209 protein-coding genes, 2 tRNA genes and 1 other RNA gene (1 of these 212 cut by a window edge) are annotated in these 230,686 nt (G+C 44.8%); 131 read left to right on the forward strand and 81 right to left on the reverse strand.

Annotated features, from left to right (window positions below):
- Positions 1–284 precede the first annotated feature (284 nt).
- Positions 285–1,370: a chorismate synthase gene (aroC, locus tag AACQ75_RS11575; RefSeq protein ID WP_026028357.1), complete on the forward strand. Its 1,086-nt coding sequence runs from the start codon at positions 285–287 to the stop codon at positions 1,368–1,370.
- A gap of 162 nt (positions 1,371–1,532) precedes the next feature.
- On the opposite strand, the gene AACQ75_RS11580 is transcribed toward aroC, so the two are convergent.
- Positions 1,533–2,156 carry a trimeric intracellular cation channel family protein gene (locus AACQ75_RS11580; RefSeq protein WP_026027295.1) on the reverse strand — a complete coding sequence of 208 codons (624 nt, stop codon included), beginning with the start codon at positions 2,154–2,156 and terminating at the stop codon, positions 1,533–1,535.
- A gap of 234 nt (positions 2,157–2,390) precedes the next feature.
- Between AACQ75_RS11580 and AACQ75_RS11585 the strand changes: the two genes are divergently transcribed.
- From AACQ75_RS11585 to AACQ75_RS11595, 3 genes are all read left to right on the forward strand, one after another.
- Positions 2,391–2,921: an elongation factor P hydroxylase gene (locus tag AACQ75_RS11585; RefSeq protein WP_017045732.1), complete on the forward strand. Its 531-nt coding sequence runs from the start codon at positions 2,391–2,393 to the stop codon at positions 2,919–2,921.
- Positions 2,922–2,953: 32 nt separating this feature from the next.
- Entirely contained in the window at positions 2,954–3,217 is a 264-nt protein-coding gene (locus AACQ75_RS11590) for a YfcL family protein (RefSeq protein WP_013856329.1), read from the forward strand.
- Between the two features lie 117 nt (positions 3,218–3,334).
- Positions 3,335–3,859, forward strand: coding sequence for an NADPH-dependent FMN reductase (locus AACQ75_RS11595; protein WP_026028358.1), 525 nt, complete (start codon positions 3,335–3,337; stop codon positions 3,857–3,859).
- A 114-nt stretch (positions 3,860–3,973) separates the two neighbouring features.
- Here the strand turns inward: AACQ75_RS11595 and mnmC are convergent, their stop codons facing one another.
- A complete protein-coding gene (gene mnmC, locus AACQ75_RS11600; protein WP_170888694.1) occupies positions 3,974–6,001 on the reverse strand; it encodes a bifunctional tRNA (5-methylaminomethyl-2-thiouridine)(34)-methyltransferase MnmD/FAD-dependent 5-carboxymethylaminomethyl-2-thiouridine(34) oxidoreductase MnmC in 2,028 nt (675 codons plus the stop codon).
- A 127-nt stretch (positions 6,002–6,128) separates the two neighbouring features.
- Between mnmC and fabB the strand changes: the two genes are divergently transcribed.
- The 3 genes from fabB to AACQ75_RS11615 all read left to right on the forward strand — a co-directional run bounded on the left by fabB (position 6,129) and on the right by AACQ75_RS11615 (position 9,709).
- A complete protein-coding gene (fabB, locus tag AACQ75_RS11605; protein ID WP_017047845.1) occupies positions 6,129–7,340 on the forward strand; it encodes a beta-ketoacyl-ACP synthase I in 1,212 nt (403 codons plus the stop codon).
- Positions 7,341–7,566: 226 nt separating this feature from the next.
- Entirely contained in the window at positions 7,567–8,712 is a 1,146-nt protein-coding gene (locus AACQ75_RS11610) for a 4-phosphoerythronate dehydrogenase (protein WP_170888695.1), read from the forward strand.
- On the forward strand, positions 8,696–9,709 hold the full coding sequence (locus AACQ75_RS11615; protein WP_170888696.1) for an aspartate-semialdehyde dehydrogenase: 1,014 nt from the start codon (positions 8,696–8,698) through the stop codon (positions 9,707–9,709). Before AACQ75_RS11610 ends, AACQ75_RS11615 begins: the two co-directional genes overlap by 17 nt.
- A gap of 106 nt (positions 9,710–9,815) precedes the next feature.
- Here AACQ75_RS11615 and fcrX read toward each other — a convergent pair whose 3' ends face one another.
- Positions 9,816–10,265, reverse strand: a complete 450-nt coding sequence (gene fcrX, locus AACQ75_RS11620) for a ferric iron uptake transcriptional regulator FcrX (RefSeq protein WP_010318689.1) — start codon at positions 10,263–10,265, stop codon at positions 9,816–9,818.
- 214 nt (positions 10,266–10,479) lie between these two features.
- On the opposite strand from fcrX, the gene AACQ75_RS11625 reads away from it, so the two are divergent.
- The gene (locus AACQ75_RS11625) at positions 10,480–10,998 is read left to right on the forward strand and encodes a DUF4442 domain-containing protein (protein ID WP_010318688.1); all 519 of its coding nucleotides are present in this window, start codon (positions 10,480–10,482) and stop codon (positions 10,996–10,998) included.
- On the opposite strand, the gene AACQ75_RS11630 is transcribed toward AACQ75_RS11625, so the two are convergent.
- Entirely contained in the window at positions 10,995–11,879 is an 885-nt protein-coding gene (locus tag AACQ75_RS11630; protein WP_026028061.1) for a LysR family transcriptional regulator, read from the reverse strand. The genes AACQ75_RS11625 and AACQ75_RS11630 overlap by 4 nt on opposite strands.
- 116 nt (positions 11,880–11,995) lie before the next feature.
- Between AACQ75_RS11630 and AACQ75_RS11635 the strand changes: the two genes are divergently transcribed.
- Both AACQ75_RS11635 and AACQ75_RS11640 read left to right on the forward strand, forming a co-directional pair.
- On the forward strand, positions 11,996–12,442 hold the full coding sequence (locus AACQ75_RS11635) for a CidA/LrgA family protein (RefSeq protein WP_013856338.1): 447 nt from the start codon (positions 11,996–11,998) through the stop codon (positions 12,440–12,442).
- On the forward strand, positions 12,439–13,140 hold the full coding sequence (locus AACQ75_RS11640; protein WP_088729037.1) for an LrgB family protein: 702 nt from the start codon (positions 12,439–12,441) through the stop codon (positions 13,138–13,140). Before AACQ75_RS11635 ends, AACQ75_RS11640 begins: the two co-directional genes overlap by 4 nt.
- Positions 13,141–13,206: 66 nt before the next feature.
- Here AACQ75_RS11640 and fldA read toward each other — a convergent pair whose 3' ends face one another.
- From fldA to AACQ75_RS11655, 3 genes are all read right to left on the reverse strand, one after another.
- Positions 13,207–13,740 carry a flavodoxin FldA gene (gene fldA, locus AACQ75_RS11645; protein ID WP_013856340.1) on the reverse strand — a complete coding sequence of 178 codons (534 nt, stop codon included), beginning with the start codon at positions 13,738–13,740 and terminating at the stop codon, positions 13,207–13,209.
- Positions 13,741–13,788: 48 nt separating this feature from the next.
- Positions 13,789–14,010, reverse strand: coding sequence for a DUF2788 domain-containing protein (locus AACQ75_RS11650; protein ID WP_010318683.1), 222 nt, complete (start codon positions 14,008–14,010; stop codon positions 13,789–13,791).
- Between the two features lie 108 nt (positions 14,011–14,118).
- Positions 14,119–14,889 carry an alpha/beta fold hydrolase gene (locus tag AACQ75_RS11655; protein ID WP_017045728.1) on the reverse strand — a complete coding sequence of 257 codons (771 nt, stop codon included), beginning with the start codon at positions 14,887–14,889 and terminating at the stop codon, positions 14,119–14,121.
- A 92-nt stretch (positions 14,890–14,981) separates the two neighbouring features.
- On the opposite strand from AACQ75_RS11655, the gene seqA reads away from it, so the two are divergent.
- Both seqA and pgm read left to right on the forward strand, forming a co-directional pair.
- Positions 14,982–15,527 carry a replication initiation negative regulator SeqA gene (gene seqA / locus AACQ75_RS11660; RefSeq protein ID WP_010318681.1) on the forward strand — a complete coding sequence of 182 codons (546 nt, stop codon included), beginning with the start codon at positions 14,982–14,984 and terminating at the stop codon, positions 15,525–15,527.
- A 110-nt stretch (positions 15,528–15,637) separates the two neighbouring features.
- Entirely contained in the window at positions 15,638–17,284 is a 1,647-nt protein-coding gene (pgm, locus tag AACQ75_RS11665) for a phosphoglucomutase (alpha-D-glucose-1,6-bisphosphate-dependent) (protein WP_170888697.1), read from the forward strand.
- A gap of 68 nt (positions 17,285–17,352) precedes the next feature.
- Here pgm and AACQ75_RS11670 read toward each other — a convergent pair whose 3' ends face one another.
- Positions 17,353–18,111: a DUF1853 family protein gene (locus AACQ75_RS11670; RefSeq protein WP_170888698.1), complete on the reverse strand. Its 759-nt coding sequence runs from the start codon at positions 18,109–18,111 to the stop codon at positions 17,353–17,355.
- Positions 18,112–18,197: 86 nt separating this feature from the next.
- Here AACQ75_RS11670 and AACQ75_RS11675 point away from each other — a divergent pair, with 86 nt between their 5' ends.
- The gene (locus AACQ75_RS11675) at positions 18,198–18,953 is read left to right on the forward strand and encodes a Nif3-like dinuclear metal center hexameric protein (RefSeq protein ID WP_094165161.1); all 756 of its coding nucleotides are present in this window, start codon (positions 18,198–18,200) and stop codon (positions 18,951–18,953) included.
- Positions 18,954–19,038: 85 nt separating this feature from the next.
- Here the strand turns inward: AACQ75_RS11675 and AACQ75_RS11680 are convergent, their stop codons facing one another.
- Complete coding sequence (locus AACQ75_RS11680) at positions 19,039–20,328, reverse strand: citrate synthase (RefSeq protein WP_017042719.1); 1,290 nt, start codon at positions 20,326–20,328, stop codon at positions 19,039–19,041.
- Between the two features lie 396 nt (positions 20,329–20,724).
- Here AACQ75_RS11680 and sdhC point away from each other — a divergent pair, with 396 nt between their 5' ends.
- From sdhC to sucD, 8 genes are all read left to right on the forward strand, one after another.
- Positions 20,725–21,117 carry a succinate dehydrogenase cytochrome b556 subunit gene (gene sdhC / locus AACQ75_RS11685; protein WP_010318676.1) on the forward strand — a complete coding sequence of 131 codons (393 nt, stop codon included), beginning with the start codon at positions 20,725–20,727 and terminating at the stop codon, positions 21,115–21,117.
- Positions 21,111–21,458 (forward strand): succinate dehydrogenase, hydrophobic membrane anchor protein, encoded by a 348-nt coding sequence (sdhD, locus tag AACQ75_RS11690; protein WP_010318675.1) that lies wholly within the window; start codon positions 21,111–21,113, stop codon positions 21,456–21,458. Before sdhC ends, sdhD begins: the two co-directional genes overlap by 7 nt.
- Entirely contained in the window at positions 21,459–23,225 is a 1,767-nt protein-coding gene (gene sdhA / locus AACQ75_RS11695; RefSeq protein WP_013856347.1) for a succinate dehydrogenase flavoprotein subunit, read from the forward strand.
- A 15-nt stretch (positions 23,226–23,240) separates the two neighbouring features.
- Positions 23,241–23,954: a succinate dehydrogenase iron-sulfur subunit gene (locus tag AACQ75_RS11700; protein WP_013856348.1), complete on the forward strand. Its 714-nt coding sequence runs from the start codon at positions 23,241–23,243 to the stop codon at positions 23,952–23,954.
- A gap of 89 nt (positions 23,955–24,043) precedes the next feature.
- Entirely contained in the window at positions 24,044–26,854 is a 2,811-nt protein-coding gene (sucA, locus tag AACQ75_RS11705; RefSeq protein ID WP_170888699.1) for a 2-oxoglutarate dehydrogenase E1 component, read from the forward strand.
- A 30-nt stretch (positions 26,855–26,884) separates the two neighbouring features.
- Positions 26,885–28,093, forward strand: a complete 1,209-nt coding sequence (gene odhB, locus AACQ75_RS11710) for a 2-oxoglutarate dehydrogenase complex dihydrolipoyllysine-residue succinyltransferase (RefSeq protein WP_170888700.1) — start codon at positions 26,885–26,887, stop codon at positions 28,091–28,093.
- 201 nt (positions 28,094–28,294) lie between these two features.
- Positions 28,295–29,461: an ADP-forming succinate--CoA ligase subunit beta gene (gene sucC, locus AACQ75_RS11715; RefSeq protein ID WP_017045227.1), complete on the forward strand. Its 1,167-nt coding sequence runs from the start codon at positions 28,295–28,297 to the stop codon at positions 29,459–29,461.
- The gene (sucD, locus tag AACQ75_RS11720; protein ID WP_013856352.1) at positions 29,461–30,333 is read left to right on the forward strand and encodes a succinate--CoA ligase subunit alpha; all 873 of its coding nucleotides are present in this window, start codon (positions 29,461–29,463) and stop codon (positions 30,331–30,333) included. Before sucC ends, sucD begins: the two co-directional genes overlap by 1 nt.
- Positions 30,334–30,410: 77 nt before the next feature.
- Here sucD and znuB read toward each other — a convergent pair whose 3' ends face one another.
- Together znuB and znuC are read right to left on the reverse strand one after the other, a co-directional pair.
- Positions 30,411–31,190 (reverse strand): zinc ABC transporter permease subunit ZnuB, encoded by a 780-nt coding sequence (gene znuB, locus AACQ75_RS11725; RefSeq protein ID WP_013856353.1) that lies wholly within the window; start codon positions 31,188–31,190, stop codon positions 30,411–30,413.
- The gene (gene znuC / locus AACQ75_RS11730; RefSeq protein WP_013856354.1) at positions 31,183–31,965 is read right to left on the reverse strand and encodes a zinc ABC transporter ATP-binding protein ZnuC; all 783 of its coding nucleotides are present in this window, start codon (positions 31,963–31,965) and stop codon (positions 31,183–31,185) included. Before znuC ends, znuB begins: the two co-directional genes overlap by 8 nt.
- An 84-nt stretch (positions 31,966–32,049) precedes the next feature.
- Between znuC and znuA the strand changes: the two genes are divergently transcribed.
- The 5 genes from znuA (at position 32,050) to AACQ75_RS11755 (ending at position 39,963) form a co-directional block, all read left to right on the forward strand.
- Positions 32,050–32,928 carry a zinc ABC transporter substrate-binding protein ZnuA gene (gene znuA / locus AACQ75_RS11735; protein ID WP_017048516.1) on the forward strand — a complete coding sequence of 293 codons (879 nt, stop codon included), beginning with the start codon at positions 32,050–32,052 and terminating at the stop codon, positions 32,926–32,928.
- A 172-nt stretch (positions 32,929–33,100) separates the two neighbouring features.
- Positions 33,101–36,463: an AraC family transcriptional regulator gene (locus AACQ75_RS11740; protein WP_170888701.1), complete on the forward strand. Its 3,363-nt coding sequence runs from the start codon at positions 33,101–33,103 to the stop codon at positions 36,461–36,463.
- A gap of 772 nt (positions 36,464–37,235) precedes the next feature.
- Positions 37,236–37,463: a FeoA family protein gene (locus tag AACQ75_RS11745; protein ID WP_013856356.1), complete on the forward strand. Its 228-nt coding sequence runs from the start codon at positions 37,236–37,238 to the stop codon at positions 37,461–37,463.
- A complete protein-coding gene (feoB, locus tag AACQ75_RS11750; protein WP_094163674.1) occupies positions 37,463–39,736 on the forward strand; it encodes a Fe(2+) transporter permease subunit FeoB in 2,274 nt (757 codons plus the stop codon). The genes AACQ75_RS11745 and feoB overlap by 1 nt, the downstream gene beginning before the upstream one ends.
- Complete coding sequence (locus AACQ75_RS11755; RefSeq protein WP_010318896.1) at positions 39,733–39,963, forward strand: FeoC-like transcriptional regulator; 231 nt, start codon at positions 39,733–39,735, stop codon at positions 39,961–39,963. The genes feoB and AACQ75_RS11755 overlap by 4 nt, the downstream gene beginning before the upstream one ends.
- Before the next feature lie 96 nt (positions 39,964–40,059).
- Here the strand turns inward: AACQ75_RS11755 and AACQ75_RS11760 are convergent, their stop codons facing one another.
- Together AACQ75_RS11760 and argS are read right to left on the reverse strand one after the other, a co-directional pair.
- Entirely contained in the window at positions 40,060–40,488 is a 429-nt protein-coding gene (locus tag AACQ75_RS11760) for an HIT family protein (RefSeq protein ID WP_013856359.1), read from the reverse strand.
- Between the two features lie 83 nt (positions 40,489–40,571).
- The gene (gene argS, locus AACQ75_RS11765) at positions 40,572–42,308 is read right to left on the reverse strand and encodes an arginine--tRNA ligase (protein WP_026028268.1); all 1,737 of its coding nucleotides are present in this window, start codon (positions 42,306–42,308) and stop codon (positions 40,572–40,574) included.
- Between the two features lie 205 nt (positions 42,309–42,513).
- On the opposite strand from argS, the gene AACQ75_RS11770 reads away from it, so the two are divergent.
- Complete coding sequence (locus tag AACQ75_RS11770) at positions 42,514–43,110, forward strand: VOC family protein (protein WP_170888702.1); 597 nt, start codon at positions 42,514–42,516, stop codon at positions 43,108–43,110.
- Between the two features lie 26 nt (positions 43,111–43,136).
- On the opposite strand, the gene AACQ75_RS11775 is transcribed toward AACQ75_RS11770, so the two are convergent.
- A complete protein-coding gene (locus AACQ75_RS11775) occupies positions 43,137–45,914 on the reverse strand; it encodes an insulinase family protein (RefSeq protein WP_170888703.1) in 2,778 nt (925 codons plus the stop codon).
- Between the two features lie 214 nt (positions 45,915–46,128).
- Between AACQ75_RS11775 and sixA the strand changes: the two genes are divergently transcribed.
- The 23 genes from sixA to AACQ75_RS11890 all read left to right on the forward strand — a co-directional run bounded on the left by sixA (position 46,129) and on the right by AACQ75_RS11890 (position 67,576).
- Positions 46,129–46,593: a phosphohistidine phosphatase SixA gene (gene sixA / locus AACQ75_RS11780; protein ID WP_017042529.1), complete on the forward strand. Its 465-nt coding sequence runs from the start codon at positions 46,129–46,131 to the stop codon at positions 46,591–46,593.
- Positions 46,594–46,774: 181 nt separating this feature from the next.
- A complete protein-coding gene (flhA, locus tag AACQ75_RS11785; RefSeq protein WP_013856364.1) occupies positions 46,775–48,868 on the forward strand; it encodes a flagellar biosynthesis protein FlhA in 2,094 nt (697 codons plus the stop codon).
- Between the two features lie 52 nt (positions 48,869–48,920).
- A complete protein-coding gene (flhF, locus tag AACQ75_RS11790) occupies positions 48,921–50,408 on the forward strand; it encodes a flagellar biosynthesis protein FlhF (protein ID WP_017042531.1) in 1,488 nt (495 codons plus the stop codon).
- 13 nt (positions 50,409–50,421) lie between these two features.
- The gene (locus AACQ75_RS11795; protein ID WP_010318888.1) at positions 50,422–51,309 is read left to right on the forward strand and encodes a MinD/ParA family protein; all 888 of its coding nucleotides are present in this window, start codon (positions 50,422–50,424) and stop codon (positions 51,307–51,309) included.
- Entirely contained in the window at positions 51,302–52,036 is a 735-nt protein-coding gene (locus AACQ75_RS11800; RefSeq protein WP_010318887.1) for an RNA polymerase sigma factor FliA, read from the forward strand. Before AACQ75_RS11795 ends, AACQ75_RS11800 begins: the two co-directional genes overlap by 8 nt.
- Before the next feature lie 44 nt (positions 52,037–52,080).
- Positions 52,081–52,449, forward strand: coding sequence for a chemotaxis response regulator CheY (cheY, locus tag AACQ75_RS11805; protein WP_033197405.1), 369 nt, complete (start codon positions 52,081–52,083; stop codon positions 52,447–52,449).
- A 57-nt stretch (positions 52,450–52,506) separates the two neighbouring features.
- Positions 52,507–53,223 (forward strand): protein phosphatase CheZ, encoded by a 717-nt coding sequence (locus AACQ75_RS11810; RefSeq protein WP_017045236.1) that lies wholly within the window; start codon positions 52,507–52,509, stop codon positions 53,221–53,223.
- Positions 53,224–53,232: 9 nt separating this feature from the next.
- Entirely contained in the window at positions 53,233–55,527 is a 2,295-nt protein-coding gene (locus AACQ75_RS11815) for a chemotaxis protein CheA (protein WP_170888704.1), read from the forward strand.
- 25 nt (positions 55,528–55,552) lie between these two features.
- Positions 55,553–56,668 carry a protein-glutamate methylesterase/protein-glutamine glutaminase gene (locus tag AACQ75_RS11820; RefSeq protein WP_094125773.1) on the forward strand — a complete coding sequence of 372 codons (1,116 nt, stop codon included), beginning with the start codon at positions 55,553–55,555 and terminating at the stop codon, positions 56,666–56,668.
- A 10-nt stretch (positions 56,669–56,678) separates the two neighbouring features.
- Positions 56,679–57,455 carry a ParA family protein gene (locus tag AACQ75_RS11825; protein WP_026027244.1) on the forward strand — a complete coding sequence of 259 codons (777 nt, stop codon included), beginning with the start codon at positions 56,679–56,681 and terminating at the stop codon, positions 57,453–57,455.
- Positions 57,445–58,434 carry a chemotaxis protein CheW gene (locus AACQ75_RS11830; RefSeq protein WP_445285785.1) on the forward strand — a complete coding sequence of 330 codons (990 nt, stop codon included), beginning with the start codon at positions 57,445–57,447 and terminating at the stop codon, positions 58,432–58,434. Before AACQ75_RS11825 ends, AACQ75_RS11830 begins: the two co-directional genes overlap by 11 nt.
- Positions 58,435–58,474: 40 nt before the next feature.
- The gene (locus AACQ75_RS11835; RefSeq protein WP_013856372.1) at positions 58,475–58,969 is read left to right on the forward strand and encodes a chemotaxis protein CheW; all 495 of its coding nucleotides are present in this window, start codon (positions 58,475–58,477) and stop codon (positions 58,967–58,969) included.
- Positions 58,969–59,469 carry a DUF2802 domain-containing protein gene (locus tag AACQ75_RS11840; RefSeq protein WP_202598892.1) on the forward strand — a complete coding sequence of 167 codons (501 nt, stop codon included), beginning with the start codon at positions 58,969–58,971 and terminating at the stop codon, positions 59,467–59,469. The genes AACQ75_RS11835 and AACQ75_RS11840 overlap by 1 nt, the downstream gene beginning before the upstream one ends.
- Before the next feature lie 211 nt (positions 59,470–59,680).
- Positions 59,681–60,304 carry a cytochrome c biogenesis heme-transporting ATPase CcmA gene (gene ccmA / locus AACQ75_RS11845; RefSeq protein ID WP_026027245.1) on the forward strand — a complete coding sequence of 208 codons (624 nt, stop codon included), beginning with the start codon at positions 59,681–59,683 and terminating at the stop codon, positions 60,302–60,304.
- Positions 60,301–60,969 (forward strand): heme exporter protein CcmB, encoded by a 669-nt coding sequence (gene ccmB, locus AACQ75_RS11850; protein ID WP_013856375.1) that lies wholly within the window; start codon positions 60,301–60,303, stop codon positions 60,967–60,969. Before ccmA ends, ccmB begins: the two co-directional genes overlap by 4 nt.
- A gap of 111 nt (positions 60,970–61,080) precedes the next feature.
- Positions 61,081–61,833: a heme ABC transporter permease gene (locus AACQ75_RS11855; RefSeq protein WP_019280903.1), complete on the forward strand. Its 753-nt coding sequence runs from the start codon at positions 61,081–61,083 to the stop codon at positions 61,831–61,833.
- Between the two features lie 2 nt (positions 61,834–61,835).
- Positions 61,836–62,042 carry a heme exporter protein CcmD gene (gene ccmD, locus AACQ75_RS11860; RefSeq protein WP_013856377.1) on the forward strand — a complete coding sequence of 69 codons (207 nt, stop codon included), beginning with the start codon at positions 61,836–61,838 and terminating at the stop codon, positions 62,040–62,042.
- A complete protein-coding gene (gene ccmE, locus AACQ75_RS11865) occupies positions 62,039–62,524 on the forward strand; it encodes a cytochrome c maturation protein CcmE (protein WP_013856378.1) in 486 nt (161 codons plus the stop codon). The genes ccmD and ccmE overlap by 4 nt, the downstream gene beginning before the upstream one ends.
- Entirely contained in the window at positions 62,521–64,476 is a 1,956-nt protein-coding gene (locus AACQ75_RS11870) for a heme lyase CcmF/NrfE family subunit (protein ID WP_170888705.1), read from the forward strand. Before ccmE ends, AACQ75_RS11870 begins: the two co-directional genes overlap by 4 nt.
- Positions 64,477–65,028, forward strand: coding sequence for a DsbE family thiol:disulfide interchange protein (locus AACQ75_RS11875; protein ID WP_013856380.1), 552 nt, complete (start codon positions 64,477–64,479; stop codon positions 65,026–65,028).
- Positions 65,028–65,525 (forward strand): cytochrome c-type biogenesis protein, encoded by a 498-nt coding sequence (locus tag AACQ75_RS11880; protein ID WP_017042542.1) that lies wholly within the window; start codon positions 65,028–65,030, stop codon positions 65,523–65,525. The genes AACQ75_RS11875 and AACQ75_RS11880 overlap by 1 nt, the downstream gene beginning before the upstream one ends.
- Positions 65,525–66,742, forward strand: coding sequence for a c-type cytochrome biogenesis protein CcmI (ccmI, locus tag AACQ75_RS11885; protein WP_017048529.1), 1,218 nt, complete (start codon positions 65,525–65,527; stop codon positions 66,740–66,742). The genes AACQ75_RS11880 and ccmI overlap by 1 nt, the downstream gene beginning before the upstream one ends.
- A gap of 69 nt (positions 66,743–66,811) precedes the next feature.
- Entirely contained in the window at positions 66,812–67,576 is a 765-nt protein-coding gene (locus AACQ75_RS11890) for an MlaA family lipoprotein (RefSeq protein ID WP_013856383.1), read from the forward strand.
- A gap of 33 nt (positions 67,577–67,609) precedes the next feature.
- Here AACQ75_RS11890 and AACQ75_RS11895 read toward each other — a convergent pair whose 3' ends face one another.
- From AACQ75_RS11895 to sodB, 3 genes are all read right to left on the reverse strand, one after another.
- A complete protein-coding gene (locus AACQ75_RS11895; protein WP_370685854.1) occupies positions 67,610–68,236 on the reverse strand; it encodes an SDR family oxidoreductase in 627 nt (208 codons plus the stop codon).
- Positions 68,237–68,469: 233 nt separating this feature from the next.
- Positions 68,470–68,973, reverse strand: coding sequence for a VC2046/SO_2500 family protein (locus tag AACQ75_RS11900; RefSeq protein ID WP_026028396.1), 504 nt, complete (start codon positions 68,971–68,973; stop codon positions 68,470–68,472).
- 122 nt (positions 68,974–69,095) lie between these two features.
- Entirely contained in the window at positions 69,096–69,680 is a 585-nt protein-coding gene (sodB, locus tag AACQ75_RS11905; RefSeq protein ID WP_010318866.1) for a superoxide dismutase [Fe], read from the reverse strand.
- A gap of 242 nt (positions 69,681–69,922) precedes the next feature.
- Here sodB and AACQ75_RS11910 point away from each other — a divergent pair, with 242 nt between their 5' ends.
- Both AACQ75_RS11910 and AACQ75_RS11915 read left to right on the forward strand, forming a co-directional pair.
- Positions 69,923–70,255 (forward strand): Grx4 family monothiol glutaredoxin, encoded by a 333-nt coding sequence (locus AACQ75_RS11910; protein WP_010318865.1) that lies wholly within the window; start codon positions 69,923–69,925, stop codon positions 70,253–70,255.
- Positions 70,256–70,338: 83 nt separating this feature from the next.
- Positions 70,339–72,291 (forward strand): DNA topoisomerase III, encoded by a 1,953-nt coding sequence (locus tag AACQ75_RS11915; protein ID WP_170888706.1) that lies wholly within the window; start codon positions 70,339–70,341, stop codon positions 72,289–72,291.
- Between the two features lie 74 nt (positions 72,292–72,365).
- Here the strand turns inward: AACQ75_RS11915 and AACQ75_RS11920 are convergent, their stop codons facing one another.
- Together AACQ75_RS11920 and AACQ75_RS11925 are read right to left on the reverse strand one after the other, a co-directional pair.
- Positions 72,366–72,593 carry a hypothetical protein gene (locus AACQ75_RS11920; protein WP_026028272.1) on the reverse strand — a complete coding sequence of 76 codons (228 nt, stop codon included), beginning with the start codon at positions 72,591–72,593 and terminating at the stop codon, positions 72,366–72,368.
- 225 nt (positions 72,594–72,818) lie between these two features.
- A tRNA-Ser gene (locus AACQ75_RS11925) sits at positions 72,819–72,909 on the reverse strand.
- Between the two features lie 525 nt (positions 72,910–73,434).
- Between AACQ75_RS11925 and AACQ75_RS11930 the strand changes: the two genes are divergently transcribed.
- Entirely contained in the window at positions 73,435–74,325 is an 891-nt protein-coding gene (locus tag AACQ75_RS11930) for a formate dehydrogenase accessory sulfurtransferase FdhD (RefSeq protein WP_047687838.1), read from the forward strand.
- Between the two features lie 10 nt (positions 74,326–74,335).
- Entirely contained in the window at positions 74,336–76,645 is a 2,310-nt protein-coding gene (locus tag AACQ75_RS11935) for an FdhF/YdeP family oxidoreductase (RefSeq protein WP_170888707.1), read from the forward strand.
- Positions 76,646–76,699: 54 nt separating this feature from the next.
- Here the strand turns inward: AACQ75_RS11935 and AACQ75_RS11940 are convergent.
- From AACQ75_RS11940 to AACQ75_RS11950, 3 genes are all read right to left on the reverse strand, one after another.
- Positions 76,700–76,776, reverse strand: a tRNA-Pro gene (locus tag AACQ75_RS11940).
- A 62-nt stretch (positions 76,777–76,838) separates the two neighbouring features.
- Positions 76,839–78,644, reverse strand: a complete 1,806-nt coding sequence (locus AACQ75_RS11945) for a DUF3413 domain-containing protein (RefSeq protein WP_017049110.1) — start codon at positions 78,642–78,644, stop codon at positions 76,839–76,841.
- A gap of 24 nt (positions 78,645–78,668) precedes the next feature.
- Entirely contained in the window at positions 78,669–78,893 is a 225-nt protein-coding gene (locus AACQ75_RS11950; protein WP_013856392.1) for a YejL family protein, read from the reverse strand.
- Positions 78,894–78,977: 84 nt separating this feature from the next.
- Between AACQ75_RS11950 and yejK the strand changes: the two genes are divergently transcribed.
- Together yejK and AACQ75_RS11960 are read left to right on the forward strand one after the other, a co-directional pair.
- Positions 78,978–79,979 (forward strand): nucleoid-associated protein YejK, encoded by a 1,002-nt coding sequence (gene yejK, locus AACQ75_RS11955; RefSeq protein WP_017042553.1) that lies wholly within the window; start codon positions 78,978–78,980, stop codon positions 79,977–79,979.
- Between the two features lie 173 nt (positions 79,980–80,152).
- Positions 80,153–81,349 carry an Hpt domain-containing protein gene (locus AACQ75_RS11960; protein ID WP_020977731.1) on the forward strand — a complete coding sequence of 399 codons (1,197 nt, stop codon included), beginning with the start codon at positions 80,153–80,155 and terminating at the stop codon, positions 81,347–81,349.
- A 110-nt stretch (positions 81,350–81,459) separates the two neighbouring features.
- Here the strand turns inward: AACQ75_RS11960 and nhaC are convergent, their stop codons facing one another.
- A complete protein-coding gene (nhaC, locus tag AACQ75_RS11965) occupies positions 81,460–82,896 on the reverse strand; it encodes a Na+/H+ antiporter NhaC (RefSeq protein WP_017048541.1) in 1,437 nt (478 codons plus the stop codon).
- A 422-nt stretch (positions 82,897–83,318) separates the two neighbouring features.
- Here nhaC and asd point away from each other — a divergent pair, with 422 nt between their 5' ends.
- Positions 83,319–84,449, forward strand: coding sequence for an aspartate-semialdehyde dehydrogenase (asd, locus tag AACQ75_RS11970; protein ID WP_026028273.1), 1,131 nt, complete (start codon positions 83,319–83,321; stop codon positions 84,447–84,449).
- 113 nt (positions 84,450–84,562) lie between these two features.
- Here asd and AACQ75_RS11975 read toward each other — a convergent pair whose 3' ends face one another.
- Positions 84,563–85,201, reverse strand: coding sequence for a YchE family NAAT transporter (locus tag AACQ75_RS11975; RefSeq protein ID WP_010318853.1), 639 nt, complete (start codon positions 85,199–85,201; stop codon positions 84,563–84,565).
- Between the two features lie 629 nt (positions 85,202–85,830).
- Here AACQ75_RS11975 and adhE point away from each other — a divergent pair.
- A complete protein-coding gene (adhE, locus tag AACQ75_RS11980; RefSeq protein ID WP_013856398.1) occupies positions 85,831–88,503 on the forward strand; it encodes a bifunctional acetaldehyde-CoA/alcohol dehydrogenase in 2,673 nt (890 codons plus the stop codon).
- A 123-nt stretch (positions 88,504–88,626) separates the two neighbouring features.
- Here adhE and AACQ75_RS11985 read toward each other — a convergent pair whose 3' ends face one another.
- Both AACQ75_RS11985 and rne read right to left on the reverse strand, forming a co-directional pair.
- Complete coding sequence (locus AACQ75_RS11985) at positions 88,627–89,502, reverse strand: DMT family transporter (RefSeq protein ID WP_094147847.1); 876 nt, start codon at positions 89,500–89,502, stop codon at positions 88,627–88,629.
- 122 nt (positions 89,503–89,624) lie between these two features.
- The gene (rne, locus tag AACQ75_RS11990; RefSeq protein WP_170888708.1) at positions 89,625–92,711 is read right to left on the reverse strand and encodes a ribonuclease E; all 3,087 of its coding nucleotides are present in this window, start codon (positions 92,709–92,711) and stop codon (positions 89,625–89,627) included.
- Between the two features lie 615 nt (positions 92,712–93,326).
- Here rne and rluC point away from each other — a divergent pair.
- Positions 93,327–94,274 (forward strand): 23S rRNA pseudouridine(955/2504/2580) synthase RluC, encoded by a 948-nt coding sequence (rluC, locus tag AACQ75_RS11995; RefSeq protein WP_029189776.1) that lies wholly within the window; start codon positions 93,327–93,329, stop codon positions 94,272–94,274.
- 106 nt (positions 94,275–94,380) lie between these two features.
- On the opposite strand, the gene AACQ75_RS12000 is transcribed toward rluC, so the two are convergent.
- Positions 94,381–94,965 (reverse strand): Maf family protein, encoded by a 585-nt coding sequence (locus AACQ75_RS12000; protein ID WP_017048545.1) that lies wholly within the window; start codon positions 94,963–94,965, stop codon positions 94,381–94,383.
- Between the two features lie 146 nt (positions 94,966–95,111).
- Between AACQ75_RS12000 and yceD the strand changes: the two genes are divergently transcribed.
- The 14 genes from yceD (at position 95,112) to ptsG (ending at position 107,534) form a co-directional block, all read left to right on the forward strand.
- On the forward strand, positions 95,112–95,636 hold the full coding sequence (gene yceD / locus AACQ75_RS12005) for a 23S rRNA accumulation protein YceD (RefSeq protein ID WP_010319120.1): 525 nt from the start codon (positions 95,112–95,114) through the stop codon (positions 95,634–95,636).
- 33 nt (positions 95,637–95,669) lie between these two features.
- Positions 95,670–95,840, forward strand: a complete 171-nt coding sequence (rpmF, locus tag AACQ75_RS12010; protein WP_010319119.1) for a 50S ribosomal protein L32 — start codon at positions 95,670–95,672, stop codon at positions 95,838–95,840.
- Positions 95,841–95,849: 9 nt separating this feature from the next.
- Positions 95,850–96,875, forward strand: coding sequence for a phosphate acyltransferase PlsX (gene plsX / locus AACQ75_RS12015; RefSeq protein WP_017042562.1), 1,026 nt, complete (start codon positions 95,850–95,852; stop codon positions 96,873–96,875).
- Between the two features lie 5 nt (positions 96,876–96,880).
- Positions 96,881–97,831, forward strand: a complete 951-nt coding sequence (locus AACQ75_RS12020; RefSeq protein ID WP_010319117.1) for a beta-ketoacyl-ACP synthase III — start codon at positions 96,881–96,883, stop codon at positions 97,829–97,831.
- A gap of 63 nt (positions 97,832–97,894) precedes the next feature.
- Positions 97,895–98,818 (forward strand): ACP S-malonyltransferase, encoded by a 924-nt coding sequence (fabD, locus tag AACQ75_RS12025; RefSeq protein WP_170888709.1) that lies wholly within the window; start codon positions 97,895–97,897, stop codon positions 98,816–98,818.
- A 19-nt stretch (positions 98,819–98,837) separates the two neighbouring features.
- Positions 98,838–99,572, forward strand: coding sequence for a 3-oxoacyl-ACP reductase FabG (gene fabG, locus AACQ75_RS12030; RefSeq protein WP_026027249.1), 735 nt, complete (start codon positions 98,838–98,840; stop codon positions 99,570–99,572).
- A gap of 234 nt (positions 99,573–99,806) precedes the next feature.
- Positions 99,807–100,040 carry an acyl carrier protein gene (acpP, locus tag AACQ75_RS12035; protein ID WP_014204679.1) on the forward strand — a complete coding sequence of 78 codons (234 nt, stop codon included), beginning with the start codon at positions 99,807–99,809 and terminating at the stop codon, positions 100,038–100,040.
- Between the two features lie 90 nt (positions 100,041–100,130).
- Positions 100,131–101,375 carry a beta-ketoacyl-ACP synthase II gene (gene fabF, locus AACQ75_RS12040; RefSeq protein ID WP_026028275.1) on the forward strand — a complete coding sequence of 415 codons (1,245 nt, stop codon included), beginning with the start codon at positions 100,131–100,133 and terminating at the stop codon, positions 101,373–101,375.
- Between the two features lie 77 nt (positions 101,376–101,452).
- On the forward strand, positions 101,453–102,250 hold the full coding sequence (pabC, locus tag AACQ75_RS12045; RefSeq protein ID WP_170888710.1) for an aminodeoxychorismate lyase: 798 nt from the start codon (positions 101,453–101,455) through the stop codon (positions 102,248–102,250).
- The gene (gene mltG, locus AACQ75_RS12050) at positions 102,247–103,263 is read left to right on the forward strand and encodes an endolytic transglycosylase MltG (RefSeq protein WP_017049103.1); all 1,017 of its coding nucleotides are present in this window, start codon (positions 102,247–102,249) and stop codon (positions 103,261–103,263) included. Before pabC ends, mltG begins: the two co-directional genes overlap by 4 nt.
- Positions 103,260–103,904, forward strand: coding sequence for a dTMP kinase (gene tmk, locus AACQ75_RS12055; RefSeq protein ID WP_013856410.1), 645 nt, complete (start codon positions 103,260–103,262; stop codon positions 103,902–103,904). The genes mltG and tmk overlap by 4 nt, the downstream gene beginning before the upstream one ends.
- A gap of 9 nt (positions 103,905–103,913) precedes the next feature.
- Complete coding sequence (holB, locus tag AACQ75_RS12060) at positions 103,914–104,900, forward strand: DNA polymerase III subunit delta' (RefSeq protein ID WP_017049101.1); 987 nt, start codon at positions 103,914–103,916, stop codon at positions 104,898–104,900.
- A complete protein-coding gene (locus tag AACQ75_RS12065; protein WP_170888711.1) occupies positions 104,891–105,676 on the forward strand; it encodes a TatD family hydrolase in 786 nt (261 codons plus the stop codon). Before holB ends, AACQ75_RS12065 begins: the two co-directional genes overlap by 10 nt.
- 427 nt (positions 105,677–106,103) lie before the next feature.
- Positions 106,104–107,534 carry a PTS glucose transporter subunit IIBC gene (gene ptsG / locus AACQ75_RS12070; RefSeq protein ID WP_013856413.1) on the forward strand — a complete coding sequence of 477 codons (1,431 nt, stop codon included), beginning with the start codon at positions 106,104–106,106 and terminating at the stop codon, positions 107,532–107,534.
- 362 nt (positions 107,535–107,896) lie between these two features.
- Here ptsG and AACQ75_RS12075 read toward each other — a convergent pair whose 3' ends face one another.
- The 3 genes from AACQ75_RS12075 to AACQ75_RS12085 form a co-directional block, all read right to left on the reverse strand.
- Positions 107,897–107,992 carry a MetS family NSS transporter small subunit gene (locus AACQ75_RS12075; protein ID WP_010319106.1) on the reverse strand — a complete coding sequence of 32 codons (96 nt, stop codon included), beginning with the start codon at positions 107,990–107,992 and terminating at the stop codon, positions 107,897–107,899.
- A complete protein-coding gene (locus tag AACQ75_RS12080; RefSeq protein WP_017045264.1) occupies positions 107,992–109,452 on the reverse strand; it encodes a sodium-dependent transporter in 1,461 nt (486 codons plus the stop codon). Before AACQ75_RS12080 ends, AACQ75_RS12075 begins: the two co-directional genes overlap by 1 nt.
- Positions 109,453–109,929: 477 nt before the next feature.
- A complete protein-coding gene (locus AACQ75_RS12085) occupies positions 109,930–110,610 on the reverse strand; it encodes an outer membrane beta-barrel protein (RefSeq protein WP_170888712.1) in 681 nt (226 codons plus the stop codon).
- 38 nt (positions 110,611–110,648) lie between these two features.
- Between AACQ75_RS12085 and cydH the strand changes: the two genes are divergently transcribed.
- Positions 110,649–110,738: a cytochrome bd-I oxidase subunit CydH gene (cydH, locus tag AACQ75_RS12090; RefSeq protein WP_094123948.1), complete on the forward strand. Its 90-nt coding sequence runs from the start codon at positions 110,649–110,651 to the stop codon at positions 110,736–110,738.
- An 18-nt stretch (positions 110,739–110,756) separates the two neighbouring features.
- Entirely contained in the window at positions 110,757–111,956 is a 1,200-nt protein-coding gene (locus tag AACQ75_RS12095) for a patatin-like phospholipase family protein (protein ID WP_170888713.1), read from the forward strand.
- Positions 111,957–111,974: 18 nt separating this feature from the next.
- On the opposite strand, the gene pyk is transcribed toward AACQ75_RS12095, so the two are convergent.
- Complete coding sequence (gene pyk / locus AACQ75_RS12100; protein ID WP_017045267.1) at positions 111,975–113,423, reverse strand: pyruvate kinase; 1,449 nt, start codon at positions 113,421–113,423, stop codon at positions 111,975–111,977.
- 279 nt (positions 113,424–113,702) lie between these two features.
- Between pyk and mlc the strand changes: the two genes are divergently transcribed.
- Together mlc and AACQ75_RS12110 are read left to right on the forward strand one after the other, a co-directional pair.
- On the forward strand, positions 113,703–114,920 hold the full coding sequence (gene mlc / locus AACQ75_RS12105) for a sugar metabolism global transcriptional regulator Mlc (protein ID WP_013856420.1): 1,218 nt from the start codon (positions 113,703–113,705) through the stop codon (positions 114,918–114,920).
- Positions 114,921–115,010: 90 nt separating this feature from the next.
- A complete protein-coding gene (locus AACQ75_RS12110; protein WP_017048555.1) occupies positions 115,011–115,955 on the forward strand; it encodes a chemotaxis protein CheV in 945 nt (314 codons plus the stop codon).
- Between the two features lie 126 nt (positions 115,956–116,081).
- Here AACQ75_RS12110 and AACQ75_RS12115 read toward each other — a convergent pair whose 3' ends face one another.
- Entirely contained in the window at positions 116,082–116,825 is a 744-nt protein-coding gene (locus AACQ75_RS12115) for a YciK family oxidoreductase (RefSeq protein ID WP_013856422.1), read from the reverse strand.
- 90 nt (positions 116,826–116,915) lie between these two features.
- On the opposite strand from AACQ75_RS12115, the gene sohB reads away from it, so the two are divergent.
- Positions 116,916–117,977: a protease SohB gene (gene sohB, locus AACQ75_RS12120; protein WP_170888714.1), complete on the forward strand. Its 1,062-nt coding sequence runs from the start codon at positions 116,916–116,918 to the stop codon at positions 117,975–117,977.
- Positions 117,978–118,041: 64 nt separating this feature from the next.
- On the opposite strand, the gene rrtA is transcribed toward sohB, so the two are convergent.
- Entirely contained in the window at positions 118,042–118,635 is a 594-nt protein-coding gene (rrtA, locus tag AACQ75_RS12125; RefSeq protein WP_017045270.1) for a rhombosortase, read from the reverse strand.
- Between the two features lie 3 nt (positions 118,636–118,638).
- Here rrtA and AACQ75_RS12130 point away from each other — a divergent pair, with 3 nt between their 5' ends.
- Positions 118,639–119,247 (forward strand): tRNA-uridine aminocarboxypropyltransferase, encoded by a 609-nt coding sequence (locus AACQ75_RS12130; RefSeq protein WP_017048558.1) that lies wholly within the window; start codon positions 118,639–118,641, stop codon positions 119,245–119,247.
- Positions 119,248–119,296: 49 nt separating this feature from the next.
- On the opposite strand, the gene AACQ75_RS12135 is transcribed toward AACQ75_RS12130, so the two are convergent.
- From AACQ75_RS12135 to AACQ75_RS12145, 3 genes are all read right to left on the reverse strand, one after another.
- A complete protein-coding gene (locus AACQ75_RS12135) occupies positions 119,297–120,622 on the reverse strand; it encodes an anti-phage deoxyguanosine triphosphatase (RefSeq protein WP_170888715.1) in 1,326 nt (441 codons plus the stop codon).
- Between the two features lie 58 nt (positions 120,623–120,680).
- On the reverse strand, positions 120,681–121,265 hold the full coding sequence (gene yfbR, locus AACQ75_RS12140) for a 5'-deoxynucleotidase (protein ID WP_026028390.1): 585 nt from the start codon (positions 121,263–121,265) through the stop codon (positions 120,681–120,683).
- Between the two features lie 121 nt (positions 121,266–121,386).
- The gene (locus AACQ75_RS12145; protein ID WP_013856428.1) at positions 121,387–122,601 is read right to left on the reverse strand and encodes a pyridoxal phosphate-dependent aminotransferase; all 1,215 of its coding nucleotides are present in this window, start codon (positions 122,599–122,601) and stop codon (positions 121,387–121,389) included.
- 217 nt (positions 122,602–122,818) lie between these two features.
- Here AACQ75_RS12145 and AACQ75_RS12150 point away from each other — a divergent pair, with 217 nt between their 5' ends.
- The 6 genes from AACQ75_RS12150 (at position 122,819) to menE (ending at position 130,119) form a co-directional block, all read left to right on the forward strand.
- Complete coding sequence (locus tag AACQ75_RS12150) at positions 122,819–124,126, forward strand: isochorismate synthase (protein WP_017049093.1); 1,308 nt, start codon at positions 122,819–122,821, stop codon at positions 124,124–124,126.
- Positions 124,123–125,838: a 2-succinyl-5-enolpyruvyl-6-hydroxy-3-cyclohexene-1-carboxylic-acid synthase gene (gene menD / locus AACQ75_RS12155; protein WP_170888716.1), complete on the forward strand. Its 1,716-nt coding sequence runs from the start codon at positions 124,123–124,125 to the stop codon at positions 125,836–125,838. The genes AACQ75_RS12150 and menD overlap by 4 nt, the downstream gene beginning before the upstream one ends.
- A complete protein-coding gene (gene menH / locus AACQ75_RS12160) occupies positions 125,828–126,616 on the forward strand; it encodes a 2-succinyl-6-hydroxy-2,4-cyclohexadiene-1-carboxylate synthase (RefSeq protein WP_017045276.1) in 789 nt (262 codons plus the stop codon). Before menD ends, menH begins: the two co-directional genes overlap by 11 nt.
- 45 nt (positions 126,617–126,661) lie before the next feature.
- On the forward strand, positions 126,662–127,528 hold the full coding sequence (gene menB, locus AACQ75_RS12165; RefSeq protein ID WP_026027256.1) for a 1,4-dihydroxy-2-naphthoyl-CoA synthase: 867 nt from the start codon (positions 126,662–126,664) through the stop codon (positions 127,526–127,528).
- A 93-nt stretch (positions 127,529–127,621) separates the two neighbouring features.
- Positions 127,622–128,620, forward strand: a complete 999-nt coding sequence (menC, locus tag AACQ75_RS12170) for an o-succinylbenzoate synthase (protein ID WP_170888717.1) — start codon at positions 127,622–127,624, stop codon at positions 128,618–128,620.
- On the forward strand, positions 128,611–130,119 hold the full coding sequence (menE, locus tag AACQ75_RS12175) for an o-succinylbenzoate--CoA ligase (RefSeq protein ID WP_170888799.1): 1,509 nt from the start codon (positions 128,611–128,613) through the stop codon (positions 130,117–130,119). Before menC ends, menE begins: the two co-directional genes overlap by 10 nt.
- Here menE and AACQ75_RS12180 read toward each other — a convergent pair.
- From AACQ75_RS12180 to AACQ75_RS12195, 4 genes are all read right to left on the reverse strand, one after another.
- Positions 130,066–130,776, reverse strand: a complete 711-nt coding sequence (locus tag AACQ75_RS12180; RefSeq protein ID WP_170888718.1) for an SDR family NAD(P)-dependent oxidoreductase — start codon at positions 130,774–130,776, stop codon at positions 130,066–130,068. The two genes, menE and AACQ75_RS12180, sit on opposite strands and share 54 nt — an antisense overlap.
- A gap of 5 nt (positions 130,777–130,781) precedes the next feature.
- The gene (locus AACQ75_RS12185) at positions 130,782–131,180 is read right to left on the reverse strand and encodes a thiol-disulfide oxidoreductase DCC family protein (RefSeq protein WP_170888719.1); all 399 of its coding nucleotides are present in this window, start codon (positions 131,178–131,180) and stop codon (positions 130,782–130,784) included.
- A gap of 98 nt (positions 131,181–131,278) precedes the next feature.
- Positions 131,279–133,150: an MFS transporter gene (locus AACQ75_RS12190; protein WP_170888720.1), complete on the reverse strand. Its 1,872-nt coding sequence runs from the start codon at positions 133,148–133,150 to the stop codon at positions 131,279–131,281.
- Positions 133,151–133,159: 9 nt separating this feature from the next.
- A complete protein-coding gene (locus tag AACQ75_RS12195; protein WP_017048569.1) occupies positions 133,160–133,756 on the reverse strand; it encodes a TetR/AcrR family transcriptional regulator in 597 nt (198 codons plus the stop codon).
- A 178-nt stretch (positions 133,757–133,934) separates the two neighbouring features.
- Here AACQ75_RS12195 and AACQ75_RS12200 point away from each other — a divergent pair, with 178 nt between their 5' ends.
- Positions 133,935–134,804, forward strand: coding sequence for a Tim44 domain-containing protein (locus AACQ75_RS12200; RefSeq protein WP_170888721.1), 870 nt, complete (start codon positions 133,935–133,937; stop codon positions 134,802–134,804).
- A 57-nt stretch (positions 134,805–134,861) separates the two neighbouring features.
- Here the strand turns inward: AACQ75_RS12200 and AACQ75_RS12205 are convergent, their stop codons facing one another.
- Positions 134,862–135,929, reverse strand: a complete 1,068-nt coding sequence (locus AACQ75_RS12205; RefSeq protein ID WP_017045283.1) for a PLP-dependent cysteine synthase family protein — start codon at positions 135,927–135,929, stop codon at positions 134,862–134,864.
- 119 nt (positions 135,930–136,048) lie between these two features.
- Here AACQ75_RS12205 and AACQ75_RS12210 point away from each other — a divergent pair, with 119 nt between their 5' ends.
- Positions 136,049–136,510, forward strand: a complete 462-nt coding sequence (locus AACQ75_RS12210; RefSeq protein WP_170888722.1) for an Lrp/AsnC family transcriptional regulator — start codon at positions 136,049–136,051, stop codon at positions 136,508–136,510.
- 19 nt (positions 136,511–136,529) lie between these two features.
- Here the strand turns inward: AACQ75_RS12210 and tesB are convergent, their stop codons facing one another.
- The gene (tesB, locus tag AACQ75_RS12215) at positions 136,530–137,390 is read right to left on the reverse strand and encodes an acyl-CoA thioesterase II (protein WP_013856442.1); all 861 of its coding nucleotides are present in this window, start codon (positions 137,388–137,390) and stop codon (positions 136,530–136,532) included.
- A gap of 146 nt (positions 137,391–137,536) precedes the next feature.
- Between tesB and AACQ75_RS12220 the strand changes: the two genes are divergently transcribed.
- Positions 137,537–137,968 (forward strand): YbaY family lipoprotein, encoded by a 432-nt coding sequence (locus tag AACQ75_RS12220; protein WP_170888723.1) that lies wholly within the window; start codon positions 137,537–137,539, stop codon positions 137,966–137,968.
- Between the two features lie 111 nt (positions 137,969–138,079).
- On the opposite strand, the gene AACQ75_RS12225 is transcribed toward AACQ75_RS12220, so the two are convergent.
- Positions 138,080–138,382, reverse strand: a complete 303-nt coding sequence (locus AACQ75_RS12225) for an MGMT family protein (RefSeq protein ID WP_013856444.1) — start codon at positions 138,380–138,382, stop codon at positions 138,080–138,082.
- A gap of 69 nt (positions 138,383–138,451) precedes the next feature.
- On the opposite strand from AACQ75_RS12225, the gene AACQ75_RS12230 reads away from it, so the two are divergent.
- The 4 genes from AACQ75_RS12230 to AACQ75_RS12245 all read left to right on the forward strand — a co-directional run bounded on the left by AACQ75_RS12230 (position 138,452) and on the right by AACQ75_RS12245 (position 142,693).
- On the forward strand, positions 138,452–139,195 hold the full coding sequence (locus AACQ75_RS12230; protein ID WP_013856445.1) for a hypothetical protein: 744 nt from the start codon (positions 138,452–138,454) through the stop codon (positions 139,193–139,195).
- Between the two features lie 83 nt (positions 139,196–139,278).
- Positions 139,279–141,345 carry a GGDEF domain-containing protein gene (locus AACQ75_RS12235; protein ID WP_170888724.1) on the forward strand — a complete coding sequence of 689 codons (2,067 nt, stop codon included), beginning with the start codon at positions 139,279–139,281 and terminating at the stop codon, positions 141,343–141,345.
- A gap of 173 nt (positions 141,346–141,518) precedes the next feature.
- An RNA gene (ffs, locus tag AACQ75_RS12240) (signal recognition particle sRNA small type) lies at positions 141,519–141,615 on the forward strand.
- 178 nt (positions 141,616–141,793) lie between these two features.
- Positions 141,794–142,693, forward strand: coding sequence for a LysR family transcriptional regulator (locus tag AACQ75_RS12245; RefSeq protein WP_170888725.1), 900 nt, complete (start codon positions 141,794–141,796; stop codon positions 142,691–142,693).
- A gap of 127 nt (positions 142,694–142,820) precedes the next feature.
- Here the strand turns inward: AACQ75_RS12245 and AACQ75_RS12250 are convergent, their stop codons facing one another.
- The gene (locus AACQ75_RS12250) at positions 142,821–143,306 is read right to left on the reverse strand and encodes a VOC family protein (RefSeq protein WP_047687889.1); all 486 of its coding nucleotides are present in this window, start codon (positions 143,304–143,306) and stop codon (positions 142,821–142,823) included.
- A 377-nt stretch (positions 143,307–143,683) separates the two neighbouring features.
- Between AACQ75_RS12250 and AACQ75_RS12255 the strand changes: the two genes are divergently transcribed.
- Genes AACQ75_RS12255 through AACQ75_RS12285 form a run of 7 tightly spaced genes read left to right on the forward strand, consistent with a single transcriptional unit; the run spans position 143,684 to position 150,043 of the window.
- Entirely contained in the window at positions 143,684–144,292 is a 609-nt protein-coding gene (locus tag AACQ75_RS12255) for a thermostable hemolysin (protein ID WP_013856449.1), read from the forward strand.
- A gap of 10 nt (positions 144,293–144,302) precedes the next feature.
- Positions 144,303–145,802 carry an AMP-binding protein gene (locus AACQ75_RS12260; RefSeq protein ID WP_170888726.1) on the forward strand — a complete coding sequence of 500 codons (1,500 nt, stop codon included), beginning with the start codon at positions 144,303–144,305 and terminating at the stop codon, positions 145,800–145,802.
- A gap of 1 nt (position 145,803) precedes the next feature.
- On the forward strand, positions 145,804–146,538 hold the full coding sequence (locus AACQ75_RS12265) for a TenA family transcriptional regulator (RefSeq protein WP_013856451.1): 735 nt from the start codon (positions 145,804–145,806) through the stop codon (positions 146,536–146,538).
- On the forward strand, positions 146,528–147,325 hold the full coding sequence (locus tag AACQ75_RS12270; RefSeq protein ID WP_088732703.1) for an SDR family oxidoreductase: 798 nt from the start codon (positions 146,528–146,530) through the stop codon (positions 147,323–147,325). Before AACQ75_RS12265 ends, AACQ75_RS12270 begins: the two co-directional genes overlap by 11 nt.
- Before the next feature lie 44 nt (positions 147,326–147,369).
- Complete coding sequence (locus AACQ75_RS12275) at positions 147,370–147,981, forward strand: tetratricopeptide repeat protein (RefSeq protein WP_170888727.1); 612 nt, start codon at positions 147,370–147,372, stop codon at positions 147,979–147,981.
- Between the two features lie 3 nt (positions 147,982–147,984).
- Positions 147,985–148,641 carry a response regulator gene (locus tag AACQ75_RS12280; protein ID WP_013856454.1) on the forward strand — a complete coding sequence of 219 codons (657 nt, stop codon included), beginning with the start codon at positions 147,985–147,987 and terminating at the stop codon, positions 148,639–148,641.
- Entirely contained in the window at positions 148,631–150,043 is a 1,413-nt protein-coding gene (locus tag AACQ75_RS12285; RefSeq protein ID WP_445285786.1) for an ATP-binding protein, read from the forward strand. The genes AACQ75_RS12280 and AACQ75_RS12285 overlap by 11 nt, the downstream gene beginning before the upstream one ends.
- A gap of 29 nt (positions 150,044–150,072) precedes the next feature.
- Here AACQ75_RS12285 and AACQ75_RS12290 read toward each other — a convergent pair whose 3' ends face one another.
- Entirely contained in the window at positions 150,073–151,710 is a 1,638-nt protein-coding gene (locus AACQ75_RS12290) for a phosphoethanolamine transferase (RefSeq protein ID WP_170888728.1), read from the reverse strand.
- Positions 151,711–151,868: 158 nt separating this feature from the next.
- Positions 151,869–152,312 (reverse strand): Lrp/AsnC family transcriptional regulator, encoded by a 444-nt coding sequence (locus AACQ75_RS12295; protein ID WP_019280913.1) that lies wholly within the window; start codon positions 152,310–152,312, stop codon positions 151,869–151,871.
- Between the two features lie 105 nt (positions 152,313–152,417).
- On the opposite strand from AACQ75_RS12295, the gene AACQ75_RS12300 reads away from it, so the two are divergent.
- Positions 152,418–153,002 carry a LysE family translocator gene (locus AACQ75_RS12300; RefSeq protein WP_013856459.1) on the forward strand — a complete coding sequence of 195 codons (585 nt, stop codon included), beginning with the start codon at positions 152,418–152,420 and terminating at the stop codon, positions 153,000–153,002.
- 107 nt (positions 153,003–153,109) lie between these two features.
- On the opposite strand, the gene AACQ75_RS12305 is transcribed toward AACQ75_RS12300, so the two are convergent.
- From AACQ75_RS12305 to AACQ75_RS12325, 5 genes are all read right to left on the reverse strand, one after another.
- Entirely contained in the window at positions 153,110–154,768 is a 1,659-nt protein-coding gene (locus tag AACQ75_RS12305) for a putative transporter (protein WP_026027818.1), read from the reverse strand.
- A 347-nt stretch (positions 154,769–155,115) separates the two neighbouring features.
- Positions 155,116–156,060, reverse strand: coding sequence for a diguanylate cyclase domain-containing protein (locus AACQ75_RS12310; protein WP_170888729.1), 945 nt, complete (start codon positions 156,058–156,060; stop codon positions 155,116–155,118).
- Positions 156,050–159,871, reverse strand: a complete 3,822-nt coding sequence (locus tag AACQ75_RS12315; RefSeq protein WP_170888730.1) for a PAS domain-containing hybrid sensor histidine kinase/response regulator — start codon at positions 159,869–159,871, stop codon at positions 156,050–156,052. The genes AACQ75_RS12310 and AACQ75_RS12315 overlap by 11 nt, the downstream gene beginning before the upstream one ends.
- 210 nt (positions 159,872–160,081) lie before the next feature.
- Positions 160,082–160,783: a response regulator transcription factor gene (locus tag AACQ75_RS12320; RefSeq protein ID WP_013856461.1), complete on the reverse strand. Its 702-nt coding sequence runs from the start codon at positions 160,781–160,783 to the stop codon at positions 160,082–160,084.
- A complete protein-coding gene (locus tag AACQ75_RS12325) occupies positions 160,780–162,375 on the reverse strand; it encodes a sensor histidine kinase (RefSeq protein ID WP_088721200.1) in 1,596 nt (531 codons plus the stop codon). The genes AACQ75_RS12320 and AACQ75_RS12325 overlap by 4 nt, the downstream gene beginning before the upstream one ends.
- 176 nt (positions 162,376–162,551) lie before the next feature.
- Between AACQ75_RS12325 and AACQ75_RS12330 the strand changes: the two genes are divergently transcribed.
- Complete coding sequence (locus AACQ75_RS12330; RefSeq protein ID WP_088728990.1) at positions 162,552–163,118, forward strand: phosphoribosyl-AMP cyclohydrolase; 567 nt, start codon at positions 162,552–162,554, stop codon at positions 163,116–163,118.
- 69 nt (positions 163,119–163,187) lie between these two features.
- Here AACQ75_RS12330 and AACQ75_RS12335 read toward each other — a convergent pair whose 3' ends face one another.
- Positions 163,188–163,676 (reverse strand): hypothetical protein, encoded by a 489-nt coding sequence (locus tag AACQ75_RS12335; protein WP_010319103.1) that lies wholly within the window; start codon positions 163,674–163,676, stop codon positions 163,188–163,190.
- Positions 163,677–163,997: 321 nt separating this feature from the next.
- On the opposite strand from AACQ75_RS12335, the gene AACQ75_RS12340 reads away from it, so the two are divergent.
- Positions 163,998–165,005, forward strand: coding sequence for a substrate-binding domain-containing protein (locus AACQ75_RS12340; protein WP_026027817.1), 1,008 nt, complete (start codon positions 163,998–164,000; stop codon positions 165,003–165,005).
- A 70-nt stretch (positions 165,006–165,075) separates the two neighbouring features.
- On the opposite strand, the gene edd is transcribed toward AACQ75_RS12340, so the two are convergent.
- Together edd and AACQ75_RS12350 are read right to left on the reverse strand one after the other, a co-directional pair.
- Positions 165,076–166,887, reverse strand: a complete 1,812-nt coding sequence (gene edd / locus AACQ75_RS12345; RefSeq protein ID WP_094145484.1) for a phosphogluconate dehydratase — start codon at positions 166,885–166,887, stop codon at positions 165,076–165,078.
- Positions 166,884–167,417, reverse strand: a complete 534-nt coding sequence (locus AACQ75_RS12350) for a gluconokinase (protein WP_170888731.1) — start codon at positions 167,415–167,417, stop codon at positions 166,884–166,886. Before AACQ75_RS12350 ends, edd begins: the two co-directional genes overlap by 4 nt.
- Before the next feature lie 160 nt (positions 167,418–167,577).
- Between AACQ75_RS12350 and AACQ75_RS12355 the strand changes: the two genes are divergently transcribed.
- The 3 genes from AACQ75_RS12355 to AACQ75_RS12365 all read left to right on the forward strand — a co-directional run bounded on the left by AACQ75_RS12355 (position 167,578) and on the right by AACQ75_RS12365 (position 170,612).
- On the forward strand, positions 167,578–168,954 hold the full coding sequence (locus AACQ75_RS12355) for a GntP family permease (RefSeq protein WP_170888732.1): 1,377 nt from the start codon (positions 167,578–167,580) through the stop codon (positions 168,952–168,954).
- A 26-nt stretch (positions 168,955–168,980) separates the two neighbouring features.
- A complete protein-coding gene (locus AACQ75_RS12360) occupies positions 168,981–169,589 on the forward strand; it encodes a bifunctional 4-hydroxy-2-oxoglutarate aldolase/2-dehydro-3-deoxy-phosphogluconate aldolase (protein WP_017047051.1) in 609 nt (202 codons plus the stop codon).
- A 159-nt stretch (positions 169,590–169,748) separates the two neighbouring features.
- Positions 169,749–170,612 (forward strand): DMT family transporter, encoded by an 864-nt coding sequence (locus AACQ75_RS12365; RefSeq protein WP_017045125.1) that lies wholly within the window; start codon positions 169,749–169,751, stop codon positions 170,610–170,612.
- A 322-nt stretch (positions 170,613–170,934) separates the two neighbouring features.
- Here AACQ75_RS12365 and AACQ75_RS12370 read toward each other — a convergent pair whose 3' ends face one another.
- Genes AACQ75_RS12370 through AACQ75_RS12380 form a run of 3 tightly spaced genes read right to left on the reverse strand, consistent with a single transcriptional unit; the run spans position 170,935 to position 175,127 of the window.
- Positions 170,935–172,467 (reverse strand): DHA2 family efflux MFS transporter permease subunit, encoded by a 1,533-nt coding sequence (locus AACQ75_RS12370; RefSeq protein WP_017045128.1) that lies wholly within the window; start codon positions 172,465–172,467, stop codon positions 170,935–170,937.
- Between the two features lie 9 nt (positions 172,468–172,476).
- A complete protein-coding gene (locus AACQ75_RS12375; protein WP_094125463.1) occupies positions 172,477–173,661 on the reverse strand; it encodes an HlyD family secretion protein in 1,185 nt (394 codons plus the stop codon).
- Positions 173,662–173,678: 17 nt separating this feature from the next.
- Positions 173,679–175,127 carry an efflux transporter outer membrane subunit gene (locus tag AACQ75_RS12380; RefSeq protein WP_170888801.1) on the reverse strand — a complete coding sequence of 483 codons (1,449 nt, stop codon included), beginning with the start codon at positions 175,125–175,127 and terminating at the stop codon, positions 173,679–173,681.
- Positions 175,128–175,236: 109 nt separating this feature from the next.
- Here AACQ75_RS12380 and AACQ75_RS12385 point away from each other — a divergent pair, with 109 nt between their 5' ends.
- Positions 175,237–175,839, forward strand: coding sequence for a TetR/AcrR family transcriptional regulator (locus AACQ75_RS12385; RefSeq protein WP_026028911.1), 603 nt, complete (start codon positions 175,237–175,239; stop codon positions 175,837–175,839).
- Between the two features lie 221 nt (positions 175,840–176,060).
- Here AACQ75_RS12385 and AACQ75_RS12390 read toward each other — a convergent pair whose 3' ends face one another.
- Complete coding sequence (locus tag AACQ75_RS12390; protein ID WP_017045132.1) at positions 176,061–176,270, reverse strand: hypothetical protein; 210 nt, start codon at positions 176,268–176,270, stop codon at positions 176,061–176,063.
- Positions 176,271–176,632: 362 nt separating this feature from the next.
- Here AACQ75_RS12390 and AACQ75_RS12395 point away from each other — a divergent pair, with 362 nt between their 5' ends.
- Together AACQ75_RS12395 and AACQ75_RS12400 are read left to right on the forward strand one after the other, a co-directional pair.
- Positions 176,633–177,469: a LysR family transcriptional regulator gene (locus tag AACQ75_RS12395; protein WP_170888733.1), complete on the forward strand. Its 837-nt coding sequence runs from the start codon at positions 176,633–176,635 to the stop codon at positions 177,467–177,469.
- A 233-nt stretch (positions 177,470–177,702) separates the two neighbouring features.
- The gene (locus AACQ75_RS12400; protein ID WP_017045134.1) at positions 177,703–178,086 is read left to right on the forward strand and encodes a DMT family protein; all 384 of its coding nucleotides are present in this window, start codon (positions 177,703–177,705) and stop codon (positions 178,084–178,086) included.
- 102 nt (positions 178,087–178,188) lie between these two features.
- On the opposite strand, the gene AACQ75_RS12405 is transcribed toward AACQ75_RS12400, so the two are convergent.
- The 17 genes from AACQ75_RS12405 to AACQ75_RS12485 all read right to left on the reverse strand — a co-directional run bounded on the left by AACQ75_RS12405 (position 178,189) and on the right by AACQ75_RS12485 (position 193,626).
- Positions 178,189–179,418: a beta-ketoacyl-ACP synthase gene (locus AACQ75_RS12405; protein WP_170888734.1), complete on the reverse strand. Its 1,230-nt coding sequence runs from the start codon at positions 179,416–179,418 to the stop codon at positions 178,189–178,191.
- On the reverse strand, positions 179,415–180,140 hold the full coding sequence (locus AACQ75_RS12410) for a 3-ketoacyl-ACP reductase FabG2 (protein ID WP_017045136.1): 726 nt from the start codon (positions 180,138–180,140) through the stop codon (positions 179,415–179,417). Before AACQ75_RS12410 ends, AACQ75_RS12405 begins: the two co-directional genes overlap by 4 nt.
- On the reverse strand, positions 180,137–180,601 hold the full coding sequence (locus tag AACQ75_RS12415; protein ID WP_170888735.1) for a hotdog family protein: 465 nt from the start codon (positions 180,599–180,601) through the stop codon (positions 180,137–180,139). The genes AACQ75_RS12410 and AACQ75_RS12415 overlap by 4 nt, the downstream gene beginning before the upstream one ends.
- Positions 180,579–181,814: a beta-ketoacyl-[acyl-carrier-protein] synthase family protein gene (locus AACQ75_RS12420; RefSeq protein WP_170888736.1), complete on the reverse strand. Its 1,236-nt coding sequence runs from the start codon at positions 181,812–181,814 to the stop codon at positions 180,579–180,581. The genes AACQ75_RS12415 and AACQ75_RS12420 overlap by 23 nt, the downstream gene beginning before the upstream one ends.
- Before the next feature lie 9 nt (positions 181,815–181,823).
- Positions 181,824–182,444: a DUF3261 domain-containing protein gene (locus AACQ75_RS12425; protein ID WP_170888737.1), complete on the reverse strand. Its 621-nt coding sequence runs from the start codon at positions 182,442–182,444 to the stop codon at positions 181,824–181,826.
- Positions 182,441–184,789 (reverse strand): MMPL family transporter, encoded by a 2,349-nt coding sequence (locus tag AACQ75_RS12430; RefSeq protein WP_170888738.1) that lies wholly within the window; start codon positions 184,787–184,789, stop codon positions 182,441–182,443. Before AACQ75_RS12430 ends, AACQ75_RS12425 begins: the two co-directional genes overlap by 4 nt.
- Positions 184,761–185,372, reverse strand: a complete 612-nt coding sequence (locus tag AACQ75_RS12435; RefSeq protein ID WP_017048106.1) for a LolA family protein — start codon at positions 185,370–185,372, stop codon at positions 184,761–184,763. Before AACQ75_RS12435 ends, AACQ75_RS12430 begins: the two co-directional genes overlap by 29 nt.
- Complete coding sequence (locus tag AACQ75_RS12440) at positions 185,369–185,809, reverse strand: acyl-CoA thioesterase (protein ID WP_017050416.1); 441 nt, start codon at positions 185,807–185,809, stop codon at positions 185,369–185,371. The genes AACQ75_RS12435 and AACQ75_RS12440 overlap by 4 nt, the downstream gene beginning before the upstream one ends.
- 8 nt (positions 185,810–185,817) lie before the next feature.
- A complete protein-coding gene (locus AACQ75_RS12445; protein WP_170888739.1) occupies positions 185,818–187,362 on the reverse strand; it encodes an HAL/PAL/TAL family ammonia-lyase in 1,545 nt (514 codons plus the stop codon).
- Complete coding sequence (locus AACQ75_RS12450) at positions 187,343–189,073, reverse strand: LpxL/LpxP family acyltransferase (protein ID WP_170888740.1); 1,731 nt, start codon at positions 189,071–189,073, stop codon at positions 187,343–187,345. The genes AACQ75_RS12445 and AACQ75_RS12450 overlap by 20 nt, the downstream gene beginning before the upstream one ends.
- Entirely contained in the window at positions 189,057–189,425 is a 369-nt protein-coding gene (locus AACQ75_RS12455) for an ApeI family dehydratase (protein WP_170888741.1), read from the reverse strand. Before AACQ75_RS12455 ends, AACQ75_RS12450 begins: the two co-directional genes overlap by 17 nt.
- 22 nt (positions 189,426–189,447) lie before the next feature.
- Positions 189,448–190,833: an AMP-binding protein gene (locus AACQ75_RS12460; protein WP_170888742.1), complete on the reverse strand. Its 1,386-nt coding sequence runs from the start codon at positions 190,831–190,833 to the stop codon at positions 189,448–189,450.
- A 7-nt stretch (positions 190,834–190,840) separates the two neighbouring features.
- Entirely contained in the window at positions 190,841–191,398 is a 558-nt protein-coding gene (locus AACQ75_RS12465; protein WP_017045147.1) for a hypothetical protein, read from the reverse strand.
- A complete protein-coding gene (locus AACQ75_RS12470; RefSeq protein WP_017045148.1) occupies positions 191,398–191,655 on the reverse strand; it encodes an acyl carrier protein in 258 nt (85 codons plus the stop codon). The genes AACQ75_RS12465 and AACQ75_RS12470 overlap by 1 nt, the downstream gene beginning before the upstream one ends.
- Before the next feature lie 15 nt (positions 191,656–191,670).
- On the reverse strand, positions 191,671–191,931 hold the full coding sequence (locus AACQ75_RS12475) for a phosphopantetheine-binding protein (RefSeq protein ID WP_019282451.1): 261 nt from the start codon (positions 191,929–191,931) through the stop codon (positions 191,671–191,673).
- A 190-nt stretch (positions 191,932–192,121) separates the two neighbouring features.
- Positions 192,122–192,895 carry a lysophospholipid acyltransferase family protein gene (locus AACQ75_RS12480; protein WP_170888802.1) on the reverse strand — a complete coding sequence of 258 codons (774 nt, stop codon included), beginning with the start codon at positions 192,893–192,895 and terminating at the stop codon, positions 192,122–192,124.
- The gene (locus AACQ75_RS12485; RefSeq protein WP_094123644.1) at positions 192,889–193,626 is read right to left on the reverse strand and encodes a beta-ketoacyl synthase chain length factor; all 738 of its coding nucleotides are present in this window, start codon (positions 193,624–193,626) and stop codon (positions 192,889–192,891) included. The genes AACQ75_RS12480 and AACQ75_RS12485 overlap by 7 nt, the downstream gene beginning before the upstream one ends.
- Positions 193,627–193,741: 115 nt before the next feature.
- Here AACQ75_RS12485 and AACQ75_RS12490 point away from each other — a divergent pair, with 115 nt between their 5' ends.
- From AACQ75_RS12490 to AACQ75_RS12535, 10 genes are all read left to right on the forward strand, one after another.
- Positions 193,742–194,848: a class I SAM-dependent methyltransferase gene (locus AACQ75_RS12490; RefSeq protein ID WP_013856490.1), complete on the forward strand. Its 1,107-nt coding sequence runs from the start codon at positions 193,742–193,744 to the stop codon at positions 194,846–194,848.
- 23 nt (positions 194,849–194,871) lie between these two features.
- Positions 194,872–196,116 carry an NAD(P)/FAD-dependent oxidoreductase gene (locus AACQ75_RS12495; protein ID WP_094144932.1) on the forward strand — a complete coding sequence of 415 codons (1,245 nt, stop codon included), beginning with the start codon at positions 194,872–194,874 and terminating at the stop codon, positions 196,114–196,116.
- Positions 196,117–196,295: 179 nt separating this feature from the next.
- The gene (locus tag AACQ75_RS12500; protein ID WP_249339355.1) at positions 196,296–199,889 is read left to right on the forward strand and encodes a hybrid sensor histidine kinase/response regulator; all 3,594 of its coding nucleotides are present in this window, start codon (positions 196,296–196,298) and stop codon (positions 199,887–199,889) included.
- Positions 199,886–201,664, forward strand: a complete 1,779-nt coding sequence (locus tag AACQ75_RS12505) for an EAL domain-containing protein (protein WP_170888743.1) — start codon at positions 199,886–199,888, stop codon at positions 201,662–201,664. The genes AACQ75_RS12500 and AACQ75_RS12505 overlap by 4 nt, the downstream gene beginning before the upstream one ends.
- Positions 201,665–202,186: 522 nt before the next feature.
- A complete protein-coding gene (locus AACQ75_RS12510) occupies positions 202,187–203,818 on the forward strand; it encodes an ABC transporter substrate-binding protein (RefSeq protein WP_026028151.1) in 1,632 nt (543 codons plus the stop codon).
- Between the two features lie 118 nt (positions 203,819–203,936).
- On the forward strand, positions 203,937–204,857 hold the full coding sequence (gene oppB / locus AACQ75_RS12515; protein ID WP_013856495.1) for an oligopeptide ABC transporter permease OppB: 921 nt from the start codon (positions 203,937–203,939) through the stop codon (positions 204,855–204,857).
- A 15-nt stretch (positions 204,858–204,872) separates the two neighbouring features.
- On the forward strand, positions 204,873–205,775 hold the full coding sequence (gene oppC, locus AACQ75_RS12520) for an oligopeptide ABC transporter permease OppC (RefSeq protein ID WP_026028150.1): 903 nt from the start codon (positions 204,873–204,875) through the stop codon (positions 205,773–205,775).
- A 22-nt stretch (positions 205,776–205,797) separates the two neighbouring features.
- Positions 205,798–206,769: an ABC transporter ATP-binding protein gene (locus AACQ75_RS12525; protein WP_010319733.1), complete on the forward strand. Its 972-nt coding sequence runs from the start codon at positions 205,798–205,800 to the stop codon at positions 206,767–206,769.
- Complete coding sequence (gene oppF / locus AACQ75_RS12530; protein ID WP_010319732.1) at positions 206,766–207,758, forward strand: murein tripeptide/oligopeptide ABC transporter ATP binding protein OppF; 993 nt, start codon at positions 206,766–206,768, stop codon at positions 207,756–207,758. Before AACQ75_RS12525 ends, oppF begins: the two co-directional genes overlap by 4 nt.
- A gap of 180 nt (positions 207,759–207,938) precedes the next feature.
- On the forward strand, positions 207,939–208,889 hold the full coding sequence (locus AACQ75_RS12535; protein ID WP_094132232.1) for a glutathione S-transferase family protein: 951 nt from the start codon (positions 207,939–207,941) through the stop codon (positions 208,887–208,889).
- 79 nt (positions 208,890–208,968) lie between these two features.
- Here AACQ75_RS12535 and pta read toward each other — a convergent pair whose 3' ends face one another.
- On the reverse strand, positions 208,969–211,113 hold the full coding sequence (gene pta, locus AACQ75_RS12540) for a phosphate acetyltransferase (protein ID WP_013856498.1): 2,145 nt from the start codon (positions 211,111–211,113) through the stop codon (positions 208,969–208,971).
- A gap of 172 nt (positions 211,114–211,285) precedes the next feature.
- On the reverse strand, positions 211,286–212,482 hold the full coding sequence (locus tag AACQ75_RS12545) for an acetate kinase (protein ID WP_013856499.1): 1,197 nt from the start codon (positions 212,480–212,482) through the stop codon (positions 211,286–211,288).
- Between the two features lie 348 nt (positions 212,483–212,830).
- Between AACQ75_RS12545 and yfbV the strand changes: the two genes are divergently transcribed.
- The 4 genes from yfbV to AACQ75_RS12565 all read left to right on the forward strand — a co-directional run bounded on the left by yfbV (position 212,831) and on the right by AACQ75_RS12565 (position 216,402).
- Positions 212,831–213,283, forward strand: a complete 453-nt coding sequence (yfbV, locus tag AACQ75_RS12550; protein ID WP_017045157.1) for a terminus macrodomain insulation protein YfbV — start codon at positions 212,831–212,833, stop codon at positions 213,281–213,283.
- 358 nt (positions 213,284–213,641) lie between these two features.
- Entirely contained in the window at positions 213,642–214,607 is a 966-nt protein-coding gene (locus AACQ75_RS12555; protein ID WP_170888744.1) for an ABC transporter substrate-binding protein, read from the forward strand.
- A 59-nt stretch (positions 214,608–214,666) separates the two neighbouring features.
- A complete protein-coding gene (locus AACQ75_RS12560) occupies positions 214,667–215,611 on the forward strand; it encodes an ABC transporter permease (protein ID WP_013856502.1) in 945 nt (314 codons plus the stop codon).
- Positions 215,608–216,402 (forward strand): ABC transporter ATP-binding protein, encoded by a 795-nt coding sequence (locus AACQ75_RS12565; RefSeq protein WP_010319725.1) that lies wholly within the window; start codon positions 215,608–215,610, stop codon positions 216,400–216,402. The genes AACQ75_RS12560 and AACQ75_RS12565 overlap by 4 nt, the downstream gene beginning before the upstream one ends.
- Before the next feature lie 101 nt (positions 216,403–216,503).
- Here AACQ75_RS12565 and dusC read toward each other — a convergent pair whose 3' ends face one another.
- Positions 216,504–217,460, reverse strand: a complete 957-nt coding sequence (gene dusC, locus AACQ75_RS12570) for a tRNA dihydrouridine(16) synthase DusC (RefSeq protein ID WP_088718024.1) — start codon at positions 217,458–217,460, stop codon at positions 216,504–216,506.
- Positions 217,461–217,522: 62 nt separating this feature from the next.
- Between dusC and AACQ75_RS12575 the strand changes: the two genes are divergently transcribed.
- The 4 genes from AACQ75_RS12575 to serS all read left to right on the forward strand — a co-directional run bounded on the left by AACQ75_RS12575 (position 217,523) and on the right by serS (position 221,780).
- On the forward strand, positions 217,523–218,179 hold the full coding sequence (locus tag AACQ75_RS12575) for a YecA family protein (protein WP_170888745.1): 657 nt from the start codon (positions 217,523–217,525) through the stop codon (positions 218,177–218,179).
- A 190-nt stretch (positions 218,180–218,369) separates the two neighbouring features.
- A complete protein-coding gene (lolA, locus tag AACQ75_RS12580) occupies positions 218,370–218,972 on the forward strand; it encodes an outer membrane lipoprotein chaperone LolA (protein WP_170888746.1) in 603 nt (200 codons plus the stop codon).
- A gap of 48 nt (positions 218,973–219,020) precedes the next feature.
- Positions 219,021–220,370 carry an AAA family ATPase gene (locus AACQ75_RS12585; protein ID WP_170888804.1) on the forward strand — a complete coding sequence of 450 codons (1,350 nt, stop codon included), beginning with the start codon at positions 219,021–219,023 and terminating at the stop codon, positions 220,368–220,370.
- A gap of 102 nt (positions 220,371–220,472) precedes the next feature.
- Positions 220,473–221,780 carry a serine--tRNA ligase gene (serS, locus tag AACQ75_RS12590; protein WP_170888747.1) on the forward strand — a complete coding sequence of 436 codons (1,308 nt, stop codon included), beginning with the start codon at positions 220,473–220,475 and terminating at the stop codon, positions 221,778–221,780.
- Positions 221,781–221,859: 79 nt separating this feature from the next.
- On the opposite strand, the gene bioA is transcribed toward serS, so the two are convergent.
- The gene (gene bioA, locus AACQ75_RS12595; RefSeq protein ID WP_170888748.1) at positions 221,860–223,149 is read right to left on the reverse strand and encodes an adenosylmethionine--8-amino-7-oxononanoate transaminase; all 1,290 of its coding nucleotides are present in this window, start codon (positions 223,147–223,149) and stop codon (positions 221,860–221,862) included.
- Positions 223,150–223,283: 134 nt separating this feature from the next.
- Between bioA and bioB the strand changes: the two genes are divergently transcribed.
- The 4 genes from bioB to bioD are packed head-to-tail and all read left to right on the forward strand — an operon-like array spanning position 223,284 to position 226,960.
- A complete protein-coding gene (gene bioB / locus AACQ75_RS12600) occupies positions 223,284–224,336 on the forward strand; it encodes a biotin synthase BioB (protein ID WP_170888749.1) in 1,053 nt (350 codons plus the stop codon).
- Complete coding sequence (gene bioF, locus AACQ75_RS12605) at positions 224,308–225,471, forward strand: 8-amino-7-oxononanoate synthase (RefSeq protein ID WP_170888750.1); 1,164 nt, start codon at positions 224,308–224,310, stop codon at positions 225,469–225,471. The genes bioB and bioF overlap by 29 nt, the downstream gene beginning before the upstream one ends.
- 2 nt (positions 225,472–225,473) lie before the next feature.
- Entirely contained in the window at positions 225,474–226,277 is an 804-nt protein-coding gene (gene bioC, locus AACQ75_RS12610; protein WP_088732660.1) for a malonyl-ACP O-methyltransferase BioC, read from the forward strand.
- Positions 226,274–226,960, forward strand: a complete 687-nt coding sequence (bioD, locus tag AACQ75_RS12615) for a dethiobiotin synthase (protein WP_038148451.1) — start codon at positions 226,274–226,276, stop codon at positions 226,958–226,960. Before bioC ends, bioD begins: the two co-directional genes overlap by 4 nt.
- Positions 226,961–227,021: 61 nt before the next feature.
- Here the strand turns inward: bioD and dsbB are convergent, their stop codons facing one another.
- Positions 227,022–227,561 carry a disulfide bond formation protein DsbB gene (dsbB, locus tag AACQ75_RS12620; RefSeq protein ID WP_069212015.1) on the reverse strand — a complete coding sequence of 180 codons (540 nt, stop codon included), beginning with the start codon at positions 227,559–227,561 and terminating at the stop codon, positions 227,022–227,024.
- Positions 227,562–227,636: 75 nt separating this feature from the next.
- On the reverse strand, positions 227,637–229,226 hold the full coding sequence (gene nhaB, locus AACQ75_RS12625; RefSeq protein WP_013856514.1) for a Na(+)/H(+) antiporter NhaB: 1,590 nt from the start codon (positions 229,224–229,226) through the stop codon (positions 227,637–227,639).
- A gap of 655 nt (positions 229,227–229,881) precedes the next feature.
- Here nhaB and fadR point away from each other — a divergent pair.
- Positions 229,882–230,686, forward strand: the 5' portion of a protein-coding gene (fadR, locus tag AACQ75_RS12630; RefSeq protein WP_010319711.1) for a fatty acid metabolism transcriptional regulator FadR. Its footprint extends 35 nt past the window's final position; only the first 805 of its 840 coding nucleotides appear in the window; it begins with the start codon at positions 229,882–229,884; its stop codon lies beyond the right edge, outside the window.

Consider the following 230,686-nt stretch of genomic DNA (forward strand, 5'->3'; position numbering starts at 1 on the left):
CAACATGGCTGAAAGCTTAATACTTGAAGGGCGAAGGGAAAGAACATTCCCTAGAACAGTTAAGCCTAGACCACAACGGTATGCTAAGAACAAAAATGCCGTTCACTCTTAAGTGAACGGCATTAGCCACAGTGCTGGCGTTTTTTTATCCATTAGAAAAATACACATTGCTTTATTTTGGGGCTTTACATCATTTCGTAATAAAGCCACTATGAATCCACGAACAATAGAATGAAGCGGTGATAGGGAGCATGTCGCTCTGTGTCATCAATATTGAGGAAGTAATGGCAGGAAACAGTATCGGACAACATTTTCGGGTGATGACATTCGGAGAAAGTCACGGTATCGCACTAGGATGTATCGTCGACGGATGCCCTCCGGGCTTAGAAATTACAGAAGCTGACTTACAGATAGACCTAGATCGTCGCCGTCCTGGCACATCTCGCTATACAACGCAGCGCCGTGAAGCGGATGAAGTCAAAATTCTTTCTGGTGTATTTGAGGGGAAAACCACAGGTACATCGATTGGTCTATTAATTGAAAATACCGACCAACGTTCAACCGATTATTCAGACATTAAAGACAAGTTTCGCCCCGGTCATGCCGATTATACCTACCATCAAAAATATGGCATTCGCGACTATCGTGGTGGTGGCCGTTCATCAGCACGTGAGACAGCGATGCGAGTGGCAGCGGGAGCCATTGCGAAGAAATATCTCAAACAAGAATTTGGGGTTGAAATTCGCGCTTACTTGTCACAAATGGGTGATGTTTGTATCGATAAAGTGGATTGGAATGAAATTGAGAATAACGCCTTTTTCTGTCCAGATGCAGACAAAGTGGCGGCATTCGACCAACTGATCCGTGATTTGAAAAAAGAAGGTGATTCGATCGGTGCAAAGATTCAAGTTGTCGCGACAAACCTGCCTGTTGGTTTAGGTGAGCCAGTATTTGATCGTCTAGATGCGGATATTGCGCATGCTTTGATGAGCATTAATGCGGTGAAAGGGGTAGAGATTGGTGACGGTTTTGATGTCGTGCAGCAAAAAGGCAGCCAGCATCGAGATCCTCTAACACCGAACGGCTTTCGCTCAAATCATGCCGGCGGTATTTTAGGCGGTATTTCGACTGGGCAAGATATTGTTGCCAGTATTGCGCTTAAACCCACGTCAAGTATTACAGTACCTGGCGATACCATTACTCGCACGGGTGAACCCACACAACTTATCACGAAAGGTCGCCATGATCCTTGCGTTGGTATTCGCGCTGTGCCCATTGCCGAAGCAATGCTGGCGATTGTGTTGATGGACCACTTACTTCGTCATCGCGGGCAGAATTTTGCGGTTCAAACCGAAACGCCTAAAATCTAATCCAGCATAACCGAATTAAAATGAAAAGCGCCCTTCTTGCTAGGGCGCTTTTGTTTTAAGCAATTTTCTGTTTGGCCAATTTCCGCGGCTGAATGAATTTTTTATCGAAACAAGTCAGCTAACTAAATATCTAACATCGGAATATCTAACATCGGATTGTGGCTAATGAATCTGATTTTCAGCATCAAGCTGGAAAGAAGGCAAACGCCATTTAAAACGCACTGCCGCCATACGCAATAAATAACCCACAATAAGCGTTACTATCGTGCTGGTGACATCATTGATGCCGAATGCGAGTAAGGTTAAATAAAGCCCTGAAGCGACTAATGAAACCGAAGCGTAGAGTTCTTCATGCAGTACCAGTGGCGTTTGTCTGCAGATTAAATCGCGTAATAACCCACCAAACACCCCAGTGACCAACGCAGAAACCATACAAATGCCGGGATGCAAACCCATGCCCATTGCGACTTTTGTGCCTATGATACTGAACACAATTAGCCCCAATGCATCTAAACGAATGAACAACCCTTTGAGTTTGATTACCCATTTAGCTAAGCCTGTGGTGAGAACGCCTGCGATACAGGTAATGGCTAAAAACTCCGGATTCTTCACCCAACCTAGCGGATAATGGCCGAGTAAAATATCCCTCACCGTACCGCCTCCAATCGCAGTGGCACTCGCTACTAACATCACACCGAACCAATCCATTTTTCGACGGCCTGCACTCAATGCGCCAGTCATCGCTTCGGCAGTAATACCAATAATATATAAAACACTGAGCAACATAATGCGGTACTCCGACAGCACTTCCTTAGGTATATAAGAACCCAGAAAGCGGTTGAACTTAAAAATGGAGGCGCAAGTGTAGTAGTAAAGTCAGGCGATGGCGAATGAGATTTTATGCCAAGAAACCGTTTGACCGATTAATAAAACTAATGAAGTGGGGCGATTGAATGGCTTTACCTGACTACAGAAAAATAAGAGAATGCGTTGAGAAATTTTTGCCTGCATGACTGAGCGATGACACATCAATACCAAGACTTGATCTCCCTGTTCAATGACACTTTTTTTGAGCCATTCAATACGCGTTTAGAGCTCGGTGGTGATGAGCCGATTTACTTGCCTGCTGATGCGCAAATCAATCATCACCGCATCATTTTCGCACGAGGCTTCTTTGCCTCGGCACTGCACGAAATCGCGCATTGGTGTGTCGCCGGCCCTGAACGGCGATTGATGGAAGATTTTGGCTATTGGTATCAACCAGACGGGCGAACCGCGCAAGTTCAAGCCGAATTTGAAAAAGTAGAGGTTCGCCCTCAAGCGTATGAGTGGATTTTATCGGTCAGTGCTGGCTTTCCTTTTACTGTGAGTTGTGACAACCTACACGGCGATTTTGAACCAGACCGTATCGCCTTTATGACTCAGGTACATCGTGAGGTAGTCGCTATCTTACAGGTTGGGCTTCCACCCCGAGTGAAGATGCTGTCAGATGCATTACGTGCTTTTTATGGTACGACAGAATTAAGGCTAGAGCACTTTATTATCAGGTAACTAGCTAAATAATAAGAGAAAATGAGAGTTGTATGATTATTGGATTTGAAGAAAAACTGCTGGAAATGATTGATGCACGTATTGCGACGGCATCGGACGATGAATTGTTTGCGGGTGGTTATTTGCGAGGTCATATTTCTTTGTCTGCAGCCGCGTGTGAAGATGAAGGAATTGACGATCTATCTCTGTTTAAAGCACGAATTGAGCAAAGCCTAGAGCAAGCGCGCACAGAGCTTACGCCTGCAGACCGCGTGATTGTGTTCGATTTATGGACCGAGCTTCACAACCAAGCTTAAGATGAGCACACTTAACTCATTCGAATTCTTTGAATGAGTCCGTAAAATTTTTATGGTTGTTGTTAATTTGTGCGATCGCTATGCTTAAGCCATATTCGAACACACAAGGGCAACACCATGAAAGTCATCGCATTTGGAGCATCAAACAGCTCAACTTCAATCAATAAAGCATTGGCCACTTACACCGCTCACCTCATTGAAGGTGCAGACGTGGTGGTGCTTGATATTAACAACTATACCGTTCCTATGTTTAGCGAAGATCTTGAAAAAGAGCTTGGTCAAGCCGAAGGCGCTCAAGCTTTTCTGCGTGATCTTGCTCAAGCGGATGCGTTTGTTATCTCTTTTGCTGAGCATAATGGCCACTACCCAGCGGCGTACAAAAATTTATTTGACTGGGCAACACGCATTGACCGTGAACTATTCAAAGGTAAACCTGCTGTTTACCTAGCCAGCTCTCCAGGTCCTGGTGGCGCGCAATCGGTTTTGGCGGCGGCAAATAATTCTGCTCCTTATTTTGGTGGTAATGTAAAAGCGTCTGTCTCGGTACCGAGTTTTTATGACAATTTTGACTTGGCTACGGGTCAAGTGACTAACCCAGAAGTGGCGGCACAATTGAAAGACGCGATTGCGAAGCTCGTATAGCTTTCTTGTCTCGTTTTAAGTTCGTCTCACGTTAAGTTTCACGCCTTTTCGCGTGAAAAAGTGAGCATTAAAAAAGCCTTGCTGGATAAGTAAGGCTTTTTTCTATGATGGGTTTTATCGAGGAGTACGTTCGGTGATGGCTTTGCCTTTTTTGAGTTTTCTCACCCACATTCGACTTGGATGAAGCGTTTCGAGTACATCAACAGCAAGTGGTAGCGGATCGCCATTCATTTGTGAAGCCAGCAACTCAGCCATTAATGGCGCAGAACTTAGTCCTCGCGATCCTAGCCCGAGCATGCAGTACAAATGAGGATAGTGAGCCACAGATGGAGTCTGTTGCGGATCTTGTGACGGTAACGGCTGGTAGTCGATCTTGATCTGTTCAAAGTTGCCCACATTCCCGACAAACGGCAAATGATCGCGGCTGACACAGCGAATGCCTTGGCGAGATTGATTGCTAGATGTATCGACTTGCTGTGTCCAGTTTTGGTCGTTAATACAACGGGTTAAGCGTTGTCCATTCTCTTGCTGTGCCGCCGCATCGAATGCTTGGTTGATTTGACTTCGGTCATAGCTTGCGCCAATGCAGTGCTGTTTAGTGTTGGGGTTGTGCGGTGTCATATAGCCGTCGTAACACAACACGCTGCTCAGCTTTTGCAATGTTTTTGAGGTTGGAATATGGCTTACTTGTCCTTTCACTTTGCCAAGTGGCAACGCTTGTGTTTGCTCGAAATGGTCAAATTGATGCCCGTTTGCAATTACCACACACTGATGGTGCTTTTCGCTACCATTAACACTTAATGTCCACTGCCGTTGTATTTCATCCCAGCGCAAAGACTTCACCTCGTGATTGAAATAGGCGTTGAATCGCTCACTTTGGCTTAATTGGTCAAACAGGCCTTGTGTCAGTTGAGCAGGGCAAAGCCATCCTCCGAGTGGGTAATGTAAGCTGACCATGTCAGTCGGTAAGCCGACGTTTTGTAACGTTGCTTGTTGATCGCAGTAGTGCATTAGCTGAGGGTTAAATTTCCCTTCAAGCATCGCCATCTGTTTTTGGGTCGATTTTTCATCCCACATCAATTGGGTCACACCACACCAATCATGATCAAAAGGGACGGTTTGCGCCATTTGTTCAACAAATTGCCGAGCAAACAGAAAAGCGGGCGCAAAAACACGCGATACACCACTGTGGTTTTTATTCAGCAGTGGGTAAACCGCACCTTGTCGGTTACCTGAAGCACCTTGAGCGGCCTGAGGATCGGCGCAATACAGGCTGACATTGATACCGCGGCGATTGAGCATTTTAGCTAATGTGGCACTGGCAATGCCGCCGCCGATGATCGCCACGTCGGTAACATTGGTTGTCGGCGCAATCGCAAACCAAGGTTTTATATTGCTGTACGGCGTTTTGTGTTCCAGTTGACCAGCTATCATCTCTCTTTTGGTGCCAAAGCCTTTCACTTTTTTCATCGAAAAGCCTGCTTCTATCAATCCGCGTCGTACAAAACCTGCGGCGGTAAAAGTGGCGCACGTGGCTTTGTGTTTCGCCAGTTTGGCCATATTCTCAAACAGCGTTTGATTCCACATTTCAGGGTTTTTACTGGGAGCAAAACCATCCAAAAACCATGCGTCTACCACGCCTTGCTCAGTCGTGGGAACTTGCGGCATACACTCTTTGATATCACCGAACCAAAGATCAAGGGTAATGGCGCCATCATCAAGAACAATGCGATGACATTCTGGTACTGCAATCGGGTAGTGTTGTTGAAGCTTTTTCGCATAAGTCGCTAATTCAGGCCACGATTGGTGCGCTGTTATCAAGTCGTGTTTATTGAGCGGATATTTTTCAAAACTGATAAAATGCAGCGCTTGCAATGGCGCATTTGGGTTTTGTTGCCTAAACGCATCAAATTCTTGCCATACAGCGAGAAAATTTAACCCAGTGCCAAACCCCGTTTCGGCAATGACGAATCGTTTTTGGTCATATTGGTGCCATCTTTGTGGTATATGATTTTGGGAAAGAAACACGTAACGCGTCTCTTCTAGGCCGTTAACGTTGGAAAAGTAAACGTCATCGAATTGGTCGGAAACGGGTGTGCCCGCTTCATTCCAACCCAGTGTTGCGTTGGTTATGCTGGTCATAATGGTGTAATTCTGTGAAATCGGGCGATATATAGCTCGAGATTGTACGAATTTCTGGGAAAGCTGACCACTTTTGTTATTCTTCTTAGTTATTATCTAAGCGAATTTTGAATTATAGGAATGTCACATGAAACGAGTCGTAATCACCGGTATGGGTATTGTTTCAAGTATCGGTAACAACGTCGAAGAAGTTTTAGCGTCTCTAAAAGCAGGAAAATCAGGTATTACCGCTTCTGAGCAGTTCAAAGAGAACGGTTTACGCTCTCAAGTGTGGGGTAGCCTAAAAATGAACCCTGCTGACCATATTGATCGCAAACAGATGCGTTTTATGGGTGATGCGGCCGCGTTTGCATACCTATCAATGGAACAAGCGATTGCAGATTCAGGTTTAGCACCAGAGCAGGTCTCTAATGACCGTACTGGTATTGTGGCTGGTTCTGGCGGTGCGTCGTCGTATAACCAAGTTATTGCTGTCGACACATTGCGCACAAAAGGCGTGAAGCGCGTTGGTCCTTACATGGTTCCACGTACTATGTCTTCGACTGTTTCAGCCTGTCTTGCTACGCCATTTAAAATCCGTGGCGTCAACTACACCATGAGCTCCGCTTGTGCGACGTCGGCTCACTGTATTGGTCACGCAATGGAACTTATTCAATTGGGTAAGCAAGATGTTGTGTTTGCAGGTGGTGGTGAAGAGCTCGATTGGTCTTTAACTATGATGTTTGATGCAATGGGTGCGTTGTCAACTAAGTACAACGAAACACCAGAAAAAGCGTCACGTACTTACGATGCTGACCGCGATGGTTTCGTGATTTCAGGCGGCGGCGGCATGGTTGTGGTTGAAGAGCTTGAGCATGCACTGGCTCGCGGCGCAAAAATTTACGGTGAAATCGTCGGTTACGGTGCGACATCCGATGGCTACGACATGGTGGCTCCATCAGGTGAAGGTGCTGTGCGTTGCATGAAGATGGCAATGCAAGCGGTAGATAGTGTGGATTATGTCAATACACATGGTACTTCCACACCTGTCGGTGATGTAAAAGAGTTGGGTGCCATTCAAGAAGTGTTCGCTGGCAACAGCCCAGCTATCTCGGCAACAAAAGCAATGACTGGCCACGCATTGGGTGCGGCAGGTGTGCATGAAGCCATCTACTCTACCTTGATGCTTCACCACGGCTTTATCGCGCCAAGCATCAACATTGACAATTTAGATCCAGCGGCTGATGGGCTTGATATTGTGACCGAAATGCGCGAGCAAGAGCTAACCAGTGTGATGTCTAACAGCTTTGGTTTTGGCGGTACGAACGCGACGCTAGTGATCAAAAAGTATCAAGGCTAATGCGCCTACACACCTCTAATAAAAAGGTTTCCAGAGCGGGTCAGCTTAGCTGATCGAACAGACGCAGACTCTGTCCCATGGAGAGCGGGACGGGATCCTTTTGTTCTGGGTTTTTGCCCGGTTTCCGTGAGGAGCCGGGCATTTTTATGGAAAGCGGGATTTCTTCTCGACAGTCTGTGCGCTTTTCTGCACAATTCCTTCAATTTCGAAAATTGTGAACTCCGCTATGAAAATCCTTATTGATGAAAACATGCCTTATGCTGAATCGTTATTTAGCCAGCTTGGTGAGGTGGTGTTGAAACCCGGTAGAAGCTTAACGGCTGATGATCTTATCGACGTTGACGCCTTGATGATTCGTTCTGTTACGAAAGTAAATCAAGCACTATTAGCGAAAGCCAATAAATTAAAGTTTGTTGGTACGGCGACGGCAGGTATGGACCACGTTGATCAAGCGCTTTTGGCTGAAAGAGGCATCTTTTTTACTGCCGCACCGGGGTGTAATAAGGTGGGAGTGGCAGAGTATGTTTTCAGTGTATTGATGGTGTTAGCACAGCAGCATGGTTTTTCTGCCTTAGATAAAACCGTTGGCATTATTGGTGCTGGTCAAGTCGGCAGCTATTTAGCCGAGTGTTTAGCGGGGATTGGCATTAATGTGCTGCTCAACGATCCCCCAAAACAAGCACAAGGTGATTGCCGCGAGTTTACTCATCTTGATGTTTTACTTGATAAAGCGGATGTCATTACGCTGCATACACCCATTACTAAAAGTGGTGAATGGCCAACCTATCACTTGATTGATGAAGTTCGACTTGCCCAGTTGCGCAGTGATCAGATCTTGATCAACGCGGCTCGTGGCCCTGTGGTGGATAACCAAGCGCTGAAACAACGCCTACAGAAAAATGATGGTTTTATTGCCGCTTTAGACGTGTTTGAATTTGAACCTGAAGTGGATATGGAACTGCTGCCTTTGCTCGCCTTTGCGACGCCACATGTGGCTGGCTATGGGTTAGAAGGTAAAGCCCGAGGCACGACCATGATTTTCAATAGTTTTTGTGAGTATCTTGGCGATGACCATTGCGCGAATGCCAGTAGTTTATTACCCGAGGCTCCCATTGCCAAAGTGTATTTATCACGCGGTTGGGATGAGGAAACATTACACAGTTTAACCCAATTGATTTATGACGTACGCAAAGATGACGCCTTGTTTCGCCGTGAAATTGGCAAACCAGGTGCTTTTGATCAAATGCGTAAACTTTATTGGGATAGAAGAGAATATAGCGCGATGACTGTCGTCGGTAGTGAGTCGTGTGATCTCACTCCCTTAGCTAAATTAGGTTTTAAAACAGAGGTAACAAATGAGCCAAGAATTTAATATCGCTATTTTAGGAGCAACCGGCGCGGTTGGTGAAACCATGCTTGAAGTGCTCAAAGATCGCAAATTCCCCGTTGGTGAACTTTACCTACTTGCCAGTGAGCGTAGTGAAGGTAAATTCTACCGCTTCAATGGTAAGACCATACAAGTACAAAGTGTCGAAGATTTCGATTGGTCACAAGTTCAGATTGCACTGTTTTCCGCTGGTGGTGAATTGTCCGCAAAATGGGCACCTATTGCCACAGAAGAGGGCGTGGTAGTCATCGATAACACCTCACATTTCCGCTATGAGTACGATATCCCACTTGTTGTGCCTGAAGTGAACCCTGAAGCGATTGCGGATTTCCGTAACCGCAATATTATTGCGAACCCAAACTGCTCAACCATCCAAATGTTGGTGGCGCTAAAGCCGATTCACGACGCTGTGGGTATCGAGCGAATTAACGTATCAACTTATCAGTCCGTTTCAGGAGCCGGGAAGTCAGGCATTGATGAGTTGGCGGGACAAACCGCAAGGCTGTTAAACGGTGTTTCGGCCGATCCTGATGTGTTTAGCCAGCAAATTGCGTTTAACTGCATCCCACAAATCGACCAGTTTATGGATAATGGTTACACCAAGGAAGAGATGAAAATGGTGTGGGAAACGCAAAAAATATTCAATGACTCAACCATTATGGTCAACCCAACTTGTGTACGCGTGCCAGTTTTTTACGGCCATGCTGAGTCACTGCATATTGAAACACGCTTACCGATTGATGCTGAGCAAGTTATTGAGTTATTAGAGAAAACTGAAGGTATTGAAGTATTCAGCGGGAATGATTTCCCCACGCAAGTTCGCGATGCGGGAGGGAAGGATACGGTTCTTGTAGGGCGTATTCGCAACGATATCAGTCACCACAGTGGCATTAACATGTGGGTAGTGGCAGATAACGTGAGAAAAGGCGCTGCAACAAATGCGGTACAAATTGCGGAAGTGTTGATTCGAGATTATTTCTAATTCATACCTAAGTAAAAAGGCACTCCTTTCTCTTTACACAAAAAAGCCGAGTGATTGATTCACCCGGCTTTTTTATTATCGTCCAGCTCAAGGCTGAGAATGATGGCTATCTTTTTGACTTGTGCGCGTTAGGGTTCTGCTTGCAACTGCCGTCGGCACATTTACCATATAGATAAAGACTGTGATTGGTGAGCTGTACATTATATTGCTCGGCAATCTCTCTTTGGCGTTGTTCGATCACCTCATCTGAAAACTCAATCACTTCACCACAATCTAAGCACACTAAGTGGTCGTGGTGGTGTTGTGTTGAAAGTTCAAAAACGGATTTTCCACCTTCAAAATGGTGACGAGTGACAATACCCGCATCATCAAATTGGTTTAATACTCGATAAACAGTCGCGAGACCGATTTCTTCACCAAGATCAATCAATTTCTTATACAGTTCTTCAGCGCTGATATGTTGGCATTCAGGCTGCTGTAGCACTTCTAAAATTTTTAGCCTAGGAAGGGTAACTTTAAGACCTGCATCCTTGAGCGCTTGGTTATTATCTGACATACACTTTCCTGTTGATGATCTGCAGCAGTTAACAGAATTCATAATTGCGATCATTATAGGGGAGTCACTGCTAACAATAAACCACGAAGTTCAAAGGGTTACTTTATATTTGTCACAAAGCCGCGCAATATCACTGATATAACAGCTCTTACCAGTTACAATTGCGTAACATTTATTAGTGATTGAGTCGATAGGTTTAAAAGGTGAGCACGGAATGAATCACTCTTTAGCAAGATTTTATAAGCCAAATATTGTTAAGTGGGCGTTAAATAGCTGGCCTCCTTTTTGGGGCGCTGGTATCCACATTGATGAAATTAGTAGCGACTTCCGTCAGGTGAAAATGCGCTTAAAGCTGCGGTGGTGGAACAAAAATGCCAATCGCACTCAGTATGGTGGCAGCATTTTCTCTCTTACTGACCCTGTTTACTCTTTGATGTTAATGGGGATTTTGGGTGAGCAATATTATGTATGGGACAAAGAGGCCAGCATCAACTTTATCAAACCGGGCCATTCTGATTTGTATGCGGAGTTTCTGATAACGCAAGACCAACTGGATTCAATCTTAGTGAGCACGGCCAATGGGGATAAATGCTTTCCGGAATTTGTTATCCATGTTAAGGATGCCAAAGGCGAAGTGGTCTCTGAAGTGCAACGTAAATTGTACGTGCGCAAAAAACCTAAATATAGAGAAGAGAGTGATGCAGACAAAATGGTTACTTTTTGTGACCGCTAAGGCTGTTCATTCTGCATTTGGCACAGCTCAATCCAAGCTTCGGCGGTGCGAGAAACGTACCGTTCCGCGTGCCATATTAATCCTAAGTGCCAATCAATACTGGGTGTCATCGGTTTGACTAAGACGCCTTCTCCTTGAATTCGTCGACAAAGTGGTTCGGGTAGAAAAGCAACGCCTACGCCACTTTTGACCAACGCGACTAAAAAATCCCATTGGCTACTGCGCGCTGCAACTTGTGGTGTAAATCCGTGTTGTAGGCAGAATGAGTGGATGTAGTCACTCAGCGTAAAATCATGGGTATAGAGGTAAAATGGCTCATTTTGTAGTTGCTCCCAACCGATGGCTTCTTGCTGCTTCCAAGGAGATGAATCGGGGAGTACGGCACAAATGGGGTAACTGTCTAAGGAGAGTGACCGCAGATTGTCAATCGGATGAGGCGAAAGCATGGTGACGGCTACGTCAATTTCGCCATTGAGAATAGCTTGCTCTATTTTACGTCCGCCATACTCAACGATGGTGAGCTCTACATTAGGGTAGGTTTGGCGGTATTGGCGGATCAGACCTGCGTAAAGGTGTCCAACCATTGGTGGAATTCCGAGATGCAGTTGTCCCTGCTTTACCTGATTGAGATCGACCAGCTCGGCTTCTAACTGAGACATCTGCGCTAAGATCTCTAGCGCTCTTTGATAGACAACTTCTCCTGCATCGGTAAGCCAGAAACGTCGACCTTCACGATGTAATAGTGGCTGTTCAATTTCCTGCTCTAAACTGCGGATCATCTTACTGATAGTGGGCTGGGTGACGAACAGTTGCTCGGATGCGCGGGTAAAGCTTTGTTGATTGACCAATTCAACAAAATAGCGCAGTGCTTTAATATCCATAATATCTCCTTTTATCATTCCATTTTGGCATGAAAATGATAATAAAAAGTCATTTTACGATGGTTTTATGGCTTAATATAATGTGACTAATTTCACAAAACGGCATTAGTCTCATCATGCAAAGAATAAGAAACAGCCAAAGAGTAAAAAACAATCTGCAAACAGTGGTACAAGTTGTTGCGCTATCAATGATCTGGTTTTTGGCGGATTTTCTAGTCAGCACTTTTCATATTCCTTTACCAGCAAATTTAACTGGCATGCTATTGCTGTTAACTTTAGTGATTATGCGAGTTGTAAAAGTTGATTGGCTGCGCAAGGGAGCAACTTGGTTATTGGCGGAAATGCTGTTGTTCTTTGTACCAGCGGTCATTGCGGTCGTTAACTATCAAGAGTTAATGCAACAGCAAGGGTTACGAATTATGGCGGTACTTGTCATCAGTACCATCATGGTCATTGCTATTACTGCTTGGACCGTTGATAAAATGTATCGTTTAGAGCTGATATTAGCGCGTAGAAAAAGCAACCGGGCAATACGGCTAACTAAAGTGGAGCGTTCATCATGAGCTCACTACTTACCTCAACGCTGCTTGGTGTATTTTGCTTGCTGTTAACCTTGGCTTTTTACTATGGCAGCAAGTGCCTTTATCAACGTAAACGTTCTATTTTTTTAATGCCGCTGCTATTGGCCCCTATATTGTTAGTGGCTGTTGTGATGATCTTTCACATCCCTTACCAAACCTATATGGCAGAATCTCATTGGTTATTGTGGCTACTTGGTCCGGCTACAGTGGCTTTTGCTATTCCGGTCTATGACAACCGATTGTTGATCAAGCGCCACTGGCTCTCTCTATCCGTGGGAGTGATCGTATCGGTTGTGGTGGCTGTGGGGAGCACGGTTTTGTTGGCTCGTTGGTTTGAATTACCCGATATGCTTCAGCGCAGTTTAGCGATGCGCTCGATTACCACGCCTTTTGCTGTTGAGGCGACGAAGTCAATTGGTGGGCAAAGTGATCTGACTGCTCTATTTGTGGTACTTACTGGGGTTATAGGCATGGCGGTAGGTGAAGTGGTGTTAGCGTTATTATCCATTCGCTCTGGGCTTGGTAAAGGAGCCAGTCTTGGCGCTTCCGCGCACGGTGCAGGAACGGCAAAAGCGTATCAAATTGGCAATGCTGAAGGGGTAGTGTCGAGTGTGGTGATGATGATTGCGGGCATGGTCACTGTGTTGCTTGCTCCATTTATCGGTCATCTACTTTGGTAAAGCAAAGTGCTTGAACATGGACCAATAAAAAATCCCCTCGCAAGGGGATTTTTTATGTTTAAGAGATTAGCCTTCAAGTTCAGCTAAACACATCTCTTCATAAATCTGCTTAACCCATGTGCTGACGCGCTGTTCAGTCAGCTCTGGTTGACGATCTTCATCGATGCATAAACCAATAAAGTGGCTATTGTCACCCGCAACCAAGGCTTTAGAGGCTTCGAATTCATAACCTTCAGTTGGCCAGTGGCCAATAATCGTTGCGCCTTTGCTTTCGATAATATCACGCACTGTACCCATCGCGTCACAGAAGTATTCAGCGTAGTCTTCTTGATCGCCGCAACCAAAAATAGCAACTAATTTCGTTGAGAAGTCGATCGCTTCTAATTCTGGGAAAAAATCATCCCAATCACACTGCGCTTCACCGTAGTACCAAGTAGGGATACCCAGTAACAATAAGTCAAAATTATCAATGTCTTCTTTGCTGCTTTTCGCAATATCTTGAACGTGAACGAGCTGCTTACCCAGTTGCTTTTGAATCATTTTCGCAACGGCTTCAGTATTACCGGTATCGCTACCAAAGAAGAGGCCTACACTTGCCATAGAATCATTACCTTTAATTTGTCATTTTCTGGCGGATGAGCGTGTTCTTTACCCCAGTCCGGTGCCTTCCCAACTGAGTTGGATAAGTCCTTTAAGGATAAAGCCAGCACAACCTAAAAACAGAACTAGCCATACAATACGGCGCCCAAATGGCGGTACATTACCTTGCTTAAGGACATCTTTTATTGCCATACCGATAAGAAAAAATATAGACGCAAAAAGAAGATCGAGTCCAATCGACTCAAGCATGTTCATGTAGTCGTACAGCATGGGTATCCTTTATGCCAATTTGCTTGAGCGCACTATAACACTGTTATTCGTCAAAGTTAATGCGCGCATTGGTACCTATTTCACACTTGTTGTTTCACAGTAAAGCGACTAGCTGCCAATGAACTTTCTGATCGCTCGTAAAACTTCAACGGGCTTTTCTGCGTGTAGCCAGTGCCCTGTGTTGGCGATGACGTGTGCTTTCGCTTGGCTAAACTGCTGCTGGATCATTTCTTGGTGTTCCGCTAGTAGATAGTCAGAGTTGCTGCCTTTAACCAATAAGGTTGGAACAGAGCTGCAAGGGATTGGTTCCCAGCCTAAAATATTCCAGTAATTTTTTTCAATGGCGGGGACATTAAAACGCCAGCTCATTACACCATCTTCTCGTTTAAATAACGATTTACTGAGAAATTGTCGTACACCTTCTAGCTCAATATGTTGCGCTAAAATGGCCATGACCTCTGCTCGCGAGGTAGGCTGCTGCGCAATAACCGCGTTGAGCCCCGCCAGTACGTTATCATGTTTCCGATGCTGATAGCTAACGGGTGCCATATCTAAAACCACCAGTTTGGCGACTTTGGATGAGGCGATGTCAGCCAGCTTCATGGCAACTTTACCACCCATTGAATGGCCAATCAGCGTGACTGAATCACAAGCTAACTCTTCGAGTAAACTAGCAACATCGAATGCCATACTCGCGTAATCATGTTCCTCACTGTGAAATGATTGACCGTGATTACGCAAGTCAATACTCAATACTTGGTGATCGGCTTTTAGGTCTCTTGCAAGTAAACCTAGGTTGTCTAAATTGCCGAATAAACCATGGATCAAAACAACGGTGTGACCTTCACCTTCGAGTTTGTAATTAAGAAGTGCTGACATTTTATCTTATTAGTGATTGGTTTAACGTAGAGTATCAGTGAAGATCTCGCTATAATCCCTCAGAGTTTAAACATTGAGATTGTGAAAAGCGAATGAAAACAATTGAGGTTGATGAGGATCTATACCGTTATATTGCCAGCCAAACCCAACATATTGGAGAAAGCGCGTCGGATATTTTACGCCGTTTGCTCAATGTTGACGGTAAAGTGTCTGCAGCAGCGGTCGTGACGCAAGTAAGTACCGAGCCCAAGGGCATTGTTGTGAGTAAAGATGCCGTACAAGAGATACAGATTGATAGCGTAAAAGAGATGCGTTCTTTGCTCATTTCTGATGAATTTGCGGCTTTGAAAAAAGCAATTGATCGTTTTATGTTGGTGCTTTCAACCTTATACCGTATCGATCCAGTAAGTTTTGCTGAAGCGACCTTAGTGAAAGGACGTAAGCGTGTGTATTTTGCTGATAACGAGCAAACCTTGCTTGCTAGTGGGCAGACAACCAAGCCAAGAGCGATTCCAAACACACCATTTTGGGTCATTACCAATAACAATACTAGCCGCAAACAACAGATGATCGAGCAGCTGATGGTATTGATGAATTTCCCGAGTGACATTATTGAGAAAGTGACGCACTCAATCTGATTTGTGCCCATTCATAGATAAAAATCTGATTCAAGCCTCATACTGCGGACCACTAAGTCCGTATCATGAGGCTTTTTATTTCGTTGTTATTTTAAGAAAGGATGTCAAAAATGGCTATGCACCCACGCGCCGGACAAAAAGCACGGCAGGAAGACTTACATAATATCCCTGCGCTCGTTGCAAACTACTTTTTACTTCAACCTGATGCGGCTAACCCAGACCATAAAGTGCAATTTGGTACTTCGGGGCATCGTGGTTGTGCGGATAAATCGACATTTAACGAAAACCACATTCTTGCTATTGCTCAAGCGGTAGCAGAAGTGCGCGCTCAGCAAGGAACCACTGGGCCGATTTTTGTCGGAAAAGACACGCACGCACTCTCTGAGCCTGCTTTTTCTAGTGTACTTGAAGTACTGATCGCTAATGAAATTGAAGTGATCGTTCAACAGGATAATGGCTATACGCCAACGCCGGGTATTTCACATGCAATCTTGACTCATAACTTGAAGCACGCGCAAAAAGCTGATGGCATTGTGATCACGCCTTCTCATAATCCACCACAAGATGGCGGTATTAAATACAATCCTACCCATGGCGGCCCTGCTGAAGGGGAAATCACCCAAGCGATTGAAAACCGAGCCAATGAGATCATTGCAGAAGGCATGCAAGGCGTGAAGCGTCTGCCTATTATGTCGGCAAAGCAATCGCCGCTGTTTAAACAAGTTGATCTTGTGAAACCTTATATTGATGACTTAGTGAATGTGATTGATATGGAGGCCATCCAAAAAGCCAATCTAAAACTGGGTGTTGATCCGCTCGGTGGCAGTGGTATTGATTATTGGCGTCAAATTGGCAAAGCGTATCAGCTTGATTTAACACTGGTGAGCGAAGCGGTGGATCCGACATTCCAATTTATGTCACTCGATAAAGATGGTGTAGTGCGTATGGACTGTTCTTCTCCTTATGCAATGGCGGGGTTATTAGCGTTAAAAGAGCAGTATGATCTCGCGTTTGGTAATGACCCTGACTACGACCGCCACGGCATTGTCACTCCGAAAGGTTTGATGAACCCAAACCATTTCTTAGCCGTATGCATCGATTATCTGTATCGTCACCGCAAGCAATGGCGTAAAGAAGTGGCTGTTGGTAAAACGTTAGTATCAAGTGCATTGATTGACCGTGTGGTCGCCGATCTTGGCCGTGAGCTGTGTGAAGTACCTGTCGGCTTTAAGTGGTTTGTTAATGGCTTATACAGTGGTCACTTCGGTTTTGGTGGTGAAGAGAGCGCAGGTGCGTCATTCCTGCGTAAAGACGGAACGCCTTGGTCAACGGATAAAGACGGTATTATCCTTTGCTTACTGGCGGCGGAAATCACCGCTGTCACAGGTAAAAATCCGCAGCAATATTATGAAGATCTGGCCGCGAAACATGGAGAGTCTAAATATAGTCGTATTCAAGCTGTCGCAAATGGCCCGCAAAAAGCAGTGCTGAGCAAATTATCACCAGAGATGGTCTCTGCGCAAACATTAGCGGGAGATGAGATCACAGCCCGCTTGACGCATGCTCCCGGCAATGGCGCAGCCATCGGTGGATTAAAAGTGACCACTGATTATGGCTGGTTTGCTGCTCGTCCATCAGGCACAGAAGATATTTATAAGATCTATTGTGAAAGTTTTAAGGGCGATGAGCACCTCAAGCAAATCGAAGCGGAAGCGCAACAGATTGTTAATCAAGTCTTTGCCGACGCTGGTTTGTAAGCAAACTTATCAATTTAAATAGGCGGCCAGAGGCCGCCTATTTTATATTTAGTCGTCTATTATCTTGGTTAAAGCTGAGGCCAACTGTCGGGAACGATGAACCAGAACTTTCCGCTGTCACTTTGGCAATGCACAAAACCATGTTCTTCATTTGCTGTGTAACGCGTGCAGTTTTTACCTTTCCCGCTAATCCATTGAGGCTTTTCCAGTAAGAATAACGCTTCATCTATTTGATGTGACTGGCTTTGATAACACCAAAAACCAGCAATTTGTGACGGATTGAGTTTATAACCTAGGCATTCACTAGGAATAGGTTCATCGTGAAAAGGGTTTACATATAAGCGCCCTTGCATCAGTAAATGACGGCTAACGTCACGCCAAAGTGGGTAAGCCGCACTAAATTGGGCTGATTGGGAAAGGGTCAATTGGTGGTTCAGCATATGTTCAAGTTTGAGATCTAATCGATCTTGAGCATTGGGACCATACCACAGCCCTTGATGTAGCAGATAAAACTTCACTGCGACTTCCCAATGCTCATAACGCTGACTGCGTTTATTTTTGATGACAAAATCTAGCGAACCTAGTGTACTTCCTGCTTCGTTCAATTGAATTTCTTCAGAAACGGCGGAATAAGTGGGGTTTAGCGTAAACAATAAAGAACATAAATGCTGGTATAGAAAGCCTAACCTAGGGTTCCCTCTATACTCTTCTTTCAATATCGGAACATTGGGTAAAAAAGGAGTACGTGCCGCGACTACACCCTCTCCTTGGAAAAGAGTAGGGGTTGTCGACACCCAGTGTGCCAGTGTGTTGAGGTCCATTGTCATTAATTGTTCTCGTCCTTATTTTTCGACATTCTAGCTTGAAATTGTTATAACCACGCTAATGATAAAACTCAATTTTGGAATGAAAGATGGATAATTTAAAACTTGAAGCTCTGCTCAATCAAAAGCTTAATCCTCAATTGATTAAAGACTATTGCCCTAATGGATTGCAAGTTGAAGGTCGCACTGAAATCAAAAAGATTGTGACGGGTGTGACGGCCTCGCAAGCGCTGATTGAACAAGCAATTGAACGAAATGCTGACGCTTTATTAGTGCATCATGGTTATTTTTGGAAAAGTGAGCCTGAGTCCATCCGTGGAATGAAAGGCCACCGGATCCGAGCTTTGATACGAAATGATATAAATTTATACGCATATCATTTGCCGTTAGACATCCATCCAGAATTAGGCAATAACAAGTTGTTAGCTGATTTGTTGGGGATTCATGTTGATGGCGGATTAGAAGGGCACCCGCAGTCGGTCGCCATGTTCGGCCATTTTGAACAAGCGTTGACAGCTGATGAGCTCAGTCAACGAATCGAGCAAGCTTTACAACGACGGCCACTGCACGTAGCTCCGAGCTCAAACAAAATCATCAAAACGGTGGGTTGGTGTACTGGTGGTGGGCAAGATTACGTCGATCTAGCGGCGCAGCACGGATTAGATGCGTTCATCTCTGGTGAAATATCAGAGCGGACTACCTACTCAGCAAGAGAGCAAAATATTCATTATTTTTCTGCAGGGCACCATGCCACAGAGCGTTATGGTGTGAAGGCACTGGGAGAATGGTTAGCGAGCGAATATGGCTTTGAGGTTGAGTTTATCGATATCAATAACCCTGTGTAGTGGGCTTGTTTCTGATCAATGTATCAAATGAAAAAAGAGCGAGTGGGAACTCGCTCTTTTCTATTAGGTACTATGACTGGGTTTGCTATTCGCGTTCGTGTAACGGTTTAAAGTTGCGCATTTTTTGACCAGTGTAAAGTTGGCGAGGACGGCCAATTTTATTATCTGGATCACTGTGCATTTCATTCCAGTGGGCAATCCAACCGATAGTGCGAGACATTGCGAAGATAACGGTAAACATAGAGATTGGAATACCGATAGCCTTCAGAATAATGCCTGAGTAGAAATCCACGTTAGGGTAGAGTTTTTTCTCAACAAAGTATTCGTCAGAAAGCGCGATGCGCTCAAGTTCCATCGCCACATCTAACAGTGGGTCTTGAATATTCAGCTCTTTGAGCACTTCATGGCAAGCCTCACGCATTACCGTCGCTCTTGGGTCGTAGTTTTTATAAACTCGGTGACCAAAACCCATCAAGCGGAATGGATCATCCTTATCTTTTGCTCTGACGACATACTCAGGAATGTTATCAACGTTGCCTATCTCTTCTAGCATACGCAGACAGGCTTCGTTAGCACCCCCATGAGCAGGCCCCCACAACGAGGCAATGCCAGCCGCAATACAGGCAAACGGGTTAGCACCAGAAGAACCGGCAAGGCGAACCGTTGAGGTTGACGCGTTTTGTTCATGATCGGCATGCAGTGTGAAAATTTTATCCATCGCGCGTGCAACCACAGGATTCACTTCATACTCTTCACACGGCGTTGCAAACATCATGTGTAGGAAGTTCTCGGCATAGCTTAAGTCATTACGCGGGTAGATAAATGGTTGGCCGACAGAATACTTGTAGCACATCGCCGCCAATGTTGGCATTTTTGAGAGTAGGCGGTAAGCCGCTATTTCTCGGTGTATATCATTATTAATATCAAGTGAATCATGGTAGAACGCAGCAAGCGCTCCAACCACACCACACATTACAGCCATTGGGTGAGCGTCACGGCGGAAACCGTGGAAGAAACTTGCGATTTGCTCATGAACCATAGTGTGACGCGTCACCGTATGTTTAAACTCTTCATATTGCTTACGATTAGGGGCTTCACCGTAAAGAAGAATATAACAAACTTCCAAGTAATCAGCGTTATTGGCTAATTGATCAATAGGGAAGCCGCGGTGCAGTAACACCCCTTTTTCGCCATCGATATAAGTGATTTGAGATTCACAAGATGCAGTGGCAAGAAAACCAGGGTCAAAAGTGAAGTATCCGTTGGCTCCTAGTTTACGAACGTCGATTACTTGTGGGCCTACAGTCCCATCCATAATCGGCAGCTCGATTGGCGCTTTACCTTCAATATGAAGGGTCGCTTTCTTATCTGCCATAACAATCTCCTTTGTTTATTATTTAATCCGTCCAGGATGTTTGTGTGACATTTTTTTACGTGTGTTCTTAATTAAAGTCAATTTTTCTCGTCTGATGTGTGCACTTGTTTTGATTTTTTATACATATAAAGTTAAAAATCTGTTCTGTGTAGCAAAAATTGTTACATCAATTGTATTAGAATGTTGCGAGCCGTATAGTGGCACTGAAAATTTTGGTGAACACCTTATAAATAAAAGGCTAGAAACTGTATTTTAGTATTGCATTCTGTCTTTGTTGTTAACGGAATTGTTACATTTAACTGCGCGATATCGGGCTTTTTATGTTAAAATAATGTTAACTTTTGTGGGTTTTACAACCAAAATTCATTTATAACTATAAATGCTCAATGGAGCTGAGTGAGCAAGCCCGTGAAAGAAAGAAAGTCAAGACCTGTTAATTTAGATTTACAGACCATTCACTTTCCGATCAGTGCGATTGCATCCATCCTACACCGAGTGTCTGGGGTGATGATGTTCGTTGCGGTCGGAATTTTGCTGTGGTTACTCTCCCTCTCGTTAAGTTCTCCGGTAGGTTTTATGGAAGCCAGCAACATTGTGAATGGCTTTTTCGCAAAATTTATTTTATGGGGAATTTTAACAGCGCTGTCTTACCACATTGCAGGTGGTATACGCCATTTGCTGATGGACCTGGGCCACTTTGAAGAGTTGGAGTCAGGGGCTATGAGTGCCAAAGTCGCCTTCATCGCAACAGCAGTGCTTTCAGTTTTAGCGGGAGTATTGGTATGGTAAAACATGTTTCTTCTTTTGGTCGTAACGGAGTGCATGATTATCTGCTGATCCGTGCTTCTGCGATCATTATGACTCTTTATACTATCTACCTAGTCAGCTTCTGTGCTTTCTCTGGTGATATCTCCTATGTTTCATGGACACAGTTTTTTGGTGGAACCTTTACCAAAGTCTTCACAATGCTGGCGTTAGTCTCTGTCCTTATCCATGGTTGGATCGGTTTATGGCAAGTATTAACGGATTACATTAAGTGTTCTAAATTGCGTGGTGGCCTGCAATTGGTCGTTATCGCAGTACTCTTTGGATACTTCTTCTCTGGCTTATTTGTATTGTGGGGTGCGTAAGTGACTATTCCAGTTCGTGAATTTGATGCCGTAGTGATCGGCGCTGGTGGTGCTGGCATGCGTGCAGCACTGCAAATTTCAGAGCAAGGTTTATCCTGTGCTCTGCTTTCTAAAGTTTTTCCAACACGTTCTCACACGGTTTCGGCTCAAGGTGGTATTACCGTTGCGTTAGGCAACGCGCATGAGGACCACTGGGAACAACATATGTATGACACGGTGAAGGGCTCCGACTATATCGGTGACCAAGATGCTATCGAGTACATGTGTAAGAATGGTCCAGAGTCGGTGATTGAACTAGAGAAAATGGGTTTGCCTTTTTCTCGTTTTGACAATGGCACCATTTATCAGCGCCCATTTGGTGGGCAATCCAAAAACTTTGGCGGTGAACAAGCGGCTCGAACCGCTGCTGCCGCTGACCGTACTGGTCACGCACTACTTCATACCTTGTATCAACAAAACATTAAATATAAGACCACTATTTTCTCTGAGTGGTACGCACTTGATTTAGTGAAAAATGAAGAGGGTGCAGTACTTGGCTGTACCGCCTTGTGTATGGAAACAGGCGAAGTTTGTTATTTCAAATCTAAAGCCACAGTATTAGCGACTGGCGGAGCTGGCCGTATCTATGCTTCAACCACCAACGCACACATCAATACGGGTGATGGCGTGGGCATGGCTATCCGCGCTGGCGTCCCGATGCAAGATATCGAAATGTGGCAATTCCACCCAACAGGGATTGCTGGTGCTGGCGTTCTTGTGACGGAAGGGTGTCGTGGTGAAGGTGGTTATCTTTTAAATAAAGATGGCGAACGTTTCATGGAACGTTATGCACCAAACGCGAAGGATTTGGCTGGTCGCGATGTAGTAGCCCGCTCAATGATGATTGAGATCCGTGAAGGTCGTGGTTGCGATGGTCCATGGGGTCCACACATCAAGCTTAAACTGGATCACCTTGGCAAAGAAACTCTGGAATCTCGTCTGCCGGGCGTATGTGAGTTGTCACGTACGTTTGCTCATGTCGATCCAGTTAAAGAACCGATTCCAGTGATCCCAACCTGCCACTACATGATGGGAGGAGTACCGACTCAAGTTTCAGGTCAGGCGATTAAGCAAGATGCTAAAGGCGCTGATGTGGAAGTTCAAGGTTTGTTTGCGTGTGGTGAAATTGCATCAGTATCGGTGCATGGCGCGAACCGTTTGGGTGGTAACTCTCTACTGGATTTAGTGGTCTTTGGCCGAGCAACAGGCTTGCATTTGGGCGAAACGTTGAAAAAGCAAGCGGACGCAAAACCGGCCACAGAAGCGGACATTGAAAAATCGCTAGAACGTTACAACCGCTGGGAAAACAGTACAGGTGGTGAAGATCCCGCGCAAATTCGTAAAGATCTGCAACGTTGTATGCAAAATAACTTCTCGGTGTTCCGTGAAGGTGAAGCGATGGCTAAAGGTCTTGAAGAGCTTAAAGTGATTCGTGAACGTTTGAAGAACGCACATCTTTCAGACAAGTCAACCGAGTTCAACACTCAACGGATCGAGTGTTTAGAGCTGGAAAACTTGATGGAAACAGCATTTGCTACCGCGGTTGCTGCAAATTATCGTACCGAAAGCCGTGGAGCCCACGCTCGCTTTGACTATCCTGAACGCGATGATGCTAATTGGTTATGCCATTCAATTTACAACCCTGAGACTGAAAGCATGTCGAAGCGTAGCGTAAATATGGAACCAATTTATCGTGAAGCGTTTCCGCCTAAAGCGCGCACATACTAAGGAGAAGGCACTATTATGAAATTGAAATTCTCTTTGTATCGCTATAATCCGGATGTCGATCAAAAGCCTTACATGAAGGATTATCTGCTTGAAGTCGAAGAGGGCTCTGACATGATGTTGTTGGATGCACTCATTTTGCTGAAAGAGCAAGATCCCACCATTGCTTTTCGTCGCTCGTGCCGTGAAGGGGTGTGTGGATCTGACGGTTTGAACATGAACGGTAAAAATGGATTAGCGTGTATCACTCCATTATCCGCGCTTTTGGCCAAAGGCACGATCGTTATTCGACCTCTGCCTGGGCTACCAGTCGTCCGTGATTTAATTGTCGATATGGCCCAGTTTTATGAAAATTACGAGAAGGTTAAACCTTATCTTGTGACTGACGGAAACTTGCCTCCAGCTCGTGAGAACTTGCAATCACCAGAAGAGCGAGCGCATTTAGACGGTTTATATGAGTGCATTATGTGCGCTTGCTGCACAACTTCATGCCCTTCTTTCTGGTGGAACCCGGATAAATTTATCGGCCCAGCAGGTTTGTTGGCGGCTTATCGTTGGCTAATTGACAGCCGAGATACCGCAACAGATGAACGTTTATCTAATCTTGATGATGCTTTTAGCGTTTTTCGTTGCCATGGCATCATGAATTGTGTAAGTGTTTGTCCTAAGGGATTAAATCCGACGAAAGCCATTGGACATATCAAATCAATGCTTGTGAACCGTTCGGTTTAAAATGAATAAAAATTGCAGGTCTTCGGACCTGCCTTTTATAGCTCGGCATAGACCGAAGCAAACGTGAAAACTACTGGTTAAGGGAAAATATGCACAACGGCGTGATGAAGGCATGGCTCGAGTCTTCACACTTGGCTGGCGCCAATGCAACTTACGTAGAGGACCTCTACGAACTGTATCTAAGTGATCCTGATCTGGTAAGTGAGGAGTGGAAACGTGTTTTTGATGGCTTGCCTGCGCAAGCTGACAATGTGGTTGAACAGCCACATTCACGTGTCCGTGACTACTTCCGACGACTCGCGAAAGAAACAAAGCATTACAATGTCCAAGTTAGTGATCCAGATGTCGATGCTAAGCAAGTAAGAGTCTTGCAGCTGATTAATGCTTACCGTTTTCGCGGTCATGAAGCGGCTCAACTCGACCCCCTAGGTTTATGGCAACGCCCATTAGTGGCAGAATTAGACCCAGCGTTCCACAATCTTAACGAAGGTGACTTCGAAGAAACTTTCAATGTCGGCTCTTTTGCTATCGGGCAAGAGACAATGAAATTGAAAGACATTTATCAAGCCCTCAACAAAACCTATTGCGGTTCCATCGGTGCAGAATACATGCACATTATCGACACTGAACAAAAGCGTTGGATACAACAACGTCTTGAATCAGTCGTTGGACAACCTTCTTTCAGCAAAGAAGAAAAACGAATTTTCCTCGAAGAATTGACAGCCGCAGAAGGCCTTGAGCGTTATTTAGGCGCGAAATTCCCTGGTGCGAAACGCTTTTCTTTAGAAGGTGGCGACGCACTCATCCCAATGATGAAAGAGTTGATCCGTCATGCTGGTAGCACAGGTATGCGTGAAGTTGTGATTGGTATGGCGCACCGTGGTCGTCTTAACATGCTCGTCAACGTCTTAGGTAAAAAACCTCAAGATCTGTTCGACGAGTTTGCGGGTAAGCATGGTGAAAGCTGGGGAACGGGTGATGTTAAATATCACCAAGGTTTCTCTGCTGACTTTGCGACACCCGGCGGTGATGTGCATCTAGCCTTAGCATTTAACCCTTCGCATCTTGAAATTGTTAACCCAGTCGTGATTGGTTCAGTTCGTGCTCGACAAGATCGATTGGGAGATGAAGACGGTTCGACAGTGCTACCTATTTCGATTCATGGTGACTCTGCTATCGCTGGCCAAGGTGTCGTTGCCGAGACATTTAACATGTCTCAAGCGCGTGGTTATTGCGTGGGAGGGACGGTACGTATTGTTATTAACAACCAAGTTGGTTTTACCACGTCAAACCCTCGTGATACACGCTCGACTATGTATTGTACTGACATCGCTAAGATGGTTCAGGCACCCATTTTTCACGTCAATTCTGATGATCCAGAAGCAGTTGCTTTCGTCACCCGCATTGCACTCGATTATCGTAATGAATTTAAGCGTGATGTCGTCATTGATCTGGTTTGTTATCGCCGTCACGGCCATAACGAAGCCGACGAGCCAAACGCAACTCAACCGCTGATGTATCAAAAGATCAAAAAGCATCCTACACCGCGTAAGCTTTATACCGATGTTTTGATAGAGCGTGGTGAGTTTGATATCGAGATTGCCACACAGTTAGTCAACGAATATCGTGATGCTCTGGATCATGGTGAAGTCGTGGTGAAAGAGTGGCGTCCAATGGCACTGCATTCTGTTGATTGGTCACCGTATATTGGCCATGAATGGGATATGCCATGGAATAATAAAGTTGACCTTGAGCGTTTAAAAGAGCTGGGTAACCGAATTTGTCAGTATCCAGAAAGCCATAAACTGCAAAGTCGTGTGGATAAAATCTATACCGACCGACAAGCGATGGTTAATGGAGAGAAGCTTCTCGATTGGGGTATGGCTGAAACGCTGGCTTATGCAACCTTAGTTGATGATGGAAAGCGAATCCGCATTTCGGGGCAAGACTCTGGGCGTGGAACCTTCTTCCACCGTCACTCGGTATTGCATAACCAAAGTGACGCAAGTACCTATATTCCATTGGCGAATATCCATGATAAACAGGGTCCTTTTGAAGTATTGGATTCGGTTTTGTCGGAAGAAGCAGTGCTAGCTTTTGAATATGGCTACGCGACAGCGGAGCCGAGTGGTTTGACGATTTGGGAAGCTCAGTTTGGTGATTTCGCCAATGGAGCTCAAGTTGTGATTGACCAGTTCATCTCTTCCGGTGAACAAAAATGGGCGCGTTTGTGTGGTTTAACCATGCTGCTACCTCATGGTTATGAAGGACAAGGCCCGGAACACTCATCAGCACGCCTAGAGCGTTATTTGCAACTGTGTGCCGAACAAAACATGCAAGTGGTGGTTCCCTCTACGCCAGCGCAGGTATACCACATGCTGCGTCGTCAGGTTGTTCGTCCAATGCGTCGACCATTGATCGTTATGTCACCAAAATCGTTGCTGCGTCATCCGCTATGTACATCAACGCTTGAAGATTTAGCCGAAGGTTCATTCTTACCAGCAATTGGTGAAATTGATAACCTTGATGCAGCTAAAGTGAAACGTGTGGTGTTCTGTTCAGGTAAAGTTTACTACGACTTACTTGAGCAACGTCGTAACAACGAACAAGATGATGTTGCGATCGTCCGTATTGAACAGCTATATCCATTCCCGAAAGAAGAAGTGGAAGCGGTTATCGCTCAATACACTAATGTTGTTGACTATGTATGGTGCCAAGAAGAGCCTCAAAACCAAGGTGCTTGGTACAGTAGTCAACACAACTTCCGTTCTGCCATTCCAGTCGGTGCTGATCTGAAATACGCAGGTCGCCCTGCATCAGCATCACCAGCCGTTGGTTATATGTCGGTACACTTGAAACAACAAAAAGCGTTGGTTGAAGACGCTCTGACCCTAGCTTAACGAACTAGAAGTAAAAGGAAGACACAGATTATGACAATTGAAATTCTGGTTCCAGATCTACCTGAATCAGTGGCTGATGCAACAGTCGCGACATGGCATAAAAAGCCAGGTGAAGCCGTCGCTCGTGATGAAGTACTCGTTGAGATTGAAACTGATAAAGTAATTCTTGAAGTGCCAGCGCCTGAGGCGGGTGTTCTCGAAGCCATTATCGAGCAAGAAGGTGCGACGGTGCTTTCAAAACAGTTATTGGCGAAATTGAAACCCGGTGCCGTTGCAGGTGAACCGACGAAAGATACCACCAACGATACAGAGCCGTCTCCTGATAAACGCCACAAAGCCACGCTGACAGACGAAACGAATGATGCGCTTAGCCCTGCGGTACGCCGTTTACTCGCCGAGCATGGTTTGGAAGCCAGCCAAGTGAAAGGCTCTGGTGTGGGTGGGCGTATCACGCGTGAAGATATTGATGCTCATCTAGCGAACGCAAAATCAGCGTCAGCAGTTGTTTCAAGTCAACCTGAGCCTGTCGTTGCGATGGCGCGCAGTGAAAAACGTGTCCCGATGACGCGTTTGCGTAAACGTGTTGCGGAGCGTCTGCTTGAGGCAAAAAATAGCACGGCGATGTTGACGACGTTTAATGAAGTTAACATGAAGCCTATCATGGATCTTCGTAAGCAATATCAAGGTCTGTTTGAAGAGAAACACGGTATTCGTTTAGGCTTTATGTCTTTCTACGTGAAAGCGGTAACAGAAGCGTTAAAACGTTACCCAGAAGTGAATGCATCTATTGATGGCCAAGATATTGTGTATCACAGCTATTTTGATATTAGCATGGCAGTTTCAACGCCTCGTGGCTTAGTGACTCCGGTTCTTAAAGATTGCGATACGCTAAGCCTTGCCGAAATTGAGAAGGGCATCAAAGAGCTTGCACTCAAAGGAAGAGATGGCAAATTGACGGTTGAAGAACTGACTGGCGGTAATTTCACGATTACGAATGGCGGTGTGTTTGGATCGTTAATGTCAACACCGATCATCAATCCGCCACAAGCGGCCATATTGGGCATGCACAAAATCCAAGACCGCCCAATGGCTGTGGATGGCAAAGTAGAAATTTTACCAATGATGTACCTAGCACTTTCTTACGACCACCGTTTGGTGGATGGCCGTGAGTCAGTTGGTTTCCTTGTGACAGTAAAAGAGCTACTTGAAGATCCAGCACGTCTGCTACTGGACGTGTAACCTCACTGAACGTTGTTCAGTGAATTTAAGGCTAGGCAGGCTCACGTCTAGCCTTCATTTAAGCAAAAGGCTACAAGCTATCCTCTTGGATAAATTGCAGCCGCTTAATTTGAGAAGCACCCTACAGATATATGGCGCAGCATAGCTGCCGCTTTATGGAAATAATAAATCCCTTAAGGGATAAACAAACGGAAGAACATAATGAATTTGCATGAATATCAAGCCAAACAGCTGTTTGCAGAATTCGGTTTGCCTGTACCGGAAGGTTATGCCTGTGATACTCCACAAGAAGCTTTTGAAGCGGCGGGTCGGATTAGTACAGCGAAGAAAGTTGTTAAGTGTCAAGTGCATGCAGGTGGTCGCGGTAAAGCGGGTGGCGTTGAGTTGCACGACACTAAAGATGGTGTCAAAGAGTTTGCTCAAAAATGGTTAGGTAAAAATCTGGTTACTTATCAAACGGACGCAAATGGTCAGCCAGTATCAAAAATTTTGGTTGAAGAAGCTTCTAATATCGCGAATGAGCTTTACTTAGGCGCTGTTGTTGACCGTGCGACTCGTCGTGTCGTGTTCATGGCCTCAACAGAAGGCGGCGTGGAAATTGAAAAAGTAGCGGAGGAGACTCCGGAGCTGATTCATAAAGCCGCGATTGATCCTTTGGTTGGTCCGCAAGCCTACCAAGGCCGAGAACTTGCTTTCAAACTTGGCTTGGAAGGCGACCAAATTAAGCAATTTGTGAAGATCTTTCTAGGTCTTGGCGCTATGTTTACCCAGTATGATCTTGCATTGCTAGAAATCAACCCATTAGTTGTCACCGCTGAAGGGAACTTGTTGTGCCTTGATGGCAAGATCAACATCGACTCAAACGCACTTTATCGTCAACCTAAACTTCGCGAAATGCACGATCTCTCACAAGAAGATGAGCGCGAAGCTCATGCTGCTCAGTGGGAACTGAACTATGTTGCTCTTGATGGCAATGTTGGCTGCATGGTGAACGGTGCTGGTCTTGCAATGGGAACGATGGACATCGTTAACCTTCATGGCGGCAAACCTGCAAACTTCCTTGATGTTGGTGGTGGTGCAACCAAAGAGCGTGTTGCTGAAGCGTTCAAAATCATTTTGTCTGATGACAACGTGAAAGCCGTATTGGTGAATATTTTCGGCGGTATCGTACGTTGCGATATGATTGCAGAAGGCATTATCGGTGCGGTGAAAGAAGTTGGTGTAACGGTTCCCGTAGTCGTGCGTTTGGAAGGTACAAACGCGGAATTAGGACGCGGAGTACTCGCAAATTCTGGTCTTGATATCATTGCAGCTGAGTCGTTAACGGACGCAGCTCAGAAAGTTGTTGCTGCGGCGGAGGGTAAATAATGTCGGTACTTATTAATAAAGACACCAAAGTAATCTGCCAAGGTTTCACTGGTGGTCAGGGAACTTTCCACTCCGAACAGGCGATTGCCTACGGTACACAAATGGTCGGTGGGGTTTCTCCGGGTAAAGGTGGTCAAACTCACCTTGGTCTGCCTGTATTTAATACGGTGCGTGACGCAGTGAAAGCAACGGGTGCAACGGCAACCGTTATTTATGTACCTGCACCATTTTGTAAAGACGCTATTTTAGAAGCAATTGACGCTGGTATTGAACTTATTGTGACGATCACTGAAGGTATACCGACTACCGATATGATTGACGTAAAAGTGAAGCTCGAAGAGACTGGTGTGCGTATGATTGGCCCGAACTGTCCGGGTGTGATTACACCGGATGCGTGTAAGATCGGCATCATGCCAGGCCACATTCATAAGAAAGGAAAAGTGGGTATTGTTTCTCGTTCAGGAACGCTAACTTATGAAGCCGTTAAGCAAACAACAGATGAAGGCTTTGGTCAGTCAACGTGTGTTGGTATCGGCGGTGACCCAATCCCGGGCTCTAACTTCATTGATATCTTGAAACTATTCCAAGATGATCCTGAAACTGAAGCGATTGTGATGATTGGCGAGATCGGTGGTACAGCCGAAGAAGAAGCCGCGGCATTCATTAAAGAGAATGTCACGAAACCGGTTGTGTCTTATATTGCTGGTGTGACAGCGCCTCCGGGTAAACGGATGGGCCATGCTGGTGCTATCATTTCTGGTGGTAAAGGGACAGCTGATGAGAAATTTGCAGCGCTTGAAGCCGCGGGTGTGAAAACTGTCAAAAGCCTTGCTGATATCGGAAAAGCATTGCGTGAAGTGACGGGTTGGTAATCACGCCTTCCTCAGTTTGAAGACAAACCCCGAACCTTGTTTCGGGGTTTTTACTTTAGATTCAATAGGTTTTGATACTAGCGTTTTACAAGTTGACTGCACATAAACATCGTTGTAGCCGTCACGACAACCGAAGGGCCTGCAGGTGTGTCAAAATGCCACGAGAGGATTAGCCCGCCCAGCACAGCTAAAGCGCCGACCAAAGAAGCTAATATTGCCATCTGCTCTGGGGTTTTTGTGAGTCGCCTAGCGGTCGCCGCGGGAATAATCAGCAGCGATGTCATAATCAGAGCACCAACAAATTTCATTCCTAGTGCAATCACCACCCCAATTAATAGCATTAGCAGCAAACGCATTAAATCAACGTTGATGCCCTCAACAAACGCAAGTTCTTCGTTCACTGTAGTTGAAAGTAATGGCCGCCAAAAAAGAAATAGCAGTGCACTTACTGCAATCGCTCCCCCCCAAATGAAGGCTAAATCAGTAAAACTTACCGCCAATAAATCGCCAAAGAGATAGCTCATTAAATCGATGCGAACGTTATCAAGGAAGCTTACTGCAATGAGACCAATGGATAACGAGCTATGAGCGAGAATGCCGAGCAAAGTGTCTGTCGCCACAAGCTGCTGTTTCTGCATAGTAACCAAAATGATTGCAAGCCCAAGACAGCAAACGAGCAACGCAAGATAAAGGTTGATATCAAGCAAAAAGCCTAGCGCCAATCCCATCAGCGAGGCGTGTGCGAGGGTATCGCCAAAATAAGCCATTTTTCGCCAAACCACGAATGACCCAAGGGGACCTGCGATAACGGCAATACCAAGGCCTGCTAATATTGATGGAAGAAGAAATTCAATCATGATGGTGACCGTGTGAATGATTTGAACAGCAAGTTGCATCTCCTTTCACAGGTTGGCCTGCTAAGTCGTGATGATGCTGATGTTTGTGATGGTAAAAAGCTAAGGCTTCGCGATTGCGCGTACCAAATAATGCGATATAGCTTGGGTGTTGAGTAATCGTTGCCGGTGAACCGAAACAGCAAACATGGTGATGAAGACAGATAACATCATCCGTTTTTGCCATCACCAGATGCAAATCGTGAGAGACCATGAAGACACCACAGCCGAAACGATGTCGTATGGCATCGATAAGATCATACAGATCAATTTGCCCTTGCACGTCAACACCTTGAGCTGGTTCATCAAGAATTAGAATATCTGGGCGCTGTAGCAATGCACGGGCGATAAGAATCCGTTGTGTTTCACCACCGGACAGCTTATGCATATCATAATCAAGAAGATGCTCGGCCCCGACTAGCCTGAGTGCGTCTAGCAACTCTTGCTGACTAAAACGTCCGGCTAAACTTAAAAATCGTTTAACGGGGAGTGGTAACGCGTCATTAAGTTTTAACTTTTGAGGAACATAACCAATTTTAAGGTTTTTTACGCGCGTCATCGTTCCGCTATGGACGGGCTGTAGCCCGAGCAATACTTTAACGAGCGTCGACTTGCCCGCACCATTAGGACCTATCAGTGTGGTAATCTTCCCTTTTTCTAGGTTGATACTGACATTGTCCAAAACACGGCGGTTGTTGAATTCGACACAAATGCCTTGCAGCTGAATTAAGTTGGACATGAATGGAACTTATTTGCAATTCGGAAGTGTTATAATGTAACATTTCGTTCCCTTTAACGCTATATACCGAATGGAAAAACCATCATGTTGCGTCAGATTATGCTCCTTCTTTGCTTAATAACATTATCGCCTTTGGCGTGGTCTACGGTCATTTTGACCAGCATTAAGCCGATTCAGATGATTACATATGAATTGACTCTCGATGTGAATGAACCAGAAGTACTACTGGGGGCAAATACCTCACCGCATGACTATGCGTTGCGCCCTTCTGATGTTAAAAAAATCAGAGCGGCGGATTTAGTGATTTGGTATGGAAAAGACCTTGAGCCATTCTTAAGTAAGACATTAGCGAGTCACCACAACGTTTTGACCATCAGCCAAATTGATGGCCTGACACTGAGAGAGCTCAGTGGCGAACAACACGATCATGATGGGCATCACCATGGTATGTATGACCCACATTTTTGGCTTGGAACCGATCAAGCCAAGCAAGTGGCAGCGGCGATTACCGCAAGTTTAGTGAAAAGTGATAGCGCTAATGCCGAGCAGTATAAAGTAAACTTAGTCCGCTTTTTGGCTCAATTAGACTCGACTCATCAAGCAATCATGCAGAAGATGAGCAAAATTAGTGATAAAGGATATTATGTTTTTCATGATGCATACGGTTATTTTGAACAGCAATATCATTTGAATAACCTCGGCCATTTTACCGTTAGTCCTGATAGAAAACCGGGGGCTAAAACGCTCATCACCATTAAAAATTCCATTATTAATAATGAAGCAAAGTGTGTCTTTTCAGAACCTCAGTTTACCCCGGCGGTGATTGATACTGTGACTCGTGGCACTAAGGTTAAAACGGGAGTACTTGATCCATTAGGCGCAGATATCAAAGTGAAAAGTGGCAGCTATTTTGAGCTGTTAAATCAGCTGAGCAACAACTTTTACACTTGTTTGTCTCAATAGATGTACGCTGTATTGTATGTTGTACGATCTGCACTGAAATCTAGGATAAAGATTCACAGATTGTCGCTTTCTTAGCTTCAAAAAGCCTTATCTTTGGTTAGAATGTTTTGATAATTATCGCCACGAAAAAACAGTTTGCAATTTGGCGTGCTATTGATTGAGGCTCTGTCTGTTGAAAGGAAAGAACGACTATTTTAAACCTTTGCTCTGGATCTTGGGTTTTCTGACGCTTTTATTAGCGCAGGGGACACAAGCTCTAGACAAAGCACCTTCCATCTTCTATCCATTGCCAGCTCAGGCTCAAGGGAAAATTTTTGCCGCACAAAATTTGTTTTTAGGTGAAGAAGGGGGAATTTGGATACACGATGTGCATGGCAAAGTGGTTTTCTTTGATGGACAAAACATCCTTCCCCGGCGTGGCTCAGTGCTTTCACAAGAGAGCGAAAATATTACCTATCTTAATAACGCTTTTTGGACGTTCATTGATAATGAACTTTATCGAACTTATCCCGCACAAGATCGCGAATTAGTATTTAGCTTAACGCCTGGAATCATCATAAAAAAAATAGGTTCGTCAGGTAATTTCATCTGGTTAGCCGATGAGACGCACTTTTATACATACCATGCGCAAACCCACAAGTTAGTTACTTATTCTTTTAAAGAAATGTATCAATTAAATCAAGCTAGTCGATTAATCGTTAATGATGCGAAGTTTGTGCTTTCTAAATGGGTATTAGCCACTAATGCTGGAGTCTATCTGTCAGATGGAGAGAGTTTTTCTCACGTGCTCAGCTCTGGTAAAAACTTCATTGAGAAACTCTATTTTTCCGAGAAACGTAGAGAACTTGTGATTGGAACGCTCAATGGTGGGCTGATTATTGATGTCGAAGACCCAAAGCGCCAACAAAAGTTGGTTGGAGATTCCCATGTATTATCTGTTGCTGAGACAGATCAAGAGTATTGGATTGGTACTGAAGATGGATTATTTGTTCATTCGTTTTTGACAGGTAAAACCGTCAAGTTAGAAAGTAATGACCAAGATAATAATGGGTTACCAGGCAATAAAATTTATTCATTGGTCAATGACCTACAAGGTGGGATTTGGATCGCAACGGATAAAGGTGTTCGTTACTTTTCTCTGTTTGGACAAAAATTTAAGCGCCATTCCATTGCACAGCTCAACAATAATCCCATAACAAAAATTGTGACAAGGTCAGATAATAAAGGCTATTTGTTTTTAACTCGACAAGGGTTGTACCAAGTCGATGCTGAAGATTGGCAAGAGCCTAAACTTATTTTCCCTGGAGAAGTGCATGATGTCGCTCAAATAGATGATCATTCTCTATGGATAGCTACACATACAGGCATTGTTATTTATCACTTGCAGACAAAAAAGATGATAGAAACGAGCATGTTACCTCTTAAGCTGCGTTCGAATGATACTAAACACCTTGAATTTGATCATGAAGGACTATTATGGGGAGCAACAGGTAACCATTTGTGGTCATATCGGTTGGCCGATAACTCGCTCACCGATTTCGGTTCGGTATGGTTTGTTGATGCATTTTTGCCTGCAAAAATAATAAAACTTAAGTCAACTCGGCGAGGGGTATTTATCGGCACTGACCATGGTGTTTATCTTTTTGACAAAGGCAAAATTGTTTTTCTCCGAGCGACTAGTCATTATGGACAAAGCATTGATATATTTGAGAGTAGCAAGGGTGATGTTTGGTTTGCTAGTGCTTATGGCGTCTTTGTTTTGGCACATGATCGTAGTGATATTCGATCTATTGATATGGTTGAAGAGAATATTAGCCCCAAATGTTTAACTGAAACGGGCAACGGTATTTGGCTGACTTCCTCACAAGGAATCTCGCTCTACAATCCTATGGGTGAGGTGGTAAAGCATTTTGGTGATCCACACGGATTGATGAATAATGAATTTAAAAGTGGAGTTTGCGAATCAAGTATTATCAATAACCAACAGCAGTTGCTGCTAGGTTCCCGTTTCGGCTTAGTGACAGCATGGTCCTCTGAACTCACGGTTGCTACCCCTCCTAATACCAATATTATCTTTAGCCAAGTGAATGTCGATCACATTCCTGTCATGTTCGGTCGTGGTCGTTTTCAGACACTAGAATTGGAATATGGAAGTTCGATAAGCTTTTTATTTGGTGCATTGCCAGAATCGAGAGCCTTATCATTGGAGTATCGTATTGCAGGGGATAAGGAGTGGCAGAGATTAGAAAGCGCTCAGTTGACACTTGATCACCTGTTACCTGGACACTATCGTTTGCTGGTGAGAAATTACAGTCCAAATCCGCAAAACAGTATGATAAACAGTCTATCATTTATTGTGGATAACCCGTGGTATTGGTCTTCATGGGCTATTGTTCTTTACCTTTGCCTTTCTATAGGCCTTATTGCTTTTGCTTCATGGTGGCGTTCTCGTTGGGTTACCAAAGTAAACCGAAAGTTAAAAGCTCAGGTGGCCTTGAAAACGGATCAACTACGGCATCAAAGCAAAATTGTTTTGACTAATAACCAGCAGTTGCGCAAGCAATTACAAATTCGCCATATCGTTGTTGAACAGATGTTAGATTCTATTACTCCTACATTAAATCAGCTGATTTATCGCTCCCAACTCCATCAACTCGCGCGACTTGAGTCTTTAGCTTTAAAAGTAAAACGTGAACTGGCGTTACTTCGTAACGTAAGAAATGATAAAACAGCGACTCAGTTGCTCTACGACCTATCGATAATCTTGAACTCTTGTGTGGACGGATGGCGTGAAGAGTTCGCGAAAGCGAATATTTCGTTGGCGGTGAACAATGAGCTTAAACAAGCTTATATTGAATCTGCCCATTTTAACCTAGACATCATTTTCAATACGCTACTGTCTGATGCGGTAAAACGTCTTTACAGAAATCAAGAGCTACAAATTCATTGTTATGAAAGGGAGAAAAGACTGTTTATTGTGATGATTGACTGTGGCGATCAGGTGCAATCCATCAATAGCGATAAGCGTATCTCTGGTTTTGAACTAGAGGAGATGCAACTGTTAGTACAGCGCAGTGGTGGGGAAATACATATTTTTTCATCGCCAGAACGAAATTTAGTTGAGCTTTCTTGGCCATCAGTTGAGCTTGTGAGTGATGCACCTGAAATGATCGTCGTAGAGGAGCATTCAGAGGACAAGTTTATTGATGTAACGGAAAAAGAGTGGCTTAAAAAAGTAGAAAAATTGGTACACAATTACTATTCAGATCCTGAATTTAGTACCTCTAGTGCGGCTAAATCACTCTTCGTATCGGAGCGTAGTTTGCAGCGTCGTTTTAAAGCGATCACCAATAAAACATTCAAAGAGTATCTAAATGAGATCCGCTTAGAGAAAGCGTGCCAATATTTGCTCGCAGGAGGAAAAGTCGCCCAAGTCGCTTTTGATTGTGGGTTTAATGATCCGTCTTATTTCAGCCAAAGATTTAAACATCACTTCGGTTTATCGCCAACCCAATTTGTTGATGATAACGAGTAATACCGCCCCTGATAAATAGTGATAACTTTCCCACTTGAAGCTGCAGCGATGTTAGCGACATTCAGTCACCCTAATCATAAAGCTTATTCAGGTGTGTGGAGATGAACTCACTTTCCGCCGACCTGCAATCAAGCTGTATCTCCCTTCTTGATTAGATTGGCTGCTGTGTTAGCTACGCATATTTGTCTATGCTTGCGTAGATACACTCATTAATACTCAAGGTCGTAATATCAATTTATTTTGGGAATAGCACTTACTCAATAAACAGGCTGGGTCGGTGATTGTGTTGCGGTAAAGATGAGATGAGTAGAAAAAAAAAGATCGTGGTATAGCCGGGGGGACTATACCACGGGTGTCAATGACACCTTCGCTTGCTGCCGGAGTGATACGAGTAACACCCGTACCACCTCTGGAATTTGTATCTAAGGAGTAATTCCTTTCGATGGATTTACTATATGGCAAAGGACTTATTTCATTTATAAAATTAACGACAACCTAGTATAAGAAAAACGACAAAATATATAATTAACCATAACATATTGATTTTAATGGTTTATTTTTATTTTATCTGTTTTTGTTTATTTTTTTTATGTTGAGCTAATTTGTGCCTGATAATTTTTTAACGTTTTTAACGTCAGTTTATTTACCGAAAACAACGTGATGGATTTATGCAATCTTTGATTTCACGCAATAAAATAGAGGGTTAGCGCGTGTATTATTCGCCTGTTAATAAAAATATTTCTCATTACCACTACCATTGAGAGCAAGATAGATGAAATTATCTCAATTAAATGAAGGGGATAGCGCGAGCATTGTCGCGTTCAATCAACTTCCAAATGACATTCGTAAAAAATTGATGGTGATGGGCTTGCTGCCTCTAACTACTGTTACGTTAATCAGAAGAGCTCCTATGGGAGATCCACTTCAACTTGAAGTGAGAGGCGTCTCTTTAGCGGTACGTGAAAATATAGCCGCTTGTATTGAAGTGGAGAGAGCGTAGTGCGATATCAAATTCTAACCGTTGGTAACCCTAATAGTGGCAAAACAACGTTATTTAATGGGCTGACTGGTTCTAAGCAACAAGTCGGTAACTGGGCTGGTGTTACAGTTGAGAAAAAAACGGGTCGCTACACTCATTCTGGAGATGAATTCATACTAACGGATTTGCCGGGCATCTACGCACTTGACAGCGGGAATGACAGTAACAGCATTGACGAATCCATTGCCTCTAGAGCGGTTCTTACACATCCTGCTGATTTAATCATTAACGTTGTGGACGTGACGTGTTTGGAGCGCAGTCTCTATATGACGCTTCAATTGAGAGAGCTCGGGCGTCCAATGATTGTGGTTTTGAATAAAATGGACGCTTTAAAAAGAGAGCGTCAAAGCCTAGACATTCAACAACTTGAGAAAGTTCTAGGTTGCCCCGTTTTTATGCTTTCTGCTACCAGTAAAGAGCAGGTGAGTCGATTCAAAGAAAAGCTGCATAAAGTACTGCTGCAAGGCGTAGCTCTTAAAGAACTGCTATTGGATTACGGCAGTGCATTTGAACAATCGATCGGAAAATTAGCCACTATTTTTCAACATAAGCAAGTGGCACCTCGCGCATTGGCTATTCGTGCTTTAGAAAATGATCTTTTGGTGATTAATGGATTACCAGAAGTGCAGCGTGAGCTTATCCAGAAAGAGCAATTGCAAAGTGGTTTGGATATCGATCTGCATGTCGCTGATACCAAATACACATTTTTGCATGAACAGTGCCAGCAGATCCGCAAAACCGAAGGGAAACTAAGCCACAGTTTTACACAAAAAGCAGATAAGCTGATTTTAAATAAATGGGTGGGTGTACCGTTTTTCTTTGTGGTTATGTACTTAATGTTTATGTTCTCGATCAATATTGGGAGCGCTTTCATTGATTTCTTCGACATTGGCGTCGGGGCGTTATTGGTTGATGGCGGGCACTACTTACTGGATGATCATTTGCCTATTTGGCTAGTGACATTATTAGCAGATGGCCTTGGCGGAGGTATTCAAACCGTCGCCACATTTATCCCAGTTATCGCTTGTTTGTACTTATTTTTAGCTGTACTCGAAAGTTCTGGCTATATGTCTCGCGCGGCTTTTGTTTTAGATAAAGTGATGCAGAAGATAGGCCTACCGGGTAAAGCGTTTGTTCCGCTTGTTTTAGGATTTGGTTGTAACGTTCCCGCGATTATGGCGACCCGAACTCTAGATCAAGAACGTGAACGTAAATTAGCGGCATCGATGGCACCCTTTATGTCATGTGGTGCACGTTTGCCCGTGTATGCGCTATTTGCTGCGGCGTTTTTCCCTGAAAGCGGTCAAAATGTAGTTTTTGCTCTTTATTTGTTGGGCATTTTGGCCGCAGTGTTCACTGGTTTGGTTTTGAAGCATACGCTCTATCCGGGTTCAAGCGACAGCCTAGTGATGGAGATGCCAGATTACGAGATCCCAACGCTACAAAACATCATGATCAAAACATGGCAGAAATTAAAACGTTTTGTTCTCGGTGCAGGGAAAACGATTGTCATCGTCGTTATGATCTTAAGCTTCCTCAATTCAGTTGGTACTGATGGCAGCTTTGGTAATGAAGATAGTGACAACTCAGTGTTATCAAAAGTGGCTCAAGTGGTTACGCCGGTATTTGCTCCTATTGGTATCAATCAAGATAACTGGCCAGCGACAGTGGGTATCATCACGGGTATTTTTGCAAAAGAAGCGGTAGTCGGAACATTAAACAATTTATATACCTCTGCTGAAGGTGATGAAAGTGAATATGACCTAATGGCGAGCCTACAAGAAGCGGTTATGTCTATTCCAGAAAACCTAACGGGATTAAGCTTCTCTGATCCGCTCGGTATCGAAGTCGGAGACTTGACAGACAGTAGCGCAGTGGCTGAAGAGCAAGCCGTAGATGCCTCAATCTTTGGTAATTTGAAACAGCACTTTGTCACTGGTCATGCCGCATTTGCCTACCTTATCTTCATTTTGCTTTACACGCCTTGTGTTGCAGCCATGGGGGCTTATGTTCGTGAGTTTGGTGCGAATTACGCTCGTTTTATCGCAGTATGGACGATGGGGCTTGCGTATGGTGGCGCCGCGCTTTATTACCAAGCGACAAGGATCACCGAAACCCCTGTCGAAAGTTTAACGTGGATTATTGCCATTGTTATGGCGAGTTTGTTGACCTTTAAAATGCTTAAGCGAAAAGGACTCCAGCAGAAAACGGTGCTTGAGGTACAAGTGGCATGATATTAAATGAGTTAAAGCGCTACATTGAAGAGAATGGGATCGTTAGCCGCTCGGCGATTGCGAAAAAGTTTTCGCTCAGTGAGGACGGCGTTGACGCTATGTTAGCCGTGTGGATAAGAAAAGGTGTGTTGTCGCGCACTATCGATACCAACAAGGCTCACCACGTAACAAGAGTGCGTTATGGGCTTAACCGAAATAACGGGCTGTCTTTGACTGTCGTACTTTAGTCATAATTGATGCTAGGCATTCTGTCTGGTAAACGAAAGCCGCTGATGTCAGCGGCTTTCAAACTTTTACCTAATATATGGTGTGAGAGACGACGTTTATCCTTTTCTAAAAATAGAACTCAGTGATAGAACATTTTGGATTCTGGTTAAGATCGCTTGCTGTTCTTGTTCGGCTCTCACTATCCCTTGAGTATTGCCCCAGATAGGCCCAGGCCATGCTATGTCATTTTTAAATCGAGCAACATGGTGAATATGGAGCTGAGGAACCATGTTACCCAGCGCACCTAAATTGAGTTTATCTGGACAAAACGTGGCTTCAAGAGCTTGGCTAACGGCTTGAGATTCGCATAAAAATTGTTGCTGTTCCTGCATTGGTAGATGATGCAGCTCTTTCAAATTGGCACGTTTAGGCACCAGAATAATCCAAGGTACGGCATTATCTTTATGGAGTAAGGCTAAGCAAAGAGGAAATTCACCAATGACGGAAGTGTCTTTGGCCAGTTGCGGGTGGAGTTCAAAATTCATGTCAATCTCACTTGCACGGATGTTATCACCGATAAAAGAAAAGGCTGACCATGGTCAACCCTTTCATTCACTCATAGCTGTCGTTACATACGTTCTAATGTATCAATACCGAGTAGCGACAGACCTTGCTTGATGGTTTTTGCTGTCAACGCAGCCAGTTTTAGGCGGCTTTGTTTCACACTTTCATCTTCAGCGACTAAGATTGGGCATGCTTCATAGAAGCTAGAGAATTGGCCAGCTAATTCAAATAGGTAGCTACACATAATGTGAGGTTGGCCTTCGCGGGCAACAGCTTGTACCGCTTCTTCAAACTGCAGAAGTTTCGCAATCAAAGCTTTTTCTTTCTCTTGTGTGACTTTAATTTCACCCGTCAGGTTATCCATCGATACGCCTGCTTTAGCAAAAATTGACGCAACACGTGTGTAGGCATACTGCATGTAAGGTGCAGTGTTACCTTCAAATGCCAACATGTTGTCCCAGTCAAACACGTAATCGGTAGTACGGTGCTTAGAAAGATCAGCGTATTTCACTGCGGCCATCGCGACAGTATTGGCAATGTTGGCTTTTTCTGCGGCGTCTAAATCAGGGTTTTTGGACTCAATTAATTTAGCGGCACGCTCTTGCGCTTCATCGAGAAGATCGGCCAGACGAACAGTACCGCCAGCACGAGTTTTGAACGGGCGGCCATCTTTGCCTAGCATCATACCAAAGGCGTGGTGCTCAAGAGTCACTTCGTCAGGTACATAGCCCGCTTTGCGGACAATCGTCCATGCTTGCATTAGGTGCTGATGTTGACGCGAGTCGATAAAGTACAGCACACGGTCCGCACCCAAGGTTTCATAACGGTATTTTGCACACGCGATATCGGTTGTGGTGTATAAGAAGCCGCCATCACGTTTTTGGATGATAACGCCCATCGGCTCGCCATCTTTATTTTTGTATTCTTCAAGAAAAACGACTTGTGCGCCATCATCTTCTTGCGCCAAACCTTTTTCTTTTAAATCGGCTACGATGCCGGGCAACATGTCGTTGTACATGCTTTCGCCCATCACATCATCGCGCGTCAACGAAACATTCAAACGATCATAGTTACGCTGGTTTTGGATCATGGTGATGTCCACCAATTTTTTCCACATTTGAGCGCAGAATTCGTCACCGCTTTGTAGTTTGACCACATAATTTCGTGCTTTAGCAGCAAACACTTCATCTTCGTCGTAGAGTTTTTTTGACTCACGATAGAAAGCTTCAAGATCGGAAAGTTCCATTGAAACTTCGTTACCAGATTCTTGTTGCACACGTTCAAGGTTGGCTATCAACATACCAAATTGCGTGCCCCAGTCACCGATGTGGTTGGCGCGGATCACTTTATGGCCTAAAAATTCCAAGGTACGTACAACGGCGTCACCAATGATGGTTGAGCGTAAGTGGCCTACATGCATCTCTTTGGCAACGTTAGGCGCTGAGTAGTCTGCGACGATCGTCTTCTGCGCTTCTTTGGTTACACCAAGGTGCTCATCTGCTAGGGCGATATCCGCTTGTTTAGCAAGAAACGCTTCACTGAGGAAAATGTTGATAAAACCTGGGCCTGCAATTTCCGTTTTGCTCGCAATGCCATCGAGGTCCAGAACATCCAATACTTTTTGAGCAAATTCTCGCGGGTTGGTACCCAGTTGCTTAGCTACGCCCATAATGCCATTGGCTTGATAGTCACCAAATTGCGCTTTAGCCGATTGGCGAACAGCAGCAGGACTGCCAGCTGGTGCGCCTGCGGCTTCAAGAGCCTGAGATACTTTGTCATTAATCAGTGCTTGGATATTCACACGCGTTTCCTTTAATTCTTGGAATTGCAAAGGTATGCATTTTATTCACCATTTAGTGCCAATACATATCTTAATTTTGTTCATCATTTGGCGCACATAATACCAATTTTATTGAGGCGCTTATAGGGACTAAATTAGGAAATTTTCTACTTTTCGAAGAGTTGTTGGTACTATTAGACGATAATCATCATTTTGGACCATTTAAATGCTTGAACCATTGAAGAATGCAGCGCTTCATCCTGAACAGCTTAAGCAGGATTTAGATAAATTTATGCATAAAATTCAAGAATTAACCAAAATTTTGCATATTGATTTATCCACAAATCAAGCTGACCACATTGCACTGCGCATTAATGATCGTAAATTAGCGTCATTAGCACATGCGGCATGGCTGGAGGAAGGACGAGAAATATCGAGTGCTCAGATAAATGGCCGTCCTATCATTGTGATTGAATTTTCGGTGCCGCTATCGGCTTATGGTTGGTCAATAGAATGTTTGGAATTGCCTTACCCTGCCGAGGGAAAAATTTACCCAGAGCAGAGCTGGGAGCATGTGGAATTTGTGGTGCCATCTGAGGCACAAACCGCGCAAGCCTATTTGCAGGATATACTGTCGGTTTTCCCACAATTAAAAGAATGCTGGACAACATTAGACACTCAAGGTGTTCAAGTTAAATTGTCCAGTCCAAAAGGGGAAGGAGAGCGATTACATAACCCGACGGTTGCATTTAAGTGGCAAGGCGTGTGCATTAAACTGCATCCCCACTCTTTAAAAAAGATCGTAAAATCAGAGCAAAGATAAATTGCTCTGATGGCGATGAAGTACGGTTATCCTAAGTTATAGCTTTTAGGCCGAAGCTGGAACGCTTCAATTGAGCCAATTTCTTGCCCTAAACTGAGTTTCTGAACCGTTTGATGTGCGTTTCCTTGGCTGTGCATGATCAGTCGATTGGCGGTCCTTGGTTTTAGCTCATTGACCACAAAGCGGATCATATCACTGCGACTGAGTGATTTCAGTTCACTCAACACCTGCTCTCTTTGATCAAAGCCGGCATCTTTATTGCCGATAGCAACCCAAAGTCTTTGCGCACGGCTGCGAAGGGTGGGGTCGGGCGTTGAAATTTGATTCCATAAACCGCGCTTACTGCTGTGCCACTGGTATTCGTTGAGCTCCAGCAACACCATGTAAAAAGCATTTAAAAATTCATCTACAGCGCTAATCAGCTCATAAGGGGCAGCATTCGGTGACTGGACGTAGAGTACGATGCCTGGGTGACGGTTTAATGGCATGTTGCCCGTTCCGACCATATAACCAAGTTGCTGCTTAGTACGAATTTCATGAAAAAATGTAGCGGACATCAAGTGATTAGCTAATGAATATAAGGCGATGCTGCGCGGTGCGACATCATTGCACTGATAATAGACCACCACAGCAGAATCTTCTTGATCGCAGTGAACCTCTTTTTGAAAAGTCCCACTCTCTCCGAGCATGACGAGTGGTCTTAATGATTCCTCGTACTGTTGATCTTTGACTCGTAATGCATTTTTAAGCGTATCTGCCATCGCTTGTGCATCACTTCTTAACCAGTCGCCATAGACAAACATCTCAACATGAAGTTGCGCTAATATTTGTTCAACGAAATCACTGAGCTCATCGACTTCTATCTGTTTTAAGGCACCAAGTAGCGTTTCATAAGGAGGGTTGTTGGGTTGTAAAATACCCGTCATTGCATTGAAAAGCTGCGAAATTGGACGATCTTTAGTGGTATTTTGCCAGTTACGAAGCAGTTGTTGCTTGATGGTGTTAAAGCGTTTTAGGCTAAAATCACGTTTAGCAAAGCGTGCGAGAATCATCTCCATTAACTGTGGTTGTTTTTCGCTAAAACCAGAAAGCATCAGGGTGACGCCGCCTTGATGAGCGTACATGTTGTAACTCATCCCAGCAATTTCTGCTTGATAAGTTTCCGTGGCCAGCGAGTCTAAAAACATTTCCACACAGAGACGTGTTTTAACAATATTTCGAGCAGTGGCTACCGAGATGGGGCTATCAATCGCGATGTAAATTACCCCTTTAGGCACTCTAAATTCATGGTCTTGTAGATGCCATAAACGAAAGCCTGGTAACTCTTCAATGATTTCCGGGTGTAAAGGCGTTGAAGGCTCTAACGGTTTTGGGTCTAAGTCGTAACAGATAAAAGGATTGAGTGGCGGTAAGTTTGTTTCAATGTCGCAAGGGGTTGCGAATGTTGCAAGTTGTGACGCCGATAATGGAGTAATTGAATAGGGTGTAAAATACCATTTCGCTTTCTTATCGTAATACCCATCTTTAGCAATTAACGTGGCACGTAGGTTTTCAGGAGTCAAATAATGAAGAGCTTGCTTAAGTAGCGATTCGTTGTAGCCCGCCATCATATAATCGCCATAGATAGTGTCTTGCGGCTGATAGTGCTGCATATTAACCACTAAATGGCTGACCATGTCTAATGGCCTTGTCGTTTCTTGAAAGCGAAAAGCCGATTCAAGCACCGCTCTTTTCTCAAGGTAACGCCATTCGTTCAGCCCCTGCTCTGCGATTAATTTAATCTGAGTAAAGAGTGACTGGATGATGTTATCGACCTGTTTTACGCCTTCATGTGTCAGGCTAAAACTTATCGAAAACTCACGATAATTGCTGCCACTCGCGCCGCCTCCAGCCGATAAGGACGTGATCCAACCTTTCTCTTTTAATGCCAGCATTAAACTGCCTTCACCTTCGTAACCGATGAGATGGGCGAAATAAGAGAGAGGTTTGACATGATAAAAGTCATCCGCGCTTGGGGCTGGGAAGCTTAAAATCAGTTTGCGGATCTCTTTTCGTGGCTCGATTTGAATCAAGACGCCTCGGTGCGCGTCTAAAACAAAAGGCACCTCTATTTTTTTCGGGCCGAGCTGTTTATTTGGGATGGAGGAAAATTCATCTCTTGCCCACTGCTCTAACTCATCAAGTGTCTGTGGGCCTGCTAGCGAGAGCGTCATCAAATCAGCCGAGTAATTTTCATGGTGAAAACGGACAATTTCTTCACGGATAGAGACACCATTTCTATCACACAGCGTTTCTAAATTACCCACTGAAAATTTAGCAAACGGGTGTTGCGGATTGATGGTTTCTTTTTGAACCTGATAGAGCCTTCTCGAATCATCATTCTGTTTGAGTTTAAATTCAGAATCCACCGCTTGGCGTTCTTTATCTAGGGCTTCTTCATTAAACAAGGGGGCACAAAAGAATTGGCTGAATCGGTCCAAGGCTTTTTCAAAATGATTTGGGCTTACATCAAAGAAAAAACAGGTGTGCTCTGTACCAGTCCATGCGTTATTGCTGCCACCATGTTGATTAATAAAACTTTGAAACTCACCAATTTTCGGGTACTTTTCTGTGCCTAAAAACAGCATGTGTTCCAGATAGTGGGCAAGACCTTCTCTGTCTTCAGGGTCATCAAAATGCCCCACATTAATCGCTAAAGCAGCGGCTGACTTTTGTGCATCATCCGCTTGAATAAGTAATGTTCTCAGACCATTAGTTAACGTAATGTAGCGGTATTGGTTGGTGTCGTTAGGGCTTAAATGCACAGTGACTCTCCACAGAAAAGGCTTTTTTAATTATGGCGTTGAAACGGTTAGGTGCAAATTTCAAGCAATGATTTTATGAGCGAAGTGCCATTTTAGTCCTTCAGGAGACTTTTTAATAGACTGTTAACAGTGTCGAAGTCTTTGCTTGGTTGCCTGATATAATCGAGAATAAAGCCGCCTAGACGGCATAGATAATAACCACTAGGAATGAGTAATGAAGATTTTTATTATGCGTCACGGAGAAGCTGAACATTATGCAGCGAGTGATGCACAAAGGGCCTTAACCGAAAGAGGTCTTCGTGAGTCTGTTGCTGTGGCTCGTGCTTGTGAAAAGCAAGATCTTCGCCATGTAGATAAAGTATTGGTAAGCCCTTACTTACGGGCGCAGCAAACTTGGGCTGCGATAGCCTCTTATTTTAATGCCGATGATGTTGTGACCTGTGATGACATCACACCTTATGGGAAAGCGGAAGTGGTATTTGAGTATGTCTCTGCCTTGGCCGATGTAGAACAAATCGAATCAGTGCTGCTGGTGTCTCATTTACCGTTAGTTGGCTATCTCGCGGCTGAATTCGTTACCGATTTAGTCCCTCCAATGTTCCCCACATCCGGTCTGATTGGTATCGAATATGATAGAGAGTTGCGTAAAGGACAGCAGATCTGGAGTATTAATCCTTAAACCACCATTCAAAGTAAAAGAAGTTCACGTAATTTGAATAACTAGGCTACGTTAAGTGAAGGGTTATTGCCTTTACCAATGTAGCCATTATTTTGACTGTTTTACTGGACTAAAAATTGCATCGCCGAGTTAACGCATTGTCGCATTTATAGATATTTATCAACAGATTGCTTGCTAACCTATGAAATTTACTCTCCCATTTGCAGATAAATTGCCATCAATACCGCAGCGAAGTATGCCAGCAATCGGTGCGCCGGTTATGGTATTGGCCACGTTGGCTATGGTCGTTTTACCGATCCCAGCCTTCCTATTGGATCTGTTTTTCACTTTTAACATTGCCTTATCGATGGTGGTGTTACTCGTCACTGTCTATACCCGTAGACCGCTTGATTTTGCTGCATTTCCTACGGTTTTGCTTATTGCAACCTTACTTCGACTAGCCTTGAACGTTGCTTCAACTCGTGTGGTTTTATTGTATGGTCATGAAGGCCCTGGGGCGGCTGGTAACGTCATTGAAGCGTTTGGTAGTGTGGTGATCGGTGGTAACTACGCCGTCGGTTTAGTGGTGTTTTTGATCTTGATGATCATCAACTTCATGGTAGTAACCAAAGGTGCGGGACGTATTTCTGAGGTGAGTGCTCGCTTTACCCTAGATGCCTTGCCGGGTAAGCAAATGGCCATAGATGCGGACTTAAATGCGGGTTTAATCGATCAAGACCAAGCGCGGCTGAGACGCTTTGAAGTAACCAAAGAAGCGGATTTCTACGGTTCAATGGACGGTGCGTCAAAATTTGTTAAAGGGGATGCGATTGCTGGGATATTAATTTTGTTCATCAACATTATTGGCGGCTTATCGATTGGTATGGCGCAATATGGGTTGGGTTTTAAAGAAGCGATCCAAATCTACACACTGCTGACCATTGGTGACGGCTTAGTGGCTCAGATCCCCTCATTGCTGCTTTCGATTGGCGCTGCCATGATGGTTACCCGTCAAAATACCGATGAAGATATGGGAGAGCAAGTCGTCTTCCAACTGTTTGACAACCCTAAAGCATTGATGATTACCGCTTGTATTCTCGGCATCATGGGCATTGTACCGGGTATGCCTCACTTTGCTTTTTTACTGCTAGCCGCGTTAGCGGGTGGTTGCGCGTATTGGATGATACGCAAACAGAAAAAAACCGCCGATGAAAAGAAACTGCCTGCAAAAGTGGACAACGAAGCACCCACTCAAAAAGAGCTCTCTTGGGATGATGTTCAACCCGTTGATGTGATTGGCTTAGAAGTGGGCTATCGATTGATACCGCTGGTGGACCGAGATCAAGGTGGAGAGCTGCTCGAACGCGTAAAAGGTGTTCGGAAAAAACTGTCGCAAGACTTTGGCTTTCTCATCCCCGCAGTGCATATTCGCGACAATTTAGAATTAACACCCAATAGTTATCGCATTACCTTAATGGGGGTTGCTGTTGGTGAAGCGGAGATCCGCCCAGATCAAGAACTGGCGATTAACCCTGGTCAAGTCTATGGTGTTATTGACGGTGAACGCACACTCGACCCTGCATTCGGCCTTGAAGCGGTTTGGATCCGTGAAGAACAACGTGAACACGCACAAGCTCTCGGTTACACAGTTGTGGACTCATCGACCGTACTCGCCACTCATTTGAGTCAGCTTCTCACTAATAACGCCTCGCAACTGATTGGTCATGAAGAGGTTCAAAACTTAATTGAAATGCTGGGTCGCTCAGCGCCAAGGCTAGTTGAAAACTTCGTTCCAGATCAACTGCCGTTGGGTACAGTCGTTAAGGTACTGCAAAACCTACTCAATGAAGCGATTCCAATCCGAGATATTCGAACCATAATACAAACCTTGGCGGAGTATTCTGGGCGGAGTCAAGAACCTGACATCCTAACGGCTGCCGTTCGAATCTCATTGAAGCGTTTAATCGTCCAAGAAATCAATGGTATAGAACCTGAACTACCAGTGATAACACTGATTCCTGAGCTGGAACAAATATTGCATCAAACCATGCAGGCGTCAGGAGGAGAATCGGCAGGTATTGAGCCAGGCTTAGCAGAGCGTCTACAAGCTGCACTGAGCCATGCAACGCAAGAACAAGAATTGAAAGGTGAGCCCGCCGTGTTACTCACGTCTGGTGTGCTTCGTTCAACTTTGGCGAAGTTTGTGAAAAACACGATACCTAATTTGCGTGTGCTCTCTTATCAAGAAATACCTGACGAGAAACAAATTCGGATTGTTCAAGCCGTTGGTAACTAACGAAACTGTTGTTACCTAATCGGGCTTTAGCCATTTAACACGGATATCTGCTTTGAAAATAAAACGATTTTTTGCCAAAGATATGCGAACAGCGCTGCTGCAAGTGAAAGAAGAGCTTGGTGCGGAAGCGGTGATCATGTCGAATAAAAAAGTCGCGGGTGGTGTGGAAATCGTTGCCGCTGTGGATGGTGAACAGCCCACCCAGCAAAACAGTGCCAAGCGCTATAATTCGCAGCCTAGACAACAAGGTTACACCCAAGTCACCCCGTCTTTGAACAAATCCTCTCGTGAGTTGGATGATGATCGAGTCAGCCTGCAAAACAGCGCAGATTCTGGGCGTTCAATGACCAAACGTTTTGCAAATATGTTAAAGCAGTACAGCGCACCAAGTGGCTCAGATTCGGACTATCACGCCGAAAATGAAGATTCGCTCTCTGCATTATTGCAACGTCAATCGGGTTCATCTAACACCAACTCAGGACACGGTAGTGCAGAGTTACGAGCCGATTCGCCATTAGCGAAGTTAATTGCAGAGGATAGAAGAGCGTCCACCCGTCAAACGCCGAAGCTAGATCCGTCGCGTTATGATCGTTACCCAACGCAAGAGGCGAGTGTTTCGAACCCAGAGCTGGAAAACATGCGTGAAGAGATGACCTCAATACGCCGCTTGTTAGAACATCAAGTTTCAGGATTAATGTGGCAAGAAGTTGAGCGTCGAGAGCCTTTGCGTGCCATGCTCATTAAAAGACTTGAGCGTATGGGGGTTTCACAAGAACTGGCTGACCAGCTTGCGTGCTATATCCCAGAAGATACGGCTCCAACTAAAGCTTGGAAGGCGCTGCTTGGCTTAGTGGCTGATCAAATCCCTGTTTCCAAACAAGATATTCTGAAACGTGGTGGTGTGGTTGCGCTATTAGGCCCAACAGGGGTTGGTAAAACCACCACCATTGCTAAACTAGCCGCTCGCGCCGCTATGGAGTATGGCGCTGATAACGTTGCTCTAGTCACCACAGATACCTACCGTATCGGTGCTCATGAACAGCTCTCTATTTATGGCCGAATTATGGGTTGTCCAGTAAGAGTTGCTAAAGATTCCAGTGAGTTAGCCGATGTAATATATCAGCTAAGAAATCGGCGTTTAATTTTAGTTGATACCGCGGGGATGGGGCAGCGTGATGTTCGGTTATCAGAGCAGCTCGATACCCTGATGCAAGAGAGTGGCGAAATCATCCACAGTTACCTTGTTCTGCCTGCAACGGCACAAAGAAAAGTATTACAAGAAACAATCGAGCACTTTAGAAGGATCCCTCTTTCAGGGTGCATTATGACTAAGCTTGATGAGTCATTGAGCTTAGGGGAATTTGTGAGTGTCGTGGTTCAAAACGCACTGCCCGTTGCTTACATCGCGAATGGCCAGCGTGTACCAGAAGATATTGTGATTGCCCAGCCGAAGTACATGGTTGCAAAGGCAAACGAATTGCTAGAGAAGTCGACAGAGAATGAACCTCACTATTGGAGCAGCGACTCCGAGAGATTCTAGGCGGCGGACAAATATGGCGAATAATATGATATATGACCAAGCGAGCGGTTTACGCCGCTTAACTCAACCGTCACTGACCAAAGTCATATCTGTGACTGGTGGTAAAGGTGGTGTGGGTAAATCTCACGTGACACTCGGCATGGCGATCTGCATGGCTCGTCAAGGCAAAAAAGTCATGGTGTTGGATGCAGACTTAGGTTTAGCTAACGTGGATGTTATGCTTGGCATACGCCCGAAGCGAAACTTAGGGCATGTACTGGCTGGCGAGTGTGAACTGAAAGATGCCATCGTCGAGGGACCTTTTGGGATACGAATAATTCCAGCGACCTCGGGCACACAGTCGATGACAGAGTTGTCACACGCCCAACATGTTGGTTTAATACGCGCCTTTGGCAGTTTAGAAGATGAGATGGATATTCTGCTCATCGATACAGCCGCAGGTATTTCTGATATGGTCGTGAGCTTCTGTCGCGCCGCACAAGATGTAGTGATCGTGGTATGTGACGAACCGACATCCATCACCGACGCTTACGCGCTGATCAAGCTCTTAAGTCGTGAACACCAAGTGCAACGTTTTAAAATTGTGGCCAATATGGTGAGAAGTTATCGTGAAGGACGGGAATTATTTGCTAAATTAACTTTAGTGACAGAAAGATTCCTAAATGTGAGCCTTGAACTTGTTGCTTGCATACCTTTGGATGATAAAGTGCGACAAGCAGTAAAAAAACAAAAAATAGTGGTCGATGCGTTTCCACGGTCACCTGCGGCACTGGCAATCAGCTCGTTGGCAAGTAAAGCGTTAACGTGGCCAATTCCAAGAACGCCGACAGGCCATCTGGAATTTTTTGTCGAGCGTTTGCTAAATAGAACAGAAAGTGTAGGGGAACCATTCGGTGAATAAAGCGCTTACTTATGACCAACACGGAAACCTAAAGAGCCAACAAGCATTTTTAGAAAAATACTCTGTATTGGTTAAGCGTATTGCACACCATTTAGCAGGTCGCCTGCCACCAAACGTATTGGTCGAAGATCTAATACAAGCCGGTATGATAGGCCTACTTGAAGCACAAAAAAATTATGATGGGAGTAAAGGTGCAAGCTTTGAAACCTACGCAGGAATTCGAATTCGTGGAGCTATGCTCGACGATATTCGGCGTGGTGATTGGGTTCCACGCTCGGTTCATAAACACAACCGAGAGATAACCCATGCAATTTCAGTTCTAGAAGGTGAGCTAAACCGAAACCCAACTGATACAGAAGTTGCGAAGTATTTAGGCATGTCGCTGGATCAGTACCATACTGTATTAACTGACATTAATTGCTCACGGATTGTCGGAATCGAAGATTTAGGTATTTCTGATGATGCAATTTCTCCTCTGGATGACGATGAAGACAACTCGCCATTTAAGGGAGTCGCCGATGAATCGTTTCGTAAAGCATTGGTTGAATCAATAAAATCACTTCCAGAACGTGAAGCTTTGGTACTTTCGCTCTATTATGATGAAGAGCTAAACTTAAAAGAAATTGGTGAAGTTCTAGGTGTTAGCGAATCCCGCGTTAGCCAGATACTAAGCCAATCTATGCAGCGACTAAGAACGAAGTTAAGTTCTTGGACGCAAAATGACTAATATCACTGATTTCGAGCTCAGTGGAGGCAATTTTGAATAAAAACATGAAGATCCTTATTGTTGACGACTTTTCAACAATGCGCCGTATTGTTAAGAATCTACTTCGTGATTTGGGCTTCAATAATACCCAAGAAGCAGATGATGGCCTGACAGCGTTGCCTATGCTAAAGAAAGGTGATTTTGAGTTTGTGGTTACAGACTGGAATATGCCGGGCATGCAAGGCATCGATTTGTTGAAAAATATCCGAGCAGACGCAGAACTTAAGCATCTGCCTGTTCTGATGATCACCGCAGAAGCAAAACGCGAACAAATCATCGAGGCTGCTCAAGCAGGTGTGAATGGTTATATCGTAAAACCTTTTACTGCTGCTACGCTTAAAGAAAAACTGGATAAAATTTTCGAGCGTTTATAAAGCGTGTGGTCACAGACAAAAGGTGCTCTATTCATTTATGCGCGAAAAGGCTAATCGATGATTTCATTAGAACAAGCAAAAGAACTCGTTCAGCTACTGGAAAATGGACAGCAAGATCAGGCGAATCAACTCTTTAAAGAGACCTACGACAAAGCAAGCAATCCAATGCTGCAAGAAATAGGCACTTTGACAAGGGAACTGCATGAATCGCTCAAACAGTTCAACCTTGATGAACGCATGGCTGAGATTGCAAATGACGAAATTCCAGATGCAAGGGATCGTCTTCAATACGTAATTGATAAAACGGAAGTGGCTGCGAATAAAACAATGGATGCAGTGGATCGATGTATGCCGATCGCTGACAGCCTTCATGAAGGTCTGTTAAAAGTGCGTCCACAATGGAATGAGTTGATGCATGGACGTATTGATCTCATTGAGTTTAAAGCACTTTGTCACCGTATTGATGATCTACTATCACAAGTTGAAGGCAACAGCAGCGAATTACGAGGTCAGCTAACTGAGATATTGATGGCTCAAGACTTTCAAGATCTCACTGGCCAAATAATTCGGCGTGTTATTACGCTGGTTAATGAAGTTGAGAAACGCCTAGTTGAGATTCTCACTGCCTTTGGGGCTAACCAAATAGAACAAAAAACAGACAAGAAGAACCCATCTATCGAACCTGAAGGTCCTATTTTGAACCCTCATGAAAGAGCCGATGCGGTTTCATCTCAAGACGAAGTCGATGATTTGTTATCGAGTCTTGGTTTTTAGGGGTAACGTATGAGCTACGAATTAGACGACGACATTCTTCAGGACTTTTTGGTTGAAGCAGGTGAAATTCTCGAATTGCTCTCAGAGCAATTGGTTGAACTTGAGAACAACCCCGAAGACAGGGAGTTATTAAATGCGATTTTCCGCGGTTTCCATACCGTTAAAGGTGGGGCCGGGTTTCTTGCCCTCACCGAGCTGGTTGAGACGTGCCACGGTGCCGAGAACGTATTTGATATCTTACGCAATGGCCAAAGAAGTGTAACATCGAGCTTGATGGATACGATGTTACGAGCTTTAGACACCGTTAACGCACAGTTTCGCGCTGTTCAAGATCAAGAACCCTTAGAGCCTGCAGATCCCGCTCTACTCGATGAACTTCATAAATTGTGTCGTCCTGCTTCTGAAGATGAAATTGACGAAGTGGAGCCTGTTATTGCTGAAGTTGAAGTCGAGGAAGAGGCCGCTATCGAAGCGCCTGAACCGGAAGTCATTCAACCAGTGGCCTCAAAGGCTGTCGCGTCAAATTCTATCGATGAAATCACGCAAGATGAATTTGAAAAACTGTTAGACGAATTACATGGTAAGGGCACCGCGCCTAATGCTCATTCTGAAAATGCCGCACCGGCGGCCCCAGCGCCTAAAGCCCCAAGTGCATCAGTGGCTGCTAGTGGTGACATTACGGATGACGAATTTGAAAAGCTGCTTGATGAACTGCACGGCGTAGGCAAAGCTCCAACCGTTGAACCCGCTCCTGAGGTTACAGCGAAACCAGCTACTCCGCCTAAATCAACAGCGGCACCTAAAGCTTCTGCTGGTGGTGGCGATGATTTGATGACGGACGAGGAGTTTGAAAAGCTTCTTGACGAGCTGCATGGCTCAGGAAAAGGGCCATTGCCAGAAGAGTTGGAAATGGCAACCAGACCTGCTTCTGAAAATGTGAAGCCAGCAGAGCCTGTAAAACCAACAGAGACCGCAAAACCGAAAGCTGAAGCGGCGAAACCTACACCTGCTCCTCAGCCTAAAGTAACGGCTCCAGCCACCTCTTCCCCGGCGAAAGCTCCGGTTGCAGTGGCTGAGAAAAAAGAAGTATCAGCACCTGCTGTGGCTAAAAAAGCGCAAACTCAGCCGGAAACAACAGTCCGTGTTGATACATCAACGCTCGACATCATTATGAACATGATTGGCGAATTGGTGCTAGTGCGTAACCGCTTGCTGAGTTTAGGGCTTAATAGCAACGACGAAGAGATGGCAAAAGCGGTGGCTAACCTTGATGTAGTTACTGCGGATTTGCAAGGCGCTGTTATGAAAACGCGCATGCAACCGATTAAGAAAGTGTTCGGTCGTTTCCCTCGCGTGGTTCGAGACCTTGCACGTACCCTGAAAAAAGACATCGTGCTTGAAATGCGGGGCGAAGAAACAGACCTTGATAAAAACTTGGTTGAAGCGCTTGCAGACCCATTGATCCACTTAGTGCGTAACTCAGTTGACCACGGCATTGAAATGCCTGATGTGCGTAGCAAATCTGGAAAGCCAAGCACGGGTAAAATCATACTCTCAGCTTCGCAAGAAGGTGATCATATTGAGCTAGCTATCGTCGATGATGGCGGCGGTATGGACCCAGATAAGCTGCGTAGTATTGCGGTTAAACGAGGCATGATGGATGAAGATGCGGCGTCGCGTCTCTCCAATAAAGAGTGTTTTAACTTAATCTTTATGGCGGGATTCTCCAGTAAAGAGCAAATTTCAGACATTTCTGGTCGTGGTGTTGGGATGGATGTTGTAAAAACAGCCATCAATACACTCAATGGTTCAATTGACATCGATTCTGAGATGGGCAAAGGGACTAAGATTACGATCAAAGTGCCGCTAACACTCGCTATCTTACCGACATTGATGGTTGGGGTCGCAGGGCATCCATTTGCTCTACCACTTGCGAGCGTGAATGAAATCTTCCACCTTGATCTTAGCCGGACGAACGTCGTTGATGGACAACTGACCATCATAGTACGTAAAAAATCGATACCACTCTTCTACTTACAGAATTGGCTAGCACCTAAAGCAGGTAAAATAGAACTGCGTAAAGGTCATGGACATGTTGTTATTGTTCAGATTGGTAGCCAGCGAGTTGGTTTTGTGGTTGATACCTTAATTGGCCAAGAAGAAGTGGTAATCAAACCACTAGATAAGCTTCTTCAAAAAACACCGGGTATGGCTGGGGCAACGATTACCAGCGATGGACATATTGCACTAATACTAGATGTGCCAGATTTGCTTAAGCAGTATGCTGCTGCTTCCCGCATTTAAATGAGCACACAATATAAGGACACCCATGGCGATTAGAGTATTAGTCGTTGATGATTCGAGCTTTTTTAGACGGCGTGTGAGTGAAATTATTAACTCTGACACCCGTCTAGAAGTGATTGATGTTGCAACTAACGGTAAAGAAGCCGTAGAAAAAGCGAGAATCTTAAAGCCTGATGTCATCACAATGGATATTGAGATGCCAGTTATGGATGGCATTACTGCTGTCCGTGAAATTATGGCTGCGAACCCGATCCCAATCTTGATGTTCTCATCGCTGACTCATGATGGTGCCAAAGCAACGCTAGATGCTTTAGATGCTGGAGCGTTAGATTTCTTACCGAAAAAGTTTGAAGATATTGCCCGTAACCGTGATGAGGCTGTCGCTTTATTACAACAACGGGTTATTCAAATCGCGTCCAAAAAAGGGATGCTGAGAAGACCTTTGGTTTCACGCCCAGTGCCGAGCACATCGTCGCCGTTTGCCAACAGAACAGCGGCTACAACGGCGAGTTCCCCTGCGCCGAAATCAATGAGCACATTGGCTCGCTTTAAAGCTACAGGTAAAAAATATCAGTTGACCGCTATCGGTACCTCTACTGGGGGCCCGGTTGCGTTACAAAAAATATTGACGAAGTTACCTGCGAATTATCCGCATCCGATCGTACTCATTCAACACATGCCAGCCACCTTCACTGCTGCATTTGCAAACCGGCTCAACTCACTGTGTAAAATTGAAGTGAAAGAAGCAGAAGATGGCGATGCATTGCGCCCAGGCGTTGCTTACTTGGCTCCGGGTGGTAAACAGATGATGATTGAGGGCCGTCCGGGTAGTGCTAAATTGCGCATTATCGATGGTGGCGAACGTATGAACTATAAGCCGTGTGTTGATATAACATTCGGTTCTGCGGCGAAGATCTATGCAGATAAAGTGCTGTCAATGATATTGACTGGTATGGGAGCCGATGGTCGTGAAGGGGCTCGAATGTTACAAGCCGCAGGGGCAACCATTTGGGCTCAGGATGAAGAAAGTTGCGTGGTGTATGGTATGCCGCAAGCTGTCGCAAAAGCGGGGATCTCGTCTGAAGATTTACCGTTAGAGCGTATATCAGAACGAATGTTAGTTGAAGTTGGCCTCGCATAAAGGAAGTTCAATGATTGTATGGAGTATTGCAAACCAAAAAGGCGGTGTGGGTAAAACAACCACAACGATTACGCTTGCCGGTTTGCTAAGTCAGCAAGGCAAAAGAGTGCTGTTGGTCGATACTGACCCTCACGCCTCGCTTACTACATACTTAGGTTATGATTCTGATGGCGTGCCCGTCAGCCTGTTTGACCTATTTCAGCAACGTGAGTTAACAGAGCAAAGCGTTACCCCTCTTATCCTAAAAACCGATGTTGAAGGCATTGATCTCATCCCTGCCCATATGTCTCTAGCCACTTTAGATAGAGTCATGGGCAACCGCAGTGGAATGGGGCTGATTTTGAAACGTGCGCTTCTTGCATTGCGCCATAATTATGACTACGTATTGATCGACTGTCCTCCAATCTTAGGGGTAATGATGGTTAATGCATTGGCCGCCAGCGATCGTATCTTAATTCCAGTGCAGACTGAGTTTCTGGCTATGAAAGGGCTCGAAAGGATGATTCGCACCTTAGCCATCATGCAAAAATCTCGTAGTCGATCGTTTAAAGTGACTATCGTACCGACTATGTACGACAAGCGAACCCGGGCTTCTTTGCAAACGCTGAATCAACTTAAAAAAGATTACCCAGAGCAAGTTTGGAGCTCTGCTGTACCTATAGACACCAAGTTTCGTGATGCGAGTTTAAAGCGCTTGCCTGCTTCTCATTTTGCTGAAGGTAGCCGTGGTGTTTTTGCTTATAAACAGTTGCTGATTTATTTAGAGAGGCTAGCTATTGATGAGTAGTGGGCCATTTTTATCCAGTGAACAAGCACTCGATGACTACTTTACAGCGTTACTAGATGAAGAAGCGATTGAACTTGAGCTGAAAGCGGAAGAGCAAAAAGAATTGTCCCTTGCTGAACCTGAGTTAGCGCTTTCGACATCGGTGCAATCTGTACCGGAAAAAAGTTATTACCATGCTGAAGTGGTTGAGTTTGAGCTGCCGAATTTAGATGATGTGCAGCGCTTATTAAGCCAGCTAGAATCAAGTAATCCAGTGGCAGAGTTAGAGCTGGAAGAGATCATGGAGCAAAACACCGTTCAGATCGCTTTAAAAACTCAACCAGTGACTGAAATTGTTGAAGAGATCCAAGAATGGGATATTCCCGCCGATACCTTGGAAACAGAACCTGAAGTTGAAATTCTGACTGCGGCAGACACTGTTGAAGAATTTGCTGTTGACGTGGAAGTGGTTGAGCAACCGACGGCTGAAGTCGAACTTGAAACGCAAGCGGGCTACTTTGGAATTGGTACATGGCAAAGCACTGCGAGAACACGAGATTTTCAAGTGCTCTATTTTGAAGTGAATGGCGTGACGTTTGCGGTGTCTCTTGATGAACTTGGGGGGATCCACCGTATGGCAACGCTCAATCATTTAATCGGTCGACCTGCTTGGTACCTTGGACTGCAAACTAATAAAGACAATCAGCTAGATGTTGTCGATACGGCAAAATGGGTAATGGCAGAAAAGCTCCATGATGATAGCTACAAAGAAGGTTATCAATACATCGTCATGCTTGGTGACAGTATGTGGGGGTTAGCAAGTACTCAGCTTATGGGTACAGAATTGCTAAGCTCAGAGAAGGTCCGCTGGCGAGAACAGGCAGGCAAAAGGCCGTGGCTTGCTGGAATGGTAAAAGAAAAAATGTGTGCTTTGATCCATGTTGAAGCATTGATAGCTATGCTTAATGCAGGGCTTGATGTAAAAGCACTAGAGAAATAATAATACATTGATGTCGGAATCGACTTAGAGAGGAAAAGGTATGTCTCAGACTAACGAAGTAGAAGTAAGAAAAGACAAGTCTAACGACGAAGTGCTTCAGTGGGTGACGTTCCAACTAGAAGAAGAAACATACGGAATTAATGTAATGCAGGTACGTGAAGTACTCCGCTATACAGAAATTGCACCGGTACCAGGTGCTCCTGATTATGTTCTTGGCATCATTAACCTACGTGGTAATGTTGTGACCGTCATTGATACACGATCTCGTTTTGGCTTAATGCAAGGTGAAATCACGGATAATACACGCATTATTGTGATTGAATCTGAGCGCCAAGTGATTGGTATTTTAGTCGATAGCGTTGCGGAAGTAGTTTACCTACGTTCTTCTGAAATCGATACTACACCAAGTGTTGGTACTGATGAGAGCGCTAAGTTTATCCAAGGCGTGAGCAACCGTGACGGTAAGCTATTGATCCTTGTTGACCTGAATAAACTGCTAACTGAAGACGAGTGGGACGAGATGGTCCACCTATAATGAGCGAAGCTATGTTGTTCAGTGCTCCTGTTATTCTTATAGGGAGCGCGGTTTTTGTTGTTGTATTTTTGTTGCTGGTGTTACTTCGTGTACGTCAGGGACTTGCCCAACAGATTGATCACCAAAGACAACAAGCCCGATCGTTAGATAAGGAGTTGCAAAAGGCGAATAGACAGCTGTTGGAAATACGCTCAGTTGCTATTGGTCTTGGCCAAAAAGTGACGGATCAGCAGGATCTCATCCAGCATTTAAACGAGCGAATTACTGAATTGGAACATGTTGATACGGATGGGCGTTTATACAGCCGAGCGACAAAAATGGTCCAACTCGGTGCTGACATCAATGAGCTTATTAAAGAGTGTGAGCTACCTAAAGCTGAAGCTGAGTTGATGATGTCCTTGCAGAAGAAAATTGCAGGGCATGAAAGCATCCCGCCACTGAGTAGTCACCCGGAAGGTCGCGAGCCGGTGCAAAGTACGAGGCGACCTGCAAAAAAATAGTCGAAAGAGCGAAACTAGAGAGGGAAGCCAATGGCTTCCCTCTCTAGTTTTGAATGTGGTTAAATGTAGCCATAAAGTAGTAAATGAGACAGAAAATAATTAAAAATTAACAGTTTCTTACCTAGTTTCGTGACTGGTAATAGTCTTATTATGTTTTGTCTTAGGTGTGGTGTGCTAATATAGCGGCTCAAATTTCTCGATTTAGATGCACATGCTTGAAGTAAATAACCTGACCGCAATTCGTGATGAAAGAGTTCTGTTTGAAGCACTTAGCTTTGTGATTCATGCTGGCGAATTGGTGCAGATTGAAGGACGGAACGGCACAGGTAAAACGACCTTACTACGAATTATTACCGGGTTAGGTGATAGAGAGGATGGTTCTATTTTGTGGAATGGCATGAATATTGAGTCTAATCGTGATGATTACCACCAAGATTTACTGTTTCTTGGTCATCAAACTGGGGTTAAGCGCGATTTGACGGCATTCGAGAATCTTCATTTTTATCAATCAGTGCATAATGCAGAATCGTCTTCTCAAGAGATATATCAAGCCTTGGCTAAAGTGGGTTTAGCTGGCCGAGAAGACGTGGCTGCAGGCCAGCTTTCTGCCGGACAACAGCGCCGAGTTGCGCTGGCTCGTTTGTGGCTCAGTCAACAAAAGTTGTGGATTTTAGATGAACCGTTAACTGCGATTGATAAGCAAGGTGTCAAAGTGTTGGAAGCCTTATTTCTAGCGCATGCGCAACAAGGTGGCATTGTTGTATTGACCACACACCAAGATATGTTTGCTAACTATCCGCAATTGCGAAAAATTAAATTGGGGCATGAGTCATGATCGTGACCATGGGGATGATCATCCGTCGTGAATTATTGATCGCCTTTCGACGTCAAGCCGATATTTTTAATCCACTGTGGTTTTTTATCATAGTGATCACCCTATTCCCGCTGAGTATCGGCCCAGAGCCTGCTTTGCTCGCCCGTATCGCTGCAGGTATTGTTTGGGTTGCGGCGTTACTGTCGGCGCTACTATCACTTGAGCGTCTGTTTCGCGATGATTTTCAAGACGGGTCACTTGAACAAATGATGCTGATCCCAGTGCCATTACCCATAGTCGTTATTTCAAAAGTCGTGGCTCATTGGTTATTGACTGGACTGCCTTTAATTTTAATTAGCCCATTGTTAGCCGTATTATTGTCATTAGATTTTAATACGTGGCTTGCAGTTGTATTGACTTTGTTCATTGGCACGCCAACGTTGAGTTTTATCGGTGCTATTGGTGTTGCATTGACCGTAGGCTTGCAAAAAGGTGGCGTGTTGCTGAGCCTACTGGTCTTACCCTTGTATATCCCGATTTTAATCTTCGCTACATCAGCTATTGATGCAGCATCGCTTGGCATGCTCTACAACGGTCAATTGGCTGTTTTGGGGGCAATGTTTATGGGCGCGATAACATTAACTCCATTTGCTATTAGCGCAGCATTGAGAGTCAGCGTTAACTAAATTAAGTACGAACGATATTTTCAGCAATGCATTTGAGCGTTGCGTATCAACAACACAATAAACTGAGCAGACACATGCTCAGAAGCAATGAAGTAAGAGTGAGACAATACAATGTGGAAATGGCTCCATCCCTATGCAAAGCCTGAATCCGCCTATCGGCTATGTGGAAAGTTCCTGCCTTGGTTTGCAGGGCTTGCTATCTTATGCCTGGTAGTCGGTAATATCCTTGGTTTAGCTTATGCTCCGGCAGACTATCAACAAGGCGACAGCTTCAGAATCATTTACATTCATGTCCCTTCCGCCATTTGGTCAATGGGCATTTATATGTCGATGGCGATTGCGGCTTTCATTGGTCTAGTTTGGCAATTAAAACTGTCAGACATGGCCGCTGCTGCAATGGCGCCCATCGGTGCGGTATTTACGTTTATTGCGTTAATTACTGGAGCCATTTGGGGTAAACCGATGTGGGGAACTTGGTGGGTATGGGATGCTCGTCTGACGTCTGAGCTCATTTTACTGTTTCTCTATTTGGGAGTGATTGCGCTTTACCACGCTTTCGATGATCAAAAAACAGCCGCAAAAGCCGCAGGTCTGCTGGCCATCGTTGGTGTGATCAATCTACCTATCATTCATTTCTCCGTTGAGTGGTGGAATACCCTGCATCAAGGTGCCACGATTACTAAATTTGAAAAGCCTTCCATATCCAGTGACATGTTGTGGCCACTGCTGCTCAATATTTTTGGTTTTGCTTTCTTTTTTGCTGCGGTCACTATGGTCCGCTTACGCAATGAAATTATCAGTAAAGAGAGCCATCGCCCTTGGGTTATCGAATTGGCAACCCTTCAAACACAGAAAGGTAACTGATCATGCATTTTGACTCTTTGAGTGATTTCTTGGCGATGGGCGGTTACTCCGCCTATGTATGGAGTGCATTTGGCATTACCTTTTTATCCATGTTTATTTTACTGATGCTCAGCATCAAGCGTGGCAAAACCTTGTTGCAAGATGTGCAAGCAAAGGTTGAACGCCAAGCCAGAATTGATGCTGCAAAGCATATGGAGAACACCTTATGACCCCAAGACGTAAAAAAAGACTCACCATTATTTTGGCATTGATTATTGGGGCTGGTGCCACCATTGGTTTGATGTTGTATGCACTCAATCAAAATATGGACCTTTTCTATACGCCGACCGAGCTTGTACACGGTAAACCCGATGGGACAAAGCCAGAAGTGGGTCAACGGCTACGCATTGGCGGCATGGTGGTGGTGGGCTCTGTGAAAAGAGATCCGGGTTCACTAAAAGTAAGATTTCAGCTCCACGATGTTGGTCCAAATGTGACGGTCGAATATGAAGGCATCTTACCCGACTTGTTTAGAGAAGGTCAGGGTATTGTTGCGCAAGGCGTATTGAAAGATGCCACCACAGTGGAAGCGTTTGAAGTGCTAGCCAAGCATGATGAAAACTATATGCCACCGGAAATTGCTGAAGCAATGAAGAAAACGCATGAGCCGTTAACCTATAGCTCGGAACAAAAACAAGGAAGTGCTCAATGATTGTTGAAATAGGACATTTTGCCCTTATTGTTTCACTTGGGCTTGCCATATTACTCAGCTTACTTCCACTTGTTGGTGCTTCTAAAAACAATACCATGCTGATGAATACTGCGCGGCCATTAGCATGGGGAATGTTTTCATTGCTATTGGTCTCATTTAGCATTTTGCTGTGGGCATTTTATGTCAATGACTTCACGGTACAATACGTGGCGAGTAATTCGAATAGTCAATTACCCTGGTATTACCGTCTAACAGCGGTGTGGGGGGCGCATGAAGGTTCATTATTGCTGTGGGTTTTAATTCAAGCGGGATGGACTGTGGCGGTGGCTACCTTTAGCCGTGGTATGCCTCAAGAATCTGTGGCGCGAGTCTTATCCGTTATGGGGCTGATCAGCGTTGGATTCTTGCTGTTTGTCATCGTGACTTCGAATCCATTTTTACGCACCTTACCCTATTTCCCAATTGATGGTCGTGACTTAAACCCGCTGCTACAAGATCCTGGGCTAATCATTCACCCACCCATGTTATACATGGGATATGTTGGTTTTTCAGTCGCATTCTCATTTGCAATAGCCTCTTTGATGACCGGGCGTTTGGATACTGCATGGGCCCGTTGGTCTCGTCCTTGGACAACTGCGGCGTGGTTATTTTTGACATTAGGTATCGCGCTAGGTTCGTGGTGGGCTTACTACGAACTTGGCTGGGGTGGCTGGTGGTTCTGGGATCCAGTAGAAAACGCGTCGTTTATGCCATGGCTTGCGGGAACGGCATTGATGCACTCACTTGCTGTGACAGAAAAACGTGGCACATTCAAAGCTTGGACAGTGTTACTGGCAATTTCAGCATTTTCGCTCAGTTTACTGGGCACATTCTTAGTGCGATCTGGTATTTTGGTTTCGGTACACGCATTTGCATCCGATCCCGCTCGTGGCCTGTTTATCCTTGGGTTTTTGGTGTTTGTCATCGGTGGCTCACTGCTATTGTTTGCCGTTAAAGGTGCGGCAGTGCGCGTCCGTGGCAATGCTGAATTGATCTCGCGTGAAAATGCGCTGCTCTCCAACAACATCTTATTAATCGCGGCATTGGTGGTGGTGTTGGTTGGCACCTTGTTACCTTTAATCCACAAGCAGATTGGCCTTGGTTCCGTATCAATAGGAGCGCCTTTCTTCAACATGCTGTTTGCATGGCTAATGGTGCCATTTGCATTTTTGCTGGGGATCGGTCCACTGATCCGTTGGAAGCGCGATAATTTTTCCAAGCTTTTGAAACCGATGTTGATTTGTGGCCTGATGGCGTTGATTCTTTCGGCGGTTATGGTGTACCTGCTAGCTGAACGCTTTAGCTTGATGGCATTTATCGGCTGGGTCATGGCGTTTTGGATCATCTTGCTACACGTTGTCGAGTTGCACCAACGTGCGACACATCGTCATAGCTTCATGATAGGGGTGACTAAACTACAACGTAGCCACTGGGCCATGATGTTAGGCCATGTTGGTCTTGCCGTTACTGTGATTGGTATTGCGATGGTGCAAAACTACAGTATCGAGCGTGATGTTCGTCTAGCACCTGGGGAATCTTTTGAAATCCAACAATATAACTTTTATTTCAAAGGGTTAAGAGATAAAGATGGCTCGAACTATGATGGTTATATTGCCGATTTTGAAATTACGCAGGATGGGCAATACGTGAATACACTCCATGCGGAAAAACGCTTTTATCGTACTGCCAAGTCAATGATGACTGAAGCGGCCATCGATCGTGGCATCACTCGCGATTTGTACATTGCAATGGGTGAGCGATTAGAAGATGGTCATTCATGGGCGATCCGAATTTATTACAAACCATTTGTACGTTGGATCTGGGCTGGTGCTTTATTGATGTCATTAGGTGGTGCGCTAGCTATCAGTGACAAACGCTACCGCTTTAGAAAAAGCTCCCAACAGGAGGCGTAGATGAACAAGAAAATTCTATTTATTCCATTGGTGGCTTTTCTTGGTCTAGTTGCCGTGTTTGTTACTCAGTTGGTCAAAAATACCGAAGGTGATGATCCCACAAAATTGGAGTCGGTTCTGATTGGTAAGTCTGTGCCTGAATTTCGTTTGGAAGATTTAGCTGAACCCGGCAAGCTGTATGACCAAGCGATATTTAAAGGGGAGCCTTTGCTGCTGAACGTCTGGGCAACTTGGTGCCCGACCTGCTATGCCGAACATCAATATCTCAATCGGTTGGCGGGTGATGGTGTAAAAATTATAGGCTTAAATTATAAAGATCAACGAGATAAAGCGGTTCAATGGTTAAATGAGCTAGGTAATCCTTACTTGATCAGCCTGTTCGATGGTAATGGTATGCTAGGGTTAGATCTCGGCGTTTACGGTGCGCCGGAAACCTTTCTCATTGATGCCAACGGCGTTATTCGTTACCGCCATGTGGGGGATGTTAATCCAACCAATTGGCAAACAACTTTGCAACCTATGTATCAGAAACTTCTAGAGGAAGCGAAGTAATGAAGCGTTTTATATTATCGATCATTGCTAGCTTTGCTTTGGTATTTTCTGTGCAATCTGCAATTGAAGTGTACGAGTTTGATAACCCACAGCAAGAGCAGCAATTCAAAGAGTTGAGTAATACATTGCGTTGTCCAAAGTGTCAAAACAATACTATTGCCGACTCAAATGCTGCATTAGCACAGGACTTACGTAATAAAGTCTATGAAATGACCAAGCAAGGTAAGTCTGAACAAGACATTGTTGACTACATGATTGCACGTTACGGCAACTTTGTGACCTATAACCCACCGTTGACTTTGGCGACTTCCATCTTATGGCTAGGTCCTTTGAGTGTGGTGTTTCTGGGTTTTGGTTTTATTGTATTACGCAGCAAACGTCGTAAAGCATCAACCGCTCAAAATGGTGAAGTTTGGGATGCCGAAAAGGAAGAGCGATTAAATCAGTTGCTCGCCGAAGATGCGGTTGATGATGAGAAGCATGGAGACAAACAATAATGACGTTTTTTTGGTTATCTACCCTCATTCTGACCTTCTTTGGTTGTGTCTTCATTGCACTGCCAATCCTCAAAAACAGAGCGAACAACGATGCAGCGCTGCGTGACGAATTGAACAAAGCGATCTTTAAAAACCGCCTTGCAGAGTTACACGAAGAGACGCAAGAAGGGTTGGTTGACAGCGAACAAGAGCTGATTGCTGATCTGAAACAGGCACTATTGGATGATATTCCTGCGCAATCGGTGCAAGGAAATTCTTCACATGTATCACCGATGGTTGTTTTGATCCCCTCGATTTTATTGGTCGTTATCTTAAGCTATGGCTTTTACCTAAAATTTGGCGCGGCTAGTCAAGTAGAGCAGTGGCAGCAAGTGAACGCTAACTTACCTGCACTCTCAAAAAAAATGATGTCACCAGAAGGTGCTGCCTTAAGTGATGATGAGATGGATGATCTCACACTGGCGCTGCGCACTCGTCTGCATTATCAGCCTCAAGATGCGACCGGGTGGTTGCTGCTTGGACGTATTGGACTTGCTAACAGAGATATAGAAACATCGATTGGCTCAATGAAAAAAGCGTATGCGTTAGATCCAAAAGATGCAGATGTGAAGTTGGGCTATGCGCAAGCATTAATGTTGTCACAAGATGAGCTTGACCAAAATCAAGCACGTGAAATTTTAACGGCATTAGTACAACAAGATTATGTTGATCTACGCGTGTTTTCACTACTTGCGTTTGATGCGTTTGAACGCCAGGATTACCCAGCGGCGATGAAGTATTGGCGATTAATGCAGCAGATGATTGGCCCTGAAGATAGCCGTTATGAGATGCTTTCGCGCAGTATTGAAAGAGCACAAAGCAAAATGCAGCCTAAAGCTATCGATGGGAAAATGGTTCCTGTCACCATCTCACTCGGTGATGGTGTGACTCTTGAACAAAATGCAGTACTCATAGTCTCTGTGCACAGTTCTGATGGTGCACCTATGCCTGTTGCCGCAGCGCGTTATCCACTGACTCAATTCCCTATTAAGGTTGTGTTAGATGATAGCAATAGCATGGTTCAGGGTCGGAAGTTATCCGACCTTGCACAGCTTATTGTTCGAGTACGCTTGGATACTGATGGCAATGTTTCAACCAAACAAGGTGATTGGTTTGGTGAAAGTGCTCCCATGAGCCTCGGTCAACCTGTTGAAGTTGTGATCAATAAGCAGTATTAATAGCACTTATATACAATTAACGTATTGATAGGCCGATGTATCATCGGCCTTTATACATGGAAATAAATAATGATAAGCCGCCTATCCCGACTGATATGCCCTATGCTGTTCCTTTTCGTATTAGCAGGGTGTGCAAGCGCTCCGGATTCAACGTCAGCCGAATCAAATCAAACGCAGTCGGGCGATCCTTTTGAGGTTTTTAACCGATCAATGTGGACAATCAACTACGATTATATCGATCCATACTTGGTTCGCCCTGTTGCGATTGCCTACGTGGATTACATTCCACACCCCATTAGAAAAACGATCGCCAATGTTCTGTCAAACCTTGATGAACCTTCAAGCATTATCAACAACATATTGATGGGTAATGGTACGAAAGCCGTTGACCACTTTAACCGCTTTTGGATTAATAGCACCTTAGGCCTGTTTGGGATGATTGATATTGCGTCAGAAGCGGGCATCACCAAACACAATGAAAAAGCGTTTAGTGATGCGGTAGGCCATTATGGTGTTGGTAATGGTCCATATTTAATGATTCCTGGATACGGGCCCTACACGATTCGAGAAACCACAGATGTTGTGGATGGCTTGTATGTACCACTTTCTTATCTCAATGTCTGGGCTGGCCTAGGCAAATGGGCTCTGGAAGGATTGGAGACCCGAGCAAGGCTCGTTCCCCAAGAAGTGACGTTGGAAAACTCCCCAGATCCATATTCATTAACTCGCGATGTTTATTTACAACGCCAAGATTTTAAAGCAGAAATTGATACCCAAACGTATGATGAATCGGAAGAAGAGTATCTCGACGATTATCTGGAAGAAGGGTTTTAATCATACCCATGTAGGTCGGCCTTGTACTGCTAGCTAGGCCGACATCACACGTCCGCTAAAGTATTCGTTAGCGACGATGTATTCCGTATTGCGGATCAATTCATCTTGCAGCTCAGCCCAATGGGGCTTCTCATCTACATCACCTTTTGCGCTAGGCACTACGCCTCCGACCCTTATGTTGAAAGGGGTTAGTTCTTTTGCCCAACTCTGCGTGAAACCAGAAACCATAGAATTCGCATTTTCAATTCCCGCTAGGTCATACTCATCATTTTGAGAAATGACGTTCACAATCACACCGGGCTTGTTGTTAATACGCATTCGCTCAGCACTTGCTTGACCAAAAGTGAATAAAGTTGAGGCCATCATGGCGAGCTTCTGAAGAAAGACTTCAGCTCGTTGTTCACCTATCAAGGGTGGGAGGGATGCATTTGGCCAATTATTGACCAGTACATCCGGTGCCCCATGATAGGTTTGATCAATAAAATCGAACAGCCGATGGATCGTTTCTAAAGAGTAATCTGGTGTGTGGTAATAATGAACATCCTGAGAGATCGCTTTGCAACGAGCAAAGGTTTCCATTAATCCAAATTTGTCTTGGTCACACAAAATAATTTTTGCACCTAAATGTGCGAAATGAACGGCCAGCGTGCTACCAAGCATCGAACTTGCTGAAGTGATTAATATTATTGCACTTTTTATATCCATTGGGTGCCTCACCCTATTGTTTGTTTTATTGTTGTAGCGGGATTTAGTCTCAATAGGATGGTTGATTAACTGTGGGTAGGGTGTGAATAACATCAAATTACTCAGCCTAAGCGAGCGTGGTATGTGTTTTTTTTGGTCATATTCACATTCTGATCTAGAGAATGTCGTTTTGTGTTACATACAAGACATCAAACTTGGGTGCGGATCTGATCTCGCCGGTGGGCAACGGTGAGTTGAACCGACAGATCGGCAACTAAGAGCTCAACGTTTGAGGGGGAGGCAAGATGCCTTCGCTCATGTCCTGACAGATTAAGATATACCTCTTCGGGTAAATCATGCGTATCTTCAGGCAAATAGGCGAGTACTTCAGGAGTCAAGTAGTGGCTGAGTTTCGCACTGGCGAGCCCTCCGTGATGGAAAAGCTCGGCCTGTTTTGCTGAAACAGCGTAAGAGCTTTGGTCGGAACGCAGTGCTTGAGGCTCCGTAAGCTCAAATCGCTTACGTAACAATTCATCGCTAGTGGGTGGGTTTTCAATACGTTCAACAGGAGTGTTGTCGCGTACATCGTTAGAAAACATCGACAGTATGAGTGCAAAGTCTGCACGGCGTCCTTGCTGGACAGCATGGCTTAGCCCCGAGCCAAATTGAAGCTCGTTTATAATACTGGCTTTATCTAATGTATGTACTTGCATTTGCCTCTCCAACCGATGCACTTTTAGCGGCGAGAAAGCAGATAACTTTAGATAAAATAACAAAAAAGCCTGCGATAAAGCAGGCTTTTCATATGACTAAATACCAATCCAAGGGGAAAAGGTTATTTTGCTAGGTTTTCTGCAACGAATGCCCAGTTAACCAGTGCCCAGAAACCATTCATGTAGTCAGGGCGTAGGTTACGGTAATCGATGTAGTAAGCGTGTTCCCACAGATCAACCGTCAGTAGCGGAGTCACACCTTCGTGAGTCAGTGGTGTGGCTGCATTTGAAGTGTTGATGATCTCTAAAGAACCATCCGCATTTTTCACCAACCAAGTCCAAGATGAACCAAAGTTATTGATCGCTGAGTCAGTGAATTTTGCTTTAAAAGCTTCAAAAGAACCAAATGCGGCGTTGATTGCGTCTGCAACGGCACCTGTTGGTTCGCCACCTGCATTTGGTGCAAGGCAGTGCCAATAGAAGGTGTGGTTCCAAATTTGAGCGGCGTTATTAAATACGCCACCAGTTGAAGTCTTGATGATCTCTTCGAGAGATTTACCTTCAAATTCAGTGCCAGGGATAAGGCCGTTAAGCTTCACAACGTAAGTGTTGTGGTGCTTACCGTGGTGGAAATCTAGTGTTTCGGCTGAAATGTGTGGTTCTAGAGCGTCTTTAGCGTAAGGCAAAGCTGGTAATTCGAATGACATTGCTCGATTCTCCGTTGTGTAGAAAGAGTGAAAGTCTCTTTCAGTAGCTTCCAGATATTATAATGATATTCGTCGATACGACTGACTTGAAGGTATTTTAGCAAGTTTTTACTTTATTAAAAGTCCTAATGTTGAAAATTGTTGTATAGGCAGGATATCCATAAATAATATGTGCTTTTTATTCTCTATTAATGATTTAGAATGTCAGTAACAAACCGCACTATCCCCATTAAGAGGAAGCAATGGAAACTATTGATAAAATTAAACAGCAACTTGAAGAAAATGCCATTCTGCTATACATGAAAGGCTCTCCTAAGCTACCAAGTTGCGGATTCTCTTCTCAAGCTGCGCAGGCTTTGATGGCTTGCGGTGAGAAATTTGCTTATGTGGATATTCTGCAAAACCCAGATATCCGCGCTGAGCTGCCTGTATACGCACAGTGGCCTACTTTTCCACAATTGTGGATTGAAGGTGAGTTGATTGGTGGTTGTGACATCATTATCGAAATGTTCCAAAAAGGCGAACTGCAACCTTTAGTGAAAGAAGCCGCTGCACGTGCAGGCAATGAAGAGTAATACTGTATAAAATAACAGTTTTTCTTGATTTATTAAGGTCACATTGGTTAATGTGGCCTTATTTTTTGCGTTGATTTGAGTTTATGACCCGTTTATTCATTGCTGAAAAGCCCAGCTTAGGGCGCGCTATAGCCGATGCTCTGCCGAAACCACACAAGAAAGATCAAGGTTTCATTCGTTGTGCGAATGGCGACATCGTTACTTGGTGTATTGGGCATTTACTCGAGCAAGTTGAGCCGGATGTTTATGATGAACGCTATAAAAAGTGGAATTTACTCGACTTACCTATCATTCCTTCACAGTGGCAGCTTAGACCGCGCAAAACATCGAGCAAACAGTTGACTGTGATTCGTCAGCTTTTGAAAGAAGCATCGCAAATTATCCATGCAGGAGACCCGGATCGCGAAGGGCAACTATTAGTTGATGAAGTGATTGATTATTGCAAAGTAAGCCAAAGTAAAAAAGAGCAAGCATTGCGGCTACTGATCAGCGATTTAAACCTTCCAGCCGTGCAGCGTGCACTGAAACAGATGCGCAGTAACCGCGAATTCATCCCTTTATCGGTTTCAGCGCTCGCGCGTTCAAGAGCCGATTGGTTGTATGGCATGAATATGTCACGGGCTTATACTTTGCTGGGGCAGAAAGCGGGCTATCAAGGTGTCTTGTCGGTTGGACGGGTACAAACTCCTATTCTCGGGCTTGTGGTACGTCGGGATGAGGAGATAGAAAACTTCATCCCGCGAGACTATTTTACATTACATGCGTTAATCCCTTATCAAACTGATCAAGTGGCGTTTGATATCCGTGCGCGCTGGAAACCCAGCGATGCTTGCCAGCCGTGGCAAGATGAAGAAGGGCGAGTCTTAAACCGCAAGTTGGTGGAAAATGTCGCACAGCGCATCGCAGGGCAACCCGCCACAGTGATTGAAGCCGAACAAAAGCAAACTAAGCAAGCCGCGCCGTTACCTTATTCCTTATCTGCACTGCAAATTGATGCAGCGAAGCGCTTTGCAATGAGCGCCCAGCAAGTGTTAGACACTTGCCAATCTCTGTATGAGAAGCATAAATTAATCACCTATCCGCGCTCAGATTGTCGTTACTTACCACAAGAACATTACGCTCAAGCTTCGTCAGTAACTCAAGCTATCGCGTGCAACGCCAAAGAGTTGTTAACGGCGGTCAGTGGCGCAAACTTAGCTCTTAAATCCAAAGCATGGAACGATAAGAAAGTGGACGCGCACCATGCCATTATTCCCACACCAAAGCAGGCATCCGTCAATGCCTTGTCGGGAAATGAGATGAAAATATACCAATTGATTGCGCGCCAATACTTGATGCAATTTTATCCCGCCGCCGTGTACGCCGAAGCCAAGCTGGTGTTTGATATTGCGGGTGGCTTTTTTGTTGCGTCAGGGCGACAACTGGTTGAAACCGGTTGGAAGAGTTTGTTAGGCAAAGTCGATGAAGAAGAGAACGGAGTCGATACCGTTCCACCACTGAGTAAAGGGACGGTGCTGACGTGTCGAGAAGGGGAGATTCACGATCGAAAAACCGAGCCTCCTCGTCATTTTACTGAAGCGACTTTACTACAAGCGATGACGGGAATTGCTCGCTATGTTGAAGATAAAGAGCTGAAAAAAATCTTACGTGAAACCGATGGTTTGGGTACGGAAGCGACGCGAGCGGGGATCCTTGACACTTTATTCAAGCGGCAACTCTTAACACGTCAAGGTAAACTGATTCTAAGCTCGTCAGCGGGAAGGGGTTTAATTCATGCGCTGCCAAATGAATCAACTTATCCTGATATGACCGCCCATTGGGAGCATCAATTGCAAGCGATGGCTGAACGTGGGCAAGCGTATCAACCCTTTATGCAAGTGCTGCAAGAGCGCATTATTCAGATCATGGAACAGGCGAAATCGGGCGCAGTGCCAGAGTCGCTTCGCTCATTGCCCAAAGTGGAGCGCCCTGCATTCAAACGAAAGATACGTAAATCCAGCAAAACCACGCGTTATCAACGTAATTCGGCTCAATAAAATGACATCAAAGAATCGGTCGCTAAGTAAGCTGAGGCCTGCGAATTAGGTAAGATATTCACCGACCTGACGAGCTAATTATCACATTTTCGATAAAAAAGGCTGGTATCCCAATCGGTTACATTGTCAGTCACTTTGCCGACAAGTGGTAGTAAACGCCACGCCTCGCGCTCTTGAAAAGGGTGGCTTGTTATCACGGCAAAACCAGCAATACAGCATCTTCCACCTTTAGAACGGATAAACTGGGCAATCGAGCTGACCGCTTCTTCACTGTAGGATTCAATCTTATAGAGATGGCTCATACACTTCTCCTCTCTAACCATGTCATTAATTACGACATAACCGTTGAATAATGGGAAGCATATTTGATGCCAGTTTCTAAAAAATACACCTTTGGTATGTGATGAATGGAGAGGGTACTTATCTAATGAATGGCAACTGGTGCGTGGAATAAAATATCAGTATGAGAAAATGATGTTAATCAGATACGAAAAAGCCGCTGTAAAAACAGCGGCTTTTCTTAAAAGTGGCGGAGAGATAGGGATTTGAACCCTAGGATAGCTATTAACCATCGCCGGTTTTCAAGACCGGTGCTTTAAACCACTCAGCCATCTCTCCGTGTGGTGCGCATAATAGCGAGGCAATTTTACTTTGTAAAGTCTTGAGCTGATCGTTTGCTGGTTTTGTATACAATTGACGATAATTTCCCACTAATAGCTTGATTCTTAGCGCCTTGTTGGAGAAAAAACGTACATTAATGCGTGCTTCGTTATGGTGCATTTTTGATTTGGTTGCTGGCTTAACGGTGAATTCTTACGATGTTTGCCTGATGCTCTCTTGTAGTATCAGGCTACCGGAGTTTCATAAATGGAATGTTATTTCTTTTTTATGCTTTTATGTTCATATAATGCTTGAACCTCTGGGAATGACGGGTAACAAGCTAAAACTGGCAGGGAAATGGTACTAAACCTGAACCATAGCCAAAAGATGGCTTTCTTGACCCTGCGCAAGGTGAGGAGTAATTTGCAGCTTCCTGTGTTTAAGGCACTGCTTCCATTTCCAATCATTAAGTACAGAGTGTTTGCAGGAGTTTATCTTGCACTCACCTATGCTGATGATTGAAATCAGTCAATAAAAAGAACCATGCTAGAAGAAACGACAACCAATGACCCTCATGATGCTCAACCTGAGGGGACTGAACGCATTTATCGCCAACGTTTTGATTCCAAAATAGGGTTTCAAAATGAATACGATATTCTTGCTATTGAAGAGCCTTTACAAATCAGTTTGCAATGGAATGATACGGTTACTAACAAGCTGCATATCGAAGAGTGGAGCATGACAATGCGAACGCCCGGTGACGATGCCCATCTCATCGGTGGCTTACTTTACACGCAGCAAGTGATCGATTCATATGACCATATACTCAATATGGAATTGGTTGACGACGAATCACGCCATGGCCAGAATCACTGGTTGGTCACGCTCAATCATCCATACACTGATGTGATTCAGCATCAGGCCCGTCGTTATATGAGCCAGTCGAGCTGTGGCATTTGCGGTATGACATCCATCCGAGCCTTGAGTTTGAGGCGAGAAATTCGTGTTGATGATAGCCCGAAATGGCTCTCTTCTGATGTTGTTATTGCGCTTCCTAATCTGCTTCTTGCTCATCAACCACTGTTTGCAAAAACGGGGGCGGTGCATGGTGCGGGTTACTTCGTGAATGGCGAGTTGATTGCCGTTGCCGAAGATGTGGGCCGCCATAACGCAGTGGATAAGTTGATTGGTCGAATTTTGAGTGAGCAACGTTGGCACCCGCAAGGGGTATTGATTCTTAGCGGCCGAGTGAGTTTTGAGTTAATGCAAAAAGCGGCCATTGCTGGCATTTCAGTGGTGGTGGCTGTTGGTGCGCCATCACGTTTAGCGCTCGATATGGCGCGTCAGTTCGATATGACACTGATTGGTTTTATCAAAAAAAATCAGTTCAATATATACCATGGTCATGCACGTTTGCAGTCAGTGAAAGAGTGAGAAGAAGAATATGAGTATTAAACAATATACCGGTTCGGCTGGTGGTTGGGGAGCGCTAAAAAGCACCGCGCATCATCTATTGAAAAGTCATAATGTTGCCAAAAATATTTCCAATCTTTTAAAAACCAACCAAGACCATGGTTTTGACTGTCCGGGCTGTGCTTGGGGTGAAAAACATGTCCCAGGGCGTTTTCGTTTTTGCGAAAATGGCGCTAAGGCCGTCAACTGGGAAGCCACTTCTCGACGCGTTGGGGCGGATTTCTTTAGGCAATATTCGGTCACTTGGCTCAATAAGCAGAGCGACTATTTTCTCGAATCTCAAGGGCGTTTAGCGGAACCAATGCGCTATAACGCTCAAACGGATCACTATGAGCCAATCTGCTGGGATGAGGCGTTTGCACTGGTTGCACAACACCTCAATCAACTCGCTAGTCCAAATCAGGCGGAATTTTATACATCAGGCCGCGCGAGTAATGAAGCTGCATTTCTATACCAGTTGTTTGCGCGCCGGTTTGGTACCAATAATTTTCCTGATTGCTCAAACATGTGCCATGAAGCTACGAGCGTCGCCTTGGTTCGCTCGATTGGCATTGGTAAGGGAACTGTGACTATTGAGGATTTTGAAGAATCCGATGCGATTCTTTTATTTGGACAAAACCCAGGAACGAATCACCCTCGTATGTTGGAAACACTGGCGTCAGCCTATAAGCGTGGAGCTCGGGTTGTTGCGTTTAATAATTTAAAAGAGCGAGGATTGGAGCGTTTTACTAACCCGCAAAATCCTTTTGAAATGTTAAGCAATGGTTCAACACCGACCACTAGCCATTATTTCACTCCTAAATTAGGCGGAGACATGGCGGCGGTTCGTGGCTTAGTGAAAATTCTTCTTGCTCGTCATCAGCAAGCACAGGCCTGCGGTGAATCGATATTCGATCTTGATTTCATTGCTCAGCATACCGAAGGGATGGAGTCTTATTTAGCCATGGTGCAGGCTACGCCGTGGTCAAGTATTATTGAACAATCTGGGCTCACGCAACAAGAGCTAGAGCTGGTGGCAGATATTTACCAAGGCGCTAAACGCGTGATCGTAACTTGGGCAATGGGGGTGACTCAGCATAAGCATTCGGTGGCAACCATACAAGAGTTGGTCAATCTACAATTACTGTTTGGCCAAATTGGTAAGGATGGTTCTGGGGTATGTCCTGTCCGTGGTCACTCAAATGTGCAAGGTGACCGCACGGTTGGAATTAATGAAAAACCGCCTGAATTTCTACTCGACAATATTGAAAAAGTACTGGGCTTTACGCCACCAAAAGCGCATGGCCATAATGTAGTTAATGCTATTGAGGCGATGCTACGGGGTGAAAGTAGAGTCTTTATCGGTTTAGGAGGAAACCTTGTTGCTGCTGCGCCCGATACCGAGCGTGTCGCACAAGCAATGAAAAACTGTAATTTGACCGTAAACATTGCGACTAAACTGAATCGGAGTCATGTCAACCCGGGCAAGGATGCGTTGATCCTGCCTTGTTTAGGTCGGACAGATATTGATATTCAGGCTCAGGGGCCACAGAAAATTACCGTTGAAGATTCATTCTCCATGGTTCATGCCTCTTCTGGGCGAATTGATGTTACAGGAGAGATGATGCGCTCAGAGCCTGCCATTATCGCAGGAATGGCAAAAGCGACCTTAGGGGAGGGAAATCCAATCGATTGGCAATCCATGGCCGATAATTACGATAACATTCGAGATTTGATTGAAAAGATTATCCCAGGATTTGCCAATTTTAATCAGCGGCTCAAAGGGCCTGGCGGTTTTTATCTTGGTAATTCAGCGCGTGAATTTAATTGGAAAACACCCACAGGAAAAGCGCAGATAAGCAGCAATGCACTTCCTGAATCTATCGTTCCGCTTAAAACTCAGCAGATGACCAAGAAACCGATTTTTGTGTTGCAGACGATGCGTTCGCACGATCAGTACAACACCACGGTTTACGGTTTGGATGATCGTTACCGAGGTGTATTTGGCGAACGTAATGTCATCTTCATGAATGAAAAAGATATTGAGCAGCTGCAATTAAAAGCGGGTGAACGAGTCGATATTGAGACACTGTGGGATGATGGTATTAAACGTGAAATTTTGGGCTTCAAAGTGGTCGCCTATGTAATTCCTCAAGGGAATGTAGCGGCCTATTTCCCTGAGGCAAATGCACTCATTCCATTGAGCAGTAAAGGCGACTTTAGTGATACCCCGACATCAAAATCTATTGCCGTTGTCATTCACCCAACCAAAGTTGCACCACTGTTAGTTCAAACAGACTAAAAAATCAGATACTAAAGCAAAAAAGAGAGCCGAAGCTCTCTTTTTTTAGGTGTATGGTCGGACTGAGAGGATTTGAACCTCCGACCCCCGACACCCCATGACGGTGCGCTACCAAGCTGCGCTACAGTCCGATTGGCGTAATCTAATCATTTATCCCTTTAGCGTCAAGAGATAATCTTGCTAACGACCTGATTTAATTATCTTTGGCGTAAAATCTCTGCAATTCAGTTAAGCCTTGCATCAGTACAGGTAACGCTGGGCTAGAGTCTTTCTGACGTTGATAGTTTTCATCAAACAGCTTGAAGTTGCCAAATTTATCAATGAGAGTCGTTTGGGTATCGGTAATCAAAGCTAATTCACGGGCATCACCGGCTAAGATCCACTTCCTTTTGTTTTCATCAAACAAGTTTCTACCACTGCTAAATTCAATGGGGTTGGATGAAGCACCTAACAGATCCTGTAAAAGCGTGACTGAAAAATCTAAGTGACTTGAACGGTGTGAGTATTCCCCTGCCATTTTCCCAGGCCAATGGATGATCATCGGCACTTGTAACTGGTATCGGCTGTAATTGCTGTTAGCACCCCAGCTGTTGGTTTTTGTCTCGTTAAACTCCGCGCCATGATTTGAGGTGATCACAATCAGCGTATTGTCTTGCAATTGTAATTCGTCAATCTTAGTGAGCAGCAGACCTATTTCTTGGTCGGCTGCATTGACCGAGTTATTGTAACCAGCACGCAGGCGATCGCTGGCACTACCTTTACTTGACCGAGGGTCAAAGTCATTAAAGTTGTCAACGGTCGTCAACTCCAAATAGCTGAACCAGGGTTGTTCGGTTTGCTCGGATACCCATTTATGCCAGCGTTGTATAGTTTGGTTATCTGTGCTCGATTCTTGATCAAAAGGAGCTTTAGAGACCGTTAAAGTGCGGAAAATCGTCTCTTCATATAAGGTGTCGTCAAAATTATCGCCACTAAAGAGGCCAAACTGATAATTCTGTTTTTTCAATACATCTATCAGTATCGGAGGGGTACCTTGTGAACGAATGGCGTTGGCATAACTGCTTGGCAATCCATAAAACAAGCCAAAGATCCCAAACATGTCATTACTCGAGCTGTAATGATTATTAAACTTCAAATTTTCTGTCGCAAATTGGTAAGTGTTGGGCATGATTTCAGCTGTCAGCACATCACTTCTTAAATTATTGACACTCACTAGCAAAATATTGAGATTATTTGCTCTGCGGCCAAATTGAAGAGGCTCAAGAGGATAACGAACAATGTTAAGGTTCTCTTCATTATCCTTCAAACGCTTTAAGTACACATCACGATCAAATAGACCGTGTTTTTCCATGAACGATTTTGCCGTCATTGGATAGGAGAGCGGGAAGTTTGATTTTTGGCTGGTCACTGATGTTTCTAAATACGCATCAGACCAAACGTAAATAAGGTGGCTGGTAATAAAACTAATGAAAAATACCGCCGCGATGGGTCGGCCAACGTGTTTATGCGATAGTTTTCGCTGCTTACGCCAGACCCACTCCGAAAGCCCAAGTTGTAAGAGGAAAATGAGCGGCATGACCACAAACAGATGCTGTAAGTCGGCGGTGATAGCGCTGGTCTCATCGCTAAAAAGCAGTTCCCATACAATCGGTGTTAAGTGCAGGTTGATTGCTTGATAAGCTTGGGTATCGATTAATAAGAGTGTGAGTCCTAACGTTGCAAAACAGACCGCCACGAAGCGAAATAGTTTGCGCGACGGAATGATGAATGTCAGAGGAAATAAAACCAGCAGATAGAGTGCAAAGACCAAAAATCCAAAATGGCCGACCCAAGACACAGCTAAATAAAACTGCCCCAACAAGGTTTCAGGCCATGGTGATTGTACGATATATCGAGTACCAATAAGCATTGCTGCAATGATATTGAAGAAAGCAAACCAATGCCCCCAACCAACCAACCGTGATACGCGTTCACCGTATGTATTTTCGCTATCTGCCATGTGATTTTCTATCTATGCATTCTATTAGTGAGTAGTAGTTTCTAAAGACGACATCAATGCCTGAGCAAATTTTTCCGCAATCGCCTTACGCTGTGAAGCGGCAACGTTTTGGTTTAAGACATTCGTTGCAATGTTTCCCGCAATCATGAGAGTAAGCTCAGGGGAAGCACTATGTTTAGCGAGGATGGCAGCAACTTCTGTCAGGATATTTTCAATTCTTTCGTCGCTGTATTTAGATGTAATAGGCATAAAGACTCTAATTATGATAGTAAAAGCGGCTTATGATAACCTACAATGCCTTACAACTGAAACCAGAACGATGATAATTTCACTATGAGTCTTCACCTTTCCAACGTGATTTTGCACCAATTAAGCAAAAACGAGCAAGATGAGTTGGTGGTTAAATACCGCTCTCAATCTTTAGATAATGATACGTCTGCCGAAAATTTAGTGGCTGAGTTGCATCGCGTGTTTAATTCGAAAGCGAGCAAAGGTTTTGGTTCGTTTAAGTCGGACAGTGATTTTCAAACTTGGTTGCAAGAACTTCGTCAAGGTGAGCGTGATTTTTACGATTTTTCACAAATCAGTGCTCAACGGCTGAAAGATGAATTATCAAAGTATCCGTTTGCTGATGAAGGGATCTTAGTGATGGCCGAATATCAGTCACTGGCTACCGATTACCTATTTATTGGGCTTTTACCTCTCAACCAAAGTTTGAAAGTAACAGAGGGGCTCGACATTAGCGCGACAGATTATCTTGATATCAACAAAATGGATATCGCAGCGCGTCTTGACCTCTCAAGTTTTGAAACGGACAAAAACTCAAACCGTTACCTTGCCTATATCAAAGGTCGCGTTGGTCGAAAAGTGTCGGATTTCTTTCTTGATTTTCTGCAAGCCGATGTCGGGTTAGATACCAAAGTGCAAAATCAAGTACTGATGCAAGCGGTACAGGATTTTTGCACGGATTCTAAGCTAGAAAAAGATGAAGCGATCGGTTACAAGAAGCAGGTTTACGATTACTGCAATGAGCAAATTAAAGCCGGTGAAGAGGTTCATATTCGTGAGTTGTCTGGTGAATTACCTGCTAGCCAAGACGGCACGGGTTTTTTCGAATATACTCAGGCACATGGCTATGAACTGGAAGAGAGCTTTCCTGGTGATCGTTCTACCGTGCGTAAACTAACCAAGTTTGTCGGTGCAGGGGGCGGTTTGAATGTGAGCTTTGATAGCTTGTTATTGGGAGAGCGTATCTTTTATGATCCTGAAAGCGACACGTTAACCATCAAAGGCACGCCACCGAATTTAAGAGAACAGTTAACGCGTCAGCGTTAATCGTTTACCACTAAGAGAGCTTGATATGGCTCTCTTTTTTGTCTTTTCTCCCGATGTACAACTCAGCACGGTCCAAACTTTAGGTTTATGCTTGTATTAATTACAAGTACAAATTGGTAATCACAGTGTTTGGGCAAAAGAAATCAAAACGATTCAGCATGAGATCGTATGGAGTGATTCTGTTTGGTTGGTTAATCTCCGTTGGTCTTGTGTTTTGGCAAAGCCATTTAAGCTACCAAGCCATGCATGCGGTGAAAGAGTTACATTACAGTGTTGAAGAACTTAAAAGTTCACTCTATTTTAAAGAGCCTTATCGTTCGACGCGAGCGAATGATATCGCGCTGAATGTGCAGCTACTCTATTCACTTAGGCTACAGCTGGAAGTTGAGCACCGAGATTTTTCATGGCGACCAGATATTCAGCAATTGCTCCATGTGACTGATCGCTATATCACACTGACCAAATCGTATTTGTCGATTGAGCTTAACATTCAACCCTTGGTTGAACGCCTACAAGTGCTGCGCGACAATCCCACTAATTCAGAACAACTCAAGCAAATGTATGTGGTGTTAGGCGCTTATGTATTTGAAGCGATGTTCAGTGACACTGAGCAAAATCCGGGCATCTATCGAGCATTAGATAAACTCTATGTGGATGGGCAATCTTTACCAGCCATTCAGAAAAAAGAGTTAGAGCAGACATTAGCACAAGCGTCTGATTTACTGAATCAATACGCCCAAGGTGCACGTTTGGTCGACAATTTAATCAATCATTCTATTTACAATCAGCTTATCCATGTTGAAAACCAATACCATCGTCTTTTAAACATCTATGCTTATCTTGTCACGGGGTTAAGTGGTGGTGTTATGCTATTGCTGGGTTGGTTGATGTTTCGGTCATCAGTTTTAACTCGTTCTCATGTTAATAAAGTTCCCAGTGCTGCGAAAGAGGATGCGTCATCTGAGATAAATCCCAGTCGTGTTTTGTCTACAGAAGAACCACAGGTGGAAACATCGGATCTTTCTGATGATTTGGCCATCGATATTGAATCCATGCTCATAACTCTCAATGGCGATGTTGAGTCTGTCACTCTACTGTTGAGCGTATTTATACAAGATCATCAGCATGATGCCACTGAATTGAAAAGATTGGTGCATTCTGATTTGGAGGCTGCTCAACGCCGAGCACATAGCCTGAAAGGCGTCGCGGGCAATCTTGGTTGCCGTTCTCTCAAGCAGATAGCGTCAGAAATAGAGCTGCGACTTAGTCAGAAGCAACGACCTACGGAGAGTCAACTGGGGTTATTAACGACGCAATTAGCGGCCGCTATAGCCAGTGCGCAACACTACCTTGATCAAAGAAAACGATAAGCCAGTTCTATCGTGTCAGCTTTAAATGGTGATTCTGCTTGTAGTAAAAAAGAGCTCAGTTGAGCTCTTTTTTAATGGTTTTTTAGTTCAATGACTTTTGCAATACTCTGCTAGGCTGACTGTTGGTTGAGAACCGGTGCTTGTTCAGCACTATCTGCTGGTGCAGTAGGTTCACATTTATCAACAAACCAACCCATGTAAGAGGTAAAAATGGTCACCAAAATACAGACAAAGCTTAGCCACATAAAGGGGGCATATGAGAGCGTTGCAACGCCTAGAATGCTCGCCATGTAGATGCCATTATCGCTCCATGGCACCATACCGGAGGTGAGTGTGCCACCAAATTCAGCGTTACGTGATAGGTTCTTACGCTGATAGCCTAAACGATCATAGTTCTTGGCACAGATTTTAGGGGTCAGGATGAGTGAAACATACATAGCTGAGCCAAAAACGTTGCCCATAAATGCAGTACCAATGGTACTGGTTGCCAGTGAACCTGCGCTTGTCACGCGGCGCTCAAACAGTTTTGCGATGGTTTCAAGCACACCCACTTTATCTAGCAATCCACCAAACCCGAGACCAAAGACAATCACGGCAACAGAACCAAGCATAGAGGACATGCCGCCTCGGTTTAAGATTGAGTCAATGAAGCCAACGCCAGATTCAATATTGTAAGGTGCCCATGCGGTATTGAAAGCTTGCAAGAAGTCTACGTCTTGGATCATCACAGCCCAAATGATGCCCAGCAAAGAACCAAAGCTAATTACAGGAAACGAAGGCATTCTCATCGCAAGCAAGCCAAGTACAATCAGCACTGGCACAAAAGAGTATGGGGTAATGTAAAACTGCTGTTCCATCGCCTCAATCACGCTTTGTACTTGAGACATGTCTACGTTACCCGCATAGTGGAAACCAAATAAGGTAAACATGATACCCGTGATCACGTAGCTGATAAGCGCTATCGGCAGCATACCTTTAATGTGCTCCATCACTTCAACGTTAGACATCGAAGACGCAAGAATAACGGAATCAGATAATGGCGACATTTTGTCACCAAAGTAACAACCTGAAAGTACTGCGCCAGCGGTGATTGGTGCTGGAACGCCAAGACCCTGACCAATCCCCATCATGGCAATCCCCGCGGTACCAGCTGCACCCCATGAGGTTCCAGTTGCTAAAGCGGTGAGAGAACAGATGATCATCGTTGCAAGAAGGAAAATAGAAGGATGGATTGCTTGAAGACCGTAGTAAATGATGGTCGGCACGATCCCGCCGGAGATCCAAGTACCAACTAATGCGCCAACAGCTAAAAGTATCAACACGGCACCTAAACCATTAGAAATACCATTCAGTGCTGCTTTTTCTAATTCTTTATATTGGTGACCTAAACGAACACCGAGCACAATAATGATGAACCAGCCAATGTATAAGGCCAGTTGGATAGGGAGATCGAGTTGAGCTGTAAACGAAAACGCGAGTAACAAAAACAAGCCTAGAGCAATAATTACTTGAATTAAGCTAGGTAGGCGTTGAGGGGCTTGCGTCATAAAAGAGCCTCTTGTCAGATTTATGATCTAAGGACAGAACGGTGCCCTTATTGAGTTCGATCGCACTTTACAATAGTTAGCATAATATATCGACATCAAACACCTCGGATGTGATTTATGTCGTTCAAGTGGTTAATCTTCGATGTTAAATGTTGATAATAGTTAAATTTAATGGTTATAAATGTTTTGTAGTGTGGGCTTTTTGTGTAACAAGAACGTGATTATTTAGCGTTTCGTTGATTATTGAATGCTGAATCATAGTGCGGTTGAGTGATTTTTAGGCTTAAATGTGTTTTTTACAAAACTGGCTACGCAGAAAGAAAAAGTTACCACTTTTACTAAGAAAGTCTTGAGATTTTATGCTGAACCACTTATAGATGAAGCAATAAATTTTCATTTTAGATACATGGAGAGTGAGCGCGATGAGAGTAGGTTTAGTGGGTTGGCGTGGTATGGTCGGTTCTGTACTGATGCAGCGTATGGTTGAAGAAAATGACTTTGACTTGATCGAACCGGTTTTCTTTAGCACATCTCAAATTGGTATTCCTGCCCCAACGGTGCCTTCTAAGAAAGGCAATCATCATACAGGGTTACTGCAAGATGCTTACGATATTGATAGCCTCAAACAATTAGATGCCATCATCACCTGTCAAGGTGGTAGCTACACTGAAAAAGTGTACCCAGCGCTGCGTCAAGCGGGTTGGAAAGGTTACTGGATTGATGCCGCATCTACTTTACGGATGGATAAACAATCAATCATCACTTTAGATCCGGTCAACTTGACACAAATTCAGCACGGCATCCATTCAGGAACCAATACCTTTGTGGGCGGTAACTGCACAGTCAGTTTAATGCTTATGGCATTAGGCGGCCTTTATGAGAAAGGTTTGGTCGAGTGGATGAGCGCAATGACCTACCAAGCAGCTTCGGGTGCTGGCGCTCAAAATATGCGCGAGTTGATCTCGCAAATGGGAGTAATTAACGATGCGGTGAGCTCTGAATTGGCTAATCCATCGAGCTCAATTCTTGATATTGACAGAAAAGTGGCTGAAACCATGCGATCACCTTCTTTTCCTACCGAGCAGTTTGGTGCACCACTAGCGGGTTCATTAATCCCTTGGATTGACGTCAAACGCGACAATGGTCAAAGCAAAGAAGAGTGGAAAGCGGGCGTTGAAGCTAATAAAATTCTGGGGCTTCAATCGTCACCGATTCCGATTGATGGAACCTGTGTTCGTATTGGCGCAATGCGCTGCCACTCACAAGCATTAACCATCAAGCTGAAGAAAAATGTTCCGCTTGATGAAATCGAAGAGATGATCGCTACGCACAATGATTGGGTGAAAGTTATTCCAAACGAGCGCGATATTACCGCACGTGAATTGAGCCCTGCCAAAGTCACTGGCACCTTGTCAGTTCCCGTAGGACGTTTGCGTAAAATGTCTATGGGTGATGATTTCTTAAATGCGTTTACGGTGGGTGACCAATTATTGTGGGGAGCTGCTGAGCCGCTTCGCCGTACTTTGCGGATCATTCTGGCTGAAAAACAGTAAAGATGGATCTCGGTTTAAAACTACCTGAGTAAAAATACAAAAGGGGCGCTTTATGCAAAGCGCCCCTTTTTTTATGCTTTTTATCTGTAGTAACAGTGATGATGTTAACGCGGTTATGCAAGGCCAGGAAATAAATTTCTGAGCCCATTGGCAATAAACTCAATACCGAGTGCGCCTAGTATTAAACCCATGATCCGCGTAATCACGTTGATACCCGTTTGACCTAAGAAGCGGACAATATAGGGGGCTGAGCGAAACAGCAGCCAAGAGCTTAAACTAAATAACACCACAGTGATTATAATGCCCACGGTATCGAACATGCTTGGGTAGCGAGAGCCATACACTATGGTTGAACTGATGGCACCCGGTCCTGCCATTAAAGGCATGGCGAGTGGCACAACCCCAATTTGTTCACGGCTAATGTATTCAGATTTCTCTTGTTTGTTTTGTTTATCTTCACCCAATTTACCGCTCATCATCGAAAACGCGATGCTCAGCAGCAATAGGCCACCAGCTACTCGAAACGAATCTAAAGAGATACTAAACATATCCAGTAACATCTGCCCAGCAAGCAGTGCGGTAATCAAAATTATTGCCACAGCAATATTCGCTGTAGCCGCCGTTTTGTGTTTCTCTTCTTGCGTCATATGCCCAGTGAGAGAGACAAATATTGGCATAATCCCCACGGGGTTCACAGCGGCTACAAGGCCTAAGAAAAACTGCAGGAAAATGGCTAACTCAAAGGTTTGCATGGCATTTATCTCTAATGGATCATTTCGATGAAATATTACGTGGCTAATGTAAGCGAAAGCAAAGGATAGCACGAATGAAAAAAACTAAAGCGATTGGGGTTTTATTGCTGAGAAAAACTAATTCAATGAAGAAAACGTTTTACAATTGTTTTTCTAATGTATGTGAGTGGTGTTGTTTTTTGCTCAACTGTTAACATCTGCACATTTTTAATAAAATTAGTGCTCCTAGCTGGTGGTAAAAGTGAGAGTCGATATACTCTCAGTAGCACGTAAAATGAGGTGTGTTCATTCATCTATCGCTCAAAAATGAAACTTTTTTACAGATTGTTGTAGTTTTTATAGTTTTCGTTGTTTAAGCAAATGTTTTTTATTCATTTAATTATCTATATGTTTTTTGTTTGTTTTCAGTGTCTTGTAGGCGATTTTGTAGGGTGGTTACCCCTAATTGGGTAATTAGTTTTTGAGAACTGATCTGAGTCAATTTTTTTCACACTCTGAAATATTATACTCAGTCCTGAAAGCAATTTACTAAGTCTGTCATTGTTTAAGCTGTTGAGAAAAAACAAAAACACAAAGCTGCAAACTTAATAAAGAGTTTTTAACATTTTTCTATTTTTAGGAGATCCATTATGCCTGTAACTAATTTAGCTGAACTTGATGCTCTAGTAGCGCGCGTTAAAGCGGCTCAAGCAGAATTCTCTACTTACTCTCAAGAGCAAGTAGATAAAATTTTCCGCGCAGCATCATTAGCAGCTAACCAAGCTCGTATCCCTCTAGCGCAACAAGCGGTAGCGGAATCAGGCATGGGTATTGTTGAGGATAAAGTAATCAAGAACCACTTTGCGTCTGAGTTCATCTACAACAAATACAAAGACGAAAAAACGTGTGGTATTCTTGAAGAAGATAAAAACCTAGGCACGATGACTATCGCTGAGCCTGTAGGCATCATCTGCGGTATCGTTCCAACCACTAACCCTACTTCTACTGCAATCTTCAAATCTCTCATCTCTTTGAAGACTCGTAACGGTATCATCTTCTCGCCACACCCACGTGCGAAAAATTCAACTAACGATGCAGCTAAACTCGTGTTAGATGCCGCAGTTGCAGCTGGCGCGCCAAAAGATATCATCGGCTGGATTGATCAACCTTCAGTTGAGCTATCTAACGCGCTAATGAAGCACGAAGGTATTGCACTTATCCTTGCAACAGGTGGTCCTGGCATGGTGAAAGCGGCTTACTCGTCAGGTAAACCAGCAATCGGTGTAGGTGCAGGTAACGTTCCAGTTGTAATCGACGAAACGGCAGACATCAAACGTGCAGTTGCTTCTGTTCTTATGTCTAAAACATTCGATAACGGTGTGGTATGTGCTTCTGAGCAAGCGGTTATCGTTATGGACGAAGTGTATGACGAAGTAAAAGAACGTTTTGCGAGCCATAAAGCGCATGTTTTAAGTAAAGCAGACGCAGACAAAGTACGTAAGGTACTGCTTATCGATGGCGCACTAAACGCGAAAATCGTAGGCCAACCAGCAACAGCCATCGCTGAAATGGCGGGCGTTAAAGTTCCAGCAGATACTAAAATCCTTGTCGGTGAAGGTATTGGCGAAGTTTCTTATGACGATGAATTCGCACATGAAAAACTTTCTCCAACACTTGGCATGTTCCGCGCGACTTCTTTCGAGAACGCGGTAGAACAAGCAGTAAGAATGGTAGAAATCGGCGGTATCGGCCACACTTCTGGTCTATACACTAACCAAGACGTTAATGCAGACCGTATCCGTTACTTTGGTGACAAAATGAAGACGGCGCGTATTCTTGTAAACATCCCAACCACTCATGGTGGTATCGGTGACCTTTACAACTTTAACGTTGCACCATCTCTAACGCTAGGTTGTGGTTCTTGGGGTGGTAACTCGATTTCTGAGAACGTAGGTCCTAAGCACCTAATCAACAAGAAAACTGTTGCGAAGCGAGCTGAAAACATGTTGTGGCATAAACTACCTAAGTCAATTTACTTCCGTCGTGGTAGCCTTCCAATCGCTATGAGCGATCTTGAAGGCAAAAAACGCGCATTCCTAGTTACTGACCGTTTCCTATTCAACAACGGTTATGCAGACGACGTAGTGACTCTGCTGAAGTCAAACGGTATGGAAGTTCAAACATTCTTTGATGTAGAAGCTGATCCAACTCTATCTGTCGTGGAGAAAGGCGCTGAAGCAATGAAGAGTTTCCAACCAGACGTGATTCTAGCACTTGGTGGTGGTTCACCAATGGATGCGGCGAAGATCATGTGGGTTATGTATGAGCACCCAGAAACTCACTTTGAAGAGCTTGCAATGCGCTTTATGGATATCCGTAAACGTATCTACAAGTTCCCTAAAATGGGTCAAAAAGCAGAATTGGTTTGTATCACGACTACTTCAGGTACAGGTTCAGAAGTCACACCATTTGCCGTTGTAACAGACGACAAAACAGGTGCTAAATACCCACTAGCGGATTATGAGCTAACACCTAACATGGCTATCGTTGATGCGAACCTTGTGATGAATATGCCTAAGTCTCTAACGGCATTTGGTGGTTACGATGCTGTGACTCACGCTCTTGAAGCCTATGTATCTGTTCTTGCGAACGAATACTCTGATGGTCAAGCTCTACAAGCACTTAAGATGCTGAAAGAGTACCTACCATCAAGCTACAAAAATGGCGCAGCAGACCCAATTGCTCGTGAAAAAGTGCACAATGCAGCGACTATCGCAGGTATTGCTTTTGCTAACGCGTTCTTAGGTGTATGTCACTCTATGGCGCACAAGATCGGTGCTGAGTTCCACATCCCGCACGGCCTTGCTAACGCATTGCTTATCTCTAACGTTGTGCGCTATAACGCGAATGATAACCCAACCAAACAAACTGCGTTCTCTCAATACGACCGTCCACAAGCACGCCGTCGTTACGCTGAAGTGGCTGACCACTTAGGCTTGAGCCAAGCGGGCGACCGTACTGCTCAGAAGATTGAACGTCTACTGACTTGGTTGGAAGAGCTGAAGAAAGATCTCGACATCCCGCTATCTATCCAAGCGGCTGGCGTGAATGAAGCGGATTTCCTCGCAAAAGTTGACGTGCTATCAGTTGAAGCGTTTGATGACCAATGTACTGGTGCAAACCCACGCTACCCACTGATTTCTGAGCTAAAAGAAGTACTTCTTGCGGCTTACTATGGTACAGCGTTTGTTGAAGGTGAAACTTTCGAAGGCACTACCGTTATCAAGAAGAAAGATGACCAAAAACCAGCAAAGAAAAAGTAAGCTGAGTTATTGAGAGATTTTCGCTAGCACGAAACAATCTCTACCGGGAAAAGATAAAGCCTCACCGTCTGGTGAGGCTTTTTTTGTATCGAGTAACTTCATCATCAAAGCGTGGATGGGTATCTATCCCCACATGACTAAGATAGCGGCAATTGCGACTAGAACAAGCCCCAGCCCATCTTTAATTTTCACCGATTGTTTTAGCCAAAAAATAGAAATTAACATCGTAAAAAAGATCTCAATTTGGCCTAAAGTTTTTACATAAGGTACGGTTTGAAGAGACATTGCACTGAACCAACCAATAGAACCAAGACAGCTACTTGTGCTGGTTAATAGCGTTAGCTTAGGTCTTACCCATAATTGTTTTAATGAGTTGTTGTCGGTCACCATTAGGTAAATTAGCAGTAATAAAGTCTGCAGTGAAATGACCAACAATAATACCCAAGCAGCACTGTGTGGAAAGGGTAAGCCAAGTGCTAAGCTGGCTTCACGTACCCACAATGAAGTGAGTGCAAAGGCACTACCACAACTTAATCCCAGTAAAACAGTTGGCATTGAAAGCTGCTTAATATTGCCGTGCGTGCTCATCAAAAATACACCAATGCCACCAACGATGACGCCAATCCAGCCCAAGCCTGTCAAATGAGTCCCAAAAAAAATCATTCCTAAAATAGCGGCAACTAAGGCTTCGCTTTTGGCTAGCCCAGCACCTACGGCATAGTTATTTAATTTAAAAAGCTTAACCATGAGCGCAGTCGCGACGATTTGCATCAATGACGCGCCGATAATGAAAGCGATAAAGGTCAATGACAATGTAGGTAATTTCGCGGGTATGAAATGATACAAAGTGATGAGATAGAGAGCCGCGATAGGGCCAGCCCAAAGAAAGCGGGCAAGGGTAACACCAGTAGTACTGACCTCAGTTGCTAAGCGACTTTGGAATGCATTGCGCCAAGATTGCATGAACGCGGCCAGAAGGGTGAATAAGATCCAAGTCATAGAAGTCCATTTTGAGTGACAAGAAAGAGGCCATGCTATGAGATGCAGAGATATTGGGCAAGCGGAATATAAAAAGGGCTGCATTCGCAGCCCTTTAATGGTATTTAAACTCGGTTCAGAGATTAATACTGTGGTTTAGTCATTGCCGCACCAGCTTGACTTTGCGCTGACTGGCTGCCTGCTGCACGAGTTGCAATTCGTTCAGCATGGAAAGGTGCTGATACGATTTCAATCTCTTTGAGCAACAAAGAGCCAGAGGCTTTGGTCATCGGAGAGAATGCATGCGCTTTGATTGTTTTAGGTAATACGGCTTCAGGTGCCTTAGTTACTGCTTCAACCTTCAATGCTGGTACTTTCTCTGTCGTGGCTTTTTCTTCGACAACGAGCTCAATAGCGGTAGTCTTTTCAATAACAACTTCTGCGATCACTGGCTCCGAAATAACGGCTTCTACAGTGACCGACTCTGTGACTGAAACCGATTCTGTTACCACTGCCGATGGTACTTGAGGTTCAATAGCGTCCTGCAAAGAGACTGTAACAGGTTCTTCAACGACGCTCAGGTTCTCTTCGTGGCGAATAATGACCTTACCCATTGCCATTTCAGGGAAAGCAAAACCACCTAACGTTATCTCGGTATTGTTATCTACGACATCTGCCACTTGTTGAACAGGTTCAACCGCTGCGACTTGCTCTGTTACCGGTGCTTGATACACTGGTTTAGAGAGGTCATAACGAGGCATCACTTTACCCATTGCCATCTCAGGAGAGGCAACCCCACCTTTGCGTAAACGGAATGGGTTAGGGCGACGATCACGACCACGGCGTCGACGTTGACCACTGGCTCGTAAATGACGAGGGGAGCGGCGATTGCGACGTTGATTTTGATCGTCATTCTCATTGTCGTCATTTTGTGTAACAACCGATGTCTCAACAGATTGTGCTGTTTCAGCTTTTACGGCTTCAATAACCTCTGCTGCCGGGGTTGTATTGATCAACATTTCAGCTTCTGGTTGTTCTTGAGCGATTGTCTGATCTTTTACGCGAACTTGTTTGTTTAACTTACGGCGTTGACGGCGTTCTTTGACTTTTGCCGTTTTCTCTTCCGTTTTATCTTCATTCGCTGTCAAGGTAACGGCTTGCGCTTCAGCCGCAAGTTGTAGCCCTTGCTCCGCTAACTTTTCAGATTTGCTGTCATCACGCTTGTTGCGGCGCTCTTGTTTTGGCTTGCGAGCTTGTGTCTTACGAGGCTCGTTGGTAGCAACAATTTCTTTGTCTTGTGTTTCTTCAACAAGAGCAGAGGTATTGACAGGTTTACGTTTGTTTCTGTCACGGTTTGCGTTGTCGCGATTAACATTTTCACCGCGTCCGTTACGACGACGTTGGTCATTTCGATCACGACGCTGGCGTGGTGCTTGGCTACGTTCGTTTTCTTGTTTTTGTTGCTCTTCCTCAGTTTTCACCTCTTCCGTGGTGGTTGAGAAGATGCTACCAAGAGCTTTAACGATGCGGCCAAATAGACCTGGTTTGCCTGGTTCAACAGCGATCTCTTTGACTGGAACCGCTACTTCTGCTTTAGGTGCTGGAGCTGGAATAGTTTGTGCTGGAGCAGCAAACCCTTTCAACGCTGGTTCTTCAATGCGTTTTGGTTTGAAATCGATATCTGAGCTTTCTTTACCTTCTGCTTCTTTCAGTGCTTCTAGTTTCATTGGCACTAAGTAAGAGAGTATTTCTTGCTCTTCCCCTTCACGGACACGGATCACTTCAAAATGAGGCGTTTCCATTTCAGAGTTAGGGACAATGGTAATCTCGACTTCTTGAATACGTTCAATATGATTGATTGAGCGACGTTTTTCATTGAGTAGATAAGATGCAATAGGAACGGGAACCACCGCCATAACTTGAGCGGTATTATCTTTTAGTGCTTCTTCTTCAATGAGACGTAAAACAGAGAGCGCAAGAGATTCATTATCACGAACCACTCCGGTACCAGAACAGCGTGGGCAGATATGGTGACTTGCTTCGGCAAGTGATGGGCTCAAGCGCTGACGCGACATTTCTAACAAGCCAAAACGTGAAATTCGGCCAATTTGTACGCGAGCACGATCTAGGCGTACAGCATCGCGTAAACGGTTTTCTACTTCACGTTGGTGACGAACAGGAGTCATATCGATGAAATCGATAACCACTAATCCGCCCAAATCGCGCAGACGTAATTGGCGAGCAATTTCATCGGCTGCTTCTAAGTTGGTGTTAAGCGCAGTCTCTTCAATATCGCCGCCTTTTGTTGCACGAGCAGAGTTGATATCAATTGAGGTCAATGCTTCGGTTGGGTCGATAACAATAGAGCCACCAGAAGGCAAACGCACTTCACGCTGGAAAGCCGATTCGATTTGGCTTTCAATTTGGTAATGACTAAATAGGGGTACTTCACCGTCGTATTTTTTTACACGACTCACGAAGTCAGGACGCACCAAACGAATGTGCTCAAGGGCACGTTCATAAATAGTGTTGCTATCAATTAGAATTTCACCAATGTCACGACGCAGATAATCACGAATTGCGCGTACAATGACGTTGCTCTCTTGGTGAATAAGTAGCGGTGCAGGACGCAAATCAGAAGCCTGTTTGATTGCGCTCCAGTGATTGAGCAAAACGTTTAAGTCCCACTCTAGCTCTTCCGCACTTTTACCCACACCTGCAGTGCGAACGATAAGGCCCATGCCTTGAGGAAGCTCTAAACTGCTCAATGCGGTTTTTAATTCGGTACGCTCATCGCCTTCGATACGGCGTGAAATACCACCGGCACGAGGGTTGTTTGGCATAAGAACTAGGTAGCTGCCAGCAAGGGAAATGAATGTGGTCAACGCAGCGCCTTTGCTGCCTCGCTCTTCCTTTTCAACTTGGACAATAACTTCTTGGCCTTCTTTAAGCGCTTCTTTGATGTTTGGACGGCCTTGGTAAGTGTAGCCATCAGGGAAATATTCGCGGGCAATTTCTTTGAGAGGAAGGAAACCGTGACGTTCAGCGCCGTAATCAACAAATGCAGCTTCTAAACTCGGTTCAACACGGGTGATACGTCCTTTATAGATGTTCGCCTTTTTAGATTCATGCCCTGGACTTTCGATGTCTAGATCAAAAAGTCGTTGGCCATCAACCAGCGCGACACGCAACTCTTCTTTTTGAGTTGCGTTAATTAGCATTCTTTTCATTTAAAAATCTCGTTATCTTTCTTTAGTTTTGATTATTGGACTTGTTGCTGGGTTTCGTTTTCACGGTGCCAGATCCCATGACTAAAAGGTGCAGCCTCCCGGCTGGAGGGGATGCTCTAGGGCACTTCAGTTATCGCACGCACACGATTGCCTGCGATCCGCGTATTGGCGGAAAATACTCAACATGAAATGACGATGAGTAGAGCAACAAGATAGCTTCGCTCAATAGTGTCTTACGCCATGTGCAGCACATTGACGCTTAGCAGTCTACTCACTATTTTGCTCAAAAATGGACGGTAAAGAATAAAAAATCACCGAATCATTCATTGCAGCTGTGAACTATAGCAGTGACAGGTAAACACAGCAATCTGCTTTGTTATGAACAGGTCAAAAAAATGAGAATAGGTCTAAAAGTTAGATGGCTAATTTAATGTTTATCAAAGAGTTTTAGTTGTTAAAGTAAGAATTGTAATGGGTAATATTTAATTTTATCCACAGTCACATTTCAATTGGTGTAATTCTCGCCAATTTGCCATTAAACAGCAGATGAAAATATTCTTTTTTGTGGCGAAGAAAATGTGAATTTAAACAATTTACAGTGGTACAATGGCGCCCATGAGTGAAATTAGAACCCAAGTCCAGCTCATCGATATCGATGAAGATATGGCTGGTCAACGCATTGACAATTTTTTGCGTAACCAATTAAAAAACGTTCCCAAAAGTATGGTTTACCGAATCCTGCGCAAAGGAGAGGTTCGTGTAAATAAAAAACGCATCAAAGCAGAATATAAGTTATCGGCTGGTGATGTGGTGAGAATACCACCAGTGACTCTCGAACAGTCGGATCAAGAGAGCAACACACCCAATACCAAATTGAGTAAAGTCGCCGAGCTAGAACACTGCATTATTTTTGAGGATGAGCACTTACTTATTCTGAATAAACCTTCCGGTACGGCTGTTCATGGTGGGAGTGGTTTGAAATTTGGCGCAATTGAAGCGCTGCGGGCATTGCGCCCAGAAGCTCGCTTTTTGGAATTGGTGCACCGTATCGATCGCGATACGTCGGGCATTTTATTAGTGGCTAAAAAGCGCTCCGCACTGCGCCATCTCCAAGCCCAGTTTAGAGAAAAAACGATTCAAAAATATTACTTTGCTTTAGTTATGGGGCAATGGAAAAGCAGCTGTAAAGTCGTGAATGCGCCACTATTGAAAAATGAAGTGAACAGCATTGTGCGAGTCAATCCAAACGGTAAAGCATCGGAAACGCGCTTTAAGATCCTTGAACAGTTTGCACAAGCAACTTTGGTGCAAGCCAGTCCGATCACTGGCCGTACTCATCAGATCCGCGTTCATACTCAGTATACAGGGCACCCGATTGCGTGGGATGATCGTTATGGTGACCGCCGTTTTGACGCATATACCGCACAGTTTGGCATTGACCGATTATTCTTACACGCGGCCAATATTCGTTTTATTCACCCTTCGACAGAGGCGTTAATGGACATTAATGCACCACTCGATACTCAACTAGAGCAAGCATTAGTCAAATTGAGAAACGCTTAAGGCCAGCTTTCATTCGCTAACGAGTAGCAACATAGTAGAAACATAAAGTAATGGTCGAAGTCATGGTATAAAAGTGAGCGCAGATCAAGGCGCTCACTGTTAATCATTATCCTAAAACGGTAATGCCTTGAGACTCAAGCATTGAGACTAGCTTAATTAATGGTAACCCAACCAAACTATTAGGGTCATCACCTTCTAAACGTTCAAAAAGTGCAATGCCTAGGCCCTCACACATAAAGCTGCCTGCGCACTGTAGTGGCTGTTCTTTTGCCACGTAAGCCGTCACCATCTCGCTAGATAAAGAGCGAAAATGAACCGTGAAGGGTTCTACGGTGACCATGCATTGACCAGAGACTGAGTTGTAAACCGCAAGCCCAGTATAAAAAGTGATGGCTTTTCCACTTTGTTTGAGTAACTGCTTAATGGCTTGTTCTTGAGTATGAGGTTTGCCAATAATCTCACCGTCAATCACGCAAACTTGATCAGAACCGATGACTAAACTGGGTTGGTTTGGATGGCAAGATCTTGCTTTCGTTTCCGCTAAACGAGTCACCAAATCTTGTGCGGACTCACCAGATAACGGAGTTTCGTCGCAATTAGGCGAGCAGGTAACAAAAGGTAAATCCAGCTTTTTAAGTAATTGCTGCCGAAACGGCGAAGTAGATGCTAAAACTAGTTGGTAATTTTGCATTTTGATTTAGAATTGCTGCGAATTTTACCGCAGCATATATCAATCAGACATGCTGTACATAATTCTCTCAGTGGAAAGGGGAAAAAACGAACTTTTTTGCCTTTTTCTTTGACTAAAACCGATTTGGAAGATAATATTCGCGCCCTATGCAAAAGGTAAAAATACCGCGATCGATTGATCCGGCTAAAGCAGCTCAAAAACGACTTGATTGTGATGGTATCATCCAACTCAGTCTTTTTAAGCGTTTAGAAGAATCAGTCGCAGGCGTTAAACGCGACGCACAAGTCTCATTGTCATTTGGGCTTGATGAACAGCGACTAGTTGTTATCTCTGGTAAAGCTAACATCTCTGTCGATTTAGAGTGTCAACGCTGTAACAAGGTTTTCGCACATGAGTGCGAAGTCCAGTTCAAGTATACTCCTTACTTGGGGAGTAAAACGGATGAAGACGCACCGGAAGAGTACGATTTGGTAGATCCGAATGAGTACGGTGAGATCGACCTTGTACAATTAGTTGAAGACGAGTTCATCATTAATTTGCCACAAGTAGCAATGCACGATAGAGCGGAATGTAGCGTTAATTCAGACAATTTAGTATTTGGTGAACTTCCAGAAGAACTAGCGGAAGAAAAGCCGAATCCATTTGATGTTTTAAAAAACTTAAAACGATAATTCGTTATAGGTTAAGACAAAGGAGTAGGGTCAATGGCCGTACAAAAGAGCAAAAAATCACGCGCACGTCGTGGCATGCGTCGTTCACATGATGCGCTAACTACATCTGCACTATCTGTAGATGCGACTTCAGGTGAAACTCACCTACGTCACAACATGACTGCTGACGGTTATTACCGTGGCAAAAAGGTTATCAGCAAGTAAGGTTGACCTTTGCAATATTTAACCGTTGCACTTGATGCAATGGGCGGGGATTTCGGTCCTCGCGTAACAGTGCCTGCCGCCGTGCAGGCACTGTCGCATTTCCCAGAGCTCAAAGTGATCCTCGTTGGTGATCAAGTGTTGATCACACATCAATTATCTCAATTAGGTTATGAACTTAATACTCGCTTGAGTATTTTGCACAGTGACCGCGTTATTTCTAACTCCGAAAAACCTTCTCTGGCCTTACGCAATAGTGCTGGAAGTTCAATGGGCATCGCAATTGACCTAGTTTCTGATAGCCGTGCTGATGCTTGTGTCAGTGGTGGTAATACAGGTGCGCTCATGGCGTTATCTCGTTTTCGTCTGAAATTGCTGCCCGGCATTGATCGTCCGGCATTAGTTTCAGCGTTGCCGACGGCTTCAGGTCAACGCACTTGGATGCTGGATTTGGGTGCGAACGTATCAAGTGATGCAGATTCTCTGTTTCAATTTGCTGTCATGGGGAGTGCGCTAGCCGAACAGCATTTAGGCCGCTCTGCAAAAGTTGCCATCCTTAATATTGGTGCGGAAGAGATTAAAGGGAATGATTTAGTGAAGCGTTGCGCTGAAATGTTGAATCAAACTCAGGCCGTCAACTATATCGGCTATATCGAAGGTAATCAGTTGTTGGATGATGTCGCTGATGTGATTGTTTGCGATGGTTTCGTCGGTAATGTTTGCCTGAAAGCATGTGAAGGCACAGCACAACTCTTTATTGATAAGTTAAAAAGCCAACTTTTGGGCTCATCCATAAAGGGTTGGATTGCACGAAAACTGTTTTCTTCATTATTTACTGAACTAAAAACATTGAACCCCGACCAGTATAACGGCGCAAGTTTGTTAGGATTGCGCGGCATTGTCATAAAAAGTCATGGAAGTGCTGATGTACTCGCCGTCGTGAATGCGATTTCCGAAGCGGTACACGAGGTCAAACGACAAGTCCCCAGCCGTATAAGCGATCGTTTGGAAGCGGTTTTACTCGAGAGGCATTATTAGTCTTCATGTATAGCAAAATTTTAGGTACTGGCAGCTACTTGCCATCTCAGGTGCGTACCAACGCAGATTTAGAGAAAATGGTAGAGACAAGCGATGAGTGGATTATTGCCCGTACGGGTATTCGTGAGCGCCGTATTTGCGCGGAGAATGAAACCGTTGCGGATATGGCTTTCTATGCAGCGCAAAATGCCATTCAAATGGCCGGCATTGATAAAAACGATATTGATCTGATTATTGTTGCCACAACCAGCAGTAGCCATGCATTTCCTTCGGCAGCATGTCAGGTACAAGGCAAGCTTGGCATCAAAGGATGTCCTGCTTTTGATTTAGCGGCGGCCTGTTCGGGTTTTGTCTATGGATTATCGATTGCAGATCAACACATTAAATCGGGTATGTGTAAAAACATTCTTGTCATTGGTGCTGATGCCTTGTCTAAAACTTGCGATCCAACGGACCGTTCGACGATCATTTTATTTGGTGATGGCGCAGGCGCCGTCATTATTGGTGCAAGTGAAGAGCCAGGGATTTTGTCGACTCATATCTATTCTGATGGTGAGTTTGGTGAGCTCTTGAGTTTACCTGTTCCAGAGCGTGGTGGTGATGCTGATAAATGGCTCTATATGGCGGGTAATGAAGTCTTTAAAGTGGCAGTGACGCAACTCTCTAAGCTTGTTAAAGATACGCTTGCTGCCAATAACATGCACAAATCAGAATTAGATTGGTTAGTGCCTCATCAAGCTAACTATCGCATTATTTCCGCGACCGCGAAAAAACTATCGATGTCACTTGACCAAGTTGTCATAACGCTTGATCGCCATGGTAATACGTCTGCTGCTACCGTCCCAACCGCGCTCGATGAAGCCGTGCGAGATGGTCGAATTCAACGTGGTCAAACGTTATTGCTTGAAGCCTTCGGTGGTGGTTTTACTTGGGGCTCGGCACTCGTTAAGTTTTAAGCGGATAGATTTTTATTTTAAGGGGTTGGTTCAACCTCTTGTTTTTACTTAAGGAAACAAACAATGAGCAAGTTTGCTATCGTATTTCCAGGTCAAGGCTCGCAATCAGTTGGTATGCTTGCAGAACTTGGTCAGCAGTATGATGTCATTCAACAGACATTTGCCGAAGCTTCTGAAGTGCTGGGTTATGATTTATGGGCATTGGTACAAAATGGCCCAGTAGAAGATCTTAATCAAACCTCTCGTACTCAACCGGCATTACTCGCTTCTTCTGTTGCCCTTTGGCGGCTATGGCAAAGCCTAGGTTTAGAGCAGCCAGCCTTGTTTGCTGGCCATAGCTTGGGTGAGTATTCCGCACTGGTGTGTGCTGGTGTAGTTGACTTTAAGCAAGCCACCAAATTAGTAGAGCTGCGTGGTCAGTTAATGCAAGAAGCCGTTCCGGAAGGTGTAGGTGCGATGTCGGCTATTATCGGTCTTGATGATGAGCTGATAGCAAAAGCGTGTGAAGAAGCTGCTCAAGGTGAAGTGGTTTCACCAGTTAACTTTAACTCGCCAGGCCAAGTTGTCATCGCAGGCAACAAAGATGCGGTTGAACGTGCAGGTCAGTTATGCAAAGAGGCCGGAGCAAAGCGCGCGCTGCCATTGCCAGTTTCTGTTCCTTCTCACTGTGCTTTAATGAAGCCAGCAGCAGACAAGTTAGCGGTTGCATTACAATCGATTGAATTTAATGCACCACAAATTCCGGTTATCAACAATGTGGATGTAATAGCAGAAATTGATCCGGCCAAAATTAAAGATGCGTTAGTTCGTCAACTATACAGCCCTGTTCGTTGGACAGAATGTGTGCAGTTGATGAATGAGCAAGGCATAGAAAAGCTGCTTGAAGTTGGCCCAGGCAAAGTTTTGACAGGCCTGACTAAGCGCATTATTAAATCGCTTGAATCAGCAGTAGTGAATGACATTGCTTCACTTGATGCCGTTAAGTAATCAAAGGAAAGAATAGATGATGAACCTAGAAGGCAAAATTGCTCTCGTGACTGGCGCAAGCCGTGGTATTGGCCGAGCGATCGCTGAATTATTAGTTGAACGCGGTGCAACAGTGATCGGCACGGCTACTAGCGAAAGCGGTGCAGCGGCAATCAGTGAATATCTTGGTAATAATGGTAAAGGCCTAGCGCTGAACGTGACGGATGTGGAATCTATCGCAGCGACGCTGAAAACCATCAATGACGAGTTTGGCGTGATCGATATTCTTGTGAATAATGCCGGGATTACTCGTGATAATCTCTTAATGCGCATGAAAGATGATGAATGGTCAGATATTATTGATACCAATTTAACGTCTATCTTCCGCTTATCGAAAGCGGTGCTACGTGGCATGATGAAAAAGCGCAATGGTCGCATCATCAATGTGGGCTCTGTTGTCGGTACTATGGGTAACGCTGGTCAAACCAACTACGCAGCGGCAAAAGCGGGCGTAATTGGCTTTACTAAGTCTATGGCTCGTGAAGTTGCATCTCGTGGTGTGACGGTTAACACAGTTGCGCCAGGTTTTATCGAAACAGATATGACAAAAGCGCTGAATGATGACCAACGTACTGCTACACTAGCCCAAGTGCCAGCTGGCCGCTTAGGCGACCCACGCGAAATTGCGTCGGCAGTGGTATTTTTAGCTTCTCCAGAGGCTGCCTACATTACGGGTGAAACTTTGCACGTAAATGGCGGGATGTACATGGTATAAGTTGGTTTTTGAACGTTATTGATGAAATAAAGGCTTTGCTATTGTCAACAACGTGTAAAACTTGCTAACTATATGCGCAACATTTGTGCATGATTTAAGTCAAAAATGGTCTTAATTTCGGTTAAAATCGGTAAAATTGTGGTTTGACCAGCAATGACCCACTTGCAACTTTCCCTAGTTAGAATAAACTACGGAACCATCGCATTAGGCGAAATCTGTAAAGGAAAAGAAAACATGAGCAACATCGAAGAACGCGTAAAGAAAATCATTGTTGAACAGCTAGGTGTAGACGAAGCAGAAGTAAAGAATGAAGCTTCTTTCGTAGAAGATCTAGGTGCTGATTCTCTAGATACAGTTGAGCTAGTAATGGCTCTAGAAGAAGAATTCGATACTGAAATTCCAGATGAAGAAGCTGAGAAGATCACTACTGTTCAAGCTGCAATCGACTACGTAAACAGCGCTCAGTAATATCTCTCCCCAGGCGGCCCTCTGGCCGCCTGAGTTTTTCTAACTCTTCTATACCTCTCATAGAACTTTTCAACTCCGGAGAATATGATCGTGTCCAAGCGTCGTGTCGTTGTCACTGGCATGGGTATGTTGTCACCGGTAGGCAACACTGTAGAATCTTCTTGGAAAGCCCTGCTAGCTGGTCAAAGCGGTATCGTTAATATCGAACATTTTGATACCACCAATTTTTCAACTCGTTTTGCAGGTCTAGTCAAAGACTTTAACTGCGAAGAGTATATGTCTAAAAAAGATGCCCGTAAGATGGATCTCTTTATCCAGTACGGTATTGCGGCGGGTATCCAAGCACTTAATGATTCTGGTATCACAGTAACTCCAGAAAATGCCCCAAGAATCGGTGTTGCTATCGGCTCTGGTATTGGTGGTCTTGATTTAATTGAAACTGGCCATCATGCCTTGGTAGAAAAAGGCCCACGTAAAGTGAGCCCGTTCTTTGTACCCTCAACGATTGTCAACATGGTTTCAGGCAACTTGTCTATCATGCGTGGTCTTCGTGGTCCAAATATCGCTATTTCTACCGCATGCACAACAGGTTTACATAACATTGGCCATGCGGCACGTATGATTGCATACGGTGATGCCGATGCGATGGTGGCAGGTGGTGCAGAAAAAGCATCGACACCACTTGGCATGGCGGGTTTTGGCGCAGCAAAAGCATTGTCTACGCGTAATGATGAACCGCAAAAAGCGTCTCGTCCTTGGGACAAGGGCCGTGATGGCTTTGTTCTAGGCGATGGTGCGGGTGTTATGGTTCTTGAAGAATATGAACATGCTAAAGCACGCGGTGCGAAGATTTACGCTGAGTTAGTTGGCTTTGGTATGTCTGGTGATGCTTATCACATGACTTCACCAAGCGAAGACGGTTCAGGCGGTGCGTTAGCGATGGAAGCCGCGATGCGTGATGCGGGCGTAACAGGTACTCAAATCGGTTACGTCAACGCGCATGGTACTTCGACTCCAGCTGGTGATGTTGCGGAAATTAAAGGTGTTAAGCGCGCTTTAGGTGAAGAAGGTTCGAAACAAGTTCTTGTCTCTTCTACTAAATCGATGACTGGTCATTTGCTAGGCGCGGCTGGTTCTGTTGAAGCCATTATCACCGTTATGTCATTAGTTGACCAAATTGTTCCACCAACCATTAACCTTGATGATCCAGAAGAAGGTTTAGGCATTGATCTTGTTCCACACACTGCCCGCAAAGTGGAAGGTATGGAATATGCAATCTGTAACTCTTTTGGTTTTGGTGGTACAAACGGCTCGTTGATTTTCAAAAAAATCTAATGATTGTGGTTGTGACACTTGAGTTTGAACGGCTTGATGCTTAGCATTGAGCCGTTTCTTTTTGTGGGGTAAGCACGATGTTTTGGGTAAATGGACAACCTAGTGACACTCTATCTCTTACTGATCGCTCTTTTCAGTATGGGGATGGTTGCTTCACAACGATTCTCGTTTGCGCTGGTGAGCTTCAATATTGGGATATGCACGTTGAACGCATGGAATCTTGTTTGCGGTGTTTAGCTATTCCCGCCCCTGATTGGCGGCAAGTTGAACATTGGCTCTCAACGATCGTTCCTCGTACCGCAAAATCTGGTGTGAAAATTCATATTAGCCGCGGACAAGGTGGTCGGGGTTATAGCCCTGCTAACGTTGGCGATTCTCAAGTCACTATCAGTACCTTTGAGTATCCAGCCCATTATGGTCAGTGGATAGCCGATGGTATCGAGCTTGGTGTATGCCAACAGCGGATGGGACTCTCGCCATTATTGGCGGGTCACAAACATAACAATCGACTAGAACAAGTTTTATTGAAGTCAGAGATGGATGCAAAAGGGTACGCTGACGGCATCGCGCTAGACATCAATGAGCATGTCATAGAAACTACGGTTGCAAATATTTTTTGGGTGTCAGGGGATAGGTTATGTACGCCAAGCTTAGATAATGCAGGCGTAGCTGGGGTTATTCGCCGTGTATTATTGGCTGCGGCTACCGATCTCAAGGTTGAGGTGAGAGCATTCTCATTAGAAGAGTTATTGTCGGCAGATGAAGTGTTTATTACTAACTCCTTATTAGGCGTTGCGCCTGTCACGGCAATTGCAAATACGATTTTCCCTATTGGTAAAATAACACGCTATTTTCAGGAGCGTTTTAACTCGTGATTAATCGAATCCTCGTTGTATTACTACTGATCATTATCGCCGTTGGAGCTGGATATTTCTACATTGAGCGACAGGTAGATGCTTATTTAGAACAGCCTCTATCGCTTCCTTCATCGCAAGTCGTGACCATAAAATCTGGTACAAGCCTTAATGGCGTATTAACGCTATTGAATGAGAAAAAATGGATAACGGATTTTTCGATGTACAAGTTAGTGCGACGTCTGCATCCTGAAATAACCAAAATTAAGGCGGGAACTTACCAAGTACAACCCGGAGATCGATTGATCGATCTCTTAAGTGACGTGATATCCGGTAAAGAGCATCAGTTCTCTATTACCTTTGTCGAAGGGAGCCGCTTTAATGAGTGGCGAGCTCTGCTTGCACAAACTGAAGGCGTGACAAACACGATAGCTGATTTGGCAGAAGCCGACATTGCCCAAAAATTAGGCATTGAGCAGCAAAAGCTTGAAGGATTGTTTCTAGCGGAGACTTATCATTTCCCTTTTGGAACGACCGATCTTGAGATCCTAAAAAGGGCCAATAGACGTCTTGAGAAAATACTCGATCAACATTGGGCCAATCGCCAGCCAAATCTGCCAATTAAAACGCCTTATGAAGCGTTGATTTTGGCGTCAATTATTGAAAAGGAAACGGCTATTGCTTCAGAGCGAGGGCGCATTGCCTCCGTTTTTGTCAATCGACTCAATAAACGGATGCGGCTACAGACTGATCCTACGGTCATTTACGGGCTTGGCGATGCCTATGATGGCAATCTTCGTAAAAAAGACTTAAGAACACCGACGCCATTTAATACTTATACTATTTTTGGTTTACCTCCTACGCCTATTGCGATGGCGGGGGAAGCCTCAATCAAAGCGGCATTAAACCCAGAGCAGAGTAATTATTTGTATTTTGTTGCCAGTGGCTCTGGTGGACACGTTTTTTCTAAAACATTGAATGAACATAATCGCGCTGTTCGCGCTTATTTAAAACAGTTAAGAACCCAGTCATGAATGCTAAATTTATTGTTGTAGAAGGTTTAGAAGGCGCAGGAAAAAGCACTGCTATTCAATCCATTAGAGAAACACTTATTGAGTTCGGCGTGACAAATATCACTCATACTCGTGAGCCGGGCGGGACTGTTTTAGCAGAAAAAATGCGCGCTTTAGTCAAAGAAGAGCATGACGGTGAAGTGCTTCAGGATATGACTGAGCTGCTATTAATGTACGCCGCTCGTGTTCAATTGGTTGAAAATGTGATTAAGCCTGCACTTGCGGCTGGTTCGTGGGTGGTTGGTGATCGCCATGATATGTCCTCTCAAGCCTACCAAGGTGGTGGGAGGCAAATTCCGCTAGAAACGATGCAAAACCTTAAAAAGGTAACGCTAGGTGATTTTAAGCCAGATTTTACTCTCTATTTGGACCTAGATCCGAGCATCGGTTTAGAAAGAGCCAGAGGTCGAGGTGAGCTTGATCGTATCGAAAAAATGGATATTGGTTTTTTTGAGCGCACGCGTGAACGTTACCTTGCCCTAGCTAAGGAAGATAAAAGCGTGGCTGTGATTAATGCTGAACAAACAATAGAAGCGGTGGCATTCTCTATCAAAGCAGCGTTAACCCAGTTTCTAGAAACCAATATGCTAGAGAGAAACTAGGGCTAAACATTGAGTAACAAATTAATGATAAATGATCTGTATCCTTGGTTAGCAGGCTATTGGCTTCAGTGGCAAACCAGCCTCAATAACCAGCAGTTCCCTGCGGCGAGCTTACTCGTTTCTCCCTCAGGGCTGGGCGCTGAACGGCTCATTGAGAAGTTGAGTGCAGCAGTGATGTGTTCGCATAGCCATTCAGAAGCGTGTGGGTTTTGTCATAGCTGCGAATTGATGAAGTCTGGTAGTCACCCTGATTTTCATCTGATCTCGCCTGAAAAAGAGGGGAAGGCGATTACCGTTGATCAAATTAGGCAATGCAATAAGTTGGCTCAAGAATCGGCGCAGCTTTCTGGTGCTCGCTTTATCGTTATTAATCCCGCCGATTCCATGAATGAATCAGCAGCGAATGCACTGCTCAAAACGTTAGAAGCTCCGGGGCGCAATTGTTTTTTCTTACTTGTCGCCTCTCGTATCAACCCATTACTCCCAACCATTATCAGTCGCTGTCAAAAAACGGTGCTGACACCACCGAGCAGTGAACAAGTCTCGCATTGGTTAAGTGAACAGACATCGCAACCTGTCCCTCCTTATGCGGCGCATTTAAATGGTTATTCACCACTAAATACGTTGGCGTTTATTCAATCGGGAGAGTTAGCAAAATATCAGGCTTTTGAGCAAAATATTGCTCATTGCTTAACCGATGCCAGTGCCGATATTTCCGCTTGTGTGAAGCAGATTAATGAGGCGCCTACCCAATATTTGGCTTGGTTGTGGACCATGTTGACCGATACGCAAAAGGTACAATTTGGCGTGGTTGAACAGCAGCAGCTTCCTATTAGCCTTCGATTAGCAAAACAGATCAGCTACCCAGTACTTTATCGCCAAACCAAGGCATTAACTCGTTTGATGGAAGAACTAAAGACGTTTAGTGGGCTCAATAGCGAGCTACTGATCAGCGATTGGCTATTTAACTTTAATGATGAGAAAACATGTTTGTAGATTCGCACTGCCACTTAGATAAACTTGATTACGATACGCTCCATATCGATGTTGCTGATGTAGTAGAAAAAGCTCGTCAAGCCAATGTTAAGCAATTGCTTTCTGTTGGCGTAACGCTGGATTCTTTTGAACCAATGTTAGAGCTTATTCAGCCCTTTGATAATGTTCATGCTTCTTGTGGTGTTCATCCACTTGACGTTGAAAGTCATTTTGAATTGACCCGCTTCCGTCAATACGTGAGTCATCCCAAAGTGGTGGCGATTGGCGAAACGGGGCTAGATTATCACTATCAACCGGAAACGGCTGAGTTACAGAAGTTACGGTTTTCACAGCACATTGAAACCGCCGTTGCCCTTAACAAACCTTTGATTATTCATACACGAAATGCCCGGGCTGATACTCTTGAAATGCTCCGTGATGGTGGGGCAGAAAGGTGCGGTGGTGTTATCCATTGTTTTACTGAAGATCTTGCCTTTGCACAAGCCGCTATGGAGCTTGGCTTTTATATTTCTATCTCAGGAATTGTCACGTTTAGACAAGCGACAGAATTGAAAGAAGTTGTGAAGGCGCTGCCCTTGGAACGCTTGCTGATTGAAACTGATTCCCCTTATCTTGCGCCGGTTCCACACCGTGGTCAGCAAAATCAGCCGGCCTACGTTGTTGAGGTTGCTGCTTATATCGCACAGCTAAAAAATCTGTCATTAAAAGAAATTGAAGAAAAAACGACCGAAAATTACCAAAATCTTTTTTTGCGACGGAAAGTTGAATTGTCGTGAGAAATGCGTGTAAGACGGCGTTTTTTATCAAGTTAGCGTGATAATTAACAACTTATTACCTTGTTTACTTAATCTGTTGAAAAAATAAGCTTGAAAGTTAAAATTGTAATTTTGTTACTAAAAATAACAAGTGCGCTAATTTTATTCACTCTGTGAAATTAATGGTATTTTTAACAATGTCATTATAAAACATGTAGTTATATTAATTGATTGGCAGAGTTTACACCCTCCCGCATTGTGATCGGTCTATTGTTTTGAAACAAAATTTCGTTACTAACTAGAAAGTTTGAGTGGCATCAAGATATATTTAGAGGCGAAAAATATAATGCGATATGTGGTTACATTTTCATTGGGTGCTAACATTTAGGCTACGGGGGTGTGCCGTTAGAACCCAAACAATTCTAATAACTTAATCAGGAGCATAAACATGTTTAAAAACCTTTTTGCAAACCTGCAGAAAGTTGGTAAGGCTCTGATGCTTCCAGTATCAGTTTTACCAGTTGCGGGTATTTTGCTTGGTGTGGGTGCAGCGAACTTTAGCTGGCTACCAGAAGTTGTTTCACATTTAATGGAACAAGCTGGTGGTTCGGTTTTTGGTCAAATGGCACTACTCTTTGCAGTAGGTGTAGCATTAGGCTTCACGAATAACGATGGTGTTTCAGGCCTGTCAGCAATTGTTGGCTATGGCATCATGGTTGCGACGCTAAAAGTAATGGCAGTCGTAATGGGTGTTGATAACATCGAGACAGGCGTTCTTGGTGGTATCCTTGCAGGTGGTGTTGCTGCTTGGGCATTCAATCGTTTTTACAAAATTCAACTTCCTGAATATCTTGGCTTCTTCGCGGGTAAACGTGCAGTACCAATCATTACGGGTTTCCTTGCGATTGCTCTAGGTATTGTTTTATCTATCATTTGGCCTCCTGTAGGTTCAGCTATCGCAACATTCTCTGATTGGGCTGCTAACCAAAACCCAGTAACCGCATTTGGTATCTACGGTGTTGTTGAGCGTTCATTGATTCCATTTGGTCTTCACCACATCTGGAACGTGCCTTTCTTCTATGAAGCAGGTACATGTACCAACAATGCAGGTACTACCGTTCACGGTATCATGACTTGTTTCTTGACTGCTGATGATGCGTCTCGCGCTGCAGGTAACGGTTTCGGTCAACTAGCGGGTGGCTACCTATTCAAAATGTTCGGTCTTCCAGCTGCAGCAATTGCAATTGCACACAGTGCTAAACCAGAAAACCGTGCCAAAGTAATGGGTATCATGGCGTCAGCTGCATTGACTTCATTCCTAACGGGTATTACAGAACCTATTGAGTTCTCGTTCCTATTCATCGCTCCAGTACTTTATGTTGTTCATGCTTTGCTAGCTGGTCTTGCTTATGTATTGACTAACGCTCTAGGTGTTGTTCACGGTCACACGTTCTCGAACGGTTTCATTGACTTTGTTGTTCAATCTCCTCGTGCTGAAAACATGTTGCTATTGGTTGGTCTAGGTATTGCTTATGCAGTTCTATACTATGTCGTGTTTACTTTCGTTATCCGTACGATGAACCTGAAAACTCCAGGTCGTGAAGATGAATCTGAAGAAGCTTCTTCTGCTACAGGTAGTGAGTTAGCTGGTGAACTTGTTGCAGCCTTTGGTGGTAAAGAAAACATCACTAACCTAGATGCATGTATTACTCGTCTACGCGTTTCTGTTGCTAAAACAGAAGCAGTAAACCAAGAGAAATTGAAACAGCTTGGTGCTGCGGGTGTTGTTGTTGTATCGGGTGGCGTTCAAGCTATCTTTGGTACTAAGTCTGACAACCTTAAAACTGAAATGGATGAGTGGATCCGTAACCACGGTTAATTCATATCTTTTCATTCCCCTATAAAAAAGGAGGCGAAAGCCTCCTTTTCTTTTGCCGCTAACTCGTTCATCAGCCATCCCCTATTTTTATAAGTTGATCATTGCCATCTCATTTATTAGTTGAGTTGTCCGCTTGCGGCGATAAGACGGATCTCACGCTTGGCTTGTTGACTTAACTCTCTTTTATCTCAAACGATAATCAAGTAAGGGCTATTTCGCTCTATTCCTTTATTCACATCACTTGTTTAATTTTGCTGTGGTTTGGGTGGCATGAATAGGTTTGGCTTCAAGAGGCAAGTGTAGCGGTTGTCGACAGGCATAAAAAAAGCCGATGATAACATCGGCTTTTAGAATCAACAGGATTATTGTTTGTTCATGGCTTTTTTAATGCAGATGGCGGCGCCACCCCACGTAATGCCCAAACCAATAATCATCATAATAATTGCACTTGTCGTCATTAGTTGCACTCCTTGCGGCTTGTTGCATTGATTGTTACGCCTATAGCGAATAGTAACCCGATCATGACCCATCCTAGGGTGAGGTCATAACCACCGTAACCTTCTGTGAATAGAGCGTTCAGTTTTGTGGCGACAATAATGGCCAAAATTACAGGTGAGATAAAGCGCAGACAAATATCAAACCACACGCCAATATTGAAATCGGAAATGCTGTTCACGTATTTGCGTACGTCAGAAATCTTAAATAGCCATGCCATGAGCGTAAGTTCCACTAGACAGCTCGCCATAATGCCCACGTTGTTTGCGAAGTGGTCGACAAGGTCGAGCAGCAACAGGCCACCGTTGGTCGCAAAGGCCATTGAAACCAAAAACCCTACGCTGATAACTACATTAGCGGCCTTTTTACGGCTCCATTTTAGCTTATCGATGACGGCTGAGGTGACGGCTTCAATGATTGATATGTGTGAGCTTAGGCCTGCAACAACAAGTGCAAAGAAGAAGATTGGCCCAAGAATATAGGGTGCTGGCAATAGGTTGATAGCCGCTGGTAACGTAACGAATGCAAGCCCAACGCCCGCAGACACGACTTCTGTCAACGGTTTGCCTTGTTCATGAGCCATGTAGCCAAGAACAGAGAAAATCATAATCCCCGCCAGAATTGAGAAACCACAGTTGATCAATACTGTCATGAAGGCGTTATTCGTTATGTCTGATTTCTCAGGAAGGTAGCTGGAATACGCCAGCATGATGGCAAAACCAATACTTAGGGTGAAGAAAATCTGTCCATAAGCAGCAGCCCAAACCTTCACATCCCAGATCTTGTCAAAGTCAGGCTCAAACATGTAGTTCACACCATCTAATGCACCTGGTAGGAAAATCATGCGGCCAATCAAAAGCAGTACCATGATAAACAGTATTGGCATCATGATTTTTGAAGCGCGTTCGATTCCAGATTTCACTCCACCGACGATAGCAGCATAAGTAATGGCCCATGCAATCAGCATTGCAATGGCGATTTTCCATTGAATACTACCGAGATTGGTCGGTGAATTATCGCCTAGTGCTAAATAGTTGCTAAAGAAGAAAGCATTAGTATCGGTTCCCCAACTTTGTGTAAACGACATACCAAAGTAGGAAATAGCCCAGCCAATAACGGCCACATAATACACAGCAATAATAGCGGCAACCCCTACTTGGAACCAACCTAACCATTCAAATTTTGCGTGAATTTTAGCCAGTGTGGCTGGTGCTGAACCGCGATGCTTTTGACCCATACTGAACTCTAGGATCATAAACGGTATACCCGCTGTGATCATGGCGAAAAGGTAAGGGATGAAGAATGCACCACCCCCATTCTCATAAGCCATATAAGGGAAACGCCATATGTTTCCAAGACCGATAGCCGAACCTACGGCAGCCAGAATGAACCCTGCACGGGATCCCCATTGTTCTCGCTTCATTGTTTACTCCTTTACGACTTCCCTGAGGTATGAAGCTTCTCTTCGGCTGCGGAGCCAGTGTTGGAGTGATGAATACTATCGGTACACTAAGTAGACCGTGAATATTTGCGCCATCATCCATGAACTGGCAAAAAGTTAGTGTTATATGTTGTCAGCTTTCAGAGAACTCAGAATATTGTTCTTAATAGTTCGATGTGTGTTTGCTGTATCTGAAATAATCAGCTACGCATGGGTTCGAGACTACAGACTAATCTAAGTTAAGGCAATAGATTGTAAATGTTATTCTCTGGTTTTTTGATGGTGTATTAGTTGTTAATTAATTGGGATTTAGGTGGAATGAACGTCATTTTTTAATAAGAATGGAATTTATAACTTCGTTGTCTAAAAAATATAAATGATAAAACTATTTTTTGTCGAAGAGTGTATGACTGAAAAACATACACTCACTAGTGAATCACACCACAATTTTATCTTGGTTTAAAAACGAACTGTTAGGCCGATATTAGCCGAAAATTGATTGATCCAATCAGATTTAAAACGAATCGCGCACGTTTCTGAAGAGGGCAGTGTGCAGGTTGCTGAAGTTTCGTTGTCAACAGAGGTACCTAACCAACGCACTTGGCTATTCAGCGCAATGTTATCGGTAAAGGCATACTCAAAACCCCCAAACAAGCTTGAAGAAAAACCATATTTATCTTTAGCCCAGTCAACATCCGTATAAGAACCACCGATACCTAGGCCTATATAAGCGGTCAATTGTTGGCTTGTCGGATAATAAATGCTGCTTTGAAAGTGGAGGTAATGGATGTTGGCATCCGCGTTAATGGTTTCAACAGCGGTGTTTTGAGTGGCATAAAACAGACCAATTCGGCCTTTTTCGTAATCAGTTTCTATAGCGAGGCCATAACCAGAGGAAGCTTTTAAATCGTATTCATTGCTGGCTTGATCCTCGACTTCCCCCCCAATGATATACCCAAAAAAGGGAGAGACGATGACTTGCGCTTGTGCATAGTGAGCAGATAAAGCTCCTATGATAAGAATGATTTTATTGTATTGATGCATAATTATTAACCTAAGCCACTTTTTAACGATTAGGTTATTGTGATAGTAACTCCATAATTGTGCACGAAAAACCAACGATTCTTGAAGATACTTCACACTGATGTTATTACTTTGTTATCTGATAGGAGGTGGCTATGGAACTTGATCTAAAATATGCATTAGTGATTACTGCAACGGTCTTTACTATTCTCGTCGGTTTTGGTTTGATCGCTATCAGCCATTAATCAACGAGGGTTCTGCTGATGAACACTAGTGGAACTATCTCTGATAAAGAGACGAGAGCGGATTTAGATCGGCTCTCGAAGTACATTGGAGGAAAAAATGCATTGGTTGCCCAAGGTGGTGGCCAAAGAGGTATTTTTACCGCAGGTGTGTTAGATGCGTTCCTTCTTTCCAATTTTGACCCCTTTGATGAATTTTATGGCACCTCTGCAGGTGCATTGAATTTGTGCGCTTACCTATGCCGTCAACATGGGTTAGGCAAGGCTTTTATTTTAGAACTCACCACGGATGCTAATTTTTTTAATCTATTTAGCTACGTTCGGCGTAAGCAGTTCATGAACTTGGATTGGGCTTTAGATCGCATATCGGAATTTCCTTATCGGTTGGATGTCGATATGGGAGCCCAAGTCCTTGCGAAAAGAAAAGCTTATGCTGCTGTTACCTCAGCACACTCACTACACGACCATTATTTCCCGATATTAGAAAGTAACTGGCGAGAGGTGTTGATTGCCACCTGTGCGATTCCCCGCTTATATCCGCATGAAGTCAAGCTGGATGATGACCTATATATTGATGGTGGAGTATCGGCATCAATTCCAGTTCAGGAGGCATGGCGTAGAGGTGCCCGTTTTGTCGCGGTAATCCGCACTGAATGCCCTGATGTCGACGCGGTAGAGAGTGGGTTACCGATGAAGCCGTTGCCTTCTGCTAAGCCTTACAACGAGGCTCATTGGCTACATGAACCTTTGCAAAATATTCAAGGTCAGTGGCGACAAAAATTGTCTTACTGGAAGCAAGAGTGGAGTGGTCTTCTCCATCAACAAATAGAACGTTCTAAGCTACAAAAACGTGAGCAAATGAATTTGGAGCTACTCAATGGTGGACGCTGGTTATTTGGCGCTGATGATATTTATCGCTTGAGTCATTTAATTGGTGACAAGTTTGATTCGGGGTTAGCGGATATGTTAATGGTGCATTACCAAACTTATTCTCTTACTCAAGAATTTTTGCGTGCGCCGCCGGATGATGTTTACATCCTACAGATTGTGCCCAGCGAACCATTGAGGTCAAGATCTCTCTTAAGCAGCAAAGAAGATCTGCTTTATGATTATGAGCTGGGACTGACAGCGGGTTATCGCTTTATCGACCAATTTAACCAAGCGCAGTCGGCATATCAGTCCCGTATTGCATCATCGGATTATTTTCCCCGCGACCATTAAGTCAACGGGGAGAACGGGTTATTCAAGGACCGGCAGGATACGCATGCAGTTGGTTGACCCTTCGACATCCATAATGTCACCTTGAGTGATGATCACTAAGTCACCGAACTCTAACAATTTTTTCTCCTTAAGCGTATTGAGAGCTGCAACGGCCACATCAAAACCAGTGTCTGCTTTGGTATCAAAATAGACGGGTGTGACTCCCCGATATAGAGCGCAGCGGTTTAAACTTCGTTCATTGGGCGACATAGCAAAGATAGGCAGTACAGAATTTAAGCGTGAGGTCATAAGCGCTGTTCTTCCTGATTCGGTCAGAGTCACCATGGCTTTGATTCCTTCCATGTGATTGGCCGCATAGATAGTGGACATCGCGATGGTCTCTTCAGCAGTCACAAACGAAGTATCGATTCGGTAATTTTGTTGGCTAGCTTCGATCATTTTTTCCGCGCCGACACACACTTCGGCCATCGAACGAACCGTTTCTACTGGGTATTTCCCAGCAGCAGTTTCACCTGAAAGCATCACCGCATCGGTTCCGTCAAGCACCGCATTGGCAACATCCATTACCTCCGCGCGGGTTGGCATTGGGTTCTCTATCATTGACTCCATCATTTGTGTTGCGGTGATCACTACTCTATTGAGTGCCTTAGCGCGGCGGATCAGTTTTTTCTGCACACCAACCAGCTCAGGATCACCAATTTCTACCCCCAAGTCACCACGAGCGACCATGATCACATCGGAGGCCATAATGATGTCATCAATATTGTGATCACTGGCCACGGTTTCTGCCCGTTCCACTTTCGCCACGAGTTTGGCTTCAAGGCCTGCATCACGAGCGAGGCGGCGAGCGTATTTCATATCTTCGCCATTGCGAGGAAATGAAATGGCCAGATATTCAACCTGTATTTCGGCGGCGAGTAGTATGTCTCGTTTGTCTTTTTCGGTCAGCGCTTCCGCCGATAAACCGCCACCCTTTTTGTTGATGCCTTTGTTATTTGAAAGTGGACCACCGACGGTGACTATGGTGTGTATTTTAGCACCATCGACTGCTGTGACGAGTAGTTGTACTCGTCCGTCGTCCAATAGCAGCAAATCATCCTGCTGCACATCTTGTGGTAGTTTTTTGTAGTCAATGCCAACCGAATCTTGGTCACCTTGCCCTGGGGGGAGCTCTGCATCAAGAACAAATCGGTCACCTTCATTTAAGTAGACTTTTCCTTCTTTAAATGTGGAGACCCTAATTTTTGGTCCTTGTAAATCACCAAGTAAAGCGACATGGCGACCCAACTTAGCCGCGATAGCTCTTACTCGTTGCGCTCGCAGTTTATGGTCCTCGGAGCTACCATGTGAAAAATTCATGCGCACAACATTTGCGCCAGCTTTGATAATCGCCTCTAATATCTCGCCTTTGTCTGTTGATGGGCCTAAAGTAGTCACGATTTTTGTTCTTCTTAACACAGCGGTCATTGTGTTCTCCTGATGGGGCGGGAATCTAGATTGAGTATATGCAAGATCTGGCGAAAGAAAGGGGATAAGAGTGAAATTTATCGACAGGTGTCAGATGATTTTTGTCACAAAAAAAGAGGAGTTTCATATTTTTTGAATGTAAACAAATGGCAGTTTATTGGCTAAATACACGAAGATCTATGTATATCCGTGATGCTTGTCACGGCAATATACTAAAGCGCTTCACAATTACTTCGCAAAGTAAAAAAATTGGCATGTTATTGATTTCTGGAGCTCCCAATGTATATGGCGCAACCAGGCCATATTGATCATATCAAACAGGTCAATGCTGGTCGTGTATATAAACTCATTGACCAAAAAGGTCCCATTTCTCGCATCGATTTATCGAAGGAGAGTGAGCTTGCTCCGGCAAGTATTACCAAAATTACTCGTGAGTTAATTGAAGCTCATTTAATCCATGAAACGACAGTACAAGAAGCGATCAGCCGTGGCCGCCCAGCCGTTGGTTTACAAACCAATAATGAGGGATGGCAATTTTTATCCATGCGTTTAGGGCGTGGTTACCTAATTATTGCCCTGCATGAGTTGGGTGGTGAAGTGTTGATCGACACCAAAATTGAGATCCATGAGCTAGACCAAGATGACGTGCTCGCTAGGTTGCTTTACGAAATTGAAGAATTTTTTCAAACCTACTCGTCGCAATTGGATCGAGTGACGAGTATCGCAATTACCTTGCCCGGTTTAGTGAATTCAGAGCAAGGGATTGTACTGCAGATGCCTCATTACAATGTGGAAAATCTGGCTCTTGGTCCTGAAATTTATAAGGCGACGGGCCTACCTGTATTTGTTGCGAATGATACCCGAGCTTGGGCACTGGCTGAAAAGTTGTTTGGCCATTCGCAAGGCAATGAAAATTCAGTTCTTATCTCTATTCACCACGGTTTAGGGGCCGGCATTATCCTTGATGGCAGGGTGCTGCAAGGTCGGCACGGGAATATCGGTGAGTTAGGCCATATCCAAATTGATCCGCACGGTAAACGTTGCCATTGTGGCAATATTGGCTGTTTGGAGACAGTCGCCAGTTCGCAAGCAATTCGTGAAGAAGTGGCGTTGCGTATTGCAAACGGTGAGGTTTCATCATTGACTGAGCACAGTGAAATCACTATTGAAGATATCTGTGAGGCCGCAGCAGAGGGTGACCCATTAGCGGTGGATGTGATAGAGAAACTAGGGCGTTATTTAGGGGCCGCAATCGCAATTGTGATCAACCTATTTAACCCAGAAAAAATTCTTATCGGTGGTGTTATCAACCAAGCTAAGAACGTGTTATACCCTGCATTGCAAAAATGCATCGAAGAGCAGAGCTTACCTGTCTATCATCAAGATCTCGAATTAGTGGAATCACGTTTTTATAAACAGGCAACCATGCCCGGTGCGGCTTTGATTAAACAAGCCCTCTATGATGGACTTTTGCTGATGAAAGTTGTCGAAGGTTAATTTTTTCGCGGTTAGATCATTTATATTTTTTACAATTAACCCATATGGCTATACTGTTATGTGAGTTCACTATAATTTTCGGGATTTCGTATGTCAGGTGTTTTAAATACGGTTGACCAGCGCACCAATCTTGTCGGAGAGAATCGACTTGAGTTGCTTTTATTCAGCTTAAATAGCCGGCAAATTTTTGCGATCAATGTATTTAAGGTGAGGGAAGTGATCAAAGTTCCTCAGTTAACGAAATTGCCCGGTTCTCATCATAATATTACGGGTGTAGCCTCATTGAGGGGAGTGCCAGTTCCTGTCATTGATTTGCGCAGTGCGATCGGTTTTCCTCCATCTCGCTTGGATAGCCAGGAACAGAACCTCATCATCACTGAGTACAATCGAACCATTCAAGGTTTTTTGGTTGGGCAAGTTCGCAATATTATCAATACCGCATGGACTGAAATTCAGCCACCACCGCGTTTAGCTGGCCGATCTAATTACCTTACCGCTATCACCCATGTTAAAGAGGTCAACAGTAGCCATATTGTTGAAATCATTGATGTTGAAAAAGTGTTAGCTGAGATTATTGATTATGACGTTTCTATCTCAGAAGGCGTTCTTGACCATGATTTGGTTGCGGAGATGGTCGGGCGAAAAATTCTGATTGTGGATGATTCTTCAACGGCTCGTAACCAAATTAAAGGGACGCTCTCACAGCTTGGTTTGGAAATTGTCGAATGCAGAGATGGCTTAGAAGCATTGAATCTTCTGAAGTCGTGGAGCGATGAAGGAAGAGATGTAACGAGTGAGCTTTTACTGATGATCACCGATGCTGAAATGCCAGAAATGGACGGCTATAAACTGACTTCCGAGATCCGTAATGATCCGAGAATGAAATCACTATTTATTACGTTAAACACGTCACTCAGTGGCAGCTTTAATGAAGCCATGGTACAAAAAGTGGGTTGTGATCGTTTTATCTCTAAATTCCAACCCGATTTATTAGTACAAGTGGCACAAGACCGATTACGTGATGTGCTTTCGTAAGATTTTTAGCCATCATCACAACAAAGTCGTCTCTAATGTGCCGACATGAAATAGTGATTTTTACCTCAAACGACAATGCCTTGCTGATGAGGCAAGGCATTGAAAGATTAAGAAAAAGCTAAGCCATTACTTTTTCGGTTGTGCATCGATACATTGACCATTCACAGCTTGGCCTTCCGGCGCCATTAAATAGAGATAAAGCGGCATGATATCTTTAGGCGTTTTCAACAACTCCACATCTTCAGCGGGATAAGCTTTAGCGCGCATGCCAGTACGCGTGCCACCGGGATTAATTGCATTCACTCGAATTGATGTGTTGCTTAGCTCATCAGCTAGCACTTGCATCATCCCTTCTGTGGCGAATTTTGACATAGCATAAGTGCCCCAAAAAGCACGACCATCATGGCCTACGGTTGAAGACGTAAATACAATTCGCGCATCTGGAGATTTGTGCAGCAATGGCAGCGCCGCTTGGCTGAGTAAGAATTGCGCTTTGACGTTGACCTGCATGACATCGTCATAAGAATCTTCACCGATCTGATCAAACGGGCTGATCACACCCAAAAGCCCCGCGTTATGTAGCACGCCATCTAAGCGACCAAACTGCTCTGCAATGGTATCGATCATATCGAGGTAATGTTGCTTGGTGGCTCCTTTCATGTCCAGCGGAACAATCGCAGGTGTTGCGTAGCCAGCGTTTTCTATCTCATCATACGTTTGTTCTAACTTTTTCACCGTGCGGCCGAGCAAAATGACGGTTGCGCCGTGGGCTGCATAGCTGATGGCGGCTTGTTTACCGATACCGTCGCCAGCACCTGTAACTAAAATGACTCTATCTTTGAGGGCATCTGCAGAAACTGAATAATCCACCTTGTGCTTCCTTATTGTTATGATTTGCTTTAAGTCTTCGTGACAAGGTGGTTACAATACACCAAATCAAAACCTATGAGGATTAGGACGTTGGAATTTTTATTGGACTACGGCCTATTTTTGGCCAAGATTGCGACAATCGTCGTCGCTCTTGTTGTGCTATTGGTCATTGTGAAATCAGTGGGCGGAAAAAACAGCGCGCAGAAAGGCGAGCTGGAAGTAGTGAATTTAACCGAGCGTCATAAAGAAATGGTCGAGCAGATGGAACACCATCTGCACGATGATGCTTTCTTGAAGGCTCGCGATAAAGTAGAAAAGAAAAGCGAAAAAGAGAAAAACAAAGCACGTGACAAAGCGATCAAAAAAGCGGCCAAAGAGGGAGCGCTAGATACCAAACGTGAACCGCATCTCTTTGTCTTGGATTTCAACGGCAGTATTGATGCCAAAGAAGTGAGTTCGTTACGCGAGGAAGTGACCGCCATTCTCGCCGTTGCTCGTCAAGGTGATGAAGTGTTGCTGCGTTTAGAGACTGGCGGTGGCATGGTGCATGGTTATGGTTTGGCTTCTTCGCAGCTCGATCGCATTAAAGCAGCTGGGTTACCCCTAACCATCGCAGTTGATAAAGTGGCCGCCAGCGGTGGTTATATGATGGCGTGTATTGCTGATAAAATTGTGGCCGCTCCTTTTGCTATTGTCGGTTCCATTGGCGTTATCGCGCAACTACCTAACTTTAATAAACTGCTTAAAAAACATGATATTGAATTTGAACAGTTGACCGCAGGTGAATACAAACGCACGCTGACTATGTTTGGTGAAAACAGTGATAAAGCGCGCGATAAGTTCAAGCAAGAACTCGAAGAGACTCACGAACTGTTTAAAGATTTTATCCGCGAGCATCGTCCAGCGCTTGACCTTGAGAAAGTGGCCACTGGTGAACACTGGTTTGGTACTCAAGCTCAAGAGCTCGGTTTAGTCGATGAGATCAAAACTTCTGACGACTTAGTGGTTGCTGCGTGTAAAGATAAAACGGTACTGGCAATCCATTATGTGCAGAAGAAAAAACTGACTGATAAATTGGCTGGTGTTGCGGGCGAAGCGGCTGATAGTGTGTTGCTGAAATTGATCAGTCGCGGTCAACGGCCAATCGTTTAGGTTAGGTGCGTCTTTCTCGAAGCAGGCAGATTATTTTTCGGAGAGTATTAAGCGGAGAAGTACGTTACTTCTCCGTTTTTTTTGATCTCAGCCATTCACCGATGGCGAGTATCAACCCAGCCAACATGCCTGCTAAATGCGCTTCGATAGCCACGCGTGCATTAATAAGCTCACTGGTGTTACTTGAAGCGCCGAAAATTTGCTCCCAGACAACTTTGACAATAACACCAACCACCAACAGCCAACTGCTGCGACGCCCTTGCAGTGCTTCTTGCAGCGCCAAATAGGCAAACATTCCATGGAGCGCGCCTGAAAGGCCGACATAGACTTGCATACGGCTCAAAAAAAGGCTGACGCCTACCATCAGGCTGGTTGCCAGAAGGCTGATTAACCATTTTTTACTGCTCGGCTGAAACACAAAATGGATAATCCACAGCCCTGCGAGGTTCATACCAAGATGTGTAAAGTTGGTGTGTGTGAAATTTCCTGTTAGGATCCGCCACCATTGGCCCGCTTCAATGGCAGGCCGATTCCATGCACTAAGGGCGGCCAGTGGCGGCCATTGCAACCCCAAGCAGACCAAGCTGATAGCAAGTAGTGCAAAATAACGATTTTTTTGATGGTTTATGTTTAGTAAGCAAAGGCGAAAGTAATTCACGTTATGTCTCGATACTGTTCTCAATGTGGTAAAGCGCGAAAAGCCTGCATCTGTTCTTTGATTGTGCCGCTTTTCTCGTCGGTCGAGCTTATCATTCTTCAACACCCGACAGAAGAACATCGCCCAATGGGCACAGCCCGAATTCTCGATTTATCTTTAGCGAATTGCAGGCGCTTTGTTGCCGAAGATTTTAGCCGGCACACTCAGCTGAATGAGTGCTTAGCTGAGCCGGATGTGCTCAACTATGTACTTTACCCGCATGAGACTGCGCAGCCCGTGTCGGCTATGAATATCAATGCTGATACCAGAAAAGTACGAGTTATTTTACTCGATGGTACTTGGAAGAAAGCGTATAAAATGTGGCAACTCTCGAGCAATTTACATTCGCTACCGTGTTTGCACTTGCCGACCGATCTCAAAGGCAATTATCGCATTCGCAAGGCACCGAGTGAAAACAGCTTATCAACTGTTGAAGCTGGTTTTCATATCTTGTCATTGCTTGAGCCTCGGCAAAATTTTCAACCGCTCCTTGATGCTTTTGATGCGATGGTTGCCTTTCAAATTAGCCAAATGCCAGCTGGGGTTTTTAAGCAAAACTATATCAGCGAGTAACCGCTATATCAGTGAGTAATGATGGCAGAAGCTATCACTCAACCAGCCATTAATAGTGATTATGAGCTGAGAAGAGTTGTTGATGGATCCTTTGCGCATAGCCATCGGTCATAGCCGAAATATAGTCACAGATAACGCGCATACCATCGTTTTCATTGGTTTGGGCTTGCCACTTACCGCGCGTTGTTTCTGGCAGTAAGCGTTCAGGATCGGCGCTTAGCGCTTCAAACAGATCCATGATGATCTGCTGGCCTTTGTATTCAAAACGCTGCACTTGCGGAATTTGAATCACATATTGGCTCACAAATGATTTCAGTACTTCCAGCGCAGCGGCCATATTGGGTTCTAAATAGGCGTTGAAGGCGAGTAATTCATTCTCAAAATGCGCATCAACGGCTTGAATATGAATGCTAGTCAGTAGCGCATTAACAATCCCGCCAATCGCATCTTTACGACGATAATGTTTGCCTGCAAACAGCATTTCACTGATGGAAGCGATGTGTTCTTCAAACCACGCATCGCCGCATTCGGCCAGTTTCGAGGCTGCGGCCTCTTGCCACTGTTGGCGAGTCACCATGCCAAGCACGATGGCATCTTCTAAATCGTGCACGCCGTAGGCAATGTCATCGGCCAGCTCCATGATGGAGCAATCGAATGATTTAAAGCGAGTCTTGTGATGTTGATAAGGCGTTGCGGGCTGACCACGCATTTGACTGAGTAGGGCTTTATCTTGCGCAGAGAGCGGCTCCGTTACCCAAGAAAAAATCGCGTGATCGCAATCGTATATTCCCTTAGCAGGCGACCACTCTTTAGCTTTCAACTGACGCTGGTGAGCGACTGCATTGGGTTGCTGTACGGCGCGAGTTTGGCTCAGCAGCGCAGGGTATTTTAATAACCCCAGCACAGTGCGACGTGACAGGTTCATACCATGGTGTTCGGTGTAAGGCTCTAAGCTGGTCACAATACGGAAGGTTTGCGCGTTGCCTTCAAAGCCGCCGTGATCGCGCATCATATAATTGAGCGCCACTTCGCCGCCATGACCATAAGGAGGGTGACCGATATCATGCGCTAGGCATAAGGAATCGATCAAACTATCTGAAGGCAGCAAATCACGAAACTCTGGTTGTTTGAGTTTAATTTGCGCCACTATACCAGTGCCGAGTTGCGCGGCTTCTAAGGAGTGAGTGAGGCGAGTGCGATGAAAATCATTCAAGCTAGTGCCATGTACTTGAGTTTTGGCTTGCAAGCGACGAAATGCTGCCGAGTGAAGAATACGTGCCCGATCGCGTTGGAAAGGGCTGCGGTGATCATCGCGGCGGATTTTATGCTCATCATCTTGGCGTTCAAGCCATTTGGGGTCAATGGATATATCCATGCCATCTCCTGCAGTACATTTATGTTTTTCAAACACTTAACAAGTAACTTAGCGTGAGTTAGCTGATCTCGTCCAGCGTTAATTCGAAACTAGGGGCAAAGGTATTGAGAAAATACTCCATCTCAGGTGTATGGCGATCTCGTAAGGTGACGTCTAAACGTTTTTTGGCCAGCGCATATTCATGGTTGCCCGCGCTGAGTTCTTCTAAGCATTTGAGATAGGCGCAGAGTGAATCTGCCTGTTTGACTATCGCCACATCTTCAGGGTGCGCGGCGTCTGAAACGAGATATGGAGCAAAATCCTCACGCAGCTCTTCAGGCAACATCGAGAGCAGTTTTTGTTCGGCGGCGGCTTCTATCTTTTTGTATTCTTTCGCAATATCGGGGTTGTAGTATTTAACTGGTGTTGGAAGATCGCCCGTCAACACTTCACTGGTATCGTGGTACATACCTAAAATCGCAATCCGTTCAGGGTTGACCTTGCCGCCAAATTTTTTGTTTTTGATTACGGCTAAAGCGTGAGCGACAAATGCCACTTGTAGGCTGTGTTCAGAGATATTTTCACTGGAGATCGATCGCATTAAAGGCCAGCGTTGAATTAACTTCATTCGGGCTAAGTGAGCAAAAAAGTGACTCTCTTTCATTGCAATAAACATCCTTGCTGTGTCGGGGGCCAAGAGAAAAATTGGCGATTCAAAGAAAACGGGCGCACTTTCAGTATCGAAAAGTGCGCCCGTTTAGCATATGGAAGTTTACGCCAGAATGCTACTGACTGTAGGTCGATAAGAAACGTTCGAAGCGGCCAATGGCAATTTCCAAATCTTCAATATGCGGTAAGGTGACAATGCGGAAGTGGTCCGGTTTTGGCCAGTTAAAGCCCGTTCCTTGAACCAATAGCACTTTCTCTTGTTTTAAGAAGTCGAGCACCATTTTTTGGTCATCTTTAATGCTGTACATTTTCGTGTCGATTTTCGGGAACAGATACATGGCTCCTTTAGGTTTGACACATGAGACGCCGGGGATCTGGTTGATCAATTCCCACGCGCGGTCGCGCTGTTCGAGCAGTCGGCCGCCGGGTAAAATCAGCTCATTGATACTTTGATAGCCACCTAATGCGGTTTGAATCGCATGCTGCATGGGCACGTTGGCACACAAACGCATTGAGGCAAGCATTTCCAAACCAGCCACATAACCTTTGGCGATGTGTTTTGGCCCGGTAAGGAACATCCAACCACCACGGAACCCGCATACACGGTACGCTTTTGACAGGCCGTTAAAAGTGACCATTAAAACGTCATCAGCCAGTGTTGAAATGGGCGTATGGGTTGCACCATCGTATAAGATTTTGTCGTAGATTTCGTCGGCGAAAATGATCAATTTATGCTTGCGGGCAATCTCAACAATTTCCAGCAGGAAATCACGGCTATAGACAGCACCTGTTGGGTTGTTGGGGTTGATCAACACAATACCGCGTGTTTTGGGCGTGATTTTACTGTTGATGTCGTTGAGATCAGGATACCAATCGGCCTCTTCATCACATAAGTAATGCACAGCGGTGCCACCGGAGAGGGCGACCGAAGCGGTCCATAATGGATAATCAGGAGCAGGGACAAGCATTTCATCGCCATTATTAAGCAGCGCTTGCATCGCCATCACGATAAGCTCTGAAGCACCATTACCGATGTAAACATCTTCTACATCTAGGCTACGCAGCCCTTTTTTCTGGTAGTGTTGCACCACGGCTTTGCGCGCGGAATAGATCCCCTTTGAGTCGCAATAGCCTTGTGAAGTAGGCAGATTACGGATCACATCAACTAGGATTTCATCTGGGGCGTCAAAGCCAAATGGGGCGGGGTTACCAATGTTTAACTTCAGTATTTTATGCCCCTCTTCCTCCATGCGTTTAGCATGTTTGAGTACAGGACCCCTAATGTCATAGCAGACATTGTCGAGTTTTGACGACATCCCGATATTTTGCATTGTATAATTCCTGAAAAATAAATAATTTCTTTATTAAACTACACTAAATTGATGTTTGATAGAATAAAAATCTGCCACTGTACGCTTTTAGGATACAGATGAAGATGCCCGTTATCACAGGAATCTGCAAAAGATAACTCGTAACCTTGATTTCGTTTCCCTCTCTAAATAGAGTAGCCGTCAGTAGAGCCCGTGTCTCAATGTTTTCGAGGTCGATTTGTCGCATTTTCATCAAGCTATTGCTCGGTTAATCGAGCAAATAAACGACGCGAAGGATGATGACGTTCGTTTTGTACAAATACTGCAAGAAGCTCCCCCTTTCGCGCCAATTGATTGGCTTGAAGCGCAACCCATTTTCCCTAAATTTTATTGGCAGTCACGCGATACGCGCGAAGAAGTAGTGGCATTAGGTCAGCTGTATACTTTTTCTGAGGCTGAACCTGCCTACGCTATTCTTGGTCAGGAGCAGCGAGTTTGGGGTGGACGTTCTTTTGATGGGCATACGGACAAAAATCGCCGTTGTCTATCCTCATTTTTCTTTTTACCGCAAATTGAGCTGATTTGCTGTGATGGTCAGTGGTCATTGGCGGCGAATATTACCGCTGAACGCCAACGAACCTTGGTCGCACTGCATAAACTGCAACTTGAAGTTAGTCCGTTACGTGGTATGACGTCACATATAAAACAGGTCACCCATCAACCTAATGAGCTGAAGTGGCAGCAGTTGGTCAATCAAGTGCTTGAGGGCATTGATCATCAAGCGTTTAAGAAAGTGGTGCTCGCGCGGCAAACGACACTCAGTTTAGATAAGCCGTTAAGCGCGGCGCAGTTGCTTAAGGCAAGTGCGGCGCACAATCATCACAGTTTTCATTTTTTATTAGCATTTGATCAAAAACACAGCTTTATGGGGTCGACACCTGAGCGTTTGTACGCTCGTCAAGGGCAGACTTTGTATACCGAAGCGCTGGCGGGAACTATAGGTCGGGGAGAAAATGCGAGCCAAGACATGGAGTTATCTCATTGGCTTACTCAAGACAGTAAAAATCTTAATGAAAATCAATATGTAGTGGATGACATTATTGAACGGTTAACGCCTCATTCTGAAAGGGTTGATGTTGAACAGGACGTCCGTTTAGTGCGTTTGCGCAAAGTGCAACATTTAAAACGGGGTATCCATGCGCAGCTGAAAAAGGGTGTGAATGGTGTACAACTGCTGAACGCGTTACAACCGACCGCAGCCGTGGCTGGCCTGCCGCGTAAAGCGGCGATGGATTTTATTCAGGCTAATGAGCCTTTTGCACGTGGTTGGTATGCTGGCTCAGTCGGTTATTTTAGCCATCAACAAGCGGAGTTTTGTGTGGCGATTCGCAGCGCTTTGCTGGTGGACAATCAGGTCCAACTGTTTGCCGGAGCGGGCATTGTTCCAGGTTCAGTTGCTGAGCATGAATGGCAAGAGTTAGACAAAAAAATGGCAACCTTACTGAGTTTGATCAGCGACCATTTTCCTCTAGGAGTGGCGTCATGAAGCATGACCAAGCAGTGCTGAACCGAATTTGGAGCCAAACGCTACTTGAGGAGCTTACTCGACTTGGGGTGCAAGAGATCTGTATTGCACCAGGTTCACGCTCGACACCCTTGACCTTAGAGGCGGCCGCCAATCACAAGCTTTCAATCCATACTCACTTTGATGAGCGTGGGCTGGGCTTTCTTGCTTTAGGTCTTGCTAAGGCAAGCCAAAAACCAGTTGCGGTGATTGTCACTTCTGGCACGGCGGCGGCTAATTTACTGCCAGCGATTGCTGAGTCACACCTCACGGGTGAAAAACTCGTTGTACTCACGGCTGACCGGCCCGTTGAGCTCGTGGGATGCGGTGCGAATCAAGCAATCAATCAAGTAGGTATTTACTCATCACATGTCACGCAGGCGGTGAATCTACCCAGTCCATCGACGACTATTCCATTGACTTGGTTGTTAACCACAGTGGATGAGGCTATGGCCAACCAAGATTATATGGGTGGTGCAATACATATTAACTGTCCCTTTCCCGAACCACTTTATGCCGAACATGATGTAGATCTCTACGCGGACTATTTGGCTGTGATTGAAGCGTGGCGTCAGCGTGAGCAAGCATTCAGCTCTCGCCAGTACCAAACCGAAACAAAAACGTTAGATGATGGTGCATGGCTGAGTAAAAAAGGGCTGGTGATTCTTGGTTCGTTGACGTTAGCTGAAGCGAAGAAGGCCAAGCACTTTGCCAACAAACTTGGCTGGCCAGTCTTATGTGATCCACAATCAGGCGTGAGCAGCGAATGGGCGCATTTTGATTTGTGGTTACAAAATGTGCGAGCACGTGAGCTGCTTAGTGAAAGTGAGGTGGTGATTCAATTCGGTTCACGGCTGGTCTCAAAACGGCTTACTCAATGGCTAGCTAGCCATGCCCACACGGGTAACGTGCAGTATATTTACGTTTCGCCCCAAATGGCACGTAATAATCAAAGCCATCTGATGCAACAGCAGTTTGTCACTGATATTGCGTGCTGGGTCGATCGGCATATTGGTAAATTAACGGCTTTAGGTGCGGCGCAAGCGGGTTGGTCGGATCGGATAAAAAGTGTGGCGCAAGAGATTGCCCAACTGGCTAAATTGCATTTGAACGGTGACTCTTCTATTACAGAGATTGGTTTAGCGCTCGATATGACCGAGCGTAGCGAAGGGGCCGATCTATTTATTGGCAACAGTTTGTTCGTCCGTTTAGCCGATATGTTTGCTCAAATTGAGGGACGTTCGGTTTACTCCAATCGAGGCGCTTCGGGCATTGATGGCTTAGTGGCAACCGCCGCAGGAGTACAGCGAGCCAATCATAATCCAATGTTGGTATTTATTGGTGACACGTCATTGCTGTATGATCTGAATTCTCTAGCTCTGCTTAGCCAAGTCAGCACGCCTCTGGTGCTGGTGGTGGTGAATAATGATGGTGGCGCTATTTTTGATCTATTACCCGTTCCCAAAACGCACAAAACCGCCTTGTACCAAATGCCCCATGGCTACCAATTTGAACACGCCGCACGGCAGTTTCGTTTAGGTTATGCTTGTCCGCAAACCTTATCTGCTTATCAAAGCTTGGTCCGTGAACATTTACAACAGGGTACTGGCACCTTATTGGTTGAAGTGACCACGCCGTCTGGGCAAGCCGGTGAGCAAATCACACAATTTACCCAGCAAGTCTATGCTTTGTAGTCGTTTTTATTGCAGCACCACCACAGGTTCGACGTCGGTCGAGCCTGTGGTGGTTTTTCTACATGGTTTACTAGGCAGTGGGCGAGATTGGTCGAAAACGGCGGTTTTCCTTTCGCCATACTCGCAATTATGGATTGATCTTCCCGGCCATGGCGGTAGTCAGTCTCTCTTATGTGATGATTTTGATGAGTGCTGCGCTCACATTTCTGCAACCGTGCTTAAGCAGCTTGGCGAAAAAACACCTATCGTATTGGTGGGCTATTCACTTGGTGGAAGGCTGGCAATGTATGGCGTGGCGATGCAGCGTTTTTCGGCGTTGAATATTCAAGGTCTGATCGTTGAGGGTGGCAACTTCGGCTTGCAGAGTTCTTTTGAACGTGAGCAACGATTGAAAAATGATCACCATTGGGCACATCGTTTCCAAACTGAGCAGATTGAGCGAGTTTTGGTCGATTGGTATCATCAACCCGTTTTTTCTTCATTAAATCATGAGCAAAGACAAACTTTAGTCACTCAACGCAGTGCTAATCTTGGGGTGGCAGTGGCTCACATGCTACTTTCGACTTCATTGGCAAAGCAACCTTATCTGCTCGCACAACTTGAGCAAGTCGCATTGCCAATGGTCTATATTTGTGGGGAGAAGGACAGCAAGTTTGTTCATCTGGCACAGCAAAGCGGTTTCGAATATCGCCAAGTGCGGGCTGCAGGGCATAATGTCCATCATGAGCAGCCCGAAGTATTTGCTCATCTTATTCAAGAATTTATCAGCCAATGCTAACGCGTTGGTTCAAAAACAATAATTAATAGAACAATGGAAAGCACCATGGCTAAAACAGTCGGTATTACTGAACAAGAATTGTATGCACCAGTCATCTGGAGTGACTGCAGCGCCGAATATGAAGATATTCACTATCACAAATCGCAAGATGGCATTGCCAAAATTACGATTGCCCGCCCTCAGGTGCGTAATGCCTTTCGCCCACAAACGGTTAAAGAGATGATCAGTGCGCTGGCCGATGCGCGTTATGATGAGCAAGTTGGCGTGATCATTCTAACTGGCCTTGGTGAAGCGGCATTTTGCTCTGGTGGCGATCAAAAAATTCGTGGCGACTACGGCGGCTATCGTGATGAGTCCGGTACGCATCATCTCAATGTGCTCGATTTCCAACGCCAAATTCGTACCTGTCCGAAACCTGTAATTGCGGCGGTTGCTGGTTGGGCTGTCGGTGGTGGCCATGTGCTGCATATGATGTGCGATTTAACTATAGCGGCAGAAAATGCCCAGTTTGGTCAAACAGGGCCCAAAGTGGGTTCATTCGATGGTGGATGGGGTGCGTCTTACATGGCCCGTATCGTTGGGCAGAAAAAAGCGCGTGAAATTTGGTTCCTTTGCCGTTTTTATGATGCTCAAGAAGCGTTGGACATGGGGCTGGTCAACACGGTTGTGCCAGTAGCTGATTTAGAAAAAGAGACGGTTCGTTGGTGTCGTGAAGTATTGCAGCATAGCCCTATGGCGCTGCGCTGTTTGAAAGCAGCGCTCAACGCAGATTGTGACGGCCAAGCAGGTTTGCAAGAACTGGCGGGTAACGCAACCATGATGTTCTATATGACAGAAGAAGGGCAAGAAGGGCGCAATGCCTTCAATGAAAAACGCCGCCCTGATTTCAATAAATTCCCTCGTAATCCTTAAGCGTAAAATCGGCTCAAATCATCCATTTTCCGTGATGATTTGGGCTAGTGGTCTCAATGAACAAAGTCGAATATCGAACAAAAGGTTGAAATTATGCGCAGAGCAACACTGTATCGCTACTGTTTACCGATGGATAGCGGCGTTATTCTCCGCAATCAGAAGCTGGTAGAACGTGAAGGTCTGATTATTGAATTACAAGATGATCACGGTTCAGCGTTGGGTGAAGTTGCCCCATTACCCGGTTTCAGTTTAGAGTCACTTGAGCAAGCACAGCAGCAGTTAATAGCGCAGCTTCAGCTTTGGGTTAGTGGCGAGCTTATTGCCTATGATGATCTTTTTCCTTCTGTTGCCTTTGGTTTGTCGATGGCGGAGTTAGAGCTGGATGGTGGGTTGCCTCAAGCCGGACACTATCACGCAGCACCTTTGTGCTCGGGAGACCCTGATGAACTGATCCCGCTTCTGAATGCGCTACCGGGCGATCATAGAGTTGCGAAGATTAAAGTTGGGCTGTACGAAGCGATTCGCGATGGGATGATCGTAAATCTGTTTTTAGAATCCATGCCTGATTTGCAATTGCGTCTTGATGCTAACCAAGCTTGGACACCTGCTAAAGCTGAAAAATTTGCCCAATATGTCTCTCCTTCGCTGCGTCAACGCATTGCGTTTTTGGAAGAGCCGTGTCCATCTCCCAGTGACAGCTTGGCTTTTGCTATCAATACGGGCATTGCGATTGCGTGGGATGAAACCTTACAGCAAGCCGTTCGCCGTGCAGATTTTCAGCTAGAAGATCTGACGGGAGCGAAAGCCATTGTGATTAAACCGACCTTGATTGGGTCGGTACAGCGCTGTATCACTTTGATTGAAAAAGCTAAAACATTAGGCATTCAAGCCGTTATTAGCTCTAGCATCGAATCGAGCTTAGGGCTTTGTCAATTAGCTCGTTTTGCGCAGTGGCAACTGCCTAATGAAATTCCGGGGCTAGATACGATTAGTTTGTTTAAAGCACAACTCGAAAGCGCATGGCCCAACAGCGCATTGCCGATACAAACGCTCGCACAGCAAACGGTGGTTTGGCAATCTCAATGCGAGTAGGCGTTTCCTTTTGCCAAAAGCCGTGGCAACAACATGCTTTGTATACGCCGCACGCGATCGCATTGCGTACGGCGAATCAAACCTACACTTGGCAGCAGTTAGCGAACCGTATTGACGCTTATGCTTTTGCAATGCAGCAACAAGGTTTGCAGAACCAAGATGTGCTGACGTTAGTGGGTAAGAACAGCCTTGAGTTAGTGTTAATCTACCTTGCGTCGTTAAAACTTGGCGTGATCTGCGCCATCACCATGCCACAACCCATGATGCTGCTGAAACAGAAACTCAGTACCTTATACGGAGAGAATCAACCACATTGGTTATGGTTAGGTGAAGGAGCTAGGCTCAAGGAGAATGAGCTAACTTCATTGCTCGCTGAGGCTAACATCCAGCTTTTTACTCATGAACATATTACTAACGAACATGTTTCGCCGCCCACGAGCGCTATGGTAAACAAGGCTGAGACACAGTTTGCCTCAATCATCTTTACTTCTGGCTCTACTGGGGTTCCTAAAGCCGTTATTCATACTTTTCAGCAGCATTGGTCGTCAGCCAGTGGTTTACTTGAGGTATTTTCATTTAGTTGCCATGATACGTGGCTGCTGAGTTTACCGATGTATCATGTGTCTGGGTTAGCCATTATTTATCGCTGGCTAGTAGCTGGTGCTTGCTTAAAAGTCGGCAGCGGCGATCTCACCCAAGATATAATTCATGTTACGCATGCTTCATTAGTTGCTACTCAACTAAAGCGTTTATTAGACAGTAAAACACCACTCGCATTAACGCACGTGCTGCTTGGCGGAGGCCATATCCCAAACCATCTCGCCCAGCAGGCGGCAAAGCATGGCATTGAAACTTGGGTGGGTTATGGCATGACGGAAGCGGCTTCCACTGTCACAGCAAAACGTGTTAACGCAAGCCAGAGTGTTGGCCACGTGCTACCTAAACGGCAAGTGAAACTACAAGGTCAGCGCATTTTCATTGGCGGTGAAACCATATCCAGTGGCTATTACCAACAAGGCTTAATCACGCCTCTTATCGATGAACAAGGATGGTTCGACAGCCAAGACCTTGGCCATTGGCAGAATGATGAGCTGTGCATTATTGGTCGCGTTGATAACCAATTTATCTCTGGAGGCGAAAACATTCATTGTGAAGAGATTGAAGCGGTATTATCTCACCACCCCGACATCGCTTTAGCGATGGTGATCCCTGTGCATGATGATGAGTTTGGCGCGCGCAGCGTTGCTTTGTTGCAATGCCAAACTATGCCTAAAAAAGAGGCGTTAGAGCAGTGGCTCAATGGCAGGCTTGAAAAATTTAAATATCCCATCGATTATTTTTTAATACCAAATCACTTGAGCGAAACGGGTATTAAAATATCGCGCAAGACCTTAAAAACATGGCTCACCGAGCATCAGCTGCGTTATCGACCACTCAATGAGCGATCACCATTTGATGGTCTGGTGCTGCCAATCCACAAAACAGACGGGCTTATCTAACATTTCCTTTTGCTGTAGTTGATAAAGTTGCTTAGCTACAAACTCCGGTTCAAAGAGCTTATCGCTAGCCACATTATGCTGAAATGGTTTAGAAAGCGGGGTGTCGGTGGTTCCCGGATGAAACAGAATAGTTTGTGTGTTGGGATGAGTGCGAGCTAGCTCTATCGCAAAACTTTTCGTCGCCATATTTAGCGCCGCTTTACTCATCCGATAGCTGTACCAGCCGCCACTGTGGTTATCCTCTAAGCTACCTATCCGCGCGCTAAAAACCGTAATTTTTGCAAAAGATTGACGATCAATAAGTGATGGTAAATATTGAAACCAACGCACTTGGCTCAAAACGTTACATTGTAAAAGCCATTGAAAGTAAGACTCGTCAAACCTTGAGATACGCTTTTCCGGTGTATAGGTGCCGTTGTGTAGTTGCCCATTAAAAAACACAATTTGATCGAACTTATACCCGATGTCGGCCAATGTTTTGGCAATCAAGGCCGTTGATTCGATACTGTAGTCGGTTGGAAAATGTTCGCTTGAGGATTGGGCGAGATATTTTTGTCTTGAGACGGTAACGATTTCTGGCGCTAAAGTCTGCGCTTTGAGCTCCCTTATAAAAGCTTGGGCGATGATGCTTGAGGCGCCAATAATGAGGTATTTCATTGTTATCACTCTCTGTTTTTACAAACGCCATTACGGCATTGAGCATGACTAAACCAGCGAGATATCGACATGCGATGTTTTGCAAAAAGGAGATAAATTTGGTCGCTAATCCATTTTAGGATGGGTAAGCGCGTGATGAATAACCAGCGATGTTTGTTGACTAAACGCCAAGCTAGAACGGTTACATCCAGCCCATAAAGCAGATTGCCTTGTTGATCTAAGCCATGCAGTAGCGATAACGCCTTGCTTTTGTCGATAGAAGGAAAGCTACGCATAGCATCGCCGTCATTTATGTCGATAAGCTGAACCCGACCATGGTGATCGAAGGTTTTTAATGAACGCATTTCATTGCAGCATAAAGGACACTGCGCATCGAAAAAAATCACTAAAGATGGGATACTCATATGTATGTCGTCAGCCTAAAAGCCCGTTAATAACATATTTGTACGTTCACTCTTCAGTATAAGATCAAGCTAGTGTTTGGTTTGCACTCAATTCCAATCTAACGCCAATCCCCCCTGAGTTCGGCGACTTTTTGTTGCATCACTTGTGTTGTTGCCTCTTTTGGTGGGACGGGCTCGCCAGCTTCAATTTCTATATGTGACCAAAAACGAGTCGGTAGCCCACAGCAGGCACGCCCTTTGGCACGGCTAAAATAGCTTCCCCACAATCCCTTCAATGCCATGGGGATGACAGGCACAGAGCTGCGTTTTAAAATAATATCCATCCCGCGCATGAAATCGCTGATTTCGCCATCCGCGGTTAACCGTCCCTCTGGGAAAATGCAGACGATATGCCCCTCTGCCAATGCTTGTTCTACATCGTTAAAGGCTTGGCGGATAGAACCGCGACGCGTTGCGGAAATAGGTATCACGCCTGCACGTTTCAAAAAGCGACGAAGTGGCGGCAAATTGGCGTAATCCTCTTCCATCACAAAACGAATTAAGCGAGGACAAACCGCGCTCAGCAACAGTGCATCCATATAGCTAACATGATTGCACACCAGCAGTGCTCCGCCCTTTTCAGGTAAGTGATGAAGATTTTTGTGGCTGACTCGATACATGGTATGCGTGAGCATCCACATTAGAAATCGCACCAAAAAGACCGGGACTTGGTAGCATAAATAGAGTGCAACAAAGCCATTAAGCAAAGCTAATATAATGAAGAACTGAGGGATCGTAAGCTCAAGAAAGCTCAAACAGACAATCCCTAATAGTGCGCTCGCCACCATAAACAGTGAGTTGTAGATATTCAAAGCGGCAATGACTTGTGCGCGTTGAGTGACTTTAGCACGCTGCTGCATTAGCGCATATAAAGGCACAATGAAGATGCCACCGCAGACGCCAATCAACAATAGGAAAAGAAACATCGGCCATAGTGATTGGTAGCTGATAAATTGATAAAAATCAGTAAATTGAGGCAGTTTTTCTGGTACGGAGGTTGCCATTAAATAGCCAAATAATGTAATGCCAAAACTGCCGATAGGCACGATGCCGATCTCTATTCTATGATGCGATAATTTGTCACAGGTCAATGAGCCAGTGGCAATACCAACAGAAAACAGTGCTAGCAAAAAAGAAACGGCGCTCTCTGTGCCATATAAATAGTGATGCGTGAAATTTGGAAATTGAGTTAAGTAGGCGGCACCTAAAAACCAGAACCAACTGATCGCCATTACGCATTGGAAAATAGTACGGTCTTGTTTGGCAATCGCAATGGTCTGCTTGGTTTGCTTAATGGGCTGCCAGCGAAAAACGAGATCGGGTGCGCAAGCAGGGGCTTTAGGAATATGACGGCTGGCTAAATAGCCTAACAACGCAAATAGCACCACCGCGCCAGCAGCCACGTATTTAGTGTAGGGCATCGAGGCAATGAGCCCAGCCCCCAATGTGCCTAATAAAATCGCTAAAAATGTGCCTGTTTCCACTAACGCATTACCCGGAACCAATTCATTCGGCTTGAGTTGCTGCGGCAATAAAGCGTATTTGACTGGACCAAAAAAGGCCGATTGTGTCCCCATCAAAAACAGTAATAACAGTAAAATGGCGTAACTCTCGGTCATAAAACCGATCGCGCCAAGACACATGATGCCAATTTCAGCCAATTTCACTTTACGAATGAAAGCGGATTTTTCGTACTTGTCAGCAAGCACACCAGCAGAGGCAGAAAAAAGGAAAAAAGGAAGAATGAATAGCCCTGCGGCAAGGTTAATAAATAAATTACTGGAAACCGGTAACACGTTCGTTCCAGCAAACGCGACCAATAGCAGCAAGACATTTTTAAAGATGTTATCGTTAAATGCGCCAAAAAACTGGGTGATGAAATACGGAAGAAATCGTTGCTGAGTCAGCAATGAAGATTGAGATTGACTCATTGATGGTCCTTATCGCGCCCAGTGATTAAGATAGTTTGAGAGTAGGTTTTCAATCAGCTCTTTCCCATCGATGGGTTCGGCGGCGAAAAATTTATCATCTACGCTTAATAAGGTAATACCATGTACGCCAGACCACAGGACTCGGCTTGCTTGCAGCACTTCTTGTTGCGAGTGTTGTGGAGCAAGGATGGTCAATAAACCTTCAAGCATGGCGGTCATGTTGTCGATGCGCTCTGCTTGCCACTGGGGAAGTCGTTCACCATTCATATTATGTTCAAAAATAAGTTGCCAGCGATTGGGATGCAACTGAGCAAAATCGTGGTAGCAATAGGCCAATTTATACAACGCTTCTTTTGGATCGCTACACTTACCCACCACTTTTTTCGCTTGCGAAGAGAGTTCATCCAAGGTTTGAGCTACCACATGCAACAATAAAAGATTGTAACTGCCGAAGACATTGACCAAAGTGCTAGGTACGTAGCCAATCATGGTTGCGATTTTACGCAGGCTGAGCTCGTGATAAGTGTGATTTTGAAGAAAATGCTTCGCGGTCTTGAGCGTCAATGCAATCAGTTCTTCTCGGGTGTGATCGTTTCGTCTGGCCATGGTTACGTATCAATTATGAACAACGTTCGATATTCTAGTGGGGTGGTGTATAAGCGTCAACTTATGGACGGTTAATTTGCAATATTCTGATACATGTCTGCGAGAAGCAACGGTTTTCTTGTCTATCCGAAGTGGTTATGATGAGTAAGCCTCAATAATTATAACCCTAAGGAAAAACATGAAACGTTTTTTTTCCCTTGTAGCACTGCTGATGGTTGCTGTTGCGATCACACCGATAGCAGAAGCAAAGAAATTTGGCGGTGGTAAATCGTTTGGTAAAAGCTATAAAACGGCTCCACCTCCCAAACAGCAGACTCAAAAAAATGACACCATTAAGCAAGATCAAGCAGGTAAAGCTGGTTCGACCAAAAAAGGTCTGATGGGCGGATTACTGGGTGGTTTACTCGCTGGTGGTCTACTAGCGGCTTTCTTTGGCGGCGCGTTTGAGGGTATCCAATTTATGGATATTCTGATCTTCGGCCTGATTGCTTTTGTGCTCTTTAAACTGATGCGCGGTATGCTTGGTGCGAAGCAGGGTAGCATGAATCGGCAGCAGCCTGCGTTTGGTGGCGTGAATAACCGGACGGAGTTTGAACAGCCTAACGTGCACAATTTTGAACAACAGCCTCAAGCCACGGGTGGTTTTGGAGCGAATGCACACAGCGATATCCCACATAACTATCCAGCCGGTTTTGATAAGGTAGCTTTCATTAATGGTGCGCGCGAACACTACCGTATTTTGCAAGGTGCTTGGAACCATAACCAACTTGAAACTGTTGAAGAATACGTATCGGCGAGCTTGTTTGAAGATTTAAAACAAGAGCGCGCAAAGCTAAACGGTGAACAGCACACAGATGTGATGTACGTAGACGCTGAAGTCGTTCGCGCCGATTACGATGCAAGTAAAGCGCAGTTGAGTTTGCAGTTTACTGGCCGCTACCGCGATTCCGTGGAAGGCATTGAAGAAGATATTAATGATGTGTGGCATTTAGAGCGTGATTTAACCGTACCTAATGCACCTTGGTTGATTGTCGGCATTCAAGGCTAAGACTTTTCACGATGCATCCAAAACGCCCAAGTTTGTCTTGGGCGTTTTGCTAGGTCACTAAGCTAATTTAGCCGTTGTTTCAAAGGCTTCTAATTTTGAAAGATAAGGTGTTAAATCACCAATATTGTTTTTCACCCAATCGGCACAGTAATAGGTATCTAAATAACGTTCGCCGCTGTCGCATAACAGCGTCACGATGGAGCCTGTTTCACCTCGTTGTTTCATCTCACTGGCAATTTGCAAAACCCCATAAAGATTGGTGCCGGTAGAAGGACCTGCTTTGCGGCCGAGTAGTTTTTCTAACCAATAGATTGTAGCGACACTGGCGGCATCCGCAACGGTGCGCATTTCATCGACTACGCCGGGAATAAAACTTGGTTCAACTCGTGGACGACCAATTCCTTCAATTTTGCTACCACACTGCAAGGTTAAGCTTGGGTCTCGGCTTTTGAAATAATCATGAAATACCGAGTTTTCAGGGTCGACGACGCACAGTTTGGTATTGTGTTTTTGGTAGCGAATAAAGCGGCCTATAGTTGCTGAGGTTCCGCCTGTGCCTGGGCTCATTACAATCCATGTCGGAACGGGGTGATCTTCCATCTGCATTTGGTTAAAAATACTGTCGGCAATATTGCTATTACCACGCCAGTCGGTCGCACGTTCAGCATAAGTGAACTGGTCCATATAATGACCATTCAGTTCTTTAGCTAAGCGGTGTGATTCGGCATAAATTTGATCAGAGCGATCGACTAAATGCGCTTGGCCGCCATAAAGCTCAATCTGCTCAATTTTTTTACGTGCAGTACATTTGGGCATTACAGCAATAAAAGGCAAGCCTAGTAAACGAGCAAAATAAGCTTCTGATACCGCAGTACTGCCCGATGAAGATTCAATGATAGTCGTTTCAGGGCCAACCCAGCCGTTACAGATGGCATACAGAAAAAGAGAACGGGCTAGGCGGTGTTTGAGCGAACCCGTAGGGTGCGTACTTTCATCTTTGAGATAAATATCGACCCCAGCGACACAAGGCAAATCGAGCTTGATCAGATGAGTATCGGCCGAGCGTTGGTAGTCCGCTTCTATTTTTCGAATTGCGTTGTTAATCCATTGATGATCGGTGCACATGGTTCTCTCTCCATCGTTATTGTGAGGGTAATTTACTCTTAATGTGAGAGAAAAGCTTTGCTATGTTGCCTGTCATTTTGTAGTTTTAGAGAAAATTATTCTCTTATTCTGGGGGAGCTATGAAGCTTGATAGAATTGATCGCATGATCCTCTCATTACTGCAACAAGACAGCACTTTGTCGCTAAATGATTTGGCTGAAGCGGTGAACTTAACCACCACACCTTGCTGGAAGCGGTTGAAAAAGCTTGAAGAATCTGGCGTGATTGCGCAGCGAGTTGCCCTGCTTGACCCAGAAAAATTAGATTTGAGTTTTACCGCGTTTGTGTTGATTAAGACCAGCGATCACTCTCACGAATGGTACAGCCATTTTGTCGTGACTGTGTCTGAGTACCCTGAGGTGATGGAGTTCTATCGAATGGCGGGTGAGTACGATTACATGATGAAAGTGTTGGTCAAAGACATGAAGTGTTTTGACCAGTTTTATAAAAAACTGGTCAATGGCGTGAAAGGGATTAATAACGTGACTTCAACCTTTGCAATGGAGTCATTGAAGTACACTACCCAATTGCCTCTGGCATAGCCTGCTCGTCTGAGTCTTTTTATTTGGTGAAGCGCATCACACCTTCTTGCACTGCTGTTGCGACTAAATCTCCTTGGCGGTTGTAAATCTCGCCACGCACTAAACCACGGGTATTGCTGGCCGTAGGGCTTTCTATTGCGTAGAGCAACCATTCATCCATTTTGAATGGGCGGTGGAACCAAATCGAATGATCAATCGTCGCGACTTGAAAGTTAGGTGTCATCAAAGAGACTTTATGAGGATGCAACGCTGTAACTAAAAACCCCCAATCAGACGCGTAACCGAGCAAATATTGATGGATGAGTTGGTTATTTGGCAACTCACCATTAGCGCGTATCCACAGGTACTGTTTTGGCTCCGCTTTTTGTGGTTTGAGCGGGTTAATTACGGTCACTGGACGCATCTCAATCGCTTTTTCGCCACAAAAAACCTTTTTTATTTTTTCAGGTAATAAGTGTGCAATCTGGGCTGCCAGTTCAGATTCAGAGGCAAAATTTTCAGGACCAGGGATGTCAGGCATGGTGTTTTGATGTTCAAAACCGGGCGCTTCACCGTGATAAGAAGCAGTGAGATAGAAAATCGGCCGACCATTCTGAATGGCTTTGACTCGTCTGGTACTGAAACTGCGTCCGTCCCTTAAATTCTCAACATCATAAATGATTGGTTTTTCAGGATCCCCGGGGTAAAGAAAATAGCTATGAAATGAGTGAACAGTGCGGTCGGAATCAACCGTATAGCGAGCCGCCGAGAGTGCTTGGCCAATCACTTGCCCACCATACACTTGTGGCAGACCTAAGTTCTCGCTCTCACCTCGGTATAAACCTTCTTCTAGCTTTTCCAGTTGCAGCAAATCCAATAGTTCATTTAATGGTTTACTCATAGACCCTCACCGAGATTCTTAATGTAATTATTATCATTGTTGACTAAGTCAATATCTTGTTAATACCAAATGGACGACCATGACAGCAGATAAAACCGAACCTATAATCATCACCTATCTAACACCATAACTGAGGTTTTATCCTTATGAAAAAGGCACTGTTGCTGATTATGTCGTCTGTTTTGGGTCTAATGCTTGTGGGTTGCCAGTCAGCGCAAAAACCAACCTCTTCCGAGAACAATATTCAATCTATCATGGGTACGGTTTCGTACCGTGAGCGTATTGCACTGCCGGATAAGGCGCTTGTCACTATCACTTTGCAAGATGTTTCATTGGCTGATGCACCCGCTAAAGTGATCGCAAAACACCGCTTTGAAACTAACGGAATGCAAGTGCCGCTTGAGTTTGACTTGGCATTCGACAACCGAAAAATTGATGCTCGCCACCGTTACAGCGTCAGTGCTCGTATCGAAGTAGATGGAAAACTGCGCTTCATTACGGATACCCATTACGCCGTGATTACTGATGAGAATAACACTAAACGGGTTGATTTGCGTTTGGTTGGTGTTAAACAGTAAAAACAGAAGCAATAAAATAGACGCAATACTATAAAAACAGTAAAACAAGAAATGGTAAAACAGCCCTTTCCCGAGCTAGATAAGCGGGAAAGGCGCTTGACCGAAAGGGGCTTAGGGGCGCCACTGGTATAATCGAAGTTTTATTTTGCCATGCTCGTTCACTTCGACGCCTTCGGCGATCAATTTCTGTCGTTGACGTAATAGATCCTCTCCTTTTAGCGAAATCTCTCCTTTGCTGTTGATCACACGAAACCAAGGTAATCGGCTGTTTTGAGGTAGGTTACCTAATGCTTTTCCAACATGGCGTGCGTAGCCGGGGTATCCTGCTAAACGAGCAATTTCCCCATAGGTTGTCACTTTTCCTGCGGGAATTTGATGTATAACTGCAAAAATCTGCGCTAAAAATTGGTTCATGCTGACAATTCGTCCATACTAGCAGTGTCCTAGTTCGATAGTTACCAAGGAACGGTATAAGGAGAGGGCATGCTATTTTCTACCTTTCAATTTTTAATCACAACCGTGTTGGCTGTGGTTTGTGCAAGAGCCATAGGTTTAAGCGAAGGGGACATCCCCGTGCTGGCCATCGTGATCCCTGCGCTGTGGATTTTACCGCAAGGGGGCGTCGCGGGTGTGTTGTTATTGGCTGCAATGACCGCTTATGGTTTCACTTTATCTTATCAGCCAATCGCTCTTTCTGTCAGTGTTTGGGTGTTGCTGCCTTTGTTGACGGTGGCCTTTTCTAAACGCAGTAGCATGGGTGTTATCTTAGTGAGCACGTTGATCGTACTGACGTTGCAGGTCGGTATCATCGTTACTCAATCGGCTGGGAAATTAGGCGGTACAGGCTGGCTTACTGTTATTCAGACTCTTTCTGTTATCGTTGTTTGGTGGTCGGTTGCGCACTGGAAACCATCCAATAAGCACCGTTGGTGGGCGTTAGGGTTACTGCTACCGCTATGGATGGCCGATTTCTCGTATGCGGTGTTAGTTGCGTTAAGCATTACTGGCATTATGGCGTCGATGGAAAGTTTAACCCAATCCAAACCAGTCGCGGTGAATTGGAATGGTTTGTTATGCTGGACACTTCCAACGGTAGGCTTTGCAAGCTTAGTCGTCTCGCCCACAAGTGATGTACCAAACCCAGTATTCGTGGTTTGGATCTGTTTACTGGCTACTGCTTGGATGACTGATTATCTACTCAAGAGCACCGAAGAGAATACCGAATGACCAGAACACAACTGAATGTAGATTAGAGCATGTTGTGGGTGAAGTTGTGACTTCATTCTTATGCATATATAGAGCATTAGTATATGATGCTCACCTCTCATTACAATAATATAAACGTCATGGTTCGTGCATTTCGGCTAATAGGTCTTTTATGGCTAGCAACGGCGGCACACAGCGTCATCAGTGCTCCCATAATCAACGCTAAAACATATCGAGTAGCGACAGAAGCGGACGATGTTGTCACGCGTATTTTGTTTGATGCCATTGCTTACCAATTTCGCCTTGAGATTGACTATGTTAATTACCCCAGCTTTGATGCGATCTTGACCGCTATCGAACAAGGGGAGAGCGATTTTGCAGCCAATGTGACTTACACCGAACAGCGTGCTCAACGCTTTGATTTCTCTAGTCCTACCAATATTGAATATACCTATGCATTTAGCCACAGCAACGTACAGTTAACCGATCTGGCGAGGGTCGGGGTTCCCAAAGGAACGATTTATGGTGAGCTGATTGCCGCTTATTTTCCTCATATTATACAGATTGAGTATGATGGTGCTCGGCGTGCCAAAGAACTTTTAAGCACGGCTGAAGTCGATGTGGTCGTAGACGCGATTAATCAATTAAAGCCGATGTTGATGGCAGGGCTCGATGCGCAATTGCTTAATGACCAACTGCCTATTCAGCCGGTTGCCATTATTACGCCAAAAGGGCACAACACTTTATTACTCAACAAAATTCAAGAATATGTACACTCAGCGTCGGTACAAAAACTGCTTAGAGAATCAGTACAAAAATACCAATTTGATATCCGCAAGCAGGCGTTGCGTCAATCAGTCATCGATAGCGGCTTAAACGTGCAGCGACCGTTAAAAGTAAAATTGGAGAACATCAGCCAATTTGCTCAGTATCAGCACGATGGTAAAGTGAAAGGAATAAACGCAGACATTGTTTTTAAAGCATGTGACATTCTGTTGCTCAAATGCGAACTGGCCAGCCAGCCAGACGAAACGTGGGAGAGTATGTATGCCGATTTGGTCAATAAACGCATTGATATCCTAGTACCAGTTACCGTCTCTCAACAACGAAAATCCGACGTTTATTTTAGTGACACGTATTACCAGCCTGAAGCCGTCTTGATTAAGCGTGAAAATTACAAAGGCAATGTTTACAGCAATGTGTCGGAATTAATTGTTGAGCGCATCGGCGTGATTAAAGAAGATTTCTTTGAAGAACTGTTAGGAAAAATGCTGCCCAATAAAGTGCTACATGTTTATAAAACTCAAAATGAATTGATCAAAGCCTTGCTCGGTAAGGAGGTCGATTACATCGTTCTAAACCGTGCTAACTTTAACCAAATATTGCGCGAAGCGGATAACTTATTGCCGTTGGAGGAAGATCTATTTATCGGCAGTTTTTACTCGTCTGAGATTGCAATGGGCTTTCCCAAAAATAGCATGGGCGCTTCGCTGGCTCCTTTATTTACTCGTGCTATTAAGATGATTGATACGCAGAAAATCATCAACACCTATGATTATCAACCGAATTGGCGAGCAACGTTAGCGGCCGAGAAAACTTTTTCACGCCACACTCAATGGCTGTTTACGTTGGTATTTGGCTTCTTGTTAGTGGTCGCTTTCTATCTACACTCACAATCTGTTACCGATAATTTAACCAAGCTGCGTAATCGCCGAGCTTTATATCGCCGTTATTCGAGAGGCTTAAACAGCGATCTAACCTTGATTTATTTAGATGTGAATAACTTTAAGCCGATAAACGATAACTATGGTCATGAAGTGGGGGATGAAGTGTTGAAAGCACTTGCCAGCCGTATCGATTCTATTTGGCGTGGTCGTAGTTACCGAATCGGGGGTGATGAGTTTATCCTGATTGGGCAATATAGTGATGAGGAGCTTGAGCCTGTGTTAATGCAGTTAGAGTCCTTTACCTACAGCGATTCTGCTCGAAATTTAAACATAAAAGTCAATGTGGCGATTGGTGTGTCGAATTACAGAGATCATTTCATGAGCCTGGAAGAAGTATTGCACCAAACTGATATTGCCATGTACCAAAGTAAGCACCACGGTAGCGGCCAACGAGATAATACAAAGCCTCTTCTCAAGATAATCAGAAGTTCAAACAAGAGCTAAAATAGTTCACCTATTTTATTGAGTAGAAGAGAAAACAGAAGATTTGTTCAAATGGTGTTCACTTAAAACAAAAAGCTTCCATCCATTGGGATTTCGGCTTGCAATCATTACTATGATGCTTGATAATCGCCGCACTCTTTGGCTAGCAAGCCAAGAAAACAAATCAATGGAGGCTCTGGTCCTCCCGCAACACTAACTTGTGAACTCGGTCAGGCCCGGAAGGGAGCAGCCGCAGCAGGCGACGTGTGTGCCGGGATGTGGCTGGGGCCTCCACCCTTTTTTGTCGCTGACAAACTTTATCCGTACACTCCCGATTTCTTCGTTTCAAAAGCTAATGCAATAATGTTTTATCATATTGCAATCTGAAACATACATTTTGTCCAAAGACATGCTGATTCATTTATAATCAATTATTATTGAAAGTTGATTTATTAATAACTATTGGTTTATGACTATGCTCAATCCTATTTGGTTAAACACTTTTAAAACATTAGTCGATATTGGGCACTTTACTAAAACGGCTGAGTTACTTCATATGACGCAACCCGGGGTAAGCCAGCACATAAATAAACTAGAAGCTGCCTGCGGTTATCCTTTGATAAAGAGATTTAACAAGAAATTTGAGTTAACAATCTATGGGCGGAAAGTTTACGATTATGCTGTCAAACACTTTGAAGAAGAGTTTGAGTTATTACAGAATCTAGCACACGACGAACCTTTCCGTGGTCGCTGTACTATAGGCTGTTCGGGGACTTTCGCGTGGCTGATTTATTCACAATTACTTTCTTTGCAAGTGAGCTATCCAGGCTTATCCATTGAGTTAGAAGCAACGCCAAACCATCGTATATTTGAGCAGATATTGCAGGGGAAACTGGATATAGGTCTAGTGACAAAAGAACCTAACCCTAAATATTTCGCGAGCCGTATTGTTGGTGCGGAGTGTCTTGCTCTTGTATTGCCACTGTCCGCAGACGAAAGCTTGCCTATAAATGACTTGTTAATAGAATTGGGAGTCGTTCGTCATCCAGATTTCGCTCACTACTTCCAAACATATGTCAATCAAGCGAATAATGATTTGCTTCGTCTAGTCGATTTGGAGGATGTTTCGACGCAAAGCTATATTAACCAAGTGCACCAAATATTAGTTCCTATAGCTAAAGGGATTGGTTTTACAGTGGTTCCTCGATGGTGCGTTAACTTGTTCGCGGATAAAGAGCAGCTAAAAATATTCAACATTACCGAAGACATACAAGAACCTGTTTACTTGGTTAGCAAACTTAACTCACCTCTTGCTAGGCGTTATGAGCAAGTCATTGACGTTATTAATCACTCTTTTAAGGCTGTTTGACTTGATTGAACTCCACATAAGCAGATGATATTGGCATTAAAGCTTCATAGCTGACCTTGCAATAGAAACTAAAAAGGGCTGGTTGTGCTACCTGCCCTTGAAATTTTATTAATGCATCACAGATCGACTATTCGTAATCAGAGGCATAAGTTTCTTCGTATGAGTGCGAGTAAAGCTCAAATAGGTTGCCAAATGGGTCTTCTAGATAAACCATTTTAGCGAGCTTGTTATCATCTTCTGGATGGTAACGCATGATATCCATACGCGCTTTACCGCCATATTGTTCAATGCGCTTAATCGCGCCTTCAAAGTCGTCGGTTTGTAGACAGAAGTGGAAGATACCAAGGCGAGAGAAGTCTACTTCGTGACGCTCTTCGCGCTCTTTCATTTCAAACAATTCAACACCAATACCATCAGTTGTTACTAGGTGTGCAATATTGAAACCTTTGAAACCTTCACCAAAAACAGCAATACACATGCGGCCAATCGCTGACTCTCGCTCTTCAATAACTTGTGTATTATTCATAACGATTTTTAAACCCAAAGCTTGAGTGTAGAACTCAACAGCTTTATCCATATCGCCAACCATAATACCGACGTGATTCATTTTCATAATTCGCTCCTAATACCTTTGATTTTTTGGCTTCGTTTCGATAGATCGGAGTATATGGAGATTGATGGATTAAATAAAATTATCATTAATTATAAAAGTGATAAATTATAATTATAATTGAAACGCAAGATGTCACCGTGTTAGAACCAATACAAATGGCGATAGTAGAAAATGATAATTTTCCGTATCTAAGCCAATCCGTGACAGGCTAATTTAGAAAAATCGTTCAGTTCAGATTTGGCCACGCATTTGCGAGTGAGCTGAGTGGTATCGGATATTCAACGGCGCCTCATCCATTGAGTTGAAGAAAAAATCTCTTATTAAGGGATTCTTAAGTTACGTCCGTTATTTTTGTTTACAGAGTAAGCAAAAAGGAAATGCCGATGAAAACCATACGCTCAGCATCTGATCTGCAATTGGCCGTAATTGATCCTTCTCATCCTCGCTGGTTGGAAGCCATACACCTTGTGCGCGAGCGTTATCAGCAAGCGTTTGATGCACGCCTTATTACTTTTATGCCTGCTTATTTAGCTTTGCTTGATCATGACGAAATGAAATCCGTATGTGGTTTTCGCGTAGCGCAGCAAGAGCCTCTATTTCTCGAACAATACCTTGACCAACCTGCCGATGAAATTTTATCGCAGCGTTTTGATTGCCGAGTATCCCGAAGTGCTTTGATTGAATTTGGCCAACTGGCCTCTTTTGGTCGTGGTTTATCGGCGCTGCACTTTACTTTGATCGCTCAACAGCTGGTTGATTTAGGGTATGAATGGTGCGTTTTTACAGCAACGGATCCACTGCATGCTTTGATGCGTCGATTTGGTTTACAACCGACATTGATCGCGAAAGCGTCAGCATCTTGCATTCCTAACGCCAACCAAATTTGGGGCAGTTATTACCAACACAGCCCTCGAATTTTAGCGGGAAATTTGGCGCAGGGGCTGGCGTTGCTCAACCGATTTCATTTAAACCAGAAACAAGCGTGAGGCCTTTGCTATGAACCAAATTTTATCGGCGCTTCATCAACATGCGCAGCAAAAGCCAGATAGCATTGCCTTCATTGGGCACAATGCCAAACAAGAAAAGATAGCGCTGAGCTATCAACAGCTCTTAGAAAAAGTGGAAGCCACAGCACGCACATTGCGCCAGTGGCAGGTACAGCGTATCGCATTAAAAGCTGAAAATAGTTTGGATTGGGTGATCATCGACCTTGCGGCCATGCACGCAAAAATAGTGCTCGTTCCTGTACCTACTTTCTTTAGTAAGGCACAGGTTGAACACTTACTGTATGAATCGGGGGTTGATGTTTGCTTAGGTGATTGGCCAACGCTAGGTGAACCTTTCTCAACGCTCAGCCATCTACCTGCTTTTGTCTATTTGGCGAATCCATCAGCACAGGTGTTGCCTTTGACGCAAAAAATCACCTTTACGTCTGGGTCCACCGGAACGCCGAAAGGGGTGTGTTTGAGTGACGAAAACATGCAAGCGGTCACGCTGGCGATCGCAGAGAAAATGTCCGCGCAAGTTGAGCGTCACCTCGTGATGCTGCCTCTCTCAACCTTGTTAGAAAACATCACGGGTGTGTATGTTCCTTTGGTTCTGGGTGTGACATCGACAGTTGTCTGTGGCAGCGAAGTAGGTTTGACCGGTTCTAGCCAGTTCTGTGGTGCAACGTTCGCACTCGCACTGCAACAGTTTCAGCCGTCAAGCTTGGTGTTAACGCCTGCGCTATTGCTGGCATTAATTGAAGTCGTCAAGCAGAGCCCAGCTCTTGCGCTGCCTTTACGCTGGGTTGCCGTGGGCGGGGCGCGAGTGGCTCCCCAATTAATTGACGCAGCTCGCCAACTCGGCATTCCCGCTTTTGAAGGGTATGGTTTGTCTGAAAGTGCTTCGGTCGTGAGTATGAATACACCCCAACAAAATAAGCCGGGGTCGTGCGGACAGGTGCTGTCTCATCTTCAGGTTTCGCTGGCACAAGATGGCGAATTGTTAGTTAAAGGCAACACGGCTTTGGGGTATTTAGGTGAGCCGTTTAGCCACGAGTGGTTGTCAACTGGCGATATGGCCACAATCGATGATGAGGATTTTTTAACCATAATCGGGCGTAAAAAGAACCTCATCATCACCAGTTTTGGGCGTAACGTGGCCCCTGAATGGATTGAATCTCAAGCATTGGCTTTGATTGCACACCATCGATTTGTGGTGGTGGGCGACGGGCAGGCAGGCCTCACGGCCGTCAGTGACAGTCCTTTACCTGATCTCGTTACGCGCGTGCAACAGCTCAATAGCGTATTGCCCGATTACGCACACATCACGCAGCTTTGGTTGGTGAGCGATATTCACTGCTGGCAAAAGTGGTTGACCGCTAATGGTCGCCCAAAACGCTTAGCTATTGAAAACGCATTGCAAGAGGCTCGCTTGGCGCGCCACACCACTAATCCACAGACGGTTTTTATCTCTATTCCTTCCTTCTATTCAATGGCTGAGGAGCTTTAAAATGAGCAAATTTTTCCATATTTTAAAAACACAAACTGAGCCAGCACAGCAGCAGATGTTGCAAGCTCCGGTATTTGATGCCTGCGCAAGAGGAGAGATCAGCCTAGAGATGTATATTCGTTTTCTCACTCAAGCTTATCACCATGTCAAACATACGGTGCCACTGCTGATGGCATGTGGCAGCCGCTTAGGCGATGAATATGAGTGGGTACGAACGGCGATTGCCGAGTACATCGATGAAGAAAAAGGCCATCAAGAGTGGATCTTGAACGATATTAAAGCGTGCGGTGGTGATGTGGATGCAGTGCGTCATAATGAGGGCGCTGGGCGCGTCAGCGCTTCCATCGAACTCATGGTGGCGTATCTCTATCACCAGATTGATCGCGCTAACCCGTTGAGCTTATTTGGCATGGTGTGGGTACTTGAAGGAACCAGTGTGGGTGTCGGTGGGAATATCGCACGGTTAGTCAAACAGCGTTTGGAGCTTCCTGATGCGGCGATGACTTATCTCACTTCGCACAGCGAACTTGACCAAGGGCACATCCGTTTTTTTGAGTCGTTAATGAACAACATTCAGTGTGTATCCGATCAAGAGGCCATCATCCGCTCTGCAAACATGGTGTTTGATCTGTATGGGCAGATGTTGCGAGAACTACCGCTTCCTTGCGAGTCAATGGTGCATGCAGGTTCGCAAGATTTAGCTTCGCAAGGTGTAAGGTCGCAATATGGATCTTAATCATCGACATGTTTTACTCACCGGCGCTTCCGGTGGTATCGGGCAACGCATTGCATTGCTGCTTGCTAAGCAAGGAGTCAGTCTAGTTCTGGTGGCTCGTGATGGTCAAAAACTCGAGCAACTTCGGCAAACGCTGCCCATGCCTGAGAAGCATCTGATTTTGAGTGCAGATTTAAGCACAGAGTCAGGAATAGAGCAGATCAACACCTTCATTCAGCGCTTTTTTATGGGCCAGAAACGAATCAGTGTGGTGATCAATAATGCGGGCATTAACCAGTTTCGCTTATTAGCCAGACGAACCGCAGTTTCAGTGCAACAGGAGCTGCATTTGAATTTACTTGCTCCGATGCAACTGACTCAATCGGCGATACATTGGTTGAATAAACCGGGGATTATTTTAAATATTGGCTCAAGTTTAGGGGCTATTGGTTACCCAGGTTATGCCACGTACTGCGCTACCAAAGCAGGGTTGCACCGTTTTAGTGAAGCGATGCAGCGTGAGCTTGAGGGGACGGGTATCAAGGTACTTTACCTAGCGCCGCGAGCGACCAATACCGAGCTGAATAATGACACGGTGAACCAGTTTAACCAAGCCGTAGGCAATCACTGTGATGAGCCAGAGGTTGTTGCCCAGCATGTGCTTAGTATGCTCGAAAGCGAATCAACAACTCGCTGGATTGGCTGGCCTGAAAAAGTGTTGGTGCGATTAAATCAACTATGGCCAGCAGTGATTTCGTCGGCAATTAAAAAGCAGCAAGCAACCATTCTTGCCTTTTTAAACCGTTAAAGCGTGATAATTCAAGGAGAACAACATATGAAAACTGTGTTTAAATGGGTCAGTGCATTGGTCATCTTTGCGGTAAGCACGACACCCGCTTTGCGATCACCCCTTTAGCTCAGGTTCAATCTGATTGGGCCAAATGCCAATACAAAATGAAGTCGAGCGATGATCAAGAACGTTGTTTTGAACGTGTCATTATGCGTAACACCTTAGAGATGCAATCAAGTAACAGCCCAGAACTCAAAGTGTGGCTTGCCATCAATAAATCCTCATTAGCGGGCGTAAAAGGTGGGTTGGGTGCGCTATCTTTAGTGAAAGAGGCGAAATTATTGTACGAAGAGGTTATCGATCAAGCGCCTAATACCTTAGATGGCTCGGCTTTCACAAGTTTAGGCACCTTATATTACAAAGTGCCCGGCTGGCCAGTGGCTTTTGGCGATGACGTTAAAGCGGAAGAGTTGCTGCAAAGAGCACTGCTGATTAACCCGACAGGAATTGATGCCAACTATTTTTACGGTGATTTTCTTGCCGAGCAGGGCAGAACCGATGAAGCAAGAAAGTACCTGTTGCAAGCACAACAAGCACCAGCAAGGCCACAAAGAGCGATTGCCGATGCTGGGCGTCAGCAAGAAATTGCTCTTTTGTTGGAGAATTTAAAATAACGTATGCGTTTATTATTAGTCGAAGATGACAAACAACTGGGCGAGTCAATGCAGGTGGCGTTGACTCGCCAAGGTTATACGGTGGATTGGCTAGAAAAAGGTGGCGGCGTGGCGTGTGCGCTCAAAACTGAACAGTTTTCGGCGGTGATCTTGGATTTAACCTTACCGGATATGGATGGTCTTGAGGTGTTGCGCGGCATTAGAAACGCCGGTTATTCGCTGCCTGTAATGATCCTAACGGCGCGTGATGATATTAGCGATCGCGTCAAAGGGTTAGATGGTGGAGCCGATGAATACATTGGCAAACCCTTTGCGCTAGAAGAGCTATTGGCACGTTTACGGCTTATCATTCGTCGCAGCTCGGGCAGCGCCGAGGCTCTGATTTCGATTGGTGATCTGAGCCTCTCTCTTTCCAAACAGGAGATTGAATATCGTCAGCAACCCCTCAAACTGACGCGCAATGAATATAAAATTCTCGCCAGTTTGATCACTCAAGCAGGGCGAGTGATGAGCAAAGAGCTATTGCAACAAGCGCTTCATGGCTGGGACGAAGGCAGCAGTGACAACGCTATCGAAGTTCACATTCATAACTTGCGTAAAAAAATGCCAGAAAATGTCATCAAAAATATCCGTGGTGTGGGGTATATGATTGAAAAATAAAAAAGTCTTTTCGATTAAACGTCGTTTAACACAGTCGGCTGTATGGTTAAGCGGTAGTTTACTGCTTATTTCTCTCTACTTCAGTTTTTCTACGGCACATCATGAAATTGGAGAAGTCTACGATGCGCGCTTAGGTCAATCGGCAAAATTACTGTTGATGGCGACTTCTGTCTCTATAAAAGAAGGAGACAATGCCGATCTTCATCAACAGTTTGATCAGTGGATGCAAAGCATTGAACGTCTTTCGCAAGCCAACAAGGAGATGGCAACGCAGTATGGTCACCCTTATGAGCGGTACATTCTGTTTCAGTTTTATCGAGATGGTCAGTTGATGTACAGCTCTGATAGCCAGCAACCCGCCTTTAGCACTAATGCCAGCAACGATGGATTTGGCAGCGTCACCATTGATGGCCAAACATGGCGTTATTTTCAATTGGCGCAACCTCATCCTGATCGCGGCTCTGAATACATTCTCGTTGCGGAAAAACAGAGTATTCGTGATGAAATGGTCAATGAAATTGCACTGTCGACCGCATTGCCGCAATTGATCCTGATCCCATGCGTTATCTTGGTGTTGGTGATGCTTATTGGCCGAAGTTTTAAACCACTGCAAGAGCTAAAATCGGCGATTGCCATTCGCAGTGTCCACAAGTTGGATCGCATTTACGTTACAGAACAAACCACTGAACTTTCACCATTAGTGGAGACACTCAACCAACTGTTGGCTCAATTAGAATTGGCTTGGCAGCGAGAAAAACGCTTCACACGCATGGCTGCTCATGAACTTAAAACACCACTAACGGTATTGAGATTAAATGCCGAAAACGCCATGCTCAGCCAGAATGAGCAGCAACTGAAATATGATCTGGACATGATTCTTAAGGGTATTGAGCGTACTGACCGCCTTATTCATCAGTTGTTGATGTTAGCCAAAGTCGAAAGCACTCTGGAGTTGTCATCACAAACGGTCGATCTCTCAGTCTCTATTAAGCAAGTTATCGCAGACCTTGCGCCGTTAGCGTTAAAGCACGACCAACAATTGAGCTTTGAAGGGCAGAGTTTGTCGGTTCAAGGCGACGAGCTATTACTCGGCGTGTTGTTTAAAAACTTAATCGATAATGCGATGCGCTATTCTGGCGTACACAGTCACATTGATATTACGTTGCATGGCGATGATCAGTTTATTCAAGTGAATGTGACTGATAGCGGCCCCAACATCACGAACGAAGCCCGAGAAAAAATATTTGATAACTTTTATCGAGCTAACAGTGAAAAAGGCGATGGGGCAGGGCTTGGAATGTCGATTTGCCGTGATATCGCCGCGCTGCATAATGCCACCGTCGAGTTGCTGCCAAGATACAACGACAGCAACATCTTCAGGGTTTGTTTTCATCTAAGTTAACGGATCTCTTCTGTTTTTATCCATACTCTTTAGCGGCATGGCGCAAAAATATCTTGCGCTTTCTCGTATGCATTGGTTGATACATCCATAATGCCAAGTAAAGAGTGAAAGAGATTACTGTGAGCATAGGGCTGAGTGGCTGTTTGACGTAAACAGGTTTGATTCACGCCTTTCGTACGGGCGAATTCGTCAGATAACCAGACTAAAAGCGGTACTTGAGTTTGATAATCGGGTGCTAGGCTGTACGGCATACCATGTAAGAATAGTCCATTTTCTCCCAGCGATTCCCCATGGTCGGAGACATAAATCAATGCGGTGTTGTATTGAGCTTGCAGTGACTTTAGCTTTTCAATCAGCTGCGCCAAAACAAAATCTGTGTAACGAATAGTGTTGTCGTAAGTATTCACTATCTGCTCAACGCTGCAATTTTCAATATCCGCTCTTGGGCAATCAGGTTGATATTTCGCCATGTCTTTAGGATAGCGCTTAAAGTAGGTTGGTCCGTGACTTCCAATAATGTGCATGAAAATCATTCGGTTACCAGTTTGGTTGGCAATTTCTTCATCTAAGTTGTCTAGCATTGTGACGTCATAACAAGTGCTGCCGTCACATCGGCCTTCTCGCGCAGTTTTATCCAGCTCTTTCTGCGGAATATTTTTCGCGACGCCTTTATCGCCTCCATCATTTTCTTTCCATAAGAGGTCGACGCCTGCGCGCTGCAAGATATCGAGGACGTTGTCTTGGTTATCCGCTTTGGTACGATCAAAATTATGACGATCCATATTGGAAAATAAACAAGGTACAGAGACCGCTGTCGCAGTACCACAAGAGGCGACATCACTGAAAAATATAGGCTGATAAGGCGCGGTATAAGCATTGGTATCACGTGTGTAGCCGTAGTATTGGTAATTTTGTGCACGAGCCGTTTCTCCTAGCACAAATAAGACTAAGGTTGGTTTTTCTGCATCACGGCTATGGGTAGTTTTCGGTTGCTGCTGCGCATCAGCGCCGATAATTTGATACACCACGGGCTCGGTAAAATAGCGATCTTTCACAAGACCATAAGCGCTATAGACAAAGTGAGTGGGGATGATCATTTTCTTGAGGTAACTATTGTTGCGTCCAACCGACGAATAGTTCTGATAATACAGCGCCGCAATAATGACGATGCCGAGTAAAGAGAGCAATATTGATAGCGCTTTATAGCCTAAAAAGCGGGAAATGGATTTTTCTACTTTAAGTGGCGAAAGCAGTAATAGAACGGCAGGGAGGATGCCCAACGCTGAGATCCAGACAATGGAATAGAGACTGACATAAGAGCCTGCCTCACTGCTATTGGTTTCAACGACATTGATCAACATGTCTCGGTCGACAATCGTGCCGTAATTGTAACTCGCATAACTCACCACAGCAGAAAGGATGAGTAAGACCGCAAAAAAAGGTTTTAGAAAATAAGGCCACGAAAACAGTTGGAAAATAACGTTCAGCGCCAAAAAGAAAAAAATCGGTATTGAGAACGCAAACCCCCAATTGAACTGCTCAGCAGCCGAAAAAATCTGTGCCAATTTGGCATAAATAGGGATGTTGAGTACCAAGCTGAAATAGAGAGCAAGCAACAAGGTAATACTTGCGTATGAGAAGCGAGGATTTTTCATTGTGGGTTCCATAACATACCGTGTGATGAGAAGACGTTATGGAACTTATAAAGATCTTTTCTTAATAAAGGCTTAAGAAATTCAATCGTTAGAATGAGATGAGTTTTTGGTAGTTACTTATCTTAGTACCTTGCGCACCTTGTCGAATGCTAAAAGTGATGGCGTAAATACTATTGCCGTTCGTCTTTAGGAGAGTCCATCACCACCATGGTGGTGATCGATTTCACCGTTAAGCACTCACCAAGCACATCGGCGTGAAAACGTTTATAGGCGCTGAGATCTTTGCTTTCGACACGCAGCAAATATTCGTTCATCCCGGTAATGTTGTGGCATTCGACCACCTCCTTGGCGTAGCGCACATGTTCTTCGAAACTGAGCTGCGCTTTTTTAGTATGGCTGTTTAAGCCAATTGCCACATAAGCGACAAACCCGACATCAAGTTGGGTTTTATTTAAGACCGCTCGATAGCCTTTAATGATCTGCTTACGCTCAAGATCCTGCACGCGGCGCAACGTGGCGGAGGGCGATAAGCCGATGCGTTCGGCTAGCTCGACATTCGAGACTCGGCCATCAAGTTGTAGCTCTTGCAATATTCTTTCGTCAAATCTGTCCATGGCTTATTTTTATTGCTCAATATTGGTGGTATTGACCAATATAAGCACAATATTGCCAGCCGATACCATTATTATTTGTTCATCATTATTAAATAGAGAAAGAAGATGGATTACACACAATGGTGGCCACTGGTGGCTTTTGCTTTTGTTTCGACCTTTTCGCCGGGTCCAAACAACATCATGCTGATGACATCTGGTGCAAATGTGGGCTTTATGCGCACTATTCCGCACATGCTTGGTGTAACGTTTGGTTTTAGCATTATGGTGCTATTGGTTGGTGTTGGGTTAACGGGTTTATTCCATCGTTATCCTATGTTGCAACAAGGCTTGCAAATTGCCTGCACCATTTATTTGGTCTATTTGGCGATAAAAATTGCGCTGAGTAATCCTTCGCAGGGAGAGAAGCAGTATCAACCGATGTCATTTGTTTCGGCTGTACTGTTTCAATGGGTCAACCCCAAAGGTTGGTCGATGGCGCTGACTGCGGTGAGTGTATTTAACCAAAGTGCGAGCTGGGCGCAGTTAATGCTGATTTCATTGGTGTTTGCTTTGGTGAACATTCCATCGGTCAGTGTTTGGACTGCGGCGGGTAAACAGTTGAGCCACTGGATGAATCACCCAAGTTATGTCCGCTGGTTTAACGGCGCGATGGGCGCGTTGCTGCTACTGTCCGTTGTTCCTATGTTGTAGAGATTTGGTGAGACGTTGCTGTGTGGGAGCATTATCAACGCAGCAAAAGAAAGTGGGTACTGAGCGACCCACTTTGTTTATCTAGTTTGCCTGATATTAACCGTTCGCTATATTGCCCATAAAATTAACGCCAATATTTGCGGTGAGAGTATGCGTAGGCACATTACTAGCGGATAGACAGTGGCGTATGCTAACGCAGAAGCGCCGCTGCTTTCGTGCAGCGCATTTGCAAAAGCAAGAGCGGGTGGATCGGTCATCGAGCCTGCTAGCATGCCACAGATAGTGAGATAGTTAATATGGCCTAAAACACGAGCCAGTATTCCAACAGTGATCAATGGAATACCCGTGATTAACATGCCGTAGCCCATCCAACTGACGCCATCGCCTTGCACTAAGGTTTCAACAAAATTACCCCCAGATTTTAACCCGACTACGGCTAAAAACAGCACAATACCAATTTCTCGTAGAGCAAGGTTCGCGCTGGGCGGCATAAACCAATACATTTTGCCAATGCTGCCGATACGCGCCAAAACAAGTGCGACAATCAGCGGTCCTCCAGCTAAGCCGAGCTTAATGGCGGCGGGGAATCCCGGTAGATAAAACGGAATAGATCCGAGTAATACCCCAAGTCCAATCCCAACGAAGACTGGTAGCATCTGCACATGCTGTAATTTTTGGTGCGCGTTGCCGACCATACCACTGACCGCTTCAATCGCTTCTTGACGCCCGACTAAATTGAGAATGTCGCCAAACTGCAAGGTAGATTGACTGGTTGGGATAAGCTCAACCCCGGCACGGTTTAAACGCGAAACGACGACGTCGTATTTCTCTTTTAAATCCAGATCGCGCAGCTTTTTACCAAGCACAATCTCGTTGGTGACGACTAAGCGCTGTACTCGCAGCTCCGTGCCGCGTGTCGAAAGTGATGCATCGACCTCTTCGCCAATCACCAAGCGTGCTTTTTCTAACGCTTTTTTATCGCCGACCAGATGAAGCAAATCATTCACTTCAACTCGTGAATCGGGTTTGGGTACGGAAAGGTGTTCACCACGTTTGAGGCGCGAGCACACAATATCGCCATCACTGAGCGCGGGAATGTCTTTTAAGAGCAGGCCATTTAAGTTGGGGTTTTTAATCGCAACGTTAATGGTGTGTAAGCTCTCTTTTTTGTGGCCGTTGTGGATCTCAAACTCTTCGGCTTCGGCGTCAACACTGACACGAAAGGCAATTCTGAGCAGCCACATGGTAAGCAAAATACCGCATATGCCAAAGGGGTAAGCAATCGCATAACCCATACCCGTCAGGTCAAGCATGTTCTCTTGGCCACCTAACTCAGTCAGGATTTGTTGCCCCGCGCCTAATGATGGCGTATTGGTGACTGCACCGGAGAATACACCAAGAATAACGGGTAAAGGCACATCAAACAGATAGTAAAGCGCAACCGTCACCACACAGCCCAGCAACACAATGAGTGCGGCAAAGGCGTTGAGTTTTAGTCCTGAGCTTCGAAGTGAAGAGAAAAAACCGGGTCCGACTTGTATACCAATGGTGTACACAAATAGGATAAGGCCGAACTCTTGAATAAAATGCAACGTATTGTAGTCAAGAACCACACCCCACATGCCTGTAAAGTGGCCGACGAGAATGCCGCCAAACAGCACCCCGCCGATCCCTAAACCAACACCGTAGACGCGCCAATTCCCTATCCACAAACCCAGCACAGCTACCAGCGAGAGAATGCTGATAGAAAGTGCAATGTCACTCATGATGAGTCTCCTGAACAATTAAAAAACGGCTGGTGGGCAAGCTTAATGAACGGCAGGGGTAGGCGTAAGAACTCGGTTAGTGGTTATGTCTACAGCTGGAGGGTTCAAATACGGCATTGAGAAGTCACCTAGTGAAATGAACTCTCGATGTCGTTTTGTGGTTGCCCTGAACTTATGACCAGTAATACTGCAACGAGCTATAAATGTTAACTATAGAGATGCAAATTTGTGCACCGGAACGAATATTAAATTTCTCAGATAAGTGATTGTTAGATAAGAGTTAATAAAATCACACTTCCCAAAAAGCTAGCCTTATTTTTTCTTATGTTAAGAAAGTGTTGGTTTGTTTAGTCTGTACTCTTTTCACTAGTGATATTCGTTTGGTTTCGTCCGGTGTTTTTCGCTTGATAGAGCATGTTGTCAGCCAATTTAATTAACTGCTCTGGTGAATGGGAACCTTCTAGGTCGACTGCGCCTCCAATGCTGATGGTTAAAAAACCGTTTTCAGCCGCTGGGTGGTCTATACACAGTGCTTTGATTTTATCTTGAACAAGGTTAGCAACGTACCAAATACCTTCTTGGTCCGTCTCAGGAAGAATCATAGCGAATTCTTCACCACCATACCGTGCAGCGATGTCGGTTGGTCTTCGACAACATTGGTGCAAAGTAGTGGCGACTTTTTTTAAACAATCATCACCTTCAAGGTGGCCAAATGTGTCGTTGTATTGTTTAAAATAATCAATATCGATCAGCAATAACGAGAGAGGCTGTTTTTTTCGGTAAGCTTGCGCTAAGTGAGACTTTAAGTGTTGATCGAAATAGCGGCGATTATTAAGACCGGTAAGGCCGTCTAAATATGCCAATGATCTCAGTAGGTCTGCTTGGTGCTTTAGGGTTAAATGAGCCTTGATTCTGTTTTTTAACGTATTGATATTAAATTGTTTTTTTAGAAAATCAACACCGCCTGCTTCCCAACATGCATCTTGGTCTTCTTGGGCGGTTAATCCGGTAATAAAAATAACAGGTATATCAGCGATCGTAGGGTCATTTTTGATCAAGCGGCAGGTTTGTAAGCCATCCATTTCTGGCATGATGACATCGAGTAGCACCAAATCGGGCTGACTTTCTTTGCAAACGTTGATGGCTTGCGTTCCAGATGTCGCCATCAATATCTGATAGTCATCTTTCAATAATTGATATATGAGCTGAATATTAGTCGGCTGATCATCAACGATGAGTACTGTGAAGTCAGTTTTCTTACTGAAGTTTAGTAAACCGTAATTAGATAGCATCGGAAAACTCTTTGTTTTTCATGATTTCTTTTAGTATTGCAGTTGCTTGTTCAAACGCCAAACTTTGTACTTGTTCTGCAAGTTGTTTTGTTAACTTTTCATCAATCATATTTAATTGTGCTGAGATTTCTTCAAATAATGTCGTCGCTTCCATATTTGAAGTGTTGAAACATCTCCCGAGCATGAGCAGTTTTTCTCTAAATATAGCTTTATCCATGGCAACTGGTGTTGTAGTCGTTAGTTGCTCGTTGCTGAGTAAATTCATCAATGATCTGAGTTGTGATTGGGCAAATAGTACGTCAGCCAGTAAGCTACTATTTCTTCTCATCGTCTCTGTGGTTGCTATTGAACATTCGAGCTCAGCTTTTGCTAACTTTTCCGACAATTGTGTAAGTCCACAGCTTTCTGAACCACTTTTTAAACTGTGGTAGATACGCAATGCGACATCAGTGGCAATTTCAGTAGATTGCAGTTGTGATATAGCATCTTGCATATCAATGACAAATTGATTGATTACTTTTAGATAAACGGATAAATCGCCGATTCGATTTATCGCTTGATTGAGTTTAATACCATGTTTGTCTGCATATTCTTGAGCTGGTGTCGATATTTTTTGATTATGGGTAGCCACCACTTGTTGTTTTGCTGGGAGCGTTTTTTGAGTTACGAAGTGTTGAATTTTTTTAACCACATCATTGATATCGAAAGGTTTCGCAATATGGTCATTCATACCTGCAGCTAAACAGGTGGCTTTATCTTCAGGGCGAGCATTAGCTGTCATTGCTAATATTGGAAGTTGATGAAACTTCATCTCTTGTCGGATCTTACGAGTCGTTTCATAACCATCCATACCGGGCATTTGAATATCCATCAGTACTAGGGAAAACTGCTGATTTTGCAGTATATCTAGTGCTTTAAAGCCGTCCTCAGCTTCGATAATTGTTGCGCCACGTTCGCTGAGTAATTCGGTTGCGACCAAGCGATTGGTCGGATTATCTTCAACCAGCAATATACTGATACCAGATAAGCTATCGTTTGAATTTATTCGATGGAATGTTTCTGCAAATACTGCATCTTTACTTTGCAGTACATTGATAATGGTTTGTTTGATTAGCTCTGGCGTTACTGGCTTTATCAGCACGGTTTCTAAAAGTTCATGGGTGTCTTCTAAATGTTTGTCGAGAATTTCTAGGCCAAAAGCCGTAATCATGATGACTAAAGGTATTTTTTTGAGATTTTTCTGGTTTTTGATGGATCGAGTAAGAGCCAAGCCATCCATATCAGGAAGTTTCCAGTCAACAAATGCGAGATCAATTACTTCGTTTTGTTGAGCTAAGTTGTGTAGTTGTGCTAAAGCTTCATCGGCGTTGGGCGCAGCAAACACTTGGCAGCCTAGTTTTTGGAGTATGTCTTGAAGAATTAAACGTGCGGTTTCATTATCTTCTACCACTAATATGTTTAAACCCTGTGTAAGATGCGAGTAAATGTCATTACAAACAGGCGCGAAGTTTAATGTAGTGGTGAACGCAAATTCACTCCCCTTACCAAGTTGGCTGGTTACGCTAATGTCACCTTTCATCAGGCTCACTAGCCGTTTTACGATCGATAAACCTAATCCTGTACCGCCATACTTTCGGCTAATTGACGACTCAGCCTGGCTAAATCCATTAAAGATAATTGCTTTCTGTTCTTGGGTCATCCCGATACCAGTGTCTGACACTTTAAAAAGCAAGGTGCAATTATTTTCTGATATTTTCTGTGTTTCTATGGATATTTTTATTTCACCTGCATCAGTAAATTTAATGGCATTACCGGCTAAATTTAATAATATTTGTCGTAAGCGTAGGCTGTCACCGATCAAGATGGTTGGAACATCAGGCGCAACATCATAAATGATCTCGATGGCTTTCTCTTGAAGGCTTGACGACAGTAGTATCCCCGTTTCTTGTAACAGATCTGGAAGTGAAAATGAAGATTGCTCTAATTCAAGCTTTCCTGCTTCCACTTTAGAAAAGTCTAAAATATCGTTTAAAAGAACGAGTAGAGACTTGGCTGCACTTTGTGTTTTACTTAAGTAGTCGATCTGCTGGCTACTTAAATCGGTATTGAGAGTTATCTGTAATAACCCCAAAATAGCGTTCATTGGGGTTCGAATTTCATGGCTCATGTTCGCTAAAAAATCAGACTTAGCTCGGTTTGCGTACTCCGCTTGCTCTTTGGCTTCCGCGAGTTCTTTCTCTTTTTGTAGCTGTTCCGTTAAGTCATAAGCAATACCTAAGAAGCCGACTAACTGACCGTGGTCATCTATTAATCCACCGACATAAAGTTTAACCGGAATGTGTTGGCCGTTTTTACTGATGTAAGTCCAATGATTAATATCGGATTTGCCTAATTTTGCTTTAGCGACAAAGGCATCAAACCCGACTTCTACGGTTTCTCCTAGCTCTAACGACAGATCTTTTGCTCGTCGAACGACCTCTTCGGGTAAGTGGAATATAGCTGGTGTTTTTTTTCCCACCAGTTCACTGGCACTGTAGCCGATCAGTTTTTCTGCAGAGGGGTTAAATATAGTGATTAATCCATCTAGATCCGTCGCGATAATAGCGTAACCCGCACTGCTCAAAATGCTGCGCTGTAGAGCATTCGCTTGCGAAATCTCCTCTGTTCTTTGGTTGACTAATTTTTCTAGTTGAAGATTGGTTTCTGTCAGTACGGCTTCCCTTGCTTGAGCGATCTCTATTTTGTGTTTGGCTAACTGATCTCGACGAGAACGCATCATTTGAATGATAAAAACAGTCAACATAAGCAATAATGTGGCCGTTAAGATCTCTTGATAAGTTTGGTTGTAAGTATCTAATGGTAGAGATTCGATAAACTTGTTGGTAGCAATCAGATTGAGTGCCCATTGACGTCCAAACAAATCAATGGTTTGAGTTACTTGATAAGGGGTTCTATCTTGAATTGAGCCGCGGGTGAAAAAATGTTTTGAATCACCGTCATTGATGTCACTTATGGTTAGAATAACATCGTCATTGAGGCCAGCCACAGCACTTAACACTTCATCTATCAAAATAGGTGCATAACTCCAGCCTACCAGCTTGCTTAATCGTTCTTCCACAGAAGAGGAATCCGCTATTTTATTGGTGTTGTACACTGGCATTAGTATTAGAAACCCTTGTAGTGCCTTTTTGTTGGCTTGCACAAGAGTTATAGGAGCAGTGAGACGTACCGAGTTATTTTTGGCTGCATCTAAAGCTGCTGCACGACGCATAGCCTCTGAACCAATGTCTAAGCCGACCGCTTGTTTATTACGCTCTTCTGGTTCAATGTATTGGATGACAAACAAGCTACTATTATGCTCTGAAAGTGAGCGAATATTGAAGGTTTTGTCCGGCCTGTCTAGGCGAGCTTGCTCAAGGAACATTTCTTTTTGCTGTGGTTCAACAAAGCGGATAAATCCAAAGCCACGAGCACCTGGAAATTCTTTGGGATAGTCACGAGTCTGGGTATAGCGAAACATTTGCTCATAATCAAATGCATCGGCACCGGCAGTCATTACCGCACCTCTAAAGCCACGTATCCCGTATTGATATAGCGTAACCTTTTCTGATACCCCATTACTAATCTGCTGTAATCGAGCAGATAAATCATGTTGTATATGCTCAATTCGCTCTGTCTGATGCAGTTGATTAAAATGACTTGCGGTAAATAAACCAAAGATAAGAATAATCAAAGGCAGCCAAAGTGCATTTAAGATTGTCTTATTTAACTTTAAAGCAGCTTTCGGGCGTGCTTCTTGCGATAGATCCATTACCTTTCCCTGCTAATTACATGCTTTTTATCGCATTATTACTTGTTTTGATGTTTTTTAAGATACCTATAACAACTTTAGCAGGATATTTCTAATTGGATAGAAATGCCGTAGACGCGCCAATTCCCTATCCACTATAGATATACAAATTTGTGCACCAGAGCGAATATTAAGTTTCTCAGATAAGTAATTGTTAGATAAGAGTTAAATTTATCCATTTCCTGTGCGTTGCTCACCACTATTTTTATCGAGAAAATAGCCCATACCGCGTTTAGTTTTAATCAGTGCTGATGAGAAAGGGTCATCAATTTTTTTGCGTAGACGACGCATATACACATCGACTACGTTGGTTAGGGGATCTTGATGGAGACCCCAAACATTAGCAAGAATCCGTTCTCGGCTAAAAATATGACCGGGTTTATGCATCAATAGCTCTAATATGGAGAGTTCTTTGGCGGTTAACTCAATGGCTTGCCCTGCCCGTGTTACGGCCATGGTTGATAAGCAGAGCGTTAAGTCTGCAATGTGTAGAGTGGGCATTGGCGCAGAGTCAGAATGTCGACGTTGCAGCGCATCTAGGCGAGCCAGTAACTCTTCAAAATGAAAAGGTTTTGCCAGATAATCATCCGCACCAATGCGTAGGCCCCGAACCCGTTCTTCAACTTCGCCCAGTGCAGAAAGCATCAAAATGCGCACATCAATACCGGCTTCACGTATTTGCTGACAAAGAGTTAATCCATCGGTGTGCGGAAGCATTCGATCTAAAATTAAAATATCGGGCTCGCCGCTTATGAGTGTTTCAAGTGCATATTGCCCATCATTCAGTCGTTGAATGTGGTGACCTTCTGCTTTGAGCCCTCGCTCAATAAAGTTGGCAATTCTGGCATCATCTTCAATTAAAAGAATTCTCATGATTCTTCCTCTTCCAGTTCAAAGGTAAGTGTAACGGTTGTGCCTTGAGCCAGTTGGCTTTGGAATGCGATGGTTCCGCGTTGCTGTTGCACAATGTTATAAGCCAGCGTTAAACCAATCCCCAAGCCATCAGGGCGATAGCGTTTGCCGTTTTCGGACCGAAAATAGCGTTGGAAAATCTGTGCGAGGTCCTCTTGGTCAATGCCAATACCGTGATCTTGCAATTGAAGATGAAATTGCTGGGGCTCAACTAGCAGAGTGAGCGTAATAGGCTGGTGATGTGGATCATAGCGCAATGCATTATCGACGATAATTCGCACGGTCATCAGTAGCTTATCTAAATCAGTATGAAAGATCCGAGCTTGCCAGTTTGCCTGTTGTGGGTGAAGGCATTCAAGTTGCACTTGATGCGCGTGAGTTAAAAGGGTGGCTTGTCTCGTCACCGACTGCCATAGACTCTCTAAGGTGATAGGGATAAGAGTCGGTTGGAACAGCTTTTCATCTTGACGGATAAGCAGCAATAAATCGTCGATCCGGTAGGAAAGGTGGGTTGCCGATTCATTGATACGCTGTAGCGTTTGTCGATACTCTTCATCACTATTTTGACGACTGCGAAGGGTAATTTGCGCTTCTCCTAAAATGGCCGTTGCGGGAGTACGCAATTCATGGCTAACGTTCGCAAAAAACTCTTTCTGCTGGCGTTTAGCTTGCTCCAATGTTTCGAGTGCATTGGCGAGTTCTTGGGTGCGTGCAGTAACTTCTCGCTCAATGAGTTGACGCGAAGCGATCTCTTTTTGCTGCGCATTTTCAAGGCTTTGTGCCATGTAATTAAAATGCTGCGCTAGGGTTCTGAGCTCACTTGGCCCGCTGACCGATACTCGATGGTTAAGATGGCCTTGTTCTAAAGCTGAAGTGCTTTTTAGCAGTTCCGCTAACGGTTTGGATAAGGTGCGCAGTAACCAGCCTCCTAGCAGCAAGCCAAAGACTACCCCTAGTAATGATAAGGTTACAATGACATTTTCTACATCAGATAATGATTTCATCGCTGCCGCTTCATAGCGTGCAGTACGTTGTTTCTGTAGAGAAATAGCTTGATTCAGCAGCTGGCGTAGGTCGGTGTTATCCACCTTATCAAAGGTGTCACTGAGTAAAAGCCAGCGATCATTATTGTCTGTGATTTTTGCGATTTCCCAGGATCGAAGCGCTGTTTTTAATCGTCCAAAGTTAGTTTCAAAGAGAGAAATGACTTTGATTTGCTGAGTGATCTCGGCAAAGTCTTGGTTGGTGATACCGTGTTGCTGTGCTTGCTCGGTTAGCAAATAGAGCTCGCTGAGCAAATCTTCAATCTTTGAAAAGCGCATGTCTCGTTTGAGCGTGCTGCCATCTTTCGTCAATAAATACTCGGCAAGCCAAATTTTCAACTGCTGTTTTTCCGTGCTCAACTGCATAAAGCTTTGCAAGATTTGATTGGAGATCTGCCCGCGCTGAATGTGCTCATTAGCGACGTTATTTGACCATAAAGCGGTGCCAGCTTGGGCTAAGATTAGGGTGAGTAACAGAGCCAGTACGAGAGATAATTGATAACGAAACATAATGATCGCCGCATAAATTCAATAGATGAGCAGAGTAAGCGATCCGTTGGTATTGGGTAAAGAATATTCATCTGAAGTTAATCTAAGCGCATGGTTTAGGTTCATCGAGAGACCGTAAATTACTCCCATCAACCACATTACTCCCATCAACTAGATAATTAGATAAGGTCTTCATCATGCAACGTACACATAAAAGAATTTCTATTTCAGCATTATTACTTTGCGGGTTGTTACCGCTGTCCGCTCAGGCTTCTAATTTATTGGTTAATAACAATATTAGCCATCAAGAGGTGCTTGATGCCCAGCAAGCTTGGGGAGAAGCGTTAATCAAGATAAGCCAGACTTATGAACAAAAAGGTCATGCTGAAGCGAAGAAATTGGCACAGCAAGTGTTAGACCAAGCGTATGGCTACCAACAAGGTGCGGTGCTTTTCAAACCTACGCTTGCCAGTGGGGATCAAACCTTTCGTACAAAAGCGGACGGAGCGCTATCGTATTTTGTCGGCAGTGATAAGCAATACCCACAAGATTCTGGCTTTGCACTAAAAGGTTGGAAGGAGTACAGCTTTGATAATGCAGCAGTCTATATCAACGGCGATGTAGCCCTAACCATGGGGCATGTTAAGCTCATCGACAATAAAGGAAAGCAAACCGTGGTGGATAAAAGCTGGGCATTTAAGAAAGATGAACAGGGCCAACTGCGAATTGTTCTGCACCATTCATCACTACCTTTTCAACCTTAATTGAGGGGAAAGCTTTTAGATGTGGGTGATGGTAATACACCCACATCGCAGACCTTTCTGTTGTGCCAGTTAAACGCCAGCACGCTTGAGCAGGCCAGCCATCAGTGGCGAGCTTGAACGAACCTGTTTTGATTTGTTCTGTAATGTTTTAGCCAGCGTCGGGTTATTGATGCTTTTGGCAATGTAGGCCATTGAATGATAGAAATCTCCTGCGGATTTCATTTTATTGGCGTCATTTAATGGCGCTAACAGTTGCACCATGGTTGTGCCACTCATTGCTTGTTGGGTGGCGTACTCTTGTACTGCATCGAGTAGAAGATCGAGATCGACCATCGCCTCGGCACTTTCCACACCATGTTTTTTCATCTCTTTGCGGTTACGTTTACGCATTTGCTTAATGACAAAGGCCGGTTTGTTGAGCTTTTTAAAAGCAAAGTAACCAAGAACGACTGCAAGCACGACACCGCCCGCCACATAACCCCAAATAGAACCGGAAGATTCAACAACAGGCTTTAGGGTTTCAACGGTATATTCAACGGTAGTGGGTGTATCAGACATTATTATTTCCTTAGAATGCAGCTTCAAAATCAGAAGCTATTAATTAATCTGGCAGGGGGAAAAGCGCCTTGCGATGAATCAAAGATCCATGAAAAGGAGAGCTTCTGCCTCACATTACTCTCTTTTTGGGGTGAGGAGGCAAGAAAGCAAGTCCATTTTAGGGATTATTAATGAGTTTGTTGATAATTGTGCGAGTTGGTCACACAAATTACGCCATTGCCTCTGTGTGTATGAGCTTAACGAGGTGATATAAAGATTGAAATGCACAGTCGTCATGAGGTTTAATGTTACGGTAACATTCAGTTGGAAAACAGAATAAAAATGAGCAGTATGCAACGTAAAACTAGGCCTACCCTGCAAGATATCGCAGACCGCGTGGGGGTGACGAAAATGACCGTTTCCCGTTTTCTACGCGACCCCAATTCGGTCGCATTGGCAACCCAAGAAAAAATTGCCGCAGTGATTGAAGAATTAGGTTATATACAAAATCGCGCCCCGGCGATGTTGTCGAAATCGTCAAGTAAGGCGATTGGTATTCTTCTGCCTTCCTTGTCAAACCAAGTGTTTGCCAATTTAGTTCAAGGGATTGAGTCGGTAACCAAAGCAAGAGGTTACGATACACTTATTGCTCACTTTGGTTATAACGTGCAAGAAGAGGAGGAGAAAATTGCCTCGTTGCTGTCGTATCAAGTCGATGGTCTTATTTTGACCGAAACGCACCACTCCGAACGTACCATTCAAATGCTAAAAGCGGCGGGTGTGCCAGTGGTTGAAACGATGGAGCTGCCAGACAAGCCGATCAATATGGCGGTGGGGTTGGATCACGAACAGGCCTCGTATCATGTGGTGACGCAGATGATTGATAGTGGCAAACAGCATATTGCCTATCTCGGTGCGCGTCTTGATACTCGAACGCAGTTGCGGATGAATGGCTATGATCGTGCAATGCAAGATGCAGGCTTAACCGCAGTTCATATCCTAACTCAAGAGCATTCAAGCTTTACTCTCGGCGGTGACTTACTCGAACAAGCCCTAGAAGAGAGGCCAGAGATCAACGGCATCTTCTGTACTAATGATGACATTGCAATTGGTGCCATGATGAAGTGTGCACATCGAGGGCTGAAGATTCCTCAAGATATTGCAATCGTGGGGTATAACGCGCTCGATATAGGTCAAGCGATTTCGCCAAAGCTAACCAGTGTAGAAACGCCTCGGTTTGAGATTGGCAAGAAAAGTGCTGAGCTATTATTGTCCGCATTGGCTGGTGAAGTGATTGAGCAGAAAGTGTTCGACTTAGGTTTTAGTGTCACCGATGGCGAGAGCCTGTAGTCAGCTTGTTATTCAGCCATTGAAGTGGTTGGGTTTGTCACTTCAATGGCTACATCAAACTCATGTTGTATCAATTAGGGTAGAGGAACGAAGCCCCTTGATTGGCGGCAGAGACATTATCTCGGCACACTTTAAACAGATCGCGCCCCCAAGTTTGCTGTGTGAGCTCAGTATCACAAGTGGCGATATCACGGCCTTCGGTTGGCGTTAAGTTCTCTAATCGGCCTGTCACCGCATCGACGCGGATCCTATCTCCCTCTTCAATAAGCGCAATTGCGCCGCCTCTTAATGCTTCCGGTGAGACGTGAATAGCCGCTGGAATTTTACCAGAAGCGCCGGACAAACGACCATCGGTTACTAACGCAACCTGATAGCCTGCTTTTTGTAAGTTGCCCAAAATCGGCATTAACTTATGCAGCTCAGGCATGCCATTGGCTGCTGGCCCATTGAAGCGGACTACAACCACGCAATCTTGATTGAGCTCGCCGCGTTGATACGCCTGCTCAACCTGATGTTGGCAAGCGAACACTTTGGCGGGCGCTTCAACAATGCGATGTTGCTCAGCCACGGCAGAGACTTTGATCACCGCTTGCCCAAGGTTACCCGATAACACTTTAATACCACCAGAGCGCTGAAATACCTTATCAGGCAGGGCGATTACTGAGGGGTTTTTAGTTTGAGTACAGGCTTGCCATTCTAATGTATGGCCCACTAATTGCGGTGATTTTAGCTGATCTGCAAATTCACCAAACACGGGTTTTACGTCGCTGTGAAGTAACTGCGCTTGATGCAGACGCGTCATCAACATGGGTACGCCGCCTGCGAGCTCAAATTCATTGATATCCGCCGAACCATTGGGGTAAACATTCACCACAAGAGGAACGACGTCAGACAGATCACTGATATCTTGCCAAGTCAGCACAATACCCGCCGCGCGAGCAACAGCCAGTAAATGAATGGTATGGTTTGAACTGCCACCAGAGGCGAGCAGAGCCACCAAGCCGTTGACCACACTTTTTTCGGTCACCACCTCATAAAGTGGACGGAAATGCGCCGTGCCATCGCTCATGGCGGCAAGGCGGATTGCGGCATGTTGCGTCAATGCATGGCGCAGTGGGGAAAAGGGAGCGACAAACGCTGACCCTGCCAGCATTAAACCCATCGCCTCAAACACTAATTGGTTGGTATTGGCGGTGCCGTAGAAAGTGCAAGTGCCCGGGGAGTGATACGAAGCGCACTCCATATTCAGCAGCGCGCTATCATCAACCAAACCTGCCGCGTGTTTTTGGCGAACATCGACCTTCTCATCATTAGTAATGCCAGTGGACATTGGCCCTGCGGGAATAAAAGCCGTTGGTAGGTGCGCAAACGCCAGCGCGCCCATCAGTTGTCCGGGCGCAATTTTATCGCAAATACCGAGCAGTAATGTGCCATCAAACATATTGTGGCTGAGTGAAAATGCCGTGGCTTGTGCAATCAAATCGCGTGAGAACAACGACATATCCATGCCCGCTTGGCCTTGCGTTACGCCATCACACATCGCCGGAACGCCGCCAGCAACTTGAGCCGTGTGGCCAAATGGGGCGAGCACTTTTTTGATTTGCTCAGGGTAATCTTTATACACTTGGTGCGCGCTAAGCATATCGTTGTATGCTGTGATAATGGCTAAGTTAGAACGCGTTAAATCGAGAATGTGCGCTTTTTCTTGAGAGCAAGAGGCGGCGACGGCGTGAGCCAAATTACCACAAGAAAGTGATGCTTTACCCTTGCCACTGTGCTGTTGTGCCTTGGCGCGGTTGAGAAACTCATCACGCAAAGTACGGCTACGCTGAATAATTCGTTCGGTGACGGCTGTGATGGTTGGGTTTAAGGCTGTACTCATGCTGACACCTTTTGACCATCTAAAGTGAGCTCGCGCAATGCCACTAGGGCGCGCTCTACAACCTCATCAATATCCGTATCGATATCAACGATAGCGACTTTCACTTCGTTGTCGGGGCGCTCTAACGTATTGAACTGGCTTTCCACCATGTTCTCTTTCATAAAGTGGCCTTTACGCGCTTGCATGCGCTTCATGATTAAATCAAAACTGCCATCGAGAAAGAGAAAGGTCACATTTTGGTTACAGTCACGGATTTGATCGCGGTAGGTTTTTTTCAACGCAGAGCAAACAATCACGCCGTGCTCATCTTTACTCTCTAAGCTAAAAGCCGCGTCACGGATGCGCTCTAACCAAGGTTTGCGATCGTCATCATTTAGCGGCTCTCCGCCTGCCATTTTGAGAATATTGGCTTTTGGATGAAGGTCGTCACCGTCGATGAATTTCGCCCCTAATTTCTGGGCCAGTTTCGCGCCTACAGTGCTTTTTCCGCAGGCGCATACGCCCATTACAATAATGCTACTACCAGTCATACGGACTCCTTGAGTGGTATTCTGAGCTGGATCTCATTTTTTAAATTCACTTGGAAATATGACTTTATCTTATCCATGTTATCGGTAACATGTTACCCGTAACTTAGAGATTTGTGAACTGAAACACAAACAAAACAATACGTGATATAAGGTGAAGAACATGGAATTGATGACTCAAAGCAGTAACCCTGCTTACCTATTAGCAATCGCGGGATGTGCGATTGCAGCACTACTGATTTTAATCATGAAGTTGAAGATACACGCCTTCGCTTCATTAACCTTAGTCAGCCTCGGCACTGCAATTGCCACCGGCGTTGCTGCGGAAAAAGTGGTCCCAACTATGATGTCTGGTTTTGGTGGAACCCTAGCGTCTGTTGCTTTGCTGGTCGGTTTAGGTGCGATGATCGGCAAAATTTTAGAAGTGACGGGCGGTGCTAAAGTGCTGGCCGATACCTTGATAGGCCGCTTTGGTGAAGAAAAAGCGCCGTTTGCACTGGGTATTGCTTCATTACTGTTTGGTTTTCCCATCTTCTTTGATGCGGGATTGATCGTGATGATGCCGATCATCTTTAGTGTAGCGAAGCGCTTTGGTGGCTCACCATTGAAATACGCGCTGCCTTCAGCCGGTGCTTTTGCCGTGATGCATGCTTTTGTGCCGCCTCATCCTGGGCCGGTTGCGGCTTCAGATCTTTTAGGTGCTGATCTTGGTCTGTTGCTGATTGTTGGTATCTTGGTCGCGATTCCTACTTGGTATTTTGGCGCTTACCTCTTTGGCCTGTATGCGGGTAAGAAATTTGATATTCCACTCTCCAAAGCGTTTTTTAATACCGAGCAAATTATTGATGAAAATAAATTGCCAAAATTTGCCACGGTATTAGCAATTTTAGTGATGCCTGTGCTGCTCATTTTTATGGATACAGGTCTTAATACTCTTGCGGTAGCAGGCGTGATTAACGGTAAAGCGCCATTGGTTGAATTCTTACGCATGTTGGGTAAAACCCCGGTGGCCCTGTTGCTGACTCTGCTAACTTGTTTACTGGTGTTTGCCAAAGATTTTGGAATGAACAAGCTGGAAAAACTGTGCAGTGACTCGTTAGCGCCTATCTGTGCGGTAATTCTTGTGACAGGTGCGGGCGGCATGTTTGGTGGTGTGTTGCGCGCCAGTGGCATTGGCCAAGCATTGGCTGACGTGTTATCCGATACAGGCATGCCTATCATAGTCGCGGCGTTTGTTATCGCAACTTGCTTACGTGTGGCGCAAGGCTCTGCCACCGTGGCACTAACCACCACCGCCGCTTTGATTGCGCCAATTGTGGCACAAACCACGGGTTTGAGTGAGTTGGATTTATGTTTTATCGTGATTGCGATTGCTGGTGGTGCAACGGTACTATCTCACTTTAATGACTCAGGCTTCTGGCTGGTTTCTCGCTTGATGGAAATGGATGAGAAAACCACACTCAAAACTTGGACTGTGATGGAAACACTGCTTGGTAGCATCGCGTTTGTGATTGTCGCTGTCCTAAGCTTCTTATTATAAAAAGCGTTTTACTATAAGGTTATGAAATGAAAACTCTTGAACAACGATTGAAAGAAATCAAAATCGTCCCTGTGATTGCGATTAATGATGCTAGCCAAGCGGTCCCTTTGGCCAAAGTATTGGTTGAAAATGGGTTGCCATGCGCGGAAGTGACCTTTAGAACAGAAGCGGCTGCAGAATCGATTCGTTTGATGCGTGCCGCCTACCCAGAGATGCTGATTGGCGCAGGGACAGTACTGACCACGGCACAAGTAGACCAAGCCATTGAAGCGGGCGTGGATTTTGTAGTCAGCCCCGGTTTTAACCCAACCACGGTGAGATATTGCCAACAGCGTCATGTGGCAATTGTTCCGGGCGTCAACAACCCAAGTTTGGTTGAGCAAGCGATGGAAATGGGTTTGCGCACATTGAAATTCTTCCCAGCCGAGCCTTCAGGTGGCGTGGCGATGCTCAAAGCATTGACGGCCGTTTATCCGGTCAATTTCATGCCAACAGGTGGCGTTAGCCCAAGTAACGTTCAAGATTATTTGTCGATTAAATCCGTAGTGGCGTGTGGCGGTACGTGGATGGTACCGACTGATCTGATGGATAAAGGTGATTGGCAGGGAATTGCGGAATTGGTGAAAGCGCTATAACCCTTTCTATTTTCTTTAAGAACAACGGCTTGCTTCGGTAAGCCGTCTTCTCCTTTTATGCGCACCTCCGACCATTAACGATAAAAGTAATCGAGAGTAACGCGCGATCAGAAATCTCGTTACAATCGTTCTCCTACTCATTTCACGATAAGCCAAGCTATGTACGCAAACCGACGCGCAGAATTAATTTTAGTCATCACGACCTTATTGGCCGCTGCGGGCTGGGTGTTTTCCAAACAAGCCATTCAAGGCCTGCCGCCTTTTGGCTTTATTGGCGTGCGTTTTCTTTTAGCGTCGCTGTGCCTACTGCCATTTTGTCTTAAAGCGCTGCGCCAAGCTTCACTGCACGATTGTTTAAAATCGATGAGTGTGGGCGTGTTGCTAGGTGGCTCGATTTTTTGCTGGATACACGCGATTTCCATTAGCGATACGCTAGGAGAGGGCGCATTCATCATGAGCCTCTCTATGCTGTTTGTTCCGTTATTAGCATGGCCGCTGTTTGGCACTAAACCGGCGCGCGCATTTTGGTTGTCGCTACCCATTGCACTGATTGGGCTTTTTTTACTGTCGTGGAACGGGGAGTGGGTTGTTGCGACCAGCCAGCTGTGGTTTATGGCTGCTGCTTTTAGCTTGGCATTGCATTTTAACTTTAACAGCCGTTTTTCGGCTAATCTGCCGCCGATGTTGCTCACTACATTACAACTGTTTGTTGGCGGCTGCCTTGGGGTATTACTCTCTTTACTGTTTGAGTCATGGCCAGATCAAATAAGTTTGATGACATGGAAGTGGCTTGCTCTGAGCGTATTACTCGCCACCAGTTTGCGGTATTTGATGCAAACTGTAGGTCAAAAGCACGCCAACCCCACCAATGCGGCGATATTAATGCTGCTTGAGCCAATCTGGACACTGGTTCTGAGCGTGCTGATTTATGATGAATCGATGCCAGCGAATAAGATTTTCGGCTGCGGCTTGCTGCTCTGTTCGCTTCTCTTCTATCGAATGGGCCATTTTCGTCATCGCTGAAATCATCGCAAATCTTTCAAAACGGTTTTGCTGCATAGTTTCTAGAGCCAAGGTGTGGGTTGGGCTGTAGTCATTGAATGCCTCTTTATCACAATGTGGTGCTATTGTGCATCGTCTAAAGGTTGACAAATATGCTTTTTGGCAGCTTACCAACAGGGTTGTTGATAAAGGTTTGCGCTTTGTTTTCAATGAAGTGAACGTATTTTAGATTATCGCTTAAAGCAGATGAGTATTTTTGCTTTATCTACAGAGAAAGAGAAAATCTTTTATGACGTAAAAAAGCCCGATAAGAAGCAGTGTACTTATCGGGCTGAGGTACCAATTAGTGTACCGAAGAGGTGTCAACCGCGTATTTGGGTTTGGGAGCCAGCCAAATAAAGCAAGCCGCGAGTATAAAAATGGTCGCAATCGTCATAAAGAGCTGGTTAGTTGCCACCATTACACTTTGCTTTTGTACGATCCAATCAATCGCATTACGCACTTGATCTAAGCTCATTCCACTAGATTGCATGGTTTGGGTCGCCACACCATGTTGGTCGGTGAGCCCCGACAATTCAGAGTGGACATAGCGGGTATTTCGTTCCCACGCGGTATTGATCATCGAAGTGGCAAATGCACCGGACAATGTCCGAATGAAGTTCATTAAGCCTGCCGCCGATTCCATCTCACTCTCTTTGACACTCCCTAAGGCAATGGCCGTGAGCGGTACAAAGAACAACGGCATACCAATCCCTTGGAAGAAAATGGGCCAACTGACTTGGCTAAACGTCATATCTAAGTTGGCGTAACTTCGGATGAAAGTCCATAAACCCAACCACAACACACCACAAAAGACAAACGGACGAGGATCATATTTGCTCGATAAGTTGGCGATCAATGGCGCAAGAAAGACCGCTAATATCCCCATCACGGCTGTTGCGTAGCCCGATATTGTGGCTGTGTAACCCATGTAAATTTGTAACCACAAAGGCGTGATAACAGAGATGGAAAAGAACGCGCCAAAGGCTAATGAAAGTGTGACCATACTGGTGCTGTAGCCTCGATGGCGGAACACCTTCAGCGCGACAATTGGGTTACGTTCGGTCAACTCCCAAATGAGGAAAGAGACGAAGCTAATTGCGGCCACAACCGCTAAAGCCACGATGCGTGTTGATTCAAACCAATCATGGTCCTTACCTTCATCGAGCATAATTTGCAGCGCACCGACCCAAATAACCAAGAGGATTATGCCAATAACATCAACGGGTGTTTTACTGGTTTTAGTTTCAAATTTACGCAAAATGCGCCAGCAAACGATCCCAGCAATAATGGCAAATGGCACTTTGCAAAAAAAGATGTAAGGCCAACTAAGTTGGTCACACAACACTCCTCCCAATATTGGGCCCATGATCGGAGCCACTAAGGTTGTCATACTCCAAATACCAATGGCCACATGACCTTTGTTTTTCGGGAAGATACGCATCATCAGTGTTTGCGACAGAGGCATCAATGGCCCGCCAGCTAAACCGAGAAAGACCCGAAACATCACTAAGGTCGACATGTTGGTGGCAAATCCGCACAACAGTGAAAAAATGCCAAACAAGATAAAGCAGGTAACAAACACTCTGATTGCGCCAAAACGAGAGGCTAACCAACCCGTTAAAGGCACTGAAATCGCTTCTGCTACCGCATAAGAGGTAATGACATACGTTCCTTGGCTGGTGGAAGTGCCAAGGCTACCCGCAATACTTGAAACCGAAACGTTCGCAATAGTGGTGTCTAAGATGGCTAAAAAATTAGCCATCGCAAGGCACAAGGTTCCAAAAAAGAGGGCACTACCAGTCAGTGGCTTGATGCCTTCGGATGCTTGAGTCATCTTGACACCTTAACCTTGATCGCCGCGAATATCGTAGCGAGCACGAGTGAGGTAACTCACGTCTTCTTGTGACAAAGTATCGATAGTCACTGTCATTGAGAGGCCAACTTGCAGTGGGTGGTCATGCAGATCGCGAGGATCTAACTCGATACGAACGGGGAGGCGTTGCACGACTTTTATCCAGTTGCCAGTGGCATTTTGAGCTGGGATCATCGAAAATGCAGAGCCCGTACCACCAGAAATTCCCGTAACTAAACCGTGATAGCGGACATCATCACCATGCAGATCTGATGTCACAGTGACGGTTTGGCCAATCTGCAAATCACGCAGTTCACCTTCTTTGAAATTGGCATCAACATGGATCTGGTCGATAGGAACAATGGTGAGCAGTGGAGCGCCAACGGGCACTTTTCTACCCACTTGAACTTGACGCTTTGCCACAACACCAGCAATGGGCGCATGGATGACGGTACGGGCTAAATCGACTTGTGCTTGCTGATAACGCGCGTTAGCGAGTAGAACTTCGGGGTTGGTTTCCACCGATGTGCCTTGGATCAACGCCGCGTTGGCTTTTTGGTTACCAATGGTCGAAAGCCGAGTCGCTACCGATTGATTCGCCGCGGCCTTCGCTGCATTTAAATTGGCTTGGGCTTGAGTAAAAGACGTTTGGGCGTTCGAGAGTTCTTCACCAGACACTGAGCCTGATTTTACTAGGTCTTGACGGCGAGATAAGTCCAATTTAGCACGTTCAAAATTAGCTTGTGCTACGGCTAATTGGGCTTTAGTCCGGTTTTCATCGGCCATGCGCGCTCGCACTAGGGCATTCAAACCTTCATCATTGGCAATGTAACTTTCGACTCGGCGTTTTGCCAAAGCCAGATCTGCCTCTGCTTGTATCAGCGCTAAACGTGCGTCGGTGTCGTCAAGCGTTACTAGCACATCCCCTGCATTTACCCATTGGGTGTCCACTACGTCAACTCGGGTCACAATCCCGCTGACGGCTGGTGTCACTTCTGCAATTTCTACTGAGGCATAAGCATTGTCGGTAGTGACATAGCGTGAGGCAATGAAATACCAATAAGCAGTGCAACCAAGGGCTGCGATAAGGATAACAATGGCTAAGGCGGCAAAACCTGTAATTCGATTACGGCGCGCTTGATGCGCGTGATCAGATGGTGCGTGTGTCGTGTTCATGAATAGACCTATGGAAATTAAAGTGGGGTAGAGTGGTAACCACCACCCAAAGCATGGATAAGTGCGACATCTAAACTAAAAGAGCGTGATTCCAAATTGACCAAGGCTTGTTGGCTGTTGATCAATGCATTTTCGGCTGTCAGGACATCAAGGTAAGTTGATAAGCCGCCACTGTAGCGATGGCGAGAGGTTTGGTAAGCCACGCTGGCGGCATCAACCGCTTCTTGCATTTTAGCGATACGTGCACTGAGTTTTTGGTTGCTGGTGATGGCGTTGGCGACTTCTTGCAGTGCTTGGATCAGTGTGGCGTTGTACAAGGCGACGGCTTCTTCATAGTGTGATTCTGCAACGGTCAATTGGCCTTCAAGGCGTCCACCCGAAAACAGAGGAAGATAAATCGCGGCACCAACATTGCCGGCATCATTGCCACTGTTGAATAAGCTGTTTAACCCAAATGATTGGTAGCCGATAAACGCAGACAATTTGATGTCGGGATAAAATTGTGCTTTGGCATAGTCGATGCGATTCGCCGCCGCCTGAGCATGCCAACGTGCGATGGAAATATCAGCGCGGTGGCCGAGTAATCCTAGCGCTAAGTCATCGGGAATACCGATCGCGGTTGAGAATACCAAAGCAGGTCTTGATAGTGACAATCCACGGTCTGGTCCGCTACCAAGTAACGCCGCAAGCGCATTTTTTTGTAGCGCAATTGCTTCTTGAATACTCAGTAGATCGGCTTCGACTAAAGCGGCGGTTGAACGTGCTTGGCTGACGGCCACTTGTGTTTCAAGACCATTGTCATAACGTTTTGTCAGTAGATCTAACGTGTGATGTTTGATGTCTAGTGCTGCAGCTGCGGTGTCTTGATTGGCGTATAAACGCGCAAGCTCAATGTAGTGATTAACCACGGAAGTGGAGAGAATCAGCGCTGCGGCTCTTTGCTGTGCTTGAGCGGCCGCATAATCGAACTGAGCGGATTCAATGAGCGCCTTATTTTTGCCCCAAAAATCAAAATCGTAAGAAAAATCTAAGCCGACAGATCCATAATCATTCCAATTTTCTGGGGGCATATACGCTTGGTAGGCGTAGCTGACTTTGGTTTCAGACGCAGAAGCAGCCATACCCACATTGGGTTTATTCAACGCACCCGCTTGCTGCGCCATACCTTGCGCATATTTCAAGCGTGCTTGTGCTACTTGCATATTAGGTGAACTGCGCAAGGCTTCATTTACTAATGCATTGAGTTGTGCGTCGTCATAGCGTTGCCACCAGTGATCGTTTGGCCAGTCAATCGCATTTAGCTCATTTAGCGCCTGTGCATATTGAAAGTGTGTTGCTAAATCTTGAGAAGGATCAGCAAGATAAGAGGGAGCAGAACAGGCTGAGAGTAAAACGATATGAAGTATCGAGAACACTCGCAGATGAATAGGCCGCCCTCCAAGGGTGAAGTGGGCACGGCGATGAATTTTCAATGTATCTTCCTTATAACTGAACTGTACGGTACAGTTATATACTTGACAAGGTTTCGCTGTCAAGGGAAAATCAAAAGCTACAAATTAGAAAGTAGTGGTAGTTATGCGAGTTAAAAGTGAAGAACGTCGACAGGCTATTATCGATGTGGCAAGAGAAGAATTTATAAAGCAAGGATTTACCCGAACCTCTATGTCTGGTATAGCGAAAACCGTCGGTGGTTCAAAAGCGACGCTGTATAACTATTTCAGCTCTAAAGAGGAAATTTTCCTTGCCGTGATGGAATCTACCGCTGCCGAGCTGCGAGCGACTGCGTTCCAAACGTTATCGACAAATAAACCACTCAAAGAGACATTGACCACATTTGGTTACCACTATCTCAAGTCCATTTTGTCGGCTGATCTCACCGCAATTCGCAAAATGGCCCTTTCAGAAGCAGAACATTCAGATGTTGGACGTTATTTTTATCACAATGGCCCACGTAAAGGATGGCTAGAAGTGAGTCACTTTCTGCGCTCTTACATCGAACAAGGGAAATTGCGTGAATGTGATGAGTGGATAGCGGCAAGACAACTGAAAGTGCTGCTTGAAGCTGAGCTGTTAGAGCCGTATGAACTTGGTGTTATTGCAGCACCAAGCAAAAATGAAATTGAAGCGGTTGTTACGCGGGCTGTTGACACTTTCGTGTTGATTTACGCTAACTGCTAATTAGGATCATCGAGTTCCTCCACCTTTTAGATAGGGGGAGGCTAGCAGAGGGGATTGCCGTGTACATAAAACTTATTGAAGTTATTGAACAAACATCCACCCTAACCCTCCCCTCGAAGGAGAGGGAGCTGGCATTGTGTGCATTGATAGTGTGGAGAATATGATTATTGGGGCTGATAAATTATTTTGGGGAATTGACATTGAGCGAGTAAAGCCGCCAATCAATCTAAACCAATATCTCGTTTCATATGTTCGCTAAGCTCACTCGTATTTCGTACATTGATTTTACTTTTGTAGTGGCTAGTTCTCATCTCATCACCAAATAATTTAACAAACACTTTTGTATAAAACAGGATAATGTTATTCATTAAGTTAGGAAAAATTCCGTATTGAAAGATGTTTTTTCTTAAGTTTTGTTTTTCTGGCTTCATTTTTTAATACCTCTATATTTTTAGGTTACATTTTTAATGTGATAAATACAGTTTTATATTTATTATTTGTTTTTGTGGGATTGAACCATAAGTAATGATGGCTAAATTAATGATAAGTAAGGTCATTTAATTTAAATCTATTAAATATTTACCTAAGACATACATTCTTATTACTTTAATGATGGGTTTTAAATTTTATTTATATTGGTTTTCCTTAGTATCCTAAACTTGTATTAAGGTAATAGCCTGTCATTGTTTCATCAAAAAGGTTAAATATCACTTTCATCCTTCGACGAAAGCTAGTTATACTAAGTGAGCATTTAAAAGACAACGTGACTCAGAGTTGCAAAAAGGTAACAATCATGGAATTGATGAATAATGACCTAATCTGCTTTGCGGCAATTTGTAAGCACCTTTCCTTGACGGAAGCTTCAAAGGAACTTGGTAAATCTAAAGCTCAAGTCAGCCGTCAACTAGCGACTTTAGAGAAACAGATCGGGGTTACGCTCGTTCACAGAACAACAAGAAAACTCGTTCTTACTGATCATGGTGAAAGTATCAAAGAACTTGCCATCGAAGCTTTAGAGAATCTAAAAGAATTGAATTACAGAGCAAAATCACTTAGTGACTGTATTAGTGGTAAATTTAAAATAACAATGCCCAACTCTATAGCATCTTCTATTTTTGGTGATATTCTTAAAGGCCTTCAAGAACGCTATCCTGCCGTTAACTTTGAGATATCATCAAGTAACAATGTTGAGAGTTTATTAGAAAGCAATGTGGATATAGCGATTAGGCTTAATAACGTTGTTGATGATACGTTGATTGCACATAAAATCGGAAATTATAATGATATATTAATATCGAGAATCGATAACACTAAAAATAATACGCTACTTATCTATAAAAAACATTCGAGTAAAGAGTTAATAAAGAAGGATTACAGTGATGTCATTGAAGTTGACAATACGTCTATTCTAATGAATTTTGTTTCTAGAGGCGTAGGTGTGGGTGTTATTCCAAATTATCTCATGAAAGGTAGCTACATAAACAACATCCATGTTATCGAAACTTTCGATACGGAAAGATCGATCTATATTGCCTACCCTTACCAAAATCCACTCCCGAGAAAGCTGGCCGAAATATCAGCTTTGATTAGAGCAGAACTGGATAGTATTTTGAATAAACCATCCTTTTAGTTAGGCTGATCTTTCGGGAGAAAATATATCGTTAATTTCCATTAACAGAATGTGTATGAGTATTAACTTTGAGTGATAGTGGCAAAACCAAGTCAGTTGTTGTGTTGGCTGAATTGGTTCGTATTCTGGGCAGCTTAGCGCTCATCAATAATATTGACGAAGGGAAACGTTGAGCGCAGACTCTGCTCGTTTGTGAGTTCAGTTCGTGTTTGCTTATTTTGGAGTTCGTCTTAATGTTCACCCTTCCTCCCGTCGTGATGACTATTGGGCTTTTGTTGATCAGCAACGTATTTATGACCTTTGCTTGGTACGCTCACTTAAAAGATCTCAGCCACAAACCGTGGATTATTGCAGCGTTAGTCAGTTGGGGAATTGCCCTGTTTGAATATCTCTTCCAAGTACCTGCTAACCGGATTGGCTATACGGTATTAAACCTTGGCCAATTGAAAATATTGCAAGAAGTGATCACCTTATCGGTGTTTGTGCCTTTTGCATTGATCTACATGAAAGAGCCTTTCAGGCTTGATTTTGTGTGGGCAGGGCTCTGTTTGCTTGGCGCGGTGTTTTTTATTTTCAGACCGCAAATCCTCGAAGTACTTGCGAAAAGTATTGGTTGATTGCTGGCGAGTATTTGGCAGGCGACCAATATTTAAGAGGTAAATGCCGGATAAATAAACTCGTAAAAAAAGCCGTTGTGTGGGCAACGGCTTTTTATGTGATTATTCGCTGAATTTCTTAAAAATAATCGAGGTGTTGATGCCACCAAAAGCAAAGTTATTGCTCATTAGATATTGCACATCCAGCTCACGCCCTGTGCCTGTAATGTAATCAAGATCGCCACATTGCGGGTCGATGTTATCTAGATTAAGGGTTGGATTAAACCAACCGCTGCGCATCATTTCTAAACCTAACCAAGCTTCAACCGCGCCACATGCGCCCAATGTGTGACCAAAATAACTTTTCAACGAGCTGATCGGCACTTTACCCAACGCGTTTGCGGTGGCGTGACTTTCGGCTATGTCACCCCGGTCGGTCGCCGTGCCGTGAGCCGAAACATAGTCAATTTTATCTGCACTTAACTTGGCATCACGCAGCGCCATCTCCATGCAGATTTGCATGGTGTCCATTTGTGGTTGAGTGACATGGGCGGCATCGCAGTTGCTGGCAAAACCGATTATTTCTGCGTGAATGACGGCACCGCGTGCGATGGCGTGTTCATACTCTTCAAGCACTAAAGTTCCTGCACCTTCACCAATCACTAAGCCATCACGCTGAGTATCATACGGGCGTGGGGTGGTTTTTGGCTGGTCGTTTTTGAGGCTAGTGGCAAATAAGGTATCAAATACGGCCGATTCGGTAGGGCAGAGCTCTTCACCACCGCCCGCCACCATTACGGTTTGGTAGCCGTGCTTGATCGCTTCGTACGCGTAACCGATGGCTTGGCTACCAGACGTGCAGGCGCTACTGGTTGGAATGACGCGGCCTTTGAGCCCGAAAAATAGACCTACGTTCACCGCGGCAGTGTGAGGCATCATCTGCACATAAGTGGTGGCGGTAATGGCTCGAGTGGTTTTTTCGTTGAGCATGACACCAAACGCACCGATGGCATCGGTACTGCCTGTTGATGAACCATAAGCGATACCGGTTTGGCCGTTCGTCAGCACTTCATGACCAATTAAGCCCGCCTGTAGCAGCGCATTTTCGGTGGCAACGGTCGCCAGTTGTGACACGCGGCCCATACCTCGTACTTGCTTACGTTTGTAGTGGCTAGGTAGTGTAAAGCCCATTATTGGCGCGGCGAGTTTAGTGTTTAAACCCTCGTACTGCTCATAGGAGGGCATATATTGAGTGGCATTTTCACAAGCTCTGAGTTTTGGCTCAATACTGGACCAGTCATTACCAAAAGCAGTCACGCCGGACATGCCTGTAACGACAACGCGGCGGGTCATACTAAGCCTCCATTAACCGAGATAACTTGGCGAGTGACATAAGCAGCAATATCAGACATTAAATAGCTCACAAGACCTGCGACTTCTTCGGGTTCACCCATGCGGCGTAAAGGAACTTGTGGCAGTGCGTGCTCTTTGACGTGCTCATCCACCATGCCTGTATCGATTAAACCCGGAGCAACGCAGTTGACGGTGATTTTGCGCTTAGCCAGTTCAAGCGCGAGCGATTTGGTCGCGCCAATCACGCCAGCTTTAGCGGCGCTGTAATTGGTTTGGCCCCGGTTGCCTGTGATGCCCGACACCGATGCTAAAGTCACAATGCGCCCACCTTGGCGTTTTTGCACCATTGGCATCACACAAGGGTGGAGGACGTTATAAAAGCTGTCTAAATTGGTGTGAATTACACCATCCCATTCTTGTTCTGTCATGGCGGGAAACGCCGTGTCACGAGTAATGCCCGCGTTATTGACCACGCCGTAATAAGCGCCATGTAGAGCAATATCGGCTTCTAATACTTCGCGACACTGAGCTCGGTTGCTGATGTCAAATTGAATCAGTCGGCCTGAACCACCGTTTTGCTCGATGGTCGCTAGTGTTTGCAGGGCACCTTGCTGGTCGCCCATGTAATGGACGGCAATGGCAAAACCATCTTTGGCGAGCGCAATCGCAATCGCTTTGCCTATGCCTTTACTCGCACCAGTCACTAATACGTGTCGGGTCATGCTTGACTCCTCATTTTCATTTCTTCTAATTTTTGTTCTGATGGCACATACACATTTAATTGGCATTCGGCCAAAAGCTGGTGTTGGTGCTCGATTCTTGCCTTAAACACGGCCATGCCATTGTCTTGCATTAGCTGTTCAGCGTAGATATCGAGCGTTTGCCCTGTCAGGAATGCATCGCACAGTGCTCGATAACGGCGACTGCCGAGCAGAAAGCCAATCGGCGGTTGAATGCCTTGGACAAGTGAGTGATACCCAGACCACGCGGCAATGGCTTGTGCCATAAACTCGATACCGACATAGGCCGGTATGCTTTGTGTCGCTGGGTCAAAAAACAGGTGGTGCGATTCAATATCCACTTGGCAGTGGATAGATTCGCTCTGTACCTCAAGCGCGCGGTCAATCAAAATCATCGGCGCTTGATGAGGCAGCAGTTGATCAATTGCAGGAAGCTTTGTCATTAACGTAACCAAAAATGAGGCTAATATTGTTGCCACCAAAAGCAAAGGAGTTGCTTAAAATGGCCTTGTTTTCTAAATATTGGGTGGTTTCCACTAGCGTAATATCAATGTCTGGCGCTTTGTTAGCACAGCGCTGAATGGGCAAAGGCAATTGGTATTGCAGTATGTGCCAAGCAATGGCGGCTTCGGTTGCACTGGCCGCGCCGAGCGTGTGTCCAGTGAGTGGTTTGGTTGAACTCACCGCAACGTGCTGGCCAAAAACGCGGAAAATCGCTTTACTTTCCATGCTGTCATTGAGCGGTGTTGCGGTGCCGTGAGCGTTGATATAGCCGATATCACTGGCGGTTAATTTGGCATCTTGCAGCGCGTTACGCATTGCCTGTTCTGCACCGTTTCCATCTGGGTGGGGCGCAGAAATATGGTGTGCATCGGAACTGTCGCCTGCGCCCAATAGCGCAATGGCGTGAGCGTGTTGCTGAGATGGCGTTTTACCCAGCAGCATAAAAGCGGCAGATTCACCAATGTTGATGCCATCTCGCTGTGCATCAAACGGTTTACACAAACGTTGAGACAATGCCTCTAAACCGTTAAAACCATTGAGTGTTAAGCGGCACAAAGTGTCGGCACCACCGACAATCACCGCATCAACTAACCCAGCATTAAGCATTCTTTTGGCGGTGATAAAGACGCGGCCACTGGACGAACAGGCGGTCGAAATTGCGTAGCAGGGGCCGCTTATTGCAAAATAGCGAGCGATAAAATCACTGCAATTGCCTAATTCCTGTTTGTAGTAGTGGTAGTCGCTTGGGAATTTGCCCTGCTCTAACTTGTGGGCGAGTGCGATTTCGCCATCAGCAATGCCGGACGTGCTCGTGCCAACCACCACTGCGATGCGATCTGCGCCATAAGTGGCAATCGCGTGGCGGACGCTTGGTTCGATTTGTTGCAGTGCCGATAAAGCCAGTTGGTTGTTGCGCGTATTGAACGCACTTAAATGCGCTGGGATTTCTGGTAGCGGTTCACTCACTCGGCCTACGATGGTTGCGGTGCCAGTATTGAGCGACGTGTCGTCAGCCACCATGTTGTCACAATAGCCCTGCGCTAAACTTTGGTGAATGTGCGACGAGTCACTCCCCATCGCGCAGTGAAAACCGCAGTCTTGGACATAAATAGGTGAGCGAGAATCAATAGGAGAAGTCGTGGATGAGTTCATGATAGCTATCTACGGTTGTGTGGGCGGCAAAGGGTACTGAGTACTGAGCGTTGTAATCGTAATGGTGTAATTCAATAACTGATTGTGGAAGCGAATATCGCCCTTCATCGAGAAGGGATGTTGATAATCAATAACAATCACTGTTTCACCCAGTTCATTGATGAGTGTTCGTCTATTCTCATCATCAATGATTTGCCACTTTACCTTATTTAACGGGGCTTCCCAAGCATTTCGCGGCCAGAGCGTGATCATCAGGTTAAAGAGTATCTGTTCGGGCTTCGGCAAGGTGTTTTCTAAGCCATTGAGTACGCTGGTTTCAATAGTATCTTGCTGATAATTGAGCGATAAAATCCTCGTTCCCCAAGATGAAAACCCTGCCAGCACAATCTTGTCATCGGTCACCTGCAACTGGACCGGAAGCTGTTGGTTATGCTGGCCGTTATCATCTTGCCAATGGGCGCTGATCAACTGACTTGCCGTGACTTGGTACCCAAGTTGCGCAGGTTTGGGCAGAGTAACGAATGTGTTGGGGCTAATTTCTACCTGCGTGGAGGCTTGGTTTGGCACTAAAGAGCAGCCAGATAACATCAGTAACAGCAAGGGCAGCGCACGGCGTATTCTCATCATCATAGTTTTTCCTCATGCGCTTTCATGGCGGCAGGTTGTGATTTGATCGCCATTGGTGAAAGCAACCAAGCAACGAAAATGCCGCTCAGTACCGTCAAACCAAAACTGTGGATGGCGTGAGTTTGGCTAAGAGCAAGCAGACCAAACGAGAGCAAAGTCGTTAGTGCCGAAAGGGTTATGGCAAGCAAGGTACTGTGACTGCGGGCTTGTTCGGCAAAAAAGAGCGTGTAATCAATACCGATACCTATCACTAATACCAGTGCTAATAGATTGAATAAATTGAGCGTAGAGCCTGTTGCGACGGTGACGGCTAACCCAGCGATGCAAGCAATCAGCGAAGGTAACATAATGCGAATGCTATGTTTCACGCCGTAGCGCCAAATAGTGAGAGCGCTGATCAAGGTCAGAGCCAGCGCAATTAACTCCATCACTTTAAGGCGATACTGCCCAAACAGGATTGAGATCTCTTCGGTTTTATTCAAATAGGCGTAGTCGCTATTTTTCGCCGCAAACTGCTTAATTACTGCTGCTTGGTAAACCTCTTTCAACAGCACTACCGCCGCCACTTTTTGCTCAACTTCACCTAAATAAAGAAAGCGCAGCGGTTGGGAAACATCATGGGCTAAATAATGCACCAGTGTCATGGGCAAAAATGACGCTTCAAGTTTAGGAACCGAAGATAGTTTCAGCGTTTGAGCCAGTACTGCGCCTTGGTTTGCGTACAGCGCTTCAACCAGTGCGTAGTTTTCTTGCTGACGCTTAAGCGAGCTGATGTTTTGGCTTAAACTTTGGTAGCCAGAAAGTACGCCTTGTTGTTGCCATTGTGAAAATTGCGTATCTAATTTTTCTAACTGCTGCATTAATGCTTCATCATCGTTGGCACTGACGACCAACATTTGCTGTGATGATTGAATACCAGTCAAGGCGCTGATTTGCAGCTCTTGCTGTTTCAAGTCGCTAGGCATGGCTTGTAATTGTCGAATGTCATCGTTGTAGTGCACTTGCGTCAGGGCAAGACTGCTGATGATCAATAACGCCGTGGGTAGGCCCCATTTAACCCATGGCTTTTGCCAAAGCGCAAACCATAAAGACCAATAAGTGATGCCGGGAAGCGTTCTCGATGAACTTGGTTTTTTGGCCAAAATCGGATACCAAGCCACGACCGTCGCGTAAGCGGCAACGAGACCTAAGGCGGAAAATAGCGCTAGCTGTTGTAAGCCGGGGAAAGGGGCGACCAGTAGACCGAGATAGCCAATTAAACTGGTGATTAACCCTAAGGTAATGGCCGTCAGAATATGCTTTAGTCCTTGCACGCTGTCCCATTGTTCATTTGCGGCAAGGCGATCGGTCAGGTAGTGAAAGGCGTAGTCGATTGAAACGCCAATCAGGCTGGCCCCAAACACTAAGCTAAACAGATGGATCTGACCAAAAAACGCGGTGGTGATCACCATGGCAACCACTAACCCAACGGATACCGAGAGCAGTGCCAACAGTAAAGGCATGGCACTGCGAAAAACCAGCATCACCAACAGCACAATGCCGAGTAATGAGAAAAGGCCAATAGTGCTGATTTCTGACTTGGCACTTTGAGTACCAAAATCGGCGTAAAATAAAACACCAGTGTGATAAATGTCCGCACTAAATTGTTGCTTGATGCGTTGTTGCCATTGAGCAATATCGGGCACCACTTGTTGCGCTTTGAAACTGTATGGTGAGTCGTTGAGCTGCGCGGTGATCAGCACGTATTTTTGGCCTTGATACTCGCGGGTTAAGTATCCATCTTGCAAACGAAAATGAGACGATAGCTGGCTAAGTTGTGCTAAGTAGTCGCGAAATAGCAGAAAAGGGTCGTGACTGAGCTCTTGCCCTGTTACCCCAGAAAAAGGGTTATATAGGGCTTGCACCACCGCTTGCACTTGTTGTTCGGGATGTTGACTGAGCTGATTGCGTTGCTCGTTGGTGAGCAGTTGTGCTCGATGTTGAAAGTAGTAACTGGCCCAAGCGCTCTGTTGAGTGGCATCGATTTTCCCAACCACATCCTTGAAATAGCCACTCTGCTTGAGCTCGCTTTCTAGCGCTGTAACGGATTTGAGCCGGTCAGCCTCATTGGGCGCAGTGACAATAAAGACCACCTTATCGCTCATACTGGCAGTGACTTTTTCAAACGCTTGCTCGGCGAGCACACTTTGCTGGTTGACTGGCAGTAGCTTAAGGATATCCGTCTCGATCGGTGAAGCCGCCGAAAAGACCCACTGCTTGAGTAGTAAGCCAAGACAAAGGGTCACAAAAGCCAACCAGAACAATGCCAGCCGGTTCGATTTAGAAGTTAAACTGTGCTTGCTCAGCATGGGTTAAACGCTCTGGCTGGTGGTTTTGGTTAGTAAACTGAATCTCGGTTTTGTCGCCTCGTACTTCTTGCAGGATCAAACCATCAATGTCATCTCGCCCCGTTAATGTTATCGAGGTAAACACCGAGCTCAGTGGCGCATTTCTCGGCGTTAAATTTAACTGCCACTGGCCATCTTCGCTGTGCAGCGTCATCGTAAATTGTTCATTCAATTGCTGCGTGTCGCCATGAAATACCGACAAAAAGAGATGGCTGAAATAAAACGCCATTGGGTTCTCTTTTTCGGTAATCACCTGTGGTGGTTGGTTAGCAAAAGTTTGGCGAAGCTTGTCTTGGGTTAGCACCAAATTAACTGGAAATGGTGAGTTTTGTTGCCAAAGTAAGCCATTTTGTTTATCGAGCAAGAATTTCCCGGCTGACGACAGTGGTTGTTCGAACATCTCAATATGGCGGAGTTGAGTAAACTCTCCGCGTACGATCTGGTGTTTCGCCAACTGCGCTTGCAGTGAAGCGAGGTCGGTCACTTGTGCCCAGAGTAGGGGCGAAAATAGGGCTAAAGTTAGCCATAGAAAACGGCGCATCATAATTTCCCGTAGGTATGCCAGTGCTGCACTTTGTCGGTAAATAGCGTTGGGGAAGCGAAACACATCTCTTGCGTGTCGATGCGAACCGCTACTTGAGTGGTGTGCGCTTTACACATTCGTTGCCCGGTCTGGCTATCAAAAATCATGTAGTCAACACGCAAGCGATTTTCCCATTCTGTCAAGGTCGCTTTGACACGAATCGTATGGTTGAACGGGATCGCTTTCACGTACTTCACGTGGGTATCAATCACCGGCCATAGGTAGCCCGACTGAGTCATCGCGTGATAGCTGTAATCAATTTTTTCCATCAGCACGCGGCGTGCTTCTTCAAAAAAACGAAAATAATTGCCGTGGTAGATAACGCCCATTGGGTCGGCATCTTGAAACGAGGTGACTAAAGTCACCTCACTTTCCAATGGATGAAGTACATCGCTCATCGCGCTTCCTAGTAAAGTGTCCAGTGGCGTTGTTGAATGCGGCTAATAAAGTGGCGCAAATCATGTTCTAGCGGACGATCTTCCACCACAAAATCAAAATCTTGTAACACGGCTAAGCGCATCTGCTTGATATTGTGACTCATGTGTTGCTCATCCAGCTCATGATGACGTTTGCGCAATTCTATTGCTTGGGTCGCTGCTAGCAGCGAGGCGGCCGCCACTTGTTCTGTCAGTTCAAGCACACGTAGACAATCACGTGCGGCAATGGTTCCCATGCTGACTTTGTCTTGGTTGTGACACTCAGTCGAACGTGAAAAAACGCTGGCAGGCATGGTATGTTTCAAGGCTTCGGCCGTCCACGCTGAAATACCAATCTGCACGGCTTTAAAGCCGTGGTTGATCGGTTTTCTTTCGCCTTCTGCGCCAGTTAAGTTAAAAGGCAAACCGTTGTTGAATTTGTAATCCATCAATTGCGCCATTTGGCGATCGAGCAAATCGGCTAGGTTAGCAACCTGTGTTTTTAAGGTATCCATTGCCATGGCAATGTGGCCGCCGTAAAAATGGCCGCCGTGCAGTACGCGTTCATTATCGCCATCGATGATGGGGTTGTCGTTGGCACTGTTGAGCTCATTTTCAATCAGTTGACGTAGCCACGGCAGTGCATCTTGTACGGTGCCAATCACATGGGGTGCGCAGCGCAATGAATAGCGATCTTGCAGGCGATCACTGTTGCGAGGTGGGCGCTCTGCTTGTAAGTCATCGCGTAGCCATGCTGCGATTTGTTGCTGACCAGGATGCGGCTTGACGGCAAATAGTGCGGCATCAAAATGGAAGTCGTTACCCTGAATAGCGACAGACACCATGGCGGTAATTTTGGTGCAGAGTTGAGTTAAATACTCGGCGCGTTTATAGGCTAAACAGGCCAAAGCAGTCATGACTGATGTGCCGTTCATCAGCGCTAATCCCTCTTTTGGTTTTAGCTTGATCGGGCGAATACCCAGTTCGTTAAACACATCTTGAGTTGGGCGCATCTCACCTTTATAAAGCACGTCGCGCTCACCAATCAGTGTGGCCGCGAGGTAGGAGAGTGGCGTTAAATCGCCGCTTGCCCCGACCGAACCTTCTTGTGGAATACGAGGGGCGATATCGTGGTTGATCAAGGTGATGATTTGGTTAAGCAGTTCATGGCTCACACCAGAGACACCTTGCGCTAGTGAACACAAGCGTGTTGCTAATACTGCGCGAGATTGCTGATGGCTTAATACCTCGCCTAAGCCACAGCCGTGAAAGCGAGTCAAATGCAGTGGTAATTGGTCTACTAGATTCGGCGGAATGGCAACGGTACATGAATCACCATAGCCGGTGGTTACACCGTAAATCACGCCTTCTTCTTTTAAAAGTCGTTCTAGAAAAGCGACGCCGCGATCAATTTTAGCGGTGAATTCCGCTGAAGAATTGAGGTCGGCCTGCGCGCCTTGCGAAATCGCGACAACATCTTCAATGGTGAGGCGATCGACGCCAAAAGTTATGCGGTTATCTGTCTGAATCATCATGCTGCTGTTTACTTAGAGTCCAAAAGTTGAAAAAGTTATACCACTGCAGTGGAGCTTGCAGTGTGTAATGTTCCAGCCGATCAGCGTAGCGTTGTACTACCTGCGCTAGCGCCGCTTGTCGCTCTTTTCTCGGTAAATCTATGTTGTCGCTAAAGTGCTCGAAATAGACGTTAAAATGTGGAGTTTTAGAACGTTCGTCTCTTAAGCCAAACAAAAGGTAGACGGGAGCTTTCAACACCGAGGCCAACATAAAAGGGCCTTGTGGAAACGGTGCGGGTTGGCCTAAAAAATCGGCCCATACGGCTCGGGTCTCTTTGCTGGTGGACGTTCTATCTCCGACGATCACCACCCATTCTCCTTGCTCTATTTTCTGTTGAAGCAAAATAGCGGTATCGGGGCCCAAACGGCTCACTTGAATGAGGTTCAGTTCTGAGTTGGGATTGATCGCTTTCATTACCGCATTGAAGCGTTCGGCGTGCTCGGTGAAGACTAACGCATTGATCTTAATATGAGAATGCCGACGTCCCAGAGCGCGGCACAGTTCAATATTTCCAAGGTGAGATCCTAAAAGAAGCACACCTTGTTTTCGTTTTGCTAAAGTTTGGAACGATTCTTGACCATGGATGGTCAAATTTTTTACCGAAAAATCGCCTTTCCATGCCGCCAATTTATCCAGCATAGTGTGGCCAAAAGAGAGCAGATGGTTATAGCTAGAGAGATGATTTGGCAGCGTGATTTGGCGACGGTTTGCGTAGCTTTGTAAGTGCTGTAAATACTGTTCAGAGGCTTGGCGAGCTTGTTTTCCGGTAAGGTAGTAATAGCTCATTACAAGTTTCAGCATCAGGTTAAAAATTGGCCGCCCGAGTAGGCTATATACCGCCAGTAACGCTTTAATACCCAGAATCGTTCCTCGTTCTTGACGCTTTGACCAGTGCTGGTTTGGCTCTGCACCACTTTTGTTGTGCCTGCTTTGGTTGCGTTTCAGCAGTTGAGGAATACGCGGTAACATGCCAAAAAATAATTTGCTGTGCATCCAACTGATTTTGACGTTATCCCATAGTGCATCGAAATGAGAGACGCCTCCTTCAGGATAAATGACGCGGGTTTCCACAAAATCGATATCGACCCCGTGCCAATACATGCGAACTAAGATTTCGATATCGAAATCCATGCGCGTGCCGATCTTATGGTTATTGAGCACCTCAACGGTGAGGTCTACAGGATACGCGCGAAAACCACACATACTGTCTTTGATCGTAAAGGATAGCGTTTCAATCCAAACCCAAATATGCGTTGCGTAACGGCCATATAAACGCGCTTTGGGTACGCTGTCATCATAAATCGGCTGACCAGAAATTAGGTGGTTTGGATGTTGCTTTGACGCGGCCAGTAATTTAGGCAGCGCTTGTAAATCATGTTGGCCATCGGCATCAATTTGGATGACGTGGCTAAACCCCAACTGCTGCGCTTGGCGAATGCCAGCCATTACCGCGCCACCTTTTCCTTGGTTTTGTTCTAGGGTAATTAGGTGAACATGTGTTTGCTGGGCGACGTTGCTCAACGCCTGTTTTGTTTGCTGATTGCTGCCATCATCAACCAGTAAAATGGGAAGTTCAAATGCGCTGAGTGATGAGACAACTTCTGCTACTGTGCTGCCGTGGTTGTAGCACGGAATTAAAAAACAAGCTTGATAATCAGCCACAGATTTCACCCAACTTCATTTTTCCTGATGAGTGAATGATGTTTAAACCCTCGCGCTGTGAACTATAACTAAACGCGAGTTTCTGTTTTTCCTCATCCCAACTTAATGCCAGTTGAACGGTCATGTCTGGCAAGATAGGTTCTTGGAATTTGATCACTTCCATACCTTGAAAGCTTGTGGGTACAGATAAGTATTCTCGTGCATAGCGCAGTGCCCAATCGATTTGGGTAACGCCTGGCAGCAATGGGAAATGCTTAAAGTGTCCTGAAAAATCAATGATGTCGGCGTCAACGCGCAGCGTCAAATTCACCGTGTGAGGCTGAGTTTCAGCACATAATAATATGGGTGTTCTTTTGGCCATAATCTATTGGGCTTCGTTATTTTTATGGTTGGAATAGTGTTTCTAGTTCAGCAACAAGGCGCTTACCTTGGCTATTGAGTGGGATCTCTTTTACCACTCTAAAGCGTCGAGGTACAGCAATAGGTTCTAGCCATTGGCGCAGTTCAGAACGCAGCAACAGCCAGAACTTTCCCTTTCCAAGTTGAGCTAATTTTTCAGTGCCGCAGGCTGACAGTACAATAGCTGAGATTAAGATCAAACGTTCACCGTCTTGCTGTGGTAACACGGCTGTTTCACTGATCCACGGCAGTTGTTCAATACGCTGTTCCACTTCAACCAGTGAGATCCGTTTTTCTTCGATTTTGATAATGCGATCGGTGCGACCTTTCAAGGTAAAGTGCCGTTGGTCGGAAAACTCACATTCATCGGCTGTTTGATACCAATGATTCGGATCAATGTGTGCAGAACGCAAGGCTAAGCAGTTCTCGCTGTTAAGTCTTGCTTCAACAGTAGGAAAAAGCTGCCATTGCTGTGTTGCACTGTGCTGTTGCCGAAAAGCGATGCCGCCAGTTTCCGTACTGCCATACACTTCGATAGGTCGTTGCCCAAACAGGGTTTTTGCATGACAAGAAGCAGAGTAGGGAAGCGGGCCACCGGAAGAAAACAGTGTGCGCAGTGGGCTTGGTTGGTGCTCTTGTGATAAGCGTTTCAATAGCGCAGGGCTACTGATCAGCACAGTGTCCGGATGCGTATGTGCGGTCACTTGTTCTGGAAATTCCAAGTTATGGCGGGCAAATGCTCGCCCTGCACACAGTGGCCATAACACACGAAATAGCAGCCCATAAATATGTTGATGAGAAACCGTACTTTCCACTTTTGCACCAATGAGCTGTTCGCCCCAAAGCTGTTCTAAAATGGCAATTTCAGCTTCAAGCTGCCGCAGTGTTTTGATGATAGCCTTAGGCTGACCGCTGGAGCCTGACGTAAACAGCGTCACGGTTTGTGTCTCTAATGAAAGTGGTGCAAAACAAACGGCTTCATCGCGCATGTCGTTGGGTAGCGCTAAATGGTTAAGAGAGAGAGTTGGCGTAGAATTGGGTATTGTTATTGCCTCATCACACAGCAACAACTCAAAGTGTTGGCTCAGTTCTGCCAGTGCCGCAGGTTGATAATTACCGGGCAGAATTAATGATTTTTGCGTGTAACAGACGGCGAAAAAACCGACTGAGAACCGATAGCTATCGCCAGCACACAGTGCAATATGATGTTCATTTCGCGACGCTAATTGCCGGCTTAGTTGGCTGACATCGGCGACAAAGTTTGCCCAGTTAATGGTGTTATTGAGGTCAAAAGCAACACAATGCGAATCGTTTCTTGGTGAGGAGAGTAACGTTGCAAGCGAGCAAAAATCGGGGTTGCCGAAAGTCATAGCGTACCTAGCCTTTGCGAATCCTTTGTCTTACTAGCCATTCCGTTACAAAGAGGCTGCCAGCAAGGAGATAACTGATCAATCCGTTATACAACGTCCAGATCTCGATAGATTGGAAGCAGGTATAAAGTGCGATGGCTCCATTCATGATGAAGTAGAGGCACCACACTTTAGTGACCGTGCGTGTGTACTCAATGCCACTTTGAGGAAGTTCAGGCTCTTGCAGTCTCGCCAGCCGTTCAATCACTGTTTGCGGTTGCGTTAGGCTCAAGGCAAAAAGAGCCAAAAGACATACATTAACCACAACAGGGTAAAACAGTAGCCAACCATGCTGCTGAAAGAGCATCCCCAAAGTCACCAAAGTGATACCAACGAACCCACTAAGCCAAGCCAGTTGCTTCAGTTCTTGAAGCTTGGCTTGCCAACCAGAAAGAATTCTTAAAGCGAAAATAGCGGCTAAGAAGCCCCCTATAGCTTGCAAACCAAACTGATTAATCCCGAAGTAGACCGCGAGTGGGTAGGTAAGCAGGACGATTGCAGACAAAATCGTCAGCAATCGCCGCATTAGCTTTCCTTAACAAGTTCAATAACCGATTCCACCACATCATTGACGGTGCGAACGGCTTTAAACTCTTCAGGCTTGATTTTTTTGCCAGTCACTTTTTGTAAGTGAACGACAAGATCTACAGCATCAATACTGTCGAGATCGAGATCTTGATAAAGGTGAGCATCTGGTTGAATATCGGCTTCATCAATTTCAAATAGTTCAACGAGAGCTTCTTTAACTTGATCAAATACTTGTTGTTGGTTTACTTCTGTCATAACGCTATCTATTTATTAGTGGCTAGTTTGAGATGAAATATAATTTGCTAAGTTTGCCACTGATGCAAAGTGTTGGCGAGTATTGGAGTCATCAGCGTCAATGACGATATTATACTTCTTTTTAATGGCCAAACCGAGCTCTAAAGCATCGATAGAATCTAAACCTAACCCATCACCAAAAAGTGGTGCGTCAGTTTCGATATCGTTAACTGAGATATCTTCAAGATTTAGTGCGTCGATAATGAGCTGTTTTATTTCTGTGTGTAGTATTTCCACTTCAACCTACTTATATAATGTTCTAGCCGTTTTGAACAAAACCTTGATATACACTTCCCACTTAAAGTTGTAGCGGTATTGGCTACATTCGTTCACCCCAACCATATCGTTATCTATACGGATGGGGACTTACTCACTTTCCGCTTCGCTGCAACTGACGTTATTTGGGTTGATAACTTCAATAGTTTTGTCATTTCTGGTTATTGTTTTGGGGGAAAATCACCTCTGCAAGGTGGCGATTTAAACGTCGTGCTGCAGTGGTGGGGTTATCAGCACCTTCAATAAAAGGTGTGACGACAACTTTACCCTTTATCTCCACATGGAAAAAGGGTTTGGTTTTAGGAACTTGGTACCACTTTTGCTCTTTTGTGAGAAAACTCGGAGAAACGGTAATATGTGCGATGCGTAAGTCTCTTTGAGTTCGGATTGCGATTTGCGCCGCACCGCGCTGCAATTTGGATTTAACACCGGGTGTGGTTCGCGTGCCTTCAGGGAAAATCAATAATACGTTTCCGCGGCTCATGCGTTCCTCGCACACATTTAACAAATCATCAGGTGTTTCATTGGGGATATAGCCTGCGGCTTGAACAATCCGTTTCATAAAAGGATTGGCCCAGATAGCTGACTTAACCAAGCAATCGCACTGATGAAGTTGTGATGCAATGAGAACATAATCAATTAAGCTTGGATGATTGGCGATAATAAGGCAGCTTTTATCCTGTTTTAATAGTTCTGCGTTGGTTATTTTATAGTCGATGGCACCTGTTAATTTCATCAACTTACAAAATATATTGAATGAGTTTTGGATTGATTTTTGAACTTTATATTCTCGACGATCTGTTTGCGATGAAAATAATGCAATCAGTGGGATAATAATAAAACTCAGCGTTAATCCGCCTAAACCAAATATAAAAAAACAAAAACCTGTAGCAGCAATACGCCAGTAGCGGTTGAACTCTAACATTTTCGTTGCCATTTCCAAGCGCTTTGCGAGCCCTCAATGATCCATTCAGATTTTTCTGACAAATAGTGGTGAAGAAACGACAATGCTTGCGGCTGTTGTGGCTTGGTATCAGACATCTGCATAGAGAGCGTAAAATTTGAACCGTGAGACAGGGTTAACCCTAAGGCATAGCCTTGAAATTGCCACTCTTCGTATTGTTGGTAGTCGCTAGGTAATGGCTCATCAAAATCAACCAACAGCACTTTGTGACTAGGGTGTTCATTTAAATAGAGCCAAGCTTCTAATATGGCACTTTGAAATGTGTTTTGTGCTGCTGCAATCGAGGTTAACGGGATCGGTTGTTTTGAAGCGATGGTTGCTAGGCCTGCCGCTGTATTATGAACAGATTGTGAAAACGCCATTGGTGAGGCTTCTTCGCCAATCAATATCGACTTCACGATTTCAACGCTACGATGAAGCTCGCCATGACGACATGAAAACACCATGTAATCAATACGTTGTGATTCTATAGCAGTCAGTGCAGTCTGCACGGCTAATTTGCTCAAACTACTCATTCTGCGGCGCATCATAGGAGGAATATGGTCTGTGTTGAGCGTATTATCGTCAGGCCAAATCTCTTCTCTTGCCCAATTTTGCCAATCAGAAGGGTGAGATAAGCCTGCAGAATTTGCAACCCAAGTATCAATATTTAACGTGATTATTTGCTGTTGATTTGACATAAGATATTGCATTGTTTTTGATAGGGTTAAATACTATGGCACAAGATTATTCTTCGCAACTATAAACGTTTGTATCCTTGACTTAAATATTGATTTTTAAGAATTGAGTCGAACTTAGATTAAGTGTTTGGATATTGTTCACAAATTAAAGTTAGGTTTTAATGTGTTAAATCAAAAAATAGATCCTTATAACGCTTTAGAGGCAAAAACCGAAGCTCAAAAATTATCTTTTGCCCCCATCGTTTTTCATACGGCGCGTACATTACGTGACTTAGGCATACTGGCTGCATTAGACAATGCTGGCGAAAAAGGTTTAAACGCAGAACAAATTGCTCAAGAAACGAGCGTGTCAGAGTATGGCGTTAAAGTATTACTCGATATGGCCATCAGTGCCCACATTGTTTTATGGGATAAACCGAATTATTCGTTGGCTAATCTAGGCATTTTTTTGCTGCATGATGGGATGACGCAAGCCAATATGGATTTCACGGCAGACGTTTGTTATGCCGCCATGATGCACTTAACCGAATCGATCACCGAAGGCAAGCCTGCTGGTCTGAAAGAACTCGGCGATTGGGATACCATCTACCAAGGTTTATCGCGTTTGCCCCAGCAAGCTAAAGACAGTTGGTTCAAATTCGATCACTTCTATTCCGATCGTTCTTTTCCTATTTTGCTGAAAGAAGTGTTTCGTAAAAAACCGAAACATTTGGTCGATATTGGTGGCAATACGGGTAAATGGGCACTGCAATGTTGTCACTATGATTCAGACGTTGAAGTGACGATTGTGGATCTGCCACAACAGTTGGAAATGGCGATGGCTAACGCGCAGCAACAAGGTTTTACGCAGCGTATTCATCCTTTTCCAGCTAACATGCTCGATAAAGAACAACCGTTACCAAAAAATGCGGACGTGTGGTGGATGAGCCAGTTTTTAGACTGTTTTTCGCCAATGGAAATTTTGAGTATTTTAAAACGCGTTCGTGCCAATCTTTCTGCATATTCGACGGTTTATATTTTGGAACTGTTCTGGGATTCACAGAAGTACGATGCGGCTTCTTATAGCCTCAATGCCACCTCTTTGTATTTTACCTGCCTTGCAAATGGTAATAGTCGCTTCTATCGCAGCGAAGATTTCTTAGAAATCGTTCAAGCAGCAGGATTACAGGTGATCAAACGAACCGACAATATTGGCCTTGGCCACACCTTGTTAGAGCTAAAAGCCCAAGCTTAATTAAAATCGATGCGAGTCAATTCATGAATAAAGAGATAACTCAAGTTGTTATCATTGGTGCGGGCCCTTCGGGTTCGACTGCCGCGGCATTGCTCCATGCGCAAAACATACGCGTGTTGGTTATCGAAAAAGCACTTTTCCCACGCTTTTCTATTGGCGAAAGCTTATTACCTGCTTGTATGGAAGTGATAGAAGCGGCGGGAATGTTACCTGATGTTATGCGTGCGGGTTTTCAATATAAAAATGGTGCTGCCTTTCGAAAAAATGGTGTATACGCTCAGTTTGATTTTACCGACAAATATTCGAATGGGCCGGGAACCACTTTTCAGGTACAGCGAAGTCAATTTGATAAAGTATTAGCGGACTCTGCTGTTAAGCAAGGGGTTGAAATTCGTTATCAACATCAACTGACGAATATCGAATTTGAAGAGAATAAATCACAATTATTGGTGACGGATCAACACGGCATAACGTATCAAATTGAAGCCGACTTCGTGCTGGATGCCAGTGGCTTTGGCCGAGTATTGCCTAAGTTACTCGACTTGGAAGAGCCATCGTGTTTACCTCCGAGAAAAGCCATCTTTACCCATATCATTGATCATATCTCCCCTGAACAACCAGACTACGACCGAAACAAGATACTGATCTCCGTCCATCCGCGTAATCCTGACGTATGGTACTGGCTCATTCCTTTTTCTAACGGCACATGTTCATTAGGTGTTGTCGGTGAACCGTCGTTTTTTGACGGCTATCCAAGTGATAAAATTGCGGCGATCCAGCAGTTGGTGAATGAAATGCCTGAGCTGGCAGAACTGCTTTCGAAGTCCGAATACCCTAATCCTGCTGGTGAGCTAGGCGGCTATTCTGCAAATGTTAAGCAGTTGGCCACGGTAAATTATGCTTTATTAGGCAATGCTGGTGAATTTTTAGACCCGGTGTTTTCATCAGGTGTAACGATAGCCATGAAATCGGCTCAGTTAGCGGTGTCTTGTGTTGTACGCCAACTAAAAAAAGAAAGTGTAGATTGGCAGCAAGAGTATTCTCAGCCATTAATGGTCGGAGTGGATACGTTCCGCACTTATGTGGAAGGTTGGTACAACGGCATGTTACAAGAGGTGATTTTTTACCAAACGCCCAATCCAAGAATAAAGCAGATGATTTGCTCTATTCTTGCAGGATATGCTTGGGATCGTAGTAATCCTTATGTCGCTGAGCATCAACGACGCTTATCAAGTTTAGCTGAAATTATTCGTACTTCATCTCATTAATAATATCCGCACCGAAATTATGTTTTGGTGCGGATATGCATCTCACATTCTAATTTTATGGGTTTATTCTCTTGTAAGATTATTCCTACACTACATTAACGTGTTGATAAATATGTATTTTAACCAGTTTTGTTCTGATGCCCTATTCTTGGCAATGACGAGCAGGATCGTTAAACTAGTTGGATATTGGAATCAATATCACGAGAATGAATTTGTTACGTATCTACTTGCTGTTAATTTTAGCAATTAACTTACTTTTTAATACTGTTTATGCCGCCGATTATTTATCAGATTCGGAACGTACCTATTTAAAAGCAAAAAAAGTCATTGTAATGGGTGTATTGTCTGAACCTTGGCTACCTTATTGGGGCGGCATTGAGAATACAATCGGTATTCAACATGATTATGCGGTAGGGATAGGAAAAGAGCTTGATGTCAAAATTGAATATCGTAGCTATCAATCGATAACTGATCTTGTTGCTGCTGTGCATGGTGGTGATGTGGATTTTGCTATTGGTTTTAGCAAAACAAAAGAGAGAGAAAAAAACATTTTATTCAGTTTGCCACTCTATAATAACCTACGAGTGATTTGGCTAAGGGACAAAAAATTAAATCAGCAAGATATGCATCATTTGAAATGGGTTTGCGTACAAGGTTCATCTTATTGTGAAACATTAGAGCAGAGCCATTACCCACACATATTACTAGCACAAAGTTTCTTAGAATCAGCAGAAATGATGAAGCAAGGTTTAGCCGATGCAACGATAACCAACTATATATCACTCAACCATTATATCAGCCCTAATTCTGGATATGACGGTGAGATTATTGCAGATGGTCGATTAGGTGTCGAAATAAATAGAATCATTTTGCCGATGGGAAATAATGAATTAAAAAACATTTTTGATAAACTCATTCTTGCTGAAGCAACAGGAAATACAGCTAATAAGATAGACTCGACTAATATTTATTTTTTGAATAATAAAGACAGCCTAAAATTATTAAGTCAAGAAAATAGCAATCAAATTGTCAGATACACCATAGAAGAAGATATATATCCACTCTCTTATTGTGATGAGGGTGATAATCAGGTGAAGGGATATGTCCATGATTTACTCAAGCTCATTGAGTCAAAAAGCTTTCTTAAATTTCAGTATGTGCCGGCCAATGGTAGAGATATTAGACAAATGCTTATCGATAATGAAGTCGATTTATTGCCTTCATTAAATGTCGATGACATCGATAATCGTGATTTTATAGCGACCCCACCTTACACTAATTTGCAATTTGGTTATGTGGTCACTAAAAAGCCTTTTCAACAGAAAAAATTAGCGATATTAGATCGTACTGGTTACTTATATAGCCACTTAAAAATCTATGAAGATAATAAAAAAGTTAAAGTTTATAGAGATCTTAAAAAGGTTATTCTAGATTTAAAATCAGGTAAGATAACTCATGCCTTAATGAATCAAGATATTATAAATCAGCAAATGGCATATCTTGGTGATAAATTCTTGATACTTCCCGCAATAGATAATGAAGGTTACTCTATTAATATCGGTATGGTCTTTCGAAAGGACGAGTCGATATTGTCTGAAATGCTCAGCCGATCTTTAACTATGGTAACTGAGTCTGAGATTAATGCACTAAAATCACTCCATAAGAAAGTGAATGTGAATTATGGTTATGATAAGCAGCAAGTTATAATCTATTCTTTGATTGCAATGTGTATTTTTTTGTTTTTATTATTATTTGGAATAATTATATTTTATAAGTTGAAAAGTTCCTTAAAATACAGTCAAATCAGTTCAAAACTTTCAGAAGTTCAAGTGCAATGGCTGACAGATTTGCTCGATAAAATACCCAGCATGATCTTCATTTCAGATGTGAATGGGAAAGTAGTGTTATCTAACCGTTCATATAAGCAATGTAGCAAGGCTTCTCTAATTAGTGATGATGTGAATTGCCTCATATGTACTGGCATCGGATCTGTCGATCTGTCGAATAAACACTATCAGATTGATGAGAAATATTATGTCATTAATCATGAATCGATTGCGCATCCCAAGAGTGGGGATACTCATTACTTGACCGTTTGCAGTGATATCACAGAACTCAAGCTCTCAGAATTAGCATTACGTGATTCTAACAATAAGGCACTAGAAGCTGTAGATGCGAGGAATCATTTTTTAGCTGTAATGAGTCATGAGCTTAGAACGCCAATTGCGGCCATGCTAGGGTTGATGGAGATTTTATCAACTCGAATTAAAAACGATGAGAGCCGTTTGTTATTGACGAATGCAATTCGTTCTGCCGAGAGAATTAAGCACCATGTCCATGAGATTTTAGATTTTTCAAAAATGGAAGCTCAGCAATTACAATTAGATATACGCCAGCATAATATTTTAGAAGAGTTATGTCCCACCATTAGAAGCTTTGAAGCGAGTGCTAAGTTGAAAGGCGTTGAGTTCGTTGTTGATTGGGTGCCAACAGCTATTATTTACGCAAAGTTTGATGCATTACGCTTAAATCAGGTTCTTACCAATGTATTAGCCAATGCTGTTAAATTCACTACGGCAGGTACGGTTTCCATCCACGTTGAATTGACGGAAGAACAGATAGTCTTTGCCGTAAAAGATACGGGGTGCGGAATGAATGAAGCGCACTTGGATTCGTTATTTAAGCCATTTATGCAAGCGGATAAAACCATTACTCGCCAATATGGCGGTACTGGGCTTGGTATGTCAATAGTATCGAATTTAGTCAATCTAATGGATGGTCATATTACGGTTTCCAGTACGCTGAATGAGGGGACTCAAGTAACGATAATGCTTCCCATTTGTGGTGAGCCTTTGTCTGAACCGTTGAGTCAACGTAACTACCGTTGCACTAATGAACGCATTATCGAGTGGCTGAAGTGTTGGCAGGTTTCGGTGAGTCAAGGTGGGGTATCCTTGGTCGATTTTGACGCGATAATGACCAAAAAACATCTCTATCCTGACCTGCTTATTGATAAGATAAAAGATAGTGAGCAAGTGCTGGTTCAACCGAAAAAAATGAAACTTTGCGGGCATGTTTTGGTGGTTGATGATGACGCTATTAACCGTTTGTTATTAAAAAAACAGCTGCATGAACTTGGTGTACAAGCAACCATCGTTGGTGATGGAGAAGAGGCATGCCATCTTTTACAAAGCGAAGACAGCCAGTTCGATTTACTACTAACGGACTGCCATATGCCTAAAATGGATGGTTTCGCTTTAGCAAGATTTGTTAAAAATCATATTCCGCAAGAGAGATATAAGGTGGTTATCGGTTGTACGGCGGAAGACTCACGGTTGATTGCAGAGAAGGCTTACCAGTCTGGTATGGAACACGTGTTGTATAAACCCTATTCGTTGGCGTCGCTGTATACTATGTTGAGTGGTTATCTTTCTATGTATCCTTTAGTAAATGTTGACTCAAAAAGCTGGCTTGAGAGCTTTTTACCGGGTGAAAAAAGTGAAATTGCTTCTGTTGTGGCAGAATCTTTAGCGGCCGAGGTCGATAGACTCGAAAAGCATGATTCTGATTACAAAATGATAGCCCATCGTGTTAAAGGCTCTGCTGGAGCGCTTCAACTGGATTATCTCGCGAGTCTTGCGGTTAGCTTGGAGCGCGAATTAGAACCACAAGCTGTTGTATCTGCAAAACAACGACTGATAATGGAAATGAAAATCGTGATTACACAAGCACAAGAATGGTTAGATAAACAGCAACGAGTAGATGACGAATGAACATTTTGATTGTCGAAGATGATCGAATTCAAGCCACGAGTTTGAAACTGAAACTCAGACAACTTGGATTGAATAATGTCGATATTGCAGCAAATGGACACCAAGCGTTGGCTTTATGCTTGCGCAAAGAGATATCGCTGGTTTTTTGTGATATTCATATGCCGGAAATGGACGGAGTTACGCTTTTGTCGATGCTTGGGGATAAACATCCTTCACTCGGAATTATTATATTGAGTGCTGTTGACGATGCCGTGTTAGACCTTACTTATAACATGTGCTGTTTAGCGAGCTTTAATTTTGTCGATGTTTTGCGAAAACCCTATTCTATTGAGCAACTTGAAATCGTGATTCATGCGTTTCATGTGAAGTGTGAACAACAGGCCGCAAGCATTACGCCTATCTCATTAGGGTACAAAGAGATAGAAACAGCATTCAGTGAAGATTGGTTATTCAATTACTATCAACCTCAGTTTGATTTTAAAACGGGTGCCATGGTTGGAGTCGAGGCACTTGTCCGACTAGATCACCCAGTTCATGGTGTATTAAGCCCTGCGCATTTTCTGCCTCTTATTGAAGAGCTGAATTTGATGGATAAGCTGTTTTTAATTGTTTTGGATAAAGCATTATCGGCTTTAGGCAGTTTGTCAGCCGATCTCCAGTTATCAATCAATATCTCCCAGAGTAATTTACAACAGCTGATCTGTGACCCTATTCTTACTCTCTGTCACAAATACGCGTTTCCCACTGATAAACTCACGCTCGAGCTGACGGAAGATCATGTCTATAACGGTACGACAGCATCACTGGCTAATCTTGCGCGTTTAAGAATGCATGGTGTTGGTTTATCCATTGATGATTTTGGCACAGGCTACGCCTCTCTAAGTCAGCTCTCGAAATTACCCTTTACAGAACTTAAAGTAGATCAAAGCTTTGTCCGCGATCTCTCCACCAATTATAAAAACCAGCAACTCACCAACATGTGCTTATTGCTAGCGCAATCCTTAGGCTTGCATTGTGTTGTCGAAGGTGTGGAGGACGAAGATACTTGGCAATATTTACGTCATTTAGGCGTGGATACTTGTCAAGGTTATTATTCGGCGATGCCGATGCCGATTGGCGATCTCGCTGAACTGTATAGCAAAAATATCAGCAAGCAGTTAAGCCATCAAAGTATTGAAGATGGTGTGTATTGCTTATTAGTTGGAGAAAATTCGACTAGCGCTAATGCCCTAAGAAAAATGTTGATGAGAGAAAAACGCGTTACGCAGGTGGTCGTTGCCAGTGATCTCGCTTGCGCTGTAAAGAGATTGCGTGATTTACCTTTTAATTTAGTGGTTGTGGATAGCTACTGCAGTAAAGACGCTAGTTTGCAGTTGCATCAGCATATTGAATCGATGAATTTTAAGGGAAGACTTATTTTTCTCAATGAATATCATGAAGCAATATCTGCAGAACTTGCACATGCGCGCCACATTGTGAAATCAGCTGCATTGACTGACACCATTCAGAGCATAATGGGGGAGGTTGGGCGAACAGTTAATTTTCAACCTAGTTTTCGACTCAATGAAAGACTATCCAGCAGAGAGTTGAGTGTGGCAAATTTGTTGATTCAAGGTTTGACCAATAAGCAGATAGCTAATCAACTGGATATTAATCAGAAAACAGTCAGTACTTACAAAGCGAGAATTCAAAGTAAATTGGGCATTCGTTCGGCCATGGAGCTGATTCGTTACATTGAGCTCGATCATCTTAGTGCCAGTTTGAGCATCGCTTAAACTGAATGTCGATTTGCGTAAGCATTAGATTACACTTTTCGGTGAAAGTGTTTATTTATTATTACCAATCAACACGTTGTTAATTTATTGTTAATCGATTTTAGTGACACTCTTCACGGATTTTATTTTCAGATGGCAGGATTATCCCTTTAAGTTAGATCTAACGTAACTAAGATGTTAAAAAAAGGCTGATTTTCCAGTGAAACGTGCTGAAAATGTACTCAACACTAGATGATTTAGCACTATGGTCTGACCAGATGGCGCTTGGTAACTTTAATTCACTGAGTTTGAGTTAATTGTTGGGCTATTTATCTATTCCATTAGGTAAACCATGGAATTATGCATTTTTTTGCTACGATTTTATGGCAAATTACTTCAATGGTTGCTAATGTGTGCCGCTATCCTTAGGAGTTTTTAGATTTTTCTGCTTAGTTTTTGCGCTAAATAAATCTAAAGTTCTAGCGATGCTAGAGAGCTCTCAAGGAAGTCATGGATGCAAAAATAAAAACTTGGAGTTTATGCATGTATAAAAATAAAATCACCCAAGCCCTTCTTCTAGGGGCGGGTATGGCAGTGGCTGCCACTTCTACTTTTTCTCTCGCGGCTGATGTTCCAGCCGGCACTAAATTGGCCAAAGTTCAGGAGCTCGTTCGTGGTAACGGTACTGAAGTCGCCACACTCGATCCTCACAAATCCCAAGGTGTTCCTGAGTCGCATGTAATTCGTGACTTATTGGAAGGGCTTGTGAACCAAGACTCGGATGGTAAAACCATTCCTGGTGTCGCAGAAAGTTGGGAAACGGCAGACAACAAAACATTCATTTTCCATTTGCGCAAAAATGCAAAATGGTCAAATGGTGATCCTGTCACGGCTGGTGATTTTGTTTTCAGCTTCCAGCGCGCCGTCGACCCTGTAACGGCTTCTCCTTACTCTTGGTATATGGAATATACCAAGATGAAAAATGCAAAAGAGATTATCGCAGGAACGAAAGACAAAAGTGAACTTGGCGTTAAAGCTAAAGATGACCATACACTCGTTGTTGAACTTGAAGATGCTGTGCCTTATTTCGTCATGATGATGGGCCACACAACCGTGAAACCCGTTCATAAAGCAACCGTAGAAAAGTTTGGTGACCAATGGACCAAGCCTGAGCATTTTGTTGGTAACGGTGCCTACGTTGTTGATCAATGGGTTGTCAATGAGCGTTTAGTACTAAAGCGTAACGAGCAATACTGGGACAATGGCAAAACAGTCATTAACAAAGTTACCTTCCTGCCTATTGAAAACCAAGTATCAGAAATGAACCGTTTCTTATCAGGCGAAATCGATTTCACCAATGAATTGCCAACAGAGCACTTCAAGCGTCTGAAGAAAGAACACCCGGAATCAGTATCGATTCAGGGTAACCTATGTACCTACTACTACATTTTTAATACCAAAAAAGCACCATTTGACGACGTTCGCGTACGTAAAGCGATTTCTTACGCTATCGACCGTAACATTGTGAGTGATGCGATTTTAGGTCAAGGCCAAAAACCAGCTTATTTCTTAACACCTGAAATTACGGCTGGCTTTAATCCTCAAATGCCAGCATACGGCAAGATGACGCAAAAAGAGCGCGATGCAGAAGCGGCAAAATTGTTAGCTGAAGCGGGCTTTAATAAAGACAACCCACTGAAATTCAGCCTCCTCTACAATACATCGGAAAACCACAAGAAAATCGCTGTAGCACTGGGTTCTATGTGGAAAAAAACGTTAGGTCTTGACGTTGTATTAGAGAACCAAGAGTGGAAAACGTATCTAGATTCTAAAGATCAAGGTAACTTTGAAGTGGCACGTGCTGGTTGGTGTGGTGACTATAATGAAGCGTCTTCATTCCTAACCTTAATGGTGAGCAATAACACCACGGGTGGTTTGCACTACCAAAGCGCTGAATACGATGCAATTATTGACAAAGCGTTGAAATCAACCTCAGAAGAAGAGCGCACTAAGCTATATCTGGATGCTGAAAAGCAATTAACTAAAGATATGCCAATTGCCCCTATCTATCAGTATGTTAAATCTCGTTTAGTATCTCCTAATGTAGGCGGCTTCCCGGTGAATAATGCGGAAGATAAGATCTACTCAAAAGATCTTTATATCACAGCAAAGTAAGTCCACTTACGCTGATAAAAATATAACGACTTAGACACTGCATGTAGCTATCTTCAGATAGTAATTTACATGCAGCGTCTTTCTAATTTTCATTGTCACAGACTGAAAGAGTGAGTTTATGCTTAAATTCATCGCAAAAAGGATATTAGAAGCGATACCAACCATGTTGGTGTTGATCACGGTATCTTTCTTTCTCATGCGTTTCGCTCCTGGTAATCCATTCTCAAGCGAACGTCCTTTACCACCGGAAGTGATGGCCAACATTGAAGCCAAATATGGCTTAGACAAGCCCGTGTCTGAGCAATACTTCACCTACTTGACCAATATTTTGCAAGGTGATTTTGGCCCATCATTCAAATACCAAGATTATACGGTGAATGAATTGATCGCCGTTGCCTTGCCTGTCTCGGCAAAAGTCGGCTTTATCGCGTTTATTTTTACCGTTATCGCGGGTGTTTCCATTGGCACGATTGCCGCACTAAAACATAACACTTGGATTGACTACACCATCATGTCGACGGCAATGATTGGCGTGGTGATGCCGTCGTTTGTTCTCGCCCCAGCTTTAATTTATCTCTTCTCCTTGCATTGGAAAATATTCCCGGCTGGTGGTTGGTTAGATGGAAGTTTCCAATATTTAGTACTGCCAGTGCTGGGTATGTCGATGCTCTATATTGCCACCTTTGCCCGTATCACCCGTGGCTCAATGATAGAAACACTCAACAGTAACTTTATTCGCACGGCACGCGCGAAAGGATTGAGTTATCCCTATATCGTTGTTAACCATGCTTTGAAGCCAGCTTTACTGCCTGTTGTGTCGTATATGGGGCCTGCATTTGTCGGTATTATTACGGGGTCTGTGGTGATTGAAACGATTTTCGGTCTACCGGGTATCGGTAAGCTGTTTGTTAACGCTGCATTTAACCGCGATTACTCATTGGTGATGGGTGTAACCATTTTAATTGGTTTCCTATTTATTCTTTTCAACGCCATTGTTGATATTTTGCTTGCGGTCATTGACCCGAAAATTCGCTACTAACAGGGACGTATGGTTATGTTAACGAAAAGAGAAAACCTAGCCGCGGTTGAGAAGTTTTCTGAAAACTTAGAAATAGCTGGCCGCAGCTTATGGCAAGATGCGCGAATTCGCTTTATGCGTAACAGAGCGGCAATGGTCAGCTTGTGTATTCTGACAATGATGACCCTTGCGGTGATCGTACTACCGATGATGGCCCCGTATACCTATGACAATACGGACTGGTATTCAATGCACGTTGGGCCCAATGCGGATCATTGGTTCGGCACCGATAGCCTTGGGCGTGATTTGTATGTGCGTACCTTAGTTGGTGGGCGAATTTCGCTGATGGTTGGCGTAATGGGCGCGTTGGTTGCTGTTCTGATCGGCACACTTTATGGTGCGGCGTCGGGCTTCATTGGCGGTAAAGTAGACCGCATTATGATGCGTATTTTGGAGATTCTATACGCTGTTCCTTTCATGTTCCTTGTTATTGTGTTGGTCACGTTTTTTGGCCGCAATATCGTGCTTATCTTCGTCGCTATCGGTGCAATTGCATGGCTTGATATGGCGCGAATTGTGCGTGGCCAAACCTTGAGCCTACGCAGCAAAGAGTTTATTGAAGCGGCGCATGTGTGTGGCGTCAGCAACTGGAAAATTATTACACGTCATATTGTGCCAAACGTGTTGGGTATTGTAGCGGTCTATTCGACGCTGTTGATCCCAAGTATGATTTTGACAGAGTCATTTTTATCTTTCCTTGGTCTTGGTGTTCAAGAGCCGATGACAAGCTGGGGAGCACTTCTACAAGAAGGTTCACAAACAATGGAAGTCGCTATTTGGCAACTTGCTTTCCCAGCCGCGTTCATGGTGGTCACCCTGTTTTGCTTTAACTATGTCGGTGATGGTCTGCGCGATGCGCTTGATCCTAAAGACCGATAATTAAAAGATTAAGGAAGCAATAATGAGCTTATTAGATGTCAAAGATCTGCGGGTCGAATTTACCACTCAAGATGGTATTGTTACCGCTGTCAACGATTTAACTTTTTCACTGGAGCAAGGCGAAACCCTCGGTATCGTAGGGGAGTCTGGCTCTGGTAAATCGCAAACCGTGTTCGCTATTATGGGTCTACTTGCCAAAAATGGTATTATCACGGGTAGCGCAAAATTTGAAGGGAAAGAGATCCTCAATTTGCCAGAAAAAGCCTTGAACAAAGTGCGCGCTGAACAAATTGCGATGATCTTCCAAGATCCAATGACGTCACTGAATCCTTATATGAAGGTCAGCGAGCAGTTGATGGAAGTGCTGATGCTGCACAAAGGAATGAGCAAGTCGGCCGCATTTGAAGAGTCGGTACGTATGCTAGAGGCGGTTAAAATCCCCGAAGCGCGTAAGCGAATTACCATGTATCCGCATGAGTTTTCTGGCGGTATGCGCCAACGCGTTATGATTGCAATGGCGTTGTTATGCCGGCCTAAGTTACTGATTGCCGATGAACCCACCACCGCATTGGACGTAACGGTGCAAGCCCAAATTATGGATTTGTTGAACGAGCTCAAAAGCGAATTCAATACCGCCATTATCATGATCACCCATGATCTAGGTGTGGTTGCGGGTTCATGTGACAAAGTATTGGTAATGTATGCTGGGCGTACGATGGAATATGGCTCTGTGGATGAGATTTTCTACAACCCGAGTCACCCTTACGCTGAAGGTTTATTAAAAGCCATTCCTCGTTTGGATACGGAAGGTGAAATATTACCAACAATTCCTGGAAACCCACCTAACTTGCTACGATTGCCACCGGGTTGTCCTTATCAAGAGCGCTGCCACCGAGTGACAGAACGCTGTAAACGTGAAGCACCTATTTTATTGCCATTTGCCGATGGTCGCCAACGTGCCTGTTTTTCTGATTGGGAGGCTTGGGTTAAATGAGCGAACAAAAACCATTATTACTGGATGTAAAGAACCTCAAAGTTCACTTCAATATTGCCTCTAAATCCGCGTGGCCGTGGTCTAAACCATCCAACCTAAAAGCCGTAGATGGCGTTAATGTGCGCCTATATGAGGGTGAAACTCTCGGTGTAGTAGGCGAATCAGGTTGCGGAAAGTCTACTTTTGCGCGAGCGATCATTGGTTTAGTCGAAGCCACCGAGGGTGAAGTGGTGTGGCTAGGAAATGATTTGACGAAAATGCATGAGGTTGAGCGTCGCAAAACCCGTAAGCAAATTCAGATGATTTTCCAAGACCCACTGGCGTCATTGAACCCAAGAATGTCGGTTGGCGATATTATTGCAGAGCCACTTCAAACCTTTTATCCAGAACTTTCGAAGCAAGAAGTAAAGGATCGTGTAAAAGAGATGATGACAAAAGTCGGTTTATTGCCGAACGTCATTAACCGCTATCCCCATGAATTCTCTGGTGGCCAGTGTCAACGTATTGGTATTGCCCGTGCGCTCATTTTAAAACCGAAAATGATCATCTGTGATGAGCCAGTTTCTGCTTTGGATGTTTCAATCCAAGCGCAGGTGGTTAACCTGCTCAAAGAGCTGCAAAATGAGCTTGGTTTAAGTTTGGTTTTTATTGCCCATGATTTATCGGTAGTGAAACACATCTCTGATCGTGTACTCGTGATGTATTTAGGCAATGCGGTCGAGCTTGGCACCTCTGAGGCGTTGTTTGCGAATCCATCACACCCTTACACCAAAGCTTTGATGTCGGCTGTGCCAATTCCAGATCCAAAACTGGAGCGTGCTAAGAAAATTCAGATGCTAGAAGGGGATTTACCCTCGCCAATCAACCCGCCTTCTGGATGTGTTTTCCGTACCCGCTGTCCTCAAGCGACGGAAATTTGCGCCCAGCAAAAACCGCAGATTAAAGGTAGTGATGAACATGCTGTGTCTTGTTTGCATGTCGAACTCTAAATTTAGCCTGTGACAGGCTTAAGCGCGACGAATTTCTGGGTCGCGCTTTTTTTATCTGTGCGCTTAGCGGGGTAAATCGCACTGTTCAAAATTTCTGAATAACAAGGACAACTTCCTCCGGTTTTACCATTTTCTATCCTACTTATAATAAAAAAGTCATCGGAATGAGGAGTGGAGATTATGGGAAAATTAGTTGAAGGCGTCTGGCACGATGTTTGGTATGACACCAAAAGCAGCGCTGGGCATTTTGTACGCGAAGATGCAGGATTCAGACACTGGGTCGACAGCCAGCCAGATGCACGATTTCAACCAGAATCGGGCCGTTATCATTTGTATGTCTCTTTGGCATGCCCTTGGGCTCACCGTACATTGATTTTTCATCAACTCAAATCACTCACCGAACACATTGATGTCACTGTCGTTTGTCCTGACATGCTAAGTGAAGGTTGGTCTTTTGGTATCCCTGAACCTCTGTTCGGCTATACCAAGCTCCATCAAATCTACACCAAAGCAAAGGTAGATTATTCAGGGCGAGTAACTGTACCTGTGCTGTGGGATAAGAAGACCAATACCATTGTTAGCAATGAATCTTCTGAGATTATTCGCATGTTTAACAGTGCTTTTAATGAGTTAACGGGTAACCAGCACGACTACTATCCGCAAGTACTCAGCAAAGCTATCGATGAATGGAATGCGTATATCTACCCCAATATTAATAATGGCGTTTATCGATGTGGGTTTGCGACCACGCAAGAGGCTTATGACGATGCTTATGATGCACTTTTCACTGCGTTAGATAAGGTCAACAACCATCTAGCAACGCATCGTTACTTGATCGGTAACCAGATCACCGAGGCGGATTGGCGTTTATTCACTACACTTATCCGTTTTGACGCTGTTTATGTCGGGCATTTTAAATGCAATAAACAGCGGATCGCCGATTATGAGAACTTAAGCGGTTACTTAAAAGAGCTGTACCAAATTGACGGAATCAAACAAACGACCGATTTTTACCACATCAAACGCCACTATTATTTCAGCCATATCGGCATTAACCCAACGCAAGTGGTACCTAAGGGGCCGGATCTTGATCTTGATACGCCCCATGAGCGCGGCTTTATTGGGTTATAACGAGGGTGGAAGTGTGTTATAAAAAAGGCTCTTATGTGATACATAAGAGCCTTTTAATCAGCAAGTTAAGCTAAGAATTTTATTTTGTTTCTTGGCTTGCTTGAATCGCCGTCAACGCGATTGTGTAAACAATATCGTCAACCAACGCACCGCGAGACAAATCGTTTACTGGTTTACGCATGCCTTGCAGCATTGGACCGATAGAAACAAGGTCTGCTGAGCGTTGTACAGCTTTGTAAGTTGTATTACCTGTGTTTAGGTCAGGGAAGACAAATACCGTTGCTTTACCAGCGACTGGAGAGTTTGGTGCTTTAGAAGCCGCCACGTTTTCCATGATTGCAGCATCGTATTGCAAAGGACCGTCGATAATAAGATCTGGACGTTTCTCTTGAGCAATGCGCGTCGCTTCACGCACTTTATCTACATCAGCACCCTTACCTGATTCACCTGTCGAGTAGGAGATCATCGCCACGCGCGGGTCAATGCCGAATGCTGCCGCAGAATCGGCCGATTGAATCGCAATTTCAGCAAGCTGTTCAGCATTTGGATCTGGGTTGATGGCGCAGTCGCCGTATACCAACACTTGATCAGGCAATAGCATGAAGAAGATAGAGGATACAATCGAGGCATTTGGCGCGGTCTTAATGATTTGGAATGGAGGAACAATGGTGTTGGCTGTGGTATGAACCGCACCAGAAACCAAACCGTCAACTTCATCCGCTTCAAGCATCATTGTGCCAAGGAATACTGAATCTTGCAGTTTTTCACGAGCCACAACTTCCGTCATGCCTTTTGAACCACGCAGCTCAACCAAGCGAGCAACGTAGTTTTCGCGCACTGAGTCAGCATCGATAATTTCAACGCCAGCACCTAACTCAACGCCTTGCTGCGCAGCAACACGGCGGATTTCATCAGGGTTACCAAGTAGAACACAAGTCGCAATACCGCGCTCAGCACAAATAGAGGCCGCTTTCACTGTGCGTGGTTCATCCCCTTCAGGAAGCACAATACGTTTACCTGCACGACGAGCATACTCAGTTAACTGGTAACGGAATGCTGGCGGGCTAAGGCGACGAATACCTTGCGTGCCTTCAGTGAGCGAATTAATCCAAGGACCATCGATGTGGCTAGCAACATGATCGCTGATGAACTCGATACGTTCTTTATCGTCAGCTGGAACTTCTAAGCTAAAGCTTTGTAGGTTGAGTGACGTTTGCCAAGTGTTACCTTGTGCTTTAAAAATAGGCAATCCGCTTTCAAAGGCTGGTTTACATAGGTTCACAATCTCTTGTGGCATATCGTAACCGCCAGTCAGCAGTACCGCACCAATTTCAACGCCATTCATTGCGGCCAGAGAGGCGGCAACAATCACGTCAGGACGATCGGCCGATGTCACTAAGAGTGACCCTGGCTTAAAGTGCTCAATCATGTGTGGCAAAGAACGCGCACAGAAAGTGATGCTCTTAATACGGCGAGACTTAATTTCACCTTCATTAATAATTTCAGCTTTCAGGTGTTTGGCCATATCAATAGCACGAGTCGCGATAAGATCGATACTCCAAGGCACGCAACCTAACACACGAATTGGGCTAGTGTTGAAGATCTGCATCACTTCTAAATTGGCTTGTTTCGCGCTATCTGCATCATCAAAAATTTCTGATAAGTCAGGGCGAGTGCGGCCTGCTTCATCAACAGGGGCATTAAGCTTGTTGATAATCACACCTGAAATGTTTTTATTTTTTGTTCCACCAAAGTTTGAGCACGCAACTTCAATACGCTCTTTCAACTGAGTTGGGTTGTCCGTTCCCGGTGTCGCGACAAACACAATTTCTGCGCCCAGTGTTTTGGCAATTTCTGCGTTCACTTGGTTCGCGAATGGGTGTTTGCGTGTTGGCACAAGGCCTTCAATCAGCGTTACCTCAGAATCTTTATTGATGTGGTTGTAACGCTCAACGACGGTTTCAAGCAACACATCCATCTTTTCGCTACCGATCAACGTTTCTGCCGCTGACATCATCATCGGTTCTGCAATGCTGATGTCGCTGTTGCGACCGATAATCGTTGAAGTGAGATCAGGTTGATCGCCACCCGAGCGAGGTTGTGCAATAGGCTTATAAAAAGAAACGCTAACACCTTTACGCTCCATGGCGCGAAGGACACCCATGCTCACGCTGGTAAGACCAACACCAGCGCTGATAGGGATAAGCATAATAGTACGGGACATGAGTAGAGTACCTCAAACTATTGAAATCAATCTAACCGAAACTAGATTGAAAAAGGAACAAAGCCCAACATGACCTTCTTCGGAAATAAGCCTGCTGACCTAAATCGCTAGAAACTAAGGGTTGAGCCCCGGTAAAAAACTGGCTAACTCAGAGAGTTAGCCAGAAAGTCAATTAAAGGCCTGCCAGACGAGCAGTATCTTCAGCAATCACTAGCTCTTCATTAGTCGAGATAACCATAGCTGGAATACGGCTGTTTGCCGTTGTGATCACACCTTCGCCGCCAAAACGTGCTTTTAGGTTTGCTGCGCTGTCGACTTCGATACCGAAGATAGCCAAACGGTTTAGTACCATTTCACGGATAGGGCCTGAGTTCTCACCGATACCACCAGTGAAGACGATAGCGTCTAGGCGACCGTCAAGGCTTGCTGTGTAGCCAGCCACGTATTTTGCTAGGCGGTGGCAGAACACGTCCATTGCACGAGTCGCTTCTTCTTTCTCACCGTAGTTATCTTCAACAAAACGGCAATCCGAAGTCACTTGAGTTAAGCCTTGTAGGCCAGACTCTTTGGTTAGCATAGTGTTGATTTGATCAACTGAGTAACCCAGTGCATCGTGCAGGTGGAAGATGATTGCAGGGTCGATGTCACCACAACGTGTGCCCATCACCAAACCTTCAAGCGGCGTTAGACCCATTGAAGTATCAACTGATTGACCGTTTTTGATCGCACAAACAGAAGCACCATTGCCTAGGTGACAGTTGATGATGTTAACTTCTTCAACTGGCTTGTTGAGTAGGCCTGCAACTTCACGAGTGATGAATAAGTGTGAAGTACCATGCATTCCATAACGACGGATACCATGCTCTTTGTATAGATTGTACGGAAGAGCATATAGGAAAGACTCTTCAGGCATAGTTTGATGGAACGCAGTATCAAACACAGCTACGTTTTGAAGCTCAGGGAAGTTTTTCTTAGCGGCTTCGATACCGATGATGTGTGCTGGGTTATGAAGCGGTGCAAAGGTTGCAGCGTCTTGGATACCTTTCAGTACATCATCAGAGATAAGTGCAGATTGAGTGAACTGCTCACCACCGTGTACGATACGGTGACCGATAGCGCCAAGGTTAGCTTTAAGCTCTGGCTTAGAAGCAAGAATAGTTTCAACCATAAACGCGAGTGCTTCTTCGTGCGCTGCACCTTCGCCTAGTTGCGCTTCGTGTTTACCGTCAAGTTTCCACTTGATACGTGCTTCAGGAAGGTGAAGACATTCAGCAAGACCTGATAGGTGCTCAGCACCTGTTTCTGCATCGACAACAGCAAATTTAAGAGAAGAACTACCGCAGTTTAAAACTAAAACTAGCTTAGACATGTGTGACTACCTGTAATAATCGGTTAGGATAAAAATCATTCACAAGAATAGTAGAACCGTTGTGGAGCGCTACTAATCTTGGTCAATAAAACTTGAATTTCCGTATAATGAGACGGGGCTTTTAACGTAAAGTCGTCGATGCATTCCTTGCAGATTTCATCTCGGAGTTGCCTAAATTGTAAATAACGGCAACAATGAGATTGAGGGCTCGCAAAGAATAGCGATAATGGGCCAATATAACAAAAAAAAATTGAAATAATATTAACTTCTATCAATTTTTTACTAGATTAGTTGAATCATTAAACTATTTTTTAGTTGAATGGGCAGCATCGAGAGTGAGGGCGCGCTATGAATAACAAAGTTGGAATCGTTCACAGCCTGAAAGATGGTCAGAAATATATGGATGTTTGGCCTGTGCGCAAAGAGCTAGGCCTCATTTTTCCTGAGCAACGGATCATTAAAGCCACGCGTTTTGGCGTTAAGGCTATGCCAGCTATCGCCGCAATCAGTGTACTGACACAGATGGTTTTTGAAAATACACAGGCGATGCCCCAAGCAGTGGTAGTGGCACTTTTTGCCATAAGCTTACCGCTACAAGGTATGTGGTGGCTGGGAAACCGCGCCAATACCCAACTTCCACCTTCGCTTGCTGGGTGGTACCGAGAGCTGTACCAGAAGATTGTCGATACTGGTTTTGCTTTAGAGCCAATCAAAGCGAAGCCGAGATACAAAGAGCTGGCTGCTATCCTCAACCGAGCATTCCGTCAGTTAGATGAAGCCGCGTTAGAACGCTGGTTCTAGCCACCCAGTTAGCATGTAAATAAAAGGCAAAGAGGACTTCCGCAGTGAACTCCTCTTTGTTATTCAACTTTCGCCTTATTCTTATCTCTCTTTTTGTTACTTTACTGTTAAACCTCACTTCCCTTTAGCCTGAGTTACTGGTAATAATGTTGTCAGCGACGCTCAGTGCGCGTACATAAAAATATTAAAAACACAACATCCAACATGTATACCCAAACAATATGAAGTTGTAAGCAATCTGCAATGGGATGAATCCTAATGTGGCACAGGTTAACTGTGTTTAACGGGATGAGCGCATTTGCTAGCACTGCTACCGCTTTAAGTAGGAAGGGTATAATGCTTAAATCAAGGAGTTAAGATGAAAGCAGGCAAAGCCATTGTTACCGCCGTTTTTGCAGGAGCAGTATTATTCTCTTCCACAAGCATCATGGCCAAAACAGCGAAAGTCGCCGTATCGCAAATTGTTGAGCACCCAGCTTTAGACGCAACCAGACAAGGTTTACTTGATGGTTTAAAAGCAAAAGGTTATGAACAAGGCAAAAATCTAGATTTTGATTTTAAAACCGCGCAAGGCAACCCAGCTATTGCTGTTCAAATTGCGCGCCAATTTGTCGGGGAAAATCCTGATGTGTTAGTCGGCATCGCAACCCCCACGGCGCAAGCGCTCGTCTCTGCAACCAAAACTATTCCTGTCGTGTTCACGGCGGTGACCGATCCTGTCGGTGCTAAATTGGTGAAAAAACTTGAGCAACCGGGTAAGAACGTGACCGGGCTTTCTGATCTATCACCAGTTGAACAGCACATTGAGCTGATCAAAGAGATCATGCCAAACGTGAAATCTATCGGCGTAGTTTATAACCCTGGTGAGGCCAATGCAGTGAGCTTGATGGAACTGCTTAAATCGAGCACTCAAAAACATGGCATTAAACTTATTGAAGCGACAGCCTTAAAAAGCGCAGACGTACAAACTGCGACACAGGCGATTGCCTCAAAATCAGACATTATCTATGCCCTGATTGATAATACCGTCGCCAGTGCGATTGAAGGGATGATTGTTTCGGCAAACCAAGCTAAGACCCCAGTATTTGGCGCAGCAACCTCTTATGTTGAACGAGGAGCGATTGCTAGCCTTGGCTTTGATTATTACCAAATTGGCGTACAAACCGCGGACTATGTTGTCGCTATCTTGGAAGGCCAAGCACCGGGTAAACTGGATGTTAAAGTGGCCAAAGGGTCTGATTTAATGATCAACAAAACCGCAGCGGAAAAACTGGGCGTAACGATTCCTCAGTCAGTACTTGATCGTGCTACGAGCGTAAAATAAAGACCATTCAGAGCTAGAGCGAAGGCTTTAGCTCTGTTTAAGCAGAGAAAGGAGTTGTTATGTCTGCTTTTGCTTTTTTTGGCGCTCTAGAGATAGGGCTGCTGTACGGATTAGTGGCATTGGGTGTTTACCTCACTTTCCGTGTCCTTGATTTCCCCGATTTAAGCGTTGACGGCAGCTTCCCTATGGGCGCTGCGGTGGCCGCAACGGCGATTGTGGCAGGTATTAACCCTTGGGTTGCTACAGGAATGGCAATACTTGCGGGTGCCTTTACCGGTTGGGTGACTGCATTTCTTGCGGTTCGCTGCGGTATTTTGCATCTATTGGCGTCGATTCTCACCATGATTGCCGCCTTCTCCATCAATATTCGTATTATGGGACGCCCCAATATTGCTCTGCTTGGGGAGGAGACCATTCTTACGCCCTTTGAAGCCATGGGTGACTCGGTTTACATTCGTCCGCTGGTCGTGGGTGTATTGGTCTTGATTTCGGCCTGGTTTGTGGTGCGATTATTAAACAGTGACTTTGGACTTGGACTGCGTGCTACGGGTGTTAATGCCCGCATGGTGAGAGCACAAGGCGGAAGCACCTCGTTTTATACCTATTTTGCTCTTGCGTTATCGAATGGTTTTGTCGGTTTTGCTGGGGCACTGTTTGCGCAAACCAACAGTTTTGCTGATGTAACTTCGGGCGTAGGGACGATTGTAGTTGGCCTTGCTGCTGTGATCTTGGGGCAGACGTTGATCCCTGGGCGCCGGATCTGGGTTGCAGTGCTGGCGGTCATCGTCGGTTCAGTGTTGTACCGTTTAGCGGTCGCCTTTGCTTTGAGCTCGGGCATGTTCGGTTTGCAGGCGTCTGATCTCAACTTAGTTACTGCTGTGCTGGTGGCCATTGCACTGATTGCGCCAAAAATGAAAAGGAACTTCAAAGCAAAAAAGGGTAATTCTCCTGCTCAGAAGTCGGTTGTTGCTAAGCAGGATAAAGCGTCAGGAGAAACATTATGATTCGTTTAGAAGATATTCAAGTCACGTTTAACCCTGGCACAATTTTAGAAAATAGAGCGTTAAGAGGTGTTCACCTCGAAGTACCTGAACATCAATTTTTAACTGTGATTGGCTCAAATGGTGCTGGGAAATCGACATTATTAGGCGCTGTAACGGGCGAAACGCCCATGATGGCAGGCAAAGTACTCATCGATGAAGTCGATGTCACGCGCCAGAGCGTGGATCAGCGTGCACGTTTATGCGCTCGCGTGTTCCAAGACCCACTTGCCGGTACATGTGGCGATTTAACCATTGAAGAGAATATGGCTTTAGCCTACATGCGCGGCAAGCGCCGAGGGTGGGGGCTGTCACTTTCTTCATCACGTCGCAAGTTGTTTCAAGAGCGAATCGCTATCCTTGGTTTGGGATTAGAAGATCGTTTAGGCGATAACATCGGCCTACTGTCTGGTGGGCAGCGTCAAGCGGTTAGCTTAGTGATGGCAACCTTATCTGACAGTAAATTGTTACTGCTTGATGAGCACACTGCGGCTCTGGACCCTAGAATGGCGGCCTTTATCATTGATTTGACCAAAACAATCGTCAAAGAATTTAACTTGACGGTGATGATGGTAACGCACTCGATGAAAGATGCTTTAGCGTGTGGTGATCGCACTGTAATGCTGCATCAAGGTGAAATTGTTCTTGATGTGTCTGGTGAGCAGCGTGCCAATATGAAAGTGCCTGATCTACTGGAAATGTTTTCGAAAGTTCGAGGCGAAGAGCTGGCAGATGATAGCCTTCTACTCAGTTAATGGTTTTATTTCGTTATCACAGAGGGTTAGTTAACACAGTGGTTGACTAAGCAGCAACAGGCTTTCTCGGCGTGATGTTGAGAAAGCCTGAAGAAAACGCATTACAAGGTGTTTTGTAACCGATCACGGTAACGCTGAATGTGCTCCACGATAGGTTCCGATTTGGTGAAGGTCCTGATTTCGCGAAATAGCTCGTTAGCTTGAGGATATTCTTGACGTAAGTAGGTAAACCATTGCTTGACTCGGTTGGGATAGTAAAAGCCTTTATCGCCTCTAATTTCAAATTGCGAATAGCGCAGGAGCAGATCAACCACTTCATGCCAAGGCATCACTTTATGGTTATGTTTGACCACATTGCCTAAATTGGGAACGTTGAATGCGCCTCGACAAACCATCAATGACTCTACGCCTGTTGCTTTAATACAGGCTTGACCATCGTCGTAGTTCCAAATTTCGCCATTAGCGATCAGAGGCAGAGACGTCTTCTGGCGTATCTGATTAATGTAATCCCACTTAATTTCACTGGCGCGATAACCGCCCGCTTTTGTTCGGGCATGAACTGTGAGCTCGTTTGCTCCAGCTTGTTCAATCGCATCGACAATTTCAAAGCAGTCGTTAGGGTCTTCCCAACCTAAGCGGATTTTAGCCGAAACAGGGATCGCTTTCGGTACCGCATCTCGGCATGATTTTACCACTTGATAAATCAATTCCGGATGTTGTAACAGCGCCGCACCGCCTTTGTGTTTGTTGACCGTTTTCGCTGGGCAACCAAAGTTCAAGTCAATGCCGTGCGCGCCTAATTCAGCAACTCGTGCGGCATTTTCTGCCATCCAATGTGGCTCTTGGCCGAGCAGTTGAACGTGCACGGGAACACCTGCTTGTGTTTTTGAGCCTGTTTTCAGTTCAGGACAAAGGCGATAAAAAACGTGGTCAGGCAATAATTGGTCAACGACACGCACAAATTCAGTCACGCACAGATCGTAATCATTCATCTGGGTGAGCAGTTCACGCATCAAGTGGTCTAGCACACCTTCCATTGGGCCCAAAATTACACGCATCATCATTTCGCCTTAAAAATTCGAGGCGAGATTGTAGTGGTTACCGAATCAAAAGTCACTAAATGCAAGAGTTGGTATATAATCCTTGGTCAACCATTTTAACTGTACAGATTTTCATGACTTACTCATTGCTCTCTCTTCCTCAATCAGCTCCTCAATCCGCTCATTTTTTTGAAGGGGCTATTTTAGCATCCAATTTTGCCACTGAGCCGTTAGAACCCACAACTTGGTTAGAACCTTTAGTGGGGGAGCAAGTCAAAGCACTTGAACCAGCGGTGATGGCGCAAATTAATCTGCAATATAACTTGCTCAAACGTAGCGAATATTCGGCGTTAGCCTTGCTAGATAATGCGACTCAGTGGGCTGATTTTGCTGAAGGGTTTATGAGCGTCTGGCCAGTCGTTGAACCGCAATGGTTAGAGACTCAAATTGGTGATGGCAGCCTGCGCATGCTGCAAGCTTTGTTGACCACCTTCATGTTAGCCATCGATGAAACACAAACGCAGCAGCAGATGAGCGAAGCGGGTTTTGTAACACCACCCAGTTTGAGTGATTTTGCTGAGCAGTTGGATGTCATGATCACTGAAGTGGCGTTAATGGCTGATGAATTAATGCTCGGCATGAAAACGCAGCGGGTTAACCCATTTAAAGAGATTGGACGCAATGATCCTTGCCCGTGCGCCAGTGGCAAAAAATTCAAACAGTGCTGTGGCCAGTAAAGTACGCCGCCTGAGGTTTAATCTCAACAAAACGCTGACAAACCCAAGCAAATAAGCCCTTATAAACGAGTTATTCTGATAAATAAGTTGTTCTGATAAGTGAATGCTTCTTAAGAGAAGAGGGCCTTATCAATAAACGTTATAGAAAACGTTATAGACAAAAAATTGTTATCCATGGAGTGTGGTAATCATGAAAAGAGTGTTAGCCCTGTTGCTGTGTAGTTTTTCTGTCGCTGTTTTGGCTGCGCCAAAAGACGAGTTGAGCCAACGCCTCGCGCTGAACGCTGGTTTTAGCGCTACCTTTGCCCAGCAAGTGATCAGCCCTGAAGGTGATATTGTGATGGAAGGTCAGGGGAAAGTTGATATTGTTCGGCCAAGCCTTTTCCGTTGGCAAACGACCGCTCCTGATGAAAACTTACTGGTGTCTGATGGTAAAACCTTGTGGTATTACAGTCCATTTATCGAACAAGTGAGTATTTATAATCAAGAACAAGCGACGGAACAAACTCCTTTTGTGTTGCTGACTCGTAATCGCGCCAGTGATTGGGATCACTACAAGGTTGCACAAAACGGTGATGATTTCACCCTAACGCCAACCGCGGTAGATTCAAACCAAGGGCAGTTTCAGATAGCGATTGATAAGAAAGGGATCGTGAAAGGTTTTAACGTGATTGAACAAGATGGGCAGAAGAGTCTGTTTACGTTTAGCGATGTACAACTAACACCGGCCGCTAAAGCGCGTTTCACGTTCCAGATCCCGCAAGGTGTCGAGGTTGATGATCAACGTAATTGAGATAGGGACTAAGGCGTGAGTAATTATAGTGTGGGTAACTACAGCAGTGTGGGTAACTACCGCTTAGATTTTTCGGGTGATGAAGATTTCCGTCCGTTGGCCGCTAGAATGCGCCCTCAGACGGTTGAGCAGTATATTGGCCAGCAGCACATTTTAGGTGTGGGTAAACCCTTGCGGCGTGCATTAGAGGCTGGTCATATTCATTCGATGATCTTGTGGGGGCCGCCCGGTACGGGTAAAACGACCTTGGCTGAAGTGGCGGCGAATTACGCCAATGCAGAGGTTGAACGTGTTTCTGCGGTGACTTCTGGCGTTAAAGAGATCCGTGCTGCCATTGAAAAAGCACGCGAAAATAAAATGGCGGGTCGACGTACTATTTTGTTTGTAGACGAAGTGCATCGTTTTAATAAATCTCAACAAGATGCCTTTTTGCCACACATTGAAGATGGCACTGTGACTTTCATTGGTGCCACGACAGAGAATCCCTCTTTTGAGCTCAACAACGCTTTGCTATCTCGTGCTCGGGTGTACAAATTAACCTCGCTGGCTAGCGATGAAATTTTGCTGGCGCTCAATCAAGCAATCAACGATGCCGATCGCGGTTTAGGTAAAGTTGCAGCGCAGTTTATGGATAACGTGCTCGAACGTTTGGCTGAATTGGTCAATGGTGATGCGCGCATGTCACTCAATTATCTTGAGCTGCTGTACGACATGGCCGAAGAGAATGCGCAAGGTGAAAAGCTCATTACGCTCAAACTGTTGGCCGAAGTGGCAGGCGAAAAAGTGTCGCGCTTTGATAATAAAGGCGATATTTGGTACGACCTTATCTCTGCGGTGCATAAATCGATTCGAGGTTCCAACCCCGATGCGGCGCTGTATTGGTCGGCCAGAATGATCGCAGCAGGCTGCGATCCACTTTATATCGCTCGCCGTTTATTGGCGATAGCTTCGGAAGATGTTGGCAACGCCGACCCAAGAGGCATGCAGGTGGCGCTCGCTGCTTGGGACTGTTTTACCCGCGTTGGTCCTGCGGAAGGTGAACGTGCTATTGCACAAGCGATTGTCTATTTAGCGTGCGCGCCCAAAAGTAATGCCGTGTATAGCGCGTGGAAGCAAGCCTTAGCTGATGCGCATAATTTGCCAGAGTATGAGGTGCCGCCTCATTTGCGTAATGCACCAACCAGTTTGATGAAAGATCTTGGTTATGGAGCACAATATCGCTATGCCCACGATGAACCGGGAGCTTACGCGGCTGGCGAAAGTTATTTGCCGCCTGAAATGAGCGATACACGCTACTACCAGCCAACAAATCGAGGTTTAGAAACCAAAATTGGTGAAAAGTTAGATTACTTGGCTAGTTTAGATGCAAAAAGCCCACAAAAGCGCTATGAAAAATAGTCTCTTTTCGTTATCTTTGTCGGGTTCAATTTTCTCTACGCGTCGCTCTGATTAGAAAGGGATGCAGGCGCGTTTTTCATAACTAAAAGCATAGGATTAGCAATGCTGGATTCTAAATTACTTCGCACTGAGCTGGATGAAACAGCTGCAAAATTAGCGCGTCGCGGTTTCAAACTCGACGTTGAGACAATTCGTCAACTTGAAGATCAACGTAAGTCCATTCAAGTAGAAGTTGAAAATTTACAATCCTCGCGCAACTCCATCTCCAAAGAAATTGGCCAAAAAATGGCCGCCGGCGACAAAGCGGGCGCAGAAGCAGTCAAGCTACAAATCGGCTCTCTAGGCAGTGACTTAGACGCGAAAAAAGCGCAGTTGAATGACATCCAAGCACAATTGGATGCGATTACTATGTCTGTACCCAACGTACCAGATGAATCGGTTCCTGATGGTAAAGATGAAAATGACAACGTAGAAGTTTCTCGTTGGGGTGAACCTAAAACTTACGATTTTGAGCTCAGAGATCACGTTGATCTTGGCGAAATGGCCGGTGGTTTAGATTTTGCTAGTGCGACTAAAATTACTGGCGCTCGCTTTATCGTGATGAAAGGCCAATTTGCTCGTCTGCACCGTGCGATTGCTCAGTTCATGCTGGACTTGCACACACAAGAACATGGTTATACAGAAATGTATGTCCCTTATCTTGTCAACGCTGACAGCCTGTTTGGTACTGGTCAGCTACCTAAATTTGGTCAAGACCTATTCCATACTGAGCCACTAACTGAAAAAGTGAATGATGAAGAGCCACGTAAACTGTCTCTTATCCCAACGGCTGAAGTACCGGTAACGAACTTGGTGCGTGACACCATTTCTGACGAAGCCGATCTGCCATTGAAAATGACAGCTCATACACCTTGTTTCCGTTCTGAGGCGGGATCGTATGGTCGCGATACACGTGGTCTTATCCGTATGCACCAATTTGATAAAGTCGAATTGGTTCAGATCACGCGCCCAGAAGATTCAATGGCGGCGCTGGAAGAGTTAACGGGTCATGCGGAAAAAGTGCTGAAATTGCTTGAACTGCCGTACCGTAAAGTGGTGTTGTGTGCAGGTGACATGGGCTTTGGCTCTCGCAAAACTTACGATCTAGAAGTGTGGGTTCCTGCGCAAGGCACATACCGTGAGATCTCCTCTTGCTCAAACATGTGGGATTTCCAAGCGCGTCGTATGCAAGCCCGTTTCCGTCGCAAAGGCGGCAATAAACCTGAGCTTGTACACACGCTGAACGGTTCAGGCCTTGCTGTGGGCCGTACTATGGTAGCCATTTTGGAAAACAACCAACAAGCCGATGGCCGTATTGCCGTTCCTAGCGTACTGCAACCATACATGGGTGGCGCAACGCACATCGGTTAATCATGATGTCTTAAACACAGTAAAAAAACCGACTTGCGAGTCGGTTTTTTTATGCATCAATAGTATGTGTCGGTTCTATTTAAGCCCCATCGATTTGAAAGCATTGCGAATTTTGCAATGCCACCGCTACAGCGTTGATCAGTTTTTCAATGTCATCTATTTGGCTAATAAACGGTGGCATCACATAGATTAAACAGCCAAAAGGACGGATCCAGACCCCTTGTTCAACAAATAGCGCTTGAATGATTTCCATATTGGCAGGGCGATGCGTTTCAATCACGCCGATAGCGCCCAGCCAGCGCGTCTCTTTTACCATCTCAAAACGGTTAAGCATGGGCAGTAAATGAGCAAATTGTGCTTCAATACGCTGGGTTTGCTGTTGCCAATCGCCCTGTTCGATGAGCTCTAAGCTAGCGCAGGCGACGGCGCACGCCAATGGGTTAGCCATAAAGGTTGGCCCATGCATAAAGCAGCCCGCTTCGCCAGAACAAACCGTATCGGCGACTTGCTTGGTCGCCAGTGTGGCCGAAAGCGTCATATAGCCACCCGTTAAGGCCTTGCCGACACATAAAATATCAGGCGCGATATTAGCGTGCTCACAGGCGAAGAGCTTTCCAGTACGGCCAAATCCAGTTGCAATCTCATCGGCAATCAGTAGCAAACCATATTGATCGCAAAGTGCGCGCACGCCTTTTAAAAACTGAGGATGATAGATACGCATACCGCCAGCACCTTGCACAATTGGTTCTAAAATCACCGCCGCAAGCTCTTGATGAGCGTGCATTATTTTCTCTCGAAAATCATCGAGATCGCGTTCATCCCACTCATCCCAAAAACCGCAAGTTGGCGAATCGGCAAAAATATGCTGCGGCAAAAAACCTTTGTAGAGCGAATGCATCGAGTTATCTGGGTCAGTGACTGACATTGCGGCAAACGTATCGCCGTGATAGCCATGACGTAAGGTGAGAAATTTCGCTCGTGGTTGACCTTTTGCATGCCAGTATTGCAGCGCCATTTTTAAACTGACCTCCACGGCGACGGAGCCAGAATCGGCTAAAAATACGTGCTCAAGATTGCTTGGCGCTAATGCCAGTAATTTTTTACAAAGCGTAATGGCGGGTTGATGTGTGATACCGCCAAACATCACGTGTGACATTTTATCAATTTGCTGATGCGCAGCGTAATTAAGGTGTGGATGGTTATAACCATGAATAGTTGCCCACCAAGAGGACATTCCATCAATCAAGCGTCGCCCATCTTCCAAATAAATATGGACACCTTGAGCGTGAGTGACGGGATAGCAAGTCAATGGCGTCAGCGTTGAAGTGTAGGGATGCCAGATATGTTGGCGGTCGAAGAGTAAATCCATGATCAGTCCATATTGCTAGGTTTGTTTGAAAATTAACCGTTAGTAAACTTGTGTTTTCTTTGGTTGTTGACAGTTTATCGCTTGTCAGTAGACTAGCCAAGCAACAAAATAATAAAACTGAATAAGGAAGAGATGTGGAAGTTCGTCATAACTGGACCGTTGCTGAGGTGAGCGCACTGGTCGAAAAGCCGTTTATGGATCTACTGTTTGAAGCGCAGCAAGTACATCGTCAATACCATCCCAAAAATTATGTTCAGGTCAGCACGTTACTTTCTATTAAGACGGGGGCGTGTCCTGAAGATTGTAAATATTGCCCGCAGAGTGCGCATTACCGGACTGATGTTGATAAAGAACGGTTGATGGAAGTCGAGCGGGTGTTAGACGCGGCGCAAAAAGCGAAGCGCTCTGGCTCGACCCGCTTTTGTATGGGAGCGGCGTGGAAAAACCCGAAAGCGCGTGATATGCCTCTCTTGAAAGAGATGATCAGTGGCGTGAAAGAGATGGGCTTGGAAACGTGTATGACGTTGGGCATGCTAACGCCTGATCAAGCAAGCGAGTTGGCCAGTGCAGGGCTTGATTATTACAACCACAACCTAGATACCTCACCTGAATACTATGGCAACATTATCACCACCCGAACCTATCAAGATCGCCTTGATACCTTATCGCACGTGCGCGATGCAGGAATGAAGATCTGCTCTGGGGGAATTATCGGTATGGGAGAGAGCGCCAATGACCGCGCTGGTTTGTTGGTGGAATTAGCGAACTTGCCAACCCATCCTGAAAGTGTACCGATTAATATGCTGGTCAAAGTGAAAGGTACACCGTTAGAGCAAGCCGAAGATGTCGAAGCGTTTGATTTTATTCGTCTGATCGCCGTTGCTCGCATCATGATGCCACAATCGGCGGTGCGTTTATCGGCTGGACGTGAAAATATGAATGAGCAGATGCAAGCGCTGTGCTTTATGGCAGGTGCAAACTCCATTTTCTACGGTTGCAAGTTGCTAACGACTCCTAATCCTGATGAAGATAGCGATATGCAGTTATTTAAAAAACTGGGTATCAATAGCCAACAAGTGAGCCAAAAACCGGATGAAATTGCAGAAAGTGAGTTGCTTGAACGTGTCGTAAAACGGGTGGCAGCTCGTCCTACTAAAGATGATCTTTTCTACGATGCCAGCGTTTAATTCACGTATTTCAGCGGCGCTCAGTGCTCGTCGCGATCTTGGGCTTTCTCGCTCTCTTATCGAGCTTGAGGGGGGTAACCAGGTTCGATTGTGCAAAGATGGCCGCCAGTATCTTAACTTTTCCAGTAACGATTACCTTGGCCTTGCGCACGACTCAGAATTGATTGCCGCTTGGCAGCAAGGGCTGAGTATGTATGGTTGCGGTAGTGGCGCGTCTCCTTTGGTCACAGGCTTTAGCTCAGCCCATCGCAACCTTGAAGCTAACTTGTGTGAGTGGCTAGGTTATGAGCGAGCCATTTTGTTTGGATCGGGGTTTAGTGCCAATCAGGCACTGTTGTTTAGCCTGCTCAATAAAGACGATTTGCTACTGCAAGATAAACTTAACCACGCCTCTTTGATGGAAGCAGGAATGCTTTGCGCAGCCAGTATGAAGCGTTTTCGGCACAACGATGTCACTCATCTTAAGCAACAGCTTAACAGCGATAGTCATACATTAGTGGTGACTGAAGGGGTCTTTAGCATGGATGGTGATTGTGCACCGCTGTGCGAAATCACGGATGCACTGCAAGGTGAAGCGTGGTTGGTAGTCGATGATGCACACGGCATCGGTGTGTTGGGCGAGGGTGGGGCCGGCAGTTGCAGTGCGGCAGGAATAAAACCACAGCTCTTAGTGGTGACCTTTGGCAAAGCCTTAGGGTTATCGGGTGCAGCTATCTTATGCAATCAAGAGGTGGGTGACTTTCTTACGCAGTTTGCTCGTCACCACGTCTATTCTACAGCCATGCCGCCAGCGCAAGCTTATGCAGTAACTCATGCTATTTCAATGGTCACTCAGCAGTCTTGGCGCAGAGAAAAACTGACTGAGCTGCAAGCTTATTACGCTGAATCTATGCAAGGTTTCGATGGCTATGTTGAAACGCTAACGCCAATCAAGCCCTACCTTGTTGGTGAGGCGCAAACAGCATTGAATATCGCCGATCAATTGCGACATCACGGGTGTTGGTTGACCGCGATTCGCCCACCAACGGTGGCTCAAGGCCGTGCCCGATTGCGTATCACTCTAACCGCCAACCACACTATTGCTGACATAGATCAACTAACCACACAACTGCAACGTGCGCTAGAGGAGAGCTGAATATGTCACAAACTCATGCGATAGAGATAAATGCGCTGCATGACAAAGCCGCCATTGCCCATTCTTTTAGCCGCGCGGCAAAGCATTATGATGTACATGCCGCTTTTCAACGTGACGTAGGACACCGTTTATTGGACAAAATGCCGCACAGTCTAGTAGGGAAAAGAGTGCTCGATCTTGGTTGTGGTACGGGCTATTTTTCAGAGCAACTGCGGCGTAGAGGGGCGTATGTGGTATGTGCTGACCTCTCCAGTGAGATGCTAGTACAAGCTAAAATACGTTGTGGTGATGTTGGCGTCACCTACTATCAAGCCGATGCTGAGGCGCTTCCGTTCGCCAACGCCTCTTTTGATTACGTTTTTTCTAGCTTAGCGCTGCAGTGGTGTGATGACCTTGTTCTACCACTGCGACAAATTCACCGCGTATTGAAACCACAAGGGATGGCTTATTTTTCGACATTATTGGACGGTTCGCTGTTTGAACTGAAACAAGCGTGGACAAAAATTGATACACATCAACACGTCAATGATTTCATCACACTCAATCAGGTAAAAATTGCGTTAGCGCAATCTCACTGTTACCACCATCAACTAGACTTGCCTTCGATCACAGTTTGGTATGACAAAGCTTTTTCCTTGATGAGAGATCTTAAAGGAATTGGTGCAAATCACGTAAGTGGACGCTCACAAGGGTTAACAAGCCGCAGGGCTCTACTGCAAATTGAGCAGGCATACCAAGCATTTCAAAACCATCAAGGTCTTCTACCTGCAACTTATCAGGTTTGTTTAGGGGTTATACATCGATGATTGATGCATTTTTTATTGCGGGTACGGACACCGACGTTGGAAAAACGGTCGCTTCAAAAGCGATTCTACAAGCATTAGCCGCCAAGGATTTGGTGACTATTGGCTACAAACCCGTTGCCGCTGGTAGCGAAAAAACGGAATTTGGCTTACGCAACTCAGATGCATTACATCTGATGAAAGCGGCAACCAAAGAGATGCCCTATGGTGATGTGAATCCATATTCTTTAGCGCTCCCTACATCACCACATATCGCCGCAAAACATGAACACGTCGAGATTGATTATGGCGTGCTCAGTAGCAAATTAGCTAAGCATAAAGCGAACGCTGACATTGTGTTGATCGAAGGTGCTGGTGGTTGGCGCGTTCCGATCTCTGATACTGACTGCTTGTCTACTTGGGTTAAACAAGAACAACTACCCGTGGTATTAGTGGTAGGGATTAAGCTAGGTTGCTTAAGCCATGCAATTTTAACAGCGGAAAGTATTATTGCCGATGGGTTGAAGATTGTTGGCTGGGTAGCCAACCGAGTGAACCCCGGAACTGAGCATTACGCTGAAATTATTGCAATGTTGGAATCGCGCATTCCAGCGCCTAAGCTTGGTGAAATACCCTATGTGCCAACGGTAAAACGGCAACAAATTGGTAAGTATATTAATGTTGATCCGCTGCTTGCGTCAGAGTAAGCGATGTGAATCAGCCAAAAGGCATCTCTTAGCGAGATGCCTTTTTTGATCAAGCAGGTTATTACCGCAGCTTATTGACGGGGGTTTTCGCGAACTGAGCTAAAACAACAAAAGCGAGCACCAGCAAGTTAGCAGCATAGATGACCACTAGCCACTGTGGCATGGAAAGCGTTAAAAATTGCCATACCACTTTCGAACAGTCACCGTAAGCTTCGAACATCCAAGGTGCCCATTGATTGAGTGGTGCCCAGCTGGGGAAAGTGACAAATAAATCACAAGTGGCAAAAGGAGAAGGGTTGAATTGGTAATCCACATGTTGCATAGCTAAGGTCAAACCTTTATAAGCACTGGCTCCCCAAGTAACGAGTCCAATCCAACGAACAATCGGATTATTGGGTGCGATTAAGCCAAGCAGAGCCGCTCCGCCAATTCCTAGCATCGCCACACGTTCATAAATGCACATCACACACGGTGCGAGCATCATGATGTGCTGAAAAAAAAGCGCACAAGCCTCAAAAAAAACCACAAAAAGAAGTAATAAAAACCAAGATTTTCTCGATTGAGAGAACAGTTTCAGAGTAGAAAAAAAAGTCACATTCAATACCTGTAAAGAATAAAAAGCCCTGATAGTTCAGAGCTTTTTAACTTAGATAAGTTTCATTATCAACCGAATATTTTAATGCCCGGCAGAGATGGCTTGAACTGCTTTGGCTGAATGGTGCGTAATCCACCCTAAGTCATAAAAATGCGCAGTCATGGGTTCAACTAAGAAGACAATGCCAAACAGGCCAACTAATGCCAATACAATCGTGTAGGGCAGAGCCATGATGACCATTTTGCCATAAGAAAGGCGGATCAATGGTGCAAGTGCTGATGTTAATAAGAATAAGAAAGCGGCTTGACCGTTTGGTGTTGCTACTGACGGTAAGTTCGTACCTGTGTTAATCGCGACAGCCAATAAATCGAATTGGTCACGCGTGATAACACCTTCTAGTAGCGCTGTTTTGACTTCATTAATATAGACAGTGCCAACGAAAACGTTATCCGAAACCATCGACAAAAGCCCGTTAGCCACATAGAAGAGAGCAAGCTGAGCCCCTTTATCTTCAACATTCAACACAGCATCGATAACTGGCTTAAAGAGTTGTTGATCGATAATTACGGCTACGATGGAGAAGAATACCGCCAGCAGAGCCGTAAAGGGTAGGGCTTCTTCAAATGCTTTGCCTAGCGAATGTTCTTCTATCACACCAGTAAATGCTGTCGCCAAAATAATAACTGAAAGACCAATCAATCCCACTGCCGCTAAGTGCAGTGCCAATCCAACAATCAGCCAGACAGCAATAGCGCCTTGGATCCAAAGTTTTGCGACGTCTTGATTGGTTCGATTTTTGCGCTCAGCCGTGTCAAAATCGACCAGAATTTGACGAACGTTAGCGGGTAATTCTGCGCCGTAACCAAATAGCTTCAGCTTTTCAACTAACACACAGGTCAAAATACCACAGAGAAAAACAGGTACGGTTACCGGAGACATACGGATGATAAACTCGCCAAAAAACCAACCTGCTTGATCGGCGATGATCAAGTTTTGTGGTTCACCAACCATGGTCATCACCCCGCCTAAAGCGGTACCTACGCCAGCATGCATCAGTAGTGAGCGCAAAAACGCACGATAGTTTTCTAAGTCATCACGTGTTAGTTCTGAGATATGCTCATCTTGAGTATGGTCATGAGCGGAGCTTGTCCCTTGTCCCGATGCCACTTTGTGATAAATCGAGTAAAACCCAACGGCGACACTGATGACCACGGCAATAACTGTTAAAGCATCCAAAAATGCAGACAGGAAAGCAGCTGTAATGCAAAAGGCGACCGAAAGCATCGCTTTTGAACGAATACCAAGGAGTATTTTGGTGAAGATGAACAGCAATAGCTGTTTCATGAAATAGATACCAGCCACCATAAACACCAGTAGCAGCAGAACTTCGATGTTATTCACAAGCTCATGTTTGACTTGCTCTGCACTGGTCATCCCAATGGCGATAGCTTCGATAGCCAGTAAGCCACCAGGTTGCAGGGGATAGCATTTAAGCGCCATCGCTAGGGTGAAAATGAATTCAACCACAAGTAGCCAACCAGCAATAAATGGGTCGACCAAAAAGAAAACAATCGGGTTGATAATGAGAAAAGCAATAATGGCAACTTTGTACCAGTCAGGGGCTTTACCAAGAAAGTTCTTGAGAAAAGCGCTTCCGAGGGACATCGGCATGGGTAGTTCTCTTACTGTTGAGATGATAGACGCTGTCAGCTTATCTTTAATTCATTATGTGAAGTGGCCAAATAGAACGTGTTAAACACGAAAACAGTATCTATCGGCAATGTTCTAGCGAAACAACAAACCGTTTAGGGATTATGGTTTTACCAAGACACTCCTTGAGTGAGACAAGCAATCCTTACTTCGACCGTCACTCTACTCCGCAAGCTTTTTTAGTCAATAATAATCAGGTTATTGATAAAACACTTACCGATATTTTGGTCAAAAACGCGATCAAAGTTGGGTAAGCATAGCATAAGAGTTGTGAAAAATTCACGCTGAGCCGTATTTTGAAGTGGAGTTAAGGTAATAGGCATCTAAATGACTAAAAAGAGCGAATTTTGCAAGCTTAAATTGATTATTTTAAGTTTATTAATGTGAGTTATATCTCTTTATTTTTTCTACTCTTATGTGTTCTTCCTTTTGAAGAACTGTTAAAAATTACTATTTCATTGACTCGGTATTGTTCATAAACAAGATGAATAAATTAGAGTTTAAGCTCTATTTTGTTTGTGATAACTTCGCGGATGGTTTGTTTCCGATAACGTTCAACTAGTGGTATGATGAGTCCCATTCGACCCAAATAAATAGAAAACTGGATAAGTACTTAATGGTCATTAAGGCAAAAAGCCCAGCAGGTTTTGCTGAAAAATACATAATTGAGAGCATTTGGAATGGTCGCTTTGCACCGGGTTCTATCTTACCTGCAGAGCGCGAACTTTCAGAATTAATTGGTGTAACACGTACAACGCTTCGAGAAGTATTACAACGCTTAGCCCGTGATGGTTGGTTGACTATACAGCATGGTAAGCCAACAAAAGTAAACCAATTTATGGAAACTTCCGGTTTACACATATTAGATACATTAATGACGCTCGATGCTGAAAATGCCACCAGTATTGTGGAAGACTTACTTGCGGCTCGGACAAATATTAGCCCCATATTTATGCGTTATGCATTTAAAGTGAACAAAGAGCCTGCCGAGCGCACTATTACTAATGTTATCGAAAGCTGTGAAGCACTATTAAGTGCCAAATCTTGGGATTCTTTTATGGAGTTATCTCCTTATGCGCAGAAAATCCAGCAGCATATTAAAGATGATGGTGAAAAAGACGAATATAAACGTCAGCAAATATTGATTGCGAAAACCTTTAACTTTTACGATTACATGTTATTTCAGCGTTTAGCGTTTCACTCAGGAAATCAAATTTATGGTTTGATTTTTAATGGGCTAAAAAAATTATATGACCGAGTCGGCAGCTATTATTTCTCTAATCCAGAAGCACGCGAGTTAGCCTTGCAGTTTTACCGTGAATTATTAGCAGTATGTGAAAGTGGCAATCGTGAGCAGTTGCCGATTGTGATCCGTCATTACGGCATTGACAGCGCTCACATATGGAATCAAATGAAAACAA

The organism is Vibrio sp. B1-2 (assembly GCF_963888445.1).
Lineage (GTDB): Bacteria > Pseudomonadota > Gammaproteobacteria > Enterobacterales > Vibrionaceae > Vibrio > Vibrio anguillarum.

Bases quoted from the DNA above. Each gene is read 5' to 3' on its own strand.
- AACQ75_RS12190 (WP_170888720.1), bottom strand. From the start codon at position 133,150: ATGAGTCAATCTCAATCTTCATTGCTGACTCAGCAACGATTTCTTCCG.
- AACQ75_RS12445 (WP_170888739.1), bottom strand. From the start codon at position 187,362: ATGATGATTCAGACAGATAACCGCATAACTTTTGGCGTCGATCGCCTC.
- AACQ75_RS11920 (WP_026028272.1), bottom strand. From the start codon at position 72,593: ATGAGCCATCTCTATAAGATTGAATCCTACAGTGAAGAAGCGGTCAGC.
- AACQ75_RS12330 (WP_088728990.1), top strand. From the start codon at position 162,552: ATGCAACGTACACATAAAAGAATTTCTATTTCAGCATTATTACTTTGC.
- AACQ75_RS11635 (WP_013856338.1), top strand. From the start codon at position 11,996: ATGCAAAGAATAAGAAACAGCCAAAGAGTAAAAAACAATCTGCAAACA.
- AACQ75_RS12560 (WP_013856502.1), top strand. From the start codon at position 214,667: ATGTCTGCTTTTGCTTTTTTTGGCGCTCTAGAGATAGGGCTGCTGTAC.
- AACQ75_RS11900 (WP_026028396.1), bottom strand. From the start codon at position 68,973: ATGCAAGTACATACATTAGATAAAGCCAGTATTATAAACGAGCTTCAA.
- AACQ75_RS12075 (WP_010319106.1), bottom strand. From the start codon at position 107,992: ATGACGACAAGTGCAATTATTATGATGATTATTGGTTTGGGCATTACG.
- rluC (WP_029189776.1), top strand. From the start codon at position 93,327: ATGAGTGAAATTAGAACCCAAGTCCAGCTCATCGATATCGATGAAGAT.
- ccmA (WP_026027245.1), top strand. From the start codon at position 59,681: ATGCTTGAAGTAAATAACCTGACCGCAATTCGTGATGAAAGAGTTCTG.
- AACQ75_RS12400 (WP_017045134.1), top strand. From the start codon at position 177,703: ATGTTCACCCTTCCTCCCGTCGTGATGACTATTGGGCTTTTGTTGATC.
- AACQ75_RS11915 (WP_170888706.1), top strand. From the start codon at position 70,339: ATGACCCGTTTATTCATTGCTGAAAAGCCCAGCTTAGGGCGCGCTATA.
- AACQ75_RS12200 (WP_170888721.1), top strand. From the start codon at position 133,935: ATGAAACGTTTTTTTTCCCTTGTAGCACTGCTGATGGTTGCTGTTGCG.
- oppB (WP_013856495.1), top strand. From the start codon at position 203,937: ATGCTTAAATTCATCGCAAAAAGGATATTAGAAGCGATACCAACCATG.
- sixA (WP_017042529.1), top strand. From the start codon at position 46,129: ATGAAGATTTTTATTATGCGTCACGGAGAAGCTGAACATTATGCAGCG.
- oppF (WP_010319732.1), top strand. From the start codon at position 206,766: ATGAGCGAACAAAAACCATTATTACTGGATGTAAAGAACCTCAAAGTT.
- AACQ75_RS11895 (WP_370685854.1), bottom strand. From the start codon at position 68,236: ATGCTTGGTAGCACGCTGGCCGTTCATTTCGCACATTTAGGTGCAAAA.
- sodB (WP_010318866.1), bottom strand. From the start codon at position 69,680: ATGTCATTCGAATTACCAGCTTTGCCTTACGCTAAAGACGCTCTAGAA.
- AACQ75_RS12535 (WP_094132232.1), top strand. From the start codon at position 207,939: ATGGGAAAATTAGTTGAAGGCGTCTGGCACGATGTTTGGTATGACACC.
- AACQ75_RS12205 (WP_017045283.1), bottom strand. From the start codon at position 135,929: ATGTGCACCGATCATCAATGGATTAACAACGCAATTCGAAAAATAGAA.
- AACQ75_RS12135 (WP_170888715.1), bottom strand. From the start codon at position 120,622: ATGGATATATCCATTGACCCCAAATGGCTTGAACGCCAAGATGATGAG.
- bioC (WP_088732660.1), top strand. From the start codon at position 225,474: ATGTCACAAACTCATGCGATAGAGATAAATGCGCTGCATGACAAAGCC.
- AACQ75_RS11675 (WP_094165161.1), top strand. From the start codon at position 18,198: ATGGATAATTTAAAACTTGAAGCTCTGCTCAATCAAAAGCTTAATCCT.
- AACQ75_RS11580 (WP_026027295.1), bottom strand. From the start codon at position 2,156: ATGTTGCTCAGTGTTTTATATATTATTGGTATTACTGCCGAAGCGATG.
- AACQ75_RS11630 (WP_026028061.1), bottom strand. From the start codon at position 11,879: ATGGATATTAAAGCACTGCGCTATTTTGTTGAATTGGTCAATCAACAA.
- AACQ75_RS12280 (WP_013856454.1), top strand. From the start codon at position 147,985: ATGCGTTTATTATTAGTCGAAGATGACAAACAACTGGGCGAGTCAATG.
- serS (WP_170888747.1), top strand. From the start codon at position 220,473: ATGCTGGATTCTAAATTACTTCGCACTGAGCTGGATGAAACAGCTGCA.
- sdhD (WP_010318675.1), top strand. From the start codon at position 21,111: ATGGTAAAACATGTTTCTTCTTTTGGTCGTAACGGAGTGCATGATTAT.
- AACQ75_RS12220 (WP_170888723.1), top strand. From the start codon at position 137,537: ATGAAAAAGGCACTGTTGCTGATTATGTCGTCTGTTTTGGGTCTAATG.
- AACQ75_RS11585 (WP_017045732.1), top strand. From the start codon at position 2,391: ATGACACATCAATACCAAGACTTGATCTCCCTGTTCAATGACACTTTT.
- AACQ75_RS12310 (WP_170888729.1), bottom strand. From the start codon at position 156,060: ATGCTATCTAATTACGGTTTACTAAACTTCAGTAAGAAAACTGACTTC.
- AACQ75_RS12465 (WP_017045147.1), bottom strand. From the start codon at position 191,398: ATGCGGCGATTGCTGACGATTTTGTCTGCAATCGTCCTGCTTACCTAC.
- AACQ75_RS12430 (WP_170888738.1), bottom strand. From the start codon at position 184,789: ATGCTGAGCAAGCACAGTTTAACTTCTAAATCGAACCGGCTGGCATTG.
- menH (WP_017045276.1), top strand. From the start codon at position 125,828: ATGCTTTGTAGTCGTTTTTATTGCAGCACCACCACAGGTTCGACGTCG.
- AACQ75_RS12275 (WP_170888727.1), top strand. From the start codon at position 147,370: ATGGGTCAGTGCATTGGTCATCTTTGCGGTAAGCACGACACCCGCTTT.
- AACQ75_RS12355 (WP_170888732.1), top strand. From the start codon at position 167,578: ATGGAATTGATGACTCAAAGCAGTAACCCTGCTTACCTATTAGCAATC.
- yceD (WP_010319120.1), top strand. From the start codon at position 95,112: ATGCAAAAGGTAAAAATACCGCGATCGATTGATCCGGCTAAAGCAGCT.
- AACQ75_RS12365 (WP_017045125.1), top strand. From the start codon at position 169,749: ATGTACGCAAACCGACGCGCAGAATTAATTTTAGTCATCACGACCTTA.
- AACQ75_RS12565 (WP_010319725.1), top strand. From the start codon at position 215,608: ATGATTCGTTTAGAAGATATTCAAGTCACGTTTAACCCTGGCACAATT.
- AACQ75_RS12420 (WP_170888736.1), bottom strand. From the start codon at position 181,814: ATGAACTCATCCACGACTTCTCCTATTGATTCTCGCTCACCTATTTAT.
- AACQ75_RS12000 (WP_017048545.1), bottom strand. From the start codon at position 94,965: ATGCAAAATTACCAACTAGTTTTAGCATCTACTTCGCCGTTTCGGCAG.
- cydH (WP_094123948.1), top strand. From the start codon at position 110,649: ATGGAACTTGATCTAAAATATGCATTAGTGATTACTGCAACGGTCTTT.
- AACQ75_RS11680 (WP_017042719.1), bottom strand. From the start codon at position 20,328: ATGGCAGATAAGAAAGCGACCCTTCATATTGAAGGTAAAGCGCCAATC.
- AACQ75_RS11770 (WP_170888702.1), top strand. From the start codon at position 42,514: ATGCTTGAACCATTGAAGAATGCAGCGCTTCATCCTGAACAGCTTAAG.
- yejK (WP_017042553.1), top strand. From the start codon at position 78,978: ATGAGTCTTCACCTTTCCAACGTGATTTTGCACCAATTAAGCAAAAAC.
- AACQ75_RS12020 (WP_010319117.1), top strand. From the start codon at position 96,881: ATGTATAGCAAAATTTTAGGTACTGGCAGCTACTTGCCATCTCAGGTG.
- AACQ75_RS12185 (WP_170888719.1), bottom strand. From the start codon at position 131,180: ATGAGTATCCCATCTTTAGTGATTTTTTTCGATGCGCAGTGTCCTTTA.
- AACQ75_RS12370 (WP_017045128.1), bottom strand. From the start codon at position 172,467: ATGACTCAAGCATCCGAAGGCATCAAGCCACTGACTGGTAGTGCCCTC.
- AACQ75_RS12250 (WP_047687889.1), bottom strand. From the start codon at position 143,306: ATGAAAATGAATCACGTCGGTATTATGGTTGGCGATATGGATAAAGCT.
- AACQ75_RS12145 (WP_013856428.1), bottom strand. From the start codon at position 122,601: ATGCAAAATATCGGGATGTCGTCAAAACTCGACAATGTCTGCTATGAC.
- AACQ75_RS11615 (WP_170888696.1), top strand. From the start codon at position 8,696: ATGAGCCAAGAATTTAATATCGCTATTTTAGGAGCAACCGGCGCGGTT.
- AACQ75_RS12460 (WP_170888742.1), bottom strand. From the start codon at position 190,833: ATGACTTTCGGCAACCCCGATTTTTGCTCGCTTGCAACGTTACTCTCC.
- sucA (WP_170888699.1), top strand. From the start codon at position 24,044: ATGCACAACGGCGTGATGAAGGCATGGCTCGAGTCTTCACACTTGGCT.
- AACQ75_RS12440 (WP_017050416.1), bottom strand. From the start codon at position 185,809: ATGAGCGATGTACTTCATCCATTGGAAAGTGAGGTGACTTTAGTCACC.
- menC (WP_170888717.1), top strand. From the start codon at position 127,622: ATGCGCAGAGCAACACTGTATCGCTACTGTTTACCGATGGATAGCGGC.
- AACQ75_RS12495 (WP_094144932.1), top strand. From the start codon at position 194,872: ATGAATAAAGAGATAACTCAAGTTGTTATCATTGGTGCGGGCCCTTCG.
- AACQ75_RS11820 (WP_094125773.1), top strand. From the start codon at position 55,553: ATGGCGATTAGAGTATTAGTCGTTGATGATTCGAGCTTTTTTAGACGG.
- pta (WP_013856498.1), bottom strand. From the start codon at position 211,113: ATGTCCCGTACTATTATGCTTATCCCTATCAGCGCTGGTGTTGGTCTT.
- asd (WP_026028273.1), top strand. From the start codon at position 83,319: ATGAGAGTAGGTTTAGTGGGTTGGCGTGGTATGGTCGGTTCTGTACTG.
- edd (WP_094145484.1), bottom strand. From the start codon at position 166,887: ATGAGTACAGCCTTAAACCCAACCATCACAGCCGTCACCGAACGAATT.
- tmk (WP_013856410.1), top strand. From the start codon at position 103,260: ATGAATGCTAAATTTATTGTTGTAGAAGGTTTAGAAGGCGCAGGAAAA.
- nhaC (WP_017048541.1), bottom strand. From the start codon at position 82,896: ATGACGCAAGCCCCTCAACGCCTACCTAGCTTAATTCAAGTAATTATT.
- AACQ75_RS12255 (WP_013856449.1), top strand. From the start codon at position 143,684: ATGCCGATGAAAACCATACGCTCAGCATCTGATCTGCAATTGGCCGTA.
- AACQ75_RS11610 (WP_170888695.1), top strand. From the start codon at position 7,567: ATGAAAATCCTTATTGATGAAAACATGCCTTATGCTGAATCGTTATTT.
- pgm (WP_170888697.1), top strand. From the start codon at position 15,638: ATGGCTATGCACCCACGCGCCGGACAAAAAGCACGGCAGGAAGACTTA.
- AACQ75_RS12405 (WP_170888734.1), bottom strand. From the start codon at position 179,418: ATGACCCGCCGCGTTGTCGTTACAGGCATGTCCGGCGTGACTGCTTTT.
- pyk (WP_017045267.1), bottom strand. From the start codon at position 113,423: ATGACCGCTGTGTTAAGAAGAACAAAAATCGTGACTACTTTAGGCCCA.
- yfbR (WP_026028390.1), bottom strand. From the start codon at position 121,265: ATGAAAGAGAGTCACTTTTTTGCTCACTTAGCCCGAATGAAGTTAATT.
- fldA (WP_013856340.1), bottom strand. From the start codon at position 13,740: ATGGCAAGTGTAGGCCTCTTCTTTGGTAGCGATACCGGTAATACTGAA.
- AACQ75_RS11700 (WP_013856348.1), top strand. From the start codon at position 23,241: ATGAAATTGAAATTCTCTTTGTATCGCTATAATCCGGATGTCGATCAA.
- AACQ75_RS12210 (WP_170888722.1), top strand. From the start codon at position 136,049: ATGAAGCTTGATAGAATTGATCGCATGATCCTCTCATTACTGCAACAA.
- AACQ75_RS11625 (WP_010318688.1), top strand. From the start codon at position 10,480: ATGAATCACTCTTTAGCAAGATTTTATAAGCCAAATATTGTTAAGTGG.
- AACQ75_RS11945 (WP_017049110.1), bottom strand. From the start codon at position 78,644: ATGGCAGATAGCGAAAATACATACGGTGAACGCGTATCACGGTTGGTT.
- flhA (WP_013856364.1), top strand. From the start codon at position 46,775: ATGAAATTTACTCTCCCATTTGCAGATAAATTGCCATCAATACCGCAG.
- AACQ75_RS12350 (WP_170888731.1), bottom strand. From the start codon at position 167,417: ATGACTGGTAGTAGCATTATTGTAATGGGCGTATGCGCCTGCGGAAAA.
- AACQ75_RS12225 (WP_013856444.1), bottom strand. From the start codon at position 138,382: ATGAACCAATTTTTAGCGCAGATTTTTGCAGTTATACATCAAATTCCC.
- pabC (WP_170888710.1), top strand. From the start codon at position 101,453: ATGTTTTGGGTAAATGGACAACCTAGTGACACTCTATCTCTTACTGAT.
- AACQ75_RS12265 (WP_013856451.1), top strand. From the start codon at position 145,804: ATGAGCAAATTTTTCCATATTTTAAAAACACAAACTGAGCCAGCACAG.
- AACQ75_RS12545 (WP_013856499.1), bottom strand. From the start codon at position 212,482: ATGTCTAAGCTAGTTTTAGTTTTAAACTGCGGTAGTTCTTCTCTTAAA.
- odhB (WP_170888700.1), top strand. From the start codon at position 26,885: ATGACAATTGAAATTCTGGTTCCAGATCTACCTGAATCAGTGGCTGAT.
- rne (WP_170888708.1), bottom strand. From the start codon at position 92,711: ATGAAAAGAATGCTAATTAACGCAACTCAAAAAGAAGAGTTGCGTGTC.
- AACQ75_RS12245 (WP_170888725.1), top strand. From the start codon at position 141,794: ATGACTATGCTCAATCCTATTTGGTTAAACACTTTTAAAACATTAGTC.
- AACQ75_RS11855 (WP_019280903.1), top strand. From the start codon at position 61,081: ATGTGGAAATGGCTCCATCCCTATGCAAAGCCTGAATCCGCCTATCGG.
- AACQ75_RS12110 (WP_017048555.1), top strand. From the start codon at position 115,011: ATGTCAGGTGTTTTAAATACGGTTGACCAGCGCACCAATCTTGTCGGA.
- AACQ75_RS12230 (WP_013856445.1), top strand. From the start codon at position 138,452: ATGCTATTTTCTACCTTTCAATTTTTAATCACAACCGTGTTGGCTGTG.
- AACQ75_RS11640 (WP_088729037.1), top strand. From the start codon at position 12,439: ATGAGCTCACTACTTACCTCAACGCTGCTTGGTGTATTTTGCTTGCTG.
- AACQ75_RS11650 (WP_010318683.1), bottom strand. From the start codon at position 14,010: ATGCTGTACGACTACATGAACATGCTTGAGTCGATTGGACTCGATCTT.
- aroC (WP_026028357.1), top strand. From the start codon at position 285: ATGGCAGGAAACAGTATCGGACAACATTTTCGGGTGATGACATTCGGA.
- sucC (WP_017045227.1), top strand. From the start codon at position 28,295: ATGAATTTGCATGAATATCAAGCCAAACAGCTGTTTGCAGAATTCGGT.
- ccmB (WP_013856375.1), top strand. From the start codon at position 60,301: ATGATCGTGACCATGGGGATGATCATCCGTCGTGAATTATTGATCGCC.
- AACQ75_RS11760 (WP_013856359.1), bottom strand. From the start codon at position 40,488: ATGAATTTTGAACTCCACCCGCAACTGGCCAAAGACACTTCCGTCATT.
- cheY (WP_033197405.1), top strand. From the start codon at position 52,081: ATGAAGATCCTTATTGTTGACGACTTTTCAACAATGCGCCGTATTGTT.
- yfbV (WP_017045157.1), top strand. From the start codon at position 212,831: ATGAATAACAAAGTTGGAATCGTTCACAGCCTGAAAGATGGTCAGAAA.
- AACQ75_RS12340 (WP_026027817.1), top strand. From the start codon at position 163,998: ATGAGCAGTATGCAACGTAAAACTAGGCCTACCCTGCAAGATATCGCA.
- AACQ75_RS11935 (WP_170888707.1), top strand. From the start codon at position 74,336: ATGAGTATTAAACAATATACCGGTTCGGCTGGTGGTTGGGGAGCGCTA.
- AACQ75_RS11745 (WP_013856356.1), top strand. From the start codon at position 37,236: ATGAAATTATCTCAATTAAATGAAGGGGATAGCGCGAGCATTGTCGCG.
- AACQ75_RS12510 (WP_026028151.1), top strand. From the start codon at position 202,187: ATGTATAAAAATAAAATCACCCAAGCCCTTCTTCTAGGGGCGGGTATG.
- AACQ75_RS12505 (WP_170888743.1), top strand. From the start codon at position 199,886: ATGAACATTTTGATTGTCGAAGATGATCGAATTCAAGCCACGAGTTTG.
- rpmF (WP_010319119.1), top strand. From the start codon at position 95,670: ATGGCCGTACAAAAGAGCAAAAAATCACGCGCACGTCGTGGCATGCGT.
- AACQ75_RS12375 (WP_094125463.1), bottom strand. From the start codon at position 173,661: ATGAACACGACACACGCACCATCTGATCACGCGCATCAAGCGCGCCGT.
- AACQ75_RS12315 (WP_170888730.1), bottom strand. From the start codon at position 159,871: ATGGATCTATCGCAAGAAGCACGCCCGAAAGCTGCTTTAAAGTTAAAT.
- znuB (WP_013856353.1), bottom strand. From the start codon at position 31,190: ATGATTGAATTTCTTCTTCCATCAATATTAGCAGGCCTTGGTATTGCC.
- mlc (WP_013856420.1), top strand. From the start codon at position 113,703: ATGTATATGGCGCAACCAGGCCATATTGATCATATCAAACAGGTCAAT.
- dusC (WP_088718024.1), bottom strand. From the start codon at position 217,460: ATGCGTGTAATTTTGGGCCCAATGGAAGGTGTGCTAGACCACTTGATG.
- AACQ75_RS11985 (WP_094147847.1), bottom strand. From the start codon at position 89,502: ATGACTTGGATCTTATTCACCCTTCTGGCCGCGTTCATGCAATCTTGG.
- ptsG (WP_013856413.1), top strand. From the start codon at position 106,104: ATGTTTAAAAACCTTTTTGCAAACCTGCAGAAAGTTGGTAAGGCTCTG.
- AACQ75_RS11595 (WP_026028358.1), top strand. From the start codon at position 3,335: ATGAAAGTCATCGCATTTGGAGCATCAAACAGCTCAACTTCAATCAAT.
- AACQ75_RS12410 (WP_017045136.1), bottom strand. From the start codon at position 180,140: ATGACCCGACACGTATTAGTGACTGGTGCGAGTAAAGGCATAGGCAAA.
- AACQ75_RS12360 (WP_017047051.1), top strand. From the start codon at position 168,981: ATGAAAACTCTTGAACAACGATTGAAAGAAATCAAAATCGTCCCTGTG.
- AACQ75_RS12260 (WP_170888726.1), top strand. From the start codon at position 144,303: ATGAACCAAATTTTATCGGCGCTTCATCAACATGCGCAGCAAAAGCCA.
- AACQ75_RS12385 (WP_026028911.1), top strand. From the start codon at position 175,237: ATGCGAGTTAAAAGTGAAGAACGTCGACAGGCTATTATCGATGTGGCA.
- AACQ75_RS11870 (WP_170888705.1), top strand. From the start codon at position 62,521: ATGATTGTTGAAATAGGACATTTTGCCCTTATTGTTTCACTTGGGCTT.
- AACQ75_RS12390 (WP_017045132.1), bottom strand. From the start codon at position 176,270: ATGAAGCCAGAAAAACAAAACTTAAGAAAAAACATCTTTCAATACGGA.
- AACQ75_RS12080 (WP_017045264.1), bottom strand. From the start codon at position 109,452: ATGAAGCGAGAACAATGGGGATCCCGTGCAGGGTTCATTCTGGCTGCC.
- AACQ75_RS12435 (WP_017048106.1), bottom strand. From the start codon at position 185,372: ATGATGCGCCGTTTTCTATGGCTAACTTTAGCCCTATTTTCGCCCCTA.
- ccmI (WP_017048529.1), top strand. From the start codon at position 65,525: ATGACGTTTTTTTGGTTATCTACCCTCATTCTGACCTTCTTTGGTTGT.
- tesB (WP_013856442.1), bottom strand. From the start codon at position 137,390: ATGAGTAAACCATTAAATGAACTATTGGATTTGCTGCAACTGGAAAAG.
- ccmD (WP_013856377.1), top strand. From the start codon at position 61,836: ATGCATTTTGACTCTTTGAGTGATTTCTTGGCGATGGGCGGTTACTCC.
- AACQ75_RS11655 (WP_017045728.1), bottom strand. From the start codon at position 14,889: ATGTCAGCACTTCTTAATTACAAACTCGAAGGTGAAGGTCACACCGTT.
- AACQ75_RS11910 (WP_010318865.1), top strand. From the start codon at position 69,923: ATGGAAACTATTGATAAAATTAAACAGCAACTTGAAGAAAATGCCATT.
- AACQ75_RS11950 (WP_013856392.1), bottom strand. From the start codon at position 78,893: ATGCCTATTACATCTAAATACAGCGACGAAAGAATTGAAAATATCCTG.
- seqA (WP_010318681.1), top strand. From the start codon at position 14,982: ATGAAAACAATTGAGGTTGATGAGGATCTATACCGTTATATTGCCAGC.
- nhaB (WP_013856514.1), bottom strand. From the start codon at position 229,226: ATGCCGATGTCCCTCGGAAGCGCTTTTCTCAAGAACTTTCTTGGTAAA.
- AACQ75_RS12320 (WP_013856461.1), bottom strand. From the start codon at position 160,783: ATGAGAATTCTTTTAATTGAAGATGATGCCAGAATTGCCAACTTTATT.
- AACQ75_RS11755 (WP_010318896.1), top strand. From the start codon at position 39,733: ATGATATTAAATGAGTTAAAGCGCTACATTGAAGAGAATGGGATCGTT.
- AACQ75_RS12300 (WP_013856459.1), top strand. From the start codon at position 152,418: ATGGATTACACACAATGGTGGCCACTGGTGGCTTTTGCTTTTGTTTCG.
- AACQ75_RS12290 (WP_170888728.1), bottom strand. From the start codon at position 151,710: ATGGAACCCACAATGAAAAATCCTCGCTTCTCATACGCAAGTATTACC.
- AACQ75_RS12525 (WP_010319733.1), top strand. From the start codon at position 205,798: ATGAGCTTATTAGATGTCAAAGATCTGCGGGTCGAATTTACCACTCAA.
- AACQ75_RS11815 (WP_170888704.1), top strand. From the start codon at position 53,233: ATGAGCTACGAATTAGACGACGACATTCTTCAGGACTTTTTGGTTGAA.
- AACQ75_RS11875 (WP_013856380.1), top strand. From the start codon at position 64,477: ATGAACAAGAAAATTCTATTTATTCCATTGGTGGCTTTTCTTGGTCTA.
- AACQ75_RS12180 (WP_170888718.1), bottom strand. From the start codon at position 130,776: ATGAAATACCTCATTATTGGCGCCTCAAGCATCATCGCCCAAGCTTTT.
- oppC (WP_026028150.1), top strand. From the start codon at position 204,873: ATGTTAACGAAAAGAGAAAACCTAGCCGCGGTTGAGAAGTTTTCTGAA.
- AACQ75_RS12065 (WP_170888711.1), top strand. From the start codon at position 104,891: ATGTTTGTAGATTCGCACTGCCACTTAGATAAACTTGATTACGATACG.
- AACQ75_RS11670 (WP_170888698.1), bottom strand. From the start codon at position 18,111: ATGACAATGGACCTCAACACACTGGCACACTGGGTGTCGACAACCCCT.
- bioD (WP_038148451.1), top strand. From the start codon at position 226,274: ATGATTGATGCATTTTTTATTGCGGGTACGGACACCGACGTTGGAAAA.
- lolA (WP_170888746.1), top strand. From the start codon at position 218,370: ATGAAAAGAGTGTTAGCCCTGTTGCTGTGTAGTTTTTCTGTCGCTGTT.
- AACQ75_RS12235 (WP_170888724.1), top strand. From the start codon at position 139,279: ATGATGCTCACCTCTCATTACAATAATATAAACGTCATGGTTCGTGCA.
- AACQ75_RS12195 (WP_017048569.1), bottom strand. From the start codon at position 133,756: ATGGCCAGACGAAACGATCACACCCGAGAAGAACTGATTGCATTGACG.
- AACQ75_RS11835 (WP_013856372.1), top strand. From the start codon at position 58,475: ATGTCTCAGACTAACGAAGTAGAAGTAAGAAAAGACAAGTCTAACGAC.
- AACQ75_RS11930 (WP_047687838.1), top strand. From the start codon at position 73,435: ATGCTAGAAGAAACGACAACCAATGACCCTCATGATGCTCAACCTGAG.
- menD (WP_170888716.1), top strand. From the start codon at position 124,123: ATGAAGCATGACCAAGCAGTGCTGAACCGAATTTGGAGCCAAACGCTA.
- AACQ75_RS12130 (WP_017048558.1), top strand. From the start codon at position 118,639: ATGTCTCGATACTGTTCTCAATGTGGTAAAGCGCGAAAAGCCTGCATC.
- AACQ75_RS12295 (WP_019280913.1), bottom strand. From the start codon at position 152,312: ATGGACAGATTTGACGAAAGAATATTGCAAGAGCTACAACTTGATGGC.
- bioF (WP_170888750.1), top strand. From the start codon at position 224,308: ATGATCTTTTCTACGATGCCAGCGTTTAATTCACGTATTTCAGCGGCG.
- fabG (WP_026027249.1), top strand. From the start codon at position 98,838: ATGAACCTAGAAGGCAAAATTGCTCTCGTGACTGGCGCAAGCCGTGGT.
- ccmE (WP_013856378.1), top strand. From the start codon at position 62,039: ATGACCCCAAGACGTAAAAAAAGACTCACCATTATTTTGGCATTGATT.
- menE (WP_170888799.1), top strand. From the start codon at position 128,611: ATGCGAGTAGGCGTTTCCTTTTGCCAAAAGCCGTGGCAACAACATGCT.
- AACQ75_RS12095 (WP_170888713.1), top strand. From the start codon at position 110,757: ATGAACACTAGTGGAACTATCTCTGATAAAGAGACGAGAGCGGATTTA.
- acpP (WP_014204679.1), top strand. From the start codon at position 99,807: ATGAGCAACATCGAAGAACGCGTAAAGAAAATCATTGTTGAACAGCTA.
- AACQ75_RS11825 (WP_026027244.1), top strand. From the start codon at position 56,679: ATGATTGTATGGAGTATTGCAAACCAAAAAGGCGGTGTGGGTAAAACA.
- sucD (WP_013856352.1), top strand. From the start codon at position 29,461: ATGTCGGTACTTATTAATAAAGACACCAAAGTAATCTGCCAAGGTTTC.
- AACQ75_RS12485 (WP_094123644.1), bottom strand. From the start codon at position 193,626: ATGCAATATCTTATGTCAAATCAACAGCAAATAATCACGTTAAATATT.
- AACQ75_RS12555 (WP_170888744.1), top strand. From the start codon at position 213,642: ATGAAAGCAGGCAAAGCCATTGTTACCGCCGTTTTTGCAGGAGCAGTA.
- fcrX (WP_010318689.1), bottom strand. From the start codon at position 10,265: ATGTCAGATAATAACCAAGCGCTCAAGGATGCAGGTCTTAAAGTTACC.
- mnmC (WP_170888694.1), bottom strand. From the start codon at position 6,001: ATGACCAGCATAACCAACGCAACACTGGGTTGGAATGAAGCGGGCACA.
- AACQ75_RS12575 (WP_170888745.1), top strand. From the start codon at position 217,523: ATGCAAGAGTTGGTATATAATCCTTGGTCAACCATTTTAACTGTACAG.
- AACQ75_RS12395 (WP_170888733.1), top strand. From the start codon at position 176,633: ATGGAATTGATGAATAATGACCTAATCTGCTTTGCGGCAATTTGTAAG.
- fabB (WP_017047845.1), top strand. From the start codon at position 6,129: ATGAAACGAGTCGTAATCACCGGTATGGGTATTGTTTCAAGTATCGGT.
- AACQ75_RS11840 (WP_202598892.1), top strand. From the start codon at position 58,969: ATGAGCGAAGCTATGTTGTTCAGTGCTCCTGTTATTCTTATAGGGAGC.
- AACQ75_RS11880 (WP_017042542.1), top strand. From the start codon at position 65,028: ATGAAGCGTTTTATATTATCGATCATTGCTAGCTTTGCTTTGGTATTT.
- AACQ75_RS11890 (WP_013856383.1), top strand. From the start codon at position 66,812: ATGATAAGCCGCCTATCCCGACTGATATGCCCTATGCTGTTCCTTTTC.
- adhE (WP_013856398.1), top strand. From the start codon at position 85,831: ATGCCTGTAACTAATTTAGCTGAACTTGATGCTCTAGTAGCGCGCGTT.
- AACQ75_RS12305 (WP_026027818.1), bottom strand. From the start codon at position 154,768: ATGAGTGACATTGCACTTTCTATCAGCATTCTCTCGCTGGTAGCTGTG.
- AACQ75_RS12270 (WP_088732703.1), top strand. From the start codon at position 146,528: ATGGATCTTAATCATCGACATGTTTTACTCACCGGCGCTTCCGGTGGT.
- AACQ75_RS11975 (WP_010318853.1), bottom strand. From the start codon at position 85,201: ATGCAAACCTTTGAGTTAGCCATTTTCCTGCAGTTTTTCTTAGGCCTT.
- AACQ75_RS12425 (WP_170888737.1), bottom strand. From the start codon at position 182,444: ATGATGATGAGAATACGCCGTGCGCTGCCCTTGCTGTTACTGATGTTA.
- AACQ75_RS11795 (WP_010318888.1), top strand. From the start codon at position 50,422: ATGGCGAATAATATGATATATGACCAAGCGAGCGGTTTACGCCGCTTA.
- AACQ75_RS12480 (WP_170888802.1), bottom strand. From the start codon at position 192,895: ATGTTAGAGTTCAACCGCTACTGGCGTATTGCTGCTACAGGTTTTTGT.
- AACQ75_RS12325 (WP_088721200.1), bottom strand. From the start codon at position 162,375: ATGTTTCGTTATCAATTATCTCTCGTACTGGCTCTGTTACTCACCCTA.
- fabD (WP_170888709.1), top strand. From the start codon at position 97,895: ATGAGCAAGTTTGCTATCGTATTTCCAGGTCAAGGCTCGCAATCAGTT.
- znuA (WP_017048516.1), top strand. From the start codon at position 32,050: ATGTTGCGTCAGATTATGCTCCTTCTTTGCTTAATAACATTATCGCCT.
- bioA (WP_170888748.1), bottom strand. From the start codon at position 223,149: ATGGATTTACTCTTCGACCGCCAACATATCTGGCATCCCTACACTTCA.
- znuC (WP_013856354.1), bottom strand. From the start codon at position 31,965: ATGTCCAACTTAATTCAGCTGCAAGGCATTTGTGTCGAATTCAACAAC.
- AACQ75_RS12335 (WP_010319103.1), bottom strand. From the start codon at position 163,676: ATGTCTGATACACCCACTACCGTTGAATATACCGTTGAAACCCTAAAG.
- AACQ75_RS11810 (WP_017045236.1), top strand. From the start codon at position 52,507: ATGATTTCATTAGAACAAGCAAAAGAACTCGTTCAGCTACTGGAAAAT.
- AACQ75_RS11590 (WP_013856329.1), top strand. From the start codon at position 2,954: ATGATTATTGGATTTGAAGAAAAACTGCTGGAAATGATTGATGCACGT.
- AACQ75_RS12470 (WP_017045148.1), bottom strand. From the start codon at position 191,655: ATGACAGAAGTAAACCAACAACAAGTATTTGATCAAGTTAAAGAAGCT.
- menB (WP_026027256.1), top strand. From the start codon at position 126,662: ATGGCTAAAACAGTCGGTATTACTGAACAAGAATTGTATGCACCAGTC.
- AACQ75_RS12415 (WP_170888735.1), bottom strand. From the start codon at position 180,601: ATGACAAAGCTTCCTGCAATTGATCAACTGCTGCCTCATCAAGCGCCG.
- AACQ75_RS12455 (WP_170888741.1), bottom strand. From the start codon at position 189,425: ATGGCCAAAAGAACACCCATATTATTATGTGCTGAAACTCAGCCTCAC.